The sequence below is a fragment of the Anaerobiospirillum sp. NML120511 genome (assembly GCF_023050955.1).
GTDB lineage: Bacteria > Pseudomonadota > Gammaproteobacteria > Enterobacterales > Succinivibrionaceae > Anaerobiospirillum.
On sequence record NZ_JALKIK010000001.1, the window covers coordinates 57,672 to 253,259 of the forward strand.

General features: G+C 53.1%; 78 protein-coding genes, 1 tRNA gene and 1 pseudogene. 33 read left to right on the forward strand and 47 right to left on the reverse strand.

Features of this window, described 5'->3' with window-relative positions; genetic code table 11:
* Positions 1-159 precede the first annotated feature (159 nt).
* Together MXE39_RS00105 and MXE39_RS00110 are read left to right on the forward strand one after the other, a co-directional pair.
* Entirely contained in the window at positions 160-2,580 is a 2,421-nt protein-coding gene (locus MXE39_RS00105; RefSeq protein WP_246977388.1) for a transposase, read from the forward strand.
* A 275-nt stretch (positions 2,581-2,855) separates the two neighbouring features.
* A complete protein-coding gene (locus tag MXE39_RS00110) occupies positions 2,856-3,128 on the forward strand; it encodes a hypothetical protein (protein ID WP_246977341.1) in 273 nt (90 codons plus the stop codon).
* Positions 3,129-3,579: 451 nt separating this feature from the next.
* On the opposite strand, the gene MXE39_RS00115 is transcribed toward MXE39_RS00110, so the two are convergent.
* Positions 3,580-4,479, reverse strand: a complete 900-nt coding sequence (locus MXE39_RS00115) for a flagellin (RefSeq protein ID WP_246977342.1) — start codon at positions 4,477-4,479, stop codon at positions 3,580-3,582.
* Positions 4,480-5,017: 538 nt separating this feature from the next.
* Between MXE39_RS00115 and MXE39_RS00120 the strand changes: the two genes are divergently transcribed.
* Positions 5,018-6,223 (forward strand): SDR family NAD(P)-dependent oxidoreductase, encoded by a 1,206-nt coding sequence (locus tag MXE39_RS00120; RefSeq protein WP_246977344.1) that lies wholly within the window; start codon positions 5,018-5,020, stop codon positions 6,221-6,223.
* A gap of 476 nt (positions 6,224-6,699) precedes the next feature.
* On the opposite strand, the gene MXE39_RS00125 is transcribed toward MXE39_RS00120, so the two are convergent.
* The 4 genes from MXE39_RS00125 to MXE39_RS00140 all read right to left on the reverse strand — a co-directional run bounded on the left by MXE39_RS00125 (position 6,700) and on the right by MXE39_RS00140 (position 14,640).
* On the reverse strand, positions 6,700-7,779 hold the full coding sequence (locus tag MXE39_RS00125; RefSeq protein ID WP_246977345.1) for a PHP domain-containing protein: 1,080 nt from the start codon (positions 7,777-7,779) through the stop codon (positions 6,700-6,702).
* A 396-nt stretch (positions 7,780-8,175) separates the two neighbouring features.
* On the reverse strand, positions 8,176-10,122 hold the full coding sequence (locus tag MXE39_RS00130; RefSeq protein WP_246977347.1) for an ATP-binding cassette domain-containing protein: 1,947 nt from the start codon (positions 10,120-10,122) through the stop codon (positions 8,176-8,178).
* A 3-nt stretch (positions 10,123-10,125) separates the two neighbouring features.
* Positions 10,126-12,942, reverse strand: coding sequence for a bifunctional 23S rRNA (guanine(2069)-N(7))-methyltransferase RlmK/23S rRNA (guanine(2445)-N(2))-methyltransferase RlmL (gene rlmKL / locus MXE39_RS00135; RefSeq protein WP_348647453.1), 2,817 nt, complete (start codon positions 12,940-12,942; stop codon positions 10,126-10,128).
* A 408-nt stretch (positions 12,943-13,350) separates the two neighbouring features.
* Entirely contained in the window at positions 13,351-14,640 is a 1,290-nt protein-coding gene (locus MXE39_RS00140; protein ID WP_246977348.1) for a 4-phosphoerythronate dehydrogenase, read from the reverse strand.
* Positions 14,641-16,470: 1,830 nt separating this feature from the next.
* Between MXE39_RS00140 and purT the strand changes: the two genes are divergently transcribed.
* The 4 genes from purT (at position 16,471) to MXE39_RS00160 (ending at position 21,330) form a co-directional block, all read left to right on the forward strand.
* The gene (purT, locus tag MXE39_RS00145; RefSeq protein ID WP_246977350.1) at positions 16,471-17,676 is read left to right on the forward strand and encodes a formate-dependent phosphoribosylglycinamide formyltransferase; all 1,206 of its coding nucleotides are present in this window, start codon (positions 16,471-16,473) and stop codon (positions 17,674-17,676) included.
* Between the two features lie 710 nt (positions 17,677-18,386).
* Positions 18,387-19,250 (forward strand): viperin family antiviral radical SAM protein, encoded by an 864-nt coding sequence (locus MXE39_RS00150; protein ID WP_246977351.1) that lies wholly within the window; start codon positions 18,387-18,389, stop codon positions 19,248-19,250.
* A 545-nt stretch (positions 19,251-19,795) separates the two neighbouring features.
* Positions 19,796-19,990, forward strand: coding sequence for a DUF4250 domain-containing protein (locus MXE39_RS00155; protein WP_246977352.1), 195 nt, complete (start codon positions 19,796-19,798; stop codon positions 19,988-19,990).
* Positions 19,991-20,532: 542 nt separating this feature from the next.
* The gene (locus MXE39_RS00160) at positions 20,533-21,330 is read left to right on the forward strand and encodes a DUF2786 domain-containing protein (RefSeq protein ID WP_246977354.1); all 798 of its coding nucleotides are present in this window, start codon (positions 20,533-20,535) and stop codon (positions 21,328-21,330) included.
* A gap of 329 nt (positions 21,331-21,659) precedes the next feature.
* Here the strand turns inward: MXE39_RS00160 and MXE39_RS00165 are convergent, their stop codons facing one another.
* The 6 genes from MXE39_RS00165 to MXE39_RS00190 all read right to left on the reverse strand — a co-directional run bounded on the left by MXE39_RS00165 (position 21,660) and on the right by MXE39_RS00190 (position 35,096).
* Entirely contained in the window at positions 21,660-23,150 is a 1,491-nt protein-coding gene (locus MXE39_RS00165) for a hypothetical protein (RefSeq protein ID WP_247073685.1), read from the reverse strand.
* Positions 23,151-23,560: 410 nt separating this feature from the next.
* The gene (topA, locus tag MXE39_RS00170) at positions 23,561-26,329 is read right to left on the reverse strand and encodes a type I DNA topoisomerase (RefSeq protein ID WP_246977357.1); all 2,769 of its coding nucleotides are present in this window, start codon (positions 26,327-26,329) and stop codon (positions 23,561-23,563) included.
* 1,977 nt (positions 26,330-28,306) lie between these two features.
* A complete protein-coding gene (gene sohB, locus MXE39_RS00175) occupies positions 28,307-29,503 on the reverse strand; it encodes a protease SohB (protein ID WP_246977358.1) in 1,197 nt (398 codons plus the stop codon).
* A gap of 943 nt (positions 29,504-30,446) precedes the next feature.
* Positions 30,447-32,996, reverse strand: coding sequence for a S1-like domain-containing RNA-binding protein (locus MXE39_RS00180; protein ID WP_246977359.1), 2,550 nt, complete (start codon positions 32,994-32,996; stop codon positions 30,447-30,449).
* Between the two features lie 1,520 nt (positions 32,997-34,516).
* The gene (gene rplY / locus MXE39_RS00185; RefSeq protein WP_246977361.1) at positions 34,517-34,804 is read right to left on the reverse strand and encodes a 50S ribosomal protein L25; all 288 of its coding nucleotides are present in this window, start codon (positions 34,802-34,804) and stop codon (positions 34,517-34,519) included.
* A gap of 215 nt (positions 34,805-35,019) precedes the next feature.
* Positions 35,020-35,096: transfer RNA gene (locus MXE39_RS00190), tRNA-Pro, on the reverse strand.
* 817 nt (positions 35,097-35,913) lie between these two features.
* On the opposite strand from MXE39_RS00190, the gene MXE39_RS00195 reads away from it, so the two are divergent.
* The 6 genes from MXE39_RS00195 (at position 35,914) to MXE39_RS00220 (ending at position 42,722) form a co-directional block, all read left to right on the forward strand.
* Entirely contained in the window at positions 35,914-36,534 is a 621-nt protein-coding gene (locus tag MXE39_RS00195; RefSeq protein ID WP_246977362.1) for a deaminase, read from the forward strand.
* Positions 36,535-37,228: 694 nt separating this feature from the next.
* Positions 37,229-37,876, forward strand: a complete 648-nt coding sequence (locus tag MXE39_RS00200) for an HAD family phosphatase (RefSeq protein WP_246977364.1) — start codon at positions 37,229-37,231, stop codon at positions 37,874-37,876.
* 344 nt (positions 37,877-38,220) lie between these two features.
* Positions 38,221-39,165: a flagellin gene (locus MXE39_RS00205; protein ID WP_246977365.1), complete on the forward strand. Its 945-nt coding sequence runs from the start codon at positions 38,221-38,223 to the stop codon at positions 39,163-39,165.
* Positions 39,166-39,428: 263 nt separating this feature from the next.
* A complete protein-coding gene (locus MXE39_RS00210) occupies positions 39,429-40,394 on the forward strand; it encodes a flagellin (protein WP_246977367.1) in 966 nt (321 codons plus the stop codon).
* Positions 40,395-40,642: 248 nt separating this feature from the next.
* On the forward strand, positions 40,643-41,593 hold the full coding sequence (locus tag MXE39_RS00215; protein ID WP_246977368.1) for a flagellin: 951 nt from the start codon (positions 40,643-40,645) through the stop codon (positions 41,591-41,593).
* A gap of 382 nt (positions 41,594-41,975) precedes the next feature.
* Positions 41,976-42,722: an HAD-IA family hydrolase gene (locus tag MXE39_RS00220; protein WP_246977370.1), complete on the forward strand. Its 747-nt coding sequence runs from the start codon at positions 41,976-41,978 to the stop codon at positions 42,720-42,722.
* Positions 42,723-42,882: 160 nt separating this feature from the next.
* Here the strand turns inward: MXE39_RS00220 and MXE39_RS00225 are convergent, their stop codons facing one another.
* From MXE39_RS00225 to MXE39_RS00245, 5 genes are all read right to left on the reverse strand, one after another.
* Positions 42,883-43,815 carry a carbohydrate kinase gene (locus MXE39_RS00225; RefSeq protein WP_246977372.1) on the reverse strand — a complete coding sequence of 311 codons (933 nt, stop codon included), beginning with the start codon at positions 43,813-43,815 and terminating at the stop codon, positions 42,883-42,885.
* 3 nt (positions 43,816-43,818) lie between these two features.
* On the reverse strand, positions 43,819-44,682 hold the full coding sequence (locus tag MXE39_RS00230; protein ID WP_246977374.1) for an aldo/keto reductase: 864 nt from the start codon (positions 44,680-44,682) through the stop codon (positions 43,819-43,821).
* Between the two features lie 522 nt (positions 44,683-45,204).
* Positions 45,205-46,362, reverse strand: a complete 1,158-nt coding sequence (dusA, locus tag MXE39_RS00235) for a tRNA dihydrouridine(20/20a) synthase DusA (protein ID WP_246977375.1) — start codon at positions 46,360-46,362, stop codon at positions 45,205-45,207.
* Positions 46,363-47,197: 835 nt separating this feature from the next.
* The gene (locus tag MXE39_RS00240) at positions 47,198-48,520 is read right to left on the reverse strand and encodes a hypothetical protein (protein WP_246977377.1); all 1,323 of its coding nucleotides are present in this window, start codon (positions 48,518-48,520) and stop codon (positions 47,198-47,200) included.
* 1,233 nt (positions 48,521-49,753) lie between these two features.
* Entirely contained in the window at positions 49,754-51,235 is a 1,482-nt protein-coding gene (locus MXE39_RS00245; RefSeq protein ID WP_246977378.1) for an SLC13 family permease, read from the reverse strand.
* A gap of 3,187 nt (positions 51,236-54,422) precedes the next feature.
* Here MXE39_RS00245 and MXE39_RS00250 point away from each other — a divergent pair.
* From MXE39_RS00250 to MXE39_RS00270, 5 genes are all read left to right on the forward strand, one after another.
* Positions 54,423-55,787: a DASS family sodium-coupled anion symporter gene (locus tag MXE39_RS00250; protein WP_246977380.1), complete on the forward strand. Its 1,365-nt coding sequence runs from the start codon at positions 54,423-54,425 to the stop codon at positions 55,785-55,787.
* Positions 55,788-57,068: 1,281 nt separating this feature from the next.
* Positions 57,069-57,365 carry a hypothetical protein gene (locus MXE39_RS00255; protein WP_246977382.1) on the forward strand — a complete coding sequence of 99 codons (297 nt, stop codon included), beginning with the start codon at positions 57,069-57,071 and terminating at the stop codon, positions 57,363-57,365.
* A gap of 527 nt (positions 57,366-57,892) precedes the next feature.
* Positions 57,893-58,507, forward strand: a complete 615-nt coding sequence (locus MXE39_RS00260) for a very short patch repair endonuclease (protein ID WP_246977383.1) — start codon at positions 57,893-57,895, stop codon at positions 58,505-58,507.
* A 1,033-nt stretch (positions 58,508-59,540) separates the two neighbouring features.
* The gene (locus MXE39_RS00265; protein ID WP_246977385.1) at positions 59,541-61,424 is read left to right on the forward strand and encodes a peptidoglycan DD-metalloendopeptidase family protein; all 1,884 of its coding nucleotides are present in this window, start codon (positions 59,541-59,543) and stop codon (positions 61,422-61,424) included.
* A gap of 1,055 nt (positions 61,425-62,479) precedes the next feature.
* The gene (locus MXE39_RS00270) at positions 62,480-70,078 is read left to right on the forward strand and encodes a hypothetical protein (protein WP_246977386.1); all 7,599 of its coding nucleotides are present in this window, start codon (positions 62,480-62,482) and stop codon (positions 70,076-70,078) included.
* 255 nt (positions 70,079-70,333) lie between these two features.
* Here MXE39_RS00270 and MXE39_RS13045 read toward each other — a convergent pair whose 3' ends face one another.
* From MXE39_RS13045 to MXE39_RS00320, 10 genes are all read right to left on the reverse strand, one after another.
* On the reverse strand, positions 70,334-73,498 hold the full coding sequence (locus tag MXE39_RS13045) for a PIN domain-containing protein (RefSeq protein WP_246977387.1): 3,165 nt from the start codon (positions 73,496-73,498) through the stop codon (positions 70,334-70,336).
* Positions 73,499-73,513: 15 nt separating this feature from the next.
* Positions 73,514-90,709 carry an AAA domain-containing protein gene (locus MXE39_RS00280; protein ID WP_247073687.1) on the reverse strand — a complete coding sequence of 5,732 codons (17,196 nt, stop codon included), beginning with the start codon at positions 90,707-90,709 and terminating at the stop codon, positions 73,514-73,516.
* 553 nt (positions 90,710-91,262) lie between these two features.
* Positions 91,263-92,246: a hypothetical protein gene (locus MXE39_RS00285; protein ID WP_246977786.1), complete on the reverse strand. Its 984-nt coding sequence runs from the start codon at positions 92,244-92,246 to the stop codon at positions 91,263-91,265.
* Positions 92,247-93,110: 864 nt separating this feature from the next.
* Entirely contained in the window at positions 93,111-100,172 is a 7,062-nt protein-coding gene (locus MXE39_RS00290) for a hypothetical protein (protein WP_247073689.1), read from the reverse strand.
* A 525-nt stretch (positions 100,173-100,697) separates the two neighbouring features.
* Positions 100,698-102,779 (reverse strand): hypothetical protein, encoded by a 2,082-nt coding sequence (locus MXE39_RS00295; protein WP_246977784.1) that lies wholly within the window; start codon positions 102,777-102,779, stop codon positions 100,698-100,700.
* Between the two features lie 109 nt (positions 102,780-102,888).
* On the reverse strand, positions 102,889-109,572 hold the full coding sequence (locus MXE39_RS00300; protein ID WP_246977783.1) for a hypothetical protein: 6,684 nt from the start codon (positions 109,570-109,572) through the stop codon (positions 102,889-102,891).
* A gap of 100 nt (positions 109,573-109,672) precedes the next feature.
* On the reverse strand, positions 109,673-112,810 hold the full coding sequence (locus MXE39_RS00305; RefSeq protein WP_246977782.1) for a hypothetical protein: 3,138 nt from the start codon (positions 112,808-112,810) through the stop codon (positions 109,673-109,675).
* Positions 112,811-113,075: 265 nt separating this feature from the next.
* Positions 113,076-114,095, reverse strand: a complete 1,020-nt coding sequence (locus tag MXE39_RS00310; protein WP_246977781.1) for a hypothetical protein — start codon at positions 114,093-114,095, stop codon at positions 113,076-113,078.
* Between the two features lie 826 nt (positions 114,096-114,921).
* Entirely contained in the window at positions 114,922-120,534 is a 5,613-nt protein-coding gene (locus MXE39_RS00315; RefSeq protein ID WP_246977780.1) for a type IV secretion system DNA-binding domain-containing protein, read from the reverse strand.
* Positions 120,535-120,933: 399 nt separating this feature from the next.
* A complete protein-coding gene (locus MXE39_RS00320) occupies positions 120,934-121,890 on the reverse strand; it encodes a hypothetical protein (RefSeq protein ID WP_246977779.1) in 957 nt (318 codons plus the stop codon).
* A gap of 2,705 nt (positions 121,891-124,595) precedes the next feature.
* Here MXE39_RS00320 and MXE39_RS00325 point away from each other — a divergent pair.
* Together MXE39_RS00325 and MXE39_RS00330 are read left to right on the forward strand one after the other, a co-directional pair.
* Entirely contained in the window at positions 124,596-125,531 is a 936-nt protein-coding gene (locus MXE39_RS00325) for a flagellin (RefSeq protein WP_246977778.1), read from the forward strand.
* Between the two features lie 624 nt (positions 125,532-126,155).
* Positions 126,156-127,112: a flagellin gene (locus MXE39_RS00330; protein WP_246977777.1), complete on the forward strand. Its 957-nt coding sequence runs from the start codon at positions 126,156-126,158 to the stop codon at positions 127,110-127,112.
* A gap of 359 nt (positions 127,113-127,471) precedes the next feature.
* On the opposite strand, the gene MXE39_RS00335 is transcribed toward MXE39_RS00330, so the two are convergent.
* On the reverse strand, positions 127,472-128,692 hold the full coding sequence (locus MXE39_RS00335) for an iron-containing alcohol dehydrogenase (RefSeq protein WP_246977776.1): 1,221 nt from the start codon (positions 128,690-128,692) through the stop codon (positions 127,472-127,474).
* An 897-nt stretch (positions 128,693-129,589) separates the two neighbouring features.
* Between MXE39_RS00335 and MXE39_RS00340 the strand changes: the two genes are divergently transcribed.
* The gene (locus MXE39_RS00340) at positions 129,590-130,927 is read left to right on the forward strand and encodes a hypothetical protein (protein ID WP_246977775.1); all 1,338 of its coding nucleotides are present in this window, start codon (positions 129,590-129,592) and stop codon (positions 130,925-130,927) included.
* Positions 130,928-131,004: 77 nt separating this feature from the next.
* Here MXE39_RS00340 and MXE39_RS00345 read toward each other — a convergent pair whose 3' ends face one another.
* Complete coding sequence (locus tag MXE39_RS00345) at positions 131,005-134,178, reverse strand: autotransporter domain-containing protein (protein ID WP_246977774.1); 3,174 nt, start codon at positions 134,176-134,178, stop codon at positions 131,005-131,007.
* 2,135 nt (positions 134,179-136,313) lie between these two features.
* Between MXE39_RS00345 and potA the strand changes: the two genes are divergently transcribed.
* The 4 genes from potA to MXE39_RS00365 all read left to right on the forward strand — a co-directional run bounded on the left by potA (position 136,314) and on the right by MXE39_RS00365 (position 143,865).
* Positions 136,314-137,585 carry a polyamine ABC transporter ATP-binding protein gene (potA, locus tag MXE39_RS00350; RefSeq protein WP_246977773.1) on the forward strand — a complete coding sequence of 424 codons (1,272 nt, stop codon included), beginning with the start codon at positions 136,314-136,316 and terminating at the stop codon, positions 137,583-137,585.
* A gap of 978 nt (positions 137,586-138,563) precedes the next feature.
* The gene (locus MXE39_RS00355; protein WP_246977789.1) at positions 138,564-139,475 is read left to right on the forward strand and encodes an ABC transporter permease subunit; all 912 of its coding nucleotides are present in this window, start codon (positions 138,564-138,566) and stop codon (positions 139,473-139,475) included.
* Complete coding sequence (locus MXE39_RS13050; protein ID WP_348647454.1) at positions 139,462-141,441, forward strand: ABC transporter permease subunit; 1,980 nt, start codon at positions 139,462-139,464, stop codon at positions 141,439-141,441. Before MXE39_RS00355 ends, MXE39_RS13050 begins: the two co-directional genes overlap by 14 nt.
* Before the next feature lie 1,263 nt (positions 141,442-142,704).
* A complete protein-coding gene (locus MXE39_RS00365) occupies positions 142,705-143,865 on the forward strand; it encodes a putative metalloprotease CJM1_0395 family protein (RefSeq protein ID WP_246977772.1) in 1,161 nt (386 codons plus the stop codon).
* Positions 143,866-144,797: 932 nt separating this feature from the next.
* Here MXE39_RS00365 and MXE39_RS00370 read toward each other — a convergent pair.
* Together MXE39_RS00370 and MXE39_RS00375 are read right to left on the reverse strand one after the other, a co-directional pair.
* Complete coding sequence (locus MXE39_RS00370; protein WP_246977771.1) at positions 144,798-146,357, reverse strand: ABC transporter substrate-binding protein; 1,560 nt, start codon at positions 146,355-146,357, stop codon at positions 144,798-144,800.
* Between the two features lie 304 nt (positions 146,358-146,661).
* Complete coding sequence (locus MXE39_RS00375) at positions 146,662-148,227, reverse strand: ABC transporter substrate-binding protein (RefSeq protein ID WP_246977770.1); 1,566 nt, start codon at positions 148,225-148,227, stop codon at positions 146,662-146,664.
* 176 nt (positions 148,228-148,403) lie between these two features.
* Here MXE39_RS00375 and MXE39_RS00380 point away from each other — a divergent pair, with 176 nt between their 5' ends.
* Positions 148,404-148,664: a hypothetical protein gene (locus MXE39_RS00380; RefSeq protein WP_247073691.1), complete on the forward strand. Its 261-nt coding sequence runs from the start codon at positions 148,404-148,406 to the stop codon at positions 148,662-148,664.
* Positions 148,665-148,941: 277 nt separating this feature from the next.
* On the opposite strand, the gene MXE39_RS00385 is transcribed toward MXE39_RS00380, so the two are convergent.
* Positions 148,942-149,184, reverse strand: a complete 243-nt coding sequence (locus tag MXE39_RS00385) for a hypothetical protein (protein WP_246977769.1) — start codon at positions 149,182-149,184, stop codon at positions 148,942-148,944.
* Positions 149,177-149,428 carry a hypothetical protein gene (locus MXE39_RS00390; RefSeq protein WP_247073693.1) on the reverse strand — a complete coding sequence of 84 codons (252 nt, stop codon included), beginning with the start codon at positions 149,426-149,428 and terminating at the stop codon, positions 149,177-149,179. Before MXE39_RS00390 ends, MXE39_RS00385 begins: the two co-directional genes overlap by 8 nt.
* A 388-nt stretch (positions 149,429-149,816) precedes the next feature.
* Between MXE39_RS00390 and MXE39_RS00395 the strand changes: the two genes are divergently transcribed.
* Positions 149,817-150,374, forward strand: a complete 558-nt coding sequence (locus MXE39_RS00395) for a ClpXP protease specificity-enhancing factor SspB (protein WP_246977768.1) — start codon at positions 149,817-149,819, stop codon at positions 150,372-150,374.
* Positions 150,375-151,045: 671 nt separating this feature from the next.
* Here the strand turns inward: MXE39_RS00395 and MXE39_RS00400 are convergent.
* Entirely contained in the window at positions 151,046-158,437 is a 7,392-nt protein-coding gene (locus tag MXE39_RS00400; protein WP_246977767.1) for an ATP-dependent RecD-like DNA helicase, read from the reverse strand.
* A gap of 1,099 nt (positions 158,438-159,536) precedes the next feature.
* Between MXE39_RS00400 and MXE39_RS00405 the strand changes: the two genes are divergently transcribed.
* Positions 159,537-161,111, forward strand: a complete 1,575-nt coding sequence (locus MXE39_RS00405; protein ID WP_246977766.1) for a Na+/H+ antiporter NhaC family protein — start codon at positions 159,537-159,539, stop codon at positions 161,109-161,111.
* Positions 161,112-161,670: 559 nt separating this feature from the next.
* Entirely contained in the window at positions 161,671-162,912 is a 1,242-nt protein-coding gene (locus tag MXE39_RS00410) for an ISAzo13 family transposase (protein WP_246977765.1), read from the forward strand.
* A 440-nt stretch (positions 162,913-163,352) separates the two neighbouring features.
* Here the strand turns inward: MXE39_RS00410 and MXE39_RS00415 are convergent, their stop codons facing one another.
* On the reverse strand, positions 163,353-164,459 hold the full coding sequence (locus MXE39_RS00415; protein WP_246977764.1) for a hypothetical protein: 1,107 nt from the start codon (positions 164,457-164,459) through the stop codon (positions 163,353-163,355).
* Between the two features lie 2,558 nt (positions 164,460-167,017).
* Between MXE39_RS00415 and MXE39_RS00420 the strand changes: the two genes are divergently transcribed.
* Positions 167,018-168,691, forward strand: coding sequence for a methyl-accepting chemotaxis protein (locus MXE39_RS00420; protein ID WP_246977763.1), 1,674 nt, complete (start codon positions 167,018-167,020; stop codon positions 168,689-168,691).
* 1,720 nt (positions 168,692-170,411) lie between these two features.
* Complete coding sequence (locus MXE39_RS00425) at positions 170,412-172,058, forward strand: methyl-accepting chemotaxis protein (RefSeq protein WP_246977762.1); 1,647 nt, start codon at positions 170,412-170,414, stop codon at positions 172,056-172,058.
* Positions 172,059-174,272: 2,214 nt separating this feature from the next.
* Here MXE39_RS00425 and MXE39_RS00430 read toward each other — a convergent pair.
* Complete coding sequence (locus MXE39_RS00430; protein ID WP_247073695.1) at positions 174,273-174,566, reverse strand: hypothetical protein; 294 nt, start codon at positions 174,564-174,566, stop codon at positions 174,273-174,275.
* On the opposite strand from MXE39_RS00430, the gene MXE39_RS00435 reads away from it, so the two are divergent.
* A complete protein-coding gene (locus tag MXE39_RS00435) occupies positions 174,550-176,148 on the forward strand; it encodes a methyl-accepting chemotaxis protein (protein ID WP_247073697.1) in 1,599 nt (532 codons plus the stop codon). The genes MXE39_RS00430 and MXE39_RS00435 overlap by 17 nt on opposite strands.
* Before the next feature lie 2,053 nt (positions 176,149-178,201).
* Positions 178,202-178,390, forward strand: a complete 189-nt coding sequence (locus MXE39_RS00440; RefSeq protein ID WP_246977760.1) for a hypothetical protein — start codon at positions 178,202-178,204, stop codon at positions 178,388-178,390.
* A 49-nt stretch (positions 178,391-178,439) separates the two neighbouring features.
* On the opposite strand, the gene MXE39_RS00445 is transcribed toward MXE39_RS00440, so the two are convergent.
* From MXE39_RS00445 to MXE39_RS00500, 12 genes and pseudogenes are all read right to left on the reverse strand, one after another.
* On the reverse strand, positions 178,440-179,417 hold the full coding sequence (locus MXE39_RS00445) for an HNH endonuclease (protein ID WP_246977759.1): 978 nt from the start codon (positions 179,415-179,417) through the stop codon (positions 178,440-178,442).
* 514 nt (positions 179,418-179,931) lie between these two features.
* On the reverse strand, positions 179,932-180,540 hold the full coding sequence (gene pal, locus MXE39_RS00450) for a peptidoglycan-associated lipoprotein Pal (protein ID WP_246977758.1): 609 nt from the start codon (positions 180,538-180,540) through the stop codon (positions 179,932-179,934).
* 94 nt (positions 180,541-180,634) lie between these two features.
* Positions 180,635-181,939 carry a Tol-Pal system beta propeller repeat protein TolB gene (gene tolB, locus MXE39_RS00455; protein WP_246977757.1) on the reverse strand — a complete coding sequence of 435 codons (1,305 nt, stop codon included), beginning with the start codon at positions 181,937-181,939 and terminating at the stop codon, positions 180,635-180,637.
* Positions 181,940-182,823: 884 nt separating this feature from the next.
* Positions 182,824-183,783, reverse strand: a complete 960-nt coding sequence (gene tolA / locus MXE39_RS00460; protein ID WP_246977756.1) for a cell envelope integrity protein TolA — start codon at positions 183,781-183,783, stop codon at positions 182,824-182,826.
* A 346-nt stretch (positions 183,784-184,129) separates the two neighbouring features.
* Positions 184,130-184,582 carry a protein TolR gene (gene tolR, locus MXE39_RS00465; RefSeq protein WP_246977755.1) on the reverse strand — a complete coding sequence of 151 codons (453 nt, stop codon included), beginning with the start codon at positions 184,580-184,582 and terminating at the stop codon, positions 184,130-184,132.
* 1,008 nt (positions 184,583-185,590) lie between these two features.
* Positions 185,591-186,256 (reverse strand): annotated as a pseudogene (gene tolQ / locus MXE39_RS00470) (protein TolQ); the annotation flags it as partial.
* Between the two features lie 1,539 nt (positions 186,257-187,795).
* Positions 187,796-188,260 carry a YbgC/FadM family acyl-CoA thioesterase gene (locus tag MXE39_RS00475; protein WP_246977754.1) on the reverse strand — a complete coding sequence of 155 codons (465 nt, stop codon included), beginning with the start codon at positions 188,258-188,260 and terminating at the stop codon, positions 187,796-187,798.
* Positions 188,261-188,408: 148 nt separating this feature from the next.
* Positions 188,409-189,395 carry a Holliday junction branch migration DNA helicase RuvB gene (gene ruvB, locus MXE39_RS00480; protein ID WP_246977788.1) on the reverse strand — a complete coding sequence of 329 codons (987 nt, stop codon included), beginning with the start codon at positions 189,393-189,395 and terminating at the stop codon, positions 188,409-188,411.
* A 713-nt stretch (positions 189,396-190,108) separates the two neighbouring features.
* A complete protein-coding gene (gene ruvA / locus MXE39_RS00485) occupies positions 190,109-190,774 on the reverse strand; it encodes a Holliday junction branch migration protein RuvA (RefSeq protein ID WP_246977753.1) in 666 nt (221 codons plus the stop codon).
* A 287-nt stretch (positions 190,775-191,061) separates the two neighbouring features.
* The gene (gene ruvC, locus MXE39_RS00490; RefSeq protein ID WP_246977752.1) at positions 191,062-191,634 is read right to left on the reverse strand and encodes a crossover junction endodeoxyribonuclease RuvC; all 573 of its coding nucleotides are present in this window, start codon (positions 191,632-191,634) and stop codon (positions 191,062-191,064) included.
* A gap of 969 nt (positions 191,635-192,603) precedes the next feature.
* Entirely contained in the window at positions 192,604-193,479 is an 876-nt protein-coding gene (locus tag MXE39_RS00495) for a flagellin (protein ID WP_246977751.1), read from the reverse strand.
* A gap of 465 nt (positions 193,480-193,944) precedes the next feature.
* On the reverse strand, positions 193,945-194,823 hold the full coding sequence (locus tag MXE39_RS00500; RefSeq protein WP_246977750.1) for a flagellin: 879 nt from the start codon (positions 194,821-194,823) through the stop codon (positions 193,945-193,947).
* Positions 194,824-195,588 lie beyond the last annotated feature (765 nt).

Below are 195,588 nucleotides of genomic sequence, written 5' to 3' on the forward strand. Positions count from 1 at the left end.
ACAATATAACCCCCTCATAAAATATATTATTAATATTTTGCCAAAAATCTCATAAATATCACATTTAATATAAGTATTTTAAAATACTTCATTGGCATATTCCCGAAAATATTGTAGAATTTACTGATCCAGGCGGGACAATATTAAAGGGGTTGTTTGGTGGCTATTTTTTATAATATTCCTGAGATGCCAGTACCTGCATGGGCGTCTGTAACATCAGATGGCCGTGTGTTTCACAGGTACTATGAGGGAGGCAAGCGCAGAAAGGTTGTATTAGGCAAGCTTGTAGATAAAGTATCCACTAATGGCGCTTTAATGATGGCTCCTAACGAGAACATGCGCAGACTGTACTCAGATGAGTTTGAACAGTGTTACGGAGCAGGAAGCTCCGCATCAAACCGCATAATTACCGGTCTTTACGCTGCAAATCTTAGAGTGTGCGCCGCGATAGGCTTGTACCAGTGTGTGCAAAGGTCATTTGGCGCCGCTGATGGTAATATCCTTATGGATCTTGCAATGATGGCTTTCGCTAAAAGGAGCAGTGCTGTTTATCTTATCGATGATTTTGTTGAGGCCCACATGCACTACTCCCTCAACAAAGTCAGTAGCTCATCAGTCAGCAAAATGCTTACAAAGCGTATTAGTTCCAGTCAAATTCAAGACTTCAAAGTCAGCTGGATTAACGAGTACCAGAGAAACAATGACCTTAAGGAGGTCTGGCTCAGTATCGACGGATCAAACAGTGACTGCAAGACTGTAGGAAGCGCTTTAGCTGCTCATGACAAGTCAAAAACAGGCAACAGCACCATGATTATTGGTCAGATTTGGGCTGTTGATGTTAGTACAGGCGTCCCAGTAACCTGGTTCGTTAATGAGGGAAACGTACCTGACTGCGTTGCATTTGAAAGAATCATGACCTTTCTGGGAGAGCATGATCTGGGGGTCAAGGGCGTTCTTCTGGACCGAGGCTTTGCTTCTGAGGCAATCATGAGTCTTATCAGCTCATACGGCCTTGAGTACATCATCATGCTGAAAGATGACTGTAATGGCTTCAGTGAGATGTTTAAACATCATTGTGATGATATAAGACGCGTGGTTTCCCGCCGTATCATGAACGGCGGTCTTTACGGCATAACTGGAGAGGTAAAGGTATTTAGAAAGAGTAACTCTATGACAAAAGTAGGCCTGTTTTTCAGCAGTCTCAATGCTGATGAACGAGCTGAAGACTTTTCTGACAAGTTAACCTGCGAGATAGAGCGAATTGATGAGGAGTTACGTCAGGGACGCCACGACATTGCTGTTAATAACAGGTTCAGTGACATCATTTCAATTGAGGTATCAGATGACGGCTTGCCAGCTGGTGTAGCGGTAGATTTTGATACCTGGCAAAGTGTCTATGACTCAAAAGGCTATTTTGCAGTGGCATCGTCAATGGACATAGACGCACGCCATCTCTATAGTATGTACTCGTTAATAGACACTTCAGAGAAGACGTTCAGAATGATCAAGTCTGAACTTGAGTTCGATACACTTCGTGGCCATACAGATGCTGGCATAGAGGCAAGAATTGCGGTTTCTTTCATTTCAGCTGTATTCAGACAGGTTTACTCAAATCACTGCAATAACATAGGTGCAAAGCCTAATCATCTTATTGACAGGCTTTGCAATGTAGCTGTGGAAGCAAACCTGGATGGAATTTTCCGCGTCTCAAACAGCGGAGATGTTTCCGTATCAAAACTGTTTAGCTCTATTGGGGTTACAAAGGCTGATCTTGCAGACCTGGCAACCCAAATGACAAAGATTAGACAGGGAACCAATCTATCCCAATACAGGGAGCTAACCTCATTTGAGCAGGACAATATCAGGACTGAGGCAGACCGTTTTGTTGACATAATCCAAAACTCTATTAACAAGGACTATTGCTACCCATACGGCTCTTCCGGAGCCGCCCCGGCTGTAAAGACCAGAAAGCCTGGTCGCCCTCCTGGCAGCAAAAACAAGAAGACACTTGCACGCGAAGCTTCAATGTTTGGAGCTCCGTCAGCACAGACACAGCGAAGGGGCAGAGGCCGTCCTCCTGGCAGTAAGAATAAGAGCACTCTGGCACGCGAAGCTGCCATGGCTAATGCCCCGTCAGAACAGTCGCAGAGAAGGGGCAGAGGGCGCCCACCTGGAAGCAGGAACAAGAGCACCCTGGCACGCGAAGCTGCTATGGCTGAGGCTCTTTCAGAGCAGGATATTAAGAGTGGCAGTGAGGTAAATATCAGCAGTTACAAAAACGCTTTTGTTTCATCAGTCAGTACTGACCTCAGTACATTCAAGCGTGGGAGAGGAAGGCCAAAAGGAAGCAAGAACAAGAAAACAATTGAGCGAGAGATGGCTGCAGCTGCTCAGGCTCTCCCCCGTGGAAGGGGCAGGCCACCTGGCAGCAAAAACAAGAAGACTCTGATTCGTGAAGGAGTTGCTGTGATTGACTGTGGCTCCCAGTCCTTAAAACGGGGGCGAGGAAGACCACCAGGCAGCAAGAATAAGAAAACTCTTGCCAGGGAGGCTATAGCATCAGCCGCTCGTTCTCAGTAGGCTGCAATCGCAGGCACATGCATTATTTTACAAATGCTAACTAATATGTTTTAGTTATCATAATCACGGGCCAATATCTACACATAGTTTTCGATGTTTATCGATGCAAAATATTTGATTTTCCAGCTACAAAACTTCAGATATTGGTCCAAAATTTTCAAAATTAGCGTATATATTGTTTCCGCGAGGATAACTGTGTTATCGTTTCTGAAACAGTCGGGAAAATTGTGCCCCAGCTGGAACGACGCCCACGTATGGATTAGGACAGAAGAAATATGGCCAAAGTCCCAATTGAGTACTATAAGAAGCGCATATCTAAGGAAAATCTGAGAGGCAGATTTTACAATACAAAAGAAGTTATATCAGGATATTATGTTTTTCATTATATGCCTGATGTGAAGCCCGGAGCGGTCACAGGCTTACCAATCTTTTTGCTTTGCAATTCAGCTGTGGAGGAAGAACCGTTTTTTATTCAGACTGATGGAACTGAACGACTTGAATATGAAATCAAGAAGCATCTGGAAAATCAAAAGAATAAGAGCAAGTGATTAAAAGGCGCCCAATACGGGTGCTTTTTATTTTGAATACTGTTGAGCTGGTTTCACCCCTGTAACGAGCTGATATTGGTATTTACATAAGCTGGCATACAGTTCTCTCCTGGCTTTCAGGTCACTTTAATAATGCGCCTGACAGACACCTCTGCAAAGATGTCATAACAACTGCAAAATCATACCAGTATGGTCTGTTGATAAACCTTAAGACTGCTGTGGCATACGCTACAAAACATATTATAAAGTAGTATGTATTACCGTTCCGCAAGTACGGTAATTTAACATGTGATGATGTTAACTTAATCTTTATTTAGTTATGTAAAGCAATTCTGAGGCATATCAGGATCGCAATAAAATGCTGTATTACTACAGCATTTGCTCTCAAAAAGGCGGCACAACATAAGCCGCACCGCCCTGGACTAAGAGAGAGAGAACAAAAAACTTATAATCAGCCGAGCATGGACAGAGCCAGCTGTGGACGGGTATTAGACTGCATCAGCATAGAGGTGGCAGCCTGCTGGATGATTGACTGCTGAGTAAGGTTGGAAGACTCTTCTGCGAAGTCTGCGTCGCGAATTCTGCTACGAGCATCAGCCTGGTTTGCAGAAACATTTGCCTGGTTACGAATGCTGGACTCTAATCTGTTTTGTAAAGCGCCCAGGTTGGCACGATCACCCTCAATAACGCCAAGCATCTTATCTACAAGGTCAATGGTACCATTTGCGCCTTCAACAGTCTGAATCTGGAACTGCTTTTGATCAAAGAACTTTGCATCTACCTGACCACCATTAGCACGCTCTGTAAACTTTCCAATAGAGAAAGTATTAACATTGAATGTAATGGTATCGCCACTGTTAGCGCCTACCTGAAGGATCATCTTACCTGCGGTTGCGGCCTGGGCAGCACCATAAATCGAACCTGTGCCATCGCCAAATAAGACAGTCTTGCCACCAAAGGTGGTCTTTTCTGCAACACGCTGAATTTCGGCAGCAAGGGCATCTGACTCTTTCTTGAGGGCATTGCGGTCCTCAGCTGTGTTGGTACCGTTAACAGACTGAACAGCAAGAGTGCGGATCTTCTGCAGCATGCCGGATATTTCGTCCATGGCACCTTCAACAGTCTGGGCAAGAGCAATACCATCAGAGGCGTTGCGGTTAGCCTGATTCAGGCCATTAATCTGAGTGGTTAACCTGCTTGATATCTGAAGGCCGGCGGCATCGTCCTTTGCAGAATTAATTCTAAGACCTGAAGAGAGGCGCTGGTAGGTCGTATTTAAGCTGTTCTGTACATTGTTCAGCTGGTTTCTGCCCTGTAAAGAGCTGACGTTCGTGTTGACGTAAATTGCCATGGGGTTCTCTCCTGAATGTCAGGCCGCAAGCCTGACATGACGGGCATCTCTGCAAAGATGCCATTACAACTACAATCAGCAGACTTTGGTCGTTTGCATAAAGGCCTGATGTGTTGGGTATACCGAACATGTTTCAGGCAAAATCCGATAAACCGATCTGCTGACACGGCTATCCGATTTTTATTCTGTGTTGACTGTTTATATGACGATCCAGGTTCTCTCTTCTCGCTCTGTGCAGGCTTTGAGTTTTCTGCAAAATCCTCTGATGCATGCACTTTCTCTCTATAATCGCCATATGTATATATGTATTCTCTGTAGACAGATTACCAGACATAGACCACAGATCAAGCACAGGCGCCTTTCGTAAGATTGTTTGTCCAATGCCTAAAACCGCTCTCATGCAACCGTTAACAAAACAAACGCCTGTTATATCTATTTTATGAGTACAAAAATGGCTCTTACAGATCTTTGGCTTGTATGACAGGTTTATCGTGGATAATAGGGTACAGACCGCACAAAGTCATCTTGGAGACAGCCCATGGATCGGCACAAAAATGACCATTGCAGCCCAAATAGCGTCAGTAATAAAGGAAAAGAGCCGTCCCCTTCTTTTTTCAATGATGCGGACAGCTCTTCTCATCTGCGCACTGAGATTGATCATCAAACTGGTGAGTCTGCTGCTCCTTCAGGAAACGAACACGAAGTAGCAGCCCCAGCCATGGGATCTGCAACAGCAGTACATGTGATTTCTGCTCATTCTGAAACAGGCTGGGCAAGGGTTTATGGATGCATTTCAGCTGCTGCCCAAAAAGCAAGGCATGCCGCTGACGTTGTGGTCGATGATGCCTCTGCAGTTGTTGACGATGATGCCTCTGAAGTTGTTGACGATGAAGCCGCTGAGCTTAAGGGGGATTGCGCTGATGATGGAGTTGAGGAACTGGCTGATCAGGCTGATACGGCGGTTAGGCATATGGTGGTGCTGGGTGCATCATCGGAGATTGCCATAGCTGCTATCAAGGAATTTGCCCGCACCGGCTCATGGCGCTTTTCACTGTGTGGTCGCAATATGACTGTTCTTGAGAGGACAGCTGTTGAGCTGACTTCAACCCACGGATGTCAATGCAGCTGTCACTACTTTGATACCGGGATGCCGAATGCTGACATGAAGATGCTCTGGCAGAGACTTACGGCAGAGGCCAATCAGGTAAGTGAAAGTGAAGAGAAGGTATGCAGTGGGGTGGATACTCTTTTCTGTGCTGCTGGTTATCTTGGTAATCAGCATTGGGCAGAGCATGACCCGGCTGAGGGCGAAGAGATAATGCGCAGCAACTGCACCGGCCTTATGCCACTGGTCAGCGCCGCAGCCAGCTATTTTGAGGAGCGCAGGCACGGATGCATTATGGTCATCACCTCAGTAGCTGGAGACAGGGGACGCTGCTCCAACTACTTCTACGGAGCCTCCAAAGCTGCCATGAGCGCATTTCTCTCTGGACTGCGTGTCAGGCTGTATCAAAGCGGCGTATCAGTTGTGGACATAAGACCTGGATATGTCAGAACACGTATGGTAGCTGGCCGCAAACTGCCACCCTATATCACTGCTCCCACAGAAACAGTAGCCAGGGACATTGTCAGGGCATGGCATACCAGACCTGCGGTGCTTTATACCATGTGGCTGTGGCGCTACATTATGTGTGTTACCCGCCATATCCCTGACTTCATTTTCAAGCGCCTGAACATGTTCTGACCTTTGCCATTGCCCTCCTGGTGACGTCCAGGTGTAGTCATGGTGAGACCAGGTCAGGCTGTCAGCTGGCGTGCCCAGGTTTCGTCATGGTGAGACCTGGTCAGGCTGTCAGCTGGCGCGCCCTGGTTTCGTCATGGTGAGACCAGGTCAGGCTGTCAGCTGGCGCGCAATGGTGACCTCATGCATCAATCAGGATGCCCTCAGGATTATCCGGTATGTGCTGGCGCATGATGCCTCAAACTGTTGCCCCAATAGAACAGGGCCCGCCTTGAGATTCAACTCATGGCGGGCCCTGCTGTTTTGACAATAGAGTTATAGCCATCTCAGCCTTTTGCCGCACGGCAGAGGCATATGGCATATGGCAACTTAAATGCCGGGGGCTGTATCAGTCATTGGCAGGCACAGTGGCCCGGCAAGCTCAGTGGCCCCGCAGGCACAGTTGTCTGGCAGGCACAGTGGCCTGGCAGGCATGAGGATCAGACTTGCTGAGCTGGCTGAGCAGCTGAACTGGCATTTTCAGTCTGGGGCTGAGGATCGGCGTCTGGATTGAAGGTCAGTGAGACCACACGCTGCCTGATTTGCTCGCCCATGGCAAAGGCACGTGCCTGCGGGGCATGCCATACAGGGGTCAGATCTTCAGCAAGGTCGAGGTTCTGGCCTAAATTGCGGAATATATCCGGATTGTGGAAGTCTGAGCCCAGGCTGGCCATTATTTTGTAATTGCGGCACAGGGTAGTCAGGTACTCACGATCGGCTTCACTTTGCTGTGATGAGGAGACCTCTATGGCCTCACCACCACAGGCAATGAAGTCCTCAATAAGCATACGCAGACGGCGGTTGGAAATCTTGTAGCGACGAGGGTGGGCCAGCACTGCAATGCCGCCTGCAGCCTTGATGGCGGCTACGGTTTCATCTACCGGCCCCCAGTCATTGCGCACATATGCCTTCTGACCACGGCGCAGGTATTTGTTAAAGGCCTCGTCAATACTGCGTGCCTTGCCGTCCTGGAAAATAAGACGGGCATAATTGCCACGGGTAATGGAGGCACCGGGCTGGGCCTGCTCACAGCAGCGCTCATAAGGACGCTCAAAGCCCAGGCGCTCAAGGCGCTCACCTATGGCAACCGCACGGGCAACTCTCTGACCACGTCTGACATCAATAAGACGGGTCAGCTCGGCATTTTCAATATCCAGGTAAAGACCAACAATATGAATCTGCTCATTACGCCAGGTAGTGGAAAATTCAATACCTGGGATGATACTGAGCTGACGCTCTGCAGGATCGCGCTCCAGGGTGCCATTTTTAACCCCTGTTACCAGGGCAGTAGGCAGAATGTAATTCTCCTCAGGAGCATCTGCAGCACCGCTGCACAGCAGCTTGTTGCCTTTTTGCGCAGCAGCCATGGCCTCAACAACACCGGCAACCAGATCATGATCGGTAATGGCCAGATAGTTAAGGCCGCGACTGAATGCGCGCTGTACAACCTCTGTTGGGGTCAGTCCGCCATCTGATGCTTTGGTATGGCAATGAAAATCAATATTGCTAATGGTGCTCATCTTCAATCAGCGCCCCTGCCCACCCTCAGGCAATCAGCGGCACAGCCTCATTTAAACTGAAAAATAATTGTCCAGCATGGCTCCTGGTCCTGAACCTGCCCTGCGCCAGGTTCCTGCACCAGTTTGCTCTTCAGCACTCCAGCATCCCAGCTGTTGAATCGTGCAGCAGCCCGGCTGACAGGCCTGGCAGCAGCCTGCTCTGTGAGCGAGCACATGGCGGTGCATGGCGCCTGTGTGAAGCCGAGATGTGGCAAGGATGGCGCTAAAGCTGCAGCCCCAGCCAGGATGCGGCCGCAGCGGCAGCTCAAGCAAGGATGCGGCTGCAGCGGCTGCAATAGCTCTGACGGACTGCTGTTGCGCAAGCTGACTGCAACCTGCAGGCTAAGAGCTGCAAGGTCAGCTTTCGGACTTGTCCATCAGCAGCTCAAAACGCTCATAGAGGGCATCGAGCTCAGCGGCGAGCTCAGCTCTTTTGTTGTTAACTGCCTTGATCTCATCAGGGCTCTTTGAGTACAGAGCTGGATCGGCAATCTGGGCATCAACTGCAGCCAGTTCCTCTTCTTTAAGCTCAATCTTTTCCGGCAAAGCTTCAAGCTCATGAGCCTCGGTAAAGGACAGCTTATTGGACTTGCTCTTTGAGCTGCCCTCTGAAGCTGCAGCAGCGTCAACCTGACTGTCTTTTGCACCTTTGTCTGACTTGTCAGCCTTATCAGCACGTTCAGCCTTTTCAGGCTCACTGTCCTTGCCTGAGACCACCAGAGCGGCATTCTTGCCTATGCGGCGGTAATAGGCCTCAACATCAGACCAGCCGCCCACAACAGTCTCAATATGACCATTGCCGTCAAATACCCAGGTTTCAGTAGCAAACTCATCGATAAAGCGGCGATCGTGAGAAATAACAAGTACAGTGCCCGGAAAGTTCTGCAACATTTCCTCAAGCAGGTCGAGAGTCTCAAGATCAAGGTCATTGGTAGGCTCGTCCATAATGAGCACATTGCATGGACGGGCAAAGATGCGGGCGAGCATCAGACGGTTCTTCTCACCACCTGACAGAACCGAAACCGGGCTGCGGGCACGACGGGCGGTAAAAAGGAAGTTCTTGAGGTAAGACAGAACGTGGACAGTACGGCCATTGACCGGAACATCCTGCTTGCCCTCAGCTACGTTATCAGCTACTGATTTGGCAGGCTCGAGCTGCTCATGATACTGGTCAAAGTACTGAGACTCGACATTGGTACCGATACGCACATAGCCATGATCAGGCTTTACAAGCCCCATCAGCACCTTGATAAGAGTAGTCTTGCCCGCGCCATTTGGTCCGACAATACCAATACGGTCACCACGCATTACTACAGGGCTGAAGTTTTTGATAATGTCACGGCCATCCCAGGTCACTGTGATGTTATCAGCCTCAAAAACAATATTTCCAGAGCGGTCAGCCTCGGTGATTTTGATGATGGCACGCCCCTGACGGTCACGGCGCTCAGAGCGCTCCTTACGCATGGCTTCAAGATTGCGCACACGACCCTCATTACGGGCCAGTCGAGCCTTTACACCACGGCGAATCCAGGCTTCCTCTTCAGCAAGGACACGATCAAAATCAGCTCGCTGCAGTTCCTCAAGACGCAGGCGCTCATCACGCAGGCGCAGATAGTCATCAAAAGCACCTGGATAGGAATAGAGCTTGCCACGGTCCAGCTCCACAATACGGGTAGCCAGATGATCCGCAAAGGTACGATCGTGGCTGACAAATACTACAGTACCCTTAAAGCCAAGCAGATACTCCTCAAGCCAGGCAATGGTTGCAATATCAAGATGGTTGGTCGGCTCATCAAGCAGCAGTACCTGCGGCTCGTTGGCAAGGGCAGCAGCCAGTGCCGCCTTACGGCGCCAGCCACCTGACAGAGAGCTAAGCGGAGTATCAGGATCGAGATCAATCTTGTTGAGAATCTTGAAGATCAGGGCATCTTTGATCCAGCCGTCATGCTGCTCGATAAAGGCTGCCAGACGCTCCTGCTCCCTTGGATCAGTGCTTTCCTTGAATGAAGCCAGAGCATCACCCACGACATCAATACCCCGGGCTACCATGGAGTAGACAGTGCCCTGAGCATCCTGAGGCGGATCCTGAGCCAGGCGATTGATACGCAGACCATCACGGAAGATCATGCGTCCGTCGTCAAGCTCAATACGATGGTCAAAGAGCTTGAGCAGCGTGGACTTGCCGGTGCCATTACGGCCTACCAGGCAGACACGCTCTCCTTCTTCAAGAGCAAAGTCAGCCCTGGACAGCAGAGCATCGTCGCCATAGGCCAGTGAGGCCTCCATCATGGTAATCAGAGCCATGGATTAAAGCTCCTTAAGGCCCTGTGGGCCCCATACACGTGCCGGACGACGGCCGGTGCTGCCCGGACGTCCTGCGCGGCCAGCGCCCTCACGCTCACGGCTGCCCCCGCCACCGTTGCCGCGACTGTAGCCGCCGCGCCGGTCATCACGGTCGTAGCCGCCGCTGCGGCGGTCATCACGGTCGTAGCCGCCACCACGGCGCCCGTCGCGGCCATAGCCGTCGCGGCCATAACCACCGCTACCACGGCGCTCGTCGCGGCTGTAGCTGCTGCGCTCGTCGCGGTCGTAACGGCTGTCACGATCTTCGCGCTCATAACGGCTGCCATCACGGTCATAGCGACGGTCGTCGTTGCTGTAGCGGGTACGGGCGCGGTCGCGCTCAAAGGTGCGATCGCTGCGGGAGCGTCCCTCATCCTCACGGCGGGCGGCACGCTCACCTGACCAGGTAAAGCGCTCGGAACGAACCTCAAGATCACGGGACCATTTAGGTCTCATGGTGTTGGTTACCAGAGCCTCAGGCTCTTTTGTCTGAGCCTCTTTGTTCCATATCAGGCGGAAGCAGGTATGCAGCTGCTCATCGCGCTTGAAGTCAGGATCAAAGCTTTTGGAGGTGATATTGCTGACTGTAAAGCCGTACTCTTCAAGACCATCATCGAGTTTGAAATTGCGTCTGTTGGTACAGAAAATTACTGTGCCGCCATCATTGAGATGACGGGTAAGATTGCCCAGCATCAGCTTGTGATCACGCTGCACGTCAAAGCTCTTCTCCATACGCTTGGAGTTGGAGAAGGTAGGCGGATCAATGTAGATAAGATCGTAGCGCTGCCCCTGATCGGCAGACAGCCAGGCAAGGCAGTCAGCCTGCATGAAGTGGTGCTCAGGATGAACAGGCTCTGCGTCCTCACCAAGTGCAGCTGCGGCTGCAGCTGCCGCAACAGCCGGCACACTGAAGCCTCCCGGAGCGTCGAGATCCATGCCGTTTAACTTGAAGTTTTCACGACCCCAGTCAAGATAGGTACGGCTCATGTCCACAGAGGTGGTACGCACAGCACCGCCCAGAGCAGCTGCCACAGAGGCAGAGCAGGTGTAGGCAAAAAGATTAAGGAAGCTCTTGCCGGCGGCCAGCTTGCGGATCAGTCGACGCAGTGGTCGGGCATCAAGGAACAGACCGGTATCCAGATAGTCGTGCAGGTTAACGCTGAAAGCCACATCATCTTCATAAACAGTAATGAAGTGACCCAGAGCATCCTCACGACGGGCATACTGGGACTCACCCTTCTGCTTTTCACGGCTCTTTACAATGACATTCTCGCCGGCAGCACCGGTAACACGAATGGTGGCTGCAATCATGTCCAGAAGGCGCTTTTGAGCTACATGGGCCTTTACTGTTGCCGGAGCCTGATACTCCTGAATGATGTAGTACTGGTTATAGCGGTCGATGGCTGCGTTGTACTCAGGCAGATCAGCATCATAAACGCGATAGGCGGAAATCTGTTCACGGGCAGCCCACTTGTCCAGATGCTTCATATTGCGGGTCAGGCGGTTGGCAAAATCAACAGCAACCTCTGCCTCACCAACAGCAGCGCCTGAGGCAGTACCGGCTGCTCCTGCTGCGCCAGCTGCTGCAGCACCCTGAGCTGCACTTTCATCCCCCTCTGCCTGACGGTCCAGCTTGAAAACACGCAGCTGACACTCAAGGGCGCCGTTGAACAGGCGATAGCTCCTGTCTACAGTAAGACGCAGACAGGAGAGCAGCTCTGGGGATGTGGAGATAACAGCGGCTATGCCACCTTTAAACAGTGTCTTAAGACGGTGACCAAGGTTGGTATAGAGCAGAATCAGCTCATTGAAATTGCCCATGCGCTCGCCATATGGCGGATTGGTAACCACAACGCATGGCAGTTCATTAACACCGGCACAAGGGTTAATGAGATTGTCCAGTGGACGGTGCTCCACTGTGATTAAATCGGAAAAGCCGGCCTGAGCAATGTTTTCTTCAGCACGCTTTATGACATAAGGGTCGGCATCGAAGCCAAACATTCTGATGCCACGGGCGGCAGCAGCTTCACGGCCCTTACGGGCGCGCTCTGAGGCCTCTTCATGAATCTTCTGCCAGCAGGCCTCATCATAGTCTTTGAGCTTCATGAAGCCATAGGAGGTACGCATCAGGCCAGGGGCGGTATCAGTTGCCAGAGTTGCAGCCTCAAGCAGCAAAGTGGCCGATCCGCACATAGGGTCGACAAAATTCTGGGAGCCGTCAAAGCCTGAGCGGGCAACCATGGCAGCAGCGAGGTTTTCTTTTAACGGAGCGGCACCGGTAGAGCGGTTGTACTCACGCCAGAACTGAGCAGTGCCAGACAGGTCAATACCTACAGCAAGCTCGCCCTTTTTGAGGGTAGCAATGATATGCACATCAGGGTTATGACGCTCAACATCAGGTCGCTCCATACCGCAGGCTACAAAGCGGTCACAGACGGCATCCTTGATACGCAGGGCACCATACTGAGTATTACGAATGGCGCTTGAGGTGCCATTGAAGGTTACAGCAATGGTTCTGTCAGAGTCGAAGTACTTCTCATAACCAATGCCCTGAGCACCCATGTACAGATCGGTGTCATCCTCACACTTGAAAGTGTTGAGGTTGAGAATAATGCGGGAAGCAAAGCGGCTGTACAGGCAGACACGCATGCCCAGCTCCATGTCTCCGGAAAAGGAAACACCTGAGACTGTTTCCTTGACCGAGGATGCTCCCAGAGCACTCAGTTCACGGAATAAGAGATTCTCCAGTCCCTTGGGACAGGTTGCGAAAAATTTCTGCATATCATCGCCCTTGCTGAGAATAATGAAAGTCAACCGCTCATTATATCGTTATTCATCAGGCTTTGGCATCACTGACCACTCCGCCGCGCAATTTTCGCGGCCCGCCCCTCCGCGCCCCATTTACACAGCCCTGCCTTGTCATACCTCTCAGGTTATAACCCTCATGCCGACAACTCCTCCCCAGCCCGGCCCTGCCAAGCCTGCAGGCTGCAGACTGGGCAGGGCTGCGCTTTGCAGCTGGGAGCTGTGGGGCTGACACAGCGCCTGAGCATGGCCGGTGGCATTCAAAAGGCAGGTTCCAGATACGGCAAAGCCGGCATTAAGCCGGCTTTGAGGCCCTTGCGGGCAAGGCCCTGGCATTGTGGCCGGGGCAATGGTCAACCTGGGGTGCATCAGGATAGCCATAAATCAGTTGGCAGATGGAGTGTTTCCGGTACGGATCTGGAAGCCCAGATGGTAGAGCTTGCGCACCTGCTCAGGAGTGCTGCACTTAATGGTAACCTTCTTGAGCTCATGGCGCTCTTCATAATGCTTGCGCAGGAAATCAAAAGATGGACCGTTGTAGCACTGGGTGCGGAACAGACTGTCGTCACGGCGCACGTCATATACTGAAAATACCAGGCGGCTGAGCAGACTGTTGGTTATCAGAGCGTTCTTGTTAAGCTCAATGCAGGCCACATCTGATGGAACCTTAGGAATTTCGAACTGGACGTTAAGTGCCAGCTTGTCAACCAGAGACTGAGCTACCATTTCGGTACCACGGTTCTTGGCCTCCAGGGAGTAACCGGCGATATGGGCAGTACAGCCCTCAAGCAGAGGAATAAGCTCAGGTACCAGAATTTCAGGCTCGTTTTCAAAAACGTCAAACCAGGCGTGAATATAGCCAGGATTGGCACTGAGCAGCTCATAAAGAGCTCTGTTATCAACAATGGCGCCACGGGCGGTGTTGATCAGAATCTGACCCTCACGCATGGAGGCCAGCTCTTTCTGACCAATAAGATAGCGGGTAGGGTAGTAGTTATCAGGGGACTCATCAGTAAGCGGCACATGCAGAGTGACCATGTCACAGGCAAGGGCTTCTTCAAGAGGACGGTTGTACAGCTCAGGATCGGCAAGGTCAAGATCGCACATGAACTCGTCACCCTCGGAGAGGATGCGCAGTGCAGCAACCTTTTCGTCCACACCGCCATAGCGTGGATCACCCTTGCCCTGCATGGACTCAAGCAGGGAGCTGAACTGGGAGGCTCGCAAAGGGTCACAGCAGACCACCTTCATGCCCAGAGCCTGAGCACGGCGGTAAACGCGGGTACCTACATGGCCCATGCCTACAATACCAATGGACATCTGTCCAAAATCAAGATTATAGCGCTGAGCCAGAACCATCCATACAGACAGCACGTAGTCGGCTACAGAGCGGGCATTACAGCCATGAGCGGCTGAAAATGCAATGTGGCGGCTCTCCAGAGCTGCACGGTCAATGTGATCGATGCCGGAGGTGGCTGTGCCTACGAACTTGAGATTGTCTGCATGCTTGAGCAGCTCATCATCTACTCTGGTCACAGAGCGCACTATGAGTGCATCGATGTCCTTAAGATCCTCAGGACAAATGTCGCGTCCATATTTAAGCTCAACTTCGCCAAAGGCCGAAAAAATCTGCCTGGCATTGGGAATTGCCTGATCCGCAAGGATCTTTAACATGACCTAATCCTCTGAAACATTCCTGCTACCACAAGGGACCCGCCCGCCGCTTGCGCGGCTGCCAGCTGAAGTATCTGGAATCTGCCCCGGGGCAGCACCACTGAGGGAGCATGCCGGTGAGCATGTTCATAAACATGTCAGCTGATGACAACAGACTGTGGGACTGGCGGAAAAAACAAAGCCCATATCCCCGAAAACCCCGGATCAGTGATGATCTGGCACTTTCAGGAATATGGGCATTAAGCGTGCGCCACTCACCTGCCTTGATGACAGGCGATATCAAAATAAAGTTAACTGCAATTTAGGCTAAAAACCTGTGTAGTGAAAGCCGGCCAAAAGCCTGCAGACAGATGGTGCACTAAGGCACTGACTGCCGGGCAGTAACATCCTGCCCCTTTCACATTTATGCGACACGCTTATGCCCGCGCAGCTGCCCCGGCAACCTTTGTGGCAACCGGACCTGGTACCCTTATGTCAGATAAACAGGCAGCGGGGTACTGCTGCGCTCATCATGATTCTTCCCGGCAGATAATTCTGCCGTCTACCCTGCCCCTGCACCGGAGTCAGAGCAGCTGCCACCCCACAGGGCGGGCATGGGCATATCTTATCAGGAAAACGCCCGAAAAAATGAAGACAAGCTCACGAGATCTGCAAAGATCACCAAAAAACCACCCTCAATCCCCGATCTGACCTGAATACAGGCTCATGCTGACCTCATATTCAGGCCAGGAACAAAGCCATGGCAGGAGGCATACAGAGAGCCATGGATCCAGCTTCCTGCCAAATCAGCTGCTGCGTAAACTGCAGCAATCAGTCAGCATTCTGGACCGCTGGTCTGTTCCATCAGGATGCCCTGAGGCAGAACTCAGGCATATAGCCGTCTAAGCCCCCATCACAGGAATGGTGCAGGTGTCGCACCTGCTTGCCGGATTAGCAGTGGTATAAGCGGGCATGGCTGTGCGTGTACATACTAATGGCGCACATCAGCCATCATAGCGCGCTATTCTAGCCTAAAGAGCCCTGTGAAAAAAGCCATATCCCGCATCTGAAAATGGCTTTTTAAGCCATTTGTTAAAAATATGGATCATTTTTATCAGACCGCCGGGCGCCAATGCTGTCAAACAAGAAAGAAACGCATTTTCATGTGTGTATCGTGACGGCACGGCACGGTATAATGGGCCACCATTTATTAATCAGGATTACTAAATTAGCGCGGCGCTGAATTATCAGCTTTTACACCTGCCCGGCCGGGAGGAAAATCTCCGCAAAATACCGGCAAAAGGCACGCCACGCTCCCAGCTGCACAGGGCCCTGTCCCTTGCAGTACATGACAGCCCCGCAGTCAGCTCATTTGAGCAGCGCCCCCCAGTGGTGCTGCGCAGCCATTGCCAGCGAGCACCGCATCCGGTGCCAGCCTGGTGCCAGGCAGCCATTGCCAGCAGGCACCGCATCCTGTGCCAGCTGTACGACTTGCAGTCAATGACTGTGTGCTCCACAGCATGGAAAGCCTTGAGGTGTACCGCAGCAAGGGCTCCTCAATGTGCAGCTCAGTAAGGGCTCCTCAATGTGCAGCACAGCAAGGGCTCCCTTGATGTGCAGCACAGTAAGAGCTCCTTGATGTGCAGCTCAGTAAGGGCTCCTCGATGTGCAGCACAGTAAGGGCTTCCTCGATGCGCAGCACAGCCGGCGCTGTTCAATGGTAATACTGATTACTGGCAGCATGACCTTTGTCTGTCGGCACATCATACGTCAGCACCTTATCTCCCAGGCCCGGCCGGGCCGGAGTAAGAATGCCGGCGGTTTTTCAGGTTGAAAACCAGGAATTAAAACATGTCTTTTAAGCTTGAAAATGCTACCCAACGTTCCACTACCGCCATGTTATTAGGCTCTGGCGAGCTTGGTAAGGAAGTGGCCATTGAACTGATGCGTCTTGGTGTACATGTCGTAGCCTGCGATCGCTACGATAATGCCCCTGCCATGCAGGTTGCCCATGAGCGTGCCGTTTTTGACATGAAAGATCCTGAGACCCTGCGTGCTCAGATCCACCGCATCAAGCCAGATGTAGTTATTCCTGAGATTGAGGCCATTGCTACTACCATGCTCATGGAGCTTGAGGAGAAGGAAAACCTCCACGTAGTACCTACAGCAAGGGCTGCCTACATCACCATGAACCGCAAGCAGATCCGTACCATTGCTGCTGAAGAGCTCGGTCTGCCAACCTCCCCTTACTTCTTTGCCACTACCCTTGAGGAAGTAAAGGCTCAGATCGACAAGGTAGGCTACCCATGCATTATGAAGCCTGTCATGAGCTCCTCAGGCAAGGGTCAGAGCACCATTAAGACCCCTGAGGATGTTGAGACCAGCTGGAACAAGGCCTGCACCGAAGGCCGTGGCGGTGTGGCCGAGGTGATTGTTGAGGGCTTTGTGCGCTTTGAAAAGGAAATCACCTTATTAACCATCAGCGCCGCTGACGGTATCCACTTCTGCCGCCCTATCTTCCACCACCAGGTAAATGGTGACTACCATGAGTCCTGGCAGGGTGATGAGCTGCCAGCTGACATCCAGGCTGAGTGCGAGCGCATTGCCAGCAAGGTGGTCAAGCACCTTGGCGGTCACGGCCTCTTTGGCGTAGAGCTCTTTATCTGCCCTGGTCAGGAAAACCAGGTAGTATTCTCCGAGCTTTCCCCACGTCCACACGATACCGGCATGGTAACCATGATCTCCCAGGATCAGAGCGAATTTGCCCTGCACGTCCGCGCCCTGCTTGGCCTGCCAATTGGCCAGATCACCTTTATCGGCCCATCTGCCTCTGCAGCCCTGCTCGTTGAAGGTGACGGCACCACCATCACCTACGAAAACATTGCCGAGGCTCTCAAGACCGGCGGTGCCCATTCCAATGTACGTATCTTCGGCAAGCCTGAAGTACGCGGCGAGCGCCGTATGGGTGTAATGCTGGCCCGCTCCACCTCAGTTGAGGACGCCGTTGAGAAGGCCAAGGCCATGCGCGCCACCATCAAGGCCACCGTAACCGCCTGATAACTTCAGGTCCAGCCTGCCATGCCAGCACTGGCATGGCAAGGCATGACTGGCCTGAACCTGCCCGGCATGGCATGACTGCCAGGATTGGCAAGGCCAGTGCCTGGCAGCCTGGCCATGCAACCCTCACCGGGGCGCTGTGGGCCAGACATAAACAGGGGCATGCTCCAGATTCTGGAGCATGCCCCTGCTGTTTTTGGCCAACCGACGGGCCTTAAAAAACATCCCTGCCCTGCCACCATGACAGGCACAGTTGTCGCGGCTGTGGCCAGGTACTAAGAAAGTGCTTTGTCATTCTGCGCCCGGGAGCTGTCCCTTATCTGTTTTGCTGCACTGAGCCAATGTGACTGGGCCATTGAGGTGCATAGTATGCCTTTCCATGGGCTGCAGCCATCTGATAACGTGAGTTCTGTCACACTAAGACATTTTGAAAGTCAAATTTTAATCAGATGAGCAAAACAAGAATCTATAATACTCATGGCCTTACATCTATGTTATTCAGGCCAGGCCCGAATACAGGCACTTTGCACAGGCATTAGTGCCGGGCATATTGATATTTTGAAATTAAAAGGTCGTGACCACACGCACAGTGGACCTGCCAGGGGCAGCTCCATGAGCCAGAATCAGTCCGACCGGTCAGAAACTTAGTCCAGTAGAAGTAATACAGTTTATTTGAGGAGAAACAGGCACAATATAAGAAGATATCAAAGATGAACAGCCTGACTGTTAACTGGCATGTAACAGAAAAATGCAATTTCAAATGTCACTACTGCTTTGCCAGATACGCAGATTGTGACCGCCAGGAAGTCCACACAGACAGGGACAGGATAACAGCCCTCCTGGCCAGGATTCACACCTCCTTTACCTCGGTATATGGTGCAGATACCCTGCGGCTTAATATTGCCGGAGGCGAGCCTCTTCTGTGTCGTGACCTTGGTTTCATTATTGAAACAGCCCATAAAATGGGTTTTGCCGTTTCAATCATCACCAACGCCTCCCTTATCACCCCCGCATTTGTCACAAAGTATACTCCGCTTATGTCTGTTTTTGGCATAAGTGTCGACTCACTTAACCCTGAGACTAATATCAGATCCGGAAGATGTAACAGCAAATACAATCTCGGACTTGAAGATATTCAGGCTCTGGCAGCGTCATTGAGAAAAGCATGTCCCGGGATCAACCTCAAGATAAATACCGTGGTCAATGCCTTCAATTTCGACGAGGACTTAAGTGAACTCATCCAAACCGTATGCCCTGACAAATGGAAAGTGCTGCAGGCCATCAGTATCAACACTGACAGGCAGTTCTGTACTGATGAACAGTTCAGCCATTTTCTCCACACCCACCGTCATCTGAGCCACTGTATTGCCCATGAGAACAGCGATCTCATGATCAACTCGTATCTGATGATCGATCCCTACGGAAGGATCTATCAGAACGCAGCCGGTAACGGCAGCTCCTACAGCTACAGTCCCTCCCTGCTGGACCTTACTGACAGACAGGCCGCTCAGTGGCTTGAGGTAGACATGAACAAATACCACGAACGTTACCGTCCCAACCGCCTGCCCCAGTAAGGCACTGGCATTAGCCCGGGCCATTCCATTGCCTTAGCCATAGCACTTGCCATGGCCATGTCCGTCGCTGTGGCCGTGTACGCGGCCGTGGCATTTGCAGTGTCAATCTCAAAGCCAGCCTGCCTGCATCCTGACCATCACTGCACAATCCCATACAGCAGCAGTTACGGATGCGCAGCGGTCTAAACAGATTTTGTCCGGTTTTAACCGTGCCCCTGTCCTGTTAATGGGCTGGTATGGTGTTCAATATGACAAAGATCCCGAATTTATCGGAAAAAAATTGAATAACAGGGGCTGACAGTAAGCTGATTTTGCTGCACAAAACATCAAGAGTTTGCATTATTATGGTGCATATTATGGTTTTTCAACCAAAATTTGAGGCTGGTAACACAAAGTTTCATCGATATTTGCTGGTATCAGCCCCTGCAGTGCTATCATGCCGCCATCACTGTCAGCAGTAACATATGCATGACCCTGTATAAGCATGAGGTCTGAGACAGTTATTTTTCGGCTTTTCGGTCTTTGTTAATTGAAGGACATTTGGCATGCCAAACATTTTTCAGAATTATCTGACCATGGACCCGTTCATTCTTCTTTCTGCAGTTAATCTCAAGCTCAGAGACAGCTGCAGCTCACTTGAAGATCTGTGCAAGACCCACGAGATCGATGAGGACAAGCTGGTAACCCGCCTCAAGGAGGCCGGCTTTACCTACAACGCAGCCCAGAACCAGTTCCGATAATTCTGCAGTCCCTGTTAAGGGATGGGAAAGTTACGCCGCCTGAGCATGGCAGGTACCAATACCAGGCAGTACCACTCAGGCCATCAGGACCGCGCCCCAAAAGGCCCGGTCCTTTTTTCCCCACCCCAGCCCGGGCCCGGCCTGGCTCCTGCCATAGTAAGCTGGCAGCCACGGCATGCCGCCTTGCGGTCCTTGAGGCAGTAACTGTGCTGGCGTGAAGCCACAGCAGCGCGGTGCCGGTATAAGCCAATCGCAGCGGTGCCGGTGTGATGCCATGGCAGCGAGGTGCCGGTATAAGCCAATCGCAGCGGTGCCGGTGTGAAGCCACAGCAGCGCGGTGCTGATGCAAGGCCATGATTTGCAGTGCCGGTGTGATGCCATGACAGCGCTGCTGCGGGCATCTGTAGTGTATATATGTGCGCTGAGTTGCAAGTAAGGGGCTCAGCTCTTCATAAAAAGACTTGTTTTGCTATAATTTTGCGGTCGCAGGCGGATTGCCCCTGCAGAATGTAATTTTTGTAATCGTATGAGGATCAGGCTAAATGGCTGACAGCAGAATTCTGGATAAGCTTTCCAAGCTTCTTGCTATGAGTGAAAGCGGTAACCCTAATGAGGCTGCCATTGCGCTGGAGCGCGCTCGCAAGCTTATGGAAGCCCACCAGCTTTCAACTGAGGACGTTGCCTTACGCGCCATTAATGAAACTGAGGAAAAGGTACCTTCTATCCTCAAAGACAAGCGCATGTATACCATTCTGTCCAGTATTGTAACCCGAGCTTTCGGTCTTACCTGCTTTTACCGTATGAATGGCTCTACTGTTAAGTCTGTAGTGTTTGTAGGTCCGTCCGACCGCTGCCAGACTGCCACCTATACCTTTACTGTTCTGGCCCGCCAGGCCGCTATTGCCAAAAAGAATTTCCTTGCCAGAAGACGTGAAGAGCTGCTCAATGAGTGGAAAGAGGCCAATCCATTCTTTATGGAAATTCAGCGCTGCAAGCGTCTGAGCGATATCTACAAGCTCGTGTCTGAATCCTGCAAAAATGCAGATAACCGTAACCTGCGCCGCTCTGCCACAGCCTATCTCGACGGCTGGATGCGTGCTATCCATGAGAAGGTTACTGACTTTGCCATGACCTCAGAGGAAAATCACCTCATCGAGCGCTTCATGGAGGAAAACCATCCTGACCTGACCACCATGAGCCGCTTCCGTGGCCGTGGCTACAGCCGCTCTGACTGGCAGCACTTCCAGAACGGCAGCCGTGATGCCGAAGAGGGCGTAACCCTGCTTCACGGCGTATCAGGTGATATGCAGCGCCACGAGCTGGGCTACGACGGCGAGTAATCCCCGGACAGCTCACATATATGCCTCTGAGACAGTCAGGGGCCGCTGCCATTGCCGCGATCATTCCCGCAGGCTGCAAAGACGCAAAAAGCAGATTAGAGTAATCTAATCTGCTTTTTGCTTTTATGGCCCATGAGACTGAGCGCAATACCCGCAGCTCAGCTGCTGGCGGCAGGTGCCATGGCAGCAGGTGAGCTGCTGACGCCATGGCAGCAGATGCCGGTGCTGATTCCGGGGGCTGGGGCATAGCGGGCCACAGGGCATCCTGAGCGACAGCAAGGCGGTGCTGCATGCAGCCAGCTGCCGCTGACTGCTGTGCGGGCTGCTCCCTAGAAGTACTCACTGATGCGACGGAGCAGCACCATGGAGCGGGTGTCCTTTTCATCAATGGTATTGAAGAGCATCTGGCACTCCTGCATCAGGCTTTTAGCCCTGCGGTTGAACTGATTGCGACAGTACTCTTCATAAATGTCGCGCTCGGCCTCAAAACAGGCCCCCGGAAAGTTCTCATTGAAATAGCACATGGCCTGGGCCGCAAAGCGGGTGTAAGGATTACCCACCATGGACAGATTGGTTTCAAGCCTGATGTCATGACTCATCAGACGCTCAAACACAGGCTTTTCGTAAGGTGCAAGCTTCTTGAAGTAGAGATCGTAGAAAGGCAGGTCCTTATCAGTAAAAGCAGCTGCTGCCTGATACAGAGCCTGAGGGTCAATCTGGACCCCATCAAGCGTGACGTCATCAGCCTCTGCCTGAGTCTTACCCTGAACATCGTCAGGTGCCCCGGCATCATGGCCGCCATCAGCAGACGCAGGCGCAGCTGGAATTGCTGCAGATGCAGCAGCGCTGGGGTCGGCAGCGGCGCTGCCGGTGGCGCCATCGGCTATGCCGGCTGCAGCACGCTGCAGGGCCTTGAGCTGGTCGTGAGGCAACAGGTCGGCCAGATTGGCGTTCTCCAGGCGGGCACGTTCGGCATTGAGATCGAATTTGAGTTCCTGCTGGCGCTCAGGGGTAAGAATGCCTGGCGGGGCCATAAGCGGAGCCAGATCAAGGTTGATGGTAATGAGGCTTAAGCTGTTGCCGTCATTCTTGATGGCTTTGACAAGGCGCAGATCCTGACTCTGGCTGAGCACACGTATCAGGCACAGACGGCCTTCATCAATGTGCACAAAGTAGGGTCCGTTTTGCAGGTTAAGTCTGCGGGCACGAGGGGCACACAGGAAGGACATGATCTTTGGATCGTGTTCATTGAGCCAGGTAAAGATATGATGCAGGGCATCGGCTCTGATGAGCTGGTTATCCAGATCTCCGGTAAATCCCAGATCCCTTGCTACCTGATTGAGATTGGTGATGCGGCGCAGTCTGGTATTACCAAACAGGGCACAGGTCTCAAGAGCGGTCTTGAGATCGACCATGTAGTTAAAGCGCGCAAAGATATCAGGCAGGAAATAATTCTGAATGGCCATGGCATTGAACACCGACAGGTGGCGCATGGCAAATGTGACAAGCACGTCATTTTCCTGGAGAGGACGAAGCTGACTTGAAGCCTCGGTCATAAACTCCAGCGAGGTCATACCGTGCTTGAGATTGAAAGGATCGATATTCTGGCGTAACAGAAAGGCCGGGGACACCAGACCATGCAGAGGAATGCGGCACAGCATCAGCTTGCGAACAGTAGCATAGTCAAGGGATACCCCCTCAGGAATACGCAATATGCTCATGCCTGCCATACGGGAATGCAGTGAAGGGGCACTCAAAGGCAAAGGAACAGCATAATAAAGGTTACGGTTCACGTCATCGGACTCCTGACTGGTGCTCAAACATCCCGCACGGGGCCGCCGCTATTTTATCACATCAGCCCCATAAGACAGGCCCGACGCTGCAACCTTGCTCCCTGCTCCATGGGCCGCTGCAACCTTGCTCCCTGCTCCATGGCCACTGCAACTTTGCTCCCTGCTCCATGGGCGGCTGTGCCACGCCCATGCCTTGCAGCGCGACTGTCAGTCCAGGACCGTCTAACCGCTCTGTCGCCAGAAAGCACAACGCCCCGGCAGGCGGGAGCCTGCTGAGGCGCTGTAATTACCTCCCTGCAATGGCCGGGCTGTCAGGCTGGCCTGAGGACGCCTGCGGCGGCGGCAGCGGCGGCTGCATAGCAGCTTGCTCTGAATGCCGGTGGCGCTGCTGCGCTGCGCCGTGTGTCTCATGCGGGAGGTATGTAAGATATCAGGCTTTATTCGGCCTTCTTACGGGTGGTTTTGGTGGTGCTCCTGGATTTGGTGGCTGTGCTCTTACGTGTGGCACGCTTCTTTGGAGCCTCAGCTTCACCCTCACCCTCGGCTGAGCCTGCGGCTGCAGCTGTCTTGGAGCGGCGCATTACTGTTTCTTCCCAGGTATTGCTCTCAGGCTTGTAGTAGGCTGCCCAGGAAGTCTGCTTGCCATTGGCATCAACAGAAGACAGGTACTGGACCTTGAACTTGCGGGAGAAACGTACCTGAGCCGGATTTCCCTCGCTGTCAAACTCAGGACCGTCAGCCAGATAGTAGAACTTTGGAGAAATGCGCTCACGGAAGCGGCGCAGCTCACCTACAGTTACCGGACGGGTTTCACGTACCTTAGGGAAGTCGTGGGCTGCAAGGAAGATACCTGAGGCACCGTCACGCAGCACGTAGTGGGACTCAGGGTTCTGATTGCAGATCAGCTCTGGCAGATCAACAGCATCTTCACGTGGAGGTGCTACCTCACCATTCTTGAGGATCTTGCGGGTGTTCTTGCATTCCTCGTTGGTACATAGCATGTACTTGCCAAAACGGCCCTCCTTGAGAACCATGTCATGGCCGCACTTCTCGCACTCAACTACAGGGCCTGCAGCTGCCTCACCGGAGAAGTCACCCTGCTCTCTTAAGAAGCCGTCACAGACAGGGGCATTGGAGCAGATGTAAATCTTGTTGTTCTTATCGATGAGATAGGCTTCCATGCGTGAACCACACTTAGGACAGCGGCGGCTTTCAAGCAGCAGCGCGGCCTCAGTAGCCTCATCCATCTCGGCGCCATCAGGAATCTGCTGCTCGTTGGTTGGAGTCAGATTGACTGTGCAGCGGCAGCGATCCTTGGCCTTGACCTCCTGGTCGTGATAGCCCATGCAGCTTAAGAAGGTACCGGTACGTCCCATGTGAATGGCCATATGATACTTATGGCAGCTTGGGCACATAATGTCGGTCTCAATGGCACGGTTTTCCGGCATACCGCCCTGATCAGCTGGCAGCATGGCCTTTTCCAGATGGTCAGAGAAGTCCTTGTAGAACTCATCGAGACTGGATATCCAGTTACGGCGTCCGGCAGCAATCTCGTCAAGAGACTCTTCCATGGAAGCGGTAAAGTGATAATCCATAAGATTGGCAAAGGAGTAACGCAGACGATCGGTTACGATTTCGCCCATCTTGGTAGCAAAGAAGCGGTTGCGCTCAACCTTTACGTAGCCACGCTCCTGAATGGTATTGATGATGGAGGCGTAGGTTGATGGACGGCCGATACCATCCTTTTCCAGCTCCTTAACCAGAGTAGCTTCACTGAAGCGTGCCGGAGGCTGGGTAAAGTGCTGAGCCGGGATCAGCTCTTCGAGCTTGAGGGTATCGCCCTCTGATACATCAGGCAGCACCTTGTCGTCACTGCGACCGCCCAGCAGGATGCGGAAACCGTCAAAAATATCGGTACGACCGGTGGCTCTTAAGAAATAGTTGCCGGCCTGAACGGTAATGGAGCGAGTCTCATAAATGTTGTTGCTCATCTGACAGGCGAGGTAACGCTCGAAGATAAGCTGATACAGACGCTGACCATCACGATCGATATTGCCAGGGAGCTGCTTTAACTCAGGATGGGATGGACGAATGGCTTCGTGAGCTTCCTGAGCTGACTCCTTGGACTGGTAGATATTTGGCTTTTCTGGCAGGTACTGCTTGCCGTAGTTTTCGGCAATGATGTCACGGGCAGCATCAATGGCTTCCTGTGACAGGTTGACGCTGTCAGTACGCATGTAGGTAATCAGACCACTCTCATACAGACGCTGGGCAACAGTCATGGTCTTCTTTACGGAAAAGCCCAGACGGGTGTTGGCGCTCTGCTGGAGGGTTGAGGTGGTAAATGGTGCCGGTGCGTGAGCTGAGCCCTTCTTGGACTCGATTTTGACTACCTGGAAAGTCTGGCTCAGCAGCTGGTTTACTACCTCCTGGGCCTGAGCGGCATTGGTAATGTTTACCTTGCTCTTGCCCTCGGTGGCCAGCATAAGCTGCAGCTGCTCCTGACCAGGGGTCAGGGTATTGGCACTGATGGTCCAGTATTCTTCAGGAATGAAAGCCTTGATTTCGCGCTCACGGTCAACAATAAGCTCTACGGCTACAGACTGCACACGGCCTGCAGACAGGCCTCGGCCGACCTTCTCCCACAGCAGCGGGCTTACCATGAAGCCTACTACACGGTCGAGGAAACGGCGGGTCTGCTGGGCATTAACCATGTCCATATTAACCTGCTCTGGATTGGCAAAGGCTTTCTGGATGGCGCTGCGGGTAATTTCAGGATATTTGACACGCCAGAAAGGCTTGTCTTCTTTTTTGGATGACAGGATCTCGCGCAGGTGCCAGGCAATGGCCTCACCCTCGCGATCAAGGTCGGTTGCCAGATAAACGACGTCTGCACTCTTGGCAAGACGCTTGAGCTCAGCTACGACAGCTGTCTTCTCCGGCATGATTTCGTAATGAGCTTTCCAGCCGTTAAGCGGGTCAATGCCCATACGATCAAATAGTGCAGAGCGCTTTTCCTCAGCTGTCTTGCGGGTGCGCTTGACCGGCTCGCCATCTTCACCTTTGGCTGAGCGGCTTTTGGTGGCACCTGTAGGCAGGTCACGGATATGGCCGACACTGGCCTTAACAATGTAATCCTCTCCAAGGTAGTTGTTGATGATTTTGGCCTTGGATGGAGACTCTACAATAACTAACGCTTTGCCCATTCCTTTTCCTCACCTCAGGACATCCTGAGGTCTAACAATAAGCAATCCGCCCTGAGGCATCATGAGAGCCCGTCCGGCATGACAGTGCGCTGAAAATGTGTGCTTTTCAGACAGCACAAAGCCGCCTTTACAGGCAGCGCTGTTGAAGATCATGTCACCATGATCCATGGCAGACCACGAGCCTGCGCTCTCACAGCGCTGGTCTGGCCCGACCCTCCCGCCATGATGCTCTGCATCACACACAGCCCGGCCGCCACACAGTACAGCCTCCATACAGGCCAATCACGCCTGAATGAAGCCAGAACCGGTATCTTTGCAGCCCTGGCCTGTAAGCCTGATAAAACACTGCACGGCATAAGCAAAATCTGCGTACAGTTTCAGGGCAAGGCAGGTTGCCATTCGGGTAAGAGGCAGCATTCCAGAACCTTCCTGCAGGCCTTTGCCATCCACAGGTACATGCCCAGCAGCATGTGCATGCCCGCAGCATGTGCATGTCTAACCGCATGTGCATGTCTGACCGCATCAGCCCCAAAAGCAGAGCACCGCATCAGCAACAGGCACAGCCTTATCGCAAGGACATAACATTAATTGCCGGAGCATGCGCTCAGTGACCTCAGACCAGTATCCTCAACTGAACATCCAGAGCTCATCATCAAGAGCCTGAACGTAAGGGAACGGTCTCAGTGCAAGGACATAACCTTAATTTCCTGAAATTGACCATATATGAATGTATACGGATATTCAGGTCAGGCAAAACCAGGCAGGTAACGCCAGCCCGGCCATACGGGCCATGCCATACCATGCCATAAAGGCCAGATGACGGCACGCCACTGAACAGTCTGGTTCCGTTGAGTTGCTCACCGCAGAAAACCGCAGTAATTTCACAGCCGGTATCAACTCCCGACTGCAGTCTCCGTACAGCGCCCTTTTATGGGACGTTTCTGTTAACTTTTCTGCACTCTTATTTATAGGCTAGCTCAGATATTCATGTTGAGCAAGCGGCTCAAAGCGAAATAATTTTCCCGCAGCGCCATGCGCAATAGCAACTTTTACTCAAAAGTGCCCTTATATATGCTTGTTTATAGCAAAATCTAATAAAGTTCCTCAAAATCCTGAAGGGCGCTAAACAATATCCACAATAGTGCACCGCCTCATACAGGCCCAGCACCACCCGTCATGCCACTGCATCGTACAGTCCTGCGCAGCGGTCAGAACACCTGGCTGGCTCGCACCAGTCAGACCACCGGGCTGGCCACTGCATCGAACAGTCCTGCGCACCGGGCAGGCCATTGCATCGACCAGTCCTGCACACCGGTCAGAACACCCGGCCGGCTCGCGCCAGTCAGACCACCGGGCAGGCCAATGCACCGTGCAGCTATCCCCAGGAGCAGGAAAAACCGTACTGTTAGCTCAGCACATGGAAAGGTTTCGCGCTAACCTGCACAGGCTGCTCATGGATGTGCGCCTCCGTCACCATGGCCCTCCTGATACATAATTGCGTAAGACTGACAGCCTGTCTTTGGCATGGGGCGAGCCGCAGTAAGTGTATTCATCCCCCTGAGCAACCATCATCATTCAGGGGGCTGAGCACTGCCCCGGACTGGCACTGCCATGCCCCGCCATGCCCCGCTTAATATACGTAGCTGCTTTTCAGAGCAACAGTCAGACAGCTGCTAATCTGCGCACTGGAGCATTAGCCTGTCCATATCGACACAGAGCCTGGATTTGGGATGTCCCTGTTACATTGAGATTTTCATTAATGGCCTTACACTGCAGATAAAACAAGGCCCCACTCCGCAATGCGGGGCAGGGCCAGGCCGCCGTATAACCAGGGCAGCAAAGGGACAGATTACACAGGCAAAATAAGCTCAGCTGATGCAGTCAGTTCAAAGCATAAAGCTTCTGAGCAAAGCTGCAGATTTTGCGATTTTTCGCAAGGATACAAAGGATTGCCGTGCAGGATCTGTCGTAAATCAGTTAGCGCCAGCGAACGGAAGAGCTCTGCTCAATCTGCTCTATCTCATCTACGGCCTGCTCGGCAGCAGACTTGTCAGAGCTGAACAGGGAGCCCAGAACACCCTTTGGCAGAATGCGGTTTACCAGGGTCTTCTTTTCCTGCTTCCTGTAATCAATCTTGAGTGCAGAACCAGTGGTTACAGCCATACGCTTAAGAATGTAATCATCTGAGGTGATGATATCATCAACGAGGCCCAGCTCCCTGGCATCAACAGCCAGCCAGTGCTCGCCTGTGGCGATCTTCTCAGCATCAAGCTGTGGACGGTAGCGCAGAACCTGCTCCTTAAAGCGCTCGTGAACGGCTTCAAGCTCTTCCTTGAACTTCTTACGGCCTTCCTCAGTATTCTCACCGAGCACAGACAGAGTACGCTTGAACTTGCCAGCTGTAATCTGCTCGTAATCTACATCAAACTTCTTTAAAAGCTTGCGGAAGTTAGGGATACCGGCAATAACACCAATAGAGCCAATGTAGGAGAAAGGTGCAGCCACAATTTTGTTGGCTACACAGGCCATCAGATATCCGCCTGAAGCTGCTACCTCATCTACAGTAACAGTAAGGTAGATTTCGCGGTCACGAATACGCTGCAGCAGCGAGGCACAAAGGCCGTAGGAATTGACCAGACCGCCCGGGCTCATCAGGTTCACTACCACCTCATCATTTTTGGTAGCTACTTCCAGCAGGGCTTCAATCTTAATGCGCAGATGACGGAACTCACTGCCCTTGGCAGATCCACGGAAATCAATTACATAGAGATTTTCCGGGCAGAACTCACCTGCGGCACGACGCTCTTCAATATCCTTTATTAAAGCATTTCGCTCCTCACGGGCTTCTTTGACCTTGTCCTTACGGGCCTGCTTGGAGGTTGCCTTTTTAGCCTCTTCCTTATCCTCTTTGACAAGACCGGACTTAATTTCCTTCTTATGCAGCTGCTCTTCAGGATTGGAGCGCTTGAGGCTCTTTTCCATCAGCTCACGACGGTTACGGGCCTTTTTCTTGAGGTCAGTAACCACCAGAGAGCCGCGCTCCTCACCTAAGGCTGTCTTTTTCTTGGCCTTCTGAATAACACTGACCAGTACAATGACCGGAATCATCACCACGGCCATGACTATGGCACCCTTTACCACAAAGGCCAGTAAATCAAGTAAAAACTCAACCATTACCTATCCTCAAAAAACTAATACACCCTGTATCAGGCCTGATCCAGGCCCAAAAAATACAACTCTGCCAGACACACCTGCAGCAGTCAGGCCGGCATGGCAATACCCGGTCACCAGGTCCAGTCCGCAGAGCCGGACAATCAAGGGCACATAAAAGCCTGTCCATGACAGGCATCAGGCTCAAACAGTCAGCATCAGGCATATAATCACCTGCATTTGACTGAAGGTGCCAGGTGCCTGCCATTGCTGCAAAGCTCTTGATAAATCGAAAAATGCGCCGCTGCCACACTCTTGCAATCCCATCTTGTCTGCATGAACCATAAGGCCAGTCATGGAAAGCCTGTCTGGAAAAACCAGCCTGTCAACAGGCTGGCATGAGCAGCATGCAGGGACTGAACGGCACGCAGACCTGAACAGCACAGCGGCCTGAGCGGCAGCGCTGGCTTAAACGGCATCGCAGACCTGAGCAGCATAGCGTCCTGAACAGCATGGCTGGCCCGAGCAGCGTGGCTGGCATGAACGGCATGGCTGCCCACAAGGCATGGCAGGCCGTGCGGCATGACAGGCACAATATGTTCTTTAAAGCTTCAGTGCATGTCGGGTTAAGCTGCTGTCAAGACAACGGTCAGGACTGGGGCATTATAAGCTCAACACGCTGATGCACAAAAGCATGAATTGGCCGGGTGCGAAAACATAGCAAAAATAAAAACGGCATATCCCCCGGTTAACACCAGAATGATATGCCGCTTCTATTATTATGGCGCCAGCTGGCGCCAGTCAGTAACTGGGCAATGCCAAATGACAGCCGTCTGAAAAGCCATTCAGAGCTCAGCTGCATATCTGGCAACTGGCCGTCGAGACTTACAGTGATCTGGCCTGATTTGACCATGCCTTTGAAAAGGAAGCTCAGGTAAAGTCAGGCCGTTCAAGACGACTGAAAATGTTAGCGCTGACCTCTGAAGGCGTGGCCACCACGGGATGGACGAGTGTCGCGGTCAAAACGTGAGCCCCTTGAGCCGGAGTCAGGGCGTGAACCAAAACCACGGTCACGGCCTCCATCGCGGCGGTCATCACGGCCGCCAAAGCTGCCACGGCGGCTGTCAAAACGATCACCGCGTGAACCACGGCGCTCCTCGCGGTTACCGTCGCGACGGGAACCAAAACCACGATCATCACGACGACCAAAGCTGCCAGAACCGCTTCTGCGGTCGCCAAAACGGCTCTCACGACCATCACGGCGATCGTCTCTGCGATCACCATCACGACGGAAGCCGTCACGGCTGTCACGGCGCTCATCACGACGACCACCAAATCCGCCACGGCGACCGGAATCACGGTCACCAAAGCGGCTGCCACGATCATCACGACGATCGCCAAATCCCTCACGACGGTCAGAGCGACGGCCATCACGGCGATCGCTGTCGCGACGCTCACGACCATAAACACCGTCTTCAGACTTATCATATGAAGCGCTTGCTGCGTTATCGAGAGCAGCATTAAAGGAGCTGCGACCTGCGAAGTCACCGAAGTCCTCAAGGCTCTCACCCAGAACCTCCTGAGCGCGACGCTCGACTTCCTCACGGTTCTCATCAGAGGACTCGATTACAGCCTCAGCAGGGCGCTCCATATCAAAGTCATCATCAGACTCTGATCTGGCAGAGCGGTCTACAGAAAATGGAGGCTGGTAGCCACCATTGCCGTTCATGCGACGGGCACGGGCTACGGCGTGAACAACCTCATCGACCATAGGGTCGCTGTCTCCGCTGGCATCAGTATCAGCAAGGGCATCAATGTCAGCATAGTCAGCGCGGCCTGATGACTCAGCCTGCTCTGAAGAGTCCTCATTATCATGACCATCACGCTCAGCATCAAAGCACGACTCAGCACCGGTGTCGGAGTCAGCCCACGCGCCGGAGCGCTCAGATAAAGCTGCACCACTTGCGTCTGCATCAGAGTCAGCGTGCTCGCCAGCACCAGCACCGGAAGCGACAGCAGCGGCATCGTCACTGTCAGCACCAACGGCACTCTCAGAGCGGCGGGACAGGTGAGCAAAACGCTGAGCGGCCTCTGCAGAGCCCTCATCTGTGAGCTTGAGGCCTTCTTCCATAATCTCAATGAAGCGCAGCTTGTACAGATAGCCTACGGCCTTCTTAAAGCGGCCCTTGGACATCTTCATGTAGTCTTCAATGACATGTGGCTCAGAGCGGTCGTTAAATGGCAGTGCGCCGTCAGAGAAGTGCAGAGCCTGGAGAATATCCATGGCGGCGTGCTCAACACCATCGCGACCTGCCTCGCTAAGAGAGATATCCAGGCGGCCGTCATCACGAACGGCACGGACATAACCTTCGTAGCGCTTGCCTATTATGAACTCGCCCTTGATCTCAGACTCATAGACCAGACCATAGACCTTGTCGTCAATGATGGCGCGCATACCAAGCGGAGTACGGGCAACAGCTACTACGCGAACTCGCTGGTTTTCCTCAAACTCACCAGGTTCGGCTCTTTCTCTTATGTAGCGGTTGAAACACTGGGTGCCAAAGATACGGCCGCGATCGTCAATGGCAACCAGCACCATGGCATCAGAGCCTACATAGAAGCGTGAACGCTGCTCAGACACTGGAACTACCAGTTCCTTAGGGATGCCAAGCTCAAGATAGGCAGTGCCATTTTCAATGGAGTTTACGCGCAGGTTACCAGTCATGCCCAGCTCAATGTAAGGGCGACGGGCTGTTGCAAGGGTACGCTCACCATCCTTATAAAGGAAGACTCGCAGTTCATCACCCTCACCAATACCCTCAGGCAGCTGGGAGTTCGGAATAAACAGAGCGCCATGCTCCTTGCCGTTTACAAAAGCGCCCTTTTCAGACAGCTCGGAAACAGGCAGGGAAACCATGCAGCCCATAGGGACTTCACCCTGGTAAATGCTGCGTACATCAATTACCTTGCGGTCAGAGCCACGGCCCTCAGCACGGTCGCGGTTACGGCGGGCTGAGCTACGGTCACTGTACTCACCACGCTCACGGCGGCCAAAGCCACGGTCCTCATCACGATCACGACGGCCAAAACCGCGCTCACCATCGCGCTCAAAGCGCTCGCGACGGCCGTAACCACGGTCATCATCGCGCTCAAAACGGTCACGACGGCCAAAGCCACGATCGCCATCGCGATCATAGCGCTCACGAGGAGCCAGACCACGCTCATTATCGCGATCACGCCTACCAAAGCCGCGATCATCGCGATCACGACGGCCAAAACCGCGATCATCGCGATCACGACGGCTAAAACCACGATCATCACGATCACGGTTGCTCAGGTTGAAGGTACCGCTGACCCATGGGGTGGCAGTAACCTTGTATTCAACTTGGGAATTCTGGGCTTCACGGCGGGCAGCCTGCTTTGCAGCGCGCTCGGCAAAACGGGAAAGAACTTTGGTAGTGCTACCAGAAGTAGAGGAGCTGCCAGACGGCAGATTAGTGTTTTCAGGTCGTTCCATTTATATTTTCCTGCACCTGACAGGGGCCTCAGGCCCTGCCGCATCCCAAAACCCATGGGAACCAGTCAGCCCTCATCCGTCGTACAAAAATCTTCCCCTCATCACTTCCCCGCCCCTGCAGAGCACACTGCACTGCAGAGCACATACTGCTGCCATAATCCTCAGCTGCCATGGCATCAGCCTTTGCAGCTGGATCAGGCAACACACTGAGATGTAACACCGCTAAATGTGCCTGCAAGCTCAGCACATCCACTTAAGACAGCAGCAAAGCCACAGAGCTCCGACCTCAGCATGCAAGCATGCCTGTAGAAGCAAGGCAGTTAAACTGAGAGTAAATCAGCCCCTCGTTGCCGCGCTCTGCGCAATCAGCAAACTGCAGTTAGACTGCAGCTTAAGCCGTCAGCAGGCCAGGCCACTGCCATAATGCAGTCACAGGCAAAGCAAGCTGCAGATGCAGAGCTAAAGCTCAGGAGCATGTTTACAGGGAAGTAAAGAAAGGAAAAGATAATTAAGTATGTACGCAAGGCCCAAAGCATGCGGTACGCCACCTGGCTTGCGGAGTCCACTGGGGAGCCGTGCCAGAAAAGCGGTACAGGGCCGAAAAGATCCAGAATGAGGGCTCAGATTACAGAGATCTGGCTGTTGAAAAACGAGCTGTAAAGCTCACAGTGAAAGCTGACGGCACAGGTCGGTGCCAAAAGCTGAGGGGCAGTCGCGCCCTTGAGAAGCATGTCCCTCCCCTGTCTTCAGGGGCCTGAACATGTCAATGAGTTAACTGTCAGGTGTCTATCATAAGTTACCTGTCCCTTGACAGGTTTCAGATCACATAATGGAGCTTTTGACCGCAAAAAGCAAATGATTTTTTGAGCTTTTTCACAGAAAAAAATCACCTCCACCCCAGGCAAGTCCCAAAAATATTCAAAGCTCCATGACCGTATCCAGGAGCATGGCAACAGCAAAGGCAGCGACAGGGGCAATGCTCATAGGCTTTGCCAGGAACAGCACACCTATTTGGGTTGAAATAGAACAAATCTATGCCTGACGAGCAGCTGGAGGAAAACAGGTAACAGTCAAAACATGAGGAGGTCACACAGAGACGAAAACCCGCCTGCATAAAGCTGCAGCAAAACCTCGCATGGCGACATTTTATAAAAGGAAATAGAACGCATTAACAGAACAGGCAGGTAACTGACAAATTCAGTAACGCTCAGTACCGACGAAAACGGATGGATGGATGGACGGACGGATGGACAGGCAGATAGACGGATGAATGGTCAGATGGATGGATGGATGGGCTGATGGACGGATGGATTTAGACCGGGACAGATACGTATGTAGCAGAATGCATGTACCGGTACATGGGGAGCGGCCTGCCAAAACCACATTGCAGCACGTATCCAGGCAGTCGGGAAAAAACATGGACCCCAGATGCACTCAGGGGCAGACTGTTGAACAGCCTGCCCCTGAGAGGCGCTTTAAGCGCAGCGTAAGGAGCCCTCAGGCTCCGTGCCTTTCAGCGATTAAACGCGCTGGAAGTCAACGTGAATTACGCGGGAGGAAACTGGGTGACGCTGCATAGCGATTGGCTTTACAACGATCTGGTTGCCGTCCATGTTTAAGGTCACGTTTTCGGTGAAGAACTCTGGCTTAGTGGTAGCCTGGATTAACTTCTTCTCGTCCAGGATGATGGATAAGGTCTCCTGGCCACGGGCAATAACGATTGCCGGAATCTGCTCAGCACGACGAAGGCGGCGGCTCGCACCTCTCCCTAAGTCATTGCGAACCTGTACGTCTAATGAAATAGCCATGATTAGATACTCTCGTATTGATGGTTAATGCCAAACGTCTGCGACCGGACCGTCTGGCCAGACATCTGCCGTGCAAGCAGGAAAAGGGATGTTCACATTCTCCCTGCCCTGGTATTCCATGCTGATGCACTCCTTTATCTTAGGACTGTGCAGGGCAGCAAACTTAAACTTCCAACGGCTTGAAAAAAAAAGCGCTCATAAAGCGCTCAGAAAACTGGTCGGTGATGTAGGATTCGAACCTACGACCCACTGCTCCCAAAGCAGTTGCGCTACCGGACTGCGCTAATCACCGACGGCGCATATTTTAAAGAGGGCATATGTGACTGTCAACCATTTTTTTGACAAAGACTGAAAATATACTTAACAAAGATCTGCACCTCCTGACATACATAAGCTGGCCTGATTCTGGCCCTGGCAATGCATGTTTCAATCATCGCAAATGACAGTCCATCAATGGACCTGAACCAACCCTCGCCATCTGCAACCGCATTAATCGTGCCCGGAAAATGTTATAAATCCGACCAGCCAGCAACAAATCAGAATATACGACCGATTCCCCTGCACCAGTCCCATGCCACGCAACCAACAGTAATACCTCATCATTAATGTAGCGCCCTGCGAACTGATCTGACAGCTGTACACAGCTTTTACTGCACATGCCCGTAAGTCAGATTCTAGCGGCTCAAGACGGCCTAATCGCTGGCAAAGGCCGCAAAGGCATCTCCAGCAATCACCAGCTCATGAGCAGAGTTCCATGACTGGTAAGCTGCTGCATTTTGACTGTATTTTTCACTTTGTCTGGCAGCACTTCGCTAAGAGCATTCAGCAGTACATGTGTGGAAAAAGCCGCAAACACGGGATTTTGCTTTATACAAACGGGAAAATAAAGCACTTTACATAACTGGTACTCAGGCCTGAGAGCAAAATGATTCAGCCTGACAGAATGATAATGGTTAGCGTACATCTTGCCTGCATATCTTTGCAGCGTACAATAGTGCCGCACTGCCCCATCCGGTACAATATATATAAGCCCGGCCGGGCCAGAAGGATCTGACAGGCTGTTTTTCAGTACGCAGGCCTGTAATAGACAGCTCAAAGCGAGGGTTTCAATGACAACTACTTACACCCGCCCATCAAAAGATGAGTCCTTTATGGAGATCGCTGAGACCGTATCAATGCGCTCCACCTGTCTGCGCCGTCGTTACGGTGCCATTATCGTATCCAAGGATGGACGCATTGTTTCAACCGGCTATAACGGTGCACCTCGCCACCGCGACAACTGCTCCGACCTTGGTATCTGTCTGCGTGATGAGCTCAATGTAAAGCCAGGCACCCACTACGAGATTTGCCGTGCCGTTCACGCTGAGGCCAACGCCATCATCAATGGCAACCCGCTGGACATTATGGGAGGCACCCTTTACCTGTGCGGTACCGACGCTGCAACCAATACACCTACCAAAAACATCAGCCCTTGCGCCATGTGTGAGCGCCTCATTCTCAACGCTCAGATTGAGCGCGTGGTAATGCGTTCTGAGGATGGTACTCTGGTTGAGGTCAACCCTCTGGACTGGGATGACGACAGCCGTCTTATTGAAGAGCATCGTCGTAACATGGGCCTTACCAACGAAAACAGCAATCAGTCTGTTGACGATAAGATTGAGGCAATCACTGCTATCCGTAACATCAAGATGGGCAGCTCCAGCTGCGGCGGTGGCTGCTGCGGAGGCTGATATCCCTATCTGCCCATATGCTCAGCAGGCAAGTATTAACATCTGATTCACCTGAAAAAATGGCAGCTCCCTGATAGAGGGGCTGCCATTTTTTTAGTCCAGTCAGGACATAAATTTCGTCAAAGCACACTATTGTGCCCCATGTCAGAGCAAACGTGTCCTTGAAAATCACTTTCAAACGACAGATTCATAATTTTCAGTAGCAGAAAAATCCCTTAAAATCGCAGTATTTAACATTAAATTCACAATCACTTTATTAGATTTTCTTATACAGAACAGATAATGCAGCCTGTCTGATGAGACTGGCCAGTTGCCTTAACTAAATCCAGGTATACCATGACATGACATGACTGGTGCACCACCTGCCACGAAAACCAGGCCCGGCAATGCAATGCCACTCCAGGCATGGTCAGGCAATCTGGGTGCCTCCACGCAAACAATGGCACGGCAAGGCATGGCATGGCATGGCATGGCATGGCATGACACTGCATAATGCCTCCGCAAAGCCAGGTCAATCAGATAATGCCCGCAGGATCTTTACCAGTCCTGCCTGTGATGTCATCCGGAGACGTCTTGAACTAAAGAACTTCCACGTTGTGATTAATTCTTAACCGGAAAGACAGGGAGCTGCAGAGCAGGTACAGTCCCTGAACCATGCTGCCAAAATCCCTGCTGTACTAATACAGGATGCGCCATGCAATCTCTTCTCGAAGCTGTCAAAACCTACCCGGCATTCATTTTCGACATGGATGGAACTCTGCTCAACTCAGAAGTCTGGCACCGTGAGGCCTGGAACCATATGCTTGAAGAGCACGGGGCGCAGCCCCTGAGTACTCAGCTGCTCATTGACCTTGCAGGTTTACCCACCCGTGTACTGGCACAGAAACTGGTCGACGAGTATAACGTCAAGGGCGATCCTCATGACATGACTGTACTTAAGACCCGTCTCTATCTTGATGAGTATATGAGCAAGGTAGGAACATTCCCTTTAATCTGCGACCTGCTCAAAGAGGTCAAGGCCATGGGCCGCGTTGTGGCCATTGCCACATCATCTCACCAGGAAGAGGCTGTGTATCAGCTCGAACGCAATGGCCTGCTTGAGCATATTGATGCTCTGGTAACAGGCGAGATGGTAAAAAACGGCAAGCCAGCTCCTGACATCTATCTAATGGCCGCCCGGAAGATTGGTGCTTCTCCGGCCCAGTGTCTGGTATTTGAGGACACCATTACCGGCATGAAGGGCTGCAAAAACGCCGGCATGGCAGCCGTAAAGGTCTTTGATGGCAACTTCGACTGCGACCACATCATCCAGCCTGATGAACCATGGGCTGGCCGCGACTGATTCCCACAGCATGAGCCCGGACCACCACCTGGTACAACAAAGAACAAAATACTGGTGATGCGGGCATAAGGCGTATAACGGACTGGTATCATCTATTACACCTCTATGCTCAAGGCGACCTCTGGTCGCCTTTTTAAATAGACGAATCGAAATACCAGTACCAGTAAGGCCTGGAGCAAAATCATAAATTCAATAAATGGTACGTTTATTGCAATTTACATCCTGTATACACCGGTCTAATAACGACTTTGTTACCTGGCATGCAAGCCCCTTAAACAGAAGGCTTATTTAACAATCTTACGTATAGCGCCAGGATACAGCTCGTGTGATAAAGAGATGAGATTATGGCTTTATACGTTAATACCAATGTCAGCTCAATCAACGCGCAACGCAAGCTGAGCAATGCAACTCTTAGCTTAAATACAAGCTATCAGAGGCTTTCTTCCGGCCTTCGTATCAACTCCGCCAAGGACGACGCAGCAGGTCTTCAGATCAGCGACAGACTGACCACCCAGATTAATGGCCTGAACCAGGGCAACCGCAACACCAACGACGGCATTGCCCTTGCCCAGACTATTGAAGGTGCCCTGGACGAAACCACCAACATGCTCCAGCGCATCCGTGTGCTGGCCGTTCAGTCCGCCAACGGCACCAACTCTGCAGCCGACCGCAAGGCCCTGCAGGAAGAAGTTACCCAGCTTTCCCAGGAAATTACACGTATTGCCAAGCAGACCACTTTCGCAGGTCAGCTGGTCATCAATGGCAAGCATGATGCCCAGAAGAATCCTAACAGCTTAATTCCTGCAGATGGCAAGCTTGTTTTCCAGGTAGGCGCCAACGCTGGTAATACCCTTAATCTGGACTGGGGCTCTGAGTTCACCTTAAGCGGCATCGGCTCTCAGGCTGGTATCAAAGCAGCAGCCGATCAGGCGGACGGCAAGAAAGGTCTGGTTAAATCAAAATCGGGCAATGTAGACTATATTCGTTTTGGTGTCTGCACTGCAGAGGTTGCAACAAACACACTTGCAAACATTGACTCTCTTATTCAGGCTGTAGACTCAAAGAGAGCAGCACTTGGTGCTTTACAGAACAGAATGGAGAGCACAATCCGCAACCAGGCCAATATTTCAGAGAATCAGTCTGATGCCCGCAGCCGCATAAGAGACACAGACTTCGCCTCAGAGACCGCTGCCCTCACTCAGAACAACATTATTCAGCAGGCCTCACAGACCGTGCTGGCCCAGGCCAATCAGCGTCCTACTATTGCACTGAGCCTGCTTGGCGGTTAATAGGCCGTACTGACTTTTTCGTTTCTACCAATATCAAGGTGACCTATGTATCCAAAACACAGGTCACCTTTTTGTTGGTCTGACTTTAATCATTTTCCTGATATATAAGATATCCATTTGGGCACTGGTATACATGTTGCTAATGGATTGTAACCGACATCTGGCGCACTGATATTGCCACTCTGGCAATCAGTATGAGCTAAATATGACATTCAATAACCCGCCAGAGTAACAGCTTAAATTAGGATAAAGAGACTTTACAAATGGCTTTATACGTTAATACCAATGTCAGCTCAATCAATGCGCAGCGCAAGCTGAGCAATGCAACTCTGAGCCTGAATACAAGCTACCAGCGACTATCATCAGGCCTGCGCATTAACTCCGCAAAAGACGACGCTGCAGGTCTGCAAATCAGTGACCGTCTGACCTCCCAGATCAATGGTCTCAATCAGGGTAACCGTAACACCAACGACGGCATCGCATTAGCCCAGACCATTGAAGGCGCTCTGGACGAAACCACTAATATGCTCCAGCGCATCCGTGTGCTGGCCGTTCAGTCTGCCAACGGCACCAACTCTGCAGCTGACCGCAAGGCTCTCCAGGAAGAAGTAACCCAGCTGTCCCAGGAAATCAACCGTATCGCCCGCCAGACAACCTTTGCTGGTGCTACTGTTATTAACGGTAAAGCAAACAATGCTAATGACCATACAGCAAATAAGAACAGTCTTATTCCTGCTGATGGAAAGGTTGTTTTCCAGGTAGGCGCTAACGCTAATGATACCCTTACCCTTAACTGGGAGCAGGCATTTACTTTATCTGGACTGGCTGTAATGGCAGGTCTTGGTCAAGCAAAAAATCTTGCTAATGCTCCAGTAGATGCCAATAAGGGAATTGTTATCGACAATAATAACAAGGCTGAAGTACGCTGGACTATTTCCGCCGCATCTTTAGCTCAGTACACTCTGGCAAATATTGATTCAGTAATCCAGGCAGTAGACTCCCGTCGTGCTGAGCTTGGTGCTTTACAAAACAGAATGGAGAGCACCATTCGCAATCAGGCCTCCATCTCTGAAAATGAGGCTGATGCACGTAGCAGAATTCGTGACACAGACTTCGCCTCTGAGACTGCTGCACTGACTCAGAACAACATTATCCAGCAGGCCTCCCAGACCGTACTGGCCCAGGCCAATCAGCGTCCTACAATTGCACTGAGCCTGCTTGGCGGTTAATAAGGCGTTTAAGCTTTCATTTCTTATCGAATTCAAGGCGACCATGGTCGCCTTTTTGTTTGTCTTTATGAAGCTGTATTCCTGATATATAAGTCATCCATCAGGGTAGTGGTATACATGTTGCTAATAGCTTGTTAACAATATCTGGCGCCTGGAAATTGCCTGCAAGGCAACTCAACAGAGCTAAACAAAACCATTTAAGAGTACGCCAGAGCTAACGATTAATTTAAGATAAAGAGACTTTACAAATGGCTTTATACGTTAATACGAATGTCAGCTCAATCAATGCTCAGCGCAAGCTGAGCAATGCGACTCTGAGCCTGAATACAAGCTACCAGCGCCTCTCATCAGGCCTGCGTATTAATTCTGCAAAGGACGACGCTGCCGGTCTGCAAATCAGCGACCGTCTGACCTCCCAGATTAATGGCCTGAACCAGGGTAACCGCAATACCAATGACGGCATTGCCTTAGCCCAGACCATTGAAGGTGCTCTGGACGAAACCACCAACATGCTCCAGCGCATCCGTGTGCTGGCCGTACAGTCCGCTAACGGCACCAACTCAGCTGCTGACCGAAAGGCGCTCCAGGAAGAGGTTACCCAGCTGTCAGCTGAAATTACCCGTATTGCACAGCAGACAACATTTGCTGGACAGCTGGTTCTTAACGGTAAATATGATCAAGCAAAGAATCCTAACAGCCTGATTCCAAATAACGGTAAGCTTACTTTCCAGGTTGGCGCCAATGCCGGTAACACCCTGGATCTCGACTGGGCTATGGCTTTTACCCTGTCATCAATTGGTGATGCTGCCGGTATTCAAGCTGCAGATGTTACTGCTACTGGCGGTAAGGGTCTGGTAAAGTCAACTGCCCAGGGTGCTCAAAATGCTGTTGTACGTTTTGGTGTATGTACTGCTGATGTGGCAACCAATACACTTAAGCATATTGATGCGCTGATTCAGGTAGTTGATTCCAAGCGTGCAGGACTGGGTGCTTTACAAAATAGAATGGAAAGCACTATACGCAATCAGGCCAATATTTCTGAAAATCAGTCTGACGCCCGCAGCCGCATAAGGGACACAGACTTCGCCTCTGAGACCGCTGCCCTGACCCAGAACAACATTATCCAGCAGGCTTCTCAGACAGTTCTTGCCCAGGCAAATCAGCGTCCTACTATTGCACTTAATCTGCTCGGACAGTAAAATACAAAACTGATTAGAAAATTTCTCTCTACTTATCTATCTTTTTCTAAGGCGAGCCACAAGGGCTCGCCTTTTTTATTTGGCTCTTTTTGCTTCCTTAAGTGATTTATATTGCTTTTATTGGTCTCTAACGTATGGGACTTGTGGCATGGCTTATTTAACTTTTATGAAGCTGTTGCCTGTTGCAGAAGTGTGCCTGTTGCAGGAGTGTGCCCATTGCAGGGTGAGCTTTTTGAGGTGGCTTTGTCAGGGGGTGGCTTTTGGCGATACAATAGTCAGCCGTAGCGGCAAACGTATCCACTAAATGATGAATTTTTGAATTCTCATGGTGAGGTTTGTTTGCTGATTTAGGCGATATACAGGCGTTTTTTAGGGAGAAAAGATGAGTAATAACGTTTGCCATAACTCCAGCTGCGATGCTGAGGTCAAGGTGACAGCTGCTAGCGGTAATGACTGCTCATGCGATTGTGGCTGCAGCTTTGACAGCGCCACTGCTCAGCTTGAGCGCACCATTGCTCTTTATCCTGCACTCATCTTTGATATGGACGGCACTGTTATTAACTCTGAAATCAGGCACCACGATGCCTGGAATCACATGCTCGAGGAGTTTGGCTTTGAGCGTCTGAGCTCAGATATCTTATATGGCTTTGCCAGTCTGCCAGGTATTGTTATCACCCGTCGCATCTGCGAACAGTACCAGTCTTCCACACCTGAAAAAGCTGATCCAGAGGCCATGAATACCCGCAAAAATGAGCTCTATGAGAATATCTACATAAAGCAGGCTGATCCTTTTGCCTGTTTTGTAAAGCTTATTAAGGAGGCTCATGCCCGTGGTCAGCGTATTGCCATTGCTACCAGCTCACGTCAGCATGAGGCTCGATACCTGATGGACAAGGCCGGTCTTACCCCTTATCTGGACTCCATTATCTCCGGAGACATGGTGGAAAATGGCAAACCGGCACCTGATATCTACCAGCTGGCTGCCTCTACTCTGAATATGCCATATACCAACTGCCTGGTATTTGAGGACAGCGTTCTGGGTATGAAAGGAGCTGCAGCCGCCCGTATGGACGCCATTAAAGTATTTGACGGTCACTTTGACTGCAATGAACCAGTTCGTGGCGAGTAGCACCACTCCATGCTGCAGGCGCAGGCCTGATGCTGTGTAAGTGGAAAATAACTGCTTGTCCTTCCCCTGGTGATTTTCAGACACAAAAAAGCCGCCCATGGGCGGCTTTTTGTTTTGCTGTGTGAGTGGAACAGCCTTAGACAGCTCTAATGGGTGGCTGTTATGCCTGTCTTGCGGAGGCTACCAGATCCTCAACTTTCTTCTTGAGCTCAGGGCTGAGCACAGGCATGGCACCATGCTGGGTGCATACATAGCCTGCTACCTCGGCAGCTGTCTGGTGTGCGATACGGAAGTCTACGCCCTGAACAGTCAGCGCTATAAAAGTAGCAGTAAAGGAATCGCCGGCGCCGACAGTATCTACAACATCAACCTTTGGAGTTGGGACAAAGGAATGCTCGCCCTTGTAGAAGATATCTGAACCTTTTTCACCACAGGTGTAGATAAAGGTGTCGATATCAAACTTCTCGCGCAGGAAGCTGTTATAAAAGTCCTCTGGAGTCAGGACCGGCTCAATACCAAAAAGACTGCATACTACAGGCAGCTCATCATCATTGCACTTGAATGCGGTGCAGCGCTCCAGGCCTGCCTTGATTACCTCAAGATCAAAGAAGTTCTGACGCAGATTGATGTCAAATACCTTAATTGATCCTGAAGGCATGGCATCCAGGAAAGCTCTTATGGTTTTGCGGCTTAAACCGTTTTCCTGACGCTGGGCCAGAGTACCAAAGCAGCACACATCAGCATTGCGGGCAACACTCTCAAACTCAGGAGTAAACGGCATATTGTCATAGGCTGTGTCGAGAGCGAAGTTGTAGGCTGGAACACCACGCTCGTCAAGGGTAGCCTTTACATAGCCTGTTTCCTTGTCTGAGGTCCATACATGGACCTTAAGTCCATACTCTTTGAGGATACGTAAAGCCTCATGGCCACGCTCATCATCACCAAGACTTGTAACTGCGCAGGCATCAAGGCCCATCTGCATGGAGTGGAAGGTGAAATTACCCGGGGCGCCACCTACACGAGGTCCGTCAGGCAGAATGTCCCAAAGGATTTCACCTAAACCTACACAGGTAATCTTCTTGGCATTATCCACTGTTTAATCCTCTTCGATAATTTTAGGAAAGGTTCCTGCCGGTCTTTGATCAATCTTGTCAGGATCATAGGCGCGGCGCAGATTCGAGTTGATATCGGACATTACATCCATGTCGTCCTGAGAAAGCTCAAATCCGAAAACACGCGAGTTTTCGAGAATACGCTCGGCCCGGACAGACTTTGGTATAACAGCAACACCACGCTGCATGTTCCAGCGCAGTACCAGCTGAGCAGGAGTGACCTTGTAATAGTCAGCAAGGGTAGTGATACGCGGATCACTGAGCACTGTATTACCTACACCACCAAGAGGGGCATAGGCCTGTACCACAATGTTCCTGCGACGGCACCAGTTGATAAGCTCAGTCTCATGATTGTAAGGGTGGCACTCCACCTGATTTACCTGAGGAACAACACTTGCCCCGGCCTCCTTGAGCTCTTCAAGATGATGAATCTTGAAGTTGGAGACACCTATTGAGCGGCACAGACCTTCAGAGCAGAGCTTTTCAAGCTCCAGCCAGGCTTTCTCAAAGCCCTTGAAAGGCCAGTGCAGCAGAAACTGATCAACATAATCCATACCGAGGCGCTCAAGTGATTGCTCAAGACCACGGCGGGGATTGTCAAAGTCATCCTTCCAGAGTTTGGTGATGATGAAAATATCTTCTCGGGCAACCATGGAGTCACGGACACCTCTGCCGACACTGCGCTCATTACAGTAAATGCGGGCAGTATCAATCATGCGGTAGCCGTTTTCCAGAGCAGTACGCACTGCTGACCTGGCCTCCTCGCCTCCATGGGCACGAAAAACTCCAAGACCAAGCAGTGGCATGCTCACGCCATTGTTGAGCTCTACGCGGGAATTCAAATCCATAACAATCACCTCACTCACACTCTTTACGCCCTGACAAGCCGAGGTGAGCCTGACGGCTCTGGCTGTATCAGCAAGCACTGGAACACAGGCAGACGTGTCTGAACGTGTGAGAATGCACGTGCACCCGTGTTCCCATGCTCTGCATGGCGATATCAACCCGCTCTCCTTATGAAGCTGATCTCATTGCTCTTTACTCCCTGACTGGCTGTTACAGAACCGGATAAACAGTCCATCAGCCAGTTCATGCGCGTGCAGTGCAGTGCGGTGCAGCCGGCACAATGCAGTGCGGTGCGGAGCGTCGCAGCATAGTGCACAGTCCAGGCATGCGCCATTTTTATGGTAAGCAGACCTGTCCTGCCTGAAAGAGCAAAAAGTACAGCTTATGCGCAGGTCTGTAACCTGCAGCGGGCCATCAACCATTATGTCACGATTGACTGGTGCAGATCAGCGACAAGATCACATACAGCGCTATAAAACGCGTTCATATCATGGTTGTCGCACGACCAGATGAGCAGTTGCTGATCAGCTGCAGCCACAGTCTGCCGGAGTGGTAACAGTATCTGCGCCAGATAAGCATGAGGTGCCACCAGCGCGCTGCATGGCCTTAACGGCATGGGCAAGAACGGAAGGGCTGGCTCCTCTGAGGTTCATGTTTTCAGAAAGATAACGTCGATAGAGTCGTGAGTTAGGACAGCCGTTATACAGTCCCAGCAGATGACGGTAAAGGAAATGCACGGCACGACCTTCGGCAGCCAGCTGCTCTCCAAGATGTACCATCTTCTCTACTATGGCCTCACGGGTCAGTTCAGCGGTGCCGGTGTCAGCACCAAAAATATCGCTGTCCACACGGGTCAGCAGATATGGGTTGTCGATAATGGCTCGACCGAGCATTACGCCATCAACAAGGCCCAGCAGGTCACGGCACTGTTCAATGGTGGTAATACCGCCATTGATGGTGACCTTAAGGCCGTCAAAGGTATTCTTAATCTTGAAGACACGCTCATAGTCCAGTGGTGGAACAGTGCGGTTCTCCTTAGGAGACAGACCAGTAAGCCAGGCCTTGCGGGCATGCACAATGATGTGACGACAGCCAGCCTCATAAATGGTACCCATAAGCTCCATGGTGAAATCCTCACTGTCGAGTTCATCCACGCCAATACGGGTCTTTACTGAAACAGGGATATCTCCTGCAGCCTCCTGCATGGCCTGCCAGCACTGAGCAATAAGGGCCGGAGTCTTCATCAGCACAGCGCCAAAATTGCCGCTCTGTACCTTGTCTGATGGGCAGCCGGCATTGAGGTTAATGGCACTGTAGCCACGCTGAGCACCCACACGGGTTGCAAGCGCCAGAGCCTGAGGCTCGCTGCCACCAAGCTGGAGCGTGCATGGCAGCTCTTCATCCCTGAAATCAATAAGGTGATACTTCTCATGCACAAGAGCCTGAGCTGCAATCATTTCGGTATAGAGCATGGCCTTATGACACATAATGCGGGCCATACGACGAAATACCGAGTCGGTTACATCCACCATTGGAGCAACAGAAAATCGCTCACTGTCCAGAAATACAGTGCGCTTACTGCTGTCTGTGGCAGCGCCCGCACCTGAGTCTGACTGCTCCTTTGAGACTGCGCATGCTGCATCCATATCACTCTCCATTGAGCTGCTCATTGAAGTGCTCATCTTCTTTCCTTTTATCCATCTGCCAGATCAGGGCAGAATGCTTAAGACCACTGTCTGAAATGGCCAGCATCAATATTCTGACCGGCCTGAAAAACGCCCAATGATCGCATAAATCAGCGCAAAAGACACCTCAAGTGGCGGCACAAAAGAACTAATGCAGCTTATGCTCAGTATGAGTCTGGTGTCTGACCTGCCCCTGACTGGCCTGATGATAAAAGGGACACTCTCACTGTACTTTGAAGCATGCCTTCGCTACTGTAGCAACAGGAGCCTGCAGCAGGCAGCAAGGGCCGCAGTTGTTACCTCGCGATGACAGGAGTCATGACAGTATGGCCCTCAGGTACAGCAAGTGCAATGAGTGTGATATTGCAAATTTTGCAGCAAAAAATGTAATTATTTGCAGTACATGAATTTGCTGCCATTGTCCACAAAAAGCGCTGATTTATCAAATAAACTGTCAAATGCTATGCATTTCTTCACTGCAAAACGCGATATGACTCGCAATTTTTGAGTAAAATTCAAAATCTGCTTGCAATCGATAAATAATAATATGAATAACTGGCAGGCATCAGAATTCGATATTTAAGGCAATTTTATCAGATTTATACAAATAATTTTCTATGTAAAATTTGCTTTTTTAGCATTTTGTTGCTGCAAATTTTGCAGTCTTTTGCAAAGTGCAAACAAAATATCCGTCACTTTCCGGTTTGGTCAGACAAAATAAAAAGGCTACACTGCGTAAGCAATATAGCCTTTTTATGATTCATGATTTGAGCTTTGAACATAGAGACGCGCAGAGCAGAGCACATGCTTTATGTTGCGCTCCCTGAAAGGCCTACTTTCTGACCTTTCTAAAGAGAGAAGGTATACGGAACTGATCTGATCCGGTGCTGGAGTCTGACTTGACAATATAGCTGTAGCTGCCACCGAGATTGCCCTTAACAGTTTCCTGCAGCCAGCGCTCGTTGAATAAAGGCAGCATCAGGGTAAGATCGCGGACCAGGCCATGCAGCTTCTTTTCATTTTCAGGAGTTGGGCTTGCCAGGAATTTGCCAATGAGTACACCAAGGCGGTACATGTCATCAGTATTGATACCACGGGTAGTAGCTGGCATGGAGCTGAAGCGTACTGCATCAAACTTGACATCAGGATCTGCAGTGTAGATATGGCAGCTGCGAGCAAAAATACCGCAGTCAGCAAGGCTCTCCATGGCACCACGACCTGACATGCCACAGCTTTGAGCATCAACAATGACAAAGTGGGAGTTGGTATCGCCACCAATCAGGCGCATGCCACTGTCAGAAAGGCCCTTGGACAGGGAGCGGGCATTGGTGAGCACGGCCTGGCAGTACTGCTTGTACTCCTGAGACTGCATTTCCTGCATACGAACAGCAAGAGCGGTAAGCTCAGAGGAGCCAAGGCCGCCCTGACCGGAGCTGACAGCTGCACGATCAATTGCTGATGACAGGCTCTTCTTGCACACAATGATTGAGCAGTGAGGGCCCTGCAGAGCGCCCTGAGTGGTAAAAGTAACCACATCAGCATGAGGCAGCGGGGTAGCCATAACACCGGCGGTAACCAGACCTGCGATCTGGGAAATATCACACCACAGTAAGGCACCATTCTCATGGGCAATACGGCCAAAACGCTCGTAATCAATTGGCTGTGGATAGTTGATAGGGGAAACAACCAGCAGTTTTGGTCTGGTAGTCTTAACTGATGCTTCCAGGGCATCGTAATCCAGGTGCTGAGTCTTAGGGTCAACACCGAAGTTTACGAAGTGGTAGGCAAGGGACTCACTGTTGCAGTGCTCTTTCTTGCGCATGTCCAGTGACATGACAGTATCGCCACGAGCGGCAAGAGCGCTGAATACTACACGTGAGGCAACTTCAATGGTAATGGACTTGACGTTGGCATGCTCAGCATTGAACAGCTCGCAGACACGGCGGGCAGTGAGCTTCTCGATGAAGTTGCCATTTGAATAAGGAGTGGAATGCTGGGTGTTTACCAGCACATTGCCCATTATGGCCGAGCAAAGAGGCGAAATACTGTTTTCGTCCGGGATAAAGGATACAGAGTAGTACTGGCGCTCCAGTTCCTTCTCGTAAAAATCGTACAGTTCGGAGTCAAAGCCCTGAATGATATTAAGAAGATTCATAAATAAATCCCTAGACTGCCACAGTCATTACAGTCATCCGTTCCCTCCTGCACAGGAAGACAACGGTGGACCGTATCAAGCGGTCAACACCCGCATGAGGGTCAACCATACCCCACAGTTCTGATAAGACAGCACAGAGCTTAATCCGGAAAAATACAGGCTCTCACTATCACAAGCAAGCCGCAGCACAGTGCCCGGCATGCCTATCAGATCATCCCGGAGTCAGACATTCATGGTTCATTAATACCGGCTTTACCAGCCTGTATCAGATGGGACTCACGCTGTACTGAGCTCCCTTTAAAGGCACGCCTCTGTTCACAGCAGAAGACGCGGAGATAATGCACGTTTAACAGAACACACCTGCCCGGCAGCTCAAGATGCTGCCCTGCAACCAGGCCTGCTCATGACTAAACCTACGTGCATATATTTCTCATTAAAATATACACCAGCACCAGTAAGCGGCCAATAACTATGGTGCGGTTTTGCGGGCTTGCTCCACTTTTCTGTTATGTTTAGTCCAAAGATTGATAATTTCCTATCACTCTAACTGCACCCACCTGCAAGAGCCAGCCTTATGACCAGGACCAGACAGCCACTGATCCCCATAGAGCTCCAGCAGCACACTCATACATGGTCAGAACGTCAGGCAGTGCATCACTCTGCATGCACAGTTCCTCCATCTGCGCATGCTGCCATTCCATCGTCATATGATGTCTCTCCATCGCCATACGATGACCTCCATCTGCGCATGCGGCCATTACATCGCCATACGATGACCACCATCTTCTCATGCGGCCATTACATTGCCATACGATGACCACCATCTGCGTATGCCGCCCATATCATTACCATGTAATCATGCAGGTCTGAGCCAGCCACGCCCCAGGAGCAACGCTCCACTGTAAAGCTGAGCCACCTCATAACTTTGCCTTACGGCTATGGCGCAATGCGGGCATGCAAAAAGATCCTGCACTTTATCAGCACCAGGTAAGGGGCTGAGGACATGATCTCAAGCCGCTGTGCATTACCGCCTGCATGCGCCAGAAACAAAAATGGCTTCCCATTGGGAAGCCACTTTATCAAGGTCATACAGTCGATTTAGCTCCAGTCACCTGGGAGCATCAGCACAGTAGCATTAACTGTCAGCCACCGGAGAGCATCAGCAATGAATGCCTGATGCTTCCTTGACCATGGTAATTCTCGAGCTTGGAGCTGTTATTACCTGGCTGCAGATTAACCCTCAGGATGAGCGTCTGCAGCAGCCTCAGTTCCTGTATCTGCTGCTTCAGCCTGAGCAGCAGTGCCTGATGTATCAGCGCCCGCTACTGCAGCTGTCTGTGCGGCAGTATCGGCGGTTGCGGCGGCATCAGGTGCGGCACTGACAGCGGCAGCGGCCTGATCGGCAGTGGCAGCAGCTGCCTCAACGCCCTGAGCGGCAGCTGAGCTGGCTACGTCATCAAAAGGCCAGACCATTGGAATAATCACCACGCAGATGAGCAGGGAAACAATAACCAGTGGACCACCTACCTTCACATAGTCCATAAACTTGAACTTGCCTGGGGCCAGCACCAGAGTGTTTGGAGGGGTAGCTACAGGAGTGGTATAGGCACAGGAGGCGGCGATGGCAATAGCCATGATGACAGGATATGGAGATACGTTCATCTTGGCAGCAATGGAAATACCGATAGGGCAGAGCAGAGCTGCGGCGGCGGTATTGGACATAAACTGGGTCAGGCCACAGGACAGGGCAAAGAGCACAGTCATGAACATGTATGGGCTTGGGCTGTCACCCATAATGCCTACTACCACATCAGCAATCATGGCACCGGCACCGGTCTTCTCCATGGCACTGGCCAGAGGCAGCATACCGGCAAAGAGGAAGATAGTTACCCAGTCGATACCCTGATAGGCCTTCTTTTCACTGAGCACGCCAGTGAGTACGCAGGCCAGAGCGCCAATTACGGCTACCATTTCCTGAGTCAGACCTGGAATACCAAAGATAAGGCCGTAGATAACGAAGAGCAGGATGAACACGCAGATCATGCGGGAGCGTGGCGTACCTGAGGTTGTTACCTGGCCTGCAGAGCTTACGTCAGAATAGTTCTTCGGAACAATGAAACGGCCCATGAAAACCATGTAGACAATAGCAGCCAGAGATAAAGGCACACCTATCCAGGCAAACTCAAAGAAGCCGAAAGGGGTAATATTGGCAGTCTCAAGAGAGGCCGAAGCAATGATGTTCGGCGGAGTACCAACCATGGTAATAGAGCCACCGGCATTGGCAGCAATGGCCATACCCATGAGCAGGGGCGAGGAAGGTATTTTAGCCGCCACGCAGATACCGATAATAACCGGCATCAGACAAGCTACAGTACCGGTATTGGAGGCAAAGGATGACATGACAATGGTCAGTACCATCATGGCCACCAGCAGAGGTATTTCCTTTGTTCCTACTCTTTTGACTACCGAGTTGCCTATTACCTGCGCAAGTCCTGATTCAAGCATGGCCGCACCCACCACAAACATGCCCGCAAAGAGCACTACTGTGGAGTTGGACAGACCTGAGAACACCTCCTTTGGTCCCAGTACGCCCAGAATGCCCAGTGCCACTGTGGCACCAATAGCAGTGACAGCAAGCGGGACGAGCTCTGTCACAAATAAAATCGCCACAACGGCCAGCACTTCAAGAGTAATAATTGCTGCTGATTGATCCATAACGATGTCCTTAATACAACGCCCACCGCAGGGTGTTACCCGGTCCTGCTACACGCCTCTCCACGCTTGCGGCCCTGCGCCGCTGCAGTATCACCTCAGGTAAGCCGACACGGCCGTCAGCATTACCAGCTCACCACTAAAAAACTGCACTTACCATTAAAGTCTGTTAAACAAGAACTCTGTTCAGCACGAGGCCTGCTCACAACACGTTTATGCTTACAGCACGAGGCCTGTTCACAACAGGAGGTATGTTCAACTCAGGCCCTTCATGTAATTCTGGTTAATCTGCCTCTCCTGTATTAACTTGCGGCCTGTTATAACCATAAATCATCAGGTAAAACTAATATGGCAGCCCCGCAAGGTCATAAGACCTGCGGTCCAGCTCAGGAAGAAACAGCGAATGGAATTACAAAGAAACAGAGCTCAGATGCTCCTCAGTCGGCAGGCCCGCATGTAAAGGCTCTGCCGCTGTGCTGCAGCTGGGGCTGTCAGTACGACTTTCAAAAGGCATGCGCCTCCTGTCAGCAGGTACCTCCAGCAAAACATCAGGATACGCCACAGTGCTAACAATCTTTCAGGCATCAGACGGAAACTCCCGGCCGTTTCTGATGCCCCAATGGTAAGTTCTTCCCTTAGGAAGATGATGCGGAGAAAAGCAAGGCCAGGCCTCACTCGATACCTGAAAACCCATGTGGTCTTCAGGAAATGCTGCACAAAAGTCTGTGACCCGGATATCAAATGGTCAGGCAGTAAGCAGGAGCAGTTGTCACTGCCTCTTTTCCCACCTCCACAAGTATCCTCATAATTAACGGCTTCTGGCAGCCGCCAGCTTTCCAGCCACAACTTGAAAAGACAGGCGGGCACTCCCTACAGGGATGCCTGCGCCCCATATTAGAACAGCACTTAATCCAGGTCGAGGATTTGGATCACAAACTGATGCAAACTTGTATCCATGTGAATCGCTGTACCAGTGCTACCTGCAGCCAACTTACCATGCCTGCGGACATGCACTTTGCCAGCGGATATAAGCAAAACACGCATTACCCACAAATACACAAAACAGCCTGCATCATGTTACCCGGCAGGTTGACCTCCCCAGCCCCGCATGTCACCTGCCTGTCCGCACAGATCCCTCATAGCACGCAGTTCCAACAGACACACCTTTCCCGGAACTGACCATCCCTGTATCAGCGCTCTTTCCCAAGGCTTACGCACCTCCCGAGCAAGAACACAGTCCAGGCATTGCCCCATACCCTGCAGACCATCTGTCCCGGGCTTGTGCCCATCACTTATGCCCTGACTTCCCCGTTCTGAAGCCCATCCTCTATAAGCCTGTTGTCCAGGCACTGACGCCCATTACATGTGAGCTCTCTTTCGCTGCGCTGCCCCCCATACTGTGTAAGCACGCTGTTCCAGCTCTGACGCCCGGCCCGTGCCGGCCTGCTTTCCTTAGCTCGAAGCCCCGGCGTAGCACCGCGCACTCCAGGACTTTATGTCATGAATGTAAGCTATGCCTGTACTGACTGACAAAACTGTAAGCCTGTCCTCTGCTCGGCCATCTAAAAGTCGCATAAGCCGCCCCTGGCAGCCGTGCCCCTTATCTGCATAAGTGCTTAATATGACCGCCAGCCACTGCAATACAGATGAGCAGTGTCTGTGCTGTCGGCTGCCCCTACGAGGAAATACTGTCGCGTTCTCATGGGCGCACCTTGCCGTTCCCGGTAAAGGCTCTGTTTTCACTGCGCAAAATTCACTGACAAAAACATACAATTTGTATGGAACAACAGCAGGGCACAATGTCAAACATGCCTGGATCCAAGTTGCGTCCAGGATAAGGACAGTGCGTCACTTTGCCGTACACTGGCATGCCGGTGTTTCAGATAAAAGTCCGCATGAAAATGCTGTTTTCAGGCCTTATCAGGCAAGGTTAAACTGTTCATGCAATACAGCCCTGACGCCTCTGATTTTGTCATTTTCCGGCTGTGCACTCCCGGGAAATCATGCCCGATGATTCAGGCCCGATGAGCAGAAGCAAGGTCAAAATTATGTAGTTACAACAATGTCATATTATCCCAGTACTTTTGGACGCTCCTGTGAAACCCTTCCCGGGAAAAGCCTGTTTATCGTATTCTGTTAATTTTCTTGCGTACGCACGGATAAAAACGCACTGTTTTTGAACATATTCATGATTCAGATCACATCGCTAAGGGCTTTGTATATTGTCAAGTGAGAAAATTATCAGGACTTTTGCAGTGACCGTGCAATAGTAAAGGGGCTTATTTATCTATCTTGTATGCAAGTTACCAGGACTTTTGGTATGGCCTGGGCGCATTCAAAAACGGCTTATTTGATACGTTTTTGCAACAAACATGTCCAGGATGGTAAATTTCACTTCAATTTTGTGAACTCCCGCTAAAAATTTAATTTCACTGACGGACGAAACTCAAATTTTGTCAAAAGTGCACTTGCTCCAATTTTGTTTTTGATTATTTTGTATACAAGCCCTCGTGCTTAAGAATGAGTTCAGGTTCTTCATACAAGCGGACTGACATCATTAAGGACATCACACAAAAGGCAACTGGGATGGTGCTTTAAGGACAGCCCCTCAGTGCAGTGATTACACCAGCCGGGAAGAACATTAACGTAAGGTTCTGTTTGTCACCATTGAGCAGTAAGCTGTGCGACTTGCGAATCAGGCTGCGCGCATGCAGCGTTAAAGCTCTACAAAATGGTGAAATCAGCAGACATGGAGAGCTCACAGGCCGGCGTAAAGCCCTGGCGAGCAAAGACTTTGCAGGCAAGGTTAGCAGCCTGCAAAAAGCATTAACTGACAGGCCTGAAGCCTGCAGCCTTATAACTGAACTTTCCCCTTATACCCTTGTTTCACAGGCAAAAAGACAGTATTCCAGACTGATTTTCAGTACCTGCAGCACCAGCTGCACATCCGGCTGGTTCCATAAGCCGGTTACAGGTCTGATGAGCTGACTGCCCTGTGCTGTAACAACCACCTGATTTCATGACATGCGCTGTCTGCCTCTGCAGGTATGCGTCTTTAAAGTCCGTTCCTGTGGGAATTGTCCATGAACTTTCAGGATATGAGCAGCTGATATCAGCCTGTTTGTATGAGGGGCCTGAATCCCACTCCAGTTACGAGAGCCGTCGAGTTAGTAAAAAGGAGCTTAAACTTATGTCCCCGAAAGCGAAATCGCTGATTGTTGTGGGCGATATAGTACTGTTTTTCCTGCTTTTGAACTTCCTGCCATTCGAGCCACTTGAGAACAAGGGTCTGGCCCTGTTACTCTTCGTTGGTATCCTGTGGCTGACTGAAGCAGTTCACGTTACTATCACCGCCATTTCCATCCCAATTCTTGCCGCCATGATGGGTCTTGTAACTACCAACAAGGCACTCAACGGCTTCTCTGACCCTAATATCTACCTGTTCTTCGGTGGTTTTGCTCTGGCAGCAGCCATGCACTATCAGAAGATCGACCGTATTATCGCTCAGCGAATCCTGGCCATGGCCCGCGGCAACTTCCTGATGTCCGTTGTCTTCCTGTTCACCGTAACAGCATTCCTCTCCATGTGGATGAGTAATACTGCTACCGCTGCCATGATGCTTCCACTGGCACTTGGTATCCTCTCCAAGGTTGATCCTCAGGAAAACAAGAGCGTCTTCACTTTCGTAATGCTCGGTATTGCCTACTCCGCCTCTATCGGTGGTATGGGTACCCTGGTAGGATCTCCTCCAAACGCCATCGTTGCTTCCAACATGGACATGACCTTTGCTGACTGGTTTGTCATCGGCTTCCCATTCATGCTGGTCCTCATGCCAGTCATGCTGGTATGTCTGTACTTCGTATTCCGTCCTAATCTGAAGATCGAAGTTGACTTCAAAGACGATAAGGTTGAGTTCAACGGTCAGCGCTACCTGACTCTGGCTGTATTCGTAATTGTTGCTCTGTGCTGGATTTTCTCCGCTCAGATCAATCCGTTCCTTTCCGGACTCTTCGGCCTTGCTGAGAAGATTGCCTCTTTCGACTCCGTAATTGCTATTGCAGCTGCCATTGTCGTAGTTGTTCTCAAGCTTATCTCATGGAAGGACGTTCAGGAAAACACTGACTGGGGCGTTCTGATGCTCTTCGGCGGCGGTATTACCTTATCTGCCGTGCTCAAGGACTCCGGCGCTTCCAAGATCATGGCTGACGGTATCGTGTTCCTGGTTCAGGGTCAGCACTACTTCGTCATCGGTCTGTTAGTATCCTTCTTCATCGTGTTCTTAACCGAGTTTACCTCCAACACCGCATCAGCAGCTCTGCTGGTACCACTGTTCATCACTATCGCCGAGAGCATTGGTGCCCCTCCATTAGGTCTGTCCCTGATCATCGGTCTGGGCGCATCCTGTGCCTTCATGCTGCCAGTTGCCACCCCACCAAACGCCATCGTGTTCGGTACCGGTTATGTCAAGCAGCAGGACATGGTCCGCGTCGGTCTCGTTCTGAACATAGTATGTTCAATCGTTATCGCCGTCGGTGCCTACTTCTTCTTCCTGTAACAGAGTCCTTAGCGTCGGGTCTGGTCACAAAAAGAGCTCAATATGCTCCGTGACTTTCAGGCCCGGCTCCTGGTCCGGGAGGCCACAGCCGGCAGCAGCGGCATGACTCAAAAGAGCATTGCAGCTGTGAGCACCACCTGGCCCGGGAAATAATCTGATTTAATAAAAGGGGGAGCCTGAGTGCTCCCCTTTGTTTTGCCCGACAGCCGGGCTCCCCAACCCGCCACATCCCAACCATCCCTGCCTCCACCACCGCCACCGTAAATCCTCGCCTCAACATAAAAAGCGCACTAACGCATCCCGACCTCACACAGGTCTCACGCAGCCCTGGCTGCCGCCAGCTTCAAGCAGCCCAACCTCACACAGGTATCACGCAGCACAACCTTACACCGCCCTCATGCAGCCCAGGCTGCCGCCATACGCTGAGCAATCCCGGCGACCACACGGTCCACACGGAACAAGCCAAAAGATGGCTGCCAAAACAGCGCTGCCATCCATGCTCAGAGCACTCAATGTATACTGCACCCCGGCAAGGCTCATAAATAACAGACAATTTCTAAAATAGACAATAGTGCATTAATACCTGACACAACTGTACTGTCTTAAAGCATTGAGCTGATCATGCTGAGCGGTCTGATAAGCGTGCATATTCTGATAACCGGCAGATACGTAATGTGTGCACTGTTAGCCATGCTGATAACGGGAAGCCAGGAACATAAGTCACCACCTCTGCCATTTACCATCATGTACCATGGTCAGGGGTATCAGGCTGCAGGCACATGCAGGTAAAGAAGCTGACTGCAGCAATATCGACGGCAGCAAATGCTGTCAACAGGCTGCGACCTGCAAGGAGCTCTCTCATGGTACTGGACTATCCCCTGCCATTAAAGGGGACAGGTCAGGTCAAGCAGTGAGCAGATATTTGCTGAGGCATGCTCTAAGTATTGGCCTGAAGCCGCTAAAGAGCACCTGTGAAAGCACCCCTGTGCTCTTATTGCCTGCTCAGGCCAGGTTGTGGTCATATACTGTGTCCCATATACACTCGTAGCTTTATGCCGTTCATATGCACCATTTCCGGCTTTGTGACGCGTTATGGTACACGTATGTACCAAGATGCATATGCTCAGACTCATGTCATAGTCCTTATATATGCACCACTTCATGCTTTATGACGTGTCTTTACCTGCGCCTCCTTACTGCTCAAAAGTGTTCGCGGGGTGCGATTTTGTGTTCAGGTGCATTAAACTTGAACTGTAATAATCTCAGCCAGTACCATCAATCATGCATACCTTTGAAATAGCATCCTTTACCTTTCAGGTAACACCTGCCCGTCTGGGCGTATTTATTATTGCGGCTCTGATAATAGCCGCTGCATTCCGTTTTGCCTTTGCCGGTCGCAGAGACCAGTGGTTTGCCCGCACTCCCAGCACTATCATTCATATGCGCGGGGCTATTGGTAACTGGCTGTCCCTTGGCTATCCGGTCACTGTCCAGGGCTATGCTGTTACCGTTGCAATCGTGTGCACCATCATAATTGCCGGCCTTTTTATCTTCGCCCTGCCTGAACACCTGCTCTAGCCAGCCCAGCCGCACCAGTCCCTGCAGGCAACAGGCTGCGCTGCAGGCTGCCTGTGCACTCTGTCTTTGGTCCGCCCCTCTCTGGCAAGCCTGGCACTGCCATGCTGTCAGGTCGGCCTGGCTCAGCTGAGTGCTGCCTGCAACCGTGCCATGATGGAGCTGAGAGCTGGCATGACTGGTCCAGCGGTATGGACAACGTTTGCACAGTTCTGCGTCTGGAGCCATGAGTGCCGGTACAGCTGATACATGGGTGCGACAAAATGATACTGGCGCAAAGGGCACGTCAGTCCTTGCATGACGGGTGACCGGTGCTCAATGGTGACCTGTAATTTCCTGGTCTGTCCTGGGGTGCAGCGGGTTGGTTTGCGTGCACTGGGCTGGCAGAGAGCAGGTGCCGGGCGTTGTGAATGGCCGGGAGCTGGTGCCGGGCGTTGTGAATGGCCGGGAGCAGGTGATGGGCGTTGTGAATGGCCGGGAGCTGGCGCGGCGGGACTGCTATCTGTTTTTTTTGTCTGTAAGGAGGGCGTATGGATATAGTCAGTGCTGAGAAAAGGCGGGCTAATATGCAGGCCATCAGGTCGAAAAATACCAGGCCTGAACTTTACATAAGAAAGCTGCTCCATGGTGCCGGGGTGCGCTACTCCATAGCTCCGGGCAAGATTCCCGGTCATCCTGACCTGTACAGCCGACGCTTTAATACCGCTGTCTTTGTGCACGGCTGCTTCTGGCACCGCCATCAAGGCTGCTCCCAGGCATATATGCCCAAATCAAGGGTTGAGTTCTGGCAGGCTAAATTTGACCGCAATGTGGCCCGCGACCGTGAGGTCAGAGTGCAGCTCAAAGAAAGGGGCATACGCTGTCTTATTATCTGGGAGTGCACCATCAAAAAGGCCATGCGCTCTGAGGAGCTTGAACGTAAACTGCTCGACAGCATGATGACTTTTCTCAAAGGTGACTGTGACAGCAGTAAAAGTGACGGGCAGAACCTCCATGGTCACAGCCGGGTCAGTGAAGCTGACAGCATGGGACGAAAAGGCGACAGTGCTGCAAGTAAAGTGACTGAGCGCTGCCCGAGCCGGAACAGGGGACAGCAACGGAGCGGTGATACGGGACCTGATTGTGCTGCAATGCTGGAACTATAATGGCTGATTTTTCCGCATGTTCATCGCATTTTCAGATCCGGCATGGATAATGCCATACATATGATCAGTCCCTGTTTTGGGGCGGACCTGTCTGCAGGTCGTCACTGCAGTTAAAGGACTGAGGCAGCTCAGGAATGACAGGCTTATTAATATCCTGAACGAAAAATGAAGCTGATACGGCAAAAAATGTACATAAAGTGTAAATTTTGCCTTTTATAATTCGCTCAAGTTGCTATACTTTTCTACTTGTGCCTCCGTGCCACAGCAGGATACTTTTTCACAAAAAGACCGGGAATACAGTCCCGGCTTAAGTTGTATCATCTGTATGAGCTAGGGGAACACAACCGACGGCTTAATACCGTCATATCCGTACCCCACCCGAGTATTTTTGGCTGAATTTTGTGTACAGCATTTTTTGTCATCGGGGTACAAGCTTTCATATCCTGACAAGCGTGCTGAAAACGTTTGCTGTTCAGACAGGCCTGCCGCGCTCTGACTGACAGTATCAGCCGCTCCGTACGCCTCGTACCGGACACTGAATTATCCACCCCAATGGCCTTGCGCCACCGGGACAAGAATCACCAGCTCCAGAATCAGTGAGCCTGTTTCCGCTGCAGTCATTATTTACCCCAGCCTTTATGGTTAAGGTCAGGGCGTGCCCGTGTGCTGAGCATTGCGCTCAAAGCCTGAAAGGCATGCCATTGTAGCTGCACGTGGTTATCTGCACAGCCTCAGATGCATTGCAGGTCCTGCAGTCAGGGCCGCCGGGCAAATTGCCGGCATTGCCTGCAGGCATTGCCCTGCCAGGCAAGGCAATGCTCTGCAAGGTATGGCCAGGCTGATCTGAGCCCCCACAATGGTCTGCTGCGCCCCCAGGAGAAGGCCGCACAGACTTATCCAGCCTGTCCCCGGGATCTGCAGTCCCGGCGACTGTTATAAAAGGTAATCGCACCGGGCAGAGTATGCACCAGCCCTGCTGATGCAGCTGCTGCTCATCTGTAAGTTCACTACTGTTAATCTGTGTTTGTAAGTCATGTTAAATATCAAAGTAACTAACCGCATGATGCATGAGGACTTTATTGCCAGTGACAATATTGCCCCTTATATTTTGCCGCGCAAACACATTGCCAGTGTCGTCATTACCGTCGCCCTGTGTGCCGTAATCGTGCTTCCTATGCCATCAACATGGGAGCGTTTCAGCGATGAGGGAACTCCTGCCCTTACTGCAGACAGCCGCGAATATCTCAAAAGCGATCAGACCGCCGACGAGCTTGCCGCCAGTAATGAAATTACCGGCATGCACAACGAAAACTACGACGATTACGACATCCCGAGCCAGTACTTCAAGAACGATGCAGCCGATCAGCTTACCGGCACTCAGGGAACTGCTCTGACCGGTACTGACATCCCTGAAGATGACGAAATCTTTGTCGCAGAAACAGAAGTACCTCCGGCAGCTCCGCCTGTAGAGGGCACCTGGGCTGACGGCACCAAAGAGGCAACTGGCGGCGACCTGACCGCTCAGGCCGAAACTCCTGCCCCTGGTGTAACCATTACTCCAGGCGCTGCTGATCAGCCAGCTACTGAAGAGACTGCAGGCGATCAGCTGGCTTCAACAGATATTACCACTCCTGGTGCTGCCGAAGGAGCTGATGAGACCATGGGCAATGTCCCTGAGGTCCGTCCTGAGGGCAGCTGGTATCAGCAGACTATCCGCAGGGGCGATACCCTCTCTGACATCTTTACCTTCCTTGACCTGCCATATGCCACCTTAAACCGTATTACCAAGGTAGCCGGTAACAAAGACCTGCGCCTTAAGGTGGGAGACCCTATTTATTTCCTTATCGACAAGGAAAATGTGGTCATGGAAATGGTCAAGCCGCTTAACAAAACCGAGCAGGTACGCTTTACCCGCATGGCCGCCACAGATGACTTCAGAGTGGTTTATGAAAACCTCAATGATCATGTTGACGATCAGAAGCTGCTGGCATCAATTCCTCAGGCTGAGACCATGCCTCTTGCCGTTGAGGCCGCAAAGCAGCGTGCCATTCGCGAGGCTGCTCTTGCCAAGGCCCGTGCTGAGCAGGAAGCCCGCGATCGCGCCAACAACGTCAACCTCAAGCGTCCTCGTCTGCTCATTGCCGAAGTCAAAAAGGGTGAGAGCTTTGCCACCGCAGGTCGCCGTGCCGGTCTTACCCCTGCTGACATACGTAATATCGAAAATATCTTCAAGCAGAAGATCAATGTCCGTACCTTAAAGCAGGGCGACAAGTTCCGTGTGCTCTTCAGCGGCATCGGTACCAACGCTACCCTTTATGCCGTACGTTTTGAGACCCACCGTGGCAATTTCGAGTCCTTTATCAATCCTGAGGACAACAATTTCTACGGCGAAAACGAATTTACTCCTACTGCAGGTATCTTCCGTCGCTTCCCTCTGGCCGGAGACATCAAGGTTACCTCACACTTTAACCCTTCACGCCGTCACCCTGTGACCCGTCGTGTAAGTCCGCATAATGGCGTGGACTTCAAGGCCAGTGTCGGTACCCCTGTATATGCCCCTGCCGATGGTGTGGTTACCTTCTCAGGCTATCAGCGTGCTGCCGGTTACTACGTGATTGTCAGCCACGCCAATAACTTCTCCACAGTATACATGCACCTGTCCAAAACTGAGGTCAAGCGCGGTCAGAAGGTTATTGTAGGTCAGCTCATTGCCCGATCAGGCAATACCGGCCGTACCACAGGTCCGCACCTGCACTATGAGATCCGTATTAACGACCGTCCGGTCAACCCGCTCAAGATTGAGCTGCCAAGCTCCAATCATCCAAATCTGGCCCGTGAACAGCGTGAGGCCTTTGCCAATAACGTAAAGATTCTGCGTGCCGACATGAACAACGACCGTCTGGCTGCCACAAGATAAGAGCAGGCGGACTCAGTTCACTCAATCAGGCCGCCCGTGGGGCGGCCTGATTTGTATGCAGCCCACTACAGCCACCGCCCCTGCATCCGACGCTCCAGCCGCTCCGGCAGGAGCTGCAGCCGCCCCGGCCGCCGCTTACGACAGGGTAGTCCAGATGCATCTGTCCTGTCAGGACCATACCTGGGCATGCCAGGTCAGGTCATTTTGGGGGCTGGTTATGGCCCGGGCCTGCCAAAAAGAAGGTGCCGGGCGCGCACCTGCAAGCTGGAAGTATTGGGACCGGGCGTGGTTATGGCTATAATAGCTTGATCCGACCCGGTCAGGGTCATGGATTCTATTAAGGCAGGCCTGGCGGCTCTGTCAGGTTGAGCTCTCTGCACAACATAAGGCGTTATGCAGCTGATATCACACCTGGCACCCGACAGTTACCAGCGCCCGGGCTCTGCCCGCGCCGGAGTACCGTTGCCGGCGCCAGGCATACCGTGGCCGGAGCCGGGCATGCCGTGGCCGGAGCCGGGCATGCCGTGCCCGGTGTCGGACATATCGGCGCCGGGCATGCCGGCCCAGGTGTTCCGGCCGGCCTGAGAGCAGAAAAGATTGCCTTCACGGATATGCCGTACTGCCGGCATCAGTATGTCACTGCTGTTTCATCTCTTGCCGGATGTACGCTGTCCAATATAATCTGTTAATCACCGGTTTATTTTTCTGAATATGCCTCATGTGGCGGCAGGAACTGTCTTGCAGGACAGTATCTGCTGACAGGCATAACAACCAGTATCAGTCTGACCATGCTCGCTGCTCAGGGTGACGATCCTGATGGCAGTTGAGACTGGGACCTGTATGCAGCCTGAGGCTCAGTCCTCTTTAAAAGGCATCTGTTCTGATTTCCGGCGCAGCGGACTTCAGGGGCATGCAGGCTGCCCGGCAGATGGTGCAGGCCCGGGCCCTGGCAGGGTCGTCAGGGGCTGCACAGCATGCTCAGAGCTGAAGCTGTCGTTGCACAGGATGACTTTTTTACCTAAGGGCGGGGAGTATTTCCCGCTGTAGATATCGCGATGCTGTCCAATACTAACCTTTCCAAAGAAGCTGCTACCCTGACCAGGTGGCTGGTTTCCATTCCATCTGTGGCCCATGCCAAGGGCCCTGCCCTGATCTGCAAGGCCATCTATGATGGACTGAGCGAATTTCCCTATTTCAAAAAGAACAGTGAAAATCTGACCCTGATCTCCCATGGAGAATCAGGCAAGAGCTCAGTTGTAGCCCTGGTCAGGGCCATGGATACGGTTGACGATACCATCGTGCTGCTGTGCGACACCGACACCAGCTCTCCTTATCACTATGGTGCCCTCAAGGGTTTTTCCACCAACTGTGATGAGCTGCGCAACCGTCTGAGCACCATGGATGACATTACCGATCCTGTCATCCGTGCCGGTATTGAAAACGATGAGCTGCTCTTTGGCCTTGGTGTCCTGCAGTCCAAGTGCGCTACCGGCTCCATGCTGGTGGCTCTCAAGGAGCTTTCTGACAATCAGGTACGCCTCAATGTCAACGTCCTCTTTATCTGTACTTCTGAAAGTGCCATTTCGCATCGCGGCATCAAGAAGTGCATCCCTTATCTTGAGGAGCTGACCGAGCGCGAGCGCCTGCATCTCAAGCTGGCCATCAATTCCCGCCCTAACTTCCCTCTGCATCGCAATGACAGGGATCTGCATATCTACACCGGCAACTATGGCAAGGTCGAGCCATCGTTCTACATTATCGGAAACTCCACATCCGCTTTCCGCCCATTCTCCGGTTTCTCAGCATCTATTATTGCCTCTGAGCTGATCCGTCAGCTTGAGCTCAATCCTGACATCATCCGTGCACTTAACAATACCCCGCTGGTCCCTACCTTTGACAGTCTGCGTGTCAAGGAATTTGGCAAGGATTACAGCCCTGACGGCATGCAGGTATCTTTCTCCCTGCCTATAGTCAATGTTGACCTTGGTGATCTGCTCGCGCTGCTTAAAAAGGCCGCTGCTGCAGCCATTGAACACGCTGCCGAACTGGTAGATCAGCGTGAGTCTGCCTATGCTGAGCTCAATGGCGAAGTATTCGTACCAATGTCACAGGATGCCGAGGTTGTCTCATTCTCGGATCTGCTCGAGCGCGCCAGTCATAACTTCAATGGCAATCTGCAGAAGGCTCTGCAGGGCATGGTGCAGAAGTGCCGCTCTGAGGGTCTGTCACTGCATCAGGCCAGTATTACCATTATTGAGCGCCTCAACGAGCTGGCCAAGCTGCCACGCCCGTCAGTAGTGGTTTACTTTACTGACAACTTCCTGCCTCCTCAGGGTCTGAGTGCCAGCTTAAGCCAGGATCGCGAGCTCTTTATGATGCTTGACGGCCTTATCAGCCGATTTGCCTCAGTAAGCAAGATTACCCCTACCCTGGCCATGCACTATGCTCCGGGTGAGGCCTGTCTGCTCCGTCCGGTCAATCTGAACTCCTCACTGACCACTCTGGCACGAGAGTGCCCTGTAGGCATTGAAAATCTTCACGGCCTGAATGTACCTGCCATTACTCTTGGTATTAAGGGCGATCACCTGAGCCTGCTTACCGAGCATGTCGACAAGCGCATGTTCGAGTATCTGCCATCTCTGATTGTCAACATTGTTGAGGCCGTTACCGCCAGTCCAGAAGCCAGCCTTGGCTATGTAACTCCGGCCAGTGCCGAAGGTGCCTTTGCTGCCCTGGCTGGCCCTGCCGCCGCCGCTGTCAGTGAAGGTACTTCAGTTAACAACATGGATCCTGATGGTCCTGATCGTCTTACCCTCACTCTTGAGCAGCTGAGCGAGCGCGCCGAGGCTCTGTCCAGTGAGACTGTAAGCCAGGTTCAGGAAATTCGCCAGGAGCACAACGAGGACGGATCTTTTTATACCCAGATTGCCCGTGGTACTCTCGAGCCACAGTCCCTTTCTGCCTTCCTCAAGCCTGACGGTTCACCTCTGCCAGGAGCCGAGCTGCGCCTTGCTCAGCGCCTGAGCGGTCCGGCCCGTCCACGCCCTGAGGGCCAGGATGGCAACAATATTGATTCAGGCTATGGCTATACCACAGCTGAAGCTGCCAATGCCGCTCAGGCTGAGGCCGCTGCTGCTGCCCGCTCCAGTCGTACTGCTGCCGAGGCTGCTGCACGTGCCAGTGAGGGGCCGCTTTCAGCCCGCCCTATTTCCGTATCTACCGCCGGTCAGGGTGATGACTCACAGTCAGCCATTGATGCGCTGACCATACAGAATCTTGAAGACAGCGAAAGCTCCCTCAAAGCTCAGGAAGCCGCCCAGGCAAAGGAGCAGCGTGAGCTGGCCCGCAGCAGTGACATCCAGGATGCCATTGCCCGCAGCATCAACGAAAAATCAGCCGACGGCTCCACCAGCAGTGCTTCAGCTGGCGCCATGTCTGATGATGAGCGCTCCCGTCAGGAACTTGCAGACCTGCTCAAGCCTACCCAGGTTGAGGTTATGGCCGCTGACGAACGAGATCCTCTTTCGGGCATCAAAAAGCTCTTTAATCGTGACCAGTCCAGACAGTCAGATGGAGAGCCTGCCAGCCCGGGCCTTGCCCCTGTAAGCCAGGCTCCTGAAGGCGAGGTCATGCCATGGGAAGCTCAGGCATCCCAGACCGCCCCGTCCGGCCTTTCAGGCCAGCAAGGCCAGTCTGGTCAGCCTGGCCTGCAAGACCAGTCTGTTCAGCCAGGTCTGCCTGACGCCGCCTCCACTGGCGCCACCGGCACCGTCATCAGCCTTGATGACAATGCTGCCCCGGTAGATCTGAGCTCCCAGAGCTCTGAACTTGATATTACCCCGGCTGGCAGCACAGCTGACAAGGACAGTCAGGATGCTCAGGGCACAGCCATGAGCTCTGATGGTGCCGAGCCGCTGCCAGAGCTGAGCCAGCCTGCTGCCGCTGCCCCTGTTGAAGAGGGCAAGGGAGCCTTAAAACTCGTTTCCTCCTTCTTTAAGAGCCTGCGTCTGGGACGCGGATCTGACAGCCAGTCAGGCGATGCCATCACAGGTGCAGCCGCTCAGGGCACCGGCCTTACCTCAGGCACTGCCGCTACTACAGCTGAAGCTGAGCGCATTGCTGCTATTGCCGACAACGCCCTCAATCTTTCCGATGAGGCTGCCACTAAGGTCGGCAAGGCTGACCAGACCGGCAGCCAGTCCGACCTGAATGACAGCATGCAGGCTGCCACCGCCTCCATGTCCGATGCCTTCCAGGCCGCAGCCCAGCCCCCGGAGACTGACCCTGCAGCTGACGCTGCAGCTGCATCCCAGGCTCCTGCAGACGCCCAGTCTGCAGAAGCTCGGACTGCCGACGCCCAGCCTGCCGACGTGGCCACTGTCATCACCGATAGCGAGCCGGTCCCGGCAGAGAGCACCGCCCAGTCAGACGACCAGCAGGCCGATAATGATGCTCAGCCTGCCATGGACATTGGTGTGGCCGATGAAATCCAGCCTCAGGCCGACGAAGCCCAGCCCGAGGACGACGCTGCTGACGCAGCCGCCCCGGCCGCTGATGCCGATGCAGCAGCTGCTGACGCATCTGACGCCGAGGCTGAGGACAAGGCTGATACTGCCGCACAGGCAGCTGACTCTGCAGCCGATTCAGATGTGATGGGCAATGAGGTCAGCTCTGAGCAGGTTGCCAGCATGCTGGCTTCCTCCATTAACGAGAAGATCAATTCCAACACTCTGGCCTCCATTGATGAGCCAAGTTCTTATCAGCACAACGATTTACCGCTCAACAACGGTGTCTATGCCACTGACATTGACCGCGACCAGATGGGCAGCCTGCTCACCCCTGAAGGTGAGGCTGCAATCATTTCCTCTGGTCAAAGCGCCCAGTCAGGAGAGCCACCTGCACAGGACAATGACCGCGCTGCTGACGATGACGCCAGTGACGCCGCCAGCCTGCATCTGCGCGATGAATCCGGCTCACAGCTGAGCTCAGAACCTGCCCTGTCCGCTGACTACGAGCCACAGGCTGATGCCATTGAAGCCCAGGATGCCCCTGAGACCAGCGACAGCCGTGATACCGGCGACAGCAGTGATACCAGAGACAGCCGTGACTCCATGGCTGCCGAGCGCAAGGCACATGACAGGCCAGGTGCTGCCGCCGCTTATGATGCAGCCTTCCTCGAGGCCGCCACAGGCATACCTGCAGCCCCGTACAGCCCTGCACAGTCTGATACACAGACAGTTCAGGAAAATGAAGCCCAGGCACCAGAGAGCGCCTCAGCCCCGGCCGCAGACGCCGCTGCAGCCGCAGCTGATGAAGTTGACGCCCCTGCCACATCCGCCGCTGCAGCCGATGAAGCTGCTGCCGGCGCTGCTGAGCAGTCCAGCCTTGCATTGTCAGTGCTGGGTAATCCTGAAAGCGGCGCAGCTGCCTCCGAGGGTGCAGCTGCTTTAAGCCGCAGCTCACCGGCCCACGACCAGCTGCAGGTACGTCCATCTCCAGCTGCTGAACAGTTACGCCCAGCCCGTCATGACGATGTGGCTCCGGCTCTTGCTGACGGTATGACCAATCCTCTGGCTGAGCAGACTCCTGAATTTGCCGCCAATCCTCTGGCCGGTGAAGAAAGCACCGCCCCGGCAGCTGTGCCTGCTCAGGATGGCGCCATGGCAGATAATGCTGCAGCTGCCCCAGCCACCACAGTGGCCCAGGCAGCCGATTCAACTGCTGCCGCCGGCACTGCCCCACAGGCTAAGACTGAGCCTGAGGCTGAGCCTGAGGCTGCTGCCTCCGCTGCTGCAGCTGATTTAGCTGCAGATGCTGTTGATGGCGAGCACAGTGCAGATGCTTCAAATGCCATGACCAGAGCTGCAAGCGTCTCTGGCAAGGCCGGTGAAAAGCGTGCTGACAAGGATGCCAGGGCCGACAAATCTGCCGATGCGGCCAGAAATGAAGCTGACAGCAAGGTTAAGGACACAAGCAAGTCTCAGAAGGCCGGTCAGTCTGAAAAGGCCCGTCGCAAGCTCGAAGAAATCACCATGCGCCTTGCCGCCCGTGCCTCAGGCATGGAAGCCTCTGCTCTCAAGGAGCGCATGGACGCCCAGCGCCCTGAAATCAGTGAGCGCCCTGAAGGTGGTGCCGCTGGTGCTGCCGCAGCCGCCAAAACAGCCGCCGCAGCTGCTGCAGCTGCCAGCGCCGCAGGTGCAGCCGGTGCGGCTGGCGCCGCTGCAGCAAGCGCTGCAGGGGGTAACGCCTTTACTCTGCCATCAGACAGTGATGTCACCCGCGCTATTGATACCAGCGTGAACATGATGGCCCGCAATCGCTTTGTAGTTAGCGAAGACCCTCATAACACCCGTGATCCTGAGGAAGTCTTTGCCGAGGCTGAAGCCGAGGCAGCTGCTCTGCGTGCTGAGGTTGAGGAGCGCCGCAAGCGCATTACCGAGGCCATGGCCCGCGAAGATGAGCAGCGCAGCCAGAGCTCAGACGCCGCCACTGCCAGTGCCAGTGAGGACACTGGTGCCACTGTCGAAGCAGCTGCTGCAGACAGCACAGCCAGCAACGCTGCTGACAGCCAGGCTGCAGCGCAGGATCGCCCTGACATTGCAGCTCTCAATCAGCTTATTGAAAATGCCCGTGAGCAGGCCGCCGAAGAAAGCGCCGCTGCAGCTGCTGCCACAGCCGCCGCTGAGGAGAAAGCTAACCGTGCCATGGCTGAGGCTGAGGCAGCACGTGAGGCCAGACGCCTTGCCAGAGAGGCTGCCGAAGCTGAGACAGCCGCTGCTGCGCAGGCTGCAGCTGCAGCTGCTGAGCCGGTTACTGCTGTTGCCCAGCCGGTGGCAGAGACTGTGGTGGCTGAGGCTGAAACTGTGGCCGATGCTGAGGCTGTGGTGGTTGATGCTGCCCAGATTCACAATGAGCACAGATTCTGGGAGAAGAGTGCTGCTGATGCCAAGGTACAGGAGCAGGTCAGCCCGGCCCCTGAATTTGGTTCAGACACTGGCACCGGTCAGAACGTGCTGGTCTTTGACAAACTGCAGACCAAGGCTGCGCTGCGCAACTCTGTTGATGTGGAGCCTCTTGATGATGCTACCCGCCGCGAGCTTGACGGTCTGCGCCGCGTAGGTACCGAAGAGGCCATTGCCCAGCTGCTTTATGCTGATGAGGACTTCTCTGATGATGCCGATGAGCGCATAAATCAGAGCCGTCAGCATGGTGATGATAATGCCCTTGAAACCCTGACTATTGAGGCCACAGATGTGACCCCGGATCAGGACCAGGAGCCGCTGTCAGAAGAGGATGCCGAGCGTCAGGCCCGCCGTGCCGCTCTGCGCCGTGCCATGTATGGCGACGACTCAGCAGACAGTGGCAGCCGCCGCAAGGGCACCTATATTGACCTTGATAACTTTGGTGTAGCCAAGAATATCGACCCTGATGCTGTAGAGCAGGGCTATACCACTACCAGCACTGCCATGAAGGAGCCCGAGCCGGTACTGGCCACCAGCATTGGTACCGTCGCCGCCCCGGCTCAGAATCCGTCCACCACCCGTGTAGTAGGACGCTCCACCTCTCTGCCTATGGCTGAGCCAAAGAGCGATACTTTCAAGAATTCCACCTACACTCAGGAGCCAATGGAGACTGTAGCCTCATCAAATCCAGGTGTACGTATTCTGCGCACTCCAAATGCCAACCTGCGCCGCGCTCAGCGCGTTCAGTCTCAGGACAAGGCTGGCAGCAGTGATCAGGAGTTCAGCCTCTCTGATGACGGTAATGCTCTGATTTCCAAGCGCAAAGGTGCTCAGCCGGAGGCTGCCACAGCCGCTTCACGCCCTGAGCCGGCATCACCAACAGCTATTGAGGGATCAGTAGCTGACCTGGCCCGCTCTGCTGAAAACTCTCTGCGTGTGCAGCGCAAGAAAGTTCAGGAAGATGCCAGCGTCGCTCCTACCATGGTGGTAGGGGCTCCGCGCAAGGAGAACAAGGCAGAAGCTCCGGCCCGTCCGGAACCGGCCTCTCCTACTGCTATCGAAGGCTCTACCGAGGTACTGGCCCGCTCAGCTGAAAACTCCCTGCGCAATCAGCTCAAGAAAGTGCAGGAAGATGACAGCGTAGCCCCTACCATGGTGGTAGGTGCCCAGCGCAAGGAAAAGAAGGACGATGCCCCACAGCCGGCCTCTCCTACCGCCATCGAGGGATCAGTGGCCGCTCTGGAGCGCTCAGCTGAAAACTCACTGCGTGTCCAGCGCAAGAAGGCTCAGGAAGATGCCAGCGTCGCACCTACCATGGTGGTCGGTGCCCCACGCAAAGATAACAAGGCAGCTGCTCCGGCCCGTCCGGAACCGGCCTCTCCTACTGCTATCGAGGGCTCAACCGAGGAGCTGGCCCGCTCAGCTGAAAACTCACTGCGCAATCAGCTCAAGAAAGTGCAGGAAGATGACAGCGTAGCTCCTACCATGGTGGTAGCAGCTCCCAAGAAGGATAAAAAGTCAGCCCCTGCCAGAGACAGGTCCGATGAGGGCAAGCCTGTAGCACCTACTGCCATTGCCGGCTCCACTGAAGACCTGGCCCGCTCAGCTGAAAACTCACTGCGCAACCAGCTCAAAAAGGTCCAGGAGGACACCAGCGTCCCTCAGACCATTGTGGTCCGCTCCCCTAAATAACAGGAAAGCCGCTGTCAAAGCTGCTGCCACTGCAGCTGCACTGGCAGCTGCTGCAGCAGCCGCAGGCAGATTCAGCCCGACCGGCCACATTGGCCTGACAATTTAAATATTTCAATATATACAGATAAAAAGAGACCCGCTGTTTGCGGGTCTTTTTGCTGGTGCCAGGCCTGAAGCGGAACGCAAGGCCCGGAGGGTTGCCATGCCCGCCCTCAGGCCAGGCTGCAGTTGCAGACTTACTGAGGGCGGCAGGTGCTATAAGGATTTGGTCGGGATACCCAGCATCTGAGCACGGCTGCTTAAAATGCGGTCAGCTGTGTACAGAACAATGTCATTGAGCTTGTAATGTAAAGCTGTTGCCAGTATCAGATCATCGCCACTGGTACGATCCTTTCCAAAAGAGTTTAGATAGTCACGACAGTTTTGTGGAGCAGCTACAGCTGAGCGCTTGAGATCAAGCTCCTCAAGAGCGGTCACGGCCCTACGCACGGCATGACCAAGCTGAGCATTACCGCCATTACTGCCGTTGCGACTGTCAAACTTCTTGCGATCAAGCTCACGCAGCACCACCTCAGGAACCACAATGGTGAAGTCCTTCTTGAGCAGAGCAAGTCTGTCGCTGTTGTCTATCAGGTAATTGGTATCGACAATGGCAAAGCGCTCACCGGCATGATAAGGCTCAAAGTATTCATTGAGCTTTTGCATCAGCGTACTGATGCGGCCGGTCAGACTGTTAAGACCTGTTGAGTCAATTCCGCTGCAGTCCTTACGGAAAGTGTTAAGCACAGCAGTCCAGGACAGAATGGCACGGGACAGTTCAGGTCCAACCAGCTTAGGATCAGGCTGCTCACCCTCACAGGCATTGCTGATCATGTTGAAGTAACGCTGCACTTCTTCAAACTCGCTGATACGCAGACGCAGCATAATATGCTCGAGCATATTGGCTGTTATGACATCAGTGCTGATACCTGAATAAACAGCAGTCAAAGAGTTGTCAGGGTCCATCATGCCCGCACTGCCACGTCCGGCACCGCCAGGCAGCTCAAGCAATGAACGGCGGCGGTTGCCCTGTTCAGCCCTGTCCTGAGCAATGACCCTGTCCAGGTTCTCCTTATTGACCTTTGATGTGCTCCTGAGCACCTGCTCCGGGCTTTGCTGACGGAATGCCAGGTCAAACAGAGCCTGACCCAGCCAGCTGGCAACCTGACTTATGGAAATGACAGTTTTCTGCATGGTGCTGTCGTTGAGAGTCTGCTCGGCAACACGGCTTTCAAATTGGCTAAGGGCACTTCCGGCGGCTGCCTCAGGCTCATAAGTGCTGTCACTTAAAGCCAGCATGGCGGCCAGCTCATGCCAGGTGCTGGCCGGAGTGGCTGCCTTAATCCATGAGGATCGATCAGTAACATTAACTGAGCAGATCTTCATTACTCTGAGCAGCTCAACCAGATAAAGCTGTGACCAGCCCTTTAACCATGAGCAGATATCAACAGAGCTGCTCTGGGCCAGCCATACCACAACAGCAGGACCAGGGCGGTCAAATGGAGCCATGGAACTTAAGGACGGACCCTTGTGGATCACGGCCTCAACCATGGGAAGATTGATGCAGTCGTCGCCCATAATGGCCTGTATTGAGCTGCTGACCAGAGCACAGTAATCAGAGCTTTCAAGTCCGGTATAAAGCACCTGAGTGTCATTGCCGGGCAAAGACAGGGCACTGTTGGGCAGATGCATTACCAGAGAGCTGTCCACACAGGCCTCTTTAACTGTATTGTCAATCACAATACACAGCGATCCGGCTGCAGCTTCGATTTCACTGAGGCTGGCAGGAACAGCACGCTCCTCTCCCTCACAGACTTCAGCTGAACGCGGGGTCACCTTCTTGCGGGCAATCATTACCTGAGTGCTTTGAGACGGCAGACTGATTACAGCCTTACGGCCTGCAAGTACTCGCGACAGGGCAGAGGTTTTATGTCCCATAATGAGCTGGCGCAGACCGTCGACAGGATCTGGCAGACGGAAGAGATCCTTTACCTGAGCGGTTTTCAGATCATATTTGCGGGTAAAGAAGCTGATATCAGCCGGAGTTGTCTTACCGCCTTTGCGTACCCTTGCAGCCAGAGCCTCAAATCTCTCCATATCACGGGCTATGTTTTTGCTCTGTCGTGCACTTGATGATGCCGGAACAGCCACCATGGCGTCCGGCACCATACGCTGCATCAGTGGACGGGTAATCAGGCTGAATACAGTGCTGCTGTCAGTGCGTTCAAGCCAGGCACTGAGATCAGGATCGGTGCTGACTACACTCAGTCTGTTGTCCTGATCAAGTGAAAGCTCGAAAGACATGATCTGAGGCTCAACCCTGATATCATTTTGCACGCTGCACTTAATGCCGTCATTTTCCAGCATGACACTGTCAGTAAACCACTCCATATGTGGCAGTTCGTGATGGCCAAGTTCCTTAAGACGTCTGTCGCCTGGCATTACCAGATTGCGCAGCGCCTCCTGTCCCTTGTCATCTAACAGAGTACGGGCCTGCTCTGCATAAGAGGCCTGATCGGCAATTATCTCAGGCTCATCTTCAGCACTGTCCTCATCTTCAGGAAGTGCAGCCTCACCACGGGCCCATGAAGAAGCAGCATTACTCTCCCATGCAGGCAGAGAGCTGTTTTTGCTCCCGCCATCCTCGTCTCTGCCCGAACCGTGGCCTTCATCTTCACCGTCATTAAAAGAAAGAGCGCGGGCAAGGCCATACCAGTTCACTACGGCCAGACCGTCACCGACGGAGCCTGGCTGAGCAAACTGAGCCATACGGGCGGCGGTCACGCTGTCTGCATGAGCAGCAGCACGCTGCAACAGCGCCATGGTGACATTGTGCGAACACAGATCATCCTCAAGCGGATGATAGAAGAAAGTATTATCAGCACGGGTAAGCATGCCCGGAACCAGCTTGTCCTTAAAGAAATCCTGGCCCTTAGGGGTAATGCTCAGACTGCCCACGGTAATGGCCTGCAGATCAAGAGCTGCAGCATTAACAGCAGATCCTTCTCCGGCCTCCAGATCACGGCGCCCGTCATCATCACTGACGCCACTGCCGTCAGTGCCGCCACTTCCAGCCTCACTGGCAGCTGCACTGCCAGCAGAGCGGCTGCTGCCTGCAGCAGCTGTGCCCCTGTCGTCAATGGTCAGCAGGCCGGCAGAGAGCAGGGCGCTCAAAGAGCTGCGAATGAAGATGGGCTCAATTTTAAAGACCTCGCATATGGCACTGAGCGAAGCATTGCCCAGATCATGGTGACGCAGTGGCAGGCTTAAGAGCAGCTCATCAAAAACGGTGGCGTAACGTACCTCACGATAGTAATAGGAGACACGTAACGGATTGAGCGGACAGCAAAGCTGAGCCTTGACAAGACTTACAGTACTCACGTTTACCTTCTCCTGTTACTTGCGGCCCTTTTTGCCGCCGCCAAAATGTTCTGCCAGGCTTGCTAAAGAAGCTGCGCTGACCCCTTTGGAGCTTCCGGAATTTCCGGTGCTGCCACTTTCTGACCGGGCAGCTTTTGCTGCTGTCCCGGATTGTGCCCCAGCCCCGCCCTTAGAGGCAGCTGCGTCCTTAGAGGCAGCTGCGGCCTTTGAGCCGGCACCGGCCTTTGAGGCAGCCACCCCCTTTGCAGCCGTGGCCTTTTTGCCCGTGCTGTAGACAGTGGCGGATGAACGCTCCTGTGGCTGCTTTCTGATCTGTCCAAAGCCCTCGCTGGCAAGCAGGGCCGCAAAGGACTCGCCATCATCACCATCTGCCTCATCAACGCTGTCACTTTGAGAACTCATGTCCTCAGCAACAGGAGGAATCAGCTCCGGTGCATCAGGCAGATTGCCCGATGTTGAGCCCCTGTCAGCACCTGAAGTGTCAGCACCTGAACTGTCATCACTGTCAGCTGCGCTGCCAGCTCCAGAGCTCTGCGCCCCATCTGCCCTGGTGGCTGATGCCTTAGTGGCTGATGATCCGGCGCCTGCTCTGGCACTGGAGCCTGCTGCGTCAGCTCTTGCGCTGGAATCTCCGCCAATGACGTCCCTGTCATTTGAGACGTCGGAGTCCGTGTCCTCGTCACCCCTGACAGCCGGAGGCAGATCAGGTTTTAGCGAGGTGTTAAGCATTGAGGCCAGCTGACTTGCAAGTGAGCTTTGCTCTACATTGCCGCTGCTGTAAACCAGCTCATCGGAGTTATTCCATCCCCTGGTCTCATTGTCGCGACCAGAGCGGTAATCTCCTGAATCTGACGAACGTCCAAAGCCTGAGCTGTTATAGCCCTCACTGCGACTGCTGCGGTTATCCTGCCAGGAGTTGCGGGAACTGCTGTTCCAGCCACCGCCCGGTCCGGCACCATTACTGTTGCCATTGAAGCCACTGCCAGTGCTGTTACTGTTGCTGTTCCAGCCGCCAGCATTGCTGTTTTTGCGCTTCCAGCCAGTATTGCCCCAGCTGTTGCGCTTCCAGCTTGCATTGCCCCAGCCACCACTGTTGTTGCCGCTGCTCCAGCTGCTGTTGCTGCTGTTGCCACTGCTCCAGCCGCCATTGCTGCTGTTGCCGCTGCTCCAGCCGCCATTGCTGCTGTTGCCGCTGTTCCAGACACCATTGGTACTGTTGCTACTGTTCCAGACACCCTTGCCGCCTGTACCACTGCTCCAGCCACCACTGGATCCGTTGCTGGAGCCACCGGCAGAGTATCCACCAGTCCTGCTGCCAGCGGCAGTGTATCCACCAGTCCTGCTGCCAGCGGCAGAGCTGCCACCGGCAGTGTATCCTGAGGCAGAGCTGCCGCCGCCTGTGCTGCCACGATTCCAGCCACCTGAGCTTTCAGTACTGCTCCTGGCAGAACGCTGCCATACACCTGAGCTGGCATTACGTGAGCTGCCAGCATCAGTCCTGTCAGTGGCATCAGCTGACGGTGCAGCACGGTCTTCATCCGATGATGAGGCAAAGGCGTTGGCACTGCGCCACTGGGCACTGTTGTCATAACGATCCTGGCCATAAGAGCCCGCACGGTCGGAGCGGCGATCCTGGGACTGGGCATACTGGTCACTCTTCAGTACAGATGAGTCATCCATGCTCTCATGGGTGTTGATCTGATCACTTTGCTCAAGACGGGCATGCTCTTCCCATACTGAAGGCACCTGTGTGACCTCATTGACCTTGTGTGCCTGCTCAGCACCATTCCTGTGTGAGCCCGATGCACGGCGTCTGTTCCTGCTTTCTGCGTCGGCGTAAAAGGTCTGGTGACCACCATGACGGGAGGCGGCAGTAACATTGTTCTCACGGGCAATTTCATTGGCAGTGCCCAGCACTGTGGTGAAAGCCGGAGCGGTAGTCATGCGGCCGGAGCTGGAATTGAGCTCCAGATAGTCAAACATGGCGCGGTAGACCTGACGGGTTTCAGTACCCTTGCGATCCATGGCAGGCATACGTACATCACGGTTGTTGTACATATTGCGGGCACCAAAGACCATCAGCAGATTCTGAGCACGGCTCATGGCCACGTTGATGAACTCAAAGCGTGACACATTGGCTCTTCCTGCCGGGAAGTGCTGGTTGAAAGGACCGCCATTATTCTTGACCAGCGACAGTATTACTACCGGCTTTTCCTTACCCTGATAGCGGATAACGGTATTGATCTCCACATCAAGGGCATCAAACCAGTTGCTGTTGCGTCCCACCATGGCAGTTATCTGCTCACGAATGGCACGGCACTGAGGCTGGTAGAAGGAAACCACACCTACCTGCAGCTTTCTGCCCGGACCATAACCGGCAGCAGTGCAGATATGCTCCATCTCAATCAGGGTCTTGGCAATCAGATGAGCCTCGACATAGTTGACGTTGCGGTTACTTTCAATGGTATAGGCTTTACCCTGTTCATTAAGGGTAGTATCCACCCACAGAATGTGATCATCAGGGCCAATAAGAGTATGGCCGGCCTCATCCTGAAGTACTACAGGATGAGAACGATCACGCTCAGGGTTACCGCAGTGCAGACTCTCGTCATAGAAGAAGTTAACGAGACGCATGATCTCAGGATGCATGCGGAACTGCATGTCAAGACGCTGTCTTAAGCTCTCCGGAGCCTGCTCAAAGAGTTCCTTGAACAGGGAGGCAGTGACCATGTTTTCATAACGCTCAAAGTTCGAGCGGGTCAGCTGGGCTACAGACTCATCAAATGCACCCTCCTCATCTTCGCCAGCAATACCGGCACTGGCATTATTACGGGCATTTTCAAGACGGTCGACCTCATCTTCAAAGGTCATGCCGTCACGCTCATTGAAAATAGGAGGCAGCTGACGGTGGTCACCTACCAGCACGGCCTTTGGAGCGCGCATTAAAGGCAGCAGCAGCTCCAGAGGAGTGGCCTTGGAAACCTCGTCAATAATGACCACGTCAAAAGCATCAAAATCGTGAGCAGCCAGGGTACGTTCGTTTTCATTACAGGAAACTGCGACCACATTACAGCTCTGAATATAGGCTGCTTCGACCTCATCCCAGTCACGGCGGGCATGACCGTCGGCATTACCAAGGATATCTGCCCACTCTGATGCCAGAGCACCAAAGCCATCACTTGCCACCAGACGCAGTGCCTCAGGTGAGGTTTCAGCTGCCAGTGTGGCAGCTGCCTTACCAGCAGCATAACCGGCTGCCATTACGCCACCGCCCCTGACGCCCTTACCAGCTGCAGATGCAGCTGCACCGGCAAAGGCAAGACCTGCTGAAGACCTGCGACGGGCCTGCTCAGCTGCAGCAGCAGCGGCACGTTTAGCAACAGCCTGCTCATGGGCAGAAAGTGGCAGCGGCTGAGCGCAATCACAGGCCTGCACTCGACGGCGGGCCAGCTCAAGGGCAGGAGCCAGTGAAGGAATTTCATCCTTCATAGTCATACCTGAGAAGAAGAACTGCTCAGTGCTGCGCACCAGCTCGGAAATAAAGCCGCAGCGTCTCATGGAAAGAATACGGCTGGCAGCGTTACCGCTGTAACCGGTAATAACATCATTGCATACAGTAAGCAGACTGCTGCCCAGCTCCCTGATACCTTCCTCAACACCACTCAGACGCTCGCTTATCTGCTGCAGAGAAGTCTGCATGTGGCTGATAAGAGTTCGGCCCAGCAGTGACATGGCATAGGCAAAGTGAGACCTGTCCTCATCGCCAAGTTCTGCTATCAGACTCTCAACCCTGGTTACCGAGGCAATACTTTCTTTAAAAGTAATATTAAATCCAAGCTCTACAGCCAGATCCTCGTAAATGCAAATGTCATTTATGTAATCGTCATCTGCATGTATATAGAGATCGTCGTACTCGAGTGCCTCCTTGAGGGTCATATAAGCTACAAAGCGCTCATGAGGTACCACCTGCACAGTACCATTGAGGATTTGTTCTTCACTAAAGCTATATGAAGACAGAGCACCACAACAGGATTCATCCTCTGCACAGGCCACGTCATCACCATCGACAGAGTCTTCACCCCTGACCTCGGACTCAAGGCCAGCATCGGCCGCAACTCCGGCATCGGCCTGAATAGCAGCATCTACCTGAATGGCAGCATCGGCCTGAACAGATGGCTCAATGTCACCACTGGCAACATCAGTAACCAGCTCAGACTGTGCCTCTTCATCATCATGAGCAGCATGCTTATCTGTAATGTTTTGTGAAGCATTATCAGAAGCTGCAGACTTGCTTTCAGTCTCATAACTGGCTGTTCCGCCTGCATCATGACTGTTACCCTCAGCGCCAGCCTCGAAGCCAGAGGCCTCATCAGCAGCTTCAGAGGCAGAGGCAGAGTCAGCTGACTGCTGGTCAGTGCCGGCGGAGCTGTCCTTTGAGCTGTCTGATGCGGCAGCATCTGATGCAACAGCATCTGATGCGGCAGCATCTGATCCGGAGGCACCGGCAGAGCCTTGCTCGTGGCCTTGCTCGTGGCCTTGCTCGTGCTCTTGCTTGTGGTCTTCCCCGCTGGCATCTTTTACATCTGCATCCGGGGCCAGTTTCCTGTAATCGGTATCAAGGTCAACTTCGGACAGATCGATCTTCAGCATCTTGAGCATCTGAGGGCGATTTGCAAGTGCCTTGAGCAGACGGCGCGGATCTATCTTGTTAGTGAAAGGATTGCTGTAATTGCCTTCCTTAAATCTGTCAATGAAATCATCGGCAAATTTCTTGATGAACTTCAGGTTCTGAGATGAAAGCCTGTTTTCAGGATAGCCTGACTCAAGAAGCTCAGCCAGCAGATTGGTCATGCTGGCCATAACACCGTTATGACCTACCTGTAATGGAATCAGACCTGAGGATGAAACCTGCTCTACATCAGGCAGAGTTTCAAACTCATGCTTTTTGAGAATCTGGAAGAATCTGTAAATACCCTGAGGCATGCCATACTTCTCAGCCAGAGCAGCAGCATCATCAAATCTGAATTCAAGCTCACCAGGCTCTGTACAGACACAGGCCCAGAACATTTCAATTGTTTCCTGACAAGGGCAAAGCTCAACACGGGCAGAGGCAAGACGCACATTGTCTGCCCATGAGAGTTTCATGAGGTGATGATAGACCTCAGGCAGAAGATCCTCTTCGGTAATCCTCCTCATGTCATTAACAATGGTACGGGACAGCAAAGCTACTTTATAAAAGTCTTTGTATTTGTCATACAGATACTTCATGCTGCTGTCAAAAGCATTGGAGTATCTTGACGTAAACTGCTTCCTGCTCTTTTCCAGCTGAGCTTTAACTTCCTCCCTGTGATCAGGATCATCTGCAACTTCCAGCATGGAGTATGGCAGTAACAGATATTCAGGCTTTTCAGGAGGACTGAGCAGACTCAGACCTTTACTGTGAGTATCGCGAGGGATAAGGTCTTCCAGATCCTCATCCATAGTGCCCTCAAGAACAGGATGACCGGCATTTAAGGTACGGCGGACATTCAGATCCACATCAGCCATTATCGAGCCCAGAGTGAAGAACTCCTCTCCGGCAACAGTATTACCAAAATCTACTGCCTTCTCGAGAATTTCGTGACACTCGGCCATGGTATTAAAGTAGTTACAGCCGGTGTCAATAAACTCCATAGGTCCCTTTGGACCTCTTACGAGCTCCGTGGTGCCCTGATTTTCAACCTTCTGATTTCTGGCATCAGTGGTCAAATCGTTATAGGTCTTGATGTTCTTGTTAATGAACTCGCCAAACTTGCTGCGGAACAGCGGACGCAGTTCGCAAATATCCCTGTACAGCCCCCTGAGCTTGCTCAAATCACAGCAGGCGGCAATACGGTGACCAGTTGCCATTGGATATAAGGCAAGGCATGACAGATCAAGATCGGAACTGCCGGCTGCCTTTGCTCTCAATGAGATCATAATTGCCACAATACGGGCATAAACAGCACACAGATCGGCACGGGTAAGTTTTACTGTTATCCTGGACTCCGCATACTCAAGTTCCTGATTTGCAGCATTAACAGCAGCATAAGCAGCCTTTTTATCCTCCTGGGTTGCATCTTCTGCGCTGTAAGCTGCAAAAGAAGCTGAAACGGTAGATTTAACGACCTCCTCAAGGTCACTGATTCTGGCCTTATGCTCTGCCCAGGCCTTTGCTCTTGCCTCCTCACTGACTGCCGACAGGTCTATGCCGGCAGCGGCCCTGGCCTCAGCGCTCATAGCCGTTGGTACAAAAGAACCGGCAGCCAGAACGGTTCCACTTCTTCTGACAAACTCCTGGTGCATCAATCCGCTCACATAGAGATCATGGACGTCACCAAGACGGGTACCTGTAAAGCTCATATTGCAGTGCATCGAGTCATTCTCGATATTAGCGTTAAAGTGCTTTACAAATGATTTAATAAGACCTTTGTCTACATCGCTGAGCTCTGAACTGAGGTCTCTTGTAAGAGAACCACGGGTCTGCTCGAGAGCAGCCTGTCTGAGATCGTCATCCAGAGGACCAAAGAGAGCATCCAGTTTGCTCTCAAATACAGCAAAATTGTGCGCTGTGGAGACAAGGCCGTCAGCCGACTGTGAAATTTTGCCCACAGGAGCAAAAATGGCAGTACAGCCACGGTGCTCAGCAGCATAATCAAGAGCCTTTTTAATTCTCTCCTGCTGCTTTTTAATATCTTCCTGACGCTGAGCCTGAGCACGGGCATTTTCAGCCTCGATTTTGGCCTTGTTCTTACGGGCACCACGTCTTAAACGTCCGCTCTTTGCCGGCTGACTCTGAGCCTTGTCAGCCAGGTCCTCTGAAGAGTCCTCAGGACGCATAATCAAATCATCAGCACCGGCACAGGAGTCAATAAGCACGCGCAGCTGTTCGGCACGGACCGCAAGGCGATCCATGAGTTCTGCGTCAGACTGGCTTAAATTGAGCTCAATATCCTGGTCCTGCTTCTTTGATTCATCGTACCTGTTCATTTCAAAGCAGAACCTGAACATTACTGACATCAGCTGAGTAAAGGAACTCATGATGCTGATGACATTAAAGAGCTGAGCACTGTTGTCACTGCTCAGGTCATATTCAGGGCATACAGGCTCAAGCAGCCAGTTGTTGAAAACAGCTGTATTCTTGAGCATGTCTACCAGGCTCTTGCGTACCAGCTTCTTGATTACCGCATGACGCTGCCTGAAAACACCATCTCTGTTGTCACGGGCATCGACCATGGTGACAGACTGATAATGAAGATAAGACTCATTATCATCCCCACTGGAGCTTTTCTCGGCGTTGTAATCAACCTTGAATATGCCAGCATCGTCAAGAGAACTGATATGACTTAAAGTGCGCAGCAGGTTTAAGGCTTCAAAACCAGTTGACTCCTCGTGACTGACCATATTGAGTATGGTACCTGTGATGGCACTGGTAACTGCCTGAATATCAAACTCATCAGGAATATAGAAACCCATGAGCTTTGTAGGGATGTCGCCTTCTTCAAAAGACCTGGCAACTTTGTCATAAATATCTAAAACTTTATTGAAGCGTTCCTCGTAATTATCCGGATCAAATGCAATCAACGGACTAAAGCACAGGAAGTTGCGGGCTGACATGAAGGTCTGGCAAAACTCTCTGACGAGCTCGGGATCCATCATGGACAGCTCCCCAATCTTGAAGTCAGTTGAGCTGACAAGCTCTCTGATTTTTTTGCGCACCTCTTCAAGCTTACGGGACAGACCCGCAAGTTTTTCTACAATGCCGGCATCCCTGGAATTCCACTCCATGTTGACGCAATGAAAAATCCTCTGCAGCTCATCGCTTTCATTTACTGTAGAGAGCATGCGCGGACCAATCCTGTTGGTTCCGGACAGTGAAGACAGATCAGATGCCATGATCGATGCCATTGAGCATATGTTTTTAACCATGAAGGCAAATGGCTCAACAGTATCGAACTCCACCTGGGCACGGAAGCATGCCTCTGCATGGGTGTTCATCAGTGTTGCAGGAGTTTTACGGCTGGCAAGAGCATCTGCGGCTTTGTAAGCGCGCTCCTCAGCATTCTGAAGCTTCATCATTGGCTGAGCATTGTCTACAATCCAGTCAATGATCTCATCAAGCTGGCTCAGAATTTCCTTCTGTCTTTTTTCTACACAATCAGCTGAAGCTCCGACCCATGAGGTGGCAGCTGAGGCCACGGATCCAGCCCTGGCGGTCTTGCCAGCATCTGTACCTGCGCCGGCAGACACTGCCGCAGCGGCTGCCGCATCGGCTGCAGCAGCAGTCCCGGCTGACGCACTGGCAATGGAGGCAGATTTGGCACCGGAGGCAGATTTGGCACCGGAGGCAGCTGCAGCAGCCTCAGATGCAGATGCAGGCTGCTGTACAGTCTCATTCTTTGCTGCGGAGATTACTGACTTGCCAAGAGCACGGGCAACTGCAGGATGCTTTTGTGAAACATAGTTGACTTCCTCAAGCACGTCATCAACCAGCTTATCATCCATTTCAATGCCTTCACGCTCCATGAGCTCTCTGGCAAGGCGCCTGGCACAGTTGAGCCTTTCGGCTTTGGTGATCTCCGAATGCTCGATATAAAACTGCATATCCTTCAAAAGGATCAGTTCTTTGTCACTGATCTGTGCATCTTCAGTGTCCCTGAGCGTGACTGCCGGATTATGAACAAGGGACTTGAAGATCAGTCTGAGCTCATTGAGATCATCCTCATCGAAAAGTTCCTCATAGTCTGCAGATGCAGCAGCATCACGCAGATCTCTCTGAGCAATGCCCATGGCAGACAGAGCTGACAGATCGGCCTCTTTGCTGTCACTGTCAAGCAGAGCAATCATGTCAACTACGCTGGCACGTACCTGTTTGATGTGCTCCATCAGGCTCTTAATCATGCTCTGATAATCGACGCTGTCAGTCTCGCCACGCACAGAGCGGAAATATTCTCTGCGGCGCTCAAAATCAGGGATAGCCTTTACTGCCTCAACGAAGGCGAAAAGACCTTCCATCCTGTCCTCAAAGCTCTCTGAGCGCACTGAGGCAATATAGCGGTCAAAGGCGGCAACAAAGTCGTTGCCAAAAGGATAGAAGTCACCAAGCTGCTGCATGGCCTCGTCCACGCCCTCACTGAGCTGTCCGGACCCGGCACCGGCACCTGCACCGGCTGCGCCGGCACCTGATGCATCAGCGGCATCAGCGGCATCAGCTGCACTGGCTGTGGCGGCACCTGATGCAGCAGTGTCGGCAGCTGCAGCGGCTGAGGCGGCAGCCCTGCCTGCAGAGCCGGCAGCTGCAGTGGTGCCGGCCATAAGGCTGGCGCCATGAGCAAGGTCACTGGCGGCCATACTGGCACTGGCAGCAACGGCATGAATGTCGGTATCAGCACTGATGCTTGAGACATGGACAGCATCGCCCTCTGGACGCAGAGCACTGCCGGTAAAGCCAGGTCCCATGGACAGCACGGCGCTGTCCATGGCGCTTATCAGCTCACATGGACGGGCCAGCTCTTCAAGCCAGCTGCCGGCATGTTCAAGAGCCAGATCAAGGCGGCCAACCACATTCTCAAGGGATTGTCTGAGTTCATCTGCAGCCTCAAAGGAGCTGCAGCCGCTGGTATTTAAGGCACGGGCCAGAGGTCCTATTCTCACTGCCTTGAGCACCAGGCGGCGCAGACGTGCAGACAGTCGGCCGACAGGACGCTTAAGACCAGTCAGATCAGGGGTAGCATGCTCAAGGTCTGTGTTCAGTTCAGCAATTTCCTTTTGAGCAAAGGAAGGCACTTCATTAAGAGCAGTAGTGATATTGCGACAGCCGGTCAGCAATGGCAGCTGATCAGCTACGGTAAGACGGCGCATGTCAGCCACAGCAGCCTTTTCCAGCTGCTGGGTAAATCCCAGCATTTCGCTGGTAACCAGAGGCATGCCATAGCCTGTCATGCCCAGCATGACAATACGTAAGGCCAGATCAAAACCGCCATCGGAGAAAGGATCGGTCTGATGAAGAATGGCTGAAATCTCATCGGCTTCAGCTACAGCCTGCTCAAGGCCTGGAAGACGAAGACGGCAGTGCTTCTTAAGACAGGAATAGACTGAATCGACAAAGTCGTAAGACTTGCCTTCAACTGTTGTGCTGGTACTGAAATCCACACCCATGCTTTCAAGCTCGGCACGGGCAGCGCCCTGACTGTTGCTGTCAGCATCAATACGCTCACACATGGCAATCAGAGCCGGCATGCTGCTGGCAGCAAGACGATCAACTACATCCTGCAGATCCTGCTCGATTTCATCGACACGGGCAGCGGCTGCATTATCATCGTCCTCAGGGGCAATGGTATTGTGATTGAGAGGATCGCTCTCTTGATCCTCATCAATGCTGTCAGTGTCCAGAAGCTGAGCAATGGTATGAGCACTTTCATCAAGGGCATAAGGATCGCTGTCATCCTCAAAGAGCTTGGCAAGGCCCTGAGCATATTCGTAAACAGCTTCGGCCTCAGCAGAACGCTCGTCCTGAGTCTTTGGCAGCACAGCACGCTGAGCCTGCTGAGCACGCTCAGCCAGTTCGGCGGCTACGGCCTCTTGAGCAGAACCCTTGTCATCATTGCCAAACTCATCTGAATAGTCGTCAAACTGGGCAAACTCAAAGGAAGAGACCACATCCTCGTCAATGCAGTCATACCAGGAAATCATTTCCTCTTCACTGCCGCCGAAGATCTCATATTTGATATCCAGCAGAGGCAGATTAGTGCTTCCATAGCTGTGGTAGCTCTGATCTGAGGCATAGTTTTCCAGAACGACACAGCCAGATAAGTCAGCGCCCTGACCGCCACGCAGACGGTCAGCCTCGCGGCTTAACATCATGGCGGCAGCAGCACTCAGTGACTGACGCAGTGAGGAGTTCTCATCGCAAAGCTGACCGGCATGATCGGCAAGCGCACGGTACTGGCGCACCAGAACCTCAGGACCGGTAAACTCACGGCCTGATGGAGTAATGCGCTTGATATTGCCGGCAAGACGCAGGGCGCGCAGATGCGGATGGTTTTCAAGGCGCGCAAGGGCATTATCAAGAGCGTCATGGGACTGGGAGGCCAGCAGCACACGCTGATTGCGACGGGCAAACTGGGCACAGGCCTCGGCAATAACCGTGGTCTTGCCAGTGCCTGGTGGGCCCTGAATCAGACAGATATTAGGTGCGGCCAGCATCTTGCGCACGGCCAGCTTCTGATTGTTGTTAAGCTCGGTATTAAACCACCTGGTTACCGGCTCAATAACCTCAGGCTGATGGGCACCCTTGATGTCAAACAGATAGCTTGACAGATAAGGGGCATAACAGCCCTCATTGGTCTTAAGGGAGCGCACGGCTGAGCGGTGACGGGCTATCAGGGCAAGGTCGCCTACAATGGACAGAGCAAGGAAGCCCTCCTTTGGCAGATCCCTGAGCACACTGGCAATACCGGCACTGATGGCGGCATCGGCATCAGCTGCACCGCCCTCACCTCCGGCCTGAGAGGCACTGCCGCTCCTGTCTGCCTTGCCAGACTTTGAAGCTGCGCCTTTTGAGTTAAGGGCACTAAGGCGCCCAATGGCATAACTGAGCTCTTCTGAAAGCTCCACGCTTACCAGGGCAAAAACGGCGCTGTGCGGATCAAGAGAGGATATGCTCTCATCGGCATCCTTGTCGCCACGGCGGCGGCTGATACGGCGGTTTTCATCCTCAATACGACGGGCCATGCGCTCGCGCAGAGACTGGCACTGCTCCATCATGAAAGCATGAGCACTGCTCTCGGAGATGATCTCAGTGGCACTGGAGTTAATCTGTCCAATGTCATCAAAATCGATTTCGACGCTGAAGCTCTGGCGATCATTTAACTGAGGTGGCAGACGGAAAACATAAGGATCAGCCGAAGATCTGAGATTGTAGGCATGCAGATTCTGGCGGCGGAAAGAGCGTATGGTGCTGCGCAGATCATCGTTATCACTGGCAGCTACCAGGAACTCAAGGCAGCCGCTGTCTTCGTTGTAGGACCAGCTGAAATAGCGCAGACCCTGAGAGCGGTGCTTTACCAGGGCCTCCTTGAAGTAAAGGAAGTCCTCCCAGTCGCGCAGACGACGGGCGGTATGGGCGGCAAATGGAGGAATAACGCGCATGCAGGCGGCAGCCAGCACATTGCCCATCCTGCCAGTACCTGAGACATCAGAGCCCTTATCAGTAGCACTGTCCACGGCAACGCTGGCGGCCTCAGCCCCTGCTGTGCCAGCAGCTGCTGCTGAGCCTGCAGCTCCTGCAGCCCCGGCAGCATCAGCAAGGCCTGCGGAAATGACCAGTGCGCGACCGGAGGCGCTGGCACCGGCAGCACCGCCTCTGTTGCGTCTGCGTGGCGGATTGGCCAGATCAGGGGTGGCCGCCAGAGCCTCTTCAAAAGGCTCCAGGCTTACATCTGGCAGATCACCCTGAGGTGCGCAGCCCTGAGCAAGCAGGGTAAATCTGATAAAGCACTCAAGCTCCCAGTCGGCGCGATCATCGCCACCAAAGCTGATGGAAGCACGGCCTGGCAGGAACACAGGTGAGCTCTTGTCCAGAGGGCATGAGCCAACCACGCACAGAGCTGCGCCTTCATCCACCCTGTCAAAGAAAGGATGCAGAGGAATACGGATGGAAAGGTAGAAACGGCTTTCCACAGTATTATCAAGGGTGATGTTGCTGATAAAGCAGCGCAGTGGAGTATTTTGACCATCCATGAAGAAGCGCTGCAGGAAGGCAGAAGCCAGCTGCTCACTGGAGCGGCCGGAATTGAAGAAGTAAGGATAGGAATCCTGATAGCGGTTAAGAGCAAAGCGTACCGAGCGGTAGAAATCGCTAAGAGGCTCACGCATCCAGCTGCCACTGATACGGCGCTCCAGAGGCATACGCCAGAAAATAATGCCACGGGCCACCATGCCCTTGAAAGCCGCATAGCCGCCCATGCCGCTGCCACCTGAGACCATATCGCCAGCAGCAGCTGCTGCAGCCACGGCACGGGAGTAGGCATCATCAAGAGAGTCAGCATCGCCAGCTTCAAAGGAGCGGGTCTCATCATGTCGGACAGTTACATGCAGCGGCACCTCGCGATAGCCGTTGACATCAATGCTGTCCAGCTCAATCATCTCGGCCTCAACAGGCTCAGCCTCGTAAAGCTCAGGCTCGTCTGACTGTGAACCATAAGGCTGCTCAGCATAAGCCTCATCTCCATAAGAGCCGGCCTCACAGGCCACAGTCTCACCGGTATCACCCTGATAAGAACGATCCTCATAAGCGCCTGCCTCACCGGCATCGCCCTGATAAGAACCGGCCTCATAAGCGCCTGCCTCACCGGCATTGTCCTGATAAGAACCGGCCTCATAAGCGCCTGCCTCACCGGCCTCGTCCTGATAATCATCAGCCGCATAAGGCTCATCTGCATAGCCCTCAGATGCATAGGCATCAGCAGCACTCTGGGCATCATCAAGCTCAGCGATTATGGCCTCATGCACTACGCGATCCTTCATGCCGTCAGTGCCATAAGCACCGGCATCGAGCTCGTCAGCATCAAATCCGTCATCTGGCAGCGGTGTATCAAAGACAGCGCCGGCCTCATCAAATACCTGATCCTCAACACCATCAGCACGTGCAGAGCCGGTATCAACGACAGCTGATGCTGCCATGGTATCAGCAAGGGTCTGGTCCTGGAGCTGAGCAGACTGGTCACGACGGGATCGGGCGGCCGGACTTACTGAATATTCATAAATACCTGCTGCAGCCATGCCGGTATCTTCAAAGCCGTCGATACCAACACCGGCGGCAATGGCACCATCAGCAAGACTGAAGGAGATGCCGGAGTGATCATCAAGATCACCGGCAACAATGCTGTCGGCCAGATCGCCATCAGCAAGCTGACGATCCATGGCGCTGGCTACCATGTCCCCTGCCATACCAGAGGTAAGAGCAGCACCATGCTCAGCAGCTCCCATGGAGTCAGAACGTATACCGGTATCAATACCGTCAACTATTGCGGCATCAACTTCCTCAAGCTCATCGAGTCCTGAAGCTGACTTGACGGCAGCTGCTGCGGCAGCCTCCATGTCATCAGGTATGACCAGAGAGGCGGCCAGATCCTCATCTGACAGATCCTCATCAATATCATCATTAAAATCTTCAAGGTCATCAGCCATGCCCGGATCGGCAGCTGAGGCATCAGCAAGCAGCGAAGCCTGAGCAGCCATATCCTCAGGGCTGTCAAAAAGACTTCCCTGGTAAGGCTCACCTGAGTCACCTGCCTGCATGCCAGTATCCAGCTCCGGCTGCATGCCCGGCTGCATGCCTGCTTGCGCGCCCTCGACGCTGCCCTGGGAAGAACCATCGCCCATGGCATCAGCTGTGCTTACGCAGAAATCACCAATGGCGCCGCCCATAATGCCAATAGCACCGCCCATGCTGACAGGGTCAGACATGTCGACCACAGCTCCGTCAGCTGAGGTTGGGGCCTTCTGGCTGCTGCCTTCTGACTCCTGAGCGGCAGCGGCAGTGACCTGTGAGCTCTCAGTCATGGCTACGGCAAGGGAGGCGTGACCGGTGGCATCAGCCGCACCGGTAAATACGTCACCCATGGCACCGCCCATTACGCCTATGGCGCCATCAATGAGATCGCCCAGAGGATCGTCTTCCTCGACCTCCTCATCAAGATCAGAGCCAGTGCCAGCAACAGCACCTGCAGAGTGCCTGTCAGCCGCACTTTCAGCAGCAGCACGGGCTGCAGCAGCGGCATCTACATCACCTGGCTGACGGGCATAGCCCTGAGCCTCAGGATCAGTGGCCAGATCACTGTTGACCTCGGCATCGAGGTCAAGGCGATCCATATTGTCAGAGTTATCCTCAATAATGATATCGGCTGGCAGCTGACGACCGGCACCGGCTACTTCGTCGACATCAAGGAGCATGTCCTGCATGTAATCATGAAGTACAGGATCGTCGTCAGAATCGACTGAAGCGCTGTGCAGACTGTTCAGGCTGGCGGCCACCTCAGGATCAATATCATCACCAAGCAGCTGTGAATTCCAGATAGCGCCGTCCTGGGCGCCCTTACCATCAGAGGCACCAAGTCCAATATCATCAGCATCAGCCATGGCATCAGCAACAGCACTGGCCACATCCTGGGCCATTGTATTATCAGCCCTGGCAGCGCGTGCCCTGATTTCAGACTCTGCGGCTGCAGAGGAAAGATACAGAGGACCAACATCAGTAAAGCTAAGGGCGTACTGGGAATCAGGTTCACTGGCCTGCACAATACCACCTGTGGTGTGCAGGAAGTTATAGCCTGGGAACATGCCCTGACTGTCTGCCACAGGGCGCCAGCTGGTTACCAGATTGCGTGAGGCAAAGGCCGCACCGCAATGTCTGATATTGGCACGGGCACGATCACGGGCATATTCAAGATTGCTCTCGTAATGAGACTGATAGCGCAGCAGATTGAGCTGGGCTTCATTGCGGTAAATAAAGAGACTGTGCGGAGCTACTGAGGTAAAGAGAGCCTTACAGGTAGCCTCATCTTCAGGGCTTACCGGCTCAGCTTCATCACAGCGCAGTTCTTCAGGCAGGCAGGAGGTAAGAGATTCTGGCAGCTGGGCGCTTAACAGAGCCAGCTGCTTGCGGCGCAGGGCACATTCGGCCAGATACTGTCTTTCGCCAAAATACAGATCAGTGCCGTCCCAGCTGCGACCGCTGGCTTCATCAATGGCAATCTGCTCATAAACATGCATGTCCCAGAAACGCAGGAACATACCGGCAGCGCGCATAGGCAACAGCAGCTCACCACCGCGCAGATTGATAAGACGGGTTACTTCTTCAAAATAAGGACGGTCACTCTGTCCGGCAGGATCGAGATCCTGGGACTCAAGAAAACGGAACTGACTGATACGTCCTGAGAGCTCTTCGTCATCGAGATAGCGGGTAATCTCATAATTGTAAGAGCGCATGTAGGCGCCCAGACGAACTGGTGCCAGACCATTGTCATTGATGCACAGAGCAAGGCCATGAGAGGCGGCACGATCGTTTAAACGCTCGGTTAAAGGCAGCTCCATCAGCGCCAGCAGCGAATCCTGCTCTGCATTGAGGCGGCGCAGGAACCACAGAGCCATGACAGCAGTGCTGCCCTGAATGGCACCGTTTTTGAGCCAGTCCGGCTCATCGATTAAGGCCAGCACTGAGCACAGGTCAAAGAAGGTCTGACGGCCGAACTCAAAATCCTCAGTCTCAATGACAAAGTCACTGATGAGGTTCTCAGCATTGCCCTCAGCGGCAGCTCCATCAGCACCGGATTGAGCTCCTGCATCGGCTTCATAGCCCGCGCCGGCATCAGCACCGGCTGATGCATCAGCAGACTTTGCCTCAGCCTCAGCATCAGCCCTGGCTACAGTCTTTGATTTAGCCTTGCCCTTTCTTCCCTTGCTCTTGCCAGCGCCCGCGCCAGCATCGGCGTCTACGCCAGCATCCATGCCTCCAGCCTGGGCTGCTGCAGCGCCTTCAGACTCATCAGATACAGTTGTGGCAGCACCAGATGCAGTCTCTGCTGTCTGGCCGTCTGCACAAACAGGGGATACAGCAGTGGCGTTAAGATCCACGGAACAGTCACCACAGCCCAGCTCACGGCGCGCAAAAACAGCGCCCTTGGCCAGGGTGGTCAGATCAATAACGCGATCAAAAAGACCGGTGAGATCAACAGTAAGCTTTTCTTCGCGGCCCACACTGTGAATGTGGCACCACAGGCTTAAAGCCTCAAGCTCATCGGCATCTTCAGCGCACAGAATGCTCTGGGAGTCGACCTTGCGCAGCATGCGCACCAGAAATCCAAACAGGCCCGACGGATCAAGCTGAAGATAACGATATTCTATATTGCGACACTCTTCTCCTATGTCAGGCAGTAATGATGCGGTGCTGCCGGGCATCAAAGAGGTATCAAGTTTTTTTCTTCCTGAATTTTTCAGCGCAGTGCTTCTGGTAAGGGCAATGCGGGTAAATGCTACATCTTTAAAATCTTTACCGGCTACCAGTATGTCCACGCCCCTGAGGCCACTTTCGGCCGCCGCTACTACCGGGTAGCGGATAGTCTCAGGATGTACGGAAATTTCAAAATAAGGTTTGAGAATAAAGTATCTGTTGAGATTCATTAAATTTTTCATAGTTGTTTTTAAATATTTTTATATATAGAAACTTTTACAATAACCTGGTGCCACAAGGGCCTTGGGACAGACCGCTGAGCGCTTTGTCTGTCTAAACATATAATGATATCAGGGATAGCACACAGGAAAAACCTCACAGCTCACACCTGGCCCCAAAAAGCATGCACTTAAAGGGCCAGGGGCAGCCCCGTAAGGCCCATACGGGCGCCCATGGCCCCATAGCCATCAAGGATCCCAGTACCGACCAAGGGCCACACGAGATAATGGACAAAATACAGAGCACCATCCCCACGCAGGTCCAGCTCTCATACTCCCGGCTGCAATTACGTATCATCACCTGTTAATATCCCCATCCCTACGCAAACCTTGCCCGCAAAAAAGGCCTGTCATGTAACCATGACAGGCCTTTAAAGCCACAGCTGCCCGCCTCTCACTGCCAGACAGACAGACCTTGCCTGACTGACAGTGGCAGACAATGCCAGACAATGCGACGCAGTGCCTGACATGGGCAGACAGGCCTCCAGTGCCTGACAGGGACCTGCCGGCAGACTGGCTAATACAGCGAGGTCATGCCCGCGCGTGCAAGGATGTCTCTGAGGTTACGATGCACACAGCGCGCGGACAATATGCGGTCAGCTCTGCGCTCACTGGCCATGAGATCACTGTAGGCCCTGCGGCCACCGCCACCGCGCAGCACGATGTCCGCCGCAGCGCTCTGAGAGTTGCTGCAGCTGTCATTGCCATATGTGGCAACCAGCAACGTGCTCTGGCCAACGTCAGCATCACCGCCCTGACTTTCCCACAGGGCAATAATCGCATCAAGATCAGCCTCACAAATCCCGTACACACGGCCATCCCCTGCTCCGGCACAGCTGCCGCTCCCCGCGCCCGCTCCTGTGCCGCTACCCGTGCCCACGCCTGTGCCTGCGTCTCTGCCCGCACTGTCATTTCTCTGAGTGCATTTGCCCTCCAAAGACTCACAGTCTTTCTTGATGTTTTGGCCATCAGATAACACACTCACAGCTCTCTCCTCATGTTCAGCCGGACAATCAGTGCCACTGCTGTGACATCCTCCGGACAAATTGCCCGTGGCCGCTGCAGCCTCACCTGAAGCTGATGCAGCTGCAGCAGCTGCGCGGTCTTCTCTGTCAGACGCACAGGAGCGTTCAGACGCAGAACCACATAACTTCTGCAGACCGGACATTTGAGCCATACAGGAGCTGACTGCCATGACGTCCCTTTCATCCCTGTACGACTGTGCAGTCTGGACATCCTTATCTGACCTGGCTGGCACCTGGGTACCTGATGATTCATGGCTGCTGTTGGCACAGTTAAGAGCCATACCGGCAGTTGAGCAGCAGCGGGGCAGGTCGAGAGTAAGGGCGGTCAGAGATTCACCTGACAGACGACTCTGGCACCAGAGGCCATAAGCCTCGGCAGGTAAATGAGCATGAGCTGACATGGTGTCTTCACAGCTGTGCCAGCAGCTGTCCTGAGATGATTCAACATGAGCAAGAACTGTATTATTGACTTGCATACAATACTCCAGGGGGCTGTAATGTTTGCAGGCAGCCCTGTTGATCCAGGCAAGGCTCATAAAGCCACCTGGCAGGGCCGGTTTACCCCTGTCATCACATTGCTGCAGATCTGCCCGGCAGGGGCCATAACTGTGGCCCCGTAAGATGAGACAGACTCAGTCAATGCAATCACAGGATATGAGCTAATAATGCGCTCTGAGCGGATTTCATGTAAGCTTTTGCTCCCTGTTTGCAACCCTCCCCTGCACAGCAGCCCTCAAACACCTGTAGCCATAAAAACCATGGCCTCCACCTCACACACCATAAGTCCCGCCAGGGCCAGTCAAGGCCCGTGCTGTCAGGATGTCACGCCCCCTTGCTCAATCCCTGTCCTGTCAAGGTCAGGCCGGGCCAGACCAGGCCCGCGCTGTCAGGCTGTCCGCGCCCCATGCTGCCATGTCCGGCCCACTCTCAACAGCCGCTCGCATTAGGCTATGCCCGCCATACTTTCAACAGCCGCTCCCATGGCGCCATGTACCACAGAAGCCCGGATTACGTCTTTCTTTTAGTACAGTTCTACTTAAAACAAAAAAGCACCCGTACTGGGTGCCTTTCATCACTTCTCATCACTTCTTATACTCTTCCAGATCATGTTTAAGCTTTGGCTCAATATCAGGTGGAACCCCCATCACCAGAAGTGGAGCTTTTTCTAATGGCCACCGACTGTCCACTGGAGACCAGATGGAGGATCAATGTATGGCCAGTGGACAGTATTAAGGGCCGTTAAACAGCTGATAAGCAGCACTTTTCCGGGCCGCTCATGGCCTGTAATGGCACTGGCAGGCCATAAGTATAGAGCGGCCCTTTGTCAGCTGTGCTGTCAGCTATACGCAGTCGTCATACTCATCAGCTGATGTGATCTCAAAGTCAGGGCATAAGGTCGGATCTGCAAGGGCAGCAGCCAGCTCCTCAGGACTGACCTCAGGGCGGGCCAGAGCGCTGCGGCGCTGTATGACACGTGCATACTCAGGATCAGTCTGAACCTGCTCGTCGCGAGCCTTTGCCCGCTCTTCAATGGCATCGGCCTTTACCAGAGCCTCGTCCTTGAGCTTGCGGCGCCCACCTGAGCGCACAGCCTGTCCACCGTCACCGGCTTTGGTCTTTCCTTTGGCCCCGGCCCTTGTTGTACCCTGGGTAGTACCTGCGGCAGCAGCTCTGGTTGAGCCCTTTGGTCTGCCCCTGCCTCTGCAAGCCGGTGTTGAACCAGCCTCCTGAGCATCAGCAGCGCTGTCAGCTTTCTTCTTGCGGCCACGGGTGCGCTTTACCGCACTCTGGCCTGAAGCATCAGCATTATTATCAGCATCGCCATCAATACCGGATCCTGTGGCTGCCCCTGATACTGATGATGCATCAGCAGCCTCTGACTTTTTCCTGCGACCTCGTCTGGCCTTAACAGGCATATCGTTGCCGACATCCGATACGGTACTGTCACCATCAGCACTGGCTGAAGATGCTGCTGTATCAGCACTGGCTGCACTGGCTGCACTGGCCCCCTTTGGCTTACGGCCACGACGGGCTTTGCCCGGAGCGGCTTCGTCACTTATGACCTCAGTACTACCTCCGGCACTGGCACCGACGGCACCGGCACCTGCCGCTGCTTCAGCTGCGGTGGCAGTGGTGGCGGTGCTCTTGCGCCCCCTGCCTGCTGATGCCGTGGCAACTGAAGACTCAGATGCTGTTTTTTCTGTCTTGCTCTTGCGGGTGCGGGGCTTTTTGGCATTGAGTTCCATCTGCTCAGGGGTAATCATGTCCTCAAGGCTGTTTCTTAAGAACTCATCTGAGCAGGCCTCACGCAGGGCTTTCTGGTTTTCCTTTTCCACAGCACTGGACAGATTGAGGGCTTTACGGGCCTGAGCGGCACTGTCAGCTATGGCATTGCGGCCCAATATCTCTCGAGTGCGACGACGCTCAACAGAAAAGCTGGTGAAAAGAGGATCAATATTGAGGGCATGAATCTCAATATCCACACCTGACAGATCCTCGCCTGGCCTGAAATTCAGATGAGAACTGTTCTTAATGACCACACGGCCAAAGATCTCCCTGATAACAGCAGAGCCTGAGAGTATTGATTCAACTGAGGTTGAGGCTCTTACTCTGACGCGCGGGCCTTCAGGACCAAAACCATGCAGGCTTACGCGTCTCCAGTCAAAGCCACGACCTGACAGGCAGCGCATCAGCCTGCTGTTATCAGCCTCTGAGCGGTCACACTGCTCAGTTATAACCTCATCATTGCTGTAAGTGACCAGACGGCCATCACTGTCAAAGACAAGGCCATAATCATCCTCAATGTCATCCAGTTCGCCAGCGTCCAGACTGTCATAAAACCTGTCCTCACCAGAGCCAAAGAATTCCCCAGCGTTAAAGACATCGCAGTTATCACCAATACCACTGGTGTAATAGGAGCCAGGGTCACTGTAAGCTCCGCCCCCATCAGTACAGACGCTGCTCCGGCATGCGCCTCCCTCGCTGGAGCCGCTCCCGCTGGCAACGCCACCGGCACAGCTGCCGGCGGCGGCGCCAGCCTCAGCTGAGGCCGATGACAGCGCTGCGCCCTTAAAGCCGGTCGGGGTGCTCAGGGCCGTCATAAGAGCCTTTTCACCCAGATCGACCTTAAGAGGATCCTGACCACGACCTGCTCGTGAGCAGGCCAGCAGATAGAGACTTAAAGCTACGCGCAGCTGCCAGTCCAGAAAGGCATGATCCTCTTGCTGGTTATACTCCTGCATCAGCACCTGAGCTCCCAGATCCATTTCACGGAAGCACAGATAATAGCCCCGGGCAATAATGACGTCGGTGGCTGTTCTTATCAGTACCGGATATGGCTGGATAACAGTACTGGTCTCTGAAAGAGGGGGAGCGGCAATAAAGGACTGCAGAATTTCCATACCAAGGGCATTACTGTTGGACTCGGACTGACGGGAGAAAGGCCCGTAGATATACTCCTGCCAGCTGCTGTTAAGCACGGCCCAGGCACGGGTGCGATCCACAAAGAATACGTAATTGCCGCTGACATAGACATCAGAATCACTGCGATTGATGCTCACGCGGCGCAGCGCACTCTCAAAGAGCTCCTTCATCTCTCTGAGCTGCAGCTCAAGGCGCAGCTCATCAGTAAGCTCAGGCAGCTCCTTAAGCTCAGCATCTTCCTCATCCCCTGCAGCAGCCGCATCAGCCCCTGCTGCACAGCTGTCGCTGCAGCAGCTGTCGGTACTTACAGCTTTCAAATCAGGCTGGCTATTATCCTGAGAGTCATTGTGCAAGTCATTGTGTTGATCATTCTGCAGATCATTACTCTGGTCATCTGGCTGCTCAACAGGTAAATCATCCTGCAAATTATTTTGTAAATTATTTTGCTCAGATTCCTGTAAATCATCCTGCTCAGATCCCTGTAAAATATCCTGCTCAGAATAGTGTGAGGCATTGTTCACACTGTTGTGCAAATCATCCAACATAGTATTTTGTAAATCATTCTGTAAAGAATGCTTCACATAATTATGTGAGTCAGCTGATGATTCGTTCTGCAAAATGTTTTGCAAATCGTTTTGCAAATCGTTTTGCGAATCATCTGTTTCATCACTTTGCTTAACGGACGCACAGCTTTGGGAGCAAATATTAGTCTCTCTCTCATTCACACTCCCGTTAGCATTCTCAGTGACATCTGCCAGGCATGAATAAGCGCCAGATGAGTGCTCACTGCCCATAGATTGCTCAGCACTTTTGCTTACCTTATTGCCGGTCTTAGTACCATCAGCGCAGTCAGCATAAGCACAGTCAGTATCAGTGCAGTCAGCGTCATCACTGTTAATACTTTGCAAATTATTTTGTGTATTGTTAAGTGCACCATTTTTAGCTGCTTTATCAGCCGCAGGAAGACTGTCCATGCCGTCGTGGCTGCATGAGTCTGCAAGCTCCCCCTTCCTGTCATTATGAGCGCCTGCAGCAACAGCTGCAGCATATGCATCAGCTGCGTCAGATGCATATGCTGCATAAGCTGCTTGCGCTACAACCACAGCCTTTTCTGCGTTTGCAGGAGCGGCTCTCATACCGCACAGCAGCTGAGTTTCCATATCAAGTACCTCGCAGTATTCGACCATGCTGTCGTCGGCATACTGCAGGAAAGTGTAATCACAATGTGAGCTGGAGGTCTTATTATGCCTGGAGCTGTCAGCTGCAGTGCTGTCGATATTAATTTGTAAAGCATTATCAGCACAGTCAGCACTGCCTGATTTGGCCTTGTCATCACCTGAACTGCAGGTATTTACAGCTTTACTGCCAGTAGGGGTCTTGCCGCTACAAATGGCCTCACTGTCAACCTCGTGAGCACTGGCGGCAATTTTTGCCGCCCCGTTTTGAACCTCTTCGCCCCCTGCTGATGAGACCTCAGATGCCCCGCAATGGCCCTGTTCACTGTCGCCATCACACACTTTATTTTCAGTTTTGTCTGCTGTAATGCAGTTGCTGGTCCCGGTACTCTCAGCTGTGGTGCTTTCCTTCTGCGCGGCCAGCAGGGCCTCAGGGTCAATAAAGTCCCATTCATCAGCAATGGCGCTGTCACTGTCACTGACAGCAGTGTCAAAGGAAGCATCAGAGTCAGCGTCCATATTGTCACCACCCTGGGCACCTTTATCAGCCTCAGCTGAGGCTGCAGCTGCACCTGCTTGTGCCACAGCACTGTCGCCTGCCAGGCATGTGCAGTCTGACGGGGCTGTGCAATCTGACGGGGATGTGTCGTCAACGCCTGGGCTCAGGCAGGACAGGTCTGCCGCTGCCAGGTCATCCATGCCTGAAAAATCATCGGCTCCCATGTCAGGATAACTGCCTTCCAGGTCCTCAGGATCAAAAGGAGCATCTGGATCAAAGTCCATTACCATATCTGTATCTGCAAGGCTTAAGACGTCCTTGCTGCCCGCCTGAGCGCCGCTACCCTGTACGGCCTGCATGGCAGATGAAGGAATGACCAGCTCAAACTCGTCATCCTCCATGTCAAAGGCAGCTTCGGGATCATCAGGGTCAGCGCTCATAGAGCTGTCAGGTGCCACCACACTGCCAGCCCCCCTGGCATCAGCTGTACTGTTATCCTTGCTGTCAAGGCCAGCTGAAAGACCGGTGGCGCCAGCCTCAGTGCCGCCTGCGGCAGCCCGGGCGCTGTCGGTGTCTGCGGCAGCGGCTGACGCGGATACAGCAGTGTCTGCATCGGCATTCAGGCCAGGCTCCTGGGCGTATGTTACTGAGTCATGCGGGGTCTGTGCTGCTGCCAGAGCTCGCTGCCAGGCGGCAGCAGCGCGTGATGGCGGAGCGCTAAGATCGATATTGCAGGCCAGACCAAGGGCATGCAGGCGGGACAGATCGTGCTTTATCTGAGTGCGCAGCATCAGGCCGCAGGCCAGCTGCTCACGGGTCAGATACTGAATAATGTACTGGGCGTGGACAGGCTCCCATACAGGCTGCTCCACGGCTTCCAGAAAGTCACACAGTCCTGATACCAGGGTGGGCACTACATGATCTGCAAGGCGCAGCTCCTGATAAGGGAAAATCTGGGAGATAACAGCTGTGGTATGAGAGCAGAAATGCCTGAAGACCTCTACGCCATATCTTTCAATACGATCGTGATACTGATAATCAGACAGACTGTCATGAAAAGTGGCTGTCCAGGGATTAAGACGCTCGCACTGGGCGCGGTAGCGCACATAGAGCATGTGAGCTCCTGTGTCTTCACAGAACTGGCTTAAACTTACGGTGCCACTGGCAGCATCATAGCGCTGACCATTATCTGCACAGATTTCGTATTCATAAGGAATGCGCCAGAGCTGATGGGCAAAGCAGATCATGATTAGAGACAGCTGTACTATTACCTGAAGCTGCTCATGATCATAGCGGCCCATTGAGGCCTGCACGGCCTGATGGTACAGGCTCTGACACAGAGGGCCAAAATGCTCTTTTTTAAAGGCATTGAGCACACCATCACTGTTGTGATCACGGTTAACTGAGAGTTCACTGAATCCGGCTGTTCTGACCATGATGTTGGATCGGCAGCGGTTTAAGGCCTCCTCATGCCAGCGCGCCCATTCATCATCTGAGGCAGCCATGCCCACCATGGGACCGAGCACTCTTGAGGTGGCAAGGCGGCGCATATCAAGGCTGTCGCCGCAAAATGGTTTGCCCTTTTTACCCACACGTTCAAGCTCAGGGAGCATAAAGATACCCTGGCCCTGGCCCATGCCTGCAAATGCGTCGCTGCCCCATGCGCCGCTGTCCCATGCTCCACCGGAACAGGCGCTGCTGCCATACGCTGCTGCGGGCAGGGCCCCGGCAGGATGATTTCCACAAGGCTGAGCCCCTGCCTGAAGCTCACTGTCGTACAGGGCAGTGGGGCCCATGCTGCTCAGAGCTTTGCCCCATGCCGAGGCTGTTACCTGGGGATAGCAGTTGCCTGTTCCCGTACCCCATAAGGTGCGTGCCAGATTACAGGCCTCCTTACCTGTAAGCTCCAGCCATTTGTGAGTGCTCTCAGGCCTGCTGCCGGCGGCTTTGCTGCCGGCTGCAGTACCTGTGCCTGCACGGCCTTTTGCTGCTACGTGAGCCGCCGGGGAGGCAAGCCAGGTGCTGCCGCTGGCATTATGCTCGTAATAATCAAGGCCCGTAGCCTGACGGGCCAGCAGGTCGGCGCTTATCTGGCCGGGAAGCTCACTGTTGTGCAGTACGGAAATAAAGTCATTGAGCTCATGGTGCAAATCATTGAGCTCATAACCGGCACAGTCCCATCTGCTCTCCCAGTCACTCTCATGAATAATGCCCTCATATTCGTCATTATCAAGCATAAGAGCTGAGCACCAGCTGCTGTTATACATGGCAAGCTCAGTGGAATCTCCGCAGATAAGACCAGGCTGGGAGCACTGATAGCCTTTAAATACCCTGCAGCTCTCACCGGCCCCTTCAGGGCGACTGCCCACAGCAAAAAAGCGCCAGTTGCGGCTGTCTTCAATCTCCTCATCAGCCCCGTCAGCGCCATCAGCAGCGCTGCCCGCAGCGCCGCCTGCAGCGGCGCCGGTCTGAGCAGCCGGGGCACGGCCACGGCTGCGGGCACGTCCTGATGAAGTGCTGTCCCTGGCGCTGCTGTCTCTTCCGCTGCTGTCCATGTCTGTTTCTTCAGCGCCGCCCTCACTGTCCTCATCAGCATCGCTCTGCTGAGCCTGGCGGGCTGCCTGAGCGCTCAGGAATTTTAAGATAGTGCTGCTTTTGACCAGACTGGCAGACAAAGTGCCATAGACCTCAAGGGCGGTATTGGCAAGGCGCAGAGAGCGACGCAGCATATCAGCCCTGTCCATGGCACAGCGCGTCAGCTCCACAGGCAGGGGACCGCACTGACGGACCAGCATGCGGATAAGAGGCATGAGCAGCAGAGCTCTTTCCTCAGGATTGCCCTGAAAGCTGCGCAGCAGGACAGCTATTTCACCCTGACAGTGATCGATTAACTGCTGATCACTTAAGACCTCAAAGCGTACCCAGCCATCTTCGGCAAAGGCATAACTCGGACGCATCAGCGCTGCATCAAGCTCACCTGTGCCCTGCTGCGAGGCATTAAGGCATAAGGGAGCCGCCCCGTCGTCTCTGACTTCATCCCAGCTGTCATCAAGCATATAAAGACCGCCCGGCTGCACGCCCGGGCCGGCCCCTCCAGCGCCCGCCCCTGTGCCGCCTTTAGCGGCGCCCGCGCCCTGGCCATAAGCTGCACATGATCCGGCCGGCTGTCCGTGCTGTGCGCCACCGGCGCCTTGCTGACCATGTGGGCAAGGATCTGCAGATACCTGCCTCGCGGCTTTATGACCATGACGGCTTTCCATGGCAGCTCCCTTGCGCTCAAAAAATGACGCCCATACCTGACTCATGGACGCCATTCGCTGCTCTATCCAGCTGACACTGCGCATAGCTGTTCTCCCTGTCTGTTATCTCAACTGTTATCTCAAGAGATGAAAAAAGGAAAATCTCACTTCAGGCTGCCGTCGCTGGACGGTCAGCCTGTAGTCCAGGCCCTGAAAGCAGGGCCACTGTTATCTTCAGTGCCGGTAAGGACAGGCAAGTACAGGCACGCTCCTGCTGTGCTGGCAGCAGGCACCAGGCACCAGGCGCCATTACTGTTATCAAAGGACCTGTCCAGCCTGTCCGTCAGCCCGGACAGGTACCTTACCTGCCTGATAAGACCGGCCCTTTACTGCCTGCAAAGCTGGCGCTTTGGTCACCTGCAGAGCCAGCGCCTGTGGCGCCTGCTGTCCCGGCACTTTGAGCGCCTGCAAGACCAGACAAGTGGTAACTGCAGCTACGGGCCATTTAATGCCTGCCTGGCCTGTCTGTATCTGCAGGACAGTGCCTGTATCTGCCCCCGTTCGGGCTTTATTACCATGCGCTCAGTGCTCTTATGAGCTCAGGGCCTGGTCGTGGCTGTCCAGAGCGCTGCGCTCCTGAGCCTGAGCGGCCTCGTCAGCTGCTGCAGCTGCGCCCGGGCGGGTGACCGCTGCCAGCATAATGGCGCGGCGCCCGCCATTGCCATTGTGAAAATCAAGCTGACGCTGAGGACTTTCACGCAAACTTAGCTCCTCGCTGACACGGCTAAGACGTAATGGGTCAGTAACGGCCTGCAAATCAGCTACCGCCTGAGGATTAAGATCACGATAAGGCATAGCAGGAGGCAATGAGCTCAGGCTGTAACCCCAGCTGCTGCCACTGCCGGGCAAGCCGGTGCCTGCAGGTGCATAAGGGGCCGGGGCGGCTGCCTGTGCAGCTCCTGCTACCGGAGCTGAGTGAGTATTAGCCCGGGCATGAGGCACAGCCATGCGGGCTGGCGAATAAGCCGTAACAGCCGGTAAGCCCGGGATGTAAGTCCTGGCTGCCTTTATGCCCGGAAAGCCCGGCACTGCCTTCATGTATGCCCCCTGACTCTCCCCGGCTCCAGCGGCGGTTGCATCCCCTGTTGCAACTCCTGATGGTGCCACTGTTGCAGCTGCTGTGGCAGTAGCTGCTGGAGCTCTGACCTTTGCTGTGCTCACAGTATCGCGCCCATCCTGGCCTGCGGCATCAGCCGGGGCCACTGCAGCACCTGAAGCTGCTGCAGCTGCCGCAGTCACAGACTGTGCCGGGGCTGTACCGCCATGAGTCTGGGCAGGCGTAGCGCCATTGAGACTTGCGTCGCTGTGGGAGGAAGAGGCCATGCTGCCCTCATAACTGCCGTAGGCAGCAGGGGCAGTGCCTGGTGCAGGTACCCCGTCATTAACAGCTGAATGAACATGATCCCAGGACATGAACAGATAGGGCTGCTTATCGGTGGTGAGATCGAGATTTGACCAGTCATGTATCCTGGAGAGCAGGGCACTGCGGTTATATACGCGTCTGATGATGCGTCCGGTATCAAAGGCTATGGCATTGCTGCGCAGCTCCATGAGATTGCGGGGATTTTTGCGTATGGGAAAGGACTCCTGATAAACATCAATTATCACTTCATCGCCTGTCTGGCCTGGGCCCGCGCCTGTCTGGCCCGCACCAGCGGCTGTCTGGCCCGCACCTGCTGCAGCGGCGCCTGGCGCAGCGGCGCCATCTGCATTTACGGCAGTGGCCGGAGCCAGGGCGGTTACGGCTGAATAAGAGTCCCGGTCACTTTCCCAGATAGCGCCGTTTGCGCTGGCAAGACCGGCGGCGGTGGTGCTGACCGGGGATTCAGCATCCGGTTCCAGAGCAGAGTTATTACGGGCATTGATGCGCTGCCACAGAGCAGCGGCCTCACGCTCACGTGAGGCGGCATCACCATGGGCAAAGTCAGCAGCCTGAGCCTCGCCTATGACATGCAGACGCCACCATGGGGTGGAACCGCCCTGATCATCTGGCGGGGTATAGCCTTTGGCACCTGGTACCCCAAGGCCGGCAGCGGCCTCTTCCATGTCCTCACGTGAAGGCACAGCTCCGTTCCATGGCTGCACACGGCGCTGCGGACTGCGGGCCTGAACAGCACAGTAATACCCTTCCACGCCTGCAGCGCCCGCGCCCCTTTCATCAGCACAGTCCCCATCCCACAGGGCATTTTGCACCACGGCATCACCATTAAAATCAGCCCCTGCTTTATGGACACCACCACTCATATCCGCCTCATCAGCGCCCATTAAAGTACTCATCAGAGCATAGTCAGGGGCATCGGCACTGGCGGCGGCACTTTCAGGCAGGCCCAGAGCCACACCGGCTGCCAGCATGGCAGCCACGGCTGCCTGAGCATGGCTGCCGTGCGGGCCATGAATGTCGTGCGGGCCATGGCTGGCGTGATATGCAACGCCCTCAGCCTTATATCCGGCAAGACTGTCAGTGTTACGGTCAGCCTGGTTGTCAGCAGGGCGATCAGCTGGGCGGTCAGCCTGGCGGTCAGCTCGTGGGTCTGAATCCCTGAAAGGAGCTGTGATTTTTAAGGATCCGGCTGCAGCCGGGGCCATATTGTTATTGAGATTGTGCTCTTGCATAGTGCTGTCCTTATGTTGTGACCATGAAGGTAGTGAATAAAGGTTTTCCTGGGAGCTGCTGCGTAATTGCCAGTGGACACTGCCAGGGGCAGCCGGACGGGTTCCGGGCTCACCAGGGGAGTTCATGCTCTGTTCTGGCCTGCTCAGATCCGGGCCGGGGACGAACCCTGGCATGGAGCTGTTCATGGGCCTGAGCTTGTGCCCTGGCATGACAGTGAACCCGGGAGGCCGTCTGCGCGCTCAAATCAGGCGCGGCGCTTTTTCTGAGAGGGCCGGTGGCCGTGGCAGCTGCTGCCAGGGGCGACTGAGGCGGGCTGACCTTATCTGCTGCGGTTGCCTGTGTGTCATCAGGTACTTTAAGCGGGCCCTGAGCGGCCCATGGTGGCGGGGCGCCTGCACTGCCCTGGGCGCTGTTGCCGGGGCCTCCGGCCTGATCACTGAGCTGCCCGAGGCTGCGCGCTGCCTCCAGTACGGCCCAGGCCGTGTCTTGAGCGCTCTGACTGTACTTAAAGCGCTGCTGCAGGGAGTGCAGGCGGGCAAATTCGCTGAGCACTGTTCCGGCCTGCTCAACAGCACCGGGCTCCTGGGCAGCCGCCTGAGGTACAGCCACGCCCAGTGCCATGGCTGACAGGGCCGCTGCCAGAGTAAGCATGACTCCGCCTCTGTCCCGCCCTGAGCTGCTGCCCTCATGTCCCTGTGACCTCATGAGATCGGCCCGGGCCAGGTACTGTTGCTCTGTCTTGCCTGCACAGCTGTGTTCTGCACTGGGGTTAAGCGGCTGAGCAGAACTGTCTGCAGTACTGCCGGTATGACTGTGCCCGACCGGAGCTGCTGCGCTGGCTGCCATGGGCAGGGGCTCAGTCAGGGCTGAGTGCAGTGCACCGTCCTCTGGGTGGTCTGCAGCAGTGAGGTGGGCTCTTGCTATCTCGAGGCGGTGCTCTGACCACCACATGGAGGTAAGGCAGGAGCTCCACAGCGAGCGCAGTACCATGGTCTGGGCAGCGCGGGCCTGATCGCTGTGGTCATGGGCATTGAAAATGCCCAGGTGGCGGCCTTCAATGGAGCCCTCTACAGTAAGGCGGGCCAGCCAGCAGGTGTTTTCACGGCGAAATTCAGGTATGTCGGGCAGATCCTCACTGGACACATTGGCAAGGGCTGATGAGAGCGAGGCCAGTACAGGATCGCCGCCCAGATAAAGGCCCCGTCCGTCACTGTCATAAACAGAGAGCATCTGGGCTTTGCTGATTAGTCCCTGCTCATGCAGAGCCTTGATATTGCGTTTTAAGACCTTGCGGGCCTGATCAAAGAGCTCATGGGCCGGCAAAGCAAGCTGCTCAGTCAGGTCCTGACCTGAGTGCCACAGCTCATCAAGGCGCGCAAAAGGCAAAGAGCGGTACCACTCAAGGCGCGCCCGCTGCGCAGCCTCATCCCCCGATCTGCCTGAAAGTGTGTCCTTATGCAGCCGGAAGCGGGCTCCCGATCCCGTCATGCTCACCGTAACCCGGCCACCCCTGCGGCCCTCATCACTCTCATGGTCATAAGCATCGCCCATCTCTGGCTGCACGGCCGCGCTCACTGCTCTGCCCGGCGCGCCTGCCGCGCCTGTATCAGCGCCATGGTAGCCGCCGCTGCCAGTGGCGGCTGCAAAAGTGCGCTTATCTAAGCTGGCCCTGCCCTCACCAGGGGCCATGGCTCCGGCTCTGTCATGGCCATTATTAAAAGCATCTGCTGGCTGTGCCAGGAAAGCCCCTGCTTTCTGTGCCGGGGCGGCACTGCGCCCGTAATCAGAACGCCCGGCTTCAGGGTGTTCAGAAGCAAGTCCACCGTGGCGTCCCGGACGCTCAGGAGGGGCCTCGCCGGTGCGCTCACGTAAAGCCTTTTTGCGTACGGCATACTCAACCAGTCTGTCGAGGCGCTGATGATTGCGCTTTGCTTCACTGAGCAGCTCACGTGCCCTGAGATTTCGGGGATCATCGGTGCGGCTGTCATGTAAGAGCTGCTCAGGCGGCAGCTCGCGCAGGGCCTCACGCCCGGCCGCTCCCTGCAGGGTATACAGGGACTTTGCAAGCTGCGCGGCCCCGGCAGCCCCCTCATCAGCTGCCACATCGCCTGACTGCGCGCATACGCCAGATTGTGCACATGCGGGCGCTGCAGTTACGGCGCTCTGACTCTTTGCGCTCTCCACGGTCACCCCGGCGGCTGGGCCACTGGAGCTGTCACTGAGGTATTTGCTTTCACTGCTGTTGTTCATTTGCATAGAACTTTCCTTATGTTGTGTTAATGATGGTGTTGCCAGGCTACGGGCCTGTGAACCGGAGCCGGTGGCGGTGGCAGCAGCTGCGCCGGGAGAGGCCGACACTGCAGTGCCGTCCTGTGCAGGGGATCCGGTGGCAGCGGCGGTCCATGGGGCTGCTGCGCCTGGTCGCTGGCCGCCCCCTTCAGGGGCGGCGCCCAGCACGGGGGCAAAGCGCCTGTCACTGCGACTAAGCTGGCGCCAGCGCAGGGGCTCAAGCAGCAAATCACCCGGGGCAATCACGCTTACTCCCGGCTCCAGCCCCCAGGCTGCAGCTATCTGCCGGGCGCTGACTGGCGGCGGATCATCTACAGGCGTTGCGCCGCCCTCAGGGCCGCTATCACTGCTGCAGCCTGAGTCCAGGGCACAGCTGTGAGTGTCGCGGCAGCTGCAGCTGCCGCTCAGGGCGGCCTGAGCCTTTCTGCGGGCCCAGGCAGCAAGCTGGGCACGGTAGTGCCTGTCTCTGACCTCCAGGTCCTCCCCTGAGCAGCCCAGAGCTGACGGGGCATATAAAGACAGCTGCCACAGGGTCAGCGGCCCTGACAGACCAGGACCATAAGCGCACAGCTGCGCAGCGCCGTCAGGCAGACTGTTACAGTCAAAGCCCGGAGCCAGCCTGGCAACTGTCATCAGGGAACCTTGGAGCGCCCCGGCGCCTTCTGAGAGCCCGTAAGCGCCAGCAGCTGCGACGCTGCCGGCCGCTATGAGGCGGCCTGCAGTGCCATGGACTGGGGCTGTGCTGGCGGGCTCTGTGTGCCTTTGTGCTGACGGGCCTGCCATGGCCCTGAGCAGGGAGCTGATGGCACGGGGGTCAGTCCAGTGCTGCAGCGCAGCATTAAGCCACAGCAGCTGCGCGGCCCTGGTACTGTCCGCACTGAGAGGCTGATAGTGGCTGGCCTGAAGATAGCCCTGCTCAATAAGGCAGCGCTCATACAGCCCACGGCCCCGGCGGCGCCAGTCAGAGCGCACTGCCTCAAGGGCATCAGGCCTGTGCTCAGGCGCGGTGTGCCCCTGGGCACCGGCCACAGAGACAGACCGGGCTAAAGCGTCCTGCCCTACACCGTGCAATGCGAAGCTGCCACTGTCAGATCCCACTACCCCGTCAGTGCGCTCAGGGTCAGGTGCGCTCTGCAGGACATCGCTGCCTGCCTTGCCCCCGTAAGAGCTGTCAGCTTTACCAGCCCCGTAAGACCAGGCCCTTTGGGCTTTACTGTCAGCTCTGTAAGCATGGCCGCCAGGGCCTGCACGGTCAGCTGGGCCTGCTCTGTTAATGCCCTCAGAGCTGACAGGGCGGGCGCCGCCGGCTGTGTCCTTATCGGCACTTAGAGGGCGCGCGCCGCCGGCTGCGTTCTGATCGGCGGTAATCGGGCGGGCGCCGCTGACGGAGTCAGGGGCGTTGGCCCTGGGGGCTGTACTGTCAGTGCTGTTTTCCGCTGCCGGACTTAAAGGCTGGCTGCCTTCAGGCTCCATGTCGGGCACGGGCCTGATGTGAGCCTCGCGCTGGCTGTACAGAGGGCGCAGTGCACCACTGTCATCGCGATCAGATCCGGCCTCCCTGGTGTTATCAGGGTCCATGCCCCTGATAAGAGCCGATCCGGCCTCAATAAGAGCTTCTCTAACCGCGCGCCCCGCCTCAAAAGCACGCTGCAGGCGCGACCGGGTGCTTAGTTCATCATCAGCTCCACTATGGGCCTGATCTGCAGATGCGCGGGCCTGTTCCCCGGTATCAGCTGCCCCAACTGCCAGGCCCTGACCTGAGACCTGACCGGTGCGCCCAGAATTCCTGACCGGGTCGCCTGCCTGTGCTGCCAGCACTTCCTGTGCTGCAAGTGCTGCCTGTGCAGCCCCGGACCTGGCCTGCTGTCCTGAGTACAGGGCTGCCTCAGACAGATGCGCTGTGTTCACCTGACCGGGCTCCTGAGCCTGCTCCTGCTTGTGCAACTGCTCATGAGTGGCTGTGGCGGCTGTCAGGGCTTTTTGCCCATCAGGGGCGCCAGCAGCCGTCTGCTTACCACCGGGCATGGAGCCTGAGAGCACAGGATCACTTACCTGGTAAGGCGGATCAGCAGGGTGTTCAGTACTGTCAGAGAGCATATCCGTGGCCTGCTTACCGCTAAGGTCCATCAGGGCAGCCCGCCCCGTATGCTCTGCGCTGTGCGGCAGCTGACCGTCAGAGACCTTTTGAGACTGCCCGGGGGCTCTGTCAGCCGCGCTGCGCGGCAGCTTGCCATGGCGCAGCAGGTCAATAACCAGCAGTCCCCGGCCTGCGGTGCGCTCCTCCCGGCCTGCGGCACTGTCCTCAGAGCTGCCGGCCTCAGAGGTCCTGACACCGGCCCCGTAATGGACACTGTCAGGGGCATTAAAGTCACCATGTTCATCAAGGCGGCTCAGAACTCTCAGTCCTGCCTGCTGCGCCTGGGATTTGAGAGCTTTGCGGGCTTTGATGGCAGTAAAAGCTTTCACAGCTTTCACATACTTCACAGCCTTGAGCTCAGAGCGATCTGCAAGCGCGGCAAGTCCTGTGAGCGCAGGCCATCCAGGCAGCCCGGTCAGTCCGGTGAGCTCTGTAAGCCCGGTCAGTCTGGTGAGCTCTTTTATCTTTGTCAGGTCTGCGGTCTCACCTGGCCCATCAAAGTCACCATGGAGCTCTGACAGACAGGTACTGAGATAAGCCCCGGCTGTGCTCACGGCTGTGTTTATGGCTGTGCCAATGGCTGTGTTTATGGCTGTGCCCACGGCTGTGTGAGCATGCCGGGCGGCAACTGTGCCCAGAGCAGTGCTGGCAGCACGGTTCAGGGCTGTCATCAGCAGCCCCGGGGCCTTATGCGTAAGCCACCCATGTGTCACTGTGCGCAAGCTCAGCCCTGCTGCCAGCTCCGGGAGCGCTGACAGGGTCAGGCTGCTGCCCTTAAGGGATGGACGGCTCTGCCCTGGGGGCGGAGCCGTGGCCGGGGCCGGGCTGTGGTTCAGGGAGCGGTGTGGCCCGCTGCGCCTGTGTATCTGGGGGTCAGATTCTGGCTTGCGGGCCGGCAGGGCGCTCCGGGGCAGACTGGCCTCCCCTGTATGCGCGGCAGCTGCCAGAGCTGAAGGGCCGTAGCCTGGTATATGCTCACCGGCCTGAGCAAGGGCCATGGCAGCGGCCTGGGTATTGCCCATGGCCGGGCCATTGCCATAGACATCGGCCCATGGCCCTGAGTGACCGGCGGCGGCCATGAGCACCCTGTGCTCACTGAGATTTGAGCCATACAGGGCCTCACTGTCGTGCGCCCCGGCCCGGGAGCTCAGCCACTTACGGCCAGGCGCCCCTTCATCACTGCCGGCTGCACCTGCCTGCTGGGAGTGATCCGCGCTCGCCTGTGCGCTGGCTGCCCCGTAAGTGCCAGCAGCTGCGGCCAGGGCCTGCGCCGGGGCAGAGCTCATGGCCTCTGCAGAGCTCCCGTTTCGGGCCCGGCTGCTCTTTGTCTGTGATGACTCAGGCAATGCCAGGCCCATGGCTGTCCCCCTCAGGGCGCTCAAGGCAGCAGACGGGCGCCCGGGGCCATGGGTCTGGGATTGATCATGGGCCAGGGCCTTAGCCTGGGCCTGGGCTGGCGGTGATAGAGTCAGCTCATTTATCTGTGCTCTGTCTGCCCTTTCATTGCTGGTAAGAAAAGCGCGCCGCTCAGGCAAGTGACTGTCAGAGCCTGTAAGAAAAGCTGCTGATTGAGCCGATTCACTGTCAGATCCCCTGAAAGTACGCCCTGCCGTACCCTCATCGGGTTCCCATCCGCCCTGATGCGACCTCTGATAAGGGCCGGCTATGTTGCGGTCATTGCTCTTTTGGAGCCGGGATTTACCAGGGCCGTCCCCCGGCTCAGGGCTGTTGTAAGAGGTCATCAGCTCGTAAAGCGAAGCGCGCCTTATCTGAGCGTCGGCCTTGCTGTCAGGGTCGTCAGAGGCCGCAGATACGCCTGCCACAGCTGAGGCTGTGGTGGCGGCATCAGGGACCGCATGAGCCGCATGAGCCACCTGACTGGACTTACCGGCCTGAGCCTGCCGGTCGTACTGAGCGGCCTTAGCCTGTTGGTCGTACTGAGCGGCCTTAGTTTGCCGGTCGGACTGAGACAGCTGCACTGACGGGGCTGAGGTGGACTGAAGGGCCTGGACCGAGCGCCGGGCGGCCAGCTCGAGGCTGTCATCAAAAAGGCTGGTCAGGGCCTCTTTATCAACCACGCGCTGCAGGCGCTCGGTGCGGGTCAGGTCACGGCCGCGCCATTTAAACCAGTCAGTTCCCTGCTCATAACAGTTCGAGCTTTCCTGAGCTGAGGCCTGGTCCTGGTAAGCGGAACCGGCATATGATCCTGCAAGGCGGCTCTGCTTTCTTTGCCAGGCTGAGCTCTGGCGCCTGTAGCTCAGTTCACGCTCCTGATGGGAATAGACATTGCCGGGGTAATGCCAGGTTGCAGCGCCCTGAGAGGTGGCAAGTATGGCCGGCTGCCTGTCGGTAGCCGGGTCAGGCATAAAGGCGCGCTCAGCCTCTGCGCGCGCCAGGGCCGCCTCTGAGCGATCCGGCCCCGGCCCCACAGCTATACGGGCCTGACTTAAAGGCGGGGCTGCCCTGTCAGCCCATACCTGTGTTACCCCGGCCCGGCCTGGGAAAGGCCATGTTATCCGTGGCTGAAGTCCGCTCTGAGCCCGGAACCGTGACCGCACGGTCCGGAGCCACTGCCGACAGTGACCTGGTGCCCAGTTCAGTGTCTTCGGGTACGGCTGCCGCCTTTACAGTCTCACGATCAGGCGCTGCAGGCGCGCGGGCGCCTGACTGTGAGCTTACGGCCATGGCCAGGTCAGCCGCCTCGGAAGATGCCAGGTCAGCTGCCTCGGAAGATGCCAGGTCCGGGGCGGGCGCAGCACTGGCTGTGCCGTGGGCATTGAGGGTGGCCAGCAGCTGCAGACCTGAGTCATGCTCAGGGTGCTGCTCTACCCAGTTGCGGGTCAGGGCCAGATAGCCACAGGAGCTGCTCTCAAGGGAGTTGAGCGCAAGGTCATAAAGTGAGCCCGGCATGGCATGAATGGCCCATGACATCATGCTGTCAGGAACGAGCATTTCCACAGCCGCGCCATCCTCAACCAGAGCAAGCAGAGCACGGGCAAGCTCCCTGAGCTCACTGTCATCAAGTGCAGCCAGTACCTTTGCAGTAGAGGAGGGGCTGAGCTCACAGCCCCTGCGCTCACAAAGCTCATCAACAGTGGTCTGACTGGCTCTGAAGCTTACCAGGGAGACAATATGGCGCTCATGAGCCAGAGCGGCCCGCTGTGAGCCAAAGACCAGCAGCTCCTGATAGCGCTCAGATAGCATTGCAAGGTGAGCTGCCAGAGAGTCAGGCAGCAGCACGGCGCTGAAAACTACGGGATCGGCAAGGCCGTGCAGATTGAGATAAAACTGCCAGCCCTGCAGCTGCTCAAGGAAGGTGGCCAGATGCTGACGCTGACTGTCGTCCATGGCTGTAAGCCAGTTATAGACAGCACTGCTGCGATCCAGATCCACAGGACAGACAAAGTCCCCGCCCTGATCCCCGGCGCCGCTGTCAGATCCCTTACCGGCAGCTGTCACGGCGCCGCTGCCAGCCACAGTGTCGGCATCAGCCACCTCACTGCTGTCGGCCATGTCGGCAGTCACAGACAAGCCACCGTCACCGGCAGCAGCCTGAGCGCTGCGCTCACTGAGCTGCGCAAGCTCAATGCGTCCTGCCTGAGCCCCCTGAGTGCTGCTGTTGCGCGGAGCTGATGAGCTGTAAACTGCCGCTCCGTCAAGTGCGGCTGTGACAGTCTCAGGCACAGCAGTAAGTTCAAAAGCCCTGCGGGCCTGCTCAAGCGCAGCTGATGCGGCTGCGGCTTTGGCGCCCTCGCTGCCCACACCGCCGTCAGCAAGGCTGGCTGCAAGGCCAGTACTCAGCACACTGTGCGCGTCGTGAAGACCGGACAATTCCCTGTGCTCCATGAGCGCAGAGCCTGACGACAGCGCAGGTGTTGCAGGGCGGGAAGTGGCAGCAAAGCTGTTATGAGCTGCAGGACTGGTATGGGCTGCCCTGGTGGCTGGCTCATGAATGTCACTGCTCTGTCCTGCCCGGGCTGAGGAGCTCAGAGTCCTGTCCTGCTGTTGCTCAGGGGCCGTGCTCTTTGAGCTCTGTGAGCTGCGCTGCGTGGTACCGGCCTGAGTGCTGTCAGCCTGGTAATGGGACTGCCAGGCAAGATATGAGTTGCGCTGGCCATCATGCAGGGCCTGCAGATGCTCAGGCTTGAGGGCAAACAGTCCATAGGCCTCAAGCTGCTTTTCCACGGCCTGCTCAATGCTGACATCAAGGCCATCAGTGGCCTGCCATAAAGGGGAGCTGCTGTAAGCCATGCTGTCCTTAAGGGCCACATGAGCAATGATGAAGGACTCAAGCTCAGCCTGCTCAAGAGGGCTCAAGGTGCTCAGCACTTGCTCTACCAGGCCCTGCTGCTCAAAAGGCACTTCAGGCCACAGCGCAGCTGTGCTCTGCCTGGTGCTGCCGGCGGCAGCGCTGCCCTGAGCGGCACGGGCGGCAGAGGCTGCAGCCAGGGCCTGTCTGAACTCAGGGCTGTTATCGGCCTTGCGCAGGCCCTGCTGCCACAGCTGAGCGGCCATGGCCTCATCGAGTATGCCCAGACTGCCCCAGGCACGCAGCTTGTTTTCAATGGCTGCCTGCAGACGGTGCGGCATCAGCCCGGCAAAGGCCATAAAGCTGTCGTGCGAGGCTGTACCCTGACGCTCAAGCTCATGCCAGGCCATCACTGTCTGCGTTAAAAAGTGCTCCACATGCAGCCAGCCGGCACGGCCGCCTGCTGCTATGGCCTGATGTACAGGAGTGAAATCAGCCATATTCCCCGAGGCTGCACCTGCCCTGCTGCCTGAGGCTGCAGCCAGGCCCGATGCAGCAGCACCCGGCAGAGACTGTGCTGCCGGCGCGACCGGTGCGCTGGCAGCATCTGGCGCTCTGGCAGCATTCTGTGCCTGTGGGGCAGCGTGCTCAGGCGCTGCAGATGCCAGAGCGGCCGGGCTGGTGCCGGTGACTGCGGCACCGTCCTCAAGGGCACGGGGCTGGTAGTCAATGGTCTTTATTAAGGGACGTACCTGACGCAGTGCGGTCAGGTTATCAATGCCCTGCTGCACTGACATGTGATCTGGCAGCCTGAACATGCCCAGATAGTCGCGGGCCATGGTCTGCTCATTGGCCTGAGCCATGGCGGCTGTATAGGCAGGACTGCCCCACAGATGAAGCATGTCCATGTACAGCTCACGGCTGTCTCTGCCCTGAAAGTCAGCAGCTGAGGCAGTGATATTGCGCATGGACTCGCCTGAGAGCACAAAGAGCTCCTCATCGCTCATATGGCCATCGGGATTTAAGACCTTTTGCTGGTCGCTGCCGTAATAGACACCGCCCAGCTGCTGGCCCACTATCTGGCCCATATGGTCAGTATCAGAAGGCTCAAGTGTGGTAAAGGTAAGCAGGGGCAGTACATCATGGGTAAAGTCCTGAGCCAGGCGGTGGCTCAGTGAACCCAGAGTGCCCATGAGGCTGTCTTTATCCTCCTCGGCGACAAAGTGGTTAAAAGGCACAAAGAAAGCAGCAACAGCGGCAATCAAAGTAAGGGAAAAAGCTGTCCTAATCAGGGAAAACACGCTGGAAAGCGGGTGATTAAAGACAAAGAGCAGAGGTTTAAACAAATTTCTCATAGCCCCTCCAGGGCTCACTAATGACCATGCCTGTTGATTAAAGGCGCCCTCAGACTTCCCCAGCTCAATGAAGTTACAGCCTGAAGCTGCAGCCGAACGTATGTGCAGCTGCAGCTGAGGTGACAGCCGGGCGTAAGTTCATCTGCCCTGGCTGCAGATCAGGCAACAGCCCTGGGCTGCCATGCCCGGTCAGCTGCGGTCACCTCAATTGGGGAAAGATTTCATTCAGAGGGAAGGACGGCCTTGCAATACAGGCCCCTGTGTACTACTGGACGTTCTCTGCGCCAGGGACGTGGGAGCTGCACATACCTGCACGAGCTGCCTTGAGAGCAGCCATGCTGTCATCGGCCTGAGCGGCGGTGTTGGGAGCAGAGCCGTCAGGAGTGGCCGCGTGGATAAAATCACGGACACAGGCAGCAGCCCTGGCAGCCTGCATGCGGCTTTGTCTGGTGCGGGCGCTGCTGCTAAGGCTATGAGGCTGTGCTTCTTTGCTCAGGCCGTACTTTGCAAGGCCCATAAACTCGCAGCTGGTTGCCTGCAAAGTGGCCTTGTGAGCGGCTGTTTTGCCGTGGCCTGCCCCGCAAAGCTCCATGGTCTGGAGCACAGAGCTGCGTGCGGCGGCCGCAGCTGCTCCGCCCCTGCCTGCTGATAGGCGCTGTACACTGTGGCTGTGAACACTGTGAGCTGATCCTGAGTCAGCTGGTGCAGTCAGGGAGCGGACGGATTGACGGGCTTTACCGGCAGTGACGGGGCGCACGGAGCTGCTCTCCGGGGACTGAGAAGACTGTGTGCCTGAGCCCTTATTCAGGGACACATCAGGGGACGGAGCTGAAGCAGACGCTGGAGCTCGAGCCAGTGCTGGTGCTGGAGCAGGGACAGGATCCGGTGCAGGGGCCTGTGCCCTGGTAAGACGGAATACTGTGCCAGGCTCCTGCGGCTGCGGGCGCTGATACAGGCCGCATAATGAGCGCACCAGCTGCCACATACGGGGCAGGGCTGAGACCGGGAAGGTGGAGCTGTCTGAGGCAGCACGCAGCGCACCTGCGCTGCGGGCTTCCCCTGAGCTCAGATACCTGCCATCAGCTGCACTTGTGGCTGCACTGGAGGAGGCGCTTTGATACGAAGGCACAGAGCCCGGGACACAGTAAGTAAGATTGAGGCCGTGATGGCACAGGGGCTGAACAGTAAGACGGGCACTGTCAGGCCTGGTCTGAACAAAGGAGGCATAAGCTCCCAGATCGACCTTGTGCATGCTCAGATTGAGCCTTTTATGACAACAGGTCATAGTGTTACTCCTTAAGCTTGATAAGCATGGTTCATGGGTATTAATCAGGGGCTTGCGCAGCCGCACCGGTAGCACAGTCGCAGCACTGACCGGAGCGCAACTGCAGCAGCATCGATCGCACCGCCAGCGCTCCATATGGCAATGAGCATCCTGTACGGCCCTGCAGCACTGCTGGCAGCCCGGTCCTTGCAGCACTGTGCATGCAGCAGGCTGTACTGGCTCCAGGTATGGGCAACCGGGCCTGGCTCTGACGGCGGCAGGCGCCGTAACTGGGGGTACGCCATTTATGCTGGCGGCCACGGCCGCCCCTGACTGTTTATTACCCTTTGTTTGTGTTGACTTGCAGCAGCGGCACTGGGCCGTGCTGCCATGGCTGAGATGTAAGAACTCAGGCACTGGCCGGGGAGCTGCAGCAATGACAGCTCCCCGATCTCAGAGCAGCCGCTCTTACGGGCAGTGCCTGATACTGTTATCACCAGTCATGCATGGGAGCACGACTGGATACTGTTATCGCCAGAGCTTATGCGGGACATAAACCCTGATACCGTTATCTTCAGGCCCGTGTCACTCATAGCAATGGCAATAAGCCGGGCCGGAACTGTTATCGCCAGTCATGCATGGGAGCACGACTGGATACTGTTATCTTCCTTATGCTTAAAGCTCGGGAAGTAAAAAACTGTTAAGGGACGGCTCATTACTGTCCCTCAAATGAAGGCTTGCATGCCTGTGCGCAGGGCCTGCCAGGCAATGCACTGCCGCAGCTGTGCCAGGCTGGTGCCGGGCCGGGGCTGTGCGCTGTATCGCAGGCACCGCGCCGGGGCTGGGGTCAGCGGCTGTGGCGGGAGAAGAAGCAGCTCAGGGCAAAGGCCTGAATAAAGCACTGCAGCCACAACACCACCAGGGTGTACTCAATGCAGAATAACCAGCCCTGCCAGAGCATTAATACTGCAAGGGCGCTGATCACCAGATTAAGGGGCGAGCGTATGCGGGTGAAATAGCGCAGGCCCATCAGGGAGCGGTGATGGAGCTCACTGGTAAGTCCCACATGATGGCCCCAGAGCATGCCGGTTACGGCCATGGTCAAAGGCAGCTGCCATGAGGAGCTGACTACCTGCCATACGGCCATACATCTGTCGGTAAAGCTGGTGTGCTCATAAAGCAGGGCACTGAGCTCTCCGCTGCCTCGCAGCATTACCTCAAGGGCAATGGCGCTGTAAGCCGTTACACTCTGGCCCATCTCACGGGATGAGGAGAGCAGCGAATCAAGCTGTCCGTCATCGATAATCATACCCGGTACCAGCACCATAAGCAGTATCAGCCCTGCCTCAAGAGCAAGGCTGTACATGCGTATTAGCATCTGACTGAAAATAAGGGCAGTCAGGGCATAAATAACCCGTATGCATCCGCTCTTAACAAGTCTGAATACATAAACAGGCAGCAGGGCAGCACGGGTGAGCATGCTCCTGCGCTGGCAGCCCTGATGAGCTCTGCCATCGCTGCTGCCATGGCTGCTGCCATTAACTGATCCGGCATAAGCCTGATTATGCTCATGGGCAGCTGCGCGGGCCTGCTGACTGAAGGGTGAGCTGGCAATACAGGATCGGTCCATACCAGGTACAGTGGACTTGAGCGCGGCGGCAGTTAAAGGAGCAGGGGAGACAAGTACTCTGTCATTACAGCCCGGGCGCTCAGGATTGTCACAGCTGAGCAACTCATGGATACCGTCATCACAGTTATGGCCCGTGGCGCCTGGAGCGCTCGGGACAGCCCCATAGCCACTGCCATGGGCAGCTGCACGGGTGCTGCCATCAGAGCCAATAACATCAGCACTGCTGTGCGCCTGCATGCGCGATGAGCTTATGTGCATGGACAGAAAGTCCTCATCACGCAGCGGCATGACAGTCAGATTCTGAGCTGTGCTTACTCTGATTACAGGCTCAATGTTTATGGCAAAAGGAGCAATGCCGTCCCTGTAGCCCACAGGATCATCAATTTCAAAAGCCTTGTGCTCCAGGCCGGCACTGCCATGGTGTCTGGCGGCCTCCTCAATAGCCTGCTCAGACAGATATGGCTGATGGGCCTGAGCCCCCTGCCATGACTGTGAACATGATGCACGCTGAGAGGCTGCTGACGCAGGCAGTGATGGATCGGCAGCTGGTGCAAAATCAGGAGGGCCGGGCACAAAGAAAGAGGCTGCATCAGGCACAGGGCCTCCACTTGAGCTGTCAGCCGGTAATGCTGCCCTGCAATCCTGCGAAGATACCGGATCTGAGGCACTGCTGGCAGTGGACTTATCAGTATGAGCCGGGCCTGAGCTGTGATCATGAGGCCAGGCTGAGCTGTCAGCTGCTGCACGGTTATCTGAGTCTGGCGGGCAGGAACTGGCAGATGCAGACGCGGCTGAGGCAGATGCAGGGGCATCTGAGAAGTTACTGCGGCTGCGTGCAGCTGCCTGTGCGGCATGCTCCTGCCATTGCTGCAGGGTATTCAAATCAGGGCGGGAGCTGCCCGAGCCGCGACGGTCGATAATGGGAATGAAACCCTTGTAGAAATGACCGTTGGCAAAGCGGGCGACAAATTCAAAATTAGGCAGCAGCGAGAGCATGGAAGGCGGAAACTTCTCACACTCCTCCTGCATCATGCCCCGGGAAATGGATGATGATGTGCCTGATCCTACCTGGGACGAGGACACTGAAGTATTGATATGGGTACGTGAAGTAGCTGGCAGTCCTGAAGTAACAACTGAGGCCGTTTCCCTGTTCATAACGCGCAGAGAAATGACATTATTGCAGTTGTCGATAAACTGCTGGGCAATGTCACGTGAGCCCATACGGGCTGCAAGGTCAGCTGTTGACTGAGTGGCAATGGTGATATTGAATCCTGCCGAACGCGACTTGTTAAGCAGCTGCAGCAAAGGCTCATTGGCAAGCTCTGAGGCCTCGTCAATAAAGACTGAAATACGGCGGTGATCGTTGATATTACCGGCAATGATCTGACCTGCAGTAGCGGCCAGGTCTGACAGCAGCAACTTGCCCAGATTACGGCCGGTATTGCTGTCCTTAAGGCAGTGCAGACCGGCATAGAAAATCATGTTATTGCGTACTATGCTGCGAAACGAAGCCTGAGGCTGCTCTGATGACAGCAGCTCGAGCAGGTCACCTGAAGTAAGCCCGGTAATGGATGGTCTTATAGAGGATGTGGTCTTGTCAAAGTAGAGGCTGTTGGTCAGGCATACCTGAAAGATCTGGCTCATTGAGGTATCAGAGCGTACATAGCCACTGGCAGTAAGCCAGTCATAAAATTCCTTGAGGGCAACAAGGGCTGCCGGACGGGCTGCACTGGAGCGTACTGTCTTTGTCTTGCTCTTGCTTGCCGCTGCAGCAGCACGCTCCTCGGCTGCCAGGGCGTCAGATTCAATCTGACGCTCCATTTCATCAAGGTCCAGAGCCGAGGCTCCACCTTCGGAGCTGACATTAAGACGGCCGCCCATGGCAGCTGCCATGTCAAAGCCAGCTCCCATGGCAGCACTGCCGTCCTCGCCGCCAGAGGCAGCGGCAGATGCTGCATGAGCGCGTCTGTGGGCACGCCGGCTGCGTCGTGACTGCAGGGAGCTGTCCTCATCATCGTCAGCACAGTCACTGCCTTCACCGCATCCGGCACTGCTGCGAGCCAGGTCAGCTGAACAGGCCGAAGAGCCATTGAGCTCATTGAGCAGCTCATCATCAGAAGGCATTTCCTCTACATCCTGATGCAGGCCGTCCTCATCTTCTGCTTCCATGGCGGCAAGGCGCTGTGCAGCTGCCTGACCGTCACTGGCGGCAATCTCACCAATCTCCGAGAGTCTGACTACGGCTTTTTCTACCTGAGACTGGGACACTGTCTTAAAACTGTCTCCCATCAGGGCACTGACAGCAAAACGGCTTACTATCAGGCGCTTGTCTGAGATACCGTGAATACGGTTGTAGTAGACCGAGCAGGCCGGATTGTTAATGGCAATAACAGTAAGATTGATGATCTGACGCAGAGCCATTTCATAATTACGGTGCTGACAGACATAGCGGCGAATATTGGACAGAGTGACCTTTTCACCCAGCAGACGACAGCACTCAACGGCGGCGCTTACGGCCATAATGGCATAGTCCTTAAAGACGCTGTCAGGACCGTCAATCAGGGTTTTCAGACGCGAACCGATTTCCGAAGCGCGCTCAAAAGTTGCTGTAGGATTAATTCCTCTGTTTATTTCATCGAAGAGACGGTCATCAAGCCTGGTATCATAAATAGTATTGTCATAGCCATTACTGCTGTCTGTGCGCAGGGATCTGAGCTGGGCTATGCCCTTAAGAAAGTCGCTGTCAGGCATGAGATCAGAGCCGTCAATCACCACTCTTGCTCCCGGACCGCCGGCTGCCTGTCCGGCAGCAGACTGGTCAGCGTTCAGTGATCCGGTTAAAGGCGATTCTGAATCATGATGCTTTCCATAATAATTAATATTGCGACCACTATGAGATGCCCGGACATCATAAATGGGTTGCTCTGTGTTCAGCACTTCACTGTGCTCACAGCTCCAGGAGCGGGCGCCGTCAGCTGAGCTGTCCTGGTGTCTGTTATCAGCCATGGTGCTGCCATGGACTTCTTCGTGCCATGCAGCAATAAGACGGGATGAGGCACGTCCGCAGCGCTCCAGACCGGCAGCATCATAGTGCTCGGCGCTTACCAGACTTGACAGTCCTTTGCGAACTCTTGAGTTGGCAGCAAGCTCAAAAGCGCTCATAGGGGCTATGTTCATGGTCTTGCTGGTAATTACTGCATTGTCAAAGGCCTGAGGTACAGAGGCCACACCTGTGCTTGCTGAAGCAAAGGCGCGGCCGCGCTCACTGTTAAGGGAAGGAGCTGCCGGGCGGCCCACATCAAGGCATACCATATTCTCAAGGGGCTCACGCTCAGCGGCGCGGGCGGCCCTGATAAGAGACATCTGCAGATCACGATCGCCCTTTGGGTCGAGCACAATTACGGTATCGCCACGCATAATGGCCTGAGATACCAGCAAATCGAAGAAACGGGTCTTGCCCGAACCTGTAGTACCCAGCAGCAGAGTATGACCGGCAAGATCACGTACTGGAACTACAATAGGCTCATAGCCGTCATCGCAGGCCACAGCATGAATGTCAGGCGAGCCATTGGTGCCAAAAGGCGAAGGATTATTGCCTGCCTCCATTATGTGCATGAGGGCACGGGTATGACGGGGCAGCCACTCAAAACCAAAGCCGTACAGGCAGAGATCAGAGGGCAGAACCTGTGCTTTGGCGTTAACTGCAGGCAGCATTGCCGTGCCATCAAGAGCAGTGCCTTGAGAGCCATAAGGATCACTGGCTCCACCACCGGAAAAGGCAGATCCCCGCTGTGATGAGCAGGTGCGGGCAGCTCCCTGCTGTGATGCCCAGGAGCTGGCAACTTCCTTAATGGCGGCGCTGACAGCAGCGCCCTGAGACAGACTGCCACCGGCACTCTCACGGGCCTGACGCACGGCCTGAGCAGCCTCCTCACCGCAGGCACCGGCCTCGATACTCAGTTCCTGGGCCCGTACTGCCAGAGTCTGAGCAATGGCTTCCATGGTCATAAGGCGTCCGGCATAGACGGGCTGGTCACAAAGCAATGGAACACTCAGACTTTTGATATGACCGCTGTTGATAATGGTGCGGCCTGCCTGAGCAGATGCTGAGCCTGGTGCGCGCTGTGCAGCCAGTACGCCCTGAGCAATGATGTAATCCTCTACTGTTACCGGAGTGCTCATAATCATACGGCCACTCTTATGGCCGCCATTGGCAATATAGGCTTGCAGATTGTGCTCCTGCTCTGCTTTGAGCAAATCACCGGCAAGCCCCTCGCCAGCACTTGCACCGGCACGGGCACTGGCACCGTCACAGGAACTGGCACCAGCACGTGCACTTGCACCGGAGGCGGCACTTACGCTGCCGGACTTTACGCCCTGACAGGCTGCCTCAAGGCGGGCGGCTCTGATGCGATCAGCTGCTACGGTTTCAGGGGTGCGGGCCCGCCATGATAAAGACAGGCGTAAAGGGGTGAACAGAACTCTTCCCTGCAGATATGAACGGTAAGAACGCTGTGCCAGCATGGGAGAGTTGAGCACAGCCGAACCAGGGCCCATACCTACTCTTGGCAGAGTTACCACGTAAAGATACAGAGCCTGCATGATAATGACAAAGAGCAGGCCCATACCGGCAGTTCCTTCAAGCATGAAGGCAACCAGTACCAGCAGCGCACTGACCAGAGCAAGGCCGGTAACCACTCTTATGGAGGCAACATTATCAAGGCCATGGCCCAGCAGCATATCATCACGATGGTAGTGACCATCGGAGTTAATGCGCGATGAAAACAAGAAACCCAGCGCCTTGTTCAGATATTTAACATGGGCAAACATCCAGGGTTCTCCCCGTAACTGTTATCAAAATGTCCTGCCTGCAAACGAGGCCTCAGACACTATGTGCATCAAAACACAAAGCAAAGCAAAATTATCGATCAAAGATCAACGTTCAACGAAAACTGCCGCAGGTGCTCACATGGTGTCAGCATGGAGCAGGCATGGATAAAAGCTGTATGAGCCAGGCCTGAGGCATGCGTACACATGAGGGCGTACATAACGCGTACGTATGAGTACAAATGCATGGCTCCGTCACCAGCAAAGGCATGTAAGAGCCCGCACTACGCCCATAATCCATGACTGGCCTTTTGATCTGCAAGACCATGGCAGCTCTGTGCAGCCATGACTCAGAGCAGATAGCTGAGCGGCATAATTTCAGGCAGCACAAGCCAGGCAAAATCAGCGGTCAGCGTTGACGGAAAAAGAATGACGTCCCTTGCCTGAAACAGACACAGAACGCGAGGATGAGGCACGTGCGGCAGCACTGCCAGATGCACGGGCTGGTTCATAAAAACGGCTTGCTCTGCCGGCGTTCATATTACAGAAACGACGCCAGTTATCGGACTTGCCAGCACAGATGCTCTGTAAAGCTGATAAGTTGAGCCCTGAAAGAGCATGAGCATGTTCTGACAGCTCTTCATGGCAGGAGCTGCGGTTTACACTGTTGCTTACACTGCTGTTAAGGCCAGATAGCTTACCCTCAGCTCCGAAAAAGTCCTCAAGAGCACTGTAGATTACAGATAAGGACTCCCTCTTACCGGCACAGCCGCAGCCACAGCCAGCATCACTGAGGCTGTCAGCGCTACGCTCAGAGAAATATCCCAGGTCATGTCCAGACTCATGTCCAGCGAAATAATCAGACTCGCGCTCACTGCTGCAAAAGGCACCAGCATCAACATAATCATCGGCATCTTCGTAATGGTCGCAAGATACGCTGCTGACAGAATCACAGTCTGCTCTGCCACAGCTATCGGGCAGATCATCAACCAATAAGCAGGTACAGACGGATTGTTCTTCATCGGGATCGCCTGCACTCTCAGGCATGATGTAATCCCTTAACTCCATGCATTCGTCAGCACTTACAGCCTGAGAATAAGCGCTGTTTCCGGCTTCATAAGCTTCATAACATGGTTCACTCTGCTCGGCACAACTGGCGGCGTCACCCTCGCAGCTTATGAGCTCGATGTCACTGACAACAGTTGTCACTGCAGTATCACCTGCAAAGTCATAATCCTCACAGCCATTTATGCTTTCAGCATGGATGATGCTGACGCGGTCGAGTTCAGCTGTGCTTACATTCTCAGACCTGGAATTGAGGCGATTAAGAGCAGAAATGAGGGAATTACGGGATGCCATGTTTAACTCCTTACGGCTTCTTACTGGCTTTCAAGCCGTTACTGTTACGGGCACTTAGCCCACTTTTAATTTACGTTAAAAAATCCCATATGACTGGGCTGATATAAGCTGTTTACTACCAGAAGACCGACGCACCACGCCACCGCCGTCGCCACACCACGTCACACCAAGCCACGCCACTACACCTGGCACACAAATGCTTATGTCATAACAGGCTCAGTGACACATGAGTCTTTGAACAAAGAAGTCTTTATGCCAGACTCCCTGGGTTAAGGCACTGCTCGAACAGTACCTGAACCGCATATCACCTGGAATAGACATTACAGGACAGGACACTTTCAGGTCCGTGGAGCAGGTACAGTAATACTGTGAATACACGAGTGGTAAGGACAAAGGTCAGACTAAAGTACGGATACGGAACGGGTAATGGATACGGGTAAGGTATGAGTACAGTTGTACAGACTGTCATCTTAGTTATTAATGCTTTCCATAACAATATGGACATTGTCCTGATCAGATATGGATAAGCACTGCCGCTGTTTGCCATTGGACAAAAACTGCTGGCAGTCAGCTGATAGCAATTAAATTTTCAAATTTTCACTGCCTGAGGCAGCACAACAACCTTTTCTTTTCTGCTCAAAAAATAATGACACCTGAACTGAGCATGGCCAATCAAAGCAATGACAAGCTGGGCTGGCATATTGAAGCCGGATTCAAGGATCCGCAAAAAGCGAACAGTTCTGATTACCAGTAAGCTGGAACAACCAGAGCTGGTATCAGATCCGCAGTGATTTCAGGATTTAATTTCAGGCATCACGACGCTGACAGCGTCTTACCGTTATCAAAGTTTTATGCCTTATCCCTGACAGAGGACAGGAACAGGCAATAAAAGCCAATGGCTTACTTTTCGTACAAGGAATACTTTCCATAACCAAAAAGGTTGTGGAAAAATAATGAGCCCACGGTTCCGTGGACCATCTGCGGGCCGCGCAGCTGCGCTGTGCCACGAGATCTGAAACTTTCACAAAGCGACTCTGATGGTAACTGAGCGCCCTTCAGACCTCACTGATTAAAGCATAGCCATGCTTTATTCATTTTAGTAATGAATCTGTCCAACAAGGCCTTTTTGCCCGCTGGACTGATTTAATTAATTGCACACCCAGGGGGCATTGTCTATATCTATTTTGCAGGTGATGAATAAAACCATAAGAGACATTCCCATATCTATGGTACCTGCATAGATAAACGATAAAATTTATCAACAGATTCTCAACTGGACCACATTGTTAAATCACGATATACATGCCATTTCTCAATTGAAATAACGATGATAAATGATAATAAAAAGCTCCAGCTGACAGTTTGAATTCTGATCATTTATCTCAGCCAAAAGTACCGCCAGCACCGCATCTTACCGGCAGTAACTCACTAAGAAAAATGTCCCCAAATGACAGAGCATAATGTCATATTGCACTGGCAAAATGACTGCTTATCATTCACCACCTGTCCATGTACCTTCATCCGCTCAGCAGGCTCCAGAAACCACAGCAAAACTGAAATGGATGAACTTATAAACAAGCCACAAAAACAGCCTGTTTACCTGATTTATCTACCTTCCACTAAAACATATACGGAGTCCAGGAAGACCAGGAAAATCCCCCTGAATGCTGTCTATGCAGCTGATCTGTTATTGTTAAAAAATAATGGCATTACTGCCATAAAGCTTTACCTGGTTTTAACACAGCAAATACCACCTGTGACTATATGTGACCCTCGTCACTAACAGGCTATCTGCAATGGTTAAACAAGTGTGTTTTCGTGATGGCAAAGAAGAGTCCAGACGAACCGCAAACAGCCTGTATAAACAGCATACTACCGGGCACAATCACAAACGCATCAGAGCTTTTCTGCATCAGGAGAAAAGACAATGCAAAACACTTTTGAAAACACTGCCATCCGTCTAATTCCCAGCACATCCCTCTACAACACACCTGCAGACGCAAAAAACCTCAGAACATAAGCGAGCACTCATATCCATACTGCTACCCATGCCTCACAGCCATGGCCCCACACCATACTCCCACGCTCTGGCCCACGCTCTGGCGCATACCCTGGTCTACGCTCTGGCCCACGATCTGCCCCATACTATGAGCCCACACTATGGCCACAAACTCTTGCCCCACGCTCTGGCCCTCACACTGCATGAATGTGGCTGGAAATTATTGATGATTATGGCTTTTGAATACCCTTGGGATGCTTAGGCCTGGTACAGGCTTCCTCTACGCCATACAGGTTCGTATTACTGCCATATTTCATGATTCCTACGGCATTGCATTTACATTCTTGCCACCAATGGCAAGTTCATATGCTCGCAGGCATAGCAAACTCTGGATTTAAAGTACTTGAGCGCATTCGAGCACCAGTTAACTTACAATTATTCATGTTATGCGACTTAGAAATATAGCCAGATCTCCATATGTAATTTTTTGACTTTGAAGGACAAAGCGCTTATTTATGCCCCTTATCTACATATTTTTTGCCTGCACCCCGTCCTTTACGCAGACTTATGGCATACCTGTTGCTCAATACTGCATAACAGAATTATAGAAAGGTCTGCTCAACTGTCCGAGGCAGACAGGCCTTGGAAAGTGAAATGACCTTGTCTTTGTAAGGTCGATCTTTCTGCTTTATAAAGGAGAAAAGTTATGGCCCTGTACGTAAACACGAATGTCAGTTCGATTAATGCCCAGCGCAAACTCAGTAATGCGACTCTGAACCTCAATGTCTCCTATCAGAGACTGTCATCAGGTCTGCGCATTAACTCAGCTAAGGATGACGCCGCCGGTCTGCAGATCAGCGACAGACTGACCACCCAGATTAATGGTCTGAATCAGGGTAACCGTAACACCAACGACGGTATCGCCCTCGCTCAGACAATTGAAGGTGCTCTGGACGAAACCACCAACATGCTCCAGCGTATCCGTGTACTGGCCGTACAGTCAGCCAACGGTACCAACTCCCAGAAAGACCGTGATGCTCTTCAGGAAGAAGTAACCCAGCTGTCTGAGGAAATTACCCGTATTGCACAGCAGACAACCTTTGCAGGTCAGCTGGTCATCAACGGCAAATACACCAACAATAACAAGAACAGCTTAATTCCAGCAGATGGAAAGCTGGTATTCCAGGTAGGTGCTAACGCCGGCAACACCCTTACTCTTGACTGGGGCTCAGAGTTCACCTTAAGTGGCATCGCATCACAGGCTGGTCTTAAAAATGCTGGTGATCTTAAGGATAACAAAGCCAAAAAAGGCTTTACTGAAGAGAATGGTAAAATACGTTTTGCTATCTCCACTGCATCACGTGCAACTTATGTATTAGAGAACATTGATTCCCTAATTCAGGCTGTAGACTCTAAGCGCGCAGCACTGGGCGCTTTACAAAATAGAATGGAGAGCACCATTCGTAATCAGGCTAATATCTCCGAGAATCAGTCTGATGCCCGTAGCAGAATTAGAGACACAGACTTCGCCTCTGAGACTGCTGCTCTGACCCAGAACAACATTATCCAGCAGGCATCACAGTCCGTTCTTGCTCAGGCTAACCAGCGTCCAACTATCGCTCTGAGCCTGTTAGGCGGTTAATAATTACAGATTTCTTTCTCTCTTTATCATCGAGGCGGGGTAACACCCGCCTTTTTAATGACCTTACACATTGAACTACGTCTATTTTGAAATTCTTTATAAATCGTTATGTATTACTATTTGTCAGTTTAATGTGAAATTATTGAGAATGTTAGCAGCGAAGCGTCATCATCCTCCTTATCATGACTTTCAGATCAAACTATGCTCAAGCAGTCCTAAATGCTTTATGGTTCCTGTATTTAAGGGAGTATAAAAGATCGTCTTGCCATGTCAGTGCGGATTGAATTGCACAAAGTGGCAAGGACAAAAAGAAACGTAAATATGTTCTGTCATTTTGCAGTCATTACTCTTACATAACAGATAATCTGGCGTGTTTTACCCATAAAGTTACATCTATGTGGTATTTTCATGCAGAGAGACGAACGGCATATTAATGCGTTACCAGCAGTAAAGTTTTACCTATTTGCATAGATTTATGCGTTATATTGGCATATGCGTTGCTCAACTACTTTTAAGAGAAATATAGAAAGGTCTGCTCAACTGTCCGAGGCAGACAGGCCTTGGAAAGTGAAATGACCTTGTCTTTGTAAGGTCGATCTTTCTGCTTTATAAAGGAGAAAAGTTATGGCCCTGTACGTAAACACGAATGTCAGTTCGATTAATGCCCAGCGCAAACTGAGTAATGCCACTCTTAGCCTGAATACCAGCTACCAGCGCCTCTCATCAGGCCTGAGAATCAACTCTGCCAAGGATGACGCTGCCGGTCTGCAGATCAGCGACAGACTGACTTCCCAGATCAATGGTCTGAATCAGGGCAACCGTAACACCAATGACGGTATCGCTCTGGCCCAGACAATTGAAGGTGCTCTGGACGAAACTACCAACATGCTCCAGCGTATCCGTGTACTGGCCGTACAGTCCGCCAACGGCACTAACTCCGCTGCAGACCGCAAGGCACTTCAGGAAGAAGTTACCCAGCTGTCTGCTGAAATTACCCGTATCGCCAAGCAAACCACTTTTGCAGGTCAGCTGGTCCTCAATGGCAAATACGATAAAACCAACAATCCTAACAGTCTTATTCCAGCCGATGGAAAATTAACTTTTCAGGTAGGTGCAAACGCAGGTAACACCCTGGACCTCGACTGGGGCATGGCATTTACCCTGTCCTCAATCGGCGACGCTGCCGGCATTGCAAAAGGTGATGTAACAGCAAATGGTGCAAAAGGTCTGGTCTTATCTGGTGGCGGCGGTGGCGCTGGTGGTGCTGGCGTAGTGCGTTTTGGCGTATGTACTGCTCAGGTTGCAACCAATACCCTCGCGCACATTGATGCCCTGATTCAGGTTGTTGACTCCAAGCGTGCCGGACTGGGCGCTTTACAAAATAGAATGGAGAGCACTATCCGTAATCAGGCTAACATCTCCGAAAATCAGTCTGATGCCCGTAGCAGAATTAGAGACACAGACTTCGCCTCTGAGACTGCAGCACTGACTCAGAACAACATTATCCAGCAGGCATCACAGTCCGTTCTTGCTCAGGCTAACCAGCGTCCAACTATCGCCCTGAGCCTGTTAGGCGGTTAATAGAACAGATTTCTATCTCTCTTTATCATCGAGGCGGGATAATACCCGCCTTTTTAATCGCCCAATATATCCATATCTGTCGATATTTATACATATTATTTTATAAAGAATATGTGGCAGAATGTTGTGCTTCTTATGTAAGATGTGATTATGCCCCTGTAAGAATGACGGGGCTTATCACGGGCAGGTTTACAGTTTTGCCATTGGATGGCTTTGGCCATGTCTATGGCTATTGCTATGGCTATGGTCGTGGCTAAAGCTGCAGCTGCAGCTTTTGCTGTCGGTTGCTGTGGCTGTGACTGTCGATTGCTTTTAAGGTTGCTGCGGCTACGGCGGCTGTGTGGTGAGATTATGAAGGGCTATATGCCCAGGCGGCGGACCTCCTGGCCTGGTCGCCAGGTATAGGCTATGGTGTAGATTGATTCGCAGGCATAGGCATCAAGCTTGACGTAACAGCCAAGGCTGTTGCTCTCGGAGAGGTTGAGCTCAGCTACCAGACGGGATACGTCAACTACCGGAATGCCCATGTCTATAAAATTCTGCGGAAGACCGCAGTCACTGAAGAAGTTGCGCAGCGCGTTGATACCGGATCGTGCAGTAGACTCAGGATCATCAAAGTTCATAGGAATGCCAAATACCCTGTTGGCAAACTGAGCCATGCGCATGATATTGGCGGGCAGACAATAGGTAAGCCATGCCGGGATAAGAACAGCCAGTCCCCCACCATGTGAGGTACCGTAAACGGCATTTAAGGCACTCTCAAGAGCATGCAGAGCAAAGTCAGGCTCACGACCAAGGCTGCACATGCCATTTTGAGCAAGAGTACCGGCCAGCATCAGGTTACCACGGGCTTCAATGTTATTAGGCTCTTCAAGGATCTGCGGCAGAATACGCAAGATGGTACGCAGCAGGCCTTCACAGAGCTCATCAGTAATCTGAACATTCTGTGTATTGGTGAAATAGCATTCAATGACATGAGTAATCATGTCCATTGAACCCAGAAGGGTGTCGTCACGTGAGGTACTCAGTGACAGCTCAGGGTTAAGAATGGCAAAGCGAGGCAGGAACTGCGGGCTGGAACGGGTAAATTTACGACTGATACCGTCACGGATCTGAACAATGGTACAGACAGGAGAGCATTCAGCACCGGCATCAGGAGTAGTTACCAGAGCACCTAAAGCCAGTGAATGAGCGGGATCACGGGTTCCAACGAAGAAATCGAGCACATCACCATTGTAAATTGCGCCGACACTGAGAACTTTTCCGCTGTTAATCACATTGGAGCGGCCAATTGCGACAATGGTATCAATATGATGCTGGCGGCAAAATGCAATGCCTCTATAGATTGAGTCCAGTGATGGCTCGTTTTCGTCATCAAACTTGAGATCAAAAATCTCAAGACCGGCACGATCAAGGGAGCGACGAATACGGTCAAGCAGATCAGGTTTATCAAGAGCCTCAACGCCATAATGCAGAAGCACTCTGCGTCCGCCCTCAATCTTTACCTGGGAGCCCACCTCATTTTCACGGGCGCGGCCAAACATCATAAAGGTACGGCGCTGATAGTCGAAATTTTCCATGCTCTCTCCCTGCCTTGGTTACTGGGGACTGCCACGATCTTAATGCAAGCAACCTCTTTTCACCAGACACAGTTTCATCAAGATCAGCAGGTGTAAGCACTTATGCCCTGAACTGCTCCAGCAGACATGTCGTGTCCCCGTCCAATATTCCTTATGACATCTGTTCAGTCTGTTAACAGCCTTATGGTATCTGATACCCGTGTCAGCCTTTAGTGACTGTGGACTTGATCTGAGCTCTGATCAAAGATCAACAGCAGTTACAGGAGCACATGCTGTGGCTGCTCATAATATATTTATATATGGCTAAATATAAACGCTGCTAAATGAAAACATGCATTGATCATTGCATCAGTGTGCTCCAGTGCCGTTTAGAGGCCAGGAGACAGTAACTGCATGCAGGTATGAACGGCAGGTTTCATGTGGCAGCAGGCATAAACCAGTGGCGTACTTTTGAGCCCTGCAAGTCGGGCGGTATTGAGGAGTGCAGTCGCATACTCATGACTGCATGGCTGGCCCCAGCGCGCTTAAGCATGACTGTGTGACGGACTGTAGATCGCTCCAGCAAGTCTGTGTGACGGTCTGCAGAGCATTGCAAGCAAGGCTTAATTTTGGCCTGCAAAACGCTTAATCATAGCCGCATACAGAGCTGCAATGCGCTCAAACGTGAATGCGAGGATGGAGGCAGTGCGCTGCAGAGCGCATTTCTGAAGGCGGACTGGCTGTTCCTGATTTTGGCTAAGGATGTGTGAAAATCTGTTGTGTGAGTTTTACAGGTGTGGATATGGCGCGGATTTTTTGTGCAGAAATATCGCAGTTGCCGCAAAAGCTGCATATTGCAGTGGTCAGATTGTGCACTGTGCTATAAACTTTAGCTGTAGTTTGTAGAGGAGATAAGCCATGGACATCAGCGCCCGCGTACTGGAACTTGCCGCAGGCCATAAACTGCACAGCGGAGACAATGACAGCTCCCGCCTGCCTGCAGCACTTGAGTACGCAGACCGTCAGTGGGAGCAAATGGTTAACGCCTGGTGCAGCCGCATGTTCGCATCAGCCCCAGCCAGAACTTTTGACTTCTCATCACCAGCTGCTGCTCCGGGCAACAGCCCATCTGGCCAGGGTAATGGCAAGACTGTAACAGGTGGCACTTCCGATTCTTCAGGACGCAAAGCTGCTGAAAATGCAGCTACCCGCAGCAATGTGCGCACTGCTAATAAGGGCAATGGTGCAACTGAAGATAAAGACAGTCCTGAGCAGGTTGCAGCAGATGCTGAAGCTGCAGCTCAGGCTCAGCAGACTCATGCCGCTCAGATGGCATTAATTGAAGAGCTGGCCTTTACTCAGGAAGTAAAGGCTGTGCTTGGTCTGCAGACCCTGCTGGTTAAGGATGCTGACAAGGAACAGCAACGTCTTGACCTGGTAAAGACCGCCTGGGAAGCCGCCCGTCTCATGCGCGTTTTACCTCTGGACACCTCAAGCGGCATGCGTCTGATTGCCCGCACCATGTCACTGGGCATGCTCTTTTATGCTGGCGGCAAAGCAGATGAATTTGGTATTTATCTGCGTGCTCGAGGCCCTGAGATAGACGCTGCCCTCAAGGAAGCCTCTGAGCAGTACAGCGCTGCTGTGGGTTCAGCCCATGATGCTGACAATGCCTGTGGCAACGCCAGCAGTGACAACACCGGTGAAAGTGGCAGTGCCTACGGCAGCTGCAGCTGTAACAGTACTGCAGTCCGTCGTATGGCTGAAGCACGTTTTGGCCTGCTCTGTGAAATTTTCCAGGTATGGCGCGAAATGTTCTCCTTCAGTGAGAAACTTAACCCTACTTATCTGCACCAGTCCCACCGTACTTTTAATGAGCATCTCAAGGCAGCCGCTGATCTGGTTGAACACTGCACTGACGAACAGCAAAAGCTTAATCATGCTCTTTACCTTGCTGTTTTTGCCCGTTGCCGTGCTGCAACCTGTGCCCTTCTTGATATGGAGGACAGTGATGAGCCAGCACCTGCCCAGCCGGTAAACAATGAAATTGACTGGGATGCTGTAGGCAATGCCTTTGAAGAGGACTCCTCAGGCTGGGGTCCTGCTGATGCCCAGCACTGTGCCATTGCCCCTGGTGGTGACCGTGAGCTGGCCTGCTCTCAGTTTACTGAAGCTCTGGAAAACACCACCAGAATTGAAGACCACGAGCTGGAAGTAACCATCAGAGCATTACGTACCATGGTCAAACTTGCCTGATCTTTCTTTTAACCAGCAAAAAGGGCTCCCTCAAGGAGCCCTTTTTGTTGTGGTCAACGACCTGGAAGGTCAGTTCATCAGAACTGATAGTTCATGCTGACGTTCCAGCTCAGATCCTCAAGATCGCTGGCATCAGCAAAGCCCGAACGCAGACGGGTACCCCAGGTAAAGTTACCAAAGGTTGCCCACAGACCAAGGGCAGCCGAGGTCAGATTATCTGAGCGCTCTATGCCGTTGATATGGGCATTTATTCCGGTATTGAGATAAGAGCCGTCAAAGTCGTAGCTTACGTCCTTAAGGGCAGTCATATGCTCAAGCTCAGCAGTAAGCTGCAGCCAGGAGCTCATCTGCATGGCCATACGTGCACCAATATACAGATCAAGGCCATTGTAGTCCTCAGCACTGTCCTCTATGCCCAGAGCATATTCCTTTTCTGCAAAAGAACCACGGTGGAATCTGTTGATATCAAGGCCAAGATAAGGGTTGAAACGCACAGATCCAAACTCAAGCTGCATACCGGCTTCGTTATACCAGTTGGCATACCAGTCAGTGTGATCTGAGTGTACCTGAGCATCCATTACATCACGTCTGATGTCAGAGTCAATGTAACTTGCGCCCAGACGGGAGGCTACATAGAACCAGTCCTGTCTGTATGAACCATAGAAGGAGACATTGCTCAGATCAATCTCAGTGCGGCCGCCCAGCTCACCAAAAGTGGTTTTGGCATGAGACTGAGCCAGTGCAGCACCAATCATGTAGTTATCACCAATACGACGGTCAAAACCAACATGAGCGGTATAGATTGAAGTATCAGTACCGGCAAAGCCGTCCTGGCAAAGCTCGATATCGTTATATCCGGCATCACCGTAGAAGCCGTCCATGCCCAGCATACGTACGGCGGCCATACGCTCAGCTACAGTACGGTTAACCACCTGAGCCTGACGGGCGATGATGTTCTGAGAGCTGGCATGGATTTCACCTGACAGACTGTCCATTACACGGGCAAAATCTGCTGCAGGAGTGTTAACCAGCTTCAGGGCTGCCTGATAGGCAGGTGAGCTGTAAACCTCAGTCTGCTCCGGAGCAACTCCAGAATCGCCAGCTGCTGATACGGCAGCCACTGCCTGAGCACCATCAGCGCTGCGTGCAGCACTGTTACCAGCCCCAGCTGCAATCGCAGCCTGCTGCTGGCTCTGAGTGTTCTGCAGGCCCGCAATAAGACCATCGAGCGATGCTGCTGTACTCAGGGTCTGCTCATTGGCCAGTCCCATAGACCTTACAGCCTTGGTACGGGTAGGAATCTGATAGGTGACCTGGTAAGTACCATTGCTATTCTGTAATGTACCAGTACTACTGGTTCCGTTATTTATCTGAAGACCGCTAATTGAACCAAATGCAGCGCTGGCATCATATGCGCCTTGATAATTGCCACTGCCTGGTTTAATGACATCACGAGTAACAGAGCTGCCTACGGTTCCAAGATTGGTGGCCTGATATGAGTACAGATATACCTTGTTATTGCTGGCATCCAGGTTGACACTGCTGGCACTGAGGTAGCCGTCAATCAGGTCAATCTGAAGTTTGGCCGAGCTGCCACTCATTTTAACGGCACCAGCCTGAACTGGGCCTACAACAGAGGTCTTACCTTTGCTCGAAATCGCAGCCAGAGTGATCTGATCAGTTGTGCCTGAGGTAGCAGGATTGTATTTACCCAGCACCAGCTCGCCACCAGTACCGTTGTAAATAGGGGCTGTATTATTGCCTCTGAGGTGCATCTGGCCCTGATGGACAACAATGCCGCCGCTAAAGTTGTTATTGCCAGTCAGAATCAGAGGCTTAGGACCGGTCTTATAAATGCCTCCTGGACCGGTAATGTTATTTGACCAGGTGTAGTTTGAGTCATTAAGACGGTAATCAACTACGTCTTTAACATTGACTTCAACGAATTTGGCAGAGCCTGTATAGCCATCATCTGTCAATCTACCTGATTCCACAGCAAACTGACCTATAAGGTCATTATGCAGCATGGCCGGGCCATTCATGGCTCGGCTGTTGTTCAGGGCTCCCCAACCTGTGATGTTGTCCGGGCCTGTAGTGATACCGCTGTCCTTCTTGCCACCTGACATCTTGTCAGCTGTGGTAAGAATGGACATGGTAACGAGATGATTACTCATCCATGGGTACTTGTACCATACATTCATGGCTGTTGCGCTGACACGAGGAGCAGCAAAGGAGGTACCTACCTCACTACTGGCATTACCATTGGCAGCAATACCCCAAAGCATGGCGTCATTACCAATGTAGTTGGCATACTGTACTGGAGATGCATTGCCCTGACCATTTCCGGCAATAGCACCGTGTTCTCCATTAAGTGCAGTGGCGGCCAGCCAGCCTTTACGGGCTTTCTCATAACCGGCTGCAGTAGGAATCTGGGCATAGGCATCGGCCTCTTTCAGGTTGTCATTACCTGCAGCAAAAACAATGATCGAATCCTTATTAGCAGCAAGATCCCATATGCCGGCGACCAGACTGTTGTCCTTTATTGAATCAGGGTTTGACGGAAGACCGGTTACAACTCTGGTTTCTGCAGTGACATTGCCCTGGGCTGAGGCTGAGTTAGGTGAACCGCCCCATGAGTTGTTAAAAACACGTGCGCCGTTGTTATAGGCATCCTTAAAGTAGTCCAGACTTACGCTGATTCTGGTCGCATTAGCAGCATTACCTGCTGTATAGCCACGCATCTTTACGCCGCCGCTTTTCAGCTCAGGGCTCAGATTGTCATACAGAGTGGAAAAAACAATAGAGCCGTGTGAGCTATAGTTGCCCGGTGATGCCCCGCCCACATTGGTAAGACCGCTTCCTGCTGTAAAAGCAGAGTCAATAATGCCCAGATATGGAAGAGACCTTGGGTTGGCACTGCGCCAGCTTGCCTGACTTACATTGGATACATTAGGGATTTCGGTTGGCCTGAATGGGCCGCCAGTGCCTGAGCCGCCGCTGCCGTCACCACTTCCGCCATCGCCTCCGTCTGGAGGTGGTGGAGTAACAGGTGAGGTGCCGCCGCCACCACCACCACCGCCGCCGCCAGGGCCTGGAATGAAGCTGCTGGCACCGCCACCGCCACCACCGCCAGATCCGCAGGCAGTAAGTAAACAGGACAGGGCAACTGTGAGCAGACTAAGTTTCAGCTTTGAGGAGCCTGTTGAGCCAGCAGTCGCATGAACTGCATTATCTTGTGATGGATGTTGCATACATACTCCAAAATTACAGCACTGGCCGCTGGTGAGAGCCGGCTAAGGTTTTTTGATGTCAGGAATTAAGAGAGCACCTGTACTTGATCTGTTCACGACAGGAGCCTGCAGTACAGAATGTAACCTTTTATGCAGGTCGATTCATAGCTTTTGAAGCTTTTATTCATTTTGCTTCGACTGACAATATCGGCAAATCCGCCATTTTGTTAAATTTTGAGCTGTGCTTCCCGTACGCATCAAAACAGGGATAATCAAGGAAACTCAAACGCAGTTCAGCTGTTTCCTCATCACAGAAAATGAATGTATCCGTGCCTATCTATAAATAGACATTAATCTATAATTGATATATCACTCCGGGCACAATTTTGATGCATTGATTTTCTGATAGATATGAAACATATCACCATGCCTGGGCTGATTTTGTCCGACCTCCCTGCAATGTTCAGGTCATGACCCGAGCTGTCATATTGCCCGTTTTTATATTCCACAGTTGATGCTGGATGTCCTCTTCATTTTCTGCACTCAGACTGGCTGCTGGACCATGTTTGACTTGCTTGCCACTTCATCTTTGCTCAGATTGCTGACCTCCTTGCCTGTGACAGACAGGCTCTACGTGCCTGACTGTGCCAGCTGAGGCTATTGCAGATTTTCTGTCTGCATTATTGCCAGTCCAGATTTCAGATAGTACACAGCCAAGTGGTTGAATTGATATCGTCTGCATTTGAATGGTTGCCCTGGTAATGCAACTTGTAGTTCACAAACAGGGACAAGGTCGGGACAAAGACAGGCTCTTGATGAATGGTCCTGTAGAGTGTTCAGACGTTGGGCTTCTTTTGCGGCCGGTCTAAAGGTCCATCGGGTGGGCAAATGATGGTTGAGTGTACAGTCTAAGGAGCTGGCGCATTCTCAGATGCCGGCACAGTCTCGGGCTCCGTGGCCTGACCAGATAGCATCTGCCATGGGCGCACCTGGTGCTTGCGTCGGCGCAGGCTCAGGCTCTGTCGTTGGCTCAGGCGATGGCTCAGGCGATGGCTCAGGCTCATGGTAATGTCCATTTGAGCGCTCCTGGGAGGGCTGATGGACGGGCCTGAGAATACTCCTGGCTTTGTCAGCGGAAGTATTGTGTTGTCCTCATGGGGCCGGGGATGGTGATTGTCTGGCAGGAGCAGGTAATGGCAGCTCCATCTGCCGGGGCGGGGCGAGATAAAGTCCATGTTTTCTTCAGGTTAATTTATGCGCTGCCCGGCCTGTATTTGCGCGGGATTTGCTGGCATTTGTGGTGCACGTAAATCACCGCCCTGTCAAAAGTGAAAATAATTCACCTTTTATGTGGGATATACAGTAATATGTCGGAAAATTCCGCACCCAGGACAGCTTATTTTTCGTCACGAAGCTCATTTTTGTGCCGCTGGCGCGCTGTTTAAGGGATGAACAGGCATACAGTTTTGCTCTTTCGCTCAGCGTTTATGCAGCTGATTTATGATCAGGGACAGTACCCGGAGACAGATTCTGTTATGTCAGCGGTTTTTCAGCCTTTTGGTATTCGGGCAGTTTCGCTTTCGTAAGCCTGCATATCGCAGCCAAAATACCATAGCCCCTGTGGGCCAGCTTAAGCCACTTTCTGGCCGTCACATGCCTTTAGATCACCTCATAATCCTTTTAAGTCCCTGAGAGCTTTGCGGCTCCTGCAGAGAACTTAAAAGCTATTGTCGGCTGTTACAGTCTGACAGGGCATGCAATGCAGGTGCTTTCTGTCTGCCATGAGCCCAATGGATAAATGGTGTCTGCAGGCTTGCCCTGCCATGGGGACCTGCAGTCCATGATCCTGGCAATGCCAATTGCAATGGCAATTGCAGTTGCAGTGGCAATGGCAATGGTCCTGCAGCCAGGCTTGTGTATGGCTATCGCGTATGGGCATTGTGATATTTAAGGAACTATGAGGCAAACTGCATGTTCCTGCAGCAGGTGAGTACGGCTGCAGGCAAAGACCTGGCCTGATATAAATCAGCATTTTGTTTTAATCAGGCTGCCTGAGTGCGCAGCGGCGCAGTCCTTTTGAGGGCTGTACCGGACCAGCGGTGAGGCAGGGGTGCTGTTTTTCAGCTTTTTTGCAATCTGATTTGGGAATTAACTGAGTGACTACTAATGTTCCTAAGTTGCCGGCAGCCGATGCTGCCTCCAAAGATTCCGGCTCTGTAGCAGGAGCCGGCACCGGTACTGTACCTAACAATACTCAGCCGGCTCAGAGCCGCAGCGGCACTGCCGCACACCGCCCGGGCGACCTTCCGGGACAGAAACCATCTCCTGCCGCTCAGAACCGCAGGCCAATTCTTACCATCTCTCATCTGACCAAGCGCTTTGACAGCTTCGTTGCTGTAGATGATGTCGACCTTACAATTTATGAAGGCGAGATCTTTGCTCTGCTGGGCTCCTCAGGATGTGGCAAGTCCACCCTGCTGCGTATGCTGGCAGGCTTTGAGACTCCAACCTCAGGCAGCATCATGCTCGGCGGTCAGGAAATGATTGGCGTGCCTCCTTACAAGCGCCCTCTGAACATGATGTTCCAGTCCTACGCCCTCTTCCCTTATATGACCGTAGGCCAGAACATAGCCTTTGGTCTCAAGCAGAGCCGTCTGCCCAAGGACCAGATTCAGGAGCGCGTAGAGCGCATGCTGCGCCTTGTGCACATGGAAGATTACGTTGACCGCAAGCCTTATCAGCTCTCAGGTGGTCAGCGTCAGCGTGTTGCCCTTGCCCGCTCCCTTGCCAAAGAGCCACGTCTGCTGCTGCTTGATGAGCCTATGGGTGCTCTTGACAAGAAGCTGCGTGAGCAGATGCGCCTTGAGCTTGTGGACATCATCAACTCCGTAGGCGTTACCTGTCTGATGGTTACCCACGATCAGGAAGAAGCCATGACCATGGCTGACCGTATTGCAATTATGGATCGTGGTGAATTTATCCAGATTGGCGGCCCACGCGAAATCTACGAGAACCCTAACTGCCGCTTCTGCGCTGAGTTCATTGGTTCTGTAAATATCTTTGAATGCTCCCTGGTTACCTCATCAGCCACCCAGTCTCTGATTAAAGCCCGTGACTTCAATCACCTGATTGAGCTCAGCCATGATATCGACCTTGCTGACGGCATGCCGCTTATCATCGCCATGCGCCCTGAGAAGATCTACATCTCTCATCAGAAACCTGAGGAAAACACCAACTGGTGTGAGGGCGTAGTAGAGAATATTGCCTACCTTGGCGATATCTCCATTTACTATGTGCGTCTGACCAATGGCCGTATCATCAGCTCCACCCTGCCAAACGTTGACCGTTTCAAGCAGGGTCTGCCAACCTGGGATGATCACGTCTATTTAAGCTGGGACCCTGATTCCTGTATCGCACTGACTATTTAACGTAAAGATCTGCCCTCCAGCCCGCTGTTCCATCAGCCCGTTGAACGGTCCTGGACAGCTGCCACTGGGCTGCCCCCTGCCGTGCCTGCGCTGCCATCATGGCAGCTGGCCCTGCAGGCTGCATCACGGCCGCTGGCAGGCATGCCGCTCAGCGTCAGACAGGCATGACACCCCGGCCTGATCCTCCGACGCCGCTCAGCCTGAGGATTCAGTGGCCGCCATCTGCTTGCTCTTTGGCTGCCACCTGTTCTTTGGCTGCCACAGCACACAGCGAAATATGCTGCACCACAAAAGCTTGAGCTTATGAGCTGTCTCAGGTCATGAGCTTTGCTGTTCAGGCCGGTGCGCAAGCCGCACGGCCTGCTGGCCAGCCAACAGGCTCTGTCAGTTTAAGGTCTGGCCCGCACAGGCCTGTGCAGCAGTGAGTGTCAGCTTGCGTGCACTGTATGTCCTGCACAGCGCAGTGGCTGAAAAGCGTAGCGGCGCAGGGCCATGGCATGTGCCTGCACTCTGGCAGTGAGGCTTGCAGGGCAGTAAGGTCAGCCCCAGAGACTGACTGTACTGGGCAGTATTCTCTTTACCGTATTTACTTTCCTGTTTATCCGTAACGCCCCGGTAATACTGGCCGCCCTTAGTAGCTGGCTGCAGCTGTTATATACCGGCTGTCGCCCCTGCCTCAGGCAAGGCCCCGCAGACGCGTGCAGCTGCTGTGACGTCAGGCTCATGTTCACGGGCCTGGGGCCTGGAGGCTGGGGGCTGGGACCGTGAGCTGCGGCGGCAGTTGCCCTGGGCCATGGCTGGCACGGCAGGTTGCCTGTCAGCAGCATGGCCGCAGCGACGGTAAGAGCAGGAAAGGTCAGTGCCGGCATCAGCGGCTCACTTGTAGAATTCAGGAACATTGCCATGTCCACCGGCTTTGCCAATATGTCCTTTATAAAACGTGCCTTTGCACAGAAGCGTGTTGTCAGCGAGGTTCAGATGTCCAATCATCACCATACCTGGCGCGATTATGCCCTTATCTTCGTGCCTTACATGTGGATGATTCTCTTTTTCCTGCTGCCATTTCTGATCATCTTCAAGATCAGTCTGTCAGTTTCGGCAATTGCGATTCCTCCTTACTCTCCTCTGGTGACTTTTGAAGATGGTGCCATGCAGATTATTCTGCATCTGGAAAACTACACCTGGATCTTCACCGATGAGGAAGGCACCTATATTCGCTCCTACCTCAAGTCGCTTCAGGTAGCAGCCTTTTCAACCTTTTTCTGCCTGCTCATCGGCTACCCTATAGCCTGGGCTCTGGCTACGGCCCGTCCTGCCGTACGCAACGTGCTGTTCATGCTGGTTATCATGCCAAGCTGGACCTCATTTGTAGTGCGTATTTATGCCTGGATGACCATTTTGAAAAGGGATGGCCTGATCAACGATATTCTCATGGCTCTGGGAATCATCGACTCACCAATCCAGATTCTGCAGACCGATGCCGCCGTATACATAGGCATTGTCTACTGTTATCTGCCATACATGGTGCTGCCGCTGTTCTCGGCCCTGATGAAGGTTGATTACTCACTTATTGAAGCTGCCTACGATCTGGGCTGCCGTCCGGTAAAGACTTTCTTTACCACTCTGGTACCTCAGACCCGCTCTGGAATCATGGCCGGCTCCATGCTGGTCTTCATACCGGCTATCGGTGAATACGTAATCCCTGAGCTGCTCGGTGGCAAGGGCTCCATCCTCATTGGACGTATTCTGTGGCAGGAGTTCTTCAATAACCGTGACTGGCCTTTAGCCTCAGCTGTAGCCATAGTCATGCTGATTATCCTGGTAATACCAATACTGCTCTTCTACAAGATTGAGCGCAAGGAACAGGAGAAGCTCAATGCACGCAAATAGCAGCAAGAATGCTCTGATGCGCAATGTCATTATTCTTTGCGCACTGATTTTCCTGTACCTGCCAATTGTGACCCTCATTATTTACTCCTTTAATGAGTCACGCATGGTTACGGTATGGACTGAGGCCTCCCTGAAGTGGTACCGCGCCCTCTTTAACAACGCTGATATCTTCCGCGCTGTGGGTGTATCTCTGACCGTGGCTTTCATGACAGCCTGCGCCTCTGTAGTTATCGGTACCCTGGCCGCCTTCGTTCTGGTACGTGTAGGCCGCTTCAGAGGTGAATCACTGTTTGTGCTGCTGATTACCGCACCAATGATTCTCCCAGAGGTTATTACCGGTCTGGCCCTGCTGCTGATCTTTGTAACCCTCAGTTCAGAGATCTCCATCTTTGCCGACCGTGGCATTATGGCTATCTGGATTGCCCACGTAACTTTCTGCTCCTCCTACGCTACCGTAGTAATCCGCTCCCGTTTCCGTGAGCTGGATATTTCCATTGAGGAAGCTGCCATGGATCTGGGTGCAGGTCCGGTCAAGGTCTTCTTTGCCGTGATCCTGCCAGCCCTGATGCCATCAGAGGTTGCCGCTTTCCTGCTGGCCTTTACCATGTCCATGGACGATCTGGTTGTGGCCTCCTTTATCGCAGGTCCGGACTCAACCACTCTGCCAATGCTGATTTTCTCCTCAGTACGCCGTGGTCTGTCACCTGAAATCAATGCTCTGGCCACCATCATTGTTTTCATCGTGTCTGTCTTTACCTTCTTTGCCTGGCTTTCCATGGTCAAGAAGCAAAAGCGTATGCGTGCTGACGCCGCCAAGGCCGCCCAGGCTGCCGCCATTGAAGAGAAGCTGCATTACAGCGCTCCTCACGGTGAGGATGCTCTTGGTGTCAAGCGCCGCCTTGATGATGCCACTCTGGCTGTACTCAAGGAGCAGGCAGCTGCCCTTGCCCGTGGTGAGGACACCTCTGCTGCTACCTCAGCGCGCCTGCGCGAGATGGGCTATCATGCCGATCAGGCTGCCCAGGCCGCCGCACAGGCTGCCGCTCAGGCCGCTGCCGCACAGGCCGCTGCTGCTCAGGCAGTGGCTCAGGCTGCTGTGGCTGCCGGTGACACATCTCAGGCTGAAAGCACAGACAGCGACTCTGACAGCGCTGAAGCTAACCGTCCCACAGTAAGTGAAGAGCAGATCGAGGCCAATTACGAGGCTATTGAGGCTGCCAAGGAAGCTGCCCGTGAGGCCGCCCTCAAGGCTGCCCGCGCCGCTCAGGCTGCAGCTCAGGAAGAGGCACTGGCTCAGGCCCGTGCCGCTGCCCGTGCCGAAACGGCCCGCACCGCTCAGTCAGGTCAGACAGCAGACAATGATGATCGTGCTGCCGCTGACCGTGGTGCATCTGCCCGCGATGCCACTGCCGCTCAGCGTGTTGCCTCATCTACCCTTGCTCAGGCCGGTATGGCCAAGGTGGTAGAGTCTGAGGACACCATGAATCCTCATGGTCTTGAGAACAGTGAGCTTGATGGCAAGGCCGTAACCCGCGCCACCACCATGAGCTCTCTTGCTGATGCCCGTGCCCGCAAGGCTGCACTCAAGTCAGCCCGTGACGGCGCCCCTTCAGCCGAGACTGTCAGCGACAGCAGCGCAGGAAGCACAGCCTCAAGCTCAGCAGCTCCAGGCAGCACCACTCAGGGCGGCATTATCGGCTCTATCGGTGCCCGTGCTGCTCAGGGTGCCAAGGCAGCCAAGGCAGCTATGGGTGGACGCACCACTACCGGTACTGCACCGGGCAGCTCCATAGGCACTACCTCAAGCTCCCTTGCTCAGGCCCGTGCCCGCAAGGAAGCCCGCGCACTGTCGGGCCGTACCGGCGAGGGCGTCAGCGCCGCCGAAGCTACCCGCAACAGCGAGGACAAGGCCGCCGCCCGCGACACCTCCACAGTCAAGGTGGTAGACAACACTCAGGAACAATAATTCCAGAGACGCCAAACAGCCATGCCACCGCTCCCGGCACCACAGTCCGTCAACGGCAACGTGATACGGACAGCCTCCGGAGCGGCACACACAGGCTGAGCACACCAGCTCAGCCGGTGGCCTGGTGTCAGGCAAGCCTTAACAACAGGGCCCGCAGCATGAACAAAACATGCTGCGGGCCCTTTTATTTTGAACCGGCCAAAACCAGCCCTTTGTGTCCACCACCTGCACCTGACTTCGGCCTGCAGCCCGCCCAGCTGCCTGGGCCTGCCGTCAGACAGACGGCCCTGCGGCGCGTTCTCCTGGCCAACTGACCGTCCAGCTGCCAGTTATCCCAGCCAGGTGACCGCCTGGCAGCCGGCTCGCCCGTCCGGCCTTGCGTCCGCCCCTGCGTGCGGCCCCTGATGCTGGCCGCCAGCCGGGCGTTACGATCATGCGGCTCTGTGCGCACTCGAGCAAAGCGGGCACTCATGCCAGGCGCAGCCTGCAGCATAACTGTATGAATGCCTGAAGTATGGTACACACTAAGGGGTCAAGTGCTGATTTCTTCTCTGCTGCTCTGCTGCCCTGCAACTTATGGCTGCAGTAGCTTTCCACAGAATATATTCATGAGCCCAGTATTCATCCCATTTATCTGTGCTGCCATGGCCCTGTCCCTGGCAAGGCCATAGCCTTTACACCGCATGGAGCCTGGATATGGTGCTGCCTTTGATGCACAGGACCATGGCAGTGAGAGCACTGCCATGACAGGCATGAGACTTACGTGGCATGCTGGCCTTTTTCAGTGCTCCAGGTATTGGGGAATTCAGGACTGCACAAATGGTGCAGACAGGGGCAGACAGGGGCAAACAGTGTGCAGACAGTGCACGGGGATCCCGCAGATATCAGCTTTTTGCAAGAGCTGCGTCGGGCCTGACAGGGGACTGAATTTTTGTCATAATATTTTTCCACATCTCTTAATTATGTTCAGGAACTGCCGTTAGGAATGTATGGAGCCAGTTTGTATGCAGATCTTTTCAGGAGAAGTTTTATTTCATGGGCTTTTTCTGAGATCCAGGCCTCCGTGCACAGCTGACAGTACGCTGTGCTGATGCATCTATAGCCAGAGAGTAATCGGGCCCGCGTGGCCCTGTCTGGAACAGCCGGTAAATCTTTACCGGTCGTAGTTCTTATTCAGTTCCCCGTGAGTGCGGTGCTCTCATAAGGTGCTGGAAGCCAGCACAGGGGACTGCCAATGCAGTCATTTTTTTTGTCGAGGTGTTTATGGCAGGCATAGGAATCGTAAACAGTACCCAGAACAATATTAATGTTTCTCAGAGCAGGATTGAGGCTCAGCAAATCACCGGTAACTCAAAGAGTACCCGTGTTGCCGGTCAGAGCCAGGATGATCTGGTAGAGCTTGCAACTTCCCAGACCCAGCAGACCGAAGGTGATGAGCAGTACTCCCATCAGCGTTATGTAGCCCTCCAGGGTTATATCAACTATGGCAAGGACGAAGGTGAGCAGCAGCCAGTCACTATTGGTGGCGGAAAGGGTGCCGCTTCCGAGGCTGCTGATGAAGCTTTTGAGAAGATGTTCAAGTCTGCTCAGCCTGCTTCTGCTGACCAGACTGGCGGCGAAGATAAGACCTCCGCACAGGCCATTACCGGCAGCGGTAAGGGCGCAGCCGTTGAGTCCGATGCTGAAGTACGCAAGCAGATGACTCTTCCTGGCAATACTTCCACTGACGCTGACAAGGTAGGCGGTGGTGAAAAGACCAGTTCCCAGGCCTTAACTGGCAGTGGCAAGGGCGCTGCAGCTGAGGCTGAAGAAGAAAAATCCAAGGCTGTTGATGAGAAAGGCCGCCCTGTAGACAACAGCAAGAGCTCCACCCAGCAGCAAAAGGGTGCCAATGGCAAGGAGCTGACTGAAGAAGAGCTTCAGGAAATACAGGACATGCAGGCCCGTCATGAAGAGGTCCAGGTACACGAGCAGGCTCACAAGAGCGCCGGTGGCCAGTATGCAGGTGCTCCTTCCTACAGCTACGAGACCGGCCCTGATGGCAAGCGCTACATCACTGACGGTGAGGTAAGCATCGATATTGGTGAAGAGGACAATCCTCAGGCCACTATCGACAAGATGCAGATCGTAAAGCGTGCTGCCATGGCCCCTGCTGAGCCATCTGCTCAGGATCGCAAGGTTTACCAGGAGGCCACTCAGAAGGAGGCTCGTGCCCGTCAGGAGCTGGCTCAGGAGAACAAGGAAAAGAGCGAAGAGCGTCTTGAGTCTGCCAAGTCAGCCATGCGTGGTGAAAATACTACTGCAGCTGACAAGACCAAGGAGGCCAAGGAAGCCCGCAATGGCGAGAAGATCGAGCCTGCCGAGGTTAAGCCTCCAAAGAGCAGCGATATCTCCCGCTCCCTGGAAAGCGTTATTGTTGGCTAACAGCCACAGCACCTGCATGCCGCCCTGCGTCCTGCAGGCTGTCTGAGCGGCCTTATGGCCGGTCACACAAAAGCCCTCTCAGATGACTCTGAGAGGGCTTTTTCAGCTCTGTACCCTGCCTGTGCTGCGCCACCCGGCTAAGCTGCCCTGCAGCCGCCTGCAACGCAGGACGGCCGTACGTCCAGCCTGGCGTCCGTCTCTCCAGCCATACCGTCATCACTGGCTGCCCGGCCGTTTCGGCCCTGTTCTGCCTTATCAGCCGACATGCCTGTCCAGGCTGATGGCCCGGATGGCATGACTGCCTGTCACAGGGCCAGATCTGCGCTCATGTAAGTCACCCTGCTCAAGATAAAGCCTTAAATCATCTATGCTGGGATGTTGAGATCCCCCTCTATCCGGATATGTCAGAGGGAGGGGCAAAACTTTTGAAATTTAGTACCAGTACTCAGTGGGTCAAAGCTTTTGAAATCTGACACCAGTCTTAACCTGCATACGAGTATGCGACGAGCCCCAGGCACCACATATCTGACAGGGCGCATGTCAAAAGTTAGCCCAGGTAACTATATGGGCAGCAAAAAAGGCCATAGAACGGATATTCTATGGCCTTTTTGCGGTTTAATATGGTTACTCTGGCCTGTAAAAACAGTTGACCAGAGGAGGTGGGCTCCAGGCACAGCAGGCAGAGCCTTGAGGCTCTGCCTGCTGCAGTAAATGCTGCAGACTTATTTGCTCAGTTCAACGTATGAATGACAGCATGGTTGCCCCTTTAAGGTGCCGCAGCTGTCAATAAGCCCTAAGTGAGCTCAGAACTGTGGCCGGCAGACCGCATTAGTACTGCCGGTCACTGTTGTACTGCTGGTCGTGTTACCTGACAGTAAGTCACTGGGCTGGTTTGCAGCAGTGGCAGCAGCTGAGGCTGCAGCTTGCTTTGTCTATTTTTTGGTGGTCTCAGCAAAGAGGAATACGCACAGAGGGTTGATGAGGGTGCCGCCAATGCCAGGGCGAGAGGCCAGTAAGATGCTGGAGTGAAACAGCGGCAGAATACCTACGTCCTCCATCAAAATGGCGTCAGCGCGGCTGTAGAGCCTGGAGCGTTCCGGGCCGTCCGGTACCCAGGTGGCATTTTGGACAATCTTTTCAAACTCCTTGTTATGCCACAGACCATTGTTGGCTACCGGCTGCTTTGAGGCCAGATTCTTAATGAACTGGTCAGGATCGCCATTGCCCATCCAGCCCACAAAGGCCAGATCCCAGCTTTCGGTGAGCAGACGGCTCTTAAAACCGGCCCAGTCATAGACATCAATGGTTAGCTCTACTCCGGCCTTTTTGAGGTAGGCCTGCACGGCTTCAGCCAGGACCTGACCACCAAGAGGATTGGTGGCACGTGCCGAGGAGCTGGTAATAGCACGCAGTCTGGTTATTCCTTTTTCTTTGAGAGCCTTTGCTGCTGCCTCAGGGTTGAATTCAGGAGCCTTGACTGCAGGGTCATAACCGGCAAGACCAGGTGGAATATAGGAGTGGGCCGGGCTGGCATAGTCCTCGTAGAGAGTATTAATCATCTCAGGAACATTGATGGCCTGAGCAATGGCAAGACGTACTGTTTTATCAGCAGTTACAAAGCCGTCACGGTTGTTGAAGGCAATGTAACTGGTATTGATGCCCTCGCCTTTGTAGATTTGAGAGCCGCTCTTCTTGATCTGCTCGATAACATGAGCGTCAATGCCGTTGATGATGTCGACCTCACCATTATTGAGGGCCACCACACGGGCTGAAGGATCTTTGATGATTTTATATATTACGTTTCTGACATGAGGTTTGGCGCCCCAGTAGTTTTCATTGACTGTCAGAATCAGCTGCTGACCGCGATCCCAGGCAACGAATTTGTATGGACCTGTACCAACAGGATGCTCAGATACATTGTTGCCGTATTTCTCAAGAGCTGCAGGAGAAATTATTGGAGCTGAAATGCACAGGGCCATGTTGCGCAGGAACGGGGTCGAGCGGCGGTTGAGCACAATCTCCAGAGTATAGTCATCTACAGCGGTGATGGATTTGACATCGCCGAACATTACCGGAGCATAAGGCATGTTGGCTGTTCTCCTGCCGGGCATCTGACGGTCGAAGTTGTACTTTACAGCCCTGGCATTAAAGTCTGTACCATCATGGAATTTGACGCCTTTTCGCAGCTTAAAGGTATAAGTAAGGCCGTCATCGCTGATGGTCCAGCTCTGAGCAAGGCCAGGCTCAAGATCGATGCTGTCGTTTTTGTATTTGAGAAGGGTTTCGTAGATATTGGAGTTGACGTTGCTGGAGTCATTGTCATCTACCAGAGCCGGATCCAGACCTATTGGCTCTGAGGCTACACCGTAGAAGAGATTGTCCTGGGCCTTTCGGGACAGACCTGATGCCAAGGCTGCCGGGTTGAGGAGAGTTACGGAAAGCACGGCGGCACTGAGGGCGGCCAGTACATAGCGGGTATTAAATAAATTCATTTTTCCATCCTGATGAGTGAAGCTCTGACTGGAACACTGCCTGTAACTGGAGCAGCTCTGCCCGGGAGATATGCTGCAGAGCAGACCGGGCGTAAGCCCACGCGTCATGTGCATCCTTGCTGCGCTGCAGTCTCGCTGCGCTGCAGTCTTGCTGCGGAGCAATCTGCTGCATGAGATTCCTGTCTGCAGGAAATCCAAGGCTACGGGACAGGCACAGTGGCAGTGGCAATCAGAGGTGATTTTCTGATGGTGCCGGCAGCGCCGGGCGCTGTCGACACCATCAGATTATGAAAGGCGGGGGCTGCTATTTCTTTCTTACTTCAAAGAAGCGGAATACAGCCTTAGGATGGATGATGTGGCCCTCGACATTAGGGCGGTGAGCAGCCATGGTCATGGCATGGGAAATAGGGAAAGCGCCGACATCTTCAGCCACAATGCCATCTGCTTTCTGATAAAGAGCAATGCGCTCCGGGCCGTCAGGCAGTCTTACAGCCTTTTGGATGATGTCGATAAACTCAGGATTCTGCCACATTCCCTGGTTCATTAGCGGGTCTTTGGAGGCCAGAATGTTAATGAAGTTGTCAGGATCACCATTGTCACCGGTCCAGCCAATCAGGGAAAGATCCCATGAGTCGGTGACCACACGGCTCTTGTAGCTGGTCCAGTCGTAAGCATGGATATTGACCTTGACGCCCACCTTGCTCAGATAGTCCTGAATGGCTTCAGCCAGCACCTGGCCACCGGCCGGATTATAGGTACGGACATCTGAGTAGGTAAGCAGAGTCAGTTCCTTTACGCCTTTGGCAGCCAGAGTCTTACGGGCCTCATCAGGATTATAGGTAACAGTCCTGGTGTCAGGAGAGTAGCCCGGTACAATTGGAGGGAAGAAGGAATGGGCCGGAGTGGAATACTGCCTGTAGAGTGTTTTGACCAGTTCAGGGACATTAATGGCCTGGGCAATGGCCCTGCGTACCTCACGGTCAGCAGTAACAAAGCCCGGACGGGAGTTGAAGCTGATGTAATTGGTATTGTTGCCCTCAACAGTGAAGACTTTGGAGCCGCCTTTTTCAATACGATCTACCACATTGGCATCAATACCGGTAATGATGTCCACCTCTCCGTTGTTGAGAGCAACCACGCGGGCTGAGGTGTCTTTAATCACCTTGTAGATAACATTTTGAACCGGAGGTTTAGGACCCCAGTAGTCCTTAAAGGTGGTTACCACTACCTGCTGCCCCTTATCCCATGCAACCAGCTGGTAAGGGCCGGTTCCTGACGGGTGCTCCATGACATTATTGCCGTGCTTCTCAAGGGCTGCCGGGGAAATGACGGGAGCAGCAAATGCCATGGCCAGGTTGCGAATGAAAGGAGTGGATGGAGCTTTGAGGGTGATTTCAATAGTGTGGTCATCGATGACACGGGATGATTTGACATCGGAGTAGACCAGGTCGGCATAGCCCATCCCAGGCAGGCGCTTGCCCGGCATCTGGCGGTCGATATTATATTTGACTGCCTGGGCATTAAAGTCAGTTCCATCATGGAATTTGACGCCTTCCTGCAGTTTCAGGGTGTAGGTCAGACCGTCATCGCTTATGGTCCAGCTTTTGGCCAGGGCCGGTTCAACATCAGCACTGTCAGGCTTAAATTTAAGCAGGCTCTCATAAATATTGACCAGAATGTTGGCCGACTCATTATCATTGGTCAGATGCGGATCAAATCCTACAGGCTCTGATGAGGACGCGTATACAAGATTGTCTATGGGCTTGCGCGACAGTGTGCTGCGGTCAATTCCTTCGGCATAGGCAGAGTTACTGAAAAGGGCGGCAGAGAGGGCTATGGACATTAAGGATTTAGTAAATAAGCTTTTCATTGTGATACCTTTGATTATACGTTTTGCTATTGCTGTTTCTTGAGAATCACGCACGCCCCTGCAGACTTGTCTGCACAGATCTCATAACCCCGGGTATCACCGGCCTTCAAAGCAGGCTCAGTGCCCGCGCTGCGCTTTACAGTAAATCTGTACTGCGCGGCACTGCGTTGTACAGTATGTTCAGCTTTGCAGCTGCGGCGCTCAATGGCGACAGGGCGCCGGGTATGAGAATAAGGATCGAATTATCAGGAGAGCTGCTGTACAGATACGATGTTCAAGGTCATCGCCGCCTGCCGGAGCTCATGCGTGACTGCAGGTCCATTGTCAGTCAGAAAGGAAATTCCGTTCAACAAGGGAACACGCTCCCGGCGGGCCGTTGCAGCGGCATTAATGATAATTTTGGGCACTATCTATTGACCAGTGAATGCCAGCGATAAATATGGTATTTTCACCTTAAACAAGGTGTTGAAATGACATAACCTGCATGTAAATCATTTGCAGCTCCATACAGGACGCTTACTGCCGTTCTGAAGCCTGGAAATCCTGATTTTCTGGTACTTTTAAGCGACATGGACTGCACTCTTCAGCGAAAATGTCCAAGACGTGAATTTTTAATCAAAAAAAGCCGATCACCATACATTGATTTCCCTGTTTTGTTGCAGCATGCTTGAAATGGATCACAGATTTCTCACATTTTTTGTGCGCAATCCGACTTCAGCTGTACCTTATGTCCCCCTCCTCCATCCGGCCCCCAAAAAACAGCTCAACGTCATCAAAAAGTGAGCAAAACAGCTCAAAAATGGCTAAAACTGTCCATAACATCCCCAAATCATGCAAAAGTACCCAGAACAGCACCAAATCAGGCAAAAGTACCCAGAACAGCACCAAATCAGGCAAAAGTGCCCAGAACAGCCCCAAATCAGGCAAAAGTACCCAGAACAGCCCCAAATCAGGCAAAAGTGCCCGGGCCTGACATTAGGGAGACTTTTCTGGAATTACCCCAATGCTCAGGGTGGGCTACTGCCATGGCCAGCTGTTTATCGTGCTTCTTTGAGCCCTGATTCTCTCCCGGTGGCTCATCATGCTGGCGCATATCATGACTGCATTCTTTTTGTACAAGCGGCTTAGTAGTACTTATTGCCTCATCTCCAATCTCTTTGGCTACGAGACTAATGATGGAACCCTCAAAGAGATAAGGCATGTGGACTAATGATGGAGCCCTCAAAGAGATAAGGCATGTGGACAAATGACCTGTCCCAGGCACAGACAAAGTTTTTGTAGAGTATAATCAGCTTACTGATTTGGACCGTTTCTCTCTCTTAACGGCGGGGAAAACTGCTCTGACTGTCTAAGGTCATGGCATTATTTGAATAAATTCTGCTGCACAGGCAGCGGCCACCGGGAATTTTTTGTCCCCAGCCCGGTCTTAACAGTTCAGACACCATTAGCTGACGGTATGCTCATGGCCATAACGGGCCAGGAACAATCTGATAACAGCCAGTCAGTCAGTATGGCAGATGCATATCGCGCCCGGATTTTCACAAAAGAGGTGCCAACCATCAAATGTACCTCGCAATGGAGTATTTATCATGATTAGTACTTACTCTTACATGTTTACCGCCTTTTACAACTGGCTGCGTGACAACAATGTCAATCCCCGTATGATCGTGGACGCCACCCGTCCTGGTGTAACCGTACCGCAGCGCTATGTTGTTAACGGCGTGATTGTAATCTCCATTGCCCCTAACCGAATTACCGATCTGGAAATCTGGCAGAATCGCATCTCCTTTAACAGCACTTTTGACGGCAGAAAAGAATTTGTGGTTATCCCTTACAATGCCATGTCAGAAGTGGTCATTACCGATGCCGGCATGTCCATTCCAATGTACATGTGGCTCAACACCATTGAGCTTGCCTGTCATGAAGACGAGCTGGTGCCTCCATCAGAGGACGACGAGCCAGAGGCCGAAGTGGCAAAGCCATCACGCTCATCAGCCTCACGTGAGTCAGAGCCACGCCGCCCTGTCACTTTCATCATTCCTGAGGAAGATGATGCCGACAACCTTCGCCCAACCAACGGACCAAAGCGTCCATTCACCCGTGACAGCTGCACAAACCAGAAGCCTCAGCTGACCTTCCTCGAATAACACCAGCGCAGACCAGCCCCTGTCTGCGCACTGGCCCGAGCCAGTGCCAGAGCACAGGCTATGGCGAATGCTCGCGCCATAGTCCCGCGCCAGCCGCGTGCCACCGCGCACGCTGCACGCGCGCCCTCAGCCCCGCCACCTCAAAAGTGACGGGGCTGTGTCGCTTTATGCCCGGGCATAATCCCATATGTTTAACAGATCAGCTCACATTAAACTCAGGATCGCTTTAAATTCCATTTCCAGACCGGCAACCACTGAATTTCAAAGTCAAAATCAAACCCCAAAATCCAAGCCGCCACACAAATTCAGTAAATTGCGTCATTCGCTCAGCTCGCCGAGTTTACTATTTTCAGAAAGGCCTGATAATTCTCTGATTTTGCAAAATCAGGTAAATGCTGCAATTTCAGCAATTTCTGCTTTTTCTGCACATTTTCTGAATTTGCCTGTTTTCCCTGAGTTTCGCGCCCAGCATTTCAGATCATGCGTGCCTTCACTCAATTCCCCTCACAGCTCATCAGGACCTGTCCGCACCTGAGCATTGCTAATTGAGACAGACAGACAGCAATTTATGCCAGCAGCAAAGGCCACAAGACAAGCGCCATCAGATGCTGATCCATGGTCATAAATGCTGTATTTTGTAATTTATAAAGCAATAATTACAGAGACAGCGGTTACTGTGCTGACTCTGCAGCTTTGTTTTTCTTTGAGCTGCCTGCTGGACGTCCCCTTTTGCGCTTAGGTGCTGTTTGAGCAGTCTGAGCTGTCTGAGCCGCCTGCCTTTTGTGAAATTCCTCTACGCTGTCGCCCCAGGCAAAGGCCGCTGCGGCAGCTGCTGCAAAGTCAGCATCACCACCCCAGTCAAGCACAGACTCAGAAGCGGCTGCTGGCGACGCTGAAGCTGCTGTGCCGGCAGCGCCCGCGCCTGCAGCCGATCCTGGGGCCTCAGCTGCCGCAGTGGCAGAGCTCGCTGCAGCCTTTTTCCTGCCAGCACGAGCCTTGCGCACTGCAGTGCCTGTATCTGACTTGTCATCGCTACCTTTTTGAGCTGAATCATCCCCACTGCTGGTTGCAGCCGCACATGCCGCTGGTGCGGCCGCTGCGCCAGCAGTGGCGGACGAAGACGCTGCACCGGCAGTGGCTGACGATGCTGATGCTGCCTCCTCAATTGAGCTCTGGTCGGCGGTGCGGCGGCGGCGCTTACGTGGTTGCTCAGCAGCGTCTTTGCTGCCTGCCCGCTTGCCGCCCACTATCTGCCTGAAGGTGCTGTCAGCGCTGTTGCTTTGCTCATTTGCAGCGGCTGCTGCGGCAGCGGCATCTGCTGCGGCAATGAGCTCACTTGAGTCAGGGCCGGCAGGGCCTGAGTCGCTGGAAAAGGCTATTTCAACCAGATCAGGTTCGTAAAGAAGCTTCTGGATATTGTCACACAGGCCGCTGTTGCGCTTTTCTGTACGCAAATCGCGGATAGCCAGATCGAGGGCCTTTTTCTGCCCCACCATCACTACCATTTTTTTGCCACGGGTAACGCCTGTATAAATGAGGTTGCGGCGCAGCATCATATAGTGCTGCATGGTCACCGGCATGACCACAACAGGAAATTCACTGCCCTGAGATTTATGAATGGTTGTGGCATAGCACAGCACTACTTCATCAAGCTCGGTAAAAGGATAGACCACCTCATTACCCTCAAAATTAATGGTCATTTCCTCATCTTCAAAGTTGATGCCTGTGACAAAGCCCATATCGCCGTTATAGACCTCGCGATCGTAATTGTTTTCGATCTGCATGACCTTGTCGCCCACACTGAAGGTGGTGCCGTATCTGACCACACTGTTGTTCTCGTTTGCCGGATTGAGTGCAGCCTTAATAGCAAGATTAAGCGCACGGGCTCCACTTTCAGAGCGGTTCATAGGGCAGAGCACCTGTATTTCTCTGAGCGGATCAAAGCCATAAGCGCGCGGCAGTCTCTGACATACCAGCTCAACAATTGTGCTGTTGATAAGCTCAAGATCCTCCTCGGTGACAAAATAGCAGTCTCCGGCTACGCCCTTGCCCGGAAAGTCCGGCATTTCGCCCCGGTTAATCTGATGGGCAATACGGATAATCCATGAGGTGGCGGCCTGACGGAAAACCTCGGTAAGACGAATTACCGGAATACACATGGAGGATATGACGTCAGCAAGGAAGGCGCCTGGTCCCACAGATGGCAGCTGGTCGACATCGCCTACCAGAATAACGGCTGCATGAGGCGGAACGGCCTTAAGCAGACTGTTGGCCATTGGGATATCAACCATGGAACACTCATCTACTACCAGCAGATCACAGTCCAGAGGGTTGTCACTGTCACGGACAAAACGCATGGTTGCCGGATCCACCTCCAGCAGGCGGTGAATAGTGGTGGCCTCATAGCCTGAGCTTTCAGACAGGCGTCGGGCTGCGCGTCCTGTAGGGGCACACAGTGATATTTTGATGTTCTTGACGCTCAGAATGGTCAGAATGGATTTGATAATGGTGGTCTTGCCCACACCAGGACCACCTGTAATAACCAGCAGACGTGAGCTCAGAGCTGTTGCAACCGCTTCCTTTTGTGATTCGGCCAGAGTTATGCCCAGCTTGTACTCCACCCATGGCAGAGCTCTTTGAGGATCGATTTCCGGCCATGGCAAAAAGCCCTCGGAAAGATCCGCCAGACTTTCAGCCAGACGTATCTCAGCGCGGTATAAAGGTGCCAGATAAAGGGAGTTTTTGCGCGGCAGGCTGGCGCAGATCAGCTCACCGGTCCTGATCTCATGATCAATGGCATTATCAATAATGTCCTCAGGGATCTGCAGCAGCTCAATGGCCTTTTTTACCAGCTGCCAGCGCGGCACACAGCAGTGACCGTCATTGGAAAACTCTGACAGTGTCCAGGCTACACCGGCATTGGCTCTGATCTCTGAATGCGGACCAATACCAAGAGAGCGGGCAATGGTATCGGCTGACTTAAAGCCAATACCTCTGATATCCCTTGCAAGGCAGTAAGGATTTTCCGTGACCTTGTCGATTGCATCAGGTCCATAGCGCTTAAAGATACGTACTGATTTGGAGGTGGATACGCCATGAGAGTGTAAGAACACCATAATGGACCGGATAACCTTCTGATCAGACCATCCGGCAACAATACGGTCTACACGCTTGCGGCCAATACCGCGCAGCTCCAGCATGCTTTCGGGATCTTTTTCAATGACATCAAAGACCTCCTCACCATAAGCCTCTACCAGAATTCGCGCACAGGCTGGTCCAATACCTTTAACCATGCCTGATCCCAGATACTTTTCAATACCTGTAAGGGTATTAGGCGGGAAAATCTCCAGTTTCTCAGCACGAAACTGACGTCCATAATCCTTATCAACCACCCACACACCACGGGCACGGGCATACTCACCAGGTGTCACCGAAGCGGCCTGCCCCGTTACAGTAATCAGATCAGGAAGCTGCTTTACCTTAATGCGCAGAATACAATAGCCGCTTTCCTCACTGTGATAGGTGACACGCTCTACAAGCCCTTCAAGCTCCTCACGATCATAAAAGCCAGGCTCTCCCACCACACCAGGCACAGCTGAGGCTGCCTCTGGCCATGCAGATGCAGCAGCCTCATCAGGCGCAGAACCGCCGCACCAGCTGCCCATACCGGACATACCAGGCTCCCCCATACCACGGTGGTCAGCCATGCCTGGACCACCTGCCACACCTGGACCTCCGTCCTTGCCCGGTACACCAGCCATGCATGGCCCCTCGCCCATGCCCGGTACACCAGCCATGCCTGGCCCACCGCCCATGCGCGGTCCTCCGGTCATTCCCGGCCCATCTGCCCATCCCTGTTCTGCGGACATACCAGGAGCTCCGGACATACCAGACCCTGCAGACATACTATGACTGGCAGCAATTTCATGAGCACTGTACATACCGGGCTGACTGTACCTGCCAGAATCGGCGTACCTGCCTGGGGCCGCCCCCATTGAGGAGGCAAAAGGGGAAGCGGCGGCTGCGTCTGCATGAGCAAAATCCCCATGCCACTGGCCATTGCCTCCCTGAGCACTCATGGCTGTGTCAGGCATGCCCTGAAAACCAGCACCAAATCCCGACTCAGGACCAAAGCCATAACCGCCGTCCAGGGCGGTCCCATGGTATCCATCCTGACCTGCCGATCCCCAGGCCCCCGCCTGACCGCCAGGCAATGGCGCGCCTGCCTTATTAAATCCCGATACAGCCGTCTGATTAAAAGCAGCATGCTGCATGACAGCAGGAGCGGCACCATCCATTGTTCCAGCCCCATAATCATGACCGGAACCTGAGCCCTCTGCACCACGTGTATGAGTACTGTCCTGAGCAGCGCCCGCCCATCTGCTCTCATCTGCACTGCCATGCTCAACACCTGCTGGGCATGCATGAGGCAGTCCCTGATAATCAGGAACCTGGCCATTAGACATACTGGTATGAGCGAGCAGGCCTGGCAGGTTCTGGCCAGGCATGTTCTGGCCATGCGGCGGCTGAGCCTGCCATTGCTGGCGGCTCTGAAAATCAGCCGGTGCACCTGATGCAGCTGCAGATGACAATGGCATTGCAGATGCTGAAGCCCCCTGATATCCAGGCTCCTGACTGTGGACAGCAGCTCCTTGAGCAGATGGGGCCTGATACCATGCATTCTGACTGTGGACAGCAGCTCCGTGAGGCACTGCACCCTGAGTAGGACCTGCAAAAGGCTGAGGCGCGCCCCTGTAATACGGCGCATCCCCCTGTCCAGGCTCACCAGCACCAGATGGAGCTGACCAGGAGCCCTGCCCCTGTCCGTAGCTGTTGCCGGACCAATTGCCAGCACCAGTGCCAGTGCTATGACCATTGCCATTTGCCTGGGCAGCCGCAGCTGCTGCAGGACCATACTGGCCAGGCACGGCTGCAGGCTTTTGTGCTGACTGTAAAGATGCTGCGCGAGGCAGTACTGGAGCACTGCCAATTGATCGGCGTACCTTGCGCTTATGTGGCATAAGCTGTGAGCGTGCTGACGCAAGGGCAATAGCCAGATCTGGATTAAATCCATCCTTACCGGAATTTCCGCTGCTACTGCCTCTTAGAGCTGACGTGCCATTCTGACTGCTCATCGCTGAGCTGATGGCTGTACCAGCTGCTGCTACAGCATCGCCCGCACCTGTGCCCTGCATATCAGCTGTCTGCTGAGGGCCATGCCAGGCATTTACCGGTACCTCAGAGCTCTGGTAAAAAGCTGGCGCTCCGTCAGCACCGGCATGCTGTTGAGCATGAGGGTAAGAATGGTCCTGAGGCACTTGCTGCAGCTGAGGCAGAGATGCCCCAGAGGCCTGGGCTACAGAGCCCGACAAAGGGACAGCCTTACCAGGATCAGCACTCTGAGTTACTCCCCATGCCGGGATTGAATTATGTGCAGAGGGATATGCGGGGCCATAATTGCTGGCTGTCTCATAATCATGCTCCCCCTGATAAGGGCGATGCTGCCATGACTGAGGCTGTGAAAGCTGAGATGGCTGAGCTGTCCGTGGTCGATTGTGCACTGCAGGCTGGACTGACTCCCGGCTATGAGCCACTTCCTGATGCTGGGATGGTGCATGGCTATGAGCCGGTGCCTTTGTCTGTGCAGCTGCCTGTGACTGAGCACGGGCTGCCATTTGTATCTGGGCTTCATGAGGCAGCTGGTAATCAGAATCATCACGACCAATGCCACTGAGCATAGGCTGCGAAGGCAGACGTACACCGTTGCCATGACCTGCTGTGCCTTGAAGTGCACCTCCCGTCTTATTATGGCTGACGCCAGTCTTAAACTGGTGGACGGCCTGACCTGCAGGTCTGGCAACACCCGCAGCTGCAGTCATGTGCTCGGGAGCTCCCCTGCCTGCATGGCGTGGTGGCAGTGACTGCATGCTGTAGCTGCCGCCCAGCAGATTGCTGTCGGGCTGCTTTGGAGGGGCCGATCCAGTGCGTGTTCCACGGGACAGAGCCTGCAGACGCTCAGACCTTGCTGATGAGCCACCATGCTTGCGGCCTGACGCTTTTGCATACCTGCCAGCACCAGCTCCAAACCTTGTTAAATTCGCACTCTGTCCGTCTGCCCCGGCCATTGCCATTTCAGCTGTCCCGTAAGATCCATTGTCAGCATGAGATGACAAAGCCTCATGCACACCAGCTGCAGCAGGCAGTGGAGCGCCCTGCAGCTGACCTGAATTTACATTCTGAGCTGGCACCTCTAAACCGGCCTGGCCTGATAAACCTGCGGCATGGGCTGGCGCAGCATTGGTCGCATTGGCTGCTGCGCCTGCGGTATGGGCTGGCATAGCTGTGCTGTAAATGGCTGATGAAACTGCCTGCTGAGACTGCTCTGCTGGAGCATGCGCGGCTTGATCCTGTGGCCTTGCAGAGCCGGACTCTCCTGCATCCGAGTGCTCTAAACGGCCAGCTGACTGTGCCTGATCCTTTTCATCATTATCTGGTATGTCAAAGCCATCACTTTCTTCAGAGGTATTCTCACCACCTCTGTAAGTCACAACATGCCTTGATTTGGTTATGCCATATTCCCTGAGCGCAATACGTGCTGCCAGGCCGGTACGTTTACCCATGATACTTTTGCTCCGGCTGTCTGCCCTGCGTGAAGGTGTGTACTCAAAAGTGTCTGATTCATGCAGCGCTGCAGCTGCGCTCTCACCGCCACCTGCACAGCCACTGTCACGGGCCATGGTCCTGTCATGGTTCTGGCCAGCCAGGTCATTTGCAGCAACTTCCTTGCTGACAGTACTGTCAGTTACAGTATTGTGCTGTGCAACACTGTTTCCAGCCAAGCCCTCATTGAAACCTGACTCAGATGCTGGAGCCGGCTCTTGAGACTGAGTGTGCGCAGCTGTAGTGCTGCCTGATGCATGTCTGTCAGGCCATGCGTTGTCCTGCTGAGGACAGCTGGCACGTGACTGATCAATCCAGGACAGGGTCCTGCTTTTATGGGCCTGTTCAAACTCACTTACTGAAATTACATGGCCAAATCTGGCTTCGCGGGCTGAAATCCTGCGTCCCTGCTCAGGTACCGGGCCGTCATAGGCATATTGATTAATGAGGGTAAAGTTTTCCTCTGCCGGATCAATAAAATCAGAGCCACTGCCCTCAGCTGCGGCCTTTGCAGCAGCGGCTTTGCTGGTCGACACTGATGCCGGACCACGGGATGAACTGCCTGTGCTGCCCTTGCCAAATCCAGTCCACTGCCTGGAGGTGCCTTTATCTGAGGAAAATGGTGATGATGAGGTCTGTAGACCAGCAAAAAGATCTCCCTGACCAGGCCATGAATCTGATGAATCACGGCCTGAACCTGAATATGAGGATACTGCAACCTGTGAGCTGCTTTCACTGGCATTAAAGCCCTTGCCACCGTAAGAGCTGCCGTAACTGCGGCTCTTTGAATAAGACGAACTGCCCGCACTTCCATATGAGCGGCTGCTGCCATAGCTGCCGCCATAGCCACCACTGCCATAGCTGCCGCCATAGCCACCGCTGCCATAGCTGTTGCTGCCATAACCCCCGGAGCTGCGAGTACGGCTACCTCCTGAACTGCCGTAGCTGGAACTGTAGCCTGAACTGTAGCCCGATCCCCTGCTCAGCGATGATTTTGAGCCTGTACTGCTCTTGCGGGAGTAGCTGCCCGAAGCAGATGTGCTGCCGGACTTTGCATAAGAACTGCTGGTGCTCTTACGGCTGTAAGATGAACCCGTTCCCTTACGGCCCCGTCCTCTGGATGTGCCCTTTTTGCTGTACTTGCTATCCTCATTACTGTCAGTGTCAGCTGGTGCCTTAGTCTCCTCTTTAGGAACAAAAAGCTTCCATACCACCTTTACTCCCGAAGGAGCTGATTCCCTTACTTCACCATTACTGTCAGCACGATCCTGCAGGGCTTTGAGAGCCGCCTCGGCAACAGGATCGCTCTGTGCTGCGCCAACGGTGCAGCTGCCCGGTCTTTCCTCAGGGGAAAGCAGGCCTGACGCTTTATAGTCCTGACTGTCTTCAGACTTAACTGACATGGTTTAGTAGCCAACACAAAACAAAGAATACAAAAGGCTTAATGTAGCACAAACAGCCCCTCCCTGACCCATCAGATCCCCGATAAGATTAAGCCTCAGGTATGGCTGCTCATACCTGCCCGTCCTCCGGCACGGCCACATGCGTGACACCGGGGCTGACACAGAGCAGTCATCCCCTTTGTCACAGCATATTAAGCTTATTAGCGACATTGAGCCGGCCTGGAGCCGACTCTGGTCATGGCCATGGTAACGGCAGTTAGGTCATGGTCATGGCTGAGCCAGGTCATGTTCGTGGTAATGCAAGCTAAGGTCATGGTCATGGCTGAGCCTGGTCATGTTCGTGGTAATGCCAGCAAGGTCATGGTCATGGCTAAGCCTGGTCAGGGATATGGCAGAGCCAGGTTATGGCCATGGGCTGGCAGGATGATGGTCATGGCTGGACCAGTTTTAAGTATGCATCAGGCTTCTACAGCTTTTACGGCAATAAGCCAGCCGGACTGGAGTTCGTATACCCGGGCAACATCCAGCACGGCAGTGAGAGCTGCGCCTCCCTGCATGAAAGTCCAGGCCAGGTCAGTCTGACCGGTCAGACAGAGATCAGTACTGCAGGTACTCCCGCCAGGGCCTGTAATGCAAGGCAGTGCGCTGCCAGGTGAGCCAACATTGAAAGCTGGACTGACTGGTGCAATTGAGCATACAGGGAATGTCATGGTGGAGGTGGGCTGAGGTGTTGTGAGCTGAGTGGGGCTCTTTTGATTCCTGCTTAACAGCAAAAGGGGGAAAGTCAAGGCGTAAAGGTGCCTAAAGGGCATATTTACGGGATTTGTCGGGATATTTACTGTGCAGTGATATCGATGGGGACTGTGATTTTTGCACATCAATTGTGCAATACTGACACTTAGCGGGCCGTTATCAAGTTATTAAATCTGTTTTGCACCACATGCGTGCAAAACCGGCTGAAACTTAGCTACATGCTATAATTGGGTGCATTTTCAGGGAGACAGATGCGTCCATATTTTGATAAATAAGGCAACTGCACTCCTTTGAGACACCTGAAGAGAGGTGCTCAGCTTTTTGTCCTATATGCTTGAGGTCGATCATGGAACCATATTACGCCGGTGCGCTGTCGATCCTGCCGCCAGTAATTGCGGTGGTGCTCGCACTGATTACCAAGGAAGTGTTCTCTTCCCTGCTTATCGGTATTTTAACAGGCACCTTTATTTACACACTTGGCATGGGCCAGGACTTCCTGGTTATCTCTACAGTCCAGAATGCCTTCACAGTGATGGTTAATAAAGTTGACTTCAACATTGTTATCTTCTGCTCACTGCTGGGCTCACTGGTCTATGTAATAGCCATGGCTGGCGGCTCCCGCGCCTATGGCGACTGGGCTACCCGCAAGATCAAGGGCAGAAAGAGCGCCCTGCTCTCCACCTCCATACTGGGTGCTTTCATCTTCATCGATGACTACTTCAACTGTCTGACTGTTGGTACCGTTATGCGTCCAATCTCAGACAAGTACCGTATCTCCCGCGCCAAGCTGGCATATATCATCGACTCCACTGCCGCACCTGTCTGTATTATTGCTCCTATCTCCTCATGGGCTGCAGCCGTAGGCTCCAACCTCAAGAGCACCGGTGCTTTCGAGTCTGAAATGCAGGCCTTCATATCTACCATTCCATGGAACTTCTACGCTCTGCTGTGTATCTCCATGGTTATTCTGGTAGCTCTGGGCAATTTTGACTTTGGCCAGATGCGTCGTGCCGAGCTCGATGCCATCAAGAACGGCTCCAGCGGTGTTTCCAGCAAAGAGCACGAGAACATCGACGTAGTAACTGACAAGGGTGGCGTTCTGGACATGGTTGTCCCAATTGTTGCCCTGATCATCTTTGCCATTATGTCCCTGCTCTATGTGGGCGGCTACTGGGGTACTGATCCTGCCTATCACAACATTGGCGCTGCCTTTGGTAACACCAGCGCCGGTCCTGCTCTGGTGCTGGCTTCCTTCGGTGCCCTGATCGTTGCTTTCATCATGTTCGTAGGCCGTCGTCTCCTGACCTTAAAGCAGTTCATGAACGGCGTGCTCAAGGGCGTACAGGCCATGATTCCAGCCAACCTGATCCTGGTAATGGCATGGACCATCTCCGGCGTCTGCCGTGACCTGCTTCAGACTCCGCTGTTCATCTCCGGCATCGTTGAGAATGACACCGGTGTTCTGGGCAACTTCCTGCCTGCCATCATCTTTGTAATTGCCGGCTTCCTCTCATTCTCCACCGGTACTGCATGGGGTACTTTCGGTATTCTCATCCCTATCGTGGTTGTAGTTGCTCAGGCCATTGACCCAAGCGGTGCCCTCATCACCATCACCCTGTCTGCCACCCTGGCCGGCTCTGTATTTGGTGACCACTGCTCGCCAATATCGGATACGACCATTCTGTCCTCGGCAGGTTCGGGATGTGTCCACATTGAACACGTTGCCACCCAGCTGCCATTTGCCCTGATTGTTGCCTCCTCAGCATTCTGCGGCTACGTAGTGGCAGGCTTTACCGGCAATCTGTTCTTAAGCCTTGGTACCGGTTTTGTCGTAATGCTTGCTGTGCTCTCCTACCTGCACATGCGCAACCTCAAGCTTGAAACCTACGAGCAGCACGAGGCCGCCCAGGCAGCCAAATAACAGCCTCAGGGATTAACTCCTGCCGGACCACGGTCCAGCAGCAAAAAAGCCGGTTCGGTAACCCCGAACCGGCTTTTTTCATGCCTCAAATTTATCCCTGGCCTCCCCGTCCGCCGGACTGCCACTTCTCACCGGCTCCTCGTCTGCCAGAAATGTCCGTCTGACCGTCCGTACGCTGACTCAAGTACAACGACATCGGGACTACAGTCGGATGGCAGCCCCGTCCGTACGCTGACTCAAAGACAACGACATTGGGACTACAGTCTGATGACAGCCCCGTCCGATAAGCGGATGCCCGCGTCCGGATACTGTACGCCTGACGCCAGACTATCAAATGCAAGGCGCGACATCTCATGGCCTCAGCCTGCACATGTCAGACCGCTCCCCGCAATCCCTGCCCTGACAGACAATAAAGCCGGCTGTGACACTGGAACTTTATCAGCCACAGCTGGTGCTCAGGCACGATTAATACAGTGAGTACGAACTATTCAATTTGATTACACATACTTTACCGATACAATATCATTAAATGTTATGCAGGCCAGTATGGAGGCTATTTATGGAGCAAAGCGCTTCCGACTCATCCTTAGTTGAGCTGATTAATGTGATATATCACTCTACCAATGAGCGCCAGAGAAGGATCATTCTTTCAGCCTTATCCAATCATATTGGAAGGGGCTCTCAGTCAATGATCTGCAAGGTCTCAGGCATCACCATGAACACTCTCACAAAGGGCAAAAAAGAGCTTAAGGAGCTGCAGAACAAGCCAGTTGATGAATGGCCAGACATGGTTCAACAGGTAAGAGATTCAGGTGCAGGAAGAAAATCCCTCCGTGCAGGCAATCCTGAGGTGTTTGCTGCAGTAAGTAAAATGCTTGATCCTGACACTAAAGGCAGTACTGCCAGTCCGTTGATATGGACCACAAAGAGCCTCAGAAATATTGCCAGTTCCCTAAAGGATACTGGGGTTAATATTTCACATGTATCTGCAGGAAGGATTCTTGAGGAGCTGGGATACGACATACAGGAGAATCCCAAGAGCACTCCGCTTACTGCTTCCGATGCGGACAGAAACAGGCAATTTATTCGCATAAATCGCTTTGCAAAGCATTTTATGAAACAGTGCCAGCCGGTCATTTCTGTTGCTGTAAGGAAAAAAGAAGAAGAGGAAAACGCTGGCAACTTCCAGAACAGGGGAACTCAAGGACTTCACAAAGGTGAGCCTGACCTTGTTTTTGATCATGTTTTTTCTGAGTGGAAAGCCAGTCCTGATGGGATATATGATGACCATGCCAGTAAGGGATTTGCAAAAGCTGGCATAACCGCAGACACAGCTGAGTTTGCGGTATCCGGCATCCTTCAATGGTGGACTCAGATGGGTAACCAGATGTACCCAAATGCATCCAGTCTGATGATTACAGCCGACAGCTGCGGAGGCAATATCAGCAAAAACAGCCTCTGGATGGCGCAACTTCAGAAACTTGCAAATGAGACAGGGCTGAAGCTGTTTATCTTCCAGTTTCCTGTGGGCACCTCAAAATGGCGCAAAATCGAGCATCGCATGGTCTCATCTATCACCATGAACCGGCGTGGACGTCCACTTGAAACAATTGAGCTAATCATTGACCTGATTGCCAGCTGCTCCGGGGCAAAGAGTGTTAAGAGCGCAAGTCAGAAAGATGAAGCACTCTTCAAGAGCACCATCAGAGTTTCTGACCTGGATCTTAAGGAAATAAATACCCGGAAAGCCTCATGGAAAGGTGACTGGTTTTACACCATAGCCCCAGACATCAGTCCTTGATTCGTAATCAACTGTTCAGAGCTCATTGCATTCACGCCCTGATAACATTACTGCTTCCATACCCGTCCTGACCATAATGCTCCCCGCAGTGTCGTCATCAGCAAATCTCACAGTGGAGCCATTGCATCGTACTGCATGCCATGACGCGACCGGGCATGAACAGCAATTAAATGGCGCGACCGGCCCTGAACGGCAATAACATGGCGCAGCGAAGCATTTCCTGTCCGGTTATTACAAAGCAAAACATGCCTTAAGAACCTGAGAGCTTTGAAGCTCCTGCAGCCCGAATGTTCTATGACTCAGCTGCACTGTCAGACACTAACATGGATAACTTCAACAATAACACTTTATAAAATGTTTAATATAACTCAGTCTGGTTGCAGCATAACACTGGCAGCCCAAAGTCAGCTCGAAGTCAGCTACGCCCACTGTTGCCCGGCTTACTCACCTGGCTCTATCAGAGTCTGCCAGTCAGCACGCAGGGACAGCTTACCGTTTTGCCTGCTGTCAGTCATAATATTAAGTGAGCTGCAGACTCCTTTGCGGGGGCGGCCACAGCTTTTTCTACGTACTTTTGGCTTTTCAGGCTGCTCTGCTGTCGCCCCCTTGCAAGAGGCTGGATCTGGAGCCTGGTGTGGGTCTGCCAGATCTCCATGAGCGGCCTGAGCACCATGAGCCCCATCAGATCCGCCATACACCGCCGCTGCCCCGACTGCTGATGCTGAAGATGCCTGTGTATTGACAGCTTTTCCTGGTGATGGACAGTGGTCTGATGAACTGTCCTGAGCTCCTGAGAGCTTCTGCGCGTCCGAGTTTAACTCCAGTGACTGACGGTCAGAGCGCCAGCTTTCGGCAAGAGCGCGAAAGCTTTCACGGTGAGCTGTATCTGCATTAAGGGCCCACAGATAGAAGGTAGCCAGGGTAAGCACCTGTGGTGAGCGTATGCGGTCACGAAAAGATGCAATGATATCAAGACGATCAAGACGGGTAAGCCCGGTGGCATTGATGTCCAACAGCAGCATGACGGCATTTTGTACGCCCTGATCGCCAAGGGGAAAGATATCAGGAGCCGCGAAGATAAACATTTCAGCCATGTCCAGTGACCATGGACCTATGCCCTTACATGAGCCCAGTATGTGGGCACGCTGCTCACGGGTCATCTCCATCAGGGACCGCTCAGTGATTACTCCCCTGTCAAAGAGGTTCAGCAAGGACTTTAGTGCTGCTATCTTGGCCTGGGAAAAGGGAATAATACGGGTGCCGCTGACTGCCATGGAGCGCTCATGCTGCTCGATATGGCTTAGCAGCCAGGAAGATGAGGTGAAGTACTCATCAGGGAGATTGCGGACAATGGCCTGCAGAGCCCGGTCGGACAGCTGCTGGGAGAGGACGGTTGTTATCAGCCCCTTGTATACGGAATCGAAGTAACGGTAAGGCAACAGACCATAGCGCTCTATGAGAGGCTCAAATACACCATCAGAGGCCTGCACCAGCAAATGCGCCTGCTCCGTGGTAATTGCTCTTTGGGCAAAAGGCATTATGGCCATAGGTTCTCCTCCGTCTGAAGATCGGAACAAGTATCAGGCTCACAGGCTACAATATATGGCTCCGGCATAAGGAGCCCCGGCAGCGGCCACCCATGCACACAGCTTCATCCCGCTTCTGAGCACAGGTCAGCAATACCTGAGCATCAGCGACGGAGCAAGGTGCAGTCACATCACTTACCACACTTCAGGTTCACCCCCTGGTGCTGGTTTGTCCCGCCCCACACTTCAGGTTCACCCCCTGGTGCTGGTTTGTCCCGCCCCACACCTCAGGCTCACGGCATGGTGTTGGCTTATCCCGCCCCACACCTCAGGCTCACGCCAAGGTGCCGACTTGTCCAGCCGCACATGTATGGTTACCTCATGGTACAGTCGCATAACGTCTCACACCTCAGCTTCACACCATGACGCAGGCCTGGCTCACGCTACTCTATAGTATGCAGAAACAGAGAAGGGAATGGTCACAGGCTGCTCAGTGTCTCAGACCGGGAACAGCAAGCGCAATAATATTTGAAGCACGGTACGGGCACAGGCAAAAGCTCATAATGCATGGGTGCACCGCTGGGACAGTCAAGGACAGAGCAATGGAAGCTCAAAACCATGCGGCCCATTAACTGACTCTGGAGTCTGCCAGTATGTTCATGGTTGTTAAACACGGTGTGTGATTATCAACTGGCAGCCCCAGCGCAGCCGGTGATGTTGAACCGACATTTCAGCGTAATCTATTGCATGGGTTACAGCATCCACTTGCAGCGGACTGGCCCGCTAACACTGAAGCGCCATAGCTGGTATGGCTGGCCGTACCATTATGCATTGCTTGCCGCACCAGTATGTATGGCTGGCCGTACCAGTATGCATGACTGGACTCAGGCAGACAGGTCTGACAGGCAGTGTTAAGGTATTATCAGATTTGTGTAATCAGTTTAAGCTTTTGCCCGGGCAATGCCTTTAGGCAGTGGGCTGCTAAAGGATGCGGTCAGGGCTGCCGGGTACGGGTTTATGATGGCGCTTATACTTTTAAATTCTGTGTAAATTGAAAATAACATACTGATGTTGCTGTGAACATAGCACAGGACCTCCAATCTTTCCAGAATAATGCCCGAAAATACCATTAATCTGTGAGCGTGGGGTAACTTTTGCTGTATCAAATACACTTGTATGGCAGTGTCTTACGTGCACGGGCACTTTTTTACAGACTGCATGCCATGCAAACGCCGCTATTGCGCCTGTTTATCTTAATTTTATGCATGTAAACGCTTTATCTATGAGGCTCTTTTTGCTATGCTATTAGCTGTCAGAAAGTGTGGATTTTTGTCCCGATTTGATGGCGGAAAATGACATTTTGCAAAACATGTCATGCAGGCCATAAGCATCACGTTTTCTGACCTCTTTCCATAACCAGTATGTTTGGAAAATATTAAATTTGCAGGTCTGAGCTGCTCAATACTGGTTCATTGCAGTCTTGAGGCCTGCTCTCCCCCTTAATTATGACAAATATGCAGCTGCACGCACTGCTCTTTGGGTAAAACCCCGTGTTTCCTGAATGCAGTGTCACTCAGTCATTACATGTTAAGTGCCCGGTAAGCGCACAGTCAGTTTTTTCTTTTTTCTATCACACATGCTTACAGTCATCCTGTCAGAAAACGAAGAGCATCAGATACTGACATGATGACACAGATATCCTTTGCTTTCAGGCAATACATAATGGTACGGGACTGGTTATCCTTGCAGGAGTGCTGATGAGCAGCCTGCTGAGGTTACAGTGTCTCTGCCAGTTATGATTTGCCTCCCAGCCTGTTTTTCAGTACCCGGTCAAGATTAATTTGATGCTTCAGCACGTGCCACTGCCCGTGCTGCAGTCGGGTACGCGCGTCTGATGCCCATGTAAGTACTCAGGCGCGCCCGCTCCTGGGGCCCATCAGGCCCTGACAGGTACAGTTACCAGTGGCATGTCCCGGCATAGTTCAGGGCGATGCCCTGCTCACAACCAAGGTACCGGTCAAAGCCAAGGTACCGGTCATAGCCATGGCCCAGCTGCAGGGTACCGGTTGTGCAGGCCTCAGGCCAGAGGGCCATCATGGGTGGAACCAGGAACAGCTCAGCTGGCTGTTCAAGGGGCGCGCCTGAGTGCAGCTGCGTCCTGGCGTTAAGGTAAGCGCCCGGTTACTGGTACTTCGTATGCATGCATGTATGTATGACTTCTTAAAGTTTATCCACCAGAGAACGGCTCTTGCCATATCCCTGGTTTATTGCCTCAGTGGCAGCTGAGGTGACAGTTCCGGAAGTTCCTGTCCCGGACTGCAAGAGCAAGGTCCGGCCGTCTGCAGGCCTGTATCAGCCGCAGGGCCGCTCTTATAAATACTGATGACCTTTTGCCGTTTTCTGTCACAGGATTTTATTTCGGCCATGCCATGGGTTTAACCTGCAGCCTGGGCTGAGCATTGTACACAGAGCACTGTTCAGTAAGGCCGCTGCGGTAAAGACGGGCATGCCGTTGAGTAATGGGACAGCCGGTATCTGTACTGTATCAGAGCCTGGCTGTATTAAGAGGTGTGCCTGCCATGATGCAGTTTCTGCGCGATAAAAGTACCAAATTTAAAATTCTGCTGGGATTTTTCAGCGTTATTTCCATCAACTTCGTGATTGTGGCCATTTCCATTTATGCCCTCAATCTGTCTCGTGATGCCGCCCTGATGATTGACGAGACCCTGTCTACCGCTTTCCAGCGTGTACAGCGTGTTGATACCTGCTTTGAAAATGCCAACCAGAAGATTTCCAAGGGTCTTAACCTTCTGGACAAGGACTATACCCCTGATGATCTCAAGCGCGATCTGCCTAACATCATCAACCGTCTGCGCCAGTCCATCTCTTCGCTTAACGACGACTTCATTGCTCACCCTGACTACCGTTCAGCCAACCAGCAGCTGCGTACTGCAGCCAACGGCTATATCCGTCAGGTAGAAGATCAGATCCTCCCTATGATGGATTCTGATATGGCGGACTTTGCCCTGAGCCTCTATGTTCGTGATGCCCTGCCTTTATGGACCACTGCCCGTAACTGCACCGCCCGTATCAATGACCTCCAGACCAGAAGATGTATTGAGCTGTCTGCAGCTGCAGCCGATCCGCGCAATATTTACTACATGTACGGTCTGACCGCCTTTGGCGTACTGGTCTCCCTTATCATGTCCTGGTACATTGCCCGCTATTTCTCCAACAATCTGCAGGCCTACACAAATCAGCTCGAATTAATGGCCGCTGGTGACTTCACTAACCAGGTCAAGGTAAACAGCAAGGACGAGTTTGGCCGTGCCAGCGTAGCTCTGAACAAGCTGCGTACCTCCATCAGTGAGATTATTGTTCTGACTGTTAATGAGTGCGACAAGCTCTACGATCGTCTGAGCTCTGTGAATGACTCTTCACGTGTTATTGCCAACGCTACCGACAATGTTCAGAACCAGGCCATGACTGTAGCCACCGCCTCTGATGAGATGGTTTCCACTACCGAAGACATTGCCCGCAACTGTGAGCGTGCTGCTGCAGGCTCAAACGAGTGTACCAGCATCACTCATGAAGGACTTGCTCTGACCAGCCGTGCTTTTGAAAACGTGCAGCGTCAGGTAGAGCACACCAAGGACAATTCCAGCAAGATTGAGCAGCTGGCCGCCAAGAGCCGTGACATTACCTCCATAGTCAGCACCATTGACGATATTGCCTCTCAGACCAATCTGCTGGCTCTTAATGCTGCCATTGAGGCTGCCCGCTCCGGTGATGCCGGACGTGGCTTTGCCGTAGTAGCTGACGAAGTACGTTCTCTTGCTATCCGCACTGCCCAGTCTACCCACGAAATCTCCCGCATGGTTGACACCATCCAGAGCTATGCCCGATCAGCCACCGAGTCCATTAATGTCTCTGTAGAGCACATGGACAATGTGGCTCAGGACGCCAAGGATCTGGAGAGCCTGCTTAACAACATCACCTCCCGCGTCAACGAGGTAAATGTACAGATCACCCAGATTGCTGCCTCAGCTGAAATGCAGACTGCAGCCACAGGTGAAATTTCCAACAATGCTCAGAACGTAACCAACGCCTCCAGTGAAATGACTGAACATGCCAGCAAGCAGGCGCATTCCATTGAGGAGACCATTGAGGACGTTCGCATCCTGCACCGCGAGCTTGAGTTCTTCAAGATCAGCCCTGAGTTTATAGGCACCACCGGTTCAGCTCACGCCTAAAAAGCACACCAGAACACCTTCATCCGGCAACCACCGGCAACGGGGGCCCGCCGCTTACGCGTCGGGCCCCTTATTTTTTCTGCACCACCACGATTCCTCACCACCATTTGCCCAGCCTGTCGCCTGATGCCGCAGTATCTGCCATCGCCGTAGCCGCCTGCGCAGCTTTGGGGCATGTCGGCGCAGCCTCGATGACCGTCTGCACATCTTCAGAGCAATGCTGCACCGTACGCCAGCCAGCTGCTGGTATCTGCCTGCGCGCCTCGGTGGCCGTCTGCACATCTTCAGATGCAATGCTGCACCGTAAGCCTGCCAGCAGCTGGTACCTGCCCGCGCGCCTCGTTGGCCAGGCTGCAGCTGGTGCATGTCGGTGCAGATTTTATGGCCAGGGAGAAATTAGTCTGCCTGCTCTGGCTGGTGCATTGATACGGGCAGTTTCAGTGGCCATCACAAGCACTCAGGGATCTGGTTAAAACTGTGCTCCATGGCGTAAAGTCTTTCACTCGCCTAATATTTTCATATTAAACGTGACAAATATAAGATTTGCCACTTAAATGTCCATGCTCCTTATGAAGCTGGTACCTTCATGATAATTTAATAAATTTTACCGGTAACAGTATCTGGAGAAGCGGGCAAAAGCACCAATAAAGCGCATTGTTAAGCCTTGTGCACTGGTAATCGTGCGTGATACTATCTTTTTGTTATAGACTGCGCCTGCGGCTAAATGCGCGGAGATCTTCCCTCTCCGCTTTAACAGCAGTGCGCCAGAATATACCAACGTTATCGCACAGCGGCCTGTCCCTGTGCCATGAACGCTGAATATTATGTACTGGCTGTTCAGTTAGCATTACAGCCAGAACGGCAGCAGCTGCCGCTCAGGAGAAATTTCATCTACGCCATTGACTTGTGCCCCGCAGGGTGGCAAATCCTCCCAGAGGGTGGCGCAGTCATGAAATCAAACTGTACCATCGTCTTAAGACACACACTTAAAGACAATGGCTTTAAATTCGACAAACAGCATAAGTGAGCACTACGCTCACACACCAGTTCTGTCCTGTAGGGTCAGGACCACCCGGCTGTCGTCCCATTTTTACAGCAAGGTGTTAATTCCCTGTACCACTGTCTGCCACGAAAGGTTCTGTCCTTTACAGGCAGCATACCTTTGCGTACCCCGTTTCGATTTCGTACATCAGCTTTGCATTTTCAGCTGAAGATCCGTTGTGCACACCATATCTGTCGCTGCGTGCCCAGATATCGTGCAGCGCCCGGCTCACCTGAACCAGGCTCCGTAATCTGCGCCAGTCTGGAGCAGCTCAAGTATGCAGCTGCGCCACTGTGAAGCTGCGCAGACTGCGTACGGGCATGAATTTATGTGAAAGTTGAGGTTTGTTTTACGTTACCCCTGATACTGTTACAGACTGTGCCTTGAGCACAGGCAGTACGGTACAGACGGGACGGTCCTGAAAGCGGCTCTGTGCTTTCAGGTCATGACTTCAGGTTCTGGCGGATCCTGGAGTCAGAAGCGGGCAGTAAATGCTGCCCTGATCCTTACAGAGGGCATTGCCTGAAGAGCTGATGCTTTCTGTGAAATCACAACGGTAAGTGTTTTACAGTCCTGACTCAGGCCAATGCCCTGACTCATGGCAGTAACTCCTGAGTTTTTGAGCAAACTGACAGTCTGCCTGCAGGGTAGTTCTGACAGGAATACAAGGTAGTAAAAATGAGCTTTTTTTATAATCTCAGTACCAGAGGCAAGCTGCTGACAGGCTTCCTTACGGTCATTGTCCTTAATCTTATTGTGGCAATCATGACCATCTCTTCTCTTAACAATGTACGTAATGCAGCCACTCGACTGGATGAAGTACTAAACGGCTCATTTAACCGCACCCTGGCAACCCAGAATGCCATTACCGATTTCAGTGAAAAATTCGTTATGGGTCTTAACCCTGAGGTTAATGACTATAAGATGAACGACCTGCTGCGTGAGGCTCCAGCTATTCTCGACAAGGCCCGTAGCACTGTAGGCGCTCTCAACCCTAACTTTGTAGGCACTCAGGAATATGCAGATGCCTGTAACGAACTTAAGAGCCTTGTAGCCGAAGCTGTCAGAATTACTGAAAACGAGGTTCTGCCTCTGGCCCGCAAAGGCGACGGCCACGGTGCTTTCCTTCTTTACATGACCCGTGTTGATTCAGTTCTGATGTCCTCTGTAAAGAAAGCTTCCGAGATGTTCGGTCACCAGAATCACTACTGTATATCCCTGACCGCTGATGCAGCTGACAGTTCCGCTATTGTAGTGGATATCATTCTGGCTCTGGCAGGAGCGCTGATCGGCGTTATCATGGCCGTTCTGATATCATCCTACATTGCCCGTTCCCTGAGTGATCAGATGGCTATTCTGAGAACCATCAAGGACGGTGACTTCTCTATCAGCATCAAGGAAGGTTACCACGATGAATTTGGTCAGAGCCAGCGTATGGTCAAGGAGCTGCGTAACACCTTAAGCCGCATCATCCATATGACTCAGGAAGAAGCTCACCATCTTAAGGAGCAGATGAGCTCTCTGCAGGACGTTTCCTCCAACATCTCCCGTGTTTCCTCCGATATTCAGAATCAGGCTGTAACCGTAGCTGCTGCTGCCGACGAAATGGTTTCCACCACTACCAATATTGCCCGTAACTGTGAGTCCGCTGCTGCCGGTTCCCTGAGCTGTAAGGACGTTACCAGCAATGGTATGAGCATGGTTTCTCAGGCAGTTGCCAATATCCGTCAGCAGAGCGAGCACACCCGCGATAATGCTGCCAAGATTGAGAATCTGGCCCGTCAGACCAAGGACATCGGCTCTATAGTATCCACCATTGATGATATTGCCGCTCAGACCAACCTGCTGGCTCTTAACGCCGCCATCGAAGCAGCCCGTGCCGGTGAGGCCGGTCGTGGTTTTGCCGTGGTAGCTGACGAAGTTCGTGCTCTGGCAAGCCGCACCTCCAAGTCAACTCAGGAAATCTCCCGCATGGTCAACAATATCCAGACTGAGGCTGCTGTAGCTACTGACTCCATCAATGCCTCTGTTACCAACATGGATACTGTTGCTGAAGATGCTCAGAAGATTCTTTCCATTCTTGAGGACATCACCAATCAGGTAACCGACGTAAATACCCAGATTACCCAGATTGCTGACGCTGCTGAACAGCAGACCACTGCAACCACCGAGATTTCCGGACACATGCAGAGCGTCACCTCTGTTGCCTCTGACATGAGTACCGATGCTGACCGCGCCTATGAGGATATGTCCAAGGCCACTGAGGAGCTTGAGCAGCTGCTCAGCGCCCTGTCATACTTCAAAATCCGCGAGCCAAAGCCATAAGCTGATTGCAGCGGACGGCATCTCAGCCGCCGGAACCACCGGCAGCTGCAGGTTCGCAGTACCCTGCTGACAGCTCAGTTCTACCGGAGCGCCTGCCCCCAGCCACTGGGAGCAGGCGCTTTACTTTTTATAGTTCCTCAATCTTATTGATACACATCAACGCTTATCTTTGACTGATTTTAGTGCAATTTTCCTGTTTCTGGTGCGATATTCGTTCATACCAAATCAGAACAGTCGACTTGCAAATACAATGAAAACGTTTGCTATAGATACGACATTTTGGGCATGTTTAAGGGCTTTTTGCAGGTGTCACATTTAATAATATCAAATTAAAACACCGCATTACACTTGAATGCCAGTATGCCTGATGATGTGATTCTTAAAGGAAAGATCAGCACTTTTAAGAACCACTCATCTGACCTTGATCAAACTTTGGGAAACTGATCTTTGAGAATACTGTACTTAACTTGTAGACAACCCATGTGCGTGATACCATGGCCAGGATGAAATGAAGCCGGTGCCGTGATTGTGCCTTACGTTTATGTAATTTTGCACAATAACAGAACACCGACCGTTTTATTCATGCTCAGGTGCCGCCTGTACACCGTGAACATCAAGCGCATCAGTCGAAGTCACCAGATGTTCTTCGTATGAGCCTTATACCTTTATTGTCTGGAGGTATGCAGGTTTATACTTTTGCTTACCAGGCAAAAAGACAGACACGGCCCGCTGTGTGTTCGAGCCCTTGAGCAATACATTAACCATAAGTTTCTCAGGTCAGCTCTGCCGCTGACTGCAGCATGGCATAACAAACTGTCGTACCGGACAAAACATCACAATGATTCTTCCGGTATGTAAGCTCACATACACCGGACAACACTACGGCAACACTGCCACAGGCCATGCTGATTCGGACTTCCCTTAACTGCCAAAAGCACCATGGTCGGCTGACTCAATTACAGCACGGCTCCTGAGGTATTTATGCTGCAGCTGCAAGTCTGATAAAGGCTTATGAGGACAGCCCTTTCAGTACAGATTTTTGAGCAAGACTGGCAGATGAAGCGTTCATACACCTCAGTCACGCTACTGGAAAGCGACTTCATAAGCCCTTAATGAGCCATGAAGCTGTATATTTGTAGTTGTACATTCGAAAATTTTGAGCTTCCACACAGCCTTGATAAGCCTTTACCCCAATATCCTGATGACTCTGGTCACCGGGATAACTGCCTGCGCTCTTACAAGCCATGAGGCAGCATCAGGCTTAATCCGGCTTAAGCTCAGGCCCGGCTACGTCAGCCCATACCTCACACCCTGAGCTGATGGCGACATGCTTAAATATTTGTGAGTTTATATCGTACTGCAAGGATAAAGAGCCTGCTGTACAGGTGTTAACCCATATCACCGGCAACATGCTGACGGGCGTTCCTCCCGGCATGCTCCAGAGCAGGAGCGGTTCACGTCGCCATGCCCGAAACCGGGCACACCGACAGGCGCCCGGCGCACAATGCCTCCCGGCCCCGTGCAGATACAGCAAGCCATGATGGCAGGCCCCCATCGTTGCCAGTCAGAGTACAAGGCCATGACGTGCCCACTTTACAGTGAGACCGCCAGCAGAATATTAGGAGCTGCATCCACGTCGCATGCTGGCAGCTCCCCTGACCAGTAAATGATTTGTGAGTGACAACAGCAACAGAACAATATCATTTCAACAAGCATTTGACCGTTTTCTGCCTGCCTGCATGGCAGTGCAGTATATGCCGCTCAATTCACCTTGGCGGCATCAGCTGCGCCAAATCTATGGCGCAGCTGCCGTTTTTCGATCAGAGAATCACAGACACTCAAGGTACCTGCCGCATATCTGCATCCTCTGTTTATTCAGACAGCTCCCTGCTGTAATACCTGTCAGCCCTGCACCGATGACTGCATAGCGTTGACATATGCTCTGCAGCGCCCGGCACAGCCGCTCACAGGACATGAAGGCATTTCATGCCATTTGACTTCATCCAGGGAACACTGTCCTATCTGGTGAAAAGTTTCCATCAATCTCGAGCATATCTGAGCTGTCACTGGCATTCATCATGACAGATCAGGCATGCATTCAGACTGATGGAAAAGGTTATTCAACGCATCCCCTGACACGGTCCGTGGCACCTGCCTCCGCTTCGTGGCCAGGCTCATCAAACTCAAACACCTGCATGGCATCAGGGCATGCCGTCAAGGCATGGCATCGGGGCATGGCAACAAGGCATGCAATAATGCCTGCAAGCCTGCTGCCTGCCCGCTTGCAGCCTGCGCGCTTTCAGGCTGCAGGCTGAACGCTGCAGGCAGAACGCTGCAGACAGCAATGCGCTGCGCGTTGAGTTTAAAGGAGCCGGTACATGGTAGCGGGGTAACAGTCACGTCCGTATGGTTATGCCGGGTGACTTTTAAGGTATGAAATATGAGCTTTTTCTTAAATCTCAGCACAAGGAGTAAGCTGCTATGCTCCTTTATGATAGTGATAGCCATTAATCTGATTATCGCTATGACCACTATCCTCTCCCTTAACAATGTGCGCAACACCGCCATCAAGATTGAAGAAGTGCTCAATATTGCCTTCAATCGCATTCTGACTACTCAGGTAGCAGTTGAAGACTTCAGCTCCAAATTCTCCATGGGCCTTAATGAGCACGAGCCTACCTACTCAGTACAGAGTCTTATGAGTGAAGGCGACAGTATCATCAGACGTGCCCGTCAGGTTGCCGATGCGGTAAAACCTGATTTTCTTGGTACCGATGAGTACCGTCAGGCATGTCTCAATCTGAAAAGCTTCATCTACAAGGCCTCAGATATTACTGACAGCCAGGTTATGCCTCTGGCACGCAATGGCAAGATAGAGGAGGCTTACGATATTTACATGACTGAGGTTGATCCTCTGGTTATGGAGGCTGTCAAAACCGGCTCCGATATTTTCCATCTGCAGAACAACTACTGTATTGCCCTGACCAACAAGGCCTCTGAACCAACTCCTATGATTGTCGCCTCCGTTTTTACAGTTATTGGCGTAATTATGGCTCTGGCTCTGGCTCTTGGCATGTCCAACTACATGTCCCTCTCTCTGAAAGGTCAGATGTATATTCTTGAAAAGCTCAAGAGTGGCGACTTCTCCATCTCAATCAAGGACAGCCACAAGGACGAATTTGGCCAGAGCCACGAGATGATTCGTGATCTGCGCAATACTTTAAGCCGCATTATCCAAATGACTCAGGACGAGTCTCATCACCTCAAAAGTGAGATGAGCCATCTGCAGGACATCTCCTCTACCATTGCCCGTGTCTCCTCAGATATTCAAAACCAGGCAATTACTGTAGCTGCCGCCTCTGATGAAATGGTTTCCACAACCACTGACATTGCCCGCAACTGTGAGTCTGCCGCTTCAGGCTCTGAGCTGTGTAAGAACATTACCAATAACGGTATGAACATGGTTGCCCAGGCTGCTGCCAATATCCGTCAGCAGAGTGAGCATACCCGTGACAACGCCACCAAGATCGAGAATCTGGCCCGTCAGTCCCGTGATATCGGCTCTATTGTTTCCACTATTGATGATATTGCTGCTCAGACCAATCTGCTGGCTCTTAACGCCGCCATCGAGGCTGCCCGTGCCGGTGAGGCCGGTCGAGGATTTGCTGTGGTAGCTGACGAAGTACGCGCCCTTGCAAGCCGCACCTCTCAGTCCACTCAGGAAATCTCCAGGATGATCAAGAACATTCAGACTGAGGCTGCTGTTGCTACTGACTCCATCAATGCCTCCGTATCCAATATGGATACCGTTGCTGAAGATGCTCAGCAGATTATGCAGATCCTTAAAGATATTACAGAGAATGTAAACGGTGTGAACACTCAGATTACTCAGATCGCCACCGCTGCTGAAGAGCAGACTGCCGCCACCGCAGAAATCTCCTCACACATGCAGAGCGTTACCAGCGTAGCTGCTGACATGAGTGCAGATGCTGACAAGCAGTATGCCGCCATGGGCAAGGCCACCGAAGACCTCGACGACCTGCTCAAGGCTCTGTCATACTTCAAGACCAGACCGCCAAAAGCCAGCTAAAACCAGACTGCTGTCATGGCTCCTGCAGCGCCGCCCAAACCTGCGCTGCAGGGCATAAAGCTCCATACCAGCGCCTGAGCCCTCCGGGACTCAGGCGTTGCTGTTTTTACCCACACACCAATCAATCCGCCCCGACCCCGCCCCCGCCACCGATCCGGCTCTCAGCACCAGAACCAGCGTATTCACCGGTCTCCGCCTCACCGCCCATGCCTGTCAGTGCCAAAAAACACGTCAATGACGCTACAGACAATAAGACCTGGACTGATGACCTTCCCTTAACCTCCTCACCTCCTGGGCCATCACACAATTTAGCCCTCACTATCCCACTAAAGCTTCATACTGACGCAAACTACGGCCAATGACAGCTGCCAGATTATGCTAACCAGTACTATGCAAATGTAATCATTGTCCTGCCAGCGGATTTGCCAAAATTCATTTGCCAAAATTCAACGATGCACAATTTATTAGCTCCTGAAACAGGGGCAGTTTCGAACTGAAATATCAGCCCGCAGCTGGCAAACATACACTCCAGGTTGCTGTTTCTGGTCACGTATTTAAATTAACACGACGCGCTCCATATTCCCTGCACGTCGCCACGCTGCAGTGGCTGAAATAATTGCCAGCTGCGCTGAGCAGCACTGTGCTTCGCTGGGACTTCACTGTGGCGCACTGCGCCTCGCTGTGGCTGCACTGTGGCGCCCTGCCCCTCGCTACGGATGCACTGTGGTACGGATGCACTGTGGCGCCCTGCGCTGTCTGCATTGTGCAGTGATGCAGTGGCTGCCCTCATTTTGCTTGTTTACGCCAGTACAGACATCCGGCAGATGCGCTGTGAAGCTGTTAACGCGTGGATGGGCGGATCCGGGTTAGCTCATTTTCTGCAAACGATTTCATGAAATTGCCGTGTTTTTGTGCATATTTAAGGTTCAAGGGAGTGTACTCCCGGGTTTTTGACAGAATAAGACGTAATTATTTCTGCAAAAGTAACTGTCATTTGATCGGCATATTTCCCGTATTTATGGGATCTTTGGAATAAAATCACGCGTTCTGCTGATAATTAATTTTACATTTTTCTTTGTTAAGTCTTTGAAAAATCAAAAAATTTAGGTTAAACTCAACGTGCTTTTTTAGTGATATGGGAGAGGCAGAGAGCGGCAAACAGGATACCAGGGTTTTTGCCGTGGTGCCCTGTTTGACCGTTCGTCTCCCGTATCTCCTAAAGTATCCGGTTTAAAAAAGCGCCGGTAAAAGAAATTGTTATCCTGTACATGAAAAGGTTTGCATTTCCTTTAAAAAAGCAATTTCAAAGCAAACTTAACAGAATTATTATCCGGTCAACCCGGACTACAGATCAGTCTGTAATATCACCTCAACAAGTCGCTTTACAATATATTTTATTCAGCACTTGTAACGGCAGGTAAATTTCTGTGGTCAGACAGAATTAATCCTGCATATGCTGTGAAAGAAGTGAACACTTCTGCTCATACCAGTGAATTATTTATCATGATTCAAAGCAGCTAAATTCTGCCAGCTTATTTTGAAAAAGCAAAAAAGCAACAAAAAGCAGAAAACACCATATAACGTTTTATTTTCTTATCCCTGAGCCATGCGCTTAACAGGGTCTGTAAATCACTTCTTCCCCAGCACAGGCCTTTCCGCATCCTCAACATTACTCTTTTCCCACACATATCTCATCAGCCATTTGCTGCTGTGCAGTAAACCATGGCATCATATTTTTCTCTTTTCCTCAATTCTCCTTTACCTCAAACTCATTTTCCTCAATTTTCCTTATCCCAAATCTCCATCTTCTCACTGCACCCTGATCTCATCTTTTTCTGGCTTTTCAGTACCGGTCCGGATGAACTGTGATCCCTGAAATAAATAAGGCCGCTCACCTTCGCAGTGAGCGGCCATTTATTGCATTCTTGCCGGCCCGTGTTTTAACCAGACCAGACCAGTATTGAGGCAGCCTCGCCACCCAACGCACAGACCATTATCAGCATTTTGCCTTGCTCATGATGGAGCATTTTAAGCTGCCTTGCCATGGAGCTTAATGACTGAGCTCACAGCCTGGAACGGCAGCACTGGGCATGCGTATTATGACCGGCTGTGGCAGGCGCTGTTGCATGCGCCGGTGCTGGCGCCAGAGCTGGCGCTGCTGCATGCGCTTGTGCTGATGCCAGGTCTGGCGCTGATGCATGCGCTGGCGCTGATGCCAGGGCTGAAGCTGGCGTATAACTGATGTGCCTGACTGCAGGCCATATGGCCTGCCGGGCGGCTGGCTGGACTTATCAGGAGTGGGTACCGCCTACGCGCAGCCAGTTCTCGTAGCAGTTCTTGTTGTGCCAGAGAACATAGCGTGGCTCAGGCCAGGCTGATTTGTCTTCAGGCAGGAAGAGCTCACGGCCGTTGAGCTCCATATAGTCCTCACCATAAGCCTCACGTACAGTCTCAGAGACACGGGTAATCAGACGCTGGCCCTTGTCCACATACTCAAAGGTAATATAGCCGCGCTTGAACAGCAGGTAGAGGTCGGAGCGCAGTACTACGCCATTGCTGGAATTCTGGAACTTGTTATCGTAGAAAGGCTGAATATGAGCGATGAGCAGCACCGGACGGGCTCGCACACCTGAAATGGCGCAGCGGAAGTTATAGGCGTTAAGTACACGGGCCTGGAACTCGGCTACATAGGTCTTGGAGTTACGGTGAGAAGCAGCGTAGTACAGGCCGTGCCAGTCATCGCCATCAGGGCTGATGTAATTGTCACGACGCTCAAGCACCAGCTTGTGCAGGTAACGACCGGTAGGCTCATCAAGAGGCAGGGTAAAGACATTACGCTCACTCATGAACTGATTGAGCTCTTCAGGGATATGCACAATATCTCCCTGATCGAAAATGAAGGTATGAGAGAGCAGAGCCATGGAAAGATCACTGTCCTCATTACCGCCACGGGCTGCTACATCATTGACGAAATCTTCATAGTTGTAGGCACCGTTATGCACACCATAAAGCTGCCAGGCCTTCTTTGGCTTGAAGAAGCGCCAGCCCAGGAAGTAGGCACCTCCGGTGATGCAATAACGGTCACTTTCTTCCTTGAACAGCAGAATCAGGGTGCCAGGACTCAGGCTGGAGCACTCGCGGTCAAAGGTCTCATCGCCCAGTGCCCATAAGCTGGCATTATGCGATCCTCCCAGCAGGTATTCAGCTGACAGGATATCGCAGTTCTTATCCGATGCTCTCCACATCATCAGTGACTTAGGCTTGTGCATCTGTTACTCACCTCTAACTAACCAATGGTCGAACGGCCCCATGCAGGGTCAATAGCAACTATAGCACAACAGCCATAATCACAGCAGCACTAAGTGCCCGCGCACTTGCCAAAGGGCGCCCGTGCTCACAAAAGCCGCCCCTGCAGCTTAAGGCAAGCGCCTCTGCGCTCCTGCATGTGATGACCCGTACTGCGTAAGTGGTACGGCCTCAAGCGCAGTGCCAGGGAGCCATTGAGCGCTGGCTTTGCTGCCAGCCCCTGCCGCAGCCGCAGCGCTGCTGCGCTGGACGCAGCCTGGACGCGCCACCCCAGCAACCTGGGCGCGCCCCGGCGTGTCCGGGGGCCGGCGCCATAGCCAGGTCTGGCCTGGGAATGTAGCAAGGCCGGAGGTGACAGCCGGGAGGGTGTGGTGAAAAACCGGAGCCCCAAAATGACCTGACCCCTGCACGGATCCTCTCCGGGCAGGGGTCAGGGTCTCATCGCATCGGGGCAGGCCCTATGGCCTGTCCTTGCAATTAGTAATTGATTACAGCGCGACGGTTCTTCTTCCAGTTGGCCTCAGCATGACCTGGGTCAAGAGGCTTTTCCTCACCGTAGGAAACGATGGAGAGCTGGTTTACGTCTACACCGAGATTCTGCATGTAGCGGGCTACAGCACGGGCACGACGCTCACCAAGAGCAATGTTGTACTCTGGAGTACCGCGCTCGTCGGTATGACCCTCGATAATGATACGGGAGTCAGGGTTATCACGCAGATACTGAGCGTGGGCCTGCATTACAGAAACGTACTCGTCCTGAATCTGGTCACTGTCGTACTTGAAATATACGGTATTGTTTTCACGCAGAGCCTGAGGGCCGCCGAAATTTGGATCGTAAAGGCCGTCAGCAGGAGCGTTTGGATCACCGATCACCAGAGTGCCGTCCTTATCCACCTGAGTAACAGCATCGCCGTCTACACCGCCATAGCCCAGATTATCCTCAACAAAGACATCACCGGCCATACCGGACATGTCTTCCTGACCTTCAATCAGGGCACCGTCTTCGGTGCTGGAGGTTGTGGAGCAGGCAGTCACAGATAACATCATAGCGCCTGCCAGAAGTGCCAGAAAAGTTTTGTTTTTCATGAAAAATTTCCTTCTATTGCCTGAATATCCTGCAGCCGTAACTGCAGGGCTAAGCCCTCCTGCACTGTTATGCAGTTAAGCTGTGCAGCAATGCCTATTTCTCAGGCAATGGGCCCCAGGCTGGAGCGCTGATTTCACCCTTGTTGCTTGATGGCAGGTTAGCCTTGAATCTGCCGTCAGTTGAAACAAGAGCCAGGCCTTTACGGCCCTGATAGACAGTTGAGTATATTACCATACTGCCATTTGGTGCCACACTTGGAGACTCATCTAATGATGAGGTAGTGAGCATGTAGATAGAACCGTCTGCATCCATACGGGCAACTCTATAGCCGTTCTGCCTTGTGATCACAATCAGGGCATCACTGCCTGGAATAGGGCGTGAGGACAGGTTCATAGCACCCTGTACAGTAGTGCGCTGAGCCTCGCGGGTTTCGATATCTACAGAGTAAATCTGGGCACGGCCGCCACGCTCAGAGGTAAAGTAAATCCTCTTGTTGTCATAAGACCATGATGGTTCGGTATCAATGGCTCTGTTCTTGGTAACGCGGTGGTACTTTGAAGTTACGAGATCGTAGTAGTAAATCTCAGGCTGACCGTCCTTGGATAAAGTAAATGCAATCTTGCTGCCATCTGGAGACCATGATGGAGAAGAATTCAGACCAGGGAATGAAGCCAGCTTGGTACGCTTCTTGGTAAAGATGTCCTGCACAAAAATGGTCGGAGCACGGCGCTCGAAAGAAACATAGACGAGACGCTTGCCATCTGGAGACCAGTTAGGAGTCATGATTGGCTCAGTTGAGCGCAGTACAGGAACCTCGTTATAACCGTCATAGTCAGCTGTCATTAACTGGTAAGGGAAACGGTCGCCATGACGGTAGACGATGTAGGCAATACGGGTACGGAAAGCACCACGCTGACCGGTCAGCAGCTCGTAGGTACGATCGGAAACCAGATGAGCAGCCTGACGCAGCTGGGAGGCATTGGTTGTAATGCCACGGCGCTGGGTAAGAGGCTTGCCCTTGTTGGAGCCCTGAACACCATAGAGCTGGTAGGCTACCTGGTAGTTACCGGTATCGGCTACAGGACCTACTTCGCCGGAAACCACGGCTTCAATACCCTGAGCAGCCAGCACGTCAAAGTTGACGCTGTTGTTTACCAGAGCCCCGGCAGGAAGCTGCTTGACTGACAGAGGAGTGAACTTGCCTGAACGCATCAGGTCATTGCTGATGATGCCGGAGACATCAACAGGTACTTCACCCTTAACCAGGAAAGGAAGTACTAAAACACGGCGACCCTCATTGATGCCACCAGTGATCTCAATCTGGAGTGCGGCAAAAGCGTTGCTCCCCAGCATTGAGAGAGCAAGAACCGCAGCTCCAAGAACACGAATAAAGCGCATGGTTTTCCCCAAATAAACTTGACAACGCTGATAGTGTACCAAAGACGGGGCACGTTAGTGCGCCCGTTTTGAGCAAATTTATTGTACCGGCGGGGCTTATGCCCCGTAATGAAGCAGACCCTGCCGGTACCGTATATCAGGTCCCCACAGACCTGACATTAATCTTATAAATAAGCAAAAAGCTGCATGAGCAGCTTAATGTGTTGAACAGCCAGAGTAATGTAAAAAGCCCTCTTCTGACCTTGCAGCAGCCAAATAATTTCAGCATCACCGGCTGATGACCGACTTGCATCAGAGCTGGCTGATGTCCAGCTCCCGGCCTGAACGGCTGATGACCAGCTCCCGGCCTCACCGGCTGATGACCAACTTCCAGCCTGAACGGCTGATAACCAACCTCCAGTCTTACCGGCTGATGCGCGAGATCCAGTCTTACAGACTGATGACTGACTTGCAGTCTGCCTGCTTTCCAGTGATGACCATGGGAGTATGAGCGTCCATCATGTAATGGCTCTGCCTTGATTGAGGCTGCACTGGCTGTATTAATGGCTCCCGGGCGTAACTCATGGCCGCACTGGCTTAATACATGGGCACTATTGGAGTGCTTACTGAAAGCCTGTGTGACGCACTCTGGCAGGCAAGTTTAGCCGGTGACGGCAGCATTCTGGCTGCCTGGACAGTATTTCAGCCAGATGTCTTATCCCTGCCTGAGACGGCCTCCGCGCAGCTTACAGTGCCATGCCCTGCCATGGTTTCGCAAGGCTCTGCAGACCTCAGCAAGCCTATGTAGGCCTCAGCAAGGCTCAACTTGCCACTGTAAGGGCGGGCCTGATGGCATGACATGGAGGCCTGCTGCGCTGTTGCCTGAGCTGTATTTTCTGGCAGCATCAGACCTTTGGAATCATGGTAATTACGATGGTGTTGCAGTCCTTACATCCCTTAGGAGGACGCGGCATCATGCCGATAAGGTTGAGCGTAGCAATGGCGGAGGCGCATACGGCGCGATCGCCCTGGCATTTTTCGTTGTAAATCATGCCTTCCTGATCAATGGATACGGTCACTACCACCTTCTTGCCATTCATCGACGGGTCAATACGCCAGTTCTGTTCGATAAGCTGCTGAACCTTGCTTCCGTAAGTCAGACTCTCATCAGAGCCGGTACCGGCTCCAAGGCCCTGACCACCTTCAACACCATTGGCCTGACCAAGGATGTCATCTTCAAGGTTGTCAGCCTGATTCTTCATCTTTTCGGCCTCAAGACGCTCAAGCTGCTCCTTTTCCATCTGTTTGGCAAGGGCTTCGAGCTCGGCCTTTTTCTTTGCTTCAGCTTCAGCTTCAGCTTTCTTTTTAGCCTCTTCCTCAGCTTTCTTCTTAGCCTCGGCTTCTGCTTTCTTCTTCTTTTCTTCCTCTGCTTTCTTCTTCTCTTCCTCAGCCTTCTTCTTCTTTTCCTCTTCGGCCTTCTTCTTAGCCTCTTCCTCGGCTTTCTTCTTTTCTTCTTCAGCCTTCTTGAGTGCCAGAGCTTTCTGACGCTCGGCCTCAGCCTTACGCTGAGCAGCCAGCTGCTTTTCCAGCTCGGCACGGGCTTTGGCCTCAGCCTCAGCCTTTGCCTTGGCTGCAGCCTCAGCAGCCTGACGGGCAGTATCCTGAACCTTTACCCCTTCTGGCTCCTTACCGGCAGGGTTACCTTTGGCTGGTGGAACATTGACAATGGTGGCATGGATAATCTGGCCTGACTTCTCCTCAGGACGCTTAGGCTTATCAAGGGATACATTGATTACCAGGGCAGCCAGCAATGCGCCATGAAACATTATGGCCAGTACAAAGGCGGCGCCTAATCCTATTCTCATAAGACCTACTTCCCCTGATGGTAAAAAGAAAAGCAGCTACTGCCTCTGCAGCCGTTATGGCATGCAGTTGCAGGCTGCACCATTAATCCGTTGAGCCCCTGTGTTTTTCCGTGCCAGGCATGCAGGACAGACATGCAGGCCTTGCATGCAGGTCAGTCCCTGCGACAGCTGCTGAGGATGCTGCTGCAGCTGAAGCTGCGTCCTGTGCACCCACTGCGTCTGAGGACGCTTCATGTGGGCTGCCGTGCAGGCACTGCCAGCCGGCATTGCTGCGTGAAAACGTCAGCTGTCAGCACTGCTCTTAGCCGGGGCCATGGCCTTGCTGATGGTATAAGTTACAGGAGTCTTACTTGCCGCCCGGAGCCGGAGTTACAGCAATAGGGTCGGTTACCAGACCTACTGAATCTACGCCAGCACGCTTGAGGGCGTTCATAAGCTGAATAACACTGTCGTAAGCTACCATGGCATCGCCCTGAACTACTACCGGACGCTCAGGATCCTTGCGCAGCTCTTCGGCTACTACCTGACCTACAGTATTGAGGTCAGGAATCTTAACGCTCTGGGTGTCTACAGACACGAAGTACTGACCTGCCTTGTCGACAGTGGCAATGATAGGAGTACGCTGATCTTCATTCATGGCCTCGGCCTCAGCCTGAGGCAGATCTACTGTAACACCCTGCATAACAACTGGTGCAGTAGCAATGAAGATAACCAGCAGTACCAGCATGACGTCAATATAAGGCACCACGTTGATCTCAGCAACGGTACGGGACTTACGGCGTCTTCCTCTTTCTGCCATGTTCTGTGATCCTCACAAGATTATTACAGGCCCAGTCATATACTGGGCTGTGTCAGCCATGACATCCTTATTGATGCCATAGCTCAGCTACTGGTATTGAGGCTACTTGTTGCCCTCAGCATTGCCCTGCACATTGCGGCGACGGTTCTGACCGCCTGGAGTAATGTACTGAGGCTCAGATGACTGACCCTTGCGCTGTGGCTGACCATCCTCAGGACCAATCTTGTACAGTGGGCTGTTGCCGCTGCGGATCTGACCTAAAGGATTTGAACTGTTTGAGCGGGTTGCACTGGCTGGACCGCCTGGCAGCTGAGCATTGTTCAGAGCTGCATTACTGGTACGTGGAGGTACTACACCGCGATAGTTGGAGGCCATCTCGTTGTCGTTATAGCCACCACCCTGCATATTCTGTCCGCCCTGACCATTGCCCTGTTGACGACGCATCTGGCCCTGACGGCCCTGCTGGCCCTGAGGTCCGTTACCCTGATTCTGGCGCATGGCCTTGGCAAAGTCGGCTGCCTGACTGCTGCTCATATCCATAGTGCCATTACGGCCGCCCTGAGAAGGGACACCATCCTGGCTCTGGCGTGACTGATGAACAGGCTGTTGCACAGGTGGAGCGCTGGCGGCAGCTGCGGCGGCAGCAGCTACGGCTGCCCCGTTATCTTCATAGCTGTCAAAGGCACTGCGGCGCAGATCCTCAGGACTCTGCTGAACCTGAGTCTGCCCCATGTTACCAGGATTGAGAGCATTGAGATTGTTCATTGCTGACAGATCATTGCCATCAGGAGATGAGCCCATATGTGAGGCTACATTGCTCTGATTTATGGTTCCTGACGCAGGTACCCCGCCTCCGGCCATAGCCTGACCTGCCATGCCTGAACCAGGAGCACCAGGAATATTTACGCCTCCGGCAACACCGGCACCAGGGATAGACTGCTGTGGAGAGGCAATGTCGCCCTGATAGCCATTCTGACGGTTAAGCTGGGTGCGGATAGTAACCAGACGGCGATTGAGAATTGTGGAGAACTCGTCCATGAAGTTGTAGTAACGGTTCTCAAGAGCCTCAACCTTGGTTACAAAGCGGTTATAGAACATAACAGCCGGAATGGCGGCAAACAGACCCATGGCAGTAGCAATAAGAGCCTCGGCAATTGGAGGAGCCACCATGGCCAGGGTAGCATTCTTTACGGCAGCAAGGGCTACGAAAGCATGCATAATGCCCCATACGGTGCCGAACAGTCCGATATAAGGAGAAATGGAGCCGATGGTGGCCAGGGTTGGCAGATGGCTTTCAAGCAGCTCTACCTCACGGGCACAGGCTACACGCATCTGACGCTCAGTGCCGTCCATGACCACTTCCTGATCAGCCGGGCCTGAGTTAACCAGACGTACGAACTCTTTGAAACCTGCAGAGTAGATAACCTCAAGACCAACCAGGTCATCAGGACGCTTCATACACTCCTGATAGAGGTTGTTGAGATCGATGCCGGACCAGAAGCGATCCTCAAAAGCATCAGCCTTGGTACGGCCAAGGCGGTACTGGTTATTGCGCGAGATGATAATGGTCCATGAAGCAATGGACAGGGCCAGCAAAAACAGCATGACGCACTGCACCAGGAAGCTGGCATTCAAGACCAGATCAGTAAAAGACAGCGCTCCTTGAGGTTGCATAATTCTTTCTTTTCTCCACAAAAAACTTAACCTGACCATGCCTGTCAGGCTCTTATGTCCCTGTCTGTCCGGACCGTCTTTCCGGGCAGGTTAAGGACAGCTGCACTGTGCCTTCCCGGCACTGTGACCTCTTAAGGGCTCAGCCATATGTCCTGTTATCAAGTCTGATCTGCTGTGATCTGAAAACAGGCGGCGCAGCACTGAAAATTAATCATTGTAAATCTGTGTCTGACAGACTTTGAGCCAAAGCATTAAGGCATCAACTGCACAGGCAGCTGACGCGACCACAGAAAATGGGCGCAGGACAACGGTCAGGGGAGTTACACCGGACACGGCAGGATGGACAAAAGGAAAAAGGCCAGTCTTCCCTGAACGGGCAGCCGGCTTTCAGGCCACCTCAGATGTGGGGACCATAGGCAGGTGCATCACAAAACAGACAGGCTGCTCACAGTGCAGCTGTATGAATTATCAGGAGAGAGAGGATCCGGGAGTACATACCCGGCTATTCCGTAGTGTTCATCCCACTGTTTTCGTGGGGATAAGGTGCAAATCAAAGCTGATGCTCAAGGCATCAGAACATCTTATGACAGTATAAATGTCCATTTTGCAACAATGATAACAGGCAAATAACCTGAGGCCTGTATATTCTATCAGCCTTGCCGCAAAGAAACCGCCTTACAGGCGAAAAAGCACTCTAAAAAACTTTATGGAAGGAAGCTGTAAACTTTCCAAACTGAGCATTGCCGGCCCCTGTCGTCCAGTGCCCCTGTCTCTGCAGCCTCCATACGCCGAAGTCCGGTGAGGCGGCACACGCAGTAAAGACATACAGCGTACCGCTGCAGCTGCCGCCATACGTAGCAGTTCGGCGCTCCAGGAGCTCGCCGCGAAGACATACTGCGTACCGGCGCTGCTGTCGTCATACGTAGCAGTCCGGGGCTCCAGCAACTCGCCGCAAAGACATACAGCATACCGCCGCAGCTGCCGCCATACGTAGCAGTTCTGCGCTCCAGGAGCTCGCCGCGAAGACATACTGCGTACCGGCGCTGCTGTCGTCATACGTAGCAGTCCGGGGCTCCAGCAGCTCGCCGCGAAGACATACAGCACACAGGCTCTGCAGGCATATGCTGTCGCATCCATAATAGCCCTGAGCTATTAGCTGATGCTTAGGATGCCATTACCTCCTGATACCGCTTGCTCCACTAAGGACATGGGAGCAGCCGACGCGGAACACCAGGCACTGGCTCTCACAAAAGACAGCACTCCATAAGGCCGGCCCATCTCATTTATAACATTAACCAGCTTAAATTAAGACAGCCCCGCATAATGCGTAAAAGCACTATGCGGGGCTGCGTATAAAATGCTCTGCTTTGTCTCAATGGCTGTCTGACCAGCTTAGCAGTCAACAGGAAAAGCCCTGCAAAGAGCTGTGACCTCCATAGGCGGAAGTTCTGTCAGCCTGGCTCCTACCGCTGATCCCAAAGTTGAGCAGTAACTCTGCTCAACAGGGGAGGTTGATACAGTAATGGCGGGGCTGCACTGTCAGCACAGGGTCTTAAGATCCTCCGGCCCCTGCTGTGCTTTTAGCGCATCAAGGAAGTCCTTTGGAATGCCCTCTGGCTTGCCGGTAGCAAAGTTTACATAGGCAATGGTAGAGCGCATGGCAAAGTACATGGTGCCCGTATTAGCATCGCTGACTTCCTGGTACATCTCAAGACAGGCGCGGCGCACCATAACTGGAATGCATGTGATTTTAAGGTCATCTTCAAGACCGGCACCGGCCATAAAGGCAGCATTGAGCTTTGTTACTACAAAGCCTTTCTGATCTGCCTGCAGATGCTCGCTTTGGCGGTAGCCCAGCACCTCACGGACAAAATCTGTTCTGGTTCTTTCGCAGAACTTGAGGTAATTGGCGTGATAAACACGACCACCGGCATCAGTGTCCTCGTAATAAACCCTGAAAGTGCGGCTGAAAACCTCATCTTTAGCACAGCTGAGATCGCTCATTTTCACCTCTGATTTGTATTCAGAAAAATCCCGTCCCCTGACACCATCCATCATGGCCCTGCTTTCTTACCAGGCCAGGCATAATCAGTGCCTGCATGTCTTGCCTGGCCCGCCATGATCAGAAACAGCAGCCTGTGTCCTGACTTTATCAGTCGCGGGAGATTTCCTCGAACTTGTTATAGGCCCTGGCTGTTGCTACACGTCCCATGCGGGAACGCTGCACATAGCCCTGCTGGATAAGATATGGCTCAACCACATTCTCAAGAGTCTCACGCTCATATCCCAGTGATGCTGAAAGACTTTCGATACCAACAGGACCGCCATTGAAGTCATAAATCATGCAGCGCAGATAGGCACGGTCAAAGTCATCAAAACCATCCATATCAATCTTCAGGATATCAAGAGCTCTATGAGCAATTTCCTGAGTGATTACTCCATCGCCTTTGACTTCGGCGTAATCACGGACACGTTTGAGCAGACGGTTGGCAATACGGGGAGTACCACGTGAACGGCGGGCCAGCTCCATTGCGCCGTCTTCATCAATGGCAATCTTAAGCTTGCGTGCTGAGGCGCGCACAATCACACTGAGCTCTTCAGGCGAGTAGAACTGCAGCTGCAGAATAATGCCAAAACGGGCGCGCAAAGGAGAGGTCAGGGTACCGGCACGAGTGGTCGCGCCAATCAGCGTAAATGGCTGCAGGCCAATCTGAATGGATCGGGCTGATGGCCCCTCGCCGGTAAGAATATCGACCTTGTAATCTTCCATGGCCGGATACATGAACTCTTCAATGACCGGACTGAGACGGTGAATTTCGTCGATGAACAGAACATCACGGCTGCTCAGATTGGTCAGCAGAGCTGCAGCATCGCCTTTCTTTTCCAGAGCCGGGCCTGACGTGGTTGAAAGGTTAACCCCAAGCTCATTGGCAATGATATTGGACAGTGTGGTCTTACCAAGGCCAGGAGGTCCAAAAATCAGGACATGATCAAGGGCCTCGCCACGCTTTCTGGCTGCAGCAAGAGCGATTTCCAGCTGGCTTTTGGCATCTTCCTGGCCAATATAGTCACAAAGACGCTTAGGGCGCAGAGCGCGATCCTCACTGGATTCAACCAGTTCGGCAGCGGTTTCCTCAATGGTCTTGGTGCCGCTGAGATCTCTGTGACGGCTGGTTTCAATAACATCAGCCACAATGCCGCTTTCAAGTGCCAATTTGTCCCCTTCTCTGACCAGGTCAGAAATCAAGATAGCCCAAAATGCCCATGCAGTTTCCCGGGAGCTTACCCGTCTGGTAAAACCTTTACCAGACGCGCCAGTTAATGCGCTGCAAACCGCAATGCTCTGCCTCTTAAAGGCGGGAAAAGTATAGCATACGGCCGCGCAGGGCTGCACTGTGCTGCATAAGGATTAAACAGGCCAGCCTGGCATGCCCCGTTCCTGCAAGCACTTACCCCGTACCCGCAATCACTTGCCCCGTCCCCTCAATCACTTACCTCGTCCCAGCAATCACTTACCCTGTTCCTCCAATCACTTTCCTCATCCACAGCCCTCAACCGTACCACGGCTCAACAACATCACGCCAGGCACGTCCACCATGAATAATAAAAATCCGACTGCCCACAGGACAGAGTCCTGCCGGGAAACCAGTCGGAGAAACAGGTAAATAATCAGCCCCCTTGCCCCACTGCCAAACTGCCAAACTGCCACAGCAGCATACAGCAAGGTCGGCAGCGCAGACATCTGCCCATGCAGATGCCCATGCAGATGCAGGTGCAGGTGCACATGCAGTTGCAGGTGAACATGCACCTGCCAGGTATGATTTGCTCCGCATCTGCAGCCGGGAAAATGAATCAGTGCTTACCAAGCTGTGCAAGACAGGCCACGATAATTTCCTCTGTGGTCATGCCAGGCTTGTATACGGCCTTTACTGTGTTCTGGGAAACAGTTTCCTTGTAGCCCAGGGAGAGCAATGCCTGGACAGCATCATCGATAGCCACAGCATTGCTGGCTGCGCTGGCTGCCTCTGCCTCTTCAACACCAAGGTCGCCCGGAATGGCAGTTGAGCCGGCAGCTGCAACAGCGGTAACGTTGAGCAGGCGCTCACCAAGACGCAGCTTGTCGATACGATCCTTCATTTCGACCATAATGCGCTCTGCAGTCTTGCGACCTACGCCAGGTGCGGCTACCAGGGCATTAAGACGCTGGGAATTAATAACCTCGATAAATGCCTTGAGATCCATGATGGTAAGCAATGCCATAGCCACTTTAGGACCTACACCTGTAATCTTGATAAGCTCACGGAACAGCAGGCGGGACTCACGGCTGTCAAAGCCGTACAGCAACTCAGCATCCTCACGTACTACGTGATGGACGTAGACAAAACATGGTTCATCCACCTTGATGACAGATAGCAGCGGGCCGGTAACTTCGACCTCATAGCCCACTCCGGCGCCATCTTCAATCAGTGCGGTCAGACCATCAATGGCCAGTACACGGCCACGCAGTGAACCTATCATCTAAAATTACCTCAAAAAATCAGAACAAAACGGCCCAAAACAGACCACGAAAAACCAGGCACGCAAGCGCCCAACAACGAGGAGAAGCCAGCTGCATGATGATGCTGCTGCAAAGAGTGATGCGACTCCAGCCTGCAAAGCAGGGCAGGGCAGCGCAGCTGGGCTGGGCATGGCTGTATCGGGCCATGCCGGTCCGGGTACTCAATAGCGCCAGTATCAGCAAATTCTGTCCCACGGCTGAGCGGCATATCCGTCATCGTGAGGGGAACAGCCAGGTTATTTTGGCCTCATGAAGGCTGGTAATTACGCCAGCTGCTGCGCGGACCGGTACGGCCGCGACCGCGAGAGCTGGTGGCTATGGTTGCCCCCGGGCCCATTACAGAACGGATACGGCGGGTATAAGCATGACACAGAGCACAGGCAAGGGCATCAGAAGCATCGATCTGAGGATCGCTGTTCAGGTAGAGCAAACGCCTTACCATTGCCTGTACCTGCTTTTTGTCAGCACCACCAGTACATGCAACCGCCTGCTTAATCTGCATAGGAGTGTACTCATAGACATCCAGACCTGCCCTGGCACCAACCACCATGGCAACAGCACGTGATTCGGCAAGCTTAATGGTGGACTGAGGGTTAAGGCTGACAAAGACCTCCTCAATAGCCATTTCATCAGGAGAAAACTGTTCAAGCAGAGTCTCAATGGCTTTCATGATAGTCAGCAGGCGATCCTGAATCCTGGACTCATTGCAGTGAATACAGCCTGAGCCTACGTAAATAAAGTCATTATTACCTACGACCTTGATTACTCCGTAACCCATTTTACGAGTGCCCGGGTCGATTCCCAGAACTGTTGTTGCCATACCGGCCTCCCTGTAAAGATGCCATTTAATATCAGCCCCTGTCAAAGCGGGAAAAGCCAGGGCTGTGCAGGACTGGATAGTCTAATGGAACATCAGGTCACTTTCCACTGTCTGCAGACCATTCATCTGTCAATCACACAGATAATGGCTGCCAGCCATAATCCAACGCCCGTACAGACCTGGCCCGTACAGACCAGGCTCGACCTGACATGGCCCGTACAGACATGGCCCGTTCAGATCTGGCGCGACCAGCCAGACCTGACCAAACCAGCTCAGATTAGAGCTCCCCCTGCTGGACCAGACCAGAATCTAACAAAACGGCCCGCCGGGCAACCTCACTAAGGCAAATTTGTAACCCTCCACCGCCCTGGGCCATGTCACGAACAGTACGCTTCTGACTATTGCCAGCCTCCCCATCACCAGATCAAAAAAACGATAAAAATCAGCTTTTACCAATAAAGCAATATTGAACTTTGCCGATAATAAATATAAGAGCGGCATGCCCTATGGCAAAACATAGTGACCTGTTTAATTGCTGACTGCGGTTAAAGGAATATGCCATGCTCTTGGCCGTGACCGGGACCGGGCGGCTCTTAACCCAACTGGGAGGTAACGACTATGGAAAACTTCAAAAATATACTGCTGCATGCACTGAGTATGCTTATGGCCATAGTATGTTTTCTTGGCCTGAGCATGCTGCTTGCAGGCTAAATTCCGTCCCGGCAAGATTAATGTAACAGGGCCATGCAGTAACTGTCACAGGCCAACATAACCAATAACCTGGCATTACCACGCGTATCCCTGTCCTTTACTGAATATCAGTGCAGAGAAATCACAGAAGCACAAATAACAAAAGCCCCTGCTTCGACAGAAACGGGGGCTTTTAATTTTCGCGCATAAGACTGACAAAAGTCTGCAGTCAGTCTTATGCAGAGCAAACAGGAAGCTTAATTCTAAGCACTCATCCTGTTAGCCGAGCAGGGACAGACCAAGCTGTGGACGGGTGTTAGCCTGCATGAGCATGGAGGTTGCAGCCTGCTGGATAATGGACTGCTGGGACAGGTTGGCAGACTCTTCGGCGAAGTCTGCATCACGAATTCTGCTGCGGGCATCAGACTGGTTGGCAGATACGTTAGCCTGGTTACGAATTGAGCTTTCCAGTCTGTTTTGTAAAGCGCCAAGGTCAGCACGCTTACCATCAGACTCAGCAATTGCCTTATCGATAGCATCAATCATGGCACTGGCCTGAGTGGCATCAGCAAGCTTAAGCTTGCCGTTATCCATAACGGCAGCCATACCATTCATCTTGGAAAGAATGCCATTCTTTACCTCAAAGGTAATGGTATCACCCTTGTTAGCGCCAACCTGAAGAGTTAACTTACCTGATTCAGCAGCTGCACCGCCGTAAATGGAGTCGGCATTTGCGCCGTCCAGAACGGTCTTGCCACCGAACTTGGTGCTCTTGGCAATACGGTTGATTTCGTCAGCCATAGCCTGGGCCTCTTTGGCCAGAGCAGCACGGTCCTCTGCAGTATTGGTACCGTTGGCTGACTGTACAGCCAGAGTACGGATCTTCTGCAGCATGTTGGTGGTCTCGTCCATGGCGCCTTCGATGGTCTGGGCAAGAGCAATACCATCGGAGGAGTTACGGTTACCCTGATTCAGACCATTGATCTGAGTTGTCAGTCTGCTGGAGATCTGCAGGCCAGCTGCATCATCCTTGGCGCTGTTAATTCTCAGACCTGAAGAGAGGCGTTGATAGGTCGTAGTGAGCTGATTCTGTACATTGTTAAGATAGCGGCGTCCGTTCAGGGAGCTGACGTTTGTATTTACATAAACTGCCATTAAATAATTCCTTTATCGTTATGAAATGTGTCTCTCATAATATGGCTGTAAAACCATTATAGCTGGAAAATTACAACGTTAGCAATGTACGATGTTGAATCTATGATCAAAACCATTGATGGCACGTCGATATCAGCCATATTCTTGATACATAACTAGATACATAATACAGCGTCAGTTTTACACACAATAATTAAATTTTCACTTTTAATCCGTGCTTATTAAGCATTAAGTTAGTAAGCAACTAAGATGTAGTGCCTGTTACTTATACTCTGCAAAACGTTTTAGTTAATATAAGTCTCATATATTATTCTGGAAAGTGTATACCTGGTTTGTGTGCACTGGCAGTAACTGTCCTGCCAAAAGAAAAAGCCCGATCATTGAAAATATGATCGGGCTTTTCTTTTCTATCTGAGAATCTGTCTGAGTTAACAGAAAGTCAGATCTGTATGCAATGCTAAGATATTAACCGAGCAGGGACAGACCGAGCTGTGGACGGGTATTAGCCTGCATGAGCATGGAGGTAGCAGCCTGCTGGATGATTGACTGCTGGGACAGATTTGCTGACTCTTCGGCGAAGTCTGCGTCACGAATTCTGCTGCGGGCATCAGACTGGTTGGCAGAGACGTTAGCCTGGTTGCGAATTGAGCTTTCCAGTCTGTTTTGTAAAGCACCAATGTCGGCGCGCTGACCGTCAATAATACCAATGGCCTTGTCGATTGCAGTGATCATTGCAGATGCATCGCTAGCAGTGGACATCTTGAGAGCGCCATTTTTCATAACGCCATCCATACCATTAATCTTGGAGAGGATGGTAGCGTTGACTTCAAAGGTAATGGTGTCGCCCTTGTTGGCACCAACCTGAAGGGTCAGCTTGCCCTTGGAGGTAGCATTACCGGTGCTGTAGATAGAGCCGTCACCACCGCCGTCCAGAACGGTCTTGCCACCAAACTTGGTCTGCTTGGCAATACGGTTGATCTCGTCAGCCAGAGCCTGAGCTTCCTTCTGCAGAGCAGTACGGTCTTCAGTAGTGTTGGTACCGTTGGCAGACTGAACAGCCAGAGTACGAATCTTCTGAAGCATATTGGTGGTTTCGTCCATGGCGCCTTCGATGGTCTGAGCAAGAGCAATACCATCGGAGGAGTTACGGTTACCCTGATTCAGACCGTTTATCTGGGTAGTCAGTCTGCTGGAAATCTGCAGACCGGCAGCGTCATCTTTGGCGCTGTTAATTCTCAGGCCTGAGGAGAGACGCTGATATGTGGTTGTCAGCTGATTCTGTACATTATTGAGGTAGCGACGTCCGTTAAGGCTGGACACATTGGTATTAACATAAACTGCCATAATTCACCTTATTAATCAGCAGTGCACTAATATGGTTCATTCAATTCATATTTAGTGCTGTTTATGAGTAGATGACCTCATAAGGTCTCAATGCAACCGTTAACGTCCGGTGTAAAAGGATATAAATTGCGCCTGTAAAATTTCATTTACAGTGTATCTATTTGCCAACACAAACAACGTACATATCGTAATTTGTCTTATTATTGAACCTTTATGACAGTGGTTTCATGTATGAGCTATTACGCTTATATATGGCTCTTTAGCAATATATAGTTATTTGCAAATAAATTAATAAAATCACGTACAAGTGGTCATGTTCTCTATGCAGTCCATACCCTTAAAAGGCTCGTCATAGATACATCATATGTTATAGCTATGACTGTTATTTCAGCCCCGAAAATTACAGCCCTATTATCAAGCTCAATACATTAATCATATGTGACATGCAGCACAGATAAACTAACAGCATATAAATATGTCTATTCATATAGAACTTACTATTACTGCTTCCTGGCCATACCAGGGAGCCCAAAGCTGGGACAGCTTGTTCGTAATGTTTTCCCATCTTTGCTGACTTTGCTATGCAAACTGTGCCATAGGAGTGCTGATAGGCAGCTATGCTTTGAGTGGGTACAGCTTAATCGCCACCCCCTATGGTGTTGACCCTTGCCAGAAAACAGCATATATAAGCCGTTTATAAGCAACTACCCTCGAGGTAGTTTTTTTATGTCTAAAATACAACTTGTATGGCAGTTAAATGACTCA

Bases quoted from the DNA above. Each gene is read 5' to 3' on its own strand.
- tolA (WP_246977756.1), bottom strand. From the start codon at position 183,783: ATGAGAATAGGATTAGGCGCCGCCTTTGTACTGGCCATAATGTTTCAT.
- MXE39_RS00230 (WP_246977374.1), bottom strand. From the start codon at position 44,682: ATGGATTTGAATTCCCGCGTAGAGCTCAACAATGGCGTGAGCATGCCA.
- MXE39_RS00155 (WP_246977352.1), top strand. From the start codon at position 19,796: ATGCCAAACATTTTTCAGAATTATCTGACCATGGACCCGTTCATTCTT.
- MXE39_RS00410 (WP_246977765.1), top strand. From the start codon at position 161,671: ATGGAGCAAAGCGCTTCCGACTCATCCTTAGTTGAGCTGATTAATGTG.
- MXE39_RS00440 (WP_246977760.1), top strand. From the start codon at position 178,202: ATGACTGAGCTCACAGCCTGGAACGGCAGCACTGGGCATGCGTATTAT.
- MXE39_RS00245 (WP_246977378.1), bottom strand. From the start codon at position 51,235: ATGGATCAATCAGCAGCAATTATTACTCTTGAAGTGCTGGCCGTTGTG.
- MXE39_RS00320 (WP_246977779.1), bottom strand. From the start codon at position 121,890: ATGGCATCCCGTAATTCCCTCATTTCTGCTCTTAATCGCCTCAATTCC.
- dusA (WP_246977375.1), bottom strand. From the start codon at position 46,362: ATGAGCACTTCAATGAGCAGCTCAATGGAGAGTGATATGGATGCAGCA.
- MXE39_RS00130 (WP_246977347.1), bottom strand. From the start codon at position 10,122: ATGGCTCTGATTACCATGATGGAGGCCTCACTGGCCTATGGCGACGAT.
- MXE39_RS00420 (WP_246977763.1), top strand. From the start codon at position 167,018: ATGATGCAGTTTCTGCGCGATAAAAGTACCAAATTTAAAATTCTGCTG.
- tolR (WP_246977755.1), bottom strand. From the start codon at position 184,582: ATGGCAGAAAGAGGAAGACGCCGTAAGTCCCGTACCGTTGCTGAGATC.
- MXE39_RS00330 (WP_246977777.1), top strand. From the start codon at position 126,156: ATGGCCCTGTACGTAAACACGAATGTCAGTTCGATTAATGCCCAGCGC.
- MXE39_RS00425 (WP_246977762.1), top strand. From the start codon at position 170,412: ATGAGCTTTTTTTATAATCTCAGTACCAGAGGCAAGCTGCTGACAGGC.
- MXE39_RS00250 (WP_246977380.1), top strand. From the start codon at position 54,423: ATGTCCCCGAAAGCGAAATCGCTGATTGTTGTGGGCGATATAGTACTG.
- MXE39_RS00295 (WP_246977784.1), bottom strand. From the start codon at position 102,779: ATGCAAGAGCACAATCTCAATAACAATATGGCCCCGGCTGCAGCCGGA.
- sohB (WP_246977358.1), bottom strand. From the start codon at position 29,503: ATGGTTGAGTTTTTACTTGATTTACTGGCCTTTGTGGTAAAGGGTGCC.
- MXE39_RS00315 (WP_246977780.1), bottom strand. From the start codon at position 120,534: ATGTTTGCCCATGTTAAATATCTGAACAAGGCGCTGGGTTTCTTGTTT.
- MXE39_RS00220 (WP_246977370.1), top strand. From the start codon at position 41,976: ATGAGTAATAACGTTTGCCATAACTCCAGCTGCGATGCTGAGGTCAAG.
- MXE39_RS00380 (WP_247073691.1), top strand. From the start codon at position 148,404: ATGTTCAGCTTTGCAGCTGCGGCGCTCAATGGCGACAGGGCGCCGGGT.
- MXE39_RS00160 (WP_246977354.1), top strand. From the start codon at position 20,533: ATGGCTGACAGCAGAATTCTGGATAAGCTTTCCAAGCTTCTTGCTATG.
- MXE39_RS00370 (WP_246977771.1), bottom strand. From the start codon at position 146,357: ATGAATTTATTTAATACCCGCTATGTACTGGCCGCCCTCAGTGCCGCC.
- MXE39_RS00310 (WP_246977781.1), bottom strand. From the start codon at position 114,095: ATGACCTGTTGTCATAAAAGGCTCAATCTGAGCATGCACAAGGTCGAT.
- MXE39_RS00290 (WP_247073689.1), bottom strand. From the start codon at position 100,172: ATGAGTCAGGTATGGGCGTCATTTTTTGAGCGCAAGGGAGCTGCCATG.
- MXE39_RS00345 (WP_246977774.1), bottom strand. From the start codon at position 134,178: ATGCAACATCCATCACAAGATAATGCAGTTCATGCGACTGCTGGCTCA.
- MXE39_RS00300 (WP_246977783.1), bottom strand. From the start codon at position 109,572: ATGCCTGACCCGGCTACCGACAGGCAGCCGGCCATACTTGCCACCTCT.
- MXE39_RS00365 (WP_246977772.1), top strand. From the start codon at position 142,705: ATGGCAGGCATAGGAATCGTAAACAGTACCCAGAACAATATTAATGTT.
- MXE39_RS00205 (WP_246977365.1), top strand. From the start codon at position 38,221: ATGGCTTTATACGTTAATACCAATGTCAGCTCAATCAACGCGCAACGC.
- MXE39_RS13050 (WP_348647454.1), top strand. From the start codon at position 139,462: ATGCACGCAAATAGCAGCAAGAATGCTCTGATGCGCAATGTCATTATT.
- MXE39_RS00475 (WP_246977754.1), bottom strand. From the start codon at position 188,260: ATGAGCGATCTCAGCTGTGCTAAAGATGAGGTTTTCAGCCGCACTTTC.
- MXE39_RS00415 (WP_246977764.1), bottom strand. From the start codon at position 164,459: ATGGCCATAATGCCTTTTGCCCAAAGAGCAATTACCACGGAGCAGGCG.
- purT (WP_246977350.1), top strand. From the start codon at position 16,471: ATGTCTTTTAAGCTTGAAAATGCTACCCAACGTTCCACTACCGCCATG.
- rplY (WP_246977361.1), bottom strand. From the start codon at position 34,804: ATGGCTATTTCATTAGACGTACAGGTTCGCAATGACTTAGGGAGAGGT.
- MXE39_RS00340 (WP_246977775.1), top strand. From the start codon at position 129,590: ATGGACATCAGCGCCCGCGTACTGGAACTTGCCGCAGGCCATAAACTG.
- MXE39_RS00125 (WP_246977345.1), bottom strand. From the start codon at position 7,779: ATGAGCACCATTAGCAATATTGATTTTCATTGCCATACCAAAGCATCA.
- ruvC (WP_246977752.1), bottom strand. From the start codon at position 191,634: ATGGCAACAACAGTTCTGGGAATCGACCCGGGCACTCGTAAAATGGGT.
- MXE39_RS00260 (WP_246977383.1), top strand. From the start codon at position 57,893: ATGGATATAGTCAGTGCTGAGAAAAGGCGGGCTAATATGCAGGCCATC.
- MXE39_RS00180 (WP_246977359.1), bottom strand. From the start codon at position 32,996: ATGGAACGACCTGAAAACACTAATCTGCCGTCTGGCAGCTCCTCTACT.
- MXE39_RS00335 (WP_246977776.1), bottom strand. From the start codon at position 128,692: ATGGAAAATTTCGACTATCAGCGCCGTACCTTTATGATGTTTGGCCGC.
- MXE39_RS00355 (WP_246977789.1), top strand. From the start codon at position 138,564: ATGTCCAATCATCACCATACCTGGCGCGATTATGCCCTTATCTTCGTG.
- MXE39_RS00405 (WP_246977766.1), top strand. From the start codon at position 159,537: ATGGAACCATATTACGCCGGTGCGCTGTCGATCCTGCCGCCAGTAATT.
- MXE39_RS00325 (WP_246977778.1), top strand. From the start codon at position 124,596: ATGGCCCTGTACGTAAACACGAATGTCAGTTCGATTAATGCCCAGCGC.
- MXE39_RS00435 (WP_247073697.1), top strand. From the start codon at position 174,550: ATGATAGTGATAGCCATTAATCTGATTATCGCTATGACCACTATCCTC.
- ruvA (WP_246977753.1), bottom strand. From the start codon at position 190,774: ATGATAGGTTCACTGCGTGGCCGTGTACTGGCCATTGATGGTCTGACC.
- rlmKL (WP_348647453.1), bottom strand. From the start codon at position 12,942: ATGCAGAAATTTTTCGCAACCTGTCCCAAGGGACTGGAGAATCTCTTA.
- MXE39_RS00445 (WP_246977759.1), bottom strand. From the start codon at position 179,417: ATGCACAAGCCTAAGTCACTGATGATGTGGAGAGCATCGGATAAGAAC.
- MXE39_RS00390 (WP_247073693.1), bottom strand. From the start codon at position 149,428: ATGCCTTATCTCTTTGAGGGTTCCATCATTAGTCTCGTAGCCAAAGAG.
- MXE39_RS00195 (WP_246977362.1), top strand. From the start codon at position 35,914: ATGACAACTACTTACACCCGCCCATCAAAAGATGAGTCCTTTATGGAG.
- MXE39_RS00270 (WP_246977386.1), top strand. From the start codon at position 62,480: ATGCTGTCCAATACTAACCTTTCCAAAGAAGCTGCTACCCTGACCAGG.
- MXE39_RS00200 (WP_246977364.1), top strand. From the start codon at position 37,229: ATGCAATCTCTTCTCGAAGCTGTCAAAACCTACCCGGCATTCATTTTC.
- MXE39_RS00285 (WP_246977786.1), bottom strand. From the start codon at position 92,246: ATGCAAGTCAATAATACAGTTCTTGCTCATGTTGAATCATCTCAGGAC.
- pal (WP_246977758.1), bottom strand. From the start codon at position 180,540: ATGAAAAACAAAACTTTTCTGGCACTTCTGGCAGGCGCTATGATGTTA.
- MXE39_RS00280 (WP_247073687.1), bottom strand. From the start codon at position 90,709: ATGAAAAATTTAATGAATCTCAACAGATACTTTATTCTCAAACCTTAT.
- MXE39_RS00115 (WP_246977342.1), bottom strand. From the start codon at position 4,479: ATGGCAATTTACGTCAACACGAACGTCAGCTCTTTACAGGGCAGAAAC.
- MXE39_RS00240 (WP_246977377.1), bottom strand. From the start codon at position 48,520: ATGAATCTTCTTAATATCATTCAGGGCTTTGACTCCGAACTGTACGAT.
- MXE39_RS00110 (WP_246977341.1), top strand. From the start codon at position 2,856: ATGGCCAAAGTCCCAATTGAGTACTATAAGAAGCGCATATCTAAGGAA.
- MXE39_RS00120 (WP_246977344.1), top strand. From the start codon at position 5,018: ATGGATCGGCACAAAAATGACCATTGCAGCCCAAATAGCGTCAGTAAT.
- MXE39_RS00215 (WP_246977368.1), top strand. From the start codon at position 40,643: ATGGCTTTATACGTTAATACGAATGTCAGCTCAATCAATGCTCAGCGC.
- topA (WP_246977357.1), bottom strand. From the start codon at position 26,329: ATGGGCAAAGCGTTAGTTATTGTAGAGTCTCCATCCAAGGCCAAAATC.
- MXE39_RS00255 (WP_246977382.1), top strand. From the start codon at position 57,069: ATGCATACCTTTGAAATAGCATCCTTTACCTTTCAGGTAACACCTGCC.
- MXE39_RS00430 (WP_247073695.1), bottom strand. From the start codon at position 174,566: ATGGCTATCACTATCATAAAGGAGCATAGCAGCTTACTCCTTGTGCTG.
- tolB (WP_246977757.1), bottom strand. From the start codon at position 181,939: ATGCGCTTTATTCGTGTTCTTGGAGCTGCGGTTCTTGCTCTCTCAATG.
- MXE39_RS00375 (WP_246977770.1), bottom strand. From the start codon at position 148,227: ATGAAAAGCTTATTTACTAAATCCTTAATGTCCATAGCCCTCTCTGCC.
- MXE39_RS00150 (WP_246977351.1), top strand. From the start codon at position 18,387: ATGAACAGCCTGACTGTTAACTGGCATGTAACAGAAAAATGCAATTTC.
- MXE39_RS00400 (WP_246977767.1), bottom strand. From the start codon at position 158,437: ATGTCAGTTAAGTCTGAAGACAGTCAGGACTATAAAGCGTCAGGCCTG.
- MXE39_RS00265 (WP_246977385.1), top strand. From the start codon at position 59,541: ATGTTAAATATCAAAGTAACTAACCGCATGATGCATGAGGACTTTATT.
- MXE39_RS00495 (WP_246977751.1), bottom strand. From the start codon at position 193,479: ATGGCAGTTTATGTAAATACAAACGTCAGCTCCCTGAACGGACGCCGC.
- MXE39_RS00500 (WP_246977750.1), bottom strand. From the start codon at position 194,823: ATGGCAGTTTATGTTAATACCAATGTGTCCAGCCTTAACGGACGTCGC.
- MXE39_RS00140 (WP_246977348.1), bottom strand. From the start codon at position 14,640: ATGTTAAAGATCCTTGCGGATCAGGCAATTCCCAATGCCAGGCAGATT.
- MXE39_RS00305 (WP_246977782.1), bottom strand. From the start codon at position 112,810: ATGAGAAATTTGTTTAAACCTCTGCTCTTTGTCTTTAATCACCCGCTT.
- MXE39_RS00395 (WP_246977768.1), top strand. From the start codon at position 149,817: ATGATTAGTACTTACTCTTACATGTTTACCGCCTTTTACAACTGGCTG.
- MXE39_RS00210 (WP_246977367.1), top strand. From the start codon at position 39,429: ATGGCTTTATACGTTAATACCAATGTCAGCTCAATCAATGCGCAGCGC.